This is a genomic window from Pedobacter sp. WC2501 (assembly GCF_052682415.1).
The window spans coordinates 1,266,209-1,496,894 of sequence record NZ_JBQZFI010000001.1; the positions used below are offsets into that span (position 1 = coordinate 1,266,209).

Consider the following 230,686-nt stretch of genomic DNA (forward strand, 5'->3'; position numbering starts at 1 on the left):
ATCGGTTTATTTTACGGGAGAGATGTTCAGGAAATGCAATATGCAATGGAAATCGCCCCTATTAAAAATAAACGATTTTCCTACAATCCAAAACAAAATGAGATGTTGCTGAGTGAGAGCACAGGCAAAGTAGATGGTACTCCTGATTTATCACATGCCATTAAAGCTTCAAACCTCACTTTCAGTAAAACCTTCAACCAGCCCTCTTTAATACGTGTAGATAATAATGGCGATATTAAAAGCCTGGTCGAAAACGAAGAAAAGGCCAATACCAGCGAGCTTTTAAAAGTAACCGCAAGAGGAGACAATGCCGGTTTGAGCATAGGCAGCATTGCCGAAATTACGATGAGTTTAAGAAAAGAACTTTCTTTTTCGACAGAAAGCTTGGGTAAATTCCTCATTACAAGCATTAAACACCATATTGATGAGAACGGTAAATACCACAATAATTTTGAAGGAAAAGTAGCTACTACCGAGCGCATTCTGGTAAAAAACTTCCAAAAGCCACAACCTGATATGCAACTGGCAGATGTGATCGATAACAACGATCCACAGGGGCAGGGCCGTATTAAAGTGAAATTTAAATGGGAATGTTTAACCAACGATGTGACCGAGTGGTTGCGAGTGGTTACGCCAAGTGCGGGTGTAGGCGACAGGGGAAATAACCGTGGTTATTTTGCCATCCCAGAGATTGATGACCAGGTAATGATTGCTTTTGAAGAAGGAAATGTGGCTCGCCCGGTGGTAATGGGTAGTGTTTACCATAGTGCGAGTGTAAACAGCAGTCCTTTGGTTAAAAATCACTTAAAAAGCATCATTACCAGAAGCGGGCATTTGCTTGAGTTTGATGATAGCGATGGAACACAGGGTATAAAACTCACCGATATACATCAGAACGTTATCCATATTGACACAAAGGGCAATAATATTACTATTACCGCTTTGGAGAACATGACCTTAAACTGCAAGAACATGCAGATTAATGTACAGGAAAATATGGATGTGAGCGTGGGGAAAAATATTGCAGAAAGTGCTGGCGAAAACATTACCTCAAGTGCCAATAAGGATATTATACAAACTGCCGGACATGATATGAATATAAGTGCCACTGGAGATATCAAGGAAAGTTCTGATAAAAGAACAGAATTTGTGTCTAAAGACTTTGTTCGCCAGTCTCAAATCTCTAATGAGCTTGCGGCTGAAATTACCATATTTAGTCAGAAAGAGAATATGACTTTGCAAAGCGGAAAAACTGTTGAGGTGAATAGTGCAGAAAAATCAAAATTATTTTAAATTATGGCGATTAAAAAACAATGCACAAATATGAGTATTCGCGTTAAAACTGATTATAAACTTTTAGTAGGAAATAATATTCAAAAAATTGCGGATAAGATTAATATAGAAGCTGTGAAGGATAATCTTTTCCTGGTTAGCAATAAAAAAGTAGTCGGTCAAGGCGGTAAATCAAGTTAATTATGACAAATATTAGGTTTAATAGTTATGCTCCTAAAGTTAGTGATAATGATTTTGTACCAATAGTTTCATTAAATCATTCCCAAGAGTATTATATTGGGTGCAAACTTAAAGTTTCTTCAAAGGTTAGGACTACAAAATTATCAATCCATATCGACGAGGATAAAAGAAACCAACGTTTAGATGAAATTATACATAGTGAATCTACTATTATTATTCGGGTTGACGTGAAACAAGGAAGCAAAAAGGCAAATGATAATGAAGGATATGTAACGGCAAAGTCTAGCGGCTTGAAATTTATTGGCTCAGATAACAAAATTGAAAATGGCAAGCACGAGATTAAACTAAAACAAGCCTATAATTCTACAATTACATTAAAGATATTTGCTGAAAAACTTAAGGATAAACAAGAATATTATATCGATTTTTTTGCTGATGATGATGATTTATTTTTTTACACATTGGAAAAAGTCTTTTGCGGTCGTATAAGTGTAACTTATGTAGAGCCACTATTTTCTAAAATATATAAAAATTATCCAAAGCCTTATTCCAATAAACCGTGTAGCGATGGACATTACAATCAATGCGCAATTAGAATGAGTATGGCTTTAATTAACTCAGGTATTCCTTTGAATGGTGTAGTTAATTATACTAACCCTAATGGTTATCCATATTGTACCCATAAGCATGTATTGGGAGCATATAATCTTAAAAAACATATTGACAAGCTGAGTTTTTGGGAGAAAAGAGTACAGCTAAATGGAACAAAAGAGGATGCTTATAATAAATTAAGTAATAAAACAGGCATTTTGTACTTTGAAAATTTTAAAGAAAAAGTTAATGGAACTATGCAACGAAGAGCCGAATTCAGACACATCGAAGTTTGGAATGGAAGGACATTAATTAGTGGATTTGATGGTCAAATGTTTGATGCAACTGAAATAGTTTTTTGGGAAGTTAATTAATCAAAGAATAATGTTATTAAAAAAATATCAATTACTCATTGTTTTTACACTTTTTGTTGCATGCATACAAAAAAGTGTGAAAACTGAAACTTTTAGGGAAACACTTGATATAAAGCTTAAAAAATTTGTAACCAAAGATTCTTTAATCACAAAAAAAATAACAAACGAGCAAACAAAACCAACATATATTTGGATTAATCAAAATTTCAAAAAATATCTTCTGGGAGATACATTAATTAACAGCCCTATACTACCATTAACTTTGACCATTGAAAAAAAACAGTTCTATTTTACATATAGATATGAAGGACCCAAAATTTACTCTTCAATAAATGAAGGGCTTTTAAAACTGGTTAACGATTCATTAATAACGACAGAAATTAAAAAGCAAAATATTTCATTTTTAAAGGTAGCTGCTGATTATAATGGGATTCCGGATTTAAGTTCCAAACTCAACAAAAGTATATTGGATTATAAGAAGCTAACAGCAATAATTGATATAAATACCAAGGATACACTTAATCTCGTAGCCACTCAACCAACTTGGACGAACGAGGTATATTGCAGCACTAATACGCATGACTTTAAATACGAAATATTTTATTCATACCCAGTAATTTTTGAAGGTGGTATTACCCATTCAAAATATTATTTAAAGGTATATGGGATATTGCCGGTAGAGAAAACCTATGAATTGGTACTTAAAAATAAAAAATATGAATTAAGAGATTTGGAAACTTCAAAGATTGTTTATGAGTTTATGATGAAATAACTAAGATTTATTTAGCCATCGTGATAAGCTTAAAAAATCCAACCGTATTTCAGCGGCTTAATTTTTGTAATTGTTAAAAGAGAATGAAGAACATTCTAATAATTTTTATCTGTGTGACTTACTATACGTGTAGTGCACAAAAAGTAAACCCTAAAATAAGTGAAAATAATTTCAATTTTAAGGTTTTATTTCAAAACTTTAAAATAAGGAGCCAACTTAAAATAGTAAAAACTAAAAAACAGGATTATTTTAAAGGTAATTTAAGTGGATGTAATAAATCGTTTTATAAAGGAGTGATTAAAAGCGAAATGTACTATCTACAAAGTAATAAGAATGATATTGTAGTTGAAGAATATATTTATAAAGACCAAACTTCTTCAAAAAATGCTTTTCAAGTTATATTAAAATATGCTGATATCACTCGAAATCTAAAAAGAAAAGATTATGGTAAAAGGTGTTACCCGATACCTGATGAGCAAATTATTATGCAGCTAATAAAGGGATACACATTTACTTGATAACCACTATTTCTGAAGTATCATTTAAGGATGAAAACGTGAGTATTGACGATATTTTTAAAGATAATAAAGAAATATTAATAGATGATCTATATAATGAAATATTACAATAAAGATGTACGCTAAAAGATATTAGGAAATGTTACGGCCGAAAAAGATGTTTAAGGGATTACTTGTTTAACAACCAAACTTAACTTGGAAGATGATGTAGCTGGTTCTACACTCGCCAGAGCTTCACGAGGAATCATTGGACGTAGAAGAAGAAATAAAAAACCTGGTTCAATATCCTACTTGGCAAAGACGTCGCATAGTTTAAGCCATACCTGGTTTTGGCTAAAAAATTGAAAAAGGATTACGGCGAGCTTTTAGTTCAGGAGTAAATACAGGTTATAAAAAGAAATAAGATGAGCAACAAGAATAAATACTTAATAATATGTAGTGTGCTTTTCCTGATTGGGGTGCTTTTTGAAATTTATTTTGAATTCTTTTATCCACCCGTGGGTTATATTATAAAAATAGCATTCCGATTGATTTTAAGCTTAGGGACATTTCTTCTTTTTTATCAAGTATCAAAAAGTAAAATTTTAAGAGGGCTGATTTTTATATTATTTAGTGTTTTTTTTTGTGTTTCTCTATGGACAATATGTGAAGGTAGCAGTTGGGGTAGTGAGTTTGTTGTGATCGGAGCAGGTGTTCCCTCGGGACTAATTTCTGGGGTCCTATTCTTAATTTCTAACTACTACTACTTTAAGTTGGATGAAAAGAAAGAATATAAAGTTCTTAAACAATCTATCTTCTACTTCCTAATTTTATTAACAGTCTCTGTGTTATTCAGATATGGAGGTGATTGGTATTATGGTGTTTTTCAAAGTTAATTAATATCAAACTAATATTATATATATAATCCTTTTGTGAAATAGATAGCGCAATCAATAAAATGGACATTTCAAATAAAACAATATATTATTCAGGTGTAAATGCGCTTCGTTTAGATTGGTTGGCAGAACGGTATGTAAAGTATGGCGTTTTAATCACTTTTAACGAGGGCGAAGAAGATAGCAACGAAGTAAAGTACGAAGTTCAGGTAACCCGTTTAAAGCCTGGGACAGAGGGACAGGCTTTATTTCAGATCGATCGGATTGGAGATGTATTTGTTAACGAAATCCTACCCGATCTGGTGGCCGATCGTTTGGCGTATGCTGCTGGAAAGGTATTTTATCCGTTAGTAATTACTGTTGATCAGAACGGAGGTTTTCAAACTGTTTACAACTGTACTGAAATCTTAAAAAGATGGCAATCTGTAAAAATTAAAATCCTTAATGATTTTGAAGGCAGTCTGGTTGAAAATTATATCGAACGAATGGAGAAATTGCTCAACAATCCGGATAGCATACAGGTTGCATTTTCGAATGATTGGTTTACCCAGACTTTTTTTAAACCGCTTTATAAAGAATATGGACAGCACCGTACAACCGAATCGATATATAAATTTCCGATAGCAAAGGGTTTTAATGTAGAGGGCTATATAACAGAAGAAAAATTAAGCGGAAAAACCAATAGTTTTGGAGCTATAGAATTATTGCACAATGGTATCATTAAACCTTTAGAAGACGATTTATATATTGCAAATAGGGCTATAGGTAATTATGAAGGATATTACCTTTTACATCCAAAATACAGAAGAGTCATATCCGTAGTTTCAGATTTTAGTTATGGTGCGCCAGTTGTATCAAAAGTGAAGGTGAAAATTACGGTGATTCCAAAAAGTGGAGAAGAATTTGATCAGGACTTTGAACTGGATACCAATGTTAAAGGTTTGCCGGTAACGGAAATGGTGATGATTGATAGGCAAACATCAAGAAAAGGATTTTGGGACCGTTTACTAAATAAGTAACACATGGCAGAGAAACATATTGTAGTTCAGGGGGCACAGTGTATGTGCAAATTTGGATCGGCTCCTGATAAATTAAAGGTGCTTACGCATACTAAAGAATACGCCAACGATAAAGATGGAAGCCAGAAATCGATTGCCACTACAAAGGATATTGGTGCAACTTTCGAAAAAAATATGTTTGGTTCCTGCTCAAAAATGAACAATAAACCTTGCACTGCAACGGTAACGAAATGGTCGGGTTTTTATGAAGATACGGTATTGACAAACGGAGGGAAAATTTTGCTCGAAGATAGTAAAGCTACCTGTCCGATAGGAGGCACCGATTGCATTGAGATTATTCAACACGGTCAAAAAGCAGAGGCCTCAAAACAAAACTTTGATAATGCAAATAAAGATGTACAATCACAGCTCAACCCCATGTCAGAATCTTTAGATGAATCTGCAAATAATTTTAATGGTTTAGAAGCGAGTGTTAAAGCATAAAGGTATGGCAAAGGGAATAAAGAAAATTGTTTGGACCGGCGAAGGTAAAGTATATAATGCTAAGAAAGGATCTATACCCGGTCAGCTAATGGTAGTAGCCCCTAGTGAGGATATTTGGTTTAAAATTGGCGAATGGGAGGCTGGAACAACAGAACAGGATAAAAAGAAAGATATAAAATGGGCAATTTTTAATCCGAAAGGTGTTATTGATTTTCAGAAAACAGTCCCAAGCCATTTTAAATATGGCTTTAAAATTCCCAGAAAACTTTGTGGTCCCTATTTATGGTATGTTGAGGCAAGCTGGAGTGGAAACTTTGATGGCAAATCAGGACTGAAAGTCAGGGGCGAATCACCAGCAAAAATAGTAGACAGCAGATGGAGCCAAAATGAAGGTGGACCTGATGTACGCAAAACTTACCAGTTTTCTTATGGAGAACTTATTTGGCTCCGGCTTTTTACCGAAGGTTTAAATGGCTATGACAACGTAGAAGTACGGGTTTTCAGAAGACTGAGATCGGCCATGGGTTTATGGCCAAAAGACGATGAGGTGACCCGTAAGATTTACAGGGTTAGTGTAATCAACGGAGAAATTAATTTGAAAATTCCAAATACCTATACCTGGTACCAATCTATGAACGATAGGGCTGAAGTGGAGGAATTTTACGTTCGTGTGGTACATCCGGTAACTGGTAAATATATTGAAGATACCAGAGAAAAACCCGATTCGGCCCATGCCCGTTTTTTAAGAATTAAGAATAAAATCAAATCAGAGGTGATAGAACCACCACAAAATAGAACACCGGTAACCATTTATCAACCCGATAAAAATGAAGCAAGGTTTGAGTTGTGTAAGTTTGAGCAGATTAATATAATTGATGAGGGAAAAACCAACCTTGTATTTGATAATGGAGCTGGTGTTAAAAATATTTTAGATAGAAGGGAAAAAGTTGTTGAACCGATAATTTTTAACTTCAACAGTACTGAATTATCCCCTGAGAGTTTAAAAAAGCTAAATAATATTCTTCAGTTTCTTTTAGAGCACAGACATAGTATTATTCACCTTGATGGTTTTGCCTGTGTTATAGGGAAACAAAATTATAATAATATCCTGTCTGAGAACAGGGCAAAGACGGTGAGGGAATTTTTTATCAAAGGAAAATTGGATCCGTCCAGGATGAAAACATCAGGGCATGGAGAGGTAAATCCCACGGATGATAAAATGGGTCGCGACAATATTAAATATAAAGATGAGAAAGGCTATAAAAATAATCGAAGGGTCGATATTTCATTTGAATATTATGGACATAATGCTGAAACAATTATTTATCAAACCATTGGTGGCCCAACGCCAAGAAGTATAAAAATTGATCCTGTTAAATTTGATACAAAAGCATGTTTTGAACGGCCACAGCATACTAAAAAAATTACGTCAACTAATATTAACCTTACAACCGATGATGTTGGCAATATTACCATTCCGGCGATATCATCAATGAGCAAAGATCATCCAATGCCTTTGCACTATATATGGCCAATGAATAACCTTACCGAATTGGGATCGTTCGCTTCTGCGAACGACTATATAATTCATATCCATAGTTGCAGGTATTTCTCGGTACGTAATCAGCCTACAGTAAAGGTAAAGGTTTACCCCGATATAAAGTGGAACTTAGATTTCATGCTCAACCTGAACAATGATTTGAGTGTTAAATGGCAAAACCTATCGCCAGCCGAGCATAAAGAATTTCAAAGTAAGGCTGGAAAAATTGGTGCTGAACGCCGTTGGAAACAAAAGGATGCTACCTTTAAATTTGGATTAAAGGCTCAATGGGATAAATCTGGAGCAACTTATGGCGAAACGGAGGAATTAAACGCAGAATATGAAGGTAAATTCAAAAAACTTTATAGTATTTTTTCATCTTTAGGATCTATCGCAGATGGAGTAACAAGTGTAACTAAGGGAGCCGTGAAAAAAACGATACCTGGTGTACCCGTATCTATTGCTGTTAAGCCCCCTAATCTTTCATTAACTGCTGAATGGTTTTTGAAAAAAGTGCTAAATTCCCGCAATTTACCCGAAGTGGGGACGGATGTAAAGATTACACTAAATGCAAATCCGTTAATTGGTCTTGAGGTTACTATAGATTTACTGGCTGCAATAATTGTTGGAGCTTCTGGGTTGATAAGTGGTGGGGCCGCAGCGCCTGGAGTGCAAAAACTTTATAATGAAATTCAGGAACAGCTGCGTACTGGAATAAATATTGGTAATGATAACATCGGCTTTAAAGCCAATGTTAATATTTACATGGATTTAATTATTAGCAGTGATATTACGATTAAATCTGATTTTAAATTTAACACGGTTGGTAAGCCTTCAGACTCCCGTTTAAAAATTTGCAGCGAAGCAAAACTTAAAGTTGAGCTAAAGGTAGGTGTTAAGATTAAGGGCGAAGTATCTATGGTTGTGGTAAAAGCTTATGCTTATTTTGAGGCATCTGCATCCGGAGATGCATCAATTACATTCGGGCACAAAATTATATATGACGAGAAAGGATTATACTATCGCCCAATACTTGGTTTTGACGGCTTAAATGCTAAGTACGTGGTAACAATATCTATTGGACTTGCAAAAAAAATAGTTGTTGATAAAGTAAAAATAGATCAAGCAGAAAATAGTAAAGTAGTCATTGCTGAAGGTAATTATCCAGAAGTAATTCCGAAATTCGACATCATTGAACATTTAGAAACATTATTTGAAACAAGTGCCAACATACCATTAATCAAAAATTAAAATGAAAAGGACAATTTATATTATATTATTCTGCTGCTTAGCCAGCTCCTGCACATCACAAACGAACCTTGAAAGCTTAAAATTTAATACGGATATTTCAAAAACGATTTTAGATCATGGTGAATTGAATAAAAACGCCGCAGGATTATATGGGTTAAAAGCCTATTTTTCAAAAAATTTAGATGCGTTTAAAATTGGTTCCATCAATCCGTCTACCTATCAGTTTCCAGGTGGAACTATATCAGATTGTAACAATATTTGGATATATGTTGATGATTATAAAACAAACAAATATTTAGGCTATACCTTTTCATCAGCTAATAAAGCAGACACGGAAAAGCTTTTGGATTATTTAAAATTAAAGTATAAAGGTGTAAAATCAAAAACGGATAAAACACATGGGAGTGTATATTTTTGGGACGTTCCGGAGGACGATAAATGGATTTTTGTGGATCAGTCTAGCCGTCGTAACTACTTCCAGACAAAATTTACGGTCGTTAAAAGAGGGCTTCGTATTGAAAATTCAACTAGCAAATCCGTAAATACGATATATGATGATTACAAAATGATGTATCCAGACTTACTAAAATAGTAGTAAAAAAAGCTAAATTAAAGGTAACTATAAAGTTTACATAGATGTTAAGATGTGAATATTCAACTAAATTTAAATATTAGGATCTTTTATATATTTATTATTTTTTTAATAGGATGTACGAATAGAAAGCTAATACCAATTGATGATATCGGTAGTTTAAAGAATTTTGATCTAAGCCGATATGAAAAAACAACTCATGGGGGGATCAATTATTATCTCTTGTCATCTCTGAATGACTACACGATTAATGGTAAGCAGTTGTCTGATTCTACTATTGATTTCCAAAAATATGGAGAACAAAACAGGATCTACCTATTGGAAACACATAAACCAAATCAGGTTATTGGATTTTTGATCAGCTTAATAAATGATAAAGATGCTAAAACAGTTATTAATAACCTTAAGATAAAGCGCAATCTACCGTTTACTCTTGATACTGCGCATGCTGTAGATTATGGATACAACTTTGCGAAAAAAAACTTCGAAAATTTTAACAGAACATTTATAAGTATAATTATCAAAGATAATCGACTTAATTCTGTCCGCAAGCATTTAATAAATACTTATCAAAAACAGTTAAGCAAGAAAATGATGAAACAACCATATTATCAATTAGATTTTAGTGCATTATTATGTAAGTTCGAAATAAAGGTAAACGACATCGAAGTTCTGTCAATGAATGTTGATGGTCAAACTGCTACAGACATACCTATTAACGCAGCTATTTTTGGAAGTGGCCTACAGAAAATCGAGGTCAAAGGTTATCCATTAAATGGGACTAAAAAGAATAATGCAGAAGCGTACATACGTTATAAAGTGGTGGAGTATGAAGTGGGTACAGGTGAATTTATATTCTCGAGAAATTTTGAAAAATATCAAACGCCAGCTATTAAGGAAGGTGAGCCATTTATTTATCATACGAGTACCTTTATGGCTGAAGTCCCATACGAATTACAAAGTTGGAATACTTTACGTAACATCAAGAACTTAAAAACAGATATTGCACCGGCGTTAACTAAGGCCTATCAAAGGCTTATTAAAAAAGCTAAGGAGGGCGATTATAAACCTCTTATCGATGCCATTAAAGTTGTTGAAGATAGAAATTCGAAAACAATGTATTTAAGTGATCAGGATACTAAACAGCGTATAAAAAGCATTTTAGATGATATAAATGATGGTTTTAGCATAATTGATCTTCCAGAAAGCCGGGTTTTATCTTATGGAGGAAATGGAAAGCTAGTTAGGTTTGTAAGAACTGATGGAAACTCTGCCTTAGCTTTAGAAAGTGATAAAACCAATGAGCAGATTGTGTTAGATTTCTGGTTTAGCTTACCCAACGAAAGTGAAGAGTTTCAGGTTTTTTAATATTTGACAATAAGCTGATTTAAACTTTTAATAGAATAAAAGCTAATGCTATATAATGCCAATTTAACCAAAAACCAAGAAAAACTAATCGCAAAGTTTTAATTTATTAAATATTTTTGGATTAATGCATAATTGATAGAATTTATCGTGCCTGTAATAATATACCTTTAGTGTGTGCAGATACACTTACTTTTGGATATTCTCCGCTGATTTCTAAGACGGCTAAAAATATGATGCCAAAATCTCACACTTTCTATTTTCATAAACCAGAAGGTAGCGATAAATTCGAAATTATTAGATGATAAAGGAGTAGTTTTTTATCTTTCTCTTAAATAGGTACTTAAAATTTTGTCTCCGTTATCGCATTTTAATAATAGGACTTGAATGTTTTAGGTATGGCATATGCCTTTAGAAGATAGGTTATAAAAAAATAACTATGATAAATCTACCGAAAGTATTAGAAAATCAAGCAAAAACAGAACCCAAATCGCTATAAAATATAACCTTAAATCCGCAAGCTACAGACTTGGATAGTCAAATAATTTTTACATCCCTGTTTTGCTTAGAAAAAGAGTATAAATGTTTTTGGGGGATTGAACAGCTTTTCTGTTGCATGTGTTGGTTTTCAATTTTACATTCCTATACAAGTATATCTCCATGCAGGTGTTGATATAAATGCAAGTATAGAAGGAATTGGTTCGGCCGAATCGGAAGCACGTATTGAAGGAAAAGCCGAGTTTGAGGTTAGGGCAACCCTTGATAAAAGAAATAATAAATGGCCAGCTTTGCCGAAATTTAATGGACTGACCGGCAAGGTCTGGTTAAATTTAGCGCGAAAGATGATGCTAAAATTGAAGACGGAGAGCCGGAAGAAGAACCTGATAATAAATTCTCAATAGTAGACCCTAAAGATCCATTGAATATAGATATCATATGAAAATTAGTTTAACAATATTCTCAATTCTGATGATTTTTTGTAATTGCCAGCAAAAATCAAAAAATAATTTTAATAAAAACTCAGAAAAAATAAATAAACAAGAGAGTACGTATGCAGAAGCAGGTAAAATAGGCTATATAGTTCACGTTAATGCGCTATCTCCTTACGAACTCTATTTGGATGATATACTTATTGATTTCTACTATGGAAATAACATAAGTAATACAACTGAATTGAATCCTTACTTATTAGGGAATGGAAAACATACCTTAAAAATCAGATTTCTTCCTAAAGAAGATTCCGTCGATAAAATGGTATCGCCAAAAGATATCATTTTTAACGAAACCGCAAGATGGCACATTTATTTTTCCAAAATTGTTCCAAACAAAGATGTTCCTTTAGGCTATTCAAATGAAATAGACTATGCCAAAAGCGAGTTGAAGCTTTATGCCCCTTCAAAAAAAGTTACCTTTTGGGAGCAAACTTGGGAGGTAGATGTTAAAGGGTTGCCTTACCGGGTAAAAGGTTGGAGTGAAAGTCAAGATTTGAAAAAAATAGATAAAAATATTTTGCAAAAAGAGGTAGTTGAATATTTTTCTTATTTAAAAGATTTGCTCAATGAGGGAAAAATTGATGAATTCCTTAAATTATGTAAAAAAGAAGATGAGGAATTGGACATTGTTACCTATACCACGCCAGAAGATTCAAAAATTGATTATCAAAACAACAAAGAAAAAATGTTGAAACTATGCCCTGGAAATATGCACCAATTTGATAATTATGAAATGAAAATCTATGGAAATGGCAAGTTGGTTACACTGGTTATACCCAATGGTAAGTATAAAAACTGGACTGCTTTGATAAGTAAAACACCCAAAGGAAGGATAACAAGTTGGGGAATATTATTACACAAACCTAAAGGATCAAATACTTTCGAAAGTATTAGAAAATAAAGCAAAAACAGAATTCGAATCTTTATAGGATAAAAATAATACCTTATTACCATATCCCTAAAAATGAAACGAATTTGAAGTAATACAATAGTATATATTGTTACAATAAAGCCGGCCAGGCCAAGTGCTTTTGCCGCAAAAAGTATAAAAGGGATAATCTAAATTTAGATACTGTTTTTACCTATATAAAATCAGTTCCTATAAAACAAAAATTGTAAAGTAAGAACAAAAATGATTAATAGCTTAACTAATAACCTCAAAATCAAAAAACTTTTATTCGCAATACTGTTACTCTTGATAGTGGCTTGTAATGGAAAAAATAAAGAATTGCAGAAAAAAGTAGACGATAAAATTGCTGAATTAGATAGAGCTATTGAGCTTAATGCTATTAAAATTTCAGTGGAGCCCATTCCCGAAAAGGAATTGAGTACAGATATTACTGCTTTTAAAGATAAAAGTAATTACAGTTCCTCATTTTTCGATTCATTGGAAATAGAGACGACTAATAGATTTCCAAATAGTTTCTTTTTGATAGATTATGATGAATTTAAGTTAGTTAGATCATTAGGTTTTGATAATTTTTATTTTAATCATAATCCAGATCGCAAACCGAAATTCGAAATTCAAAAGGTAATGTATGCAGATGGCACGAACGAAAATGCTTCAACCGCAATCCTCAATAAATCAGACGCAAAGAAAATACCATATTTTGAAAATGATAAAATGATAAATAGCGGATTATATTTTTTTCAGCGCAACACCAAACCTATAGTAGGAATAGAAGCAAAAGTAATTACCAATTTTACGAATACAAAGGATTATTATTTGGAAAAAAACCAAAAAATAATGAAAACAGATCAGGGCGATATCGAAATTGTTGAATTTAAAGACAATGAATTTACCTTTAAAGTACCCGCTACACTGGCAGAAAAAATAGAAATAAATGCACTTTACCAAAATGGCAAATACTTAACAACCAAAGGATCACAGACATTTGAGTCTACGCACCAAATGAAACAACTTGAAGAATTGAAAAAAGCTTTAAAAAAAGCTAAAGATAAAATTTCGGAGGGGAAAATTAATTCGGAAAAAGAACTGCTAAAATTCTTGGAATCCGAACCTATGCAAAGCGATTCACAGTCTAAAGGATTTGTAACCAAATCAATCTATTTTTCTGCAACAATAAGTAAAATAATTATCTCTATTGCCCAAAAAGATAAGTCTGTAGAAAGTGTACATACCTATTCTATCCCAAAATTTAAAATGGACAGGTACAAAGAAACAGGTTATGTAATTTGCGAAGAAGCAAAAACTCAAAAAAAAGGAATTGTTGATTGGAGTGGTAAATGGTTGGTGAAACCCATTTATCATGACATTAGCCAGCACAATTTTGTGAAAAATTATGTACAGGTAGCATTAAATGAAAACGAATCTGCAAATACCCTGTATTGGGTAGATAAGAAGAATAAGCGGTTAGTGAAATCCAATTATGAACTAAATTCCTATACTTTACAGCGGGACCATCCCAGGCTGATAATTGTAGGAAAACCAATTCGCCAGGCAGATGGCGGAACAATAGATCAATTAGGGGTTGCTGATAATGAGACAGGGAAACTTATCATTCCATTAGAATACGATCAAATAACATTTTCAAATGAAACTATTATTTGCGAACGCTCCAATCAAAAAAGTGTAAAAATTTTTAACGAAAAAGGCGCTCTTCTTGAAGTGAAAACAAAAAAATAGCATAGATATTTTATGCTTGAATTCAACTTATATTCATAAAATAGGCAAGTAGACATGATTTTACCTGATTCTATCTCTATATTCCTAAAGATGAAACGAATTTGAAATACAAATTAACTTTTGATGAGCAGGGTAATGGTCAAATAAATTATAGAAAACGTACAAATGAGAATGGTGCGATAATTATATACGAAATGATTTACGCAAACGAAACTGTTACCTATGAAAGAGAAATTTATCAGCCTAAATAGCTTTTTGCTTTTATTTGCAATGTTGGCAAGTTGCCAATCCAAAGAAAAGTTTAATTGGGATGCCGGCTTTTCTGCACCTAAAAACTATATAGCCGGCGATCCGTCTGTAAGCTACTTCTATAAGGACGTAAATCTTGCGGGCGCATCTTCAACAGTAGGTATAAATCCGGGCTGGGGCGAAACTAGTGGCGGTTTTACTAGTGGCGATGATTTTAAGCCAGTACCAGATAGTGTTTTTGTAAAATGGGATTGTAGTTTTGACCTGATTGAATATGAAGGAGGTTTTAAATTACCGAAGGAAAAAATGCTATCACTGTTTAAAAGTAAAGTAAGAGATCCCTTAGGGAATATGGAAAACTATAGCCTAATCGTAACCGGAATGGCTCCCGGTGGCAATGTAACCTTATGGATGAAAGCTGGCCTTATAAAAACTGAGATAGCCAAATTTAAGGCCAAAGCAATAGATATCATGCGCAAGGACGATCCTAACAGGGGTATTACCATATGGACATCTACAGGCGATGAAGCAAAAGACATATTAAGTTACATTAAACTGCACGGCATTCCCTATCATGTTTGGGAAGTGGGTGAGAAAGAATATAATTATAATATTGGATTTAGTAGTGAAGAAGATAAAAATTACAGTTTTGGGATTACAGGGTATTCTAAGGATGGAACAACAATTGGTTATAATCAAGAGAATAATACGCTCGTAATGCTGAAACAAAAAGCAAATTATACGCCTTCAAACAGTAAAGTAAAAAACAAATTGCCCGTTCATTTTTCTATCCAATGGATTTCAGAAGATGACGAGCAATGGTATAAGGCAGAAATTGTGCTCCCGAATGATTTTAGTGAAAAATTTATATCTAAATCAACGTTAAAAAGCTACAGTTATGATAGAATTTTAATAAAGATGGATAAAGAAATTCCTGGGCAGGATTGTGTTTTTGGGAATGTGATGATCCAAGGAAAAAACCACAAAGATATGATTATGAAATTCAGGGCTCCGAAGTTGAATAATGAAACCAAAAAATATGACTTTTCTAAATATTCGCTTCCCAAAGGTTACGTGTTTCCCAAATGGCAAGGACGCAACAATTTAACGTTTCCCAAACTTTATTATTGGCAGGAGCAATAGCATGAATAATCTTGAATTAAATTTATCTAGATGAAAGTTACATATTTATTATTACTCAATTTATTACTCTTTTTTTCGAATTGTACAGCACAGCATGGTGAACTGAATGGTGATTCATTAAAAATAGAATATCAAAAAGAAGGCGTGTTGTTTAAACTAAAGTATGAGCATTTAGATTGTTCGTACGAAATATTATTGAATGATATGCCGATCATTACTTCTTTTGGATTAGGTGAGAGATCGGGTTTGACGGTTGATATTAACCAATATATTCTAAAGCCTGGAAAACAGGAAATAACAATAAGAATGTTTCCTGCAAAAAAAGAGGATAACCTTTTTGTCTCATCTCTTTCTAAGAACTCCTTTGTTAAAATAGATATTACAAAAAACAAAGAGCCGATGACTATGCTAGATCAGTTAAATGCTAAAGAGAAAGGAAACGAATATAAGTGGGAAACATTAGTATATAAAACACCTCAATTAGAGAAACCTATGCCATATTCAGAATATAAAACTTCATTTGAAGTGGATGCTAAAGACATTAATTGGAAAATTGAGGGTTGGAGTAAAAGTAAAAAATTAATCAATGATCCAAATATCCGTAGAGAAGTTGATGAGTTTTATGACAATTACAAAAAAGTATTGGAAGAAGGAAATCAAAATAAATTTCTTTCATTAGTTAGAAATACAATTTATGAAGAAGCAGCATCAAAACCCTGGAATAAGGAAATTGAAAATCAGCTTACAAAGAATATGAGCGATTATGCCGTTGAGAAAAGAAATTTTATATATCCATGTAAGAAGGCAGCGTTAAAATTTTTTGGAAATGGGAGAGTGGTAACTTTAGTGTGTGCAGATACACTTACTTTCGGATATTCTTCGCTGATTTCTAAGACTGCTAAAAATATAATGCCCAAATCACACACCTTTTATCTGCATAAACCCGAAGGTAGCGATAAACTCGAAATTATCAGATGACTATAGCATAAAGTTATACGCCAACATTACTGGAAATAGAACCAAAGTGTCTTTTGCATTTTCATCCACATAGCAAATACAATGGCGAATTTGGTTTCGATTGGTCAGGCTTGGTGATTCCTTAAATAAAGGTGATGTGTGGTATAAAAACATCATGGGCTATTACGAGACCCCGAAAAAAGCAAATGGTGATTACAATTATTGTAACTCCAAATTTATATAACACACTAAAGCATATGACAGTAAATATATTTAAAGAATTTACAACAGATAACATTATGGATTATTACGGTAAAACTGCAATAAAAGCCAAGCAGTTATATAAGTGGCAATGTGAGCAGTTATGGGAAATGTTATAAAAGTTATTCAAATAAATTTGATGCTCTGGCTCTTAGTTTTGGCATGTTCGTGCCAGCAAACCGAGTCGGGACAGGTAAAGCAACAGGATACTATACCAAATAAAAAAATTAAAACTGTACAGGAAAAAGAACCACAAAAGAGAAAGTTTGATGTTGACAATTACGAAAAGCGGATGATCGCAAATCCGGACTATGAGGGAAGGACATTGGCAGATGGATCTTATCTAAGTGAATATTATATTCCTAAGCCCAATGTAGATGCAGAGCCTTTTAACCGCAAGGCGGCTGAGCTTTTTGTAGAACGGATTGAACATAAAGATGGGTTTAATGAGTTGATTTCTTATTATAACAATGGAAACATTCATGAATACAATAAATTTTTTTCGATCGAACTTGAAGTGGGCATCTGGAAATATTACGATGAGAAGGGCAACCTGACCAAAGCAGTAGATAAGGATTTGGGTTATAAATTTACCCTGAGCAATGTGATTGCGTTTGGTAAAAAGAATGATGTCGATTTTCATCAGGATGGCAACTTACAGCGGGGTTTTAGTGGCCGGTTTAAAAAAAATGTCTGGACTATAACCTGGATTGAAGATTTGCCGGCCGGAGATCGTGTACAGCACGTTTGTATACTGGATGGTAATAGTGGTGATGTATTGGAACGCCAAAAGCGCTCCGCACCAATACGCAAAGCAAGTTAGATGTTTATCGATCTGGACCGATTTTCATACTGATAAGTCTATAGATATATTTCAAATAAAACAAGGAAGATCGGCAGAGTTTTTTATTTATAAACCCAATAGTTAATAATTGTATAATGAAAAAGTTAAACTTTATTTTTTTGATGTGTAGCCTATTTTTATTCCAGTCTTGTCATGGTCAGAATCTTGATTTAGAAAAATTATCATTGCCAATTAAAGGTGATGATCTAAAAGCTTTAAAACTATCAAATTCAGGTGCAGGTATAGGAACACAGGAGGTGCAATATACTTCTTATGTTCCCGATGCAGATAAAAGTATCAGCTTTGGTGGTGGTGTTGCACCTAAATCCGCTTCGAGCTCTGAATTTTTGGTTCGCTTTTTTTCTAAAAACGAAGGAAGTACTTTTCAGGGTTATACATTGAATCTGTTTAGCCCTGATGCTTTCGAAAAAACTTTAGCTTACCTGTTGAAAAATAAAACCCAGTTTAAGCTTGTGTTTGATGATGGGAAAGATACCGAAGAAAGGGCAAGGGTTTTTATCTCCAATAGCAATGGAACTACTTATTTATTGTTATCCAGATTAAATGGTGAAGGCAAAAAAACAGGTTTTATAGATGGAGTAGGTAAGGGGGAGGAAGCTTTGTTATCTTCCAGAATAGGTGGGTCATTTGGTTATTACGAAGCCTTTCTTGAATATAAAAAACATAAGTCAGGTAACCTCAGCTATCTGGATTTCCTTCGCGAAACCAATAATGAGCTGTACAAACAAAGCAATAACCTAAACCAATAATTATGTCAAAGCCTTATTATCTTTTAGGGTTATAAGTTTTACTGGTTCCATACTTAATCTTTTACTTTGCATTTGTTGAAATTAATTATCAAAGACAGACTTATGATCTTGGCTTAATTTCGTTGTACTTATTTTATCTGCTGATTTTCATTCTTTTAATAGAAACCGTAATACCACTAAAAAGAATAGGTCGAAATCTGTTGCTAATTTATGTGTTTTTATTTTTTGATGCTTCGGATTTAGTTAGCCTACGTCAATACCAAAATAAATATGAAAAAAATAATTAACTGTTTACTGTTATTCGCTATAATATTAATCTCTTGTAAAAACAAACCTATGATGGTCAAATACGAATGGCTTCCAACATCTAGTGCGCCAGAATTGTACCCAACGAATATCTGTAACGGCAGTTTTGCTTTAGAAGATGGAAAAAGTGTCTATATACCTACCTCAGGAATAAATCATACAGGTTGGGGCTATGCAGGCCCTTTACATTCACAAGGTGAAGATTTAAAGGCATTACCTGTAAAATTGAGCATAACCTGGACATCGTTTCTGGAAAAAAAATTTTATACAGGCAGTTGGGATATGCCAATTGATAAAATAAAAAAACTCTTTGAAAAAGGAACCATAGATTGGCGAGGCAATGGTTCAGCCCCTTCAAATTATTCTTTGATAACCGTTGGCTGTGCACCAGGTGGACTTGTAATAGTCTGGGTTTATGGCGATGACCAACAAATAGAAGTAGCTCGTTTCCAGGCAACAGAAACAAACTTAGCAATAAAGGATGTTGTGCCATCAAACCCCAGCCTTACACTGGAAGAATATTTTGATGTATCCAAATCTGTTCCACAAGCCTATGAAAACCTAAAGAAAGGTGGGATTCAATATGGTATTTGGGATACATACAGAAAAAAATACGACTGGCGTGCCCGTATAGAAATTCCAAATCATAAACTAATTAATGTGGGAATCGAAATGTTTAATGGGGAAGAAGAAACTTTATTTAACGAAACAGTAATAAATAACACTTTTAAACCAAGGGCGGTACCAAGATTAATCGATTTTATTTTTGAGAATAAATCAAAAGCTCAAACTGTTTTTCAAATTAAATATTTCGACGAGGAAGAAATATTTAATTTATTCAAGCAGGTAGATGCTACAAAGCCTATCGAGGTCGTTTTGCGAATGAATGAAGATTTAAGTAACCGCAGACTGGTTTTTAAACAGGAAGAAAAAGAATTTACCATCCGAAAAATAGATATGGAAAACATGTGGAAGTATGAACAATAGAGAATATATTACAACAGTGCGCTTAATGTATGCGATTTGAACAGTGTTAGGCAAAAACGAGGTTCAATTCCTATTTAGCAATAACGTTGCACAGCTTAAGCCATAATGAGTAGCTGTCTTAAATTATGTTGCAAAAAGTAACAACTTGCCCTAAAATGCTACAATACTTTGCCCTATTGCATGTAGTAAAAATAAGACGGAAATTTGTTTTGAAAAAAAAATACACTTTTTTTCTTCACAATAATCTGCGTTTCCTGTAGCGTGAACCAATATTTTTAAGTTTTATCGACTCTGTTACTCGTTATATATGAGTGAGATACACAATAATTGGCTTAATATTTGGTTTATAGTTAATGTAGCGGAGGCTACGAAAAATCCAATTATTTAACCTTTAAATTTTAAAACTATGGCTTTCAAAGCTAGATTAAACTTTTCAGGCAAGGAGTACGATGTACTTCATTGTGCCTATGCGTTAAACCGTGATGTAGATGCTAAAGGAAGACCCTCTTCCGGAGTTTACGGCGGTACCATCGACATTGAGATCGAATCAACTGAAGACACCTCAATAATCGAGGCGATGGTAAACAACCAGTACAAACCTATTACAGGAACCCTTCTGATCAAAAAATCGGAAGAAGATGCCAAAATGAAAGAAGTTAACTTCGAGGATGGCTACATTGTTAAATATTCCGAAGGGATCAACATTGTTGGCGATCACGCGATGACGCTCAAGTTCCAGATTTCAGCCCGCAAGCTTAAATTAGGCAGCGCAGAGCATGTTAACGATTGGCCAAAAGCCTAGAGAGAGGTAGAAGGTGTAAGGTTTAGGGTGTAAGGCAAATAAACGCCAACCCCTATGCGCTTAGCGCCAAGCTCCTCGCAATTAATTTATCTTTCACATTAAAACTTTACTACAATGGCATTCAAAACCCGTTTAAACTTAGGATCAAAAGAATTTGATGTACTACAGTGCAGCTTTTCATTAAATAGAGATGTTGACGCAAAAGGCCGTCCATCGTCAGGTGTTTATGGTGGTACCATCCACATCGAAATCGAATCAACTGAAGATACTTCAGTGATAGAATCAATGGTTAATAATCAGTACAAGCCTCAGGCTGGTAGCATTACCTTCAAAAAAGGCGAAGAAGATGCAAAGATGAAGGAACTTACTTTTGAAGATGCCTATATCATTCAATATAGCGAGGGTATTGCAGTAAACGACAATACACCGATGACTTTAAATTTTGTGGTATCTGCCCGTAAACTAAAACTGGGCAATGCAGAACACGAAAACGATTGGCCAAAAGCTTAATCCGATTTAAATCGTTATTAGTTTCCGGCTAAGCTGGCACTAATAACGATTTTTTTGTTTTTGTGGCATGATAAAAAGAGCTACCTATGGCTACCGATTTAGAATACATAAACCTGTTCAATTCCTGTACAATTGCTCCGTTAAAATCTGCAGAGATCAACCGGATTATTGATGATAAAATCTTAAATCATAAATCAAGATATCAGGCGGTAAGAAATAAACTGCTTAATTTAACTGAATATACTTATCGAAATGCCTGCTTTCTAACCGAACCGGAAGATAGCTTTCTTAAAAAGAATCCAAAAATTGCAAATAGCTTTTTTAACAGTTCATTTTCAGATACGGGTCTTTTCTCTGAAACAACTGGTATACCATGGTATTTTATTGCCTGCGTACATTACAGGGAAAGCAACTCCGATTTTACCAAACACCTGCACAATGGCGATCCACTAAGTGGTTTTACCAGGCAGCACCCCGCAAACCGGCCAAAAATTAGTCATGGTCCACCATTTACCTTTGAAGAAAGTGCTGTTGACGCTTTAAAATTACGCGGTTTGGATAAGGAAACAGTTTGGTCGTTGCCGAAGGTTTTGCTTCGCTTAGAGCAATATAATGGCATAGCGAAGGCCTATCAAAATAATAACATCAATTCGCCATATCTGTGGGGTGGCTCTAACCTTTATACTAAAGGCGGTTTCCCTAGAGATCATGTTTTTAGCCTCGATTATGTAAATAAACAAATCGGGACAGCCGTTATTTTAAAGGCTATGGAAAATAGGGGATTAATTAATATACCAAGGCAATAATATGAAAATAGCTGGCATTTTATTTTTTTCTTTGGTATTCCTGTTTTTTTCATGTGGTGCAAAACATGAAGATAAAAGACAAAGTACAGCATACCCGGCCGATTCTGTAATACAGGATAATAAAAGCACAAAGAATACCGAAACAGACTCGCTTGAAAAATTGGCAGCTAAAATGGTTGCTTCAAGAGAGAGTTACCTCAATGATGGCGATACCAAAGCTGAAGAAATTTTTATCAAAGCATTCATCAGCGCGCTCGAGAAGCCAAATGCTTTTGAAAATGATTTTGCTTCGTTAAAAGCATACGAAATTAATGTATTAATTGCCGACGATAAAAATCTTAAAGTTTTTTACTGGCTTTCACCTTATTCGGGCTCTATGTGGCACGTACAGAATATTGTTCAGTATAAAAACGAAAATAATGTACTTACCGCAATCTCATTTAACAACCTTTATAAAGACAAAGACGATGAAGGGAGCCCAACTCCATTTTTTGAACATATATACAGCTTAGACACCGCTCCTCAAAAAACATATCTCTTTACGGGCTATGGCCAAATGAGTGGAACTGAACCCTATAGTGTAAGCCATACATTAGTAATTAATCATTCAGAATTTAGCATTGAAAAGCCATTGTTCAAACTTGGGAAGGTAGTTAAAACACAATTGTTTGCCTCTACCGATCTTAAAGAAGGTGAGGATAAAGAAAAACTTACGGCCCAATTGGCCATGAAATATAATCCTAAAGATAAAACCATCAGCTATCCCGAAGTTAACGAAACAACAAACGGAGCTGTTTTTAATGGAAAAAGAAACGTTTTAACGTTTCGCGATGGAATGTTCAGGTAGTCATAAACTATTATTGAGTTGATATGGAAAAGAAATTAATCACCGAAATAAATATAGAAGATAAGGCAATTACCCATTTTGCCTCCTTCAGCTTAAAGCAGGCTTTTAATGCCCATCATTATTTTGAGCTGCGGTTTAACCATGATCAGATGGGATTGCCTGGAATGATCAGCTTAAATGATAGTCGCGATTTTGTAGGGAAAAGCCTTACCGCTTCCTTCGGTTATGATGCGGGCAATTTACAAGAGTTTGTCGGTTTGGTAACTAAGGTAGAACTGGCACAAAGCCATGGTTATCATGGTGTGTTAATCGTGAGTGGGTATAGCCCAACAATTTTGATTGATCGGGGGCCAGATTTAGGCTCTTATCTTGATAAAGATTTAAATAGCATTGTAAATCTTGCCACTTCAGATGTGCCTTCTAATGATATTAAAATCGTAGCCAACGCGGCCAGAAAAGAACCTATTGATTACCTGATTCAATATCGCGAAAGTGATTTTGATTTCCTGAACAGACTTTCGGGCGAATACCACGAATGGTTTTATTATGATGGTAAACAACTGAATTTCGGTAAGCCTGACGATCAGAAAGAAGTTGCCCTTATTTATGGCCGCGACGTGCAAAACCTGCAGTATGCCATGGAAATTGCGCCGATTAAAAATAAACGTTTTGCCTATAATCCCAAACAGGACGAAATGTTGCAGAGCGAAAGTAGTGGCGCTAGTGATGGATCACCAGACCTGGCCCATGCCATACAGGTATCAAACACCATGTACAGCAAAACATTTAACCAACCTGCACTTATCCGTGTGGATAATAGTAATGATATTAAAAGCCATGTGCAGAACGAAGAAAAAGCACACATCAGCAACCTTTTGAAGGTAAATGCCAGTGGCGATAATGCTGCTTTGGGTATTGGCAGTATTGCCGAAATTACCATGAGTATCAGAAAGGAACTTTCATTTTCTACGGAGAGTCTGGGAAAATTCCTGATCACTACTATCAATCACGATATTGATGGTACTGGAAAATATTACAATACTTTCGAAGGCGTGGTAGCCACAACAGAACGGCTTTCGGTTAAAAACTACACTAAGCCAAGCCCTGATATGCAATTGGCAGATGTGGTTGATAATGCCGATCCGCAAGGCCAGGGCCGTATTAAAGTGAAATTTAAATGGGAATGCAAAACCAATGATGTAACGGAGTGGCTACGGGTAATTACACCGGATGCCGGAAGTAGCGATAAAGTGAGTAAAAATAGGGGCTTTGTATTTATTCCGGAGATTGGCGACCAGGTAGCGCTAACCTTTGAAGAAGGAAACATTGCACGTCCGATTGTACTGGGCTCGGTATTTCACGGCAAAAGCGGAAGTGGTGGCAGTGCCAGCAACAACAGCAAAAGTTTAACCTCAAAAAGCGGGCATACCCTGACCATGGATGATGGGGCAGGTATGGTTATGAAGGATAAAGACAGCAATTTTATAGAGTTGGATGGTGCGGGTAAAGCCGTTTTCGAAACCAAAGAATCGATTCTGATCAAATGTGGCGAAAGCAGCATTTTTATGGATAAAACCGGTAAGATTATCATCAAAGGAAAAGATATTTTAACACTTGGCGAGAACATCGGAAACTCTGCCAAAACCAGTATTGGCATTGGTGTGGGGCCGGAAGATGGTACACCAACCTCTGGCATTGGTATAGAAGCTCAAACTTTAGACATTGGTACGAAAACACTTTCAATGAGTGGAGAAAACGAGGCTAACCTGGCTTCGAAAACGATTAATGTTGGGGGCGAAAGCGAAACGAATATCCGCAGTGGAACGATCAATCTAAACTAATTTTGACATTAAAGCTCAATGAATCCGGTACAACTCGAATTATTTAAAATAGATAAACAATGGCAGCAAGTAGTAAGGAAACATCCATCAGAAACGCTTTTTCTTTGCCTGGGTGAGCGGCATGAGGTAAATTTATTTGAGGCTTACTTTAAATATCAGTTAACAGAAGAAAGCAGGACTGATGACATGTTTCTGCTCCATTACCAGGAATTTCAAAGCGTAAATGATTACGGTAAAAGTTTGGTTAAAGAGTGGAAAGAGATCTTTGATTTATGGCAGAAAGATATTGGTAAAGGGATCGTTTGGGATGTAGATGCAGGTGAAAACGAAGCGTATAAAACCGACGCTTATGTGCCTGTTATTGCTATGGAAAGGCTCTGTAACCTTTATCCTGATTTAAAGTTGAAAAAAATATATGTTCAGCTGGCGCCTACAAGCATTAATGATGTTTCCGGGCTTTCTGAATGGATTAACGAATGGTGCAATTGTATTAAAGCGGCAAATAATCAAAATATTAAGCTGGTTTATACGGAGCACCATACACACCGTACTTTAAAAAAATTAAAACAGGGAACCGAATTCAGGATCAATATTGATGTGAACCAGTTGATGCAAAATGCTGCGGCGCATACCAACCGCGAAAAGAACGATCCCGAAGCCGATTACCAGCAGCAGATACTAACCGCCAGTAATTATTTAAGCAAAGGCAAACATGAACAGGCAAATGCCGTTTTGGAGCGGGCAATCGTAATTGCACAAAAACAGGGATTACATGAAGCGGTGGTTGCAGCAAGGATTATGCTGGCGCAAAGCTTAGCTGTAAAAAGCAAGAAAGCAGAAGCACGGCAACAATACGAATTGGCCCTGGCCCGCGCCGGAGAAAGCTCGCTGTTAAGCGCGCATATCCACATGAGCTATGGTAGTTTCCTTTTGGCACACTCGGGTAAGGAGGAAGCCAAAAGGTATTTTGAAAAGGCGATTAAAATCGCTGAGTTAATTGAGAACAATTTTATCGCAATGGAATGTACCCGGTTGCTGGGCCAGCTTTCTGAAAGTAAAATAACTGGCTCTTCAAAAGCAATGGGCTATTATTTGAAGTGTTTAGAAATTGCAAAGAAAATGCCGATAGAAAAGCGGCGACAAAGTTCGATGGCTTATACCGCATCGATCATATTAAAAAAATATGGCGAAGAAAGCCCTGAGGGTAAAAAATTAGATCTGGAGATGCAGCAGGATTACGGAGAGGATTGGAAATCAATGGCAGAAGTGCCAAAGAACCATGCCAATCCATTATCCTAAAGATGATCGGTGATGACATCACCCTAAAAAAAATGCAGATGAAAAAGATTAAAGCGAGTAAACCGAATATGTCAACCGATAGGTCAATAAGCCTATCTGCAAGCTTAACCAAAGCCGAACCAAAAGCTGTGGGTGGCGGCGGTGGTGCTGTTGCCCCGGGCAGTAATCCGCCTGCAGCAAAAAGCCCCTTAAAGCTTTTAAAAGCTAAAAAGCCAGCTATGACCAATACTGCGGTACAGCATGTAAGTAAACATTTCGATGTGGTACTGGCTATTGATTTCCATTGGACAACCATTCCCATTCCACCATCATTTGGCTTTATTCCACTGCCATTACCACACCCATTTATTGGCATGGTGTTCGATCCGATGGATTACCTCCGTTTTAATATTCCCGTACCAAAATTTGCACAGGGTTTAATTGGTATGCCCAGTATCCCAATGGGTGGTTCAATTTTTGTACATGGCAGGCATAAAGCCACTACAACCACCAGTGTAATGGGCGTTTTGCTTCCATTCAGGCATATTACCTCTATACCCGTTTATTTTATTGTAAACATACCCGGTTCACCACACGAAGGCGAAGTATATTGGGGTTCCACTACCGTTTTAGGTCAGGGTTCAGAAATGAGTGGTTCTAACCCCGGACAAGTATTAACCTGTTGGTGTCCACCAATGGGGTTAAAACCGCTCCCAACCGTACCAGGTAAATTAAAGAAAAATCCATTGGCTTATTTCGCTTTTTATAGCGATTTATTGAGCATGTATGTGCAAATTAATACCGGTAAACCCGTGTTGGTTGGAGGTACATTTGCACCGCATAATTATACACTAAAAGAATATTTAATGCGTTTTGCGGCCATTGGTATTATGAGGGGGCTTACAAAATTGGGGGGAGCCTTATCTAAGGCGGCATTAAAAGGCGTGAAAAAAATGCTTGGCAAAATGTTTGCTGGCGGCAACCCGCTCAAAAAACTAAAATGCCACTTTGGTTTGGAGCCTGTAAATTTCGTTACAGGAGCTATGTTTTTTGAATGGACCGATTTTGAACTGCCGGGCGGCCATACATTGGCCTGGAACAATGTGTGGCGCAGTGATAAACCTTATGCGGGCATGCTGGGCAACCAGGTTTACAACAATTATGACCTTTATATCTATCCAGATCCGGAAGCCGGCATTGCAGGGTTTAGTCATCCAACTGAAAATATGGTGATGCCTTTGCCCTATATTGAGGCATATTCAGGTAAACAATACGATCGTGCGCAAAAACTCTGGATGGAAAGGCCTGATGAAAATACCTGGGTGCTTACCATCGATCAGGATATTTATACCTACACACTTTTTAGCGGCGGGCCAGATGGTGATATTTATCGCATTAATCAGATCGAATATAACAACGGTACCAGCCTTATATTTTATTATCAAAAACAACTTTTAACCCGGATTGTAGAAAATTCTGGTCGTGTGCTCGAAATGAAGCATAATGAATCGGGTACAGCAATTAACGCAGTTTATTATCACTATAAAAATACCAGCGACCTGTTGGTGGGTTATGATTACGATCAGCGTGGCAACATGATCAAAGTTTACGATCAGGCAGGCAAAGCCATCAGTTTTGAGTACGATGACCATAATCGGGTAGTTAAAAGAAGCAACCGAAACGGGATGGCTTATTTCTGGACTTATGACGCAGAGGGCCGCGTAATCCACACTGAGGGCAGAGACGGTTTTATGAGCGGATCGATAAACTATTTCCCGGAAGAAGGATATAACGAAGTGTACTACCGCGATGGTAAAACAGAACGTTATTATTATGATGAAAACGATCTGGTTTACAAAAAGGTGGATGCCATAGGTGGCGAAACCTGGTATGAACACGATCGCTATAACGAAGAAAAAATGGTTTCGAGCCCTGAAGGCAGGGTAATCGGCTATGAATATGATGAACGCGGGAATATTACCACTTACCACACCGCAGATGGCGAGAAATATCAATATGCCTACGATGAAAACAATAACCTCATTCTGCGGAGTGATCCGGCCGGTTCAAATGAAACCTGGTTATATAATGAGCAGAACCAACTGCTTAAACATGTTCAAAAAGACAATAGGGTAGTCGATTTTTATTATACCGATGGACAAAAATTACCTGTTTTTTGCCGTGACAATGATGGCTATGAAGTCCATTGGACATATAACAGCTTAAATCAACTGATTGAATCGGTTTCGAGTGAAGGCAATATCCGCCGCTGGACTTATGATGATTATGGACGTTTGATCCGTTTTAGTCCGGATGGTGATAAAACCACAATTTGGGAACGCGATGATATGGGCCGTGTGGTTTTGGTAAAAGATTTTGGAGAAGAAGCCCTGCGCTTCGAATACGATGCTTACGATCTGCCGGTTTATGCTACAGATGGGCGTGAAGAATGGTACATGAGCTATACTCCAATGGGCAGCTTAAAAACACAAAAAAGAAGTAGTCAATCCTCCAGCCAGAACATCCAGACCCTTCATTTTACCTATGATCAATGGGAAAATTTAAAGGCCATTACCAACGAAAAAGGCGAAGAATATCTTTTTTTAAGGGATGCCAATGATGATGTGGTGAAAGAAATTGGTTTTGATGGCCAGGAGCAACAATACATCCGCAACCAGGATGGGCAGATCATTAAAACCATACAGGCCGATGGGAAGGCCATTTACCACAATTACGATCTGAGTGGCCGGTTGGTGTATAGCAGATATGAAGATGGTACCTACGAAGCTTTTCAATACAATAAGCTCGGTTTGCTCATTGCTGCAGAGAACGAACTTTCTTCAGTTAATTTTAAGCGGAACCCATTGGGTATGATTACCCAGGAAATACAGGATGGTTACCAGATCAATTATCAATATGATGTTTTTGGCAACCTAACCAGTTTAAAAAGTTCATTAGGTGCAGATATTCAATACGATTATGATGAAATAGGTTATCTGAATGGCATTGCCGCGAAAAGTAGCGGGTCAGCAGAATGGACTGCAACCATTGGCCGGAATAAAAACGGACAGGAAACCAGCCGCAGTTTAAGCGGTGGGATAAAAGCTACTTTCGATTATGATCACGAAGGCCATCCAATTAGTCAGAAGGTTGAAGCCAGCCGTTCCATTACCGCGTTTAAACAATACGCCTGGGGGCCGAACGATAAACTCAATAGCTGCTTAAGTAGCATTACGGGTGGCAGCATCAATTACAGATACGATACTTTTGGCAGTCTGGCTTCGGCAAGTTATAGCGATGACGGCAAAGTCATCTATAAAAATCCTGATGAAACCGGGAACTTATATAAAACTGCTGATCGCAGTGACAGGCGTTACGATAAAGGTGGTAAACTGCTTAAAGATGACCAATGGTATTACCGTTACGATGCCAAAGGCAACCTGGTACAAAAAAGTAAACGTAATATTATCGGCCTGGCTAAAGAAGAAATTGCCGAACCAGAAGATAATGGCTTATTTGGTAAAAAATTAAACTGGGGAATGGCCGATCCCGATATCCCTAAAGCGGAAACGTTGGATATCCTGGCAGATGCCGAACCTGATTTGCCAGAATGGAAAGAGGGCGACTGGGCTTATGCCTGGGGCGCTAATGGCATGATGAAAGCCGTTAAAAATCCACACGGCGAAATCATCAGTTTCGAATACGATGCCTTAGGCAGAAGGAAAGCCAAAATTGTTAAAAATATGGTGTATCGCTATATTTGGGATGGTAATTTACTACTCCACGAATGGAATTACCTTTTAAAAGAGCGGCCTAACCTGGTGGTTAATGAAGATGGATTGCTCAGCTACGATAAAACGGAACCACTGGACAATGATTTAATTACCTGGGTCTACGATCAGAATAAATTTACCCCAAGTGCCAAAATCGTTAATGGCCAATATTATTCTATTATTAGTGATTATTTAGGCACTCCAGTACAAGCTTATGATGATGCTGGTAAAAAAGTGTGGGATTGTGAACTTGATATTTATGGAAAAATTCGTAAACTTAGCGGTGATAGAAACTTTGTGCCATTCAGGTATCAAGGGCAGTATGAGGATGTAGAAACAGGACTGTATTATAATAGGTTTAGGTATTATGATCCAGAAAGCGGAGTATATTTGAGTCAGGATCCTATTGGATTGATGGGAGATAACCCTTCAACTTATGGATATGTTTATGATACGAATAGTGAGATAGATATGTTTGGCTTGGCAACCCAAATGGTGGGAGATATGCGGATGGGTGATTGGGGTGAAAAGGTTGCTGCAAAATATCTTAAAGGCCAAGGACATAACATATTAGGCTCGGTTCAAAATGCTTCAGGGCACGGGTTTGATTTAATTACAAAAACTGCCAATGGCGATATACATGTTATTGAGGTGAAAACAAGTCACAATATGCCTGCTGGGAAGCATAATATGCCCCAGTGGACGAATAATAACATAACAAAGATTACGGGTAATACAAATGGAAGATGGGCAAATAAACCTCAATATCAAGATGATTTGTTAGACACGATTGTTAAAGCTAAAAATAAAGGTAATCTTAAAAATAAGTTACTCCAGATTAATGTTAATAAAAGATCAATAAAATTGACTTGTAAATAATTGATATGACTTTATTCAAAAATATTCTGATAAACAAAGCAATAAAGCGCTATAACTATAGTGAAAAAATTGAGATCGATAGAGATCAGGATGGCTTCTTAAGAAGTTATAGAAATTTTACAGATAAAGACACTTTAAAAAAATATACACATATTGTTTATGGTGTTTTGGAGGGCATACCGTATTCAACTCATATCATTGCTAAAAACTTATTATTCCAGGAAGATGAAAGCTGTTGGAAATACTTTGAAAGAACGGCTCTTTTCTGGGCCATGTCGCATATTAACGACCCTTTTATCGACCACATTAAAGCCGCACTTGAATATAGCCTTTACATAGAACGTGAAGATTTGATTGAAATTTTATTGAAAAAAGCGGAGGAATATTTAAACCGTGATGAATACAAAACCAACAAGGATTATAAAAATCAAAAAGTATATCCAAGTACCCAGTTAATCCATTTCTTAATTGAAAAATGGTTGGGGAAAAACCCTATAAAAGATAGAGTTTTGGAATATGGTTCAGGCTATGGAATATATCAGCGGTTAATCGACAATTGGGATGATTTATCGAAAATCGAATCCACTTATTGGGATGAACTGTGCGAATATCATTTAAATGGTCTGAGTTTAGGAAAAGAAGATGTTTATAAAACTGAAGAGTTTTTAGCCAGTGGACTGGTTCCCATGGAACTTATAAATGTTATTAAAGTGAGAAAAAAGTTAGGTCTTGATATCCCTGCAGTTACTCATGAATTATTTCAAACGCCGATGGCAAAAGAACCTCAGATTCCAACAGGCTATAAAGATGCCTTAGACGTAAAATATCAATTGGTTAAAAAGACTGTAGATACTAAGAAGAAATGGACAATCGACGAAGTTGTTTCTGAAATCAAAAGTCAGTTTGGAGAGGATGTTAATTTGTTTAATTAATCGCTTAATCAATGTCTAAAAATATTTATGAAGATCTTGCTATTCTTGACAAAAAGATTGGAGTCATTTTAAATAAAATGCCTGCTTGCTCGTTTGACAAAGTGGATTAAAAGGGAATTACCTATTTTTTCTTTTTGCCAGATAACAAATATAAAACACTAAAGAATTGATTATTCATAAAAAGAATTTGATGAGTAAAATCAAGCCAAAACATTAAAAATTAAGTGTAAATAAAGTTATGGATATTCTAAATCAGGAATTCATTATTGTCCCATACCAATCAATGGGGGCGATTAGATTCGGAATGTCAAGAAAAGATGTAGAGATATTATTTGGAAAGCCTCAAAAAGAAATAAAGGATACGTTAGAAAGAACTGAACTTATCTATGAGGATGTATCCATTAAGTAGGCAAAAAAGTCAGGTGTAAACGAAGTATCTTTCAATGAAAATCAATTCATCAATCTTACCTATCACGATTTAAACATCTTCAAGACTGAAGATATTATTGAGAAACTTAAACAGGTTGAAAAGCCATTTAACTCGGTCTGTTTCAAAGTTTTTTTTGAAATTGGTTTAGCATTAACAGGTTTTAGTAAAAAGAAAGATGATAAAACAGCATCTATATTTGCGAAGGAATTGATCGCTTTATGGAAAATGTAAGTCTTTAATGCCATAAAGAAAAATGAATTTGGAATCCTTTGAATTAAGTGTTTTAAGGTTTGGAATACTTTTAAACAGACCAGCTAAAGCCTTGTGTTAGTGAAATAAGGTTTGATGTTATAGAAAAATACGTAAACTTAACGGTGAAAGAAACTTTGTGCCATTTAGGTATCAAGGGCAGTATGAGGATGTAGAAACGGGACTGTATTATAATCGTTTTAGGTATTATGATCCAGAGCAAGGAAATTATATCTCACAGGATCCAATTGGTTTATGGGGCGGAAATCCTTCAATTTATGGCTATGTCTTTGATAGTAATTATGAATTAGATGTATTTGGCTTAAAGACCTTTCAGCAGGCATTAGGTGATTACGGCGAAAAATGGACGAAAGAGGCGCTACAAAATTCTAATAAATATTCCAGTGTTTTCCATGTACAAAATGCGTCTGGTCATGGTATTGATGTTGTGGGTATGCGCCATGATGGAAAATTTGATATTTTTGAAGTAAAAACCAATATCTCAGGAAACGTTGGAAAATTATCGGCGAGGCAGCTTGAAGCGGATGATTTTATAAAGGATATTTTAACTAAAAATAATATTTCTGACTTTGGGCTTACTTCTACAGAGGCTACAAGGATATTAAATAACATAGGTGAGAAGCGAGTAGTAGATATTTTCGTAGTTAGAGGCGCTAAAGGAAGATTTAAAGTGAAGTCCGCGCTATTGTCCGACTGGGATGAGGTGTCAAAGATACAAAAAGGGTGTAAGTAAATTAGTTTGCAGAATATGAATAAAGAATTGACCGCTATCAAGAAAAGGGTATTAAAGTATTGTAATGTATCTTTATCCTCAATAGATTCAGAAGGTGTTCCAATTGAGAAATTTATTAGTGAGTATATTATTAACGGCACTAAAATATTTGAGTCGGTGGAAATCGTATTTGGAGAGAAAGAGGTTGTTAGGCATGATATTTATTATGTGCTGAGCCGATATATATATGGAATAGAAATTCCACAATTAATTAAAAAATTTGAAGAACAGACAAATGTACAGCATTTTAAACACCTCTTAGAAGCCTATTATAAGGATGTGTTATTGGGAATGTTTTGCCAAAAAGAAGGGTCGTTTTTAGCAGGAAAATTACATACAGATATTTCTCTGTCAGTTATTTTATGCGCTGGATACTTTAATGATAAATTAAATATGATAGCGGAGTACTTAAATGGTTATTTATCAGCTAACTCACAAAAAATTTTAAATTATTCCATTAAATCTGAATATGGGCGTTCAAGTACTTTGTATTTATCAGCATTTATATTAGGGATTTTTGGAAATGCTGATGCAAGAGATAAAATTCTTAAGTTTTGTATAACTCCCCATCCAGCATATATCACTGCGACAGAAAATTTATATTCAGATGATGTACAAATAGTTAATGATTGGGTAACTCAGTTAGCAGAGTTTCATCTATGTAATAGCAAGGAAGATCATACATTTGCTTTCAATAGAGAATATTGGCAATATTTCCCTGTAGAAATTATAACACTACTACAATTGCGTTCACAACAAGGTCTGCCGATTGATTTTATTACGCATCCTTTGTTAAAAGATTTTCTGCCCTTTATAGCGCAACAAATCCCAATTCCTTTGAATGAACTAACCCAACAATTAGAAAAACGCATTCTGGGAAAATGGAAATAAAGATGGGATTCCGCTCAGACTATATACTCGACTTTTGTTCATTTTTCAATCGGTCTTTATTGAAATGAATCTATGGAACTTAAATAAAATTCGAAGAGATGGATAACACATTATTTAGAAAGATAGAAGATTTTTTATCGAATGATGAAAATGTCATTTTTAGGGGAGGACCGACTGAATGTGATATGATAGCTATAGCGGAAAAAGAACTAAATGTAAACTTTGATAAGGATTATATAGAATTTTTAAAATTATTTGGAGGCAGTTTTGTTGGCCTTCCTATTTATGGTTTTAAAAATTCCGAAATGCTTTCCGATCAAACAGTTGTAGATTTAACGAAAGAGTTTCGTGAGAATTATGCCTATGACAATAGATGTCCAGAAATACAAAACAGTTATGTTATTTCTGTTGAGGGTAACGGTGATCCCATAATGATAAATTCTGATGGAGAAGTCTTAATTTACAATCATGATGATGATACTCTAGAGCAAATAGCACCGTCATTCGAAAGATTAATTGAAGATAATTTAAGTTAATTTCAGAAAGTTGGCTTGTAATTCGAATAACAGTTTTAGTGCAACCGCTTACTAAAAAGATATCATCAATTGAAAATGCAATTAAAATGGTATTTAAATTTAACACAATAACCTTTAATGATCGTGAAAATTGGGATGAATTTATCCAAATAACTTTTGTCTCGGATGATAATAAGTATTTATCACTGTCTTCAATTTTATATGAAGAAGAAATTAACATTGAATTAAACGATCAAATAAAATATTTACAGTTTTTCAAAAGCAATTTTAACTTTTATATTGAAGAGAAATTAATTTTAAAAATTCGGGAAATTAATAAGGGTACAATTCAAGATACCTTATTTGAAATAGAATCTACAACCAATTATGATGTTGAATATCTTTTGAAGGCTCTTGATGTTTTGTCAGAGTATGTGGAAGAATGATTTACATCTTTTAAACCTAATGGAAAAAGATAGAGTAATTAAACGAGTAGGATGGGTTACGGAAATGAAATCCACTCCTCCATTAACGGAAGAATATAAACAGATGCAATATCGATTTTTTGAAAATATTGTAAAGTTTCTTCAAGACAAGGGATTAACCACTAAGGTTATACTGTCAGAAAATGAAAAAGCAGATGATGACTCTGAAATTAAAGTATCTGATTTAACCAAAGAAGGTTTTGCTTTTTATCCTGTAGGAATCCGGAAATGGATAGAGAAGTACGATAAGAGTAAAGAAAAAGAAAAAGCGATTAACGATTTCGCCTTCATCGAAAAAAAGTTTGCTGAGTTTAAAGCTAAAAAGGGTTCATAATTAAGATGACATAGCTGTTTCGAAATCAAGATGCTTAATGATTGAGATATTGTGATAAGATAGCATAACAGATATAATCAAATAATCACTAAATTAAGTGGCAATGATGTTCGAAAAAAGGAATTCAGCCCTAATTTTTGAAGAATTTCAGGGTAGGGAAAATAAAATCAAGGATCTGATTAAAGTGCCAGTATCAGATCGTCTATATTTAAAATTTTTATCGGAATACAAAGGCCTGGAAATCACACCAGACATAGAAATATTTAGCTATGAAGATGCTTTAAATGAAAATAAATATATTGAGAAAAATTATCCAGAACTATATGATAAGATTTGGATAATTGGGCGAAGTGGTCAGGGAGATGAATGGTTTATTAATATAGAAAAATCAACGATTTTGTTTTACGATCACAACAATGGTGAGTATAATTCTATTGATGAATTTCTTGATTTTCATATTAATTTTCTCGTATTTCTTCAGGCCGCTTTTTTATATCGGGAGCTTGAAGAACAATTGGATGATCATGAGGATAATTTGCCAATAGAAATTCAAGAATTATTCGTTAGTAGTTTAGAAAAAATTAGCAATGATTTCTATTTGAAATATCCTTATAAATATTTTTGATTTTCGATCGAAGGCCTAAGATTAGAATTACTTGATCAAAAACAATTTGATTATACATCATAGAAAGAATTAATTTTAGTATACAAGGTATCGCCATGTAATAAAAATTTATTTTTCAAATGCCAATTGTTATGAATCATATAAAATTTACTAATACCCTTATAGCGTGTAATTGGCGATTTGAAGAAAATCAAGTGAAGATAAATACCGCTACAGCTGAAGATATGGTAAAGGAAAGAATATCTAAAACTCCTAAATCATTTCTTGACTTTGTCGAGTATTTTGATCTGCTTGCAAATGCTGAAGATAACATATGGTTTATTTCGTTAAAGGATTACTTTAAGCTAAATAATGGAGAGGGATTCGCCTGGAATGAATTTGAATTGCAAAGTTTAGAATATTCGAACGAAGAGGAGAAAAAGGGCGTGATCGAATTTTGGAACAACCATTTACCTTTCATGATGTCTGTTAAAAGCGACTATTCGTATGTCGCAATTGTTCTTGACGGGGAAGATAAAGGACATATCGTTACAGGAAGTGAACCTGAATATGAGGATACGGTTGTTTTGGCTGATTCATTAGACGAGTTCTTTGAAACATATATTTCAGTACTTAAGGGAGAGCTGGATGTGCCCGCTCTAAAGCTTTTTGTTTAATATACCTGCACGAGTCATTTATTTTTTAAGAAAGGGATAATCGACGAAGTTGTTTCCGAACTTAAAAGTCAGTTATTAAAAGAATTTTTAAAAACAAGGTTGATGGAGAAGAATGTCGTAAATGATGAGCGCAACATCGAAAACATTAATGCTTTTATTCAATCTGGAAAGAATAGTTTTGAATATAAAGAAGTCATATTTGGAGAAGAAGAAATTGTTATCGAAAGTATAGAAGTCGTTCTTTCATCCTATTCTTCAGAAAAAATAGCAGAGTCAATAATAGGCTTTGAAGAAGAGCCCGTTTTAGCCAATTACAAACAGCTGTTAAATGCCTATTATTTAGATTTATTGACTTTCATACTTGCCTCAAAAAAACTTGAAAGCACTAGCGTCCCTTTCCTAGATGCCGATATTGCATTGATTTACATATTCGCTATTTCCTATTTTCCGGAGAAGCTTGATTTGATAGAATCCTGTGTAATTAGGGGGCTTGATTTTAGAGCATCCGTAAGAAACAAGAATGTAAGGCCTATGAATGGTAGTTATGGCAGGGATAATGTACTTTATCTGGCTCATTATCTGGCAAAAGAAAATAATTCTAGCGATTCGGAGAAAATGCTTAAGTATTGTAAGGATGATATTATTCAGCCATACCTTAATGCGCTAGAAAATTTGTTTTCAGAAGATAGTACGATTGTCTCTGAATGGGTTTATGGTTTAGCAGATTTTCATATCAACCATAGTAAATCAGAAGATTTAACCTATCCATTCCATATCGATCATTGGATCTATTTTCCAATAGAAATCATATCGCTGCTTTTATTGAGAAAGCAGAAAGGATTAAATAATAGTTATATTGCTCATCCTTTTCTTGATAAATTTTTACCTTTTATTTATATTGATACGCCAGTTGATTTAAATGATGACGTTGAGAAGTTATCTAAAGCTGTGTTCATGTAAAAAGAACCGTAGATACCAAGAAGAAATCGACAATAGACGAAGTTGTTTCTGAACTTAAAAATCAGTTTGGGGAGGATGTTGATTTGTTTTTATAGTATTACCCTAAATTCTTAAGTTTAGGATAATGAATAGAATAATAATATATGAACGTTGTCGAAAATTTACATCAAGAAAATTTCAATATACAGATGAAATTTTTGCTAACCTGTTTAGGCTGTGTAAAGCAATTGTATCATCAGTTTAGCATCGAGGTTGGTCATGATTCCTCGGTGTATTCCGCAAAGTTTAAGTCAGGAGAAGCAAAAATAAATAACCTTTATGATGAAATGTTTGGGGTTCTGTTTTCGGATCCTGACAAAAAGCTGAACAGTCAAGCCGAGGATTTTTATGAGTTGGCTCCGTCTTACGAAGAATATGCTACAGTAGATGCCACAATTGCAGTTCAAATAGCGCTATTGTGTGCTTCCATAATCGAATTTTATCATGATAAAAGTTTTGAGTCTATATCTGAAGTATTGATTAACATGGAAGAAATTATACATATTCTGAAGTCTCAAGAATATGATGAGCAGGATTTAACATCTCCGGGCGCAAAAATTGATAGAGATGATTATATTAACTCTGCCATAAGCCGTGAGGAAGAACAAGAACAAAACATTATCAACTTTCTTAGAGCAAACGAAACATTAAAGGCTTTCCAAAATATAGTTGAAAAAAATATAATCAGATAAACTTAAGCTTCTTTTTTACTCATTTTTAAAGCAAATAGAATTTCTAGCGTAAACAGTCTAAACTTTATCCTCCAACAACAACTTAATTACATTCTTTAATGCCGGATTCCGGTTCGATTCTTTCCAGATCATATAAAGTTCCGTTCTTTGCGAAATATGGGTAAGCTCTACAAACTTTACGTTTTCCTGATAGCCATATTGCAGGGCAGTGGGCACAATGGCAATGCCCAAACCTTCTTCTACCAGTTTGTAAATGGTAAGCGCGTTAACCGATTTATGGTAGGTTTTGGGTTTAAAGCCATGGTCTTCACATATACTCATCATCAGGTCGTAGTAGAATGGACTGTCATCGCTGGAGAAAAAAATGAAAGGCTCGTTACCCAGTTTTTTTACCGCTTCAAAACTTGCCTTTTTCATGGGGTGACTTTTAGGCAATACCAGCGAAAAAGTATCCTGGTGGATCATGTATTTAGAAATGCCCGGTTTAAACTGCTGCATCCGCACAAATCCCATGTCGAGCATGTCTTTTTCCAGCAACTCGATCTGTAACTTATTGGGCATTTCATCCAGATTGGTCCTGATTTCAGGAAAATCTTTGTTCAGTTTAAAAATAACTTCCGGTACAATTTTTTGTGCCGCCGAACCTAAAAAACCGATCCGGAGTTCACCCTGTTTGCCTTCTGTAATATTGGTTAACTGTTTTTTGATGTTCTCGATATGACTGAACAGAAAGTCTACCTCATCTTTAAGGTAAAGGCCAGCTTCGGTAAGTGTTACTTTTTTCTTGTTCCGGTCAAAGAGTGGTGCATTAAAAATTTCCTCCATCTGTTTAATCTGCCGGCTTAGCCCAGGTTGAGAAATAAACAGGCGGTCGGCAGCTTTTCTAAACTTTAATTCCTCTGCCAAAACCTGAAAATATTTTAAATGCCTAAGCTCTATCTGATAACTCATGGTTATTACATGATGATGTAATTGGTATTTATAGGTATCAAATATAGGGCTTATTTTTGTTTAAAACCTTTATGATATGAGTGAGCAACAGATTTTTAATTACGGAACAGACCATTTAACCGCTAAACTGGCTTTGGCTATCAGTAGTGGTGAAGTGAAAGGCATATTAAGCGAAGGCACACGGGCAAAAGTGCTCGAAAGCAGCAAGGTGGTAGAGCGTATTGCAATTTCTGGCAAGGCTGTTTATGGAATCAATACGGGTTTCGGACCACTTTGTACCTCCATGATTTCGGCCAATGATACCCGTAAACTACAGGAAAATATTTTAAAGAGTCATGCTGTTGGTGTGGGCGAGCCGATAGATAGCGAAATATCAAAACTGATGTTGGTTTTAAAACTGCAGGCTTTAGCTCAGGGCTACTCGGGCATTAAAATCGAAACACTTGACCGGATGATCTGGTTTTTAGAAACCGGTGCCACTCCTGTTGTGCCTAAACAAGGTTCTGTTGGTGCCTCTGGCGATCTTGCACCACTTTCTCATCTCTTTTTGCCTTTAATTGGCTTGGGTAAGGTGCATTATAAAGGCGAAATTATTGCCACAGCTCAACTTTTAAAACAACATGAGATACAGCCTTTGCAATTAGGGCCTAAAGAAGGTCTGGCTTTAATTAACGGCACGCAGTTTATTGCCGCGCATGCCGTTAAGGTAGTACAACGTTTGGAAAATGTGCTGAATTCTGCTGATATTATTGCTGCATTGATGATTGAAGGTTTGCAGGGATCGGAAAAACCTTTTCATGCACAACTTCATCAACTAAGACCATACCCTGCAAATATTGCCGTGGCAGAACAGGTGCGGAAACTGTTACAAGGTTCTGAAATCATGAAATCGCATGCCGATTGTGCTAAAGTACAGGATCCTTATTCTTTAAGGTGCATTCCGCAGGTGCATGGCGCTTCCAGAAAGGCATGGATGCATTTAAAAGAAACGTTGGAAATCGAACTTAATTCAGTAACCGATAACCCTGTCATATTTAATGATGATTTAACCATCAGCGGAGGGAATTTTCACGGCCAGCCATTAGCCTTACCGCTTGATTATGCCTGTTTAGCGGCTTCAGAGATCGGAAACATCAGCGATAGACGGATTTACCTCTCTCTGGAAGGAAATACCCCTGGCGTGCCGAAATTGCTGATGAAAGAAACCGGATTAAATTCTGGTTTTATGATTGTTCAATATACCTCGGCAGCTTTGGCCAGCGAAAATAAAGGTCTTTGTTTCCCGGCCAGTGCCGATAGTATTCCAACCTCACTTGGTCAGGAAGATCATGTAAGCATGGGTTCCATCAGTGGCCGTAAAGCCTTACAGGTAATCGAAAATGTAGAAAAAATCCTTGGTATCGAATTGTTCTGTGCTGCACAGGCTGTTGATTATCATTACCCATTAAAGCCTGGAAAAATTTTGGCTGCGGTGCACGATTTTGTTCGCACCGAAATTGATCATTTTGAAGAAGATCAGATTATGTATGATAGGATGGAAAATGCCATCCAGATGGTACAGCAAGGAAAAATTGTAGCCACCGCACTCAGGGCAGAACAGGATTTATAAGAGTTAAAATTACAGGAAATGGATTTTAAAGCACAGCTATTGGCAGGTATTCCTTCGGTTTTACCCGCAAAAAAAATAAGAAATGCGCAATTAAGCCATGCGCCGGTAAGGAGAGCGGTGTTAAATGTGCCGGAAAAAAAACTGAGCATTAAAAATGCGCTGCGTTATTTCCCCGAAGCATGGCACCAGGAACTCGCGCAGGAGTTTTTAAGTGAACTGGAAAACTACGGACACATTTACATGTACCGTTTTATGCCCGATTATGCCATTTATGCACGCCCAATAAGCGAGTATCCTTGTCGTACGCCACATGCTGCCGCCATTATGCTCATGATTCAGAACAATCTGGACCCGGCAATAGCACAACATCCGGAAGAACTGATTACTTATGGTGGCAATGGCAGTGTATTTCAAAATTGGGCGCAATATTTACTCACCATGCAATATCTTGCTACAATGACTGATCAGCAAACGCTGAATATTTACAGTGGACATCCGCAGGGCTTATTTCCTTCCAGTACCGCAGCACCCAGGGTAGTGGTAACCAATGGCATGATGGTGCCGAATTATTCTTCGCCTGAAGATCTGGAAAAATTTGGTGCCTTGGGGGTAACTCAATATGGACAGATGACCGCCGGTTCGTATATGTATATCGGACCTCAGGGGATTGTTCATGGTACGGCAATTACTTTAATGAATGCTTTCCGTAAAAAAGGTTTTTATGGAAAAGATACCGCTGGTAAAATTTTCCTTACGGCGGGTTTAGGAGGCATGAGTGGAGCGCAAACCAAAGCTGGTAACATTGTGGGCTGTATTACGGTATGTGCTGAGGTAAATCCAAAGGCGGCGACCAAAAGGCATCAGCAAGGTTGGGTGGATGAGTTGATCGATAATTTAGATGAACTGGTGAAAAGGGTTCAATTGGCTCAAAGTGAAAAACAAACGGTTTCATTGGCTTATATTGGTAATGTGGTGGATGTTTGGGAACGTTTTGATCAGGAAAATATTGAGGTTGCGATTGGTTCCGACCAAACTTCGCTTCATAATCCTTACTCTGGTGGCTATTATCCTGCAGGTTTAAGTTTTGAGGAAGCCAATGAAATGATGGCCAATGCAGCTGAACAATTTAGAATTAACGTTCAGGATTCGTTAAAAAGACATGCTGCCAGCGTTAATAAACATACCGCTAGGGGAACTTACTTTTTTGATTATGGAAATGCCTTTTTACTGGAATGCAGTAGGGCAGGTGCCGATGTAATGGCGCCTAATGGAATAGATTTTAGGTATCCCTCCTATGTAGAAGATATTCTAGGCCCGCTATGTTTTGATTATGGTTTCGGTCCCTTTAGGTGGGTTTGTGCCTCGGGCGATGAAAAGGATCTCGATCTAACCGATCGCATGGCGAAAGAAGTAATGGAAGAAATCAAACTTACTGCACCTTCAGAAATACAGCAACAGTTACAGGACAACATCAACTGGATTACGGCAGCCAAAGAAAACAGGTTGGTGGTCGGTTCAAAAGCCCGTATTTTATATGCTGATGCCGAAGGACGTGCAAAAATTGCTTTACGCTTTAACGAGGCTATTAAAACCGGTGAATTATCAGCTCCTGTAATTTTAGGCAGGGATCATCATGATGTAAGCGGAACAGATTCGCCTTTCAGGGAAACGAGCAATATTTACGATGGAAGCAGGTTTACCGCCGATATGGCCATCCATAATGTGATTGGCGATAGTTTTAGAGGTGCAACCTGGGTTTCGATCCATAATGGCGGTGGCGTAGGCTGGGGCGAAGTGATAAACGGTGGTTTCGGAATGGTACTTGATGGAACCGGACAAGCTGCAGAAAAATTGCAGAACATGCTTTTTTATGATGTAAACAACGGAATTGCCAGGAGAAGCTGGGCCCGTAATAAGGAAGCCCGTTTTGCCATCGAACGCGAAATGGAACGGACAGGTAATTTGAAAGTTACGCTGCCCAACTTAGTTGATGAAGAACTATTGGATGGCTTGGGAATAGGGTAGGCTTTTTTACGACAGAGGCTTTTGTTGTCATTCTGAACGCAGTGAAAAATCTTTCATGTTTAGAGAGAAAGATTCTTCGTTTCACTCAGAATGACAGATCTCCCTTTGCTTAACCACGGAAACACATAAAAAAAAATTAATCGCTTTTCTTGAAAAACCTCTGCGCCTATTGTGAAAATCTTAGTGATCTTTGCGGTAAAAAACTGTGATAAATTACCTCAAAGGCAAAGTAAAATGAAACACAGAGCCTTTACCTTCTTCACTTTCAGCCCATATCCTGCCACCATGCCGCTCAATAATTTCGGCGCTTAAATAAAGTCCGATACCGAAGCCCGAGATTGTATGATTCCCCTGAACACGGTAATAACGTTCAAAAAGCTTGTCAATATCATCAGGTTTTATGCCTATTCCCTCATCTTTAATCTGAATTTCAACCTCAGCATCAAGTAGTTTGCAGGTTATTTCGATGCGCGTTCCATTATCGGAGTATTTTATGCCGTTACTGATCAGGTTAGAAATCACATTCCCGATTTTATCCCGATCGGCATTAATGTTAACCTCGCAGGTCGGATTTAATATAATTTGATGCGAAGATTGTGAGATATAAGTTTCTTCGATGGTTTCTTTCAACAACTCATCTAAATTAAAGTTGATTTTCTCGATAAGCAGCTTACCAGATTCCAAACGTGATACATTTAAGAAACCATTGATCATGGTGCTCATTTTTCTGATCTGGCTATGTGTTTTTTCCAAAGCAATCATTGCATAATTATCTTGGTCTTTTTTAGCCTTGCGCTGCAAAACCTGAACAAAGCCATTGATGGCTGTTAATGGTGTTTTTAATTCATGACTGACCATTCCGATGAAATCATTTTTTCGAAGTTCATCTAGTTTTTGTTCCGTGATATCAATAAAAAGACCCGAATATTCTGTCGCGTTACCATGCTGGTCTACAAATACCCTCCCGGTTGCTCTAACCCATTTTTCTTCGCCGGTGATTAAATTATTTATTGGAAATTCATTATCACTTGAAGAGTGGCTGTTTAATGCGTTTGTTAAAGATGCATTCAGTATATCATGATAATCGGGATTGATCGCGCTCATGATGACGTCTATTTTAGCAGGCTCATCCGGTGGTAAACCGAGTAAATTTTTAACAAATCCCGATACGGTAAGTTCGAGTGTTTTTGGGTCGATGCTCCAGGTACCCATTCTGCCAGTATCAATGGCCTGAAGTAGCCTTTCTTCACTATCGGATAACTTTTTGGTATATTGGATCAGGTCTTCATGTGTTTGGGCAAGTTCTTCGTTGGTAGTGGCCAATTCCTCATTTGCCGCCGCCATTTCAATATTGATATCCTGAAGCTCTTCCTGATAAAGTTTTCGGTCTGTAATATCCGGACTTACCGTAGCAATCGCAGTTATTTTATCTTTTTCCTGATCTTTTATGGCAAAACCGTTCCATTCGATCCAAAACGGATTTCCTGTCTTTTCGTTCCAGAAGCGGATTTCCTGTTTGAAATTGATGCCCTGCAAAACCCCGGTTAAAAGTTGTTGGGCGGCGGGCCTGTCTGCAGGGAAAACACAGTCTGTTATCTTTCGGTTCGTGAGATTAGTCCAACCTAATTTCCTTAATGCTGCAGGGTTCAAATATTGGATAGACATATCTAAACCGAATAAAGCGATAAACTCTGAACTGGCTTCGATGAGTTTATTTAAATTTAACCGCTCTAATTCAATTAATTTTCTTTCGGTAATATCAATACACGAACTGATGTAACCGGCAAAAGACCCGTCGGCGTGGAAACGTGGAGGGCCGCTTGCAAGTAACCATCGGTAATCACCTTTTTTAGTCAGGATTCTAAATTCGCCTGTAAATGGTTTTTTTTCTGCCAGTGCTGAAAGGTAAATGTTTACATACCTATCACGGTCTTCAGGGTGAATCAGGTCAGCCCAGCCAAAAGCAAGCAGGTTCTGCATTGATCTGCCGGTTAAGGTAATCCAGGGTTTATTAAAGTAAATCGCATTTCCCTGCTCATCACCAACGGCAATAAAAATATCAGTTCCTTCTGCCATGGTTTTAAAGCGTTTTTCGCTTTCCGACAGTTGGTTAAACCGTTCTGCAACTCTTAATTCGAGTTCGTTATTTAGAACGTGTAAGGTTTCTTGTGTTTCCTGTAATTCTTCATTCGTGGCCACCAGTTCTTCATTGGTAGCCGCAAGTTCTTCTACTGTGGCAGCAAGTTCCTCGTTCAGTACCTGTTCGCGCTGTAATGCTTCATTCTTCTCTTGCTCCCTTTCTACAGCTTCCTTCCTCAATACACGCTCGCTTACATCAATCGCGGTATGTAGAATACAGATGGTCTTGCCTTCGTCGTTTTTTATGGCCCGATATTCAAAATCAAAATAAAAGGTTTTTAGCTCACCGTCAATAATAATGTCGGCAGCGGTATCCTTTCCCGAAATCACAAGGCCTTCCAGCCAAACTTTTCTGAACATCTCAATAAAAGGTTGGCCTTTTAATTCAGGCAGGGCATCTTCAAGCGATTTCCCGATCACACGCCTGTCTTTACCCCAAATGCGCAGCATCGCGTCATTTGCGGTCTGTATAATGGCCGTTTCTCCAACATGAACAGCCGTTGCGGTATGGGTTTGATTAAAAACTTCTATTAGTTGATCATTACTTAAAAGCGGACTGGACTGACTCATTCTGGAATTTTACGACGTGATCTAAAATAATTATTTTACTTAAGGTTCAAATAAAAACAGGCCTAATCAGGATTATTTTCAATAGAAACTATATACTAACCATAACCTCTTTAAAAAGGTTTTTGATTATGTGAATTTCTGATGCATACTGCGTATTTTTTCTACAACCAAAGTATAAAGTGTTGGTGAGCTTTGAGGTACCTTCCCAAATAACCTTTACTTTTTCTTCTTCAACTTCTTTTTTACAAAGAAAATCGGGGATAATTGCCAGGCCTTTTCCGCCAGATAAGCAGCGGACAATTGAATTGAGATTAGGTACAATGTAGTTTGGGCGGAAATCGGCATGCTTGCCAAAGTTAAGCTGCCAGAAACGTAAAAGATGTTCCATATCACCTGCAGTACCATACCATTTTTGCTTTTTTAACCAGGCCTCCATTCCTGCCAGATCTTTCCTTTTAACTAACGAATCAAAAGTTCGCCCGTCAGTTTCTATTCCACCAACTAAAACAATGGTTTCGGAAGAAAACGCTTCATGTTCCACATTTGGAGAATTGCCTTTTTGTGGGGTAATAATGAGGTCTAAAATGCCTTTATCCAATTGATCGAGCATTTCGGGATATTCGCCAAAACGGATAATTACATTAAAAGGAAGGGTAGAAATATATTGCTCGAGCGTAATCTGAAAAGTTTCGAAACACATGCCTACACTAATGGTCGGGGTATGCTTCTCCGTACTTTTCTGGAAATGTTTTTCTGCATCCTCCAGTTTGGTCAAAGGCTCCACTATAAAATTATACAATACTTTTCCCTTTTCGGTAGGGATCATTTTCCTGCCGGTTCGCTCGAACAGCTTGTAGCCAACATAACTTTCTAAAGAACTTAAATGCAAACTTACCCCAGGTTGCGATATAAACAGATTTTCTGCTGCACCAGTTAACGTTCCTGTTTTATAAATTGCCTTAAAACTTCTATACCATTCTAAATTAACCATAAAGATGTATTATAATTCTGATACAAAGCTATGAATTAACTTGTTTTAATAATAGATTGAGACGCTGTAATTTTGTGTTATCAAATTGAAAAAACGAAATGACAAAAATATTCATTATTAACGGAGGACAAAAATTTGGTCATTCTGGTGGCAGGTTTAACGAGACAATAGCTAATGCAACTGTCGATTTTTTTACTTCAATGAAAGAATTTGAAGTAAAAACAACCAATATCAACCACGATTACAACCCCGAGGAAGAGGTGGAGAAATATGTTTGGGCGGACGTTGTAATTTACCACACCCCAATCTGGTGGTTTCAGTTGCCACATGGATTTAAAAAATATATTGACGTGGTATTCACCCAGGGTCATAAAAAAGGAATTTACATTAGCGATGGGCGCAAGGCGGATAATCCAACCAGAAATTATGGTACAGGTGGCATGCTGCACGGACGGAAATATATGGTAACATCATCATGGAATGCACCAAAAGAAGCTTTTACTTTACCTGGAGAATTCTTTATGGAAACCAGTGTGGATGAAGGTGTCTTGTTTGGTTTCCATAGAATGAATGCTTTTACCGGAATGGAACGAATAGATGGCATCCATTTTCATGATGTGGAAAAGAATGCAGATATTAGGAGTGCACTTAAATTATACCAGGAACATTTAACCCAAAATTTTTTAAATACAGAAGTATATGAGCATTTACTTAACAGCAATAGTTAAAAGCAAACAAGAAACCACCGTGGCATTAAGAACGATGCTGCTGGATATGGTGGTAAATTCTCGTAAGGAAGAAGCCTGCATTCAGTACGATCTGCATGAGTCGGCAGTTGATCATACCTTTATTTTTCAGGAAGAATGGAAAGATCAGGCAGGTTTAGATCTGCACAATAAGCACCCATATATTTTAGCCTTTGTAGCACAAGCTGATCAGTTGACAGATGGTATTGTGATTTATAAAACAGAAAAACTGGCCTAATTATTTTTTGTATGCCTGGCTGTTAATGCAGAACCTGCTGAAGCAATGACAACAAAAGCCACGGCAAAACACTCTTTTAATGTGAGGTATTCTTGTAAAAAAACGAGTGCGGCTAATGAGGCCATAGCAGGTTCTAAACTCATCAAGATACTGAAAGTCCGGGCAGGAAGCTGCTTAAGTGCCCTCATTTCCAGGGTAAAGGGAATGGCGCTTGATAGTAGCGCAAGTGCCGCTCCTAATCCTATTAATTTAGGGTTCAGCGTGCTTAAACCGCCACCATAAATACCAAAGGGTAAAATTACAATTGTAGCAAATAACATCCCGATAGCAACGGCATCACCACCTTTCATTATTTTTGAAATTCTACCGCCCAAAATAATATAACCTGCCCAAAAAACGCCGGCCAAAAGTGCCAGCAATACGCCAGCTAAATTAAGTCCTTTGCCTGTCCATGGCGTAATCAATACAATACCGGTAGCAGCAAGTACCACCCACAGAAAATCAACAGGTTTCTTCGATCCAATAATGGCAAGTCCTAAGGGACCGACGAATTCTAACGTTACCCCTAAGCCGATCGGAATTCTTGCTATGGCCATATAAAAAACCAGATTCATTACGCCTAGACACACGCCGTACAGGATCACGTATTTCCATTGTTTAGCATTAAGTTTAAATAGGTTTGGTCTGAAGGCAATTAGTAAGATTACCGCAGATAAGCCGATCCGTAAAGATGCTGTTGCAGCAGCCCCAATTTGCGGGAAAAGCCCTTTTGCAATTGCCGCTCCACATTGCACACTGATAATGGATAGTAAAACTGCCGGTATTGGTGGAATATTGATTTTGCTTTTCATTAAGGGCACTCGTAAAATTGAGGCGCAAAATTAGGGAATAATAATGTGGTAAAAGCTTAATAAACCAATTTATAGCCTTGGCCCCTGATATTCATAATGAAAATAGATGGATCATCCTTCAGGTATTTCCTTAGTTTGGTGATAAACACATCGAGACTTCTGCCAGAGAAATAGTCATTGTTGCTCCAAAGTGCATTCAAAATCACATTACGCTCCAGCATGTTGTTTTTATTGAGCAAAAGCATTTGTAATATTTCAGCTTCGCGGGTGGTTAATGTTCTCTGACTATTCGCTATGGTTAAAATGCCTTTTGGATAGTAAAATTGATAATTGCCTATTTTTATTGGCTGCTTTGCTTCATTTTCGGGCTTAAATAGAAGTCGGTTTTGGCTTAATAATGCTTTTACCCTGATGGTGAGCTCTTCCATACTAAAAGGTTTTTTTAAATAGTCATTGCCGCCACTTTCGAAACCCATTACCACATCGGCAGGGAGCGATTTCGATGTTAAAAATATAATCGGCGTTGCCATATCAATCTGTCTCAGTTGTTTTGCGATCGAGAAGCCATCGCCATCCGGTAGCATTACATCTAATATTAATATGTCGGGCTTTGATTTATGGTATTGACTAATGGTTTCTTTAGCGGTTAAAGTATGTATCACTTCGAATCCTTTTAAGGCTAATGTTTCCTTAACTATTTCGGCAAGTGCAGGCTCGTCTTCTACAAAGAGAATTTTATTTAAAGTGGCCATCCCAAAGTGATTTTAGTTCCTTTACCAAGTTTACTTTCCATTTTATACCAGCCATTGTGTAAATGCATGATCTGTTTCACATAATTTAACCCTAATCCATGCCCTTTTACCGGATGACTATTGCCGGTACTTACCCGATAGAATTTCTCGAACACGGCAGGGATGTCTTTTTCAGCTATTCCAATGCCATTATCTTCAACCTGTATCGTTAGAAAAACCTCTTTCTTTTGAATGGTTACCTTGATCAGGGATTCTTCACCTGAATACTTTATTGCATTGTCTATGATGTTGCTTATGGCATGCTGAAACTGAGTAGAATCAACATATATCTCGTTTATTTCACTTCTGTTTTGATAATCAATAGTAATTCTTTTCCCGGCTTTCATTTCATGCAGGTTTATGATTTCCATTATTTTATTGCCGAAAAAGACTTTTTCTTTTAGTAGGGGAGATTTCCCATCCTCATAAATGGCGATATTTAAGACTTTATCAACCAAAATATTCAATCGTTCAATTTCATTTTTTGCATGGATCAGGTACCGGTTATATTTATCATCATCGTTTCGGATGATGGGGTTGTTCAAGGCTTCAATGGCAACTGAGACCGTTGATATGGGTGTTTTAAATTCGTGGGTGATATTACTGATGAAATCGTTTTTAATGGTCGATAATCTTTTCTCCCAAAAAAGTCTTTTTAAAAGAATGATCATACAACCTGACACTATAAAGATCATAGCGAACGAAGAAAACAGAAGTAAGGCCATTCTGGAAAGAATGTAAGCCGATGGACTTTTAAACATTGCTCTTACGTATTGTTGATCATCGGTAAAACGGTAGGTTTGAAACGCCCTCGTAACAAAAGCATAATCAAGCTTTTTTATACCCTTATTATTGGTGCTGTCTACTTTTTTAACGATAAAGCGATAAGGTGTTTCAATGTTTCGGGCTTTTAAGTAAATGTTAAATGCGGGTCTTAAGCGAGTGGTGTCGAACTGGTATTTCTTGGTCTGTTCATCCATAAACAGACCAAGCTTTTGTGTTCTATAATAAATGGTATGTGTTTCCAGATCTTCTTCTCTCATTAGCATTGCAAGTTGGCCAGCAATATGTTTGCGCACACTGGTATCACTTTTGTTTTTTGGAAGGGCCTTACTATAATCTGATAAGCTAAACGACGATGAGAATTTATCTTTCTCATCACCCTTTGCGCTAACCGTGTAGATATATTTCTTGTCTTTTTTATCAAATTTGGCACTAATCAAAAAAGCATTGGTATCTAAAAGTTTTTTTTCGATAATGTTCTGAATCGTATCACAGCGTAAGTTGAGCTCTTTTTTTATTCCATCTTCGAAAGCAAGGTTAACTTCCTTTTCAAAATCTTTTAAAGTTGTTTTGTAATAGTTAACAATCCAATATACCTGCAACGATAAAAGTGCCACCATTACCGAAAAACAGATTGCAATTAAAATGTTGGCACTTTTTCGCATCATCAAATGTATGTTAAATCTCTAAGTCTAAATATTGCATTAACATAATATAACCTAAAATAACATATCCGATAACTCAGTTTAAAGTGTGTTTTGTTCAGTTTTGGTAAAACAAAAATGATGAAAGCAATATTTTTTAATCTATTATTATTATCTGTATGTGCATCTGGTGCATGGTCACAGGGCATTCAGATCAAAGCCGGCGATCAATTTCCGGATATATTGATCAAAAATTTAATCAATTCGCCTGTCAAGTCCATTCAGCCTGGAGAAAAGCAGGATAAGATTTATATCTTAAACTTGTGGGGTACCTGGTGTAGTCCATGCATTCCCGAAATGGATACGCTGGCTAAACTACAATCGCGTAATCCCGCAAGCATTCAGGTCATCGGTATTTCTGACGAAAAACCTTCAAGGCTCCAGAATTACCTGACAAAAAAACCGTCGAAGGTCTGGCTCTATAGTGATATCACGGGATTTTTTTACAAGCTGTTTGACTTTGCGTATGTAGGGCAGAGTGCAATTATAAATGCTAAGGGTAAAGTTGTGGCCCTGGTTAGAAGCGATTCAATTGATCAAAAAATGATCGATCGGTTAGTAAAAGGATTAGCAGTAAAATCTACAGCAGAATTTAAAGAGAAACCTGTAAATAACAACAGTGATATTTTTGCTGTTGATTCTACTTTGATCCACAGTTTTACGTTGCGCGGTTATATAAAAGGCCAGCATTCGGGCAGTATGCGGTATACCGATAAAAGTGCTTTCGATGGTCGTAGGATTACCTTTACCAATGCTTCGATGGCTTCCTTATATAAAGATGCTTATGGTATAGTTTCTGAAAAACAATTGATTTACGAACTCCCCGAAAAAGAAGTTTCTGACTTTGATCACAAGGAAACACTCTATTCTTTAGACTTACTGGTTAAGCCTGAACAAAAGGATAGTTTAATGGTTATCCTACAAAATAAACTTCTGGTATTACTACCTGTAAAGGCTAGAATAGAATATCGGATGATGCCTGTTTATGTGCTGATCAATAAAAATTTTAACCAAAAAGAATCAAATGATGTAAAACTGAATTATAGCTTTAGCGGGCAAGGTTACGATGGGCAGGGTGCTACGTTAGCCAACTTTGCCAACGATTATCTAAGTAATGAATTTAGTTTCCCCGTTGTAGACGAAACAGGTTTATCAAAACGATACAATATCAAAACTGATTTAGCGATAAGAAATAGAGAGGGTATGCTGAAATCGATAAATGATATCGGATTAGACTTAGTTAAACAGGATAGAAAGATGAAAGTTCTGGTCTTTTATAAATAGAAATGGTCCGGTTAACCGGACCATCTTTAAAATTTTTATTAACTGAATAATTCCTGCTCGTCTCTGTTTTCAGTTGGGATCTTTTTTAAGAAATCGTCAAAAGATGGCCCGTCGTTATCCGAATAGATGCCATAAGCGTCTAATATATATCCAATATTTTTATCCTGATCTTCCAGAAGATACAATACAGAGTTATCCGCAGGGTCTGAATCTCCTTCAAAGCGGTAGGTTTTAACAATAGTTAAATCTTCAGGTTTGTAGATTTTACCCAACGATTTACTTTGCATCTTACCGTGGTCAGTCATTTTTAATTCGTTATCTTTTCCTTTCAGCCTCAATTTCTCCAGAATTTGACTCAAAGTGTTCATTGCAGTTGGCTGTTCCATAGTTATACGATTTTATAATGATTAAACAAGTGGTATTCGAAATGGTTTTAACCGTATCTGTTTTAGATCAAACTAAATGATTGTCAATGTGTTTAGTATGCAAACTAAATTTAAAAAAAAATGAAAAAATATCTTTTAAGCATAGCCATTGCAGGCCTTGCATTTGTAAGTGCCTGTACCAAAACCGACAAAGAAATTGCACAGGCAACATTAACCGAAACGGCTGATAATACCAAAACCATTGGAACAGCAAAATTTTACGAACTGAGCGATGGGAAAATTAAGATGGATATTGAGATGAATTTTGCTGCACGTGCCGACAGCAATGTTGCTGTCCACTTTCACGAGCATGGCGATTGCGGCAATATGGGAGAAAATACACATGGCCACTGGAATCCAACGAAAGAAGCACATGGAAAATGGGGATCTGCAGCTTACCACAGTGGCGATATTGGCAATATCATGTTAGATAGTAAAGGCCATGCCACACTTTCGGTTACTACCGATAGATGGAGTATAAAAGATGGCGATATTAAAAATATTATCGGTCGTGGAATTATTGTGCATGGCGGTACAGATGATTATACCACGCAACCTACCGGCAACTCGGGACCACGAGTGGGCTGTGGAGTTATTGAAGCAGTAAAATAATTTGTATTAATGATGGTCGTTCCTCCCCGGAAAGACCTTTCTTAAGCGGCTAAATTTTTAGCTGCTTTTTTTTATGCAATTTGATCAAGGTTGTCATCATCATTAAAAACCTAATCATTATGGCAACTCTAAACGAATCTCAAAGCGGCAAGGCCGTAAAAGGAAGAACCAAAAAAGCAACACCAAAGGTAGATCTTACTGCGATGGTAGACCTGATGTTCTTATTAACTACATTTTTTATGCTTACCACAACGCTGAGCCAATTAAATGCTGCAGACATTGCTAAGCCTGTTAATGAGCATAATCCTGATCCTGCTCCTTTCCCCGAATCGCGCACCATGACCATTGTACTTGGTAAAGATAACAAGGCAGTATCTTATATGGGGACTATTGAAAAGGCCAACATGAAAGTGATCCCTATGGCAAGTCTCCAAAAGGAAATTGCTTCGAATAAGCTATTGGTGGCGGCTACCCATCAGAACAATCCATCAAAGTATATGATCGTGATCATCAAACCGGGCAAAACGGCTAAGTTCCAAAATTTTGTAGATGCAGTTGATGAAATGAAAATTGCGGATATTAAATCTTATAGCATAGACGATGATCATTTCGCCGGGAAAGAGTTGTCGTTTATGAAAATGAATGGCATATAGATCACTGATTTTAAATAGATATAAAATGTTTTAGGGCTAAAGAATAAATTGAATATGATAAAGGTCAACTAATTTCTTTGTTTTTTGGAAAGCAATTGTAGTAAGTCTTTTTAATGTTAGTCCTGCTTTTTGCTTGTAGTCCCGATTAGAAAAAATCGGGAGCTACCCGCGTCAATCAGGTTTAAATAGGTTAGGTTTTTGCAATTCTGTTAGGTTGAGCAGGTGTGCCAGAAAAACTTACGAAGTTGGCCCCGGCTTGGGCTAAGCGAAACTTAGTAAGTTTGGCCTGTGAGCACTAAACCCAGGTTAACTAAACCTGACAGGAGCGAACACCGAACGCAGAGAGGTAAAGCGGATGGCAGGGCTTTCGGTACCGATGGATGCAGGATCCTGCTTTTCAAAAAAAACATCAATGATTTTTCTACTGTTTATTGAGCCACCACACATGGTGGTGTTGGATGTTACCATCCGACACAGATTTTTACAGTCAGATGGTAACATCTGACTTCACGATAACAAAAAAAGGCGTTCTGCAATGCTGCAAAACGCCTTTTCTAAAAATTTATTTGGAATTAAATGCCGAAAGCAGCTTTAACCTGATCTACGTAATCTAATTTCTCCCAGGTAAACAAATCAACCGTAACCGTTTTTTCTTCACCGTTTGGTGTTCTAAAAGTTTTGGTAACCGTTTCTGGTGTACGGCCCATGTGTCCGTAAGCAGCAGTTTCGCTGTAAATTGGGTTTCTTAACTTTAAACGTTGCTCAATAAAATAAGGACGCATATCAAAAATTGATTCAACAATTTTAGCAATCTCGCCATCAGTTTTACCTACTTTACCCGTTCCGTAAGTATTGATGTAAATACCCATTGGTTTTGCAACACCGATAGCGTAAGAGACCTGAACCAAAATTTCGTCAGCAATGCCAGAAGCCACTAAGTTTTTAGCGATGTGACGGGTAGCATAAGCTGCACTTCTATCTACTTTACTTGGATCTTTACCAGAAAAAGCGCCACCACCATGGGCACCTTTACCACCGTAAGTATCAACAATAATTTTTCTACCGGTTAAACCCGTATCGCCATGCGGACCGCCGATTACAAATTTACCGGTTGGGTTAATGTGGTATTCAATTTTATCGTTAAATAAATGTGCGTAAGCCGGGTTGTTTTTGATGATTCTTGGAATCAGGATATTTACCAGATCAGTTTTGATTTTGGCCAACATGGCGGCTTCTTCATCAAAATCATCATGCTGTGTAGAAATCACAATGGCATCGATGCGAACCGGTTTGTTATTATCATCATACTCTAAAGTAACCTGGCTTTTCGCATCCGGGCGCAAATAAGTGATTTCGTTATTTTCGCGGCGTAAAACAGCAAGTTCCTGTAATAATTTATGAGAAAGGTTTAATGCCAATGGCATGTAATCTTCCGTTTCGTTGGTTGCATAACCAAACATCATACCTTGATCGCCTGCACCTTGTTCTTCTTTGCTGCTTCTATCTACACCCTGGTTAATGTCCTGCGACTGCTCGTGTATGGCAGATAAAATACCGCAAGAGTTGGCCTCGAACATGTATTCGCTTTTGGTGTAACCAATTTTCTTGATTACATCACGTGCAATCTGCTGTACATCTAAATATGTTTTAGATTTTACCTCACCTGCTAAAATAACCTGACCAGTAGTTACCAAAGTTTCGCAAGCTACTTTTGATTCTGGATCGAAAGCCAAAAAATTATCAATTAACGCATCCGAAATTTGATCGGCGATTTTATCTGGGTGACCTTCAGAAACAGATTCTGATGTAAATAAATATGACATTTATTAAATAATTAATGAAAAATAAACAAATTTATAATTGCCAAACCCCTTGGAAACAGGTGTTGAAATGATTGAAAGGAGGCATTAGCAATTTTTTTAAGTGGTTGCAATCCGGTCCCGTGGTATCGGGATAGCAAATCAATCCACTTTTTACTGCCGCAAAATTAGCATATTTTCTTTATTTCAAAAATTATAGATTATTTTGTGCACTCAATCTTACACTTTGCACACAAAGATCAATATCCTCTTTATCATAAACCCCATCTCCGGTGGGAGGGGAAAACTGCGTATTCCAGATTTTATCGACAAATACCTGGATAAGGAAAAGTTTAGTCCCAATTTTGTTTTTAGCGAATATGTGGGGCATGCCGGCGAACTGGCAGACGAAGCGTCTACCAAAAACTTTGATGTAATTATAGCTGCGGGTGGTGATGGTACCATAAATGAGGTAGCCACAAAAGTTTTAAAGCATAATAAAATTTTAGGGATTTTGCCGCTGGGATCAGGCAATGGCCTTGCCCGCTTTTTAAATATTTCTAAAAACTTAAGGTATGCGCTGTCTATTATCAATAATTTTAAGATTGATGAAATTGATACGGCTGAGTTTAACAAAAAATGTTTTTTCAACCTGGCAGGTATGGGTTTTGATGCCCACCTGAGTTCTGTTTTTTCGAAAGATAAAAAACGCGGACTATCGGGCTATGTAAAACTGGGTTTTAAAGAGGTTTTTAACTACAAGGCGCAAACTTATAATTTGAATATCGACGGTACCGAATATACCAGAAAAGCCTTCGCCATCAGCATTGCCAATTCATCGCAGTATGGAAACGATGTTTATATTGCACCAAATGCTTCGGTAAAAGACGGGTTGCTGGATATTTGCATTATTAAACCCTTCCCGATAATAAAATTGCCTGTTTTGGGTTATGTAATGTTGAGGGGCAAAGCAGAAAGCTCCGATATGATTGAAATTATTAAAGGAAAAAATATTAAAATTATAAGGGAAACGGCAGGAGCGGTGCATGTGGATGGCGAACCTTTGCAAATGGGCGTTGAAATTGAAGCAGTTATTAATCCACTCTCGTTAAAGGTAATTGTTCCGTAGCTGAGTTTGGAGTTGAGCGTTTGGAGTTTAGAGTGAATTAATCTGTTATTAAGGTCATGAAGCATCAAGCTATCAACCATTGACCAATGAACCTATGGCTAATGAACCCTCACACATCTCCCATATTACATTATAAGTATGAAACCAAAGAAAAACAGTTTAAGCGATCTTGGCGGAATTATGTATTCTACCAATCCCGAATTCGAATACGAAGAAGAAGTTGATGATACCGTTACCTCGCCAAATAATCATCAGGATTTAAGGGTAATGCTCGATAAAAAGAACCGCGGTGGCAAGGCTGTAACCTTAATTACAGGTTTCAGAGGCCGCTCAGAAGATTTAGAAGTATTGGGCAAAATGTTGAAGACCAAATGTGGTGTAGGCGGCTCAGTTAAAGATGGCGAAGTTATGATCCAAGGGGATGTTCGTGATAAAGTGATAGGGATTCTGCAAAAAGATGGTTATAAAGTGAAAAAAGCCGGGGGATAATGTAGAAGCTGTCATCCTGAGTGCAACGAAGGATCTTTTTATTGTTCATCGCGAGCATAAAAAGATTGCTCCCCAAAAAGTCTGGATTTCTCTTCGCAATGACTAACCTCACGAATACTAGTTGCCTTCTTACCAATCCTCATCAAAACCTAGCCAATCCTCAATATTGGTTTTTAAATGTATAGCGCGTAATTACTTTCGCTAAACATTTAAATCAATCAACATGAAACAGTTATTATTTTTATTCTTTTTTGTTATTTCTTTTGGCTTACAGGTTACTTATGCGCGATTTTTGAATCTTGGTGCTGCAGAGATAATCATGCTTTTGGTCGTAGGCTTTTTTACCTTAGCCTTTGTTGGAGTGGTTCTTTTTTTATGTTTATATTTAGCCAAACGCGCTAAAACCGCTAAAAATGAGAAATAAAATAATCTTCGGATTTGCTTTTATAGTTACCTACAGCATTCAGGTTGCCCATGCGGAATTTTTAAACATGGGGAGTGCGGAGATCATTATGCTTTTGGTAGCAGGTATTATTTTTTTTGGTTTTTTTGGAGGTATTTTTATGTTGATCTATTTTTTGATCAGAAGGAACCGTACGCATTCCCAAATAATGCCAAATACCGTTGCTATAAATTTTACACCTCCCACAGCATATCAAAATCCACTTATGGATGAAAAGACGGATAAGAAAGAGCCCATTAAGATAAATGCCAGGATTGCTTTGCCTCAACAGAACGAAATAAGGTACGTTAACACTAATGAAATTATAAGGTGCGAAGCGGACAACAATTATACCAACTTCTTTTTTAACGGGGGAGATAAGCTGCTCATTTCGAAACCGCTAAAAGAATATTCAGACTTACTTAAACCACAAGGTTTTATTCGGGCACACCAAAGTCATTTGGTAAATCCGAAATTTGTAAAAAGCTGGCTAAAAGAAGATGGTGGAACGTTGTTGATGGATAATGGTGATAAAGTCCCCGTATCTAAACCAAACAGGGAAATGGTAAAAGAGGTGTTGGGGAAATAGTTTTTAAAATAATTATGTCATTACGAGTAACCATCAGGTCTGTGGCCTGAAAAATATAGGAATGACGTCCTATATGCGCTTTCTAATGTATTATATTTAAGATTTTGCATCCTGCAAAACTCATTGAGCTAAGATGTCTAAGGTAGTCGTAAAAATTAAAGATTATGCAGGTTAATTAACCACCTTAGACACCTAAGAACATCTAATTCATTAAATAATCCTTTAGGCTTTCACACTATATAAGGACATGTAAGCTTATATGGTTCTTAAATGTCTTATATGGTCAAAAAAAACACTAAATATCAGTTGTTTACATAAACGTCATTATAAGGTACTAAGCAATCTTAAAGCACTCGCACGTAAGCGGTCGTTGTAAGATTGCTTCGTCGTTCCTCCTCAGCAATGACGAATCTTTGTTTTTTAAACCTTACATTTTTGTACTTTTGCGGCTATGTCAGTTATTAAACCCTCTTTAGCAAAAGGCACCCGCGATTTTACTCCGGTTGAAATGGTAAAACGCAACTTTATTTATGATACCATTAAAACGGTTTTCAGGAAATATGGTTATGCTGAAATTCAGACGCCAAGTTTTGAAAATCTTTCTACCCTAACCGGAAAATATGGTGATGAAGGTGATAAACTGATTTTTAAAATTTTAAATAGTGGCGAATTTCTTAAAGATCCAAAAAAGAAATCGTTCGATTTTGCTGAAGAAGATAATAGCAATAAACTAATCCCTTTAATTTCTGAAAAAGCCTTACGTTACGATTTAACAGTGCCATTTGCGCGTTATGTAGTGATGCACCAGCACGAAATTACCTTACCTTTTAAACGTTTTCAGGTGCAGCCCGTTTGGCGTGCCGATCGTCCGCAAAAAGGTAGATACCGCGAATTTTATCAGTGTGATGTGGATGTGGTGGGATCTGAAAGTTTACTGAATGAAGCTGAATTTATTTTGATTTACAATGAAGCCTTAAGCAAATTAGGACTAAAAGATTTCAGCATAAAAATTAATAACCGGAAAATTTTAACGGGTATTGCCGAGATCATAGGTAAACCTGATTTGATAATCGATATGACGGTTGCTATCGATAAACTGGATAAAATCGGTTTAGATGGCGTAAGTAAAGAATTGTTGGAGCGTGGCTTTACCGAAACTGATTTGGAAAAACTGCGTCCGGTAATTTTACTGGAAGGTACCAATGAAGAAAAATTGGCCAGTCTGAAAGAAGTTTTAGCACAATCTGAAACCGGTTTAAAAGGTATTGCTGAAATTGAACAGGTTTTTGAATACGTAGAAAGCCTGATTGCTTATGGGTTGCCATTGGTAGCCAAATTAGAACTTGATATTACTTTGGCCCGTGGCTTAAATTATTATACCGGCTGTATTTTCGAGGTTAAAACCAACGAAGTGGCCATGGGCAGTATTGGGGGAGGCGGTCGTTATGATGATTTAACAGGTATGTTCGGTTTAAAAGATTTGACCGGCGTGGGTGTTTCTTTTGGCGCCGACCGTATTTATGATGTATTGGAAGAACTTAACCTTTTCCCTGCCTCAGCAGAAGTTGGAACAAAAGTATTGATTAGTAATTTCGATGCGGAAGCCGAAAAATATGCCTTGCCGATTGTTCAACAGTTTAGAAATGCCGGTATAGCTGCAGAGTTATACCCAAGTTCGGCAAAACTGAAGAAACAAATGGCTTATGCCGATGCAAAAAATATCCCCTACGTAATTTTAATTGGAGGCGATGAAATTTCCGGCGGCGAACTTACATTGAAAGATATGCAAAGCGGAGAGCAGAAAAAGCTAACTGTTTTAGGTATACTGGAGTTGTTGAAATAGAAGTTTAATTCACCACAGAGATCACTAGAGTTTTCACAGAGTAAACGGAGGCTATTGGCTATCCCTAACTGAAACAACTCAGTGACCTCTGTGCCGTTTCTCTGTTGCCTCTGTGGTTAAATTCATCGTCCAACCCGCAATAAAATAGGGAAATGGACATCTTTCTCTGCATCATCACCCCAGGCTTCTTTTAGCTCAGTAAAGAGGTATTCCAGGGGATTGCGATCATTGGCTTTTTTGTAATGTTGCAATGAAGACCAGGTATTTAAATAGCCAATTAACTGGTTAAAATTCCAGGTGGTTTTAATCTGAAAATGTGGTGCAATTATTTCTTCAAAAGGAAAAGGAATGGTTTTATAACCTTCTTCAATGTAGCGGCGTTCACTGTCCCAGTATTTGCCTAATATATCTTCATAAAGCTTATGGATAACTTTGTCTACTTTTTTATCGATAGACATAATCCCATAACCAATTGCCGCAAAAAGACCATCTGGTTTTAATGTTCTTTTTACCTCTGCATAAAAGGCTTCGAAGTTAAACCAATGGATGGCCTGCGCTACCGTAATCAGATCGAAACTATGATTTTCCACCGATGTTTGTTCTGCTGGCTCCACTTTGTAAGTGATATTTGGCAACTGTAAAGCGTTTTTTAATTGATTTTCACTAATGTCTGTTGCATAAACCGACCCGAAATGCTGGGCCAGCACCCGGGCAACCTGACCATTCCCTGTGGCACAATCCCAGGCAGTTTCCTTGTTTTTTAGCAGACTAAAAAGATAATCGTACAATTCCTGCGGATAAGTAGGACGATATATGGCGTAATCGGCAGATTGGGTAGAAAAGTTATCTTTCATTTTTATTAATGATTGAATGTTGAATGGCGTAAGGAGTAAATGTAATCGCGATGAAAATAACTCCGCTCTTTCTTTATAAAATTATTATATTTTTGATTAACAACTGGTGTTAATTTAAGTTTCATATTGGGTTATTGAATCACTCATTCATTCAATCACTTACTCATTCTCTCATTCAATATTATACTATGGAAAAAACAGTACAAAAAGACGAAGTTAAGGATGTAGAATACAGGCTGAAATCTATTTTTGGTGGTTCGGTTGGCAACCTTGTTGAGTGGTACGATTGGTACACTTATTCTGCTTTTGCACTTTATTTTTCTCCGGCTTTTTTCCCAAATAGCAATCCAACGGCTCAGTTATTGAATACTGCAGGCATTTTTGCCGTGGGATTTTTAATGCGCCCAATTGGAGGTTGGTTATTTGGTAGCATTGCTGATAAATTAGGCAGGAAACGCGCGATGACACTTTCTGTGTTAATAATGGCGATAGGTTCATTAATTATCGGTTTAACCCCAGGTTACAAACGAATCGGTATAGCCGCTCCACTGTTGCTTGTGTTTGCAAGATTGATACAGGGCTTGAGTACCGGTGGCGAATATGGAACCTCTGCTACTTATCTAAGCGAAATGGCCACCAAAAAACACCGTGGCTTTTATTCGAGTTTTCAGTACGTAACCTTAATTGGCGGACAATTATTAGCTTTAGGGATCCAGCTGATCTTGCAGAACTGGTTACTTACTCCTGCCCAGTTACACAATTGGGGCTGGCGCATTCCTTTTTTTATTGGTGCTGTACTCTCTTTTATTGCGTTGTATCTGCGTAGGCATATCAATGAAACGGCAGCCTTTAAAAGCAAAGATGCGGAAGACAAAAAAGGAGGCATCGCTGTACTATTGAAATATCCGAAAGAGATTTTTACGGTTGTGGGTTTAACTTTGGGAGGAACCATTGCCTTTTACACATTTAGTACCTATATGCAAAAGTTTCTTGTGAATACGGTTCACCTCAGTAAAGAGACCTCTACAACGTTATCATTCATTTCGTTGCTGGTTTTTGCCATTATGCAGCCTTTGTTTGGTTTGTTATCCGATAAAATCGGTAGAAAGCCCTTGTTAATCGGTTTTGGGATATTGGGCACTTTATGTACCTATCCAATTTTAACAGGCCTGGCAGGCGAAACCAATACCACAATTATTTTTTTATTGATGATAGGTGCCTTGATTATTGTAAGTGGCTATACAAGTATCAATGCAGTGGTTAAGGCTGAGTTGTTCCCTGCCGAAATCAGGGCTTTGGGTGTGGGTTTGCCTTATGCTTTAACCGTTGCCATTTTCGGTGGCACAGCAGAATATTTTGCGCTTTGGTTTAAAAATATCGGTCACGAAAATTATTTCTACTGGTACGTAACCGGATGTATTTTGATTTCGCTGATTTTGTATACGACTATGAAAGATACGAAGCATCATTCGAAGATTGAGGATTAGATTTTTTGTGCTATCTGTCGTCATTTCGAGCGGAGTGCAACGTAGCCGAGAAATCCTAAATAGTCCTCGTTTGTAACGAGGATTATCGAGATTTGCATTTGTAATGCAGTTAAGCAAACTAAATGGCGATAAAATCGCCTTTCTCTTTTATCCTCGTTACAAACGAGGACGATGAAAGTTTTATGCGCCTAAATAAAATTATCTCAAGTGACTAAGATGGTGAATAAAAAATGAACGGCTTTAATAAGTGAAAACTACAAATAATTACTCACCTCAATTAAATTCATATCCGGATCGCGGAGGTAGATCGAAATAATCTTACCATTTGCTCCCGTCCGTTCTACAGGCCCTTCTTCAACCTCGTTACATTTTTCTTTCAGTTCCTGCATCACCTCAGGAAGTGGAAAATCGGTAATAAAACATAAATCGGCCGTACCCGGCATCGGTTTAAATGCTTTTGGCTCAAACTCACTTCCATATTGTTGAAGATTGATTTTTTGATTACCAAACTTCAGCGCTTTTCGGTTTTCGCCAAATTCAATAACCTCCATTCCCAGGGCAAGACTGTAAAACCTGCAGGTACTTTCTAAATTGGCAACCGTTAATACAAGGTGATCTAAATTCTTGATGTCCATAATAATAAATTAGAACTAAAGCATTCGTCCTTTTGTTTTAACTAAAGGATTTTATAATCCTGACATTTGGTTGGCAGATTATCAACCAACAAAATACTCAATTTTTATATATTTACCATTATGCAAAACCTGCCTCCTTTAGCCGAACGTATGCGCCCTCAAAACCTCGATGAATATGTTGGGCAGAAACATTTAGTAGGAGTTGGAGCGGTGTTACGCAAAGCGATTGAAAGCAGTCAGCTGCCATCCATGATTTTTTGGGGACCTCCGGGAGTAGGAAAAACTACTTTAGCCTATATCATTTCGCAGGCATTAGACCGGCCCTTTTTTAACCTGAGTGCCATTAACAGTGGAGTGAAAGATATCCGCGAGGTAATCGACCGTGCCGCACAGCTAAAAGATAGCTTTCTGGGCTTGCCTATTTTGTTTATTGATGAAATCCACCGTTTTAGCAAATCGCAACAGGATAGTTTGTTGGGCGCAGTTGAACGGGGTTTGGTTACTTTAATCGGTGCTACAACCGAAAATCCATCGTTCGAGGTCATTTCAGCGTTACTTTCCCGTTGTCAGGTTTACATTTTAAAATCACTCACAGAAGAGGAATTAGTCGGTTTGTTGCAAACAGCCATTAAAAAAGATGCTGTTCTTGCCGAGAAAAAAATCACGATAAAACAACACGAGGCCTTAATCCGGTTATCTGGTGGCGATGCACGAAAACTCTTAAACGTACTCGAAATCGCCATCAATGGCATTGGTGGTAATAAAATAATACTCACCAATGAGAATGTACTGGCGCATGCACAACAAAACCTCGCGCTGTATGATAAAGCCGGAGAACAGCATTACGATATCATTTCTGCATTTATTAAATCAATCCGTGGCAGCGACCCTAACGCTGCTGTTTACTGGTTAGCCAGGATGATTGAAGGAGGAGAAGATCCCTTATTCATTGCCCGCAGGTTATTGATCTTATCTTCAGAAGATATCGGCAATGCTAATCCGAATGCACTGTTGCTGGCCAATAACTGTTTTACGGCGGTTAATGTAATCGGATACCCGGAAGCAAGGATTATCTTATCACAATGTGTAACCTATCTGGCCAGTTCGCCAAAAAGCAATGCCTCTTATGAGGCCATTAACAAAGCGCAGGCTTTGGTTAAACAGACAGGAAATCTACCTGTACCTTTACATATCCGCAATGCACCGACCAAACTGATGAAAAATATCGGTTACGGGAAAGATTATCAGTATTCACATGGATACGAAGGTAATTTTTCGCCCCAGGAATATTTTCCAGAAGAATTAAGCGGCACAAAGCTCTATGATCCGGGGAAAAATGCTGCAGAAGAGAAGCTGAGAGAGAAACTTAGACAAAATTGGAAAGACAAATACAAATATTAGTGTAACATTTTCTCCCGAATGCATACTAATAGGTATATTGACTAAAAATCAAACACCTAAACTAAATATGCTGAGTATTTTTTTAAGCCATCAAAGAAAATCTTTCTGGCGTTCGAGGAACAGGGGTAGTAGTATTGCTGGCCAGATTGTTCTGGGTTTCTTTATGCTTTACTTTTTTGCCATTGCTGTTGGCATAGGTTTTGGAATGTCACATTTCCTGCCAAAAATTTTCCCAAACAAAGAGGTGATTTCCAGTTTTAACGGTATCATCCTTTATTATTTCGCATTCGATTTTATCATGCGTTTGCAGTTTCAGGAACTACCCACCTTAAGTATTATCCCTTATTTGCATTTAAAGATTTCGAGGAGTAAAATTATCAGGTTTTTAAATGTTAAGGCACTATTCTCCGCATTTAATCTTTGGCCGTTTTTTATTTTTCTGCCATTCTGTTTTATTAAGATTTTGCCTGAATATGGAGCAATGGTTATGCTGATGTATATCGTTTCTATATTTTCGGTGATGGTTTTCAATAATTACCTGGTGTTATACATTAAGCGGAAATCGATCACCAATACCCTTTATACCTTTTTCGGGCTGGTTGTAATTGCTTCTTTTGCTGCTTTAGAGTATTATAAGGTTATTTCGATTATGGCTGCCTCCGACTTTGTATTCAGGGCCATCGCAGTACATCCTTTATACGCTTTTGCATTTACCCTGGCAGCTATAGCTATATTTTACCTTAACTCTACTTTCTTGCGTAAAAACTTATATGTAGAAGAGTTAAGTAGTAAACAAGAGAAAAAGGGCAGTACCGATTATGCTTTCCTTAACCGTTTTGGCAAAGTTGGCGAGCTGGCCGCTTTAGAATTAAAATTAATCCTCCGTCACAAACGCCCCCGCTCTGCGGTGATTCTGGGTTTCTTTTTCCTTTTTTATGGGTTTATTTTTTACAAGGAAAAAGCAATCAATACCGATGCTTTTGGCCAGATGATGTTCGGTGCCATTTTTATGACAGGTATTTCCATTATTGTTTATGGTCAGTTTATGTTTGCCTGGCAAAGTGCCCATTTTGATGGCATATTGGCCAATAAAATCAATTTTAAAGATTACATCAAGGCTAAATTTTTGCTTTTTACCATTGGCTGTACCGTTATTACTGTATTGGCTAGTTTTTATGGCTTTTTAAGTCCGAAATTATTGCTCCTGCATTTAGCCGCTTATTTATACAATATTGGCTTTGGAACAGTAGTGGTGCTTTACCTCGCTACTTTAAACTATAAACGCCTCGATATTACCAAAGCCGCAAGCTTTAACTACCAGGGAACTGGTGCTACCCAATGGCTTTTAATGTTTCCTTACGCACTTACACCCATTTTAATGTATGTACCCTTCGGCATATTGAATAAACCTTACTGGGGATTAGCTGTAGTGGGCATATTCGGTTTAATCATGCTGCTGTTAAGGGGCTTTTGGGTAAACTACATTGCAAAACGACTTGAAAAACAACGATATAAAATAGCCGAAGGCTTTAGAGAATAATTATGATTTTAGAAGTTAAGAAATTACAAAAAGTTTATGGCGATAAAACCGTTGTAAACATCGAAGATCTACAGATTGCTGCCGGAGAAACCGTGGGTTTAGTGGGAAATAACGGCGCAGGTAAAACTACTTTCTTTAGGATGCTTTTAGACCTGATCCGTCCAACCACAGGCGAGGTTTTATCGAAAGGCCAAAATGTTATGCAGAATGATGCCTGGAAGGATTATACCGCATCATTTTTGGACGAAGGTTTCCTCATCGATTATTTAACGCCTGAAGAGTATTTTATTTTTATCGGCAGTTTACACAATTTAAGTGTCGCCGATGTTTCTGCATACCTTAACCAATACGGCGAGTTTTTTAATGGCGAAATCCTCAACAGTGGTAAATACATCCGCGATTTTAGCAAGGGAAACCAGGTTAAAGTGGGTATTGCTGCCGCTTTAATGCAAAAGCCAGAGATCTTGATTTTGGATGAACCTTTTGCCAACCTAGATCCCACTACCCAGATCCGTTTAAAGAATTTGTTAAAGGCACAGGCAGGCAATATGACTACTTTTATCTCCAGTCACGATTTAAACCATGTTACAGATGTTTGTAGCCGCATTGTACTGGTAGAAAAAGGGCAGGTGATCAAAGATTTTAAAACAGATGAAAATACTTTAAAAGAGTTGGAGAGTTATTTCTCTGCATAGTTTTTGTACTAAGAATGATACAATATGTGAGAAGGGTCCTGATTTATCAGGACTCTTTTTTGTAAATAAGATTACTGTTTGTATCGTAAATTATCGAAATGGGCCGAAAATACGGTTATATTAGTTTTTGGCATTGTGTTTGAATATGTCGGGTAGAAATTATAAATCTATCATATCATGAGTATTTCAAAAGTAAAAATAGCAACATTAAGTATAGGGTTAGCAGTGGGTTCGATGGCATTCCAAAGTTGTGATAGTTTAACTAAAACACAAAAAGGAGCTGGTATTGGTGCTGCAGCTGGCGGTGTTATTGGTGCATTAATCGGTAAAAAAGCCGGTAATACAGCAGTTGGTGCTTTAATTGGTGGCGCTATTGGTGGTACAGCGGGTGCTTTTATCGGTCGTAGAATGGACAGACAGGCAGCTGAAATTCAAAAAGCCATACCTAATGCGGAAGTTATTCGTGAAGGAGAAGGTATTATTGTAAAATTTGATAGTGGTATTTTATTCGATTTCGATAAAACTGCTTTAAAAGATGCTGCTAAAACCAATATTCAGAGTTTAGCTTCTTCGTTAAACCAATATCCTGATACAGATATCAAAATTATCGGACATACTGATAGCCGTGGTACCGAACAATATAACATGGGGCTTTCAGAAAGAAGAGCAGCTGCTGTGAAAGCTTATGCTGTTTCTCAGGGTGTTCCATCATCAAGATTAGTTACCATGGGTAAAGGTTTTGCGGAACCAATTGCAGATAACGATACTGATGCTGGCCGTGCGGCTAACCGTCGTGTAGAAATTGTAATCGTGGCTAACGATGCATTAAAAGCATCAGCGCAAAAACAAGGATAATACCGCAAATTCCCTCTACCTATGAGGTCATTATATATGCAGCCCTGGTGTACATTCACCAGGGTTTTTTAGTTAACTTAGGTTTGGTGCTGGCCAGGCCAAACTTACGAAGTTTCGCTTAGCCCAGGCCGGGGCCAACTTCGTAAGTTTTTTGATGTGGTGTCAGATGTTTCCATCTGACACTGCTAGTTTATATTCTCATCTTTTTTTGAAAAGCAGGTTCCTGTTAGTATCGGTTCCGAAAGCCCCGCCATTCGCTTTACAGCTCTGCGTTCGATGTCCGCTACTGTTGGGTTTAGTTACCTTGGGTTTGGTGCTGGCCAGGCCATATTTAAGAAGTTTCGCTTAGCCTAAGCCGGGGCAAACTTCGTGAGTTTTTCCGGCGCACCTGCAACTCCAAATAGTTGCACCGGCAGAATTTCTTAAACGGGATTGAAGCGGCATACCCGATTTTTCATCGGGATATAGCGAAAAGCCCGACTAACATCAAAAAAAGCAGAAGACTTTGCTTTCCAAAATACTTAAATTGAGTTTTAAACAGGCTTATATCGAAAGGGAATGATACTGTGTAGTGATGTTATCATCTGACTGAGTAGATTTGCGTCAGATAGAAATATCTGACGCCACGGATGATAGCACAATAAGATTTAGTCAGCAGAATAAATATCTTCGAAATAACTCACCACTAGTGATTTCATCAGCATTTCCTGCTCTAACATGGTATAAGGCGGAATGGCTTTTATTAACTTCCAGTGCGGCCAACCATCCTGATCCAAGCCCTCTAATTCATAAAAGCCCATTTCGCTCAATAAACGGCAGGTGGCAATGTGCATCAGTTCTTCTTTCTGGCGTTTACTGTATTTCTTCGGGCCTTTGCCCAATTCCTGAACGCCGATGAGAAAAAGCATCACCTTTAAATCAGGAAAGTCGGAATCAAATTCAGTTGAAATCCTTTCCTGTAAAACTTTCCATTTGGCATTAATCTCCGACGGCTTCATATCTGCAAAGATAGTGTAAAAACGTGTAAGCCTTAAGTAAAACGTTTAGGCTTTTTAACACTTAGGCTTGAATGGTAATGGTATTTTTGGTTACATTTATAACCTATGGATACGAATATCAATAAAACAATTCATGCCGGTTTATTAGCTTATGGCATGTCAGGTAAGGTTTTTCACGCGCCATTCCTAAATGCACATGATGGTTTCAATCTAAAGGCCGTAGTAGAGCGAAGCCATAAAAATGCAGTTAACGATTACCCCAATATTATTAGTTACAATAGCGTTGATGAACTTTTGAACGATGAAGAAATTGATTTAGTGGTAATTAATACCCCAAATAACCTTCATTACGAACATTCGAAAGCCGCATTAAATGCGCATAAACATATTCTGGTTGAAAAACCTTTTACCGCTAATACTGAGCAGGCCAAAGAACTTTTCGAACTGGCCGATAGCGTTGGCAAACAGATTTTCTTTTACCAAAACCGCCGTTGGGACAGCGATTTTACTTCGGTAAAAAAAGTGCTTGAAAGTGGCAAGCTGGGTAAACTGGTTGAAGTTCATTTGCGTTACGATCGTTACCGCAATGTGATCGGACCGAAGGCATTTAAAGAAAAGCCGGTAGAGGCCAGCGGACTGTTATACGATTTAGGTCCTCACTTGTTAGATCAGGTGATCGGTTTATTTGGCAAACCATTGAGTTTTCATAAAATTTTGGGTAAAAACAGGGCAGGTACCTTGGTTGACGATTATTTCTCGATTCAATTGAGCTATCCCAACAGTGTAAATGTTTTTGTAACCTCGAGTATGTTGGTGGTGAACCCACAGCCAGGCTTTATATTACATGGCGTAAATGGTAGCTTTATTAAACAAAGAACCGATATCCAGGAAGAACAGTTACTCGCGGGTATGAAATTAACTGATCCAGGCTACGGCGTTGAGCCTGCAAATAAGTATGGTTTATTAACCACTATTGATGCAGATGGGAACAAAACCGAGGAGACTATTCCATCGGAGGTAGGAAGTTATCTGCCCCTTTTTGAAGCTGTTTATCAGGCAATAACCAATAATCAGCCATATCCGGTTACCAGGGAAGATGTTCTCGCTCAATTAGAAATTATCGAAAGCTAACCTCCAATTTGTACAATCTATTAAATCGGTGTAATCACCTTAAATCTGCATAATCACTCTAATCTGTGTAATCTTTATTATGAACTCGTTGCCATTTGCTTATTTAATCCCTATTTTTTTGATTGCCCTTTACCTTATTCTTAAAAAAAAGAAGGTAACTATTGAGCCTTTAACAGATGTGGACAAAAAAATACTCGATGATTATGTAGGCTATTACCATAATCTTGATTCGACTGATAAGCTTAAGTTTGAGCAGAAAGTGGCTGCATTTTTCAGTGCGGTTAAAATTGAAGCAGTAGGTTTGGAAATGACAACTTTAGATGAATTGCTGATTGCTTCGAGCGCCGTGATTCCTATTTTTGGTTTCGATGACTGGCAATACAAAAACTTAACCAGCGTATTATTGTATCCGGATACTTTTAACAAAGATTTTCAGTTTGATGGCGGGGAAAGGAATATTATGGGCATGGTGGGTACAGGTTATATGAACGGACAGATGATTTTATCGCGTTCGGCGCTGCGCCATGGTTTTTCTAAAAGTGCCGGGAAAGAAAATACAGCGATACACGAATTTGTCCATCTTTTGGATAAATCGGATGGGGCAACTGATGGCGTTCCTGAAAATTTATTGGCACATGAGTACACTTTACCATGGATTAAAATGATGCATGAAGAAATGGAAAAAATTGAGGATAACAAGTCTGATATTAACCCTTATGCCATCACCAATCAAGCTGAATTTTTTGCCGTGGTTTCTGAATATTTCTTTGAAAAGCCTGAGCTGTTAAAAGATAAACATCCCGAATTGTATTTTCAGTTAAGTCGCATTTTTGCGCAACAGCCTGCCGGTTAAAATGAATTATCAAATGAGAGTATTAGCAACCATAATGTTTAGCCTGATTTCGATCAGCAGTTTTGCGCAGAAAACCTATGTGTTAAGGCAAAATTATCCGACAGGTTATAGGTATGATTTCTCCATTAACTCTGATCAGATCATCAATCAGAAAATTGGCGGTCGGGATGTGCATTTAACCCAAAATATAGGCACTGATTATACTTTCGATATTACCGAAGGCCACAATGGAGAAAAAGATGTGAAAGTAACCTACAACAGGATTTTTATGAAATCCGTTGCGATGGGTACTACAATGACCTATAATTCGGATGAGCAGGACAGCACCAAAAAAAATCCATTTAGTGGTTTAAAGGGCGCTTCTTTTTTTATGACGGTAACGCCATACGGAGGGATAAAAACGGTTGCGGGCATTGATAAAATGCTCGACAATATGGCGTCAAAAATGACTACAGATACCAGCCAGGTAAAACAGATCAAAAATGCCTTAAGCAAACAGTTCAGCGAAGAAGTGGTAAAACAGACCATGGAATCATCGTTTAAAATATATCCGGAAAGAGCAGTTAAAATTGGCGATAAATGGACGGTTGATACAAAACTGCAAATGAGTATGCCTATCGAAACCATTACCGAATATACTTTGAAAGAAGTGAAAGATGGAATTGCCATCCTCAGCGTAAAAGGCGCATTGGTATCAAAAGGAAGTTTTGAGGCTATGGGCAATAAAATGGAAACCGATTTAAAAGGGACTAACTCAGGAGAAACATCTATTGATATTAAAACCGGGATCGTGCTGAACAGTCACCTGCGTATAGAGCTTTATGGGAAAATGAAATCGATGGGGCAAGACATTGATTTTGACATGCAGGGTATTAATAAAATCGTGGGGAAAGAGGTGAATTAATTAGGTTTATAGTTGGATCGTCATCTCGACTGAAGAGCAACAAAACGGAGAGATCTATTTTTACTACTTCATTTTCTTTTTACCGCCTAAGCCAGCTTAGCGCACTAAGTATTAGATTTACCTGGACTTTCATAGATATTAGACCTCGCAGGTTTAATTCGGAGTGTTTGATGTTTTTAGTGGCCTCATTGATGGCTTCGCCGTTCTGAAACCTGCGAGGTCTTTTAAAATTACAAACTCCCCGTTAATGCCACCAGGAATTCCGTTGGGATTTCAATATGAGGAATATGGCCGCAGGCATCAAATTCGATAATTTTAGCACCAATAATTTTTGCAGCAGTTTGTTTGCCTAAAAGTCTGTACTGGCCGTGTAAAGCCTGTTGATCAGGTGTAAGTAAACCTTTGCCCACAATGGTTTTATCTTCTTTGCCGATAAACAAAACGGTAGGTACTTTTAAATTCTGAAATTCGTAAACAACAGGTTGTTCGTAAATCATGGTATAGGTGAGTGCAGCTACTTTAGCCCAGCGCGGATAATCAGCACTGTTGGTTACACCACCGGCAATATCAACCAGGTATTCGTATTCAGGTTTCCAATAGGTAAAATAAGAGCCTTGATAATATTTCCTAACACTTTCTGCCGTAGTTTTTAACTCGGTTTGGTATTGCTGTGCGGTGGTAACGTAAGGAACAAAAGTTTTATAATCTTCTAAACCAATCGGGTTTTCGAGCAGTAGTTTTTGGGTTGTTTCGGGGTACATTAAAGCAAAGCGTGTGGCTAACATACCGCCCATGCTATGGCCTAAAACCACCGTTTTTTGAATGCCTAAGGTATCCAGGAGTTTTTTGTTCCAGGCCGCCATCTGGTGAAAGCTGTAATGGACAAATGCTTTTGATGATTTTCCAAAACCGATTTGATCAGGAACAATAACCCGATAACCAATATTGGTTAATGCTTTGATGACATTGCCCCAATAATAACCGCCAAAATTTTTTCCATGGAAAAGAATCGCTGTTTTGCCGTTTGCATTTGCGGTAGGCGCAACATCCATATAGGCCATTTTAATATCCTGTCCTTCGGTATGAATAGGAAAATATTTGACCGGATAAGGGTATTTAACGTTATCTAAGGTAATAGAAAGGGTGTCTGTTTTTGCCTTTACGTGGTTAAGAACAAATAAGCTAAGGGAAAGTAAAAGGAAGTATCTCTTCATTGGTGGGCTAATAATGTAAAAACTAATTGGCTCAAGTTAAACTTTTGCCAATTAGTTAGCTTAAAAATCATGCCCTTTTTACAAAATCAAAATATTCTAAAATAATATGTGTCATTTTGGGATACTAAACGTTATTTGATCAATTGTTTTAAATTAATGGTAGGCATTTGGATACTTGTTTCATCAGAAAGGTTTCCACTCGCTTTGTTAATTTTTACGTGCTGAAAACTTACCTCATTTCTACCTATGCTAGTTAATGATAGGGTTTCTATCAGGCTTATATTTTTATTCTCCTCATTTTTGAACTCTGCTTTCGCATCTTTCAATTTGAGGTCGACATTTAACAGTGACATGTTGTTTACGGTTAAGTATCCCGTATTGATTTCGGCATGCAAGTTTTCAATTTTTGCATCTTCAATAGTAATTCCAGTTATCACCACATCTTGTTTTTGATATGTAGTATTTTTTACCAGATGCAGGTTTTTGATTTTCATATCTTCCCCAAATCTGAAGTTTGCACCTTTAGTGATGTCTACATTTAAGCTATCAGTATTTACCGATAATCCCTCAACGGATACATTATTAAAAGTAATGCCTTTTAAGTTTGGTGAAAAGATTAGTAGTGTGCCATGCTGGTAGTTGCGTTCTGCTTTTAAGGATATGTTAAGTTTTCCATCTTTATCTACCTTATATTGGATGGAAGGGGCAAGATCGTTCGTTGCTTTAAGCAAAAATTTATCGTTTGCGATGATTTTTATATTAAGGTAAGATGATTCTGATCCATTAATTACCACTTGTTGAAATGCCTGGACAGGAAATTTTTTAATAAACCGATCAGCTTCACTATCTATAGTTTCGGCTCCTGTTATCATTTTATCATAGGTCTTATTATCGATCCGGTTTGCTTTGGCAATTAAGATCATTACTGTTAATGGAATGATGAGCAGTGCAATTGCCAGTCCCATTAATAATTTATTGCTTGTTTTCATTTTTTAGGCGTTAAAGTTTTGTGATACAAAAGTTTGATAGCGGGATTTTAACTCATCGAAATCGATTTCCAATAGATAAAGATTTCTGAATAGGTTTGGGAGTTCATCGTCAATGAAACTGGTTTTTCGATATTGTTTTACCTGATCAATGGTATCATCCGCCAAAAAGAAACCAATCCCCCTTTTATTGTTAAGGATATTCTTACCCTGTAACAATTCGTATGTCCGCATTACCGTATTGGGGTTTACTTCCATTTCTATCGCCATTTCCCTAACCGATGGGATTTTTTCGTCGGCTTTCCATTTACCTAATAATATCTGCTCACAAACGTATTCAGCTATCTGTAGGTAAATGGCCTTGTTGTTATTAAATTCCATTTAAGCCTCCTTTTCTTTTAAACGTATAAATGAGATCAACCAGAATGCCAATGTTAATAATATGCCCATTAAACTCATTATGAATAAGATATTACTCTCGTCTTGCCAGTAGTGATTTCCAACCCAAACTGTATTACTGGTTAGCCTTCGCATCACAAAAATTGTTGAAGTAACCCAAAGCACCCCAAATACCATTACAGAAATTGCTGTTTTGATGTAGTGAAATCTGTTAAAATAGATTGAACCAAGAAGAAAAATACTGGTGATAAGAAACGGCACTGTGATGAAATGCAAGAGGTAATTTCTATAATTTTCATCATTGACGATTTGCGCAGAAATACTTTCAACAGGTTTTGGTAACGATGCCTTAGCCCCACTCATCTTAAATTCTGAAAGATGTGCGTTAATGTATTTCACAAAAGGCAGATCGACCAGGTAAAATAAAATTAAATAGGTAGCCAGGCTAAGGATAGCCGTGTAAAAGATACCTCCTAAAAACTTTTCAAATGTAGAAGCGGGCGTCATCAGTTCTAAAATGGCCCTCGATTTCTGTCCCAGGATATTAAAATAGCTACTGGCTACGATACTGATAAAAACAAATCCCAAAATCAGGAAAAGAGGGTAACGGAAACGCATATCAAGGTCGCCGTCGTAGTCAAAATTATTGTTCTTAAGAGGCGAGGGTATGCTATAGCTGTAAAATCCCACTAGAATTCCCAACAATACCACAAGGCTGATCAGGTAAATTTTTCCAAAATCAAGCCATTGTCTTTTAAGCAATAAGCCAAATCGATTAATATTAAATGTGTTGTTCATCGCTTAACTGAATAGAGGTTTAAATTTGATTTTTTCTGCGAGTATGGCATTAAAAAGTAACTCCATATCTAATTTGCTTTCTTCCTGGTGGTAGTTTGGCATTACAGCATTATAACCAGAGAGGGATGGCTCAGCATAAATAATGCTGTCGTCAATTTCCTTTACTTTTTTAAAGGTCAATTTTGTGGTAATTTCTTCTACTGTTGCTTTAAGGGCAATATCATTCTCATCAAGCATAATCACCGTGTCGATCAAGTTATCCAAATCTCTAACCTGGTGCGTAGAAATGATAATGCAGCGCTCATCCGTCATGGCTGAAGCCATAATTTTCCTGAACTGTGCTTTTGATGGAATGTCCAAACCATTGGTAGGTTCGTCCATAATCACCAGTTTCGCCTGGGTGGCCAGACCGAATGCGATAATTACTTTTTTCTTTTGTCCATAACTCATATTGATGAGTTTCTGTTCAACCGGAATATCAAATTCTTTAATCAGATCAGTGAAATAATTGTGGTCGAAATTCTTATAGAAAGGGGCATTGGCTTTTATATACGCATCAATTTTTACCGATGGCAAATAAAATTCTTCTGGGATAAAACAAATCTGCTCTAAAAGCGCGGGTTGTCTTTTCGCAGGGTCATAACCCATTACCTCCAGTGTACCGCTCTGTGCATACACCAAACCAGCGAGGTTTTTTAATAATGTTGATTTGCCGGCGCCGTTTTTACCGAGCAAACCGTAAATATGGCCATTGCTTAACCGCATGCTCATATTTTTAAATAATGGCTTATGCTTACTGTAGCCAAAATTAAGATTGTTAATGTTGATCATATCTACTGTATTAGTTAAATAATACACTAAAGTATAATCTTGTTTTGTTATCTCCAAATTTTTGGAGAAAAAAGTTTAGCGTCAGTCATTTCCAGTCTTACGCCCAACGCCATACGCTTCGCTCTTCGCCCTCTGCTTCCGCCATTGAAAGGTAAAATATCAGTCTAATAATTGTTGCATTAAAACATCCTTAATGTGCAGATTGTATGTTTGTAGTACATCGATATAGTATGGATACAAAATGGGCATATTTACTTAGCCGCTTAGCCATTGGTTTAAGTTTTTTCGGACATGGTTTAGTACGTTTACCAAAACTTGCTGGTTTTAGTAAATGGATGGTGGGGCAATTTTCGAAATCGTATTTGCCTGATGCATTGGTTATTACCTTCAGTTATGTTTTGCCTTTTGCCGAATTTATTGCAGGCTTAATGATTATCTTAGGTTTATTTACCAGGCAAGGGTTATTATTTGCCGGAGTGATTTCGTTAGCGCTGATTTTCGGAACGACGGTAATTGAAAACTGGGAGGCACTGCCTTCTCAACTCATCCATGTCGCATTTTTATCAATACTACTCGCTTACCTGCCGCATAACAGTTACGCGGTTGATCAAATCATTAAAAAATAATTATGGAATACAGAAAAATTGGAAACTCAGATTTAGAACTTTCGGTAATCACATTTGGAGCCTGGGCTGCTGGCGGCTGGATGTGGGGAAGCACAGATAGAAACGATGCAATTAATGCAATTAAAGCCGGTTATGATTTAGGGGTTACGTCAATTGATACTGCACCAATTTATGGTCAGGGAGATAGTGAAGAAATTGTAGGCGATGCAATAAAAGGCATTTCACGTGATAAATTACAATTGGTAACCAAATTCGGGATGCGTTGGGATCTGGCCAAAGGCGATTTCGGCTTTAAGAGTAAAAACAACGATGGAAAAGAAATCGATATTTATAAATATGCCGGAAAAGAAAGTGTGATTTATGAATGTGAGCAATCTTTAAAACGCCTGGGCACCGATTATATAGATCTTTACCAGATCCACTGGCCTGATGTAACTACACCGATCAGCGAAACTTTCGAAGCCGTGAGCAGGTTAATTGAACAGGGTAAAGTGCGTTATGCAGGCGTATGCAACTATGATGCAGCGCAATTAAAAGAAGCAGATCAGACTTTAGAAATTATTTCTAACCAGATCCCATTTAGTATGGTAAACCGCAGCGTTGAAGAGGAAACTGTTCCATATTGTATCGAAAACAATAAATCGGTTCTGGCTTATAGTCCGATGGAACGTGGTTTATTGACCGGAAAAATGACTGCTGATTATAAATTTGAAGAAGGCGATCACCGCCAAGGAAATAAATTTTTCTTACCGGAAAGTATCGAAAAAACAAATGCGTTTTTGGCTAAAATAAAACCGTTGGCCGAGGAGAAAAATGCTACCTTATCTCAGTTGGTGTTACGCTGGACGGTTGAACGCCCGGGTATCACCATAGCTTTGGTTGGCGCAAGGAATGAAAAACAAGCGGTACAAAATGCAGGAGCGATAAACGTAAAATTAAACGATGAAGAAATTCAGTTCATCAATACCGAATTAAAGAACGCTGGTTTTTAATTGTAATATAACCACAGAGTACACGGAGTTTTTCACAGAGAAAAGCATTCGGTGTGCTCTGTGTATTTCTCCGTGCCCTCAGTGTTAAAATATTAAAAAGATATGTCCAAATTATTTTCTCCTTTAACCATAAAGGATGTAACCCTAAAAAATAGAATTGTGATCTCGCCGATGTGCCAATATTCGGCTATTGATGGCTTTGCCAACGATTGGCACCTGGTGCATTTAGGAAGCCGTGCTGTTGGTGGTGCAGGTTTAATTATCCAGGAAGCTTCTGCGGTAACAGCTGATGGAAGAATCACTTATGCCGATCTGGGCATCTGGAAAGATGAACATGTAGAAAAACTGAAACAGATCGTTTCTTTTATTCATCAGAATGGTGCTATAGCTGGGATCCAGTTGGCACATGCAGGTAGAAAAGCCAGTTGTGAGGTGCCATGGAATGGTGGAGAACAGATTGCTGCAGGCGAAAATAGCTGGAAACCGGTTGGTCCATCGACACTTCCTTTTAAACAAGGACAGGTTGAACCACACGAATTAACGATATCAGAAATTCAGGATATTGTTTTTGCGTTTAGGGCAGCAGCTAAACGTTCATTGGATGCAGGCTATAAAGTAGTAGAAATACATGCTGCACATGGTTATCTACTGCATCAGTTTTTTAGTCCGCTGAGTAATAAACGTACAGATGTTTACGGTGGAAGTTTCGAAAACCGGATCCGTTTAGTCATTGATGTGGTTGAAGCGGTGCAATCGGTATGGCCCGAAAACCTGCCTTTATTTGTCCGCATTTCGGCAACCGACTGGACGGAAGGTGGCTGGAACGAAAATGACTCATTGCAATTGGCTGCGGTATTGAAAGATCGGGGTGTAGATTTAATTGATACTTCTTCGGGTGGAAATGTACCTGATGCTTTTATTCCAGCAGGACCAAATTACCAGGTTCCTTTTGCAGATAAAATCAGAAATGAAATCGGCATTTATACCGGTGCAGTTGGTGTAATTGTTGAGGCCCACCAGGCAGAAGAAATTCTGGAACAGGAAAAAGCCGATTTAATTTTTATTGCCCGCGAATCGTTGCGTGATGCTTATTTCCCTACACACGCGGCACAGGTATTAGGCGACAATACGGAATGGCCAAACCAGTATGTAAGGGCAAAAAGGGAAACGTTTAAGAAGTAGTTGAGGTGGCAGCGACTCTCCCTCAGGTTGCCGTCATTTCGAGCGGAGTGCAACGCAGTCGAGAAATCTGTCTAGATAGATCTCTCCATTTCGCTACGCTTCAGTCGAGATGACGACGATTTATCGTAGAAAATACTTATAACAAAAAAGCGGAGTGATCTCATCGATCAACTCCGCTTTTTTGTTATAAAGAAATTAATGATCTTATTTAACCACCTGGAAAGGAATATACAATCCGAAAGTGATGTTTCTGCCAGGGTTGTAAACGCCTAAATTCAGGTTTTCCTGGTCAAAACGACCTGGTTTAAACCTGCTTAAAGCATCATAATATTTCTGGTTTAACAAGTTGTTGGCCGAAACCGATAATTTAACAGGTTGTTTGCCTAAATTAAATGTAGCGCCGATACCTGCATTTAACAAGGTATAACCGCTGGTTGGCGTTTCAAAAACATCATCCACACGGGTTTGTTTAAATGCAGAGTTGATACCTACAGAAAGGTATGCATCATTTGTGCCTTTAAGTTTAGGTTCGAAACGCAGCTCATTTCTCAATGTTCCGGCTGGAATAAATGAAAGCGGTCTGTTTAAAGTATTGTTCTGGGCATGAACATATCCAAATGTGTTTTCGAAATGGATAAACGGAACAGGGTGGATGGTAAGGCTTGCTTCAGCACCATAAAGATTGGCATTTACCTGTCCATAGCGGTAAACGTCATAAAGTGTACCGTCAGCTACTCTTTGTTCGCCATTGGTAGATGCATAAATATAATTGTGGATATAGTTGTTATAGATGCTTGCACTTGCACTCACAATTTTTCCTTCATATTCTAAAGCCGCATCTACCTGGTAACTGCGCTCAGGGTTTAAAGCAGAGTTACCCACCTCGTATCTAGATGTGCCTTCGTGTACACCATTGGAGCCTAACTCTGCAGGGTTAGGTGCACGGAAAGCAGAACCGGCATTCGCTTTAAAGTTCCATTCTTCGTTAAATTGATGCGTAAAACCTAAGGCACCGCTCACATTGGAAAATTTATTTTTAAATGGTGCAAATTTTTCTTCGCCTTCTTCAAAAAGTTGCTTTCCGTTATTTTTTCTGAAATCGTAACGGGCTCCAATACTAAAAGTACTGTTTTCCCAGTTTTTCTTCGCATAAGCAAACACACCTAAACCAAAAGTATTGTAAGCAGGGATTAGAAATTCTTTTCCTTTATTTTGACTATGGCCATCATCTACACTTACACCAAAAACGGGCTGCCATCCATTAGTTTCGTGGATATAATATTTCAGATCTGCATTGTACGTTTTAAGATCGAAGAACAAAGCTGGGGTTGGCTCGTCTAACTCTCTGCGTTGATTTTGCTGATAACCCAAATCAACCTTTAAATTGCCATTACCTATAATGAAATTATTGTTCAACGCAATTTTAAAGTGCCTGATATCCTGACGCGGGTATTCTAACGTACGACTCTTATTATCTTTGTTTGTGAAGGAACTACTGTCCTCTCTCACGAAATTTCCATTCGCATCCAAAGTAGGGTCGTAAAAACCGATATTATTATGAAAGTTAGAAACATTTAAGTGAGTATAACCCCAGCTTTTGTTCAAGCCTACCATACCGCTTAAATCGGTTTCGTTAAAGCCCGAATTAGGAAAGTAACCTGTAGGTGTTTTAAAAGAATAGGCATTTTTATAGGTGCCACGCGCTCTCCAAACAAAGCCATTTTCGTTCCCGTTTAACATCAATGAGTTAGCGGTAAGGCCATTGTTGGTAGAGTAATTGCTAATAAATTCACCTTTTACCTGTCCTTCTGGAGCTGAACTAGGCTCTAATAAGTTAATTACACCACCCAATGCGTCCGAACCGTACATTAATGATGCTGCACCACGTAAAACTTCGATACGGTCTGATTTAAACTGATCGATTTCTATACCATGTTCGTCACCCCATTGCTGGCCCTGTTGTTTAATTCCGTCATCTAAAGTTACAATCCTGTTGTAGCCCAAACCTCTTATTACTGGTTTGGAAATAGAAGGTCCGGTAGTGATCTGTGATACTCCAGGGATTTTAGTCAATGCATCAATTAAATTGGTAGAAGGTTGCAAAAGCTGATCCTTGCCCACTATCGCCGATGAAGCACTATTTCGTTTGCTTGTACTGCTGATTAAACTTCCTGTGATTACGATCTCCTTTGTTTCTATTGCAGTAGGCTGTAAAGAAAATTCTAATCCGTCTGCGCTGGCAAAATTTACCACTTGTGTAGCGGTTTTGTAGCCTACGTAATGTACTTCAACCAGGTAACTTCCTCTCGAAGGAAGGTTATTCAATGTAAATTCCCCATCATTGTTGGTTACGGCCGAAACCTTTAAATCCGGAATAAAAATGGTAGCACCTGGTAATGTTTGTTTTGTACTGGCATCAATAACCTTACCTTTTATATCTTTTAGCAAGGCAGCGAAAGCAGTATTGCTTAATAATGTATATAGAATTACCAAGCCAATAAGCTGTAATTTTTTCATGTGTTGTGTTTAAATAAAAATGATCGGAAAGCCCAATAAATAGCCTTTTTGAAGCTAGTTTAGGTTTCATCTAAAAAAAATGGTTTAGCGCGCTTGCGCTCGAAATGAAAAAATTAAGCTAATGGGGGACCGCGTAAGCAAGTGCGCTTTATTTCGGTAAAAGCATTCTTTAACGTAGGTTCGGTACGGCTAAAGATTTTAGCTGATAAGAAGATTTTGTAAATGTGGTGCGTTTGCACATAGTTTTTTTCAAAACTCGCATTACAAATTAAACAAGTATCGCCATGGGCCTGTACGTGACTAACATGTTTACAGTTAACCTCTTTCTCCACAACCGGAAGAGGATTATGGTGGTGAAGTACACTCCAAGGAGTTAAAGCAATAGCAAATACGATCAGCATAAATACCGATAAATATTTTTGAATGTTTTGTCTATGCTTTTTCAACAGGCCAAAAGTAGTAATTCTTAATCAATTATATATATTTACAAAGTAACATTGTATTTATAGTGCTATGACCCTTTATTTAATCGATAGTTTAACGTAAGCGGTACAATAAATTTTATAATAAATTATTCGAATATCAATTGCAAACCTATTTGGTTATGATTTGCGATACAGAAAACAAATAATTAATGAAGTTCATCAGGAAAAATATATTCAACGCTTTATTTGTCATTTTCCTATTGGTAATTGTTTTTGTACCCGATGCAAAAGCATTTTTTATTAAAGGTTTAATAGAGATTGGTTTTTATAAGCCCAATGTTGAAACGCCGAAAGAAAATGTTGCAGGTCTCAACGGGATCCGGTTTAAAGATGTTAAAGGAAATCTGATTGATCTGGGAGATTTAAAAGGTAAGATTATCTTTCTCAATTTTTGGGCAACCTGGTGCCCACCATGTAGGGCCGAAATGCCTTCAATTAACAAGCTTTATACACAATTTAAAGAGAATAAAGATATCGTCTTCATTTTTGCAGATGCTGATGGTGATTTTGCTAAATCGGGCAAGTTTATGTCCGATCGTAAATATGCAATGCCAATTTATAAAGTAGAAAGTGATATTCCTGAAAAAGTATTTGCGGGTTCCTTGCCTACAACTATCATTTTCGACAAGCAGGGCAGGCTATCTTTCAGGCATGAAGGCGTGGCAAATTATGCCGATCAAAAGATCATTGATTTCATCAATAAATTAAAAAGTAGCCGTTAGTTTCTATCAGTCTTATCAATTTTAAAATTTTAATCAATAAAATTTGATGCTGAAATGATTTCTGTATTTGAGCGAATGTTGAACAATTGGTTGAAGAATGGCTATGTGATTTTTGAGTAAGGTTAACCAATCATTTTGTTATTTTTGCTGCCATGATTTCATTTTTCGAGGCTTCGCTTAAGCAACTTTCCATCCACCATACCGGTAATAAACTGGTTGAAGAGTATTATAAATTATCTGATGCACCTTTAAAAATCGAAGATGAACTATTAGGAAACCTGCTGATGCAGTATTTCTTAAAGCCTTTCGAAAAAGTTAATGAAGTTTACCGTTTTTATCATCCCAATGATAATTTAGCGCTGAACGAAGTATTCCACTTTGCACATGAGATTTTTGAAAACAATGCGCTTTTTCATGAAGACTCGCAGCAGCTGGCCAAATATTTATACGATGTAGCCAACCACCCCAAAATTAAATCGGGTGAATTGTATGTTGCTTATTTCGAAAAAGTGCAGATAGAAGGGGAACAACTGGATGTTTTGGGGATTTTCAAATCTGAAACCAAAGATACTTACTTAAAGGTTTACCCTGAGCTGGATGGTTTTAACATGAGCTACGAGCAGGAGGCCATCAGCATTAACAAATTGGATAAGGGCTGCCTGATCTTTAACGTAGACAAAGAAGAAGGCTATAAAGTGGTGGTTTTAGATCAATCGAAAAGTAGCAACGATGCTGCCGTTTATTGGAAAGATGAGTTTTTGAAGCTGAAAATCAGGAACGATAGTTATAACCAAACCAATAACGTTTTAGGCGTTTATAAAAACTTTGTCACCCAGAAATTGGATGATGATTACGAAATCAGTAAAGCGGATAAAATCGATCTTTTAAACCGTTCAATGAAATACTTCAAAGAAAAAGAAACCTTTGATATTGAAGAATTCGGGAATGAGGTAATCGGTAATGCCGAAGGGATCGAATCGTTCAAGAATTATAAGAAAAATTACGAAGAGGAATTCGAAAGCCCGATTGCCGATCATTTTGAGATCGCCGAATCTGCCGTTAAAAAACAGGCCCGGGCTTATAAAAGTGTATTAAAACTGGATAAGAACTTCCACATCTATATCCACGGCAATAAAGACATGATCGAGAAAGGTTACGACGATGATAAATCGATGAACTTTTATAAAGTATACTTTAGAGAAGAAGAGTAGGGTTAGTCAGTAGTCTTAAGTCGTGAGTCTTCTGGCGATCGTCAATTTTAATTCCTCGGTCTGTGTCCGCACAGACCGAAGCAAATCTTTATTTAACAGATTTCAATTATTGGTAGTTATTGATTATTGGTCTGTGAGGACACAGACCAAGGGATTTGGCGGTGTCGATTTTGGACTGATTTCAAAAAACCGATTCCTCGGTCTGTGTCCCCACAGACAGAAACAAGCATTCATTTAACAGAGTCCAATTCTTAGTAGTTATTGGTTATTATTCTGTTATTCTGTGAGAGCAAAAACCAAGTATAAGTGTGTATTCTCATTGAAAAAAATTGAAGTTAATTTTTTAATTTTAATAATGGAAAAGGACATCTTCAGACAAGATCGTAATTCAAAGATGCTTTTGAAAGAAGTTTATTTTTGGACGGATACGGTTAAAGATTGGAAGAAGGTATTTTCTATCGACAAGTATAAAATAGTAGTAATTGATACTTTAAGGGAATTAGTCAATAGAAAAAAGATTATTGTTTATGCTTTTGTAATTATGCCAAATCACCTGCATTTGGTATGGCAGATGGTTGAGGAGAATGGAAAAGAGATGCCTCATGCAAGCTTTAATAAATTTACTTCCCATCAGATTTTTCAAGATTTGAAGGTTCATCATCCAGATATATTACCTTATTTTAAAGTATCAGATACAGAAAGAAATTTTCGCCTGTGGCAAAGAGATCCATTAGCTATTCTTATGGATACGCAGGATAAACTTGAACAGAAAATAGATTACATCCATCTTAATCCCTTACAGGAAAAATGGCAGTTATGCGAAAAACCTGAAGATTACGAATGGTCATCTGCCAGGTTTTATGAAACGGGAATTGACAATTATGGATTTTTAACCGATTATAGAAATCTCTTGTAGGTTTTCGGTCTGTGTCCCCACCAATGCTATTAACTTAAGCTATTTATATGTTTGGTGAGCTCTGTTTTTCCTCTTTTTAAATGTTACCCTAATAAAGCTTCTGTCTGGTTTTATGGGTATTTTAGAAGATGCTATTAGTTTAATAAGAGATTGAATGATATGCTCTGGGTTTAGCGTATTTAGTATTTGGATAATTACTTTTCTAACAAACCTGAAAGCATTTTGCCAATTGTATTTATATTTTAGTTTTCTTTTTTTGTTCTTGTCGATCTCCTGCTGTGCCTGGATGCCTAATAAAGCTACCAGATTCATCATAAATATATGTGCTTCAAACTCCTGGAATATTCCATCAGGTTTTCGACAACCAAACTGCTCTAGTTTCATCTTTGGTTTTAGTTTTTTAAAGCCTTCTTCTACAGGCCATCTTAGGCCATAAAGCACTTTCATATTCTCTGTGCAGATATCATTCATATCAAATAAGGAAGAAACAAGTATTTCTATCTCTCCAGTTTTCAATTGGATTTTTGTAACCCTAACAACGATTTTTTCAGTATTTAACCCATGTTTTAAACAGGATTTTCTTTCATTTGGGCTTGGATCCCACTCTGTTATAAAATCGTTTTCAGTCTGTTGGGTTATCCGTTTTGCAAAACAGGACTGAGCGGTGCTTATGCGAATGCAGAAATTCTGTTTTACTGCGTAAAGGCTTTTGCAGATATGAAAATATCCAAACCCCCGGTCTAAAATAACTATGGATTTACGGCCTGGGAGTTCTTCAATGCATGCATCAAAAAGTGTTTTTTCTGTTTTCTCCATCTTTGATATCCTTTTAGAAAGAATTGCCCCACTAAAAACATCATAAAACATAAAAATCTGTGCTAAACAACTTTTTACACTACCACCTTTTTCTGAATAGATTCCAAAAAAGTCTTTTATCTGCCTGGAAGGTGGTAACCCAACAGTAGAGCCATCACCGGCAATCAATTGATATCCCCTCCAAAGTTGTGAAGGGTTCTGTTTGTGGTAATCTGCCAGTATTTTGTTCAGATCCTTAAAAAAGGAGATGGATATTTTATATCGAGCCTTAGAAAAAGCTGCACCTGTTACCGCTTTTGAGGATAAACTAGGCAAAATTGTAGAAAGATTATACTCTACAGATTCTTTAAAAAGATTTAATACGATAGATACAACAACAGGGAAGCTTAAACTCCGCTTACGGGTAAAAAAGATTGGTTCTTTAAGGTATTGGGAAAAACTGTTTTTATCCTGAATGAAATCAAATGTTTTTTTTAGGAGCCACTTTATGTTGCTCCAATTTTTGATTCGAAGAAATTATACTCATTTACTTTACTTGTTTAATAGTTAAATATCAACATAATAATTTGATTTTCAAATATTTAAAACACTAAGTTAATAACATTGGTGTCCCCACAGACAGAAATAAATCTTCATTTAACAGATTTCTATTATTGGGAGTTATTGACCTTTAGGGACACAGACCGAGGATAAGATAATCTCCAAGCTCTCAACTCCAAACTAAATCCGCTGCTGTGCCTTCAGTGCCAGGTATTGATTAATAACATTAACGGTAAGCTTTTGTGGTGGCGTAAGAATAGCCAAAATGCCATGTTTGTTCAATTCTTTAACCATCAGTTTTTTCTCGTAGATAAACTTTTCTGCAATCGTTTTATGGTAAATGCCTTCTACATCTTTGGCCGGATCGGTGCTTAAGCCTTTAAGTTCGGTGTTTTCGAAAAATACAACCACCAATAAGTGATACTTGGCGATTCTTTTTAAATAGGGTAACTGACGTTGAAGTGCCGATAAACTTTCGAAATTGGTAAAGAAAACCAAAAGTCCGCGTTGTTTTACAACCGAACGGACAGTAGAATAAAGTGCCTCTAAGTTACTGTCCAGATACCGGGTTTTTTCTTTGTACAGTACATTCATAATACTGCCCAGCTGCGAAGCTTTACGATCTGCAGGTACTATTGAACCGATGGTTTCTGATAGGGTAATTAAGCCCGCTTTATCTTCTTTCAGCATGGCTACTTTCGATAAAGCAACACTTGCATTGATGGCATAATCGAGCAGACTTAAGCCTTCGAAAGGCATGCGCATTACCCGCGATTTATCGATGATGCAATAAATATTCTGCGATTTCTCATCTGTATAGGTATTCACCATCAAGCCACCTTTTCTGGCGGTAGCTTTCCAGTTAATGGTACGGATATCGTCGCCGCCAACATAGTTTTTAATCTGGTCAAACTCGCTGCTCTGTCCAACCTTTCTGATTTTTTTGATCCCAAACTCGGTTAAATATCTGGAAACGGCCATCAATTCGTACTGACCAAGATTGATAAATGAAGGATAAACGGGGAGAACTTTTGCTCCATCGAAATTATAACGCCGACTGATTAAGCCCAATGGAGAACTAATATACGTTCTGATAAACCCGAAATCATATTCACCGCGTTTGGTTGGCCTCAAATTATAGTGGATTGATTTTATCTCTGCAGGTTTTAAATGGAGTCTAAAATCTTTATCGCGGATCTGAAACTGAAAAGGTATTTCGTCGATTACCCTTGCATTTACCCCAAAACCATATCGGTTTGCGATTTCAATCTGGATCGGATTTTCATCGCCGTTGCTCAAACGCTTCGAAGTAAATCTTTTTACTTCAACTCCCTTGCTATTACGGTAGAGGATAAAAAGATCGATAAAAAACAAAACAGCTACCGCTCCAGTTGCAATTTCTGGGATATCGCCCAGCCAGGCAAAAAAGAACTTCAACAAAAAAAGTACAATACAAAACCCTAAGGCCGTAAATAAACGATCGGTTAGGAATAGATTGGTATAATATTGCTGAAAGAATTTTTTCAATTGTAGAGATTGTTTAATCGGTTAAATGTTGAAACTAGTTAACTGTATTATGGCAATTGCTAACCCGATCGCTGGATTTGAACATTGTTATTTGATCATTGGTAATCGTTCAAATCGGTTAATTGCAAACTGCGAACTGAAAATTGACAACTGTTTTAGTTAATCGATTACCCTTCGACTCCGCTCAGGATGACTTATTAATGGTAATTAAGACTAATGACTACAGAATCAAGACTGTGGACTTACCTCGGTACTTCAATTTTTTTAATAATCTGGTTTACAATATCGGTTGTGGTTAAGCCTTCCATTTCTTTTTCAGGAGATAACAATATCCTGTGAGCCAATACAGGGCTTGCAACGGCAATGATATCATCCGGTGTAACAAAATCGCGGCCTTGTATGGCAGCAAAAGCTTTTGCGCTATGTACAATGGCTAATGATGCCCTAGGCGAAGCACCTAAATAAAGGGATGAATTGTTGCGGGTTTCGGTTACAATTTTGGCGATAAATTCTAATAGCTTCGGCTCAACAAATAAATTGCGGATAATTGCCCTGGCCTCTTGTATTTGTTGCACGGATAATACAGGTTTTACGTCGTTTAATAACGTTTTGTTAACCAAAGTATGTTGTGCGGTTAAAATTGCCGTTTCTTCTTCCAGAGAAGGATATTTAACCTCGATTTTGAAAAGGAAACGATCTAATTGAGCTTCGGGCAAACGGTAAGTCCCTTCCTGCTCAATCGGGTTCTGAGTAGCCAATACCATAAAAGGCTCATCCATTATATAGGTTTGTCCATCAATGGTTACCTGGCGTTCTTCCATCACTTCGAAAAGTGCAGATTGGGTTTTGGCCGGTGCACGGTTAATTTCGTCAACCAGAATAATATTACCGAAAATCGGACCTTTCCTGAATTCAAAATCACCAGCTTTGGTATTGAAAATCGGGGTACCCAATACATCCGAAGGCATTAGATCAGGCGTAAACTGTACCCTCGAAAATTGAGCATCGATTGATTTGGCAAGCAGTTTGGCGCTTAACGTTTTTGCTACACCCGGAACGCCTTCAATTAAGATATGTCCATCGGCAAGTAAACCAACAATTAAAAAATCGATCACCTGTTTTTGGCCTACTATGATATTTCCAAGTACGGTTCTAATCTGATTTACAGCTGCATTTAATGCACTTAAATCGGTACGTGGGTTAAACTGTTCTTGTTCCATTGCTTTGCGTAATTTTATAAAACTGTTCTATGCTTTCGTTTAAATTGATCAATTGTGTATCGCTCAGGTTGCCCATTTGAGGTATTTCGATAAAATATCTGGTTAACGTTTTGGCAAGGGCTTCGTTAATCCCCGTTTTTTCCATTAACAACTGGGCAAATTTGCTGTCGATATCATTTGTTTTAAGGTAATAGCTGCTCCTCAGATGTTCCATAAAGTAGTTGATTTTTTTTAAGGCGATATCGAGGTTATTCCGCTCATGATAATACACACTACCAACCACATGAACAAAGGCCAATGACGAATTGGTAAGTGGATCGGCAATGGGGATAATCCTTTGCCTGCGTTTGATATCGTAGAAAACAAAAATAATCAAACTGAAAATGCACAGGTAATAGGCAAATTTAAGTTCGGGGTGTTTGAAAAATACCCTGAGCATATCAGTTGTGGTATTTTCCTGTCCGGCAAAATATTCATCAAAAATTACCTGGGTATTTCCCTGCAGGTAACTCAGGGTTTTTGCAGCATATTCAGCCCCATATTTATCCAATAGGTTAAAATTGGTATAAAACCCCGGTTCTGCAATCAGGTATAGATTTCCTTTCCCATAATTGTAGCGGATGAAGTTAGGTTTCCCATCCCCGTTTACACCAAGTACAGTCGCCTTATTGGTGTCAAGTTTACTGTAATATTGACTGCCAATTCCCCTGTCGAAACCATAGTTTGCGTCAGTTTTTAGGTTTGGGTTGGTGAAATTCAGTGTGCTGCCTTCGGCCGACATGGCGCCAACCGCTTGCAATTTAAGGGTCTTTTCTATCTTGCCAAGATCGTAACTGGCAATAAAGGCATCATTACCAGCCTGCATGTATTTAACCAGCTGGCTGAAATCCGTTTTGCTGATCTCTGCTTTTTGGGCAACGATCAAATAAGCCGTTTTGTTAAATTTTTTAGTCTTTAAAGTATTGTAAATGGCGTTTTTAGATTGATGAATCGTTGCCTTTGGTAAAATATCCTTGATCCGATGGTACAAGATGTATGTTCCGTAAGGTATTTTATCCTTTATGGCATAAGTTGGTGCCCAGTTTGTTGGTGTGGGTTTGTTGTATTGGGCAACTAAATAAAGGAGGATCAGGATGGAACCAATAATCAGATATGTTTTATAACCTTTCATTTAATCTGGTTGTTAAACTGGTTAAACGACTGGTTAATTGGTTCAAATTTCACCTCATCGATAGGGAAATCGCCGTACCAGATGTAATCGAACTGTAAGGTAAGTCTACTGAAATCATTTCTGAGTTCGGGTTTAGTGATTTCCATTAAATAATTGTAATTGGTTTTATCGGGTTGCCAATTGATGATTTCAGCATCACTTAATTTTTTTAGCGCCCTCAAGTATAAAAGCCTAACTGCCAAACGGAATTTCCTTTCGGCAACTAATCTTTGCAGTTCCTGTTCGTAATCAATCTCATGGATGTTTTCGGTAATTACATCATAAGGAAGAATGGTTTCTTTTGATTTTTTCCTGAATATGTTTTCAGCTCCGATGGTTTTGATCACGATATACAGGATAAGCGCTATACCAAGCCCGATAAAAATATACCTCGAAATTAAATTAGAGGTTGCCCCTTGAATCAATGAACCAATTAAATTCCAAAACCACATCCAGAATTTATCCCACCAGGAAAGCTGCTGCTGGCCAATTTCATCATATTGGAATTCTTTTTGCTCTTTATAACTGCTGATCGAATCCTTATCAAATTTTGATGGGGTAATTTTAGCACTATCAATCCTGAGTTCCTTAACAATAGTTTTCGGTTTAACAGTTTGCGCATTGCTGATTACCGGAATAAAAAACAAAAGGGAAACGAGAAGATATCGGATGAAAATACGCTGCATTTTAATATTCTTCAGGTCTGGTATCTATAGGTTTTTCGGTATTGCCAAAATTAGAAATGCGTTCCATTAGTCCTGGGTTTTCTTTCTGTTCTACCAAACTGAAATAGGCAAGCGAGATGGTAATGATCGGTATAATGGTGAAAACCTGGCAGATGGATTGTAAAATGGTGGTAATCATGGTTAACGTTAACGACATGCGAGGTGTTTTATGCGTAAACATACCGATCATATTAAATAAAGTGGTAGGTAAAACCACCATACTCATACAGGCATATACAATAATCCATACCACAATGAGGGTGCCAAAAGTAACCCAGAAATTATCTTTAATTACAGCGAAACTTCTGGTGAAAGAATAACCCAGCGAACCATTTTCGATTACCATGATCGGAAACATCATGGCTACGTAAGGGAATAGCCAAAAGAACGGTACAACACAGAAGAAAAAAGATATAATGAGCATCAGGATCAATAAAAGCGAACTGCCAAAAATCCTGAAAAAATAATATTTAAAATACCCCCAAACCTCGTCAGTAGTGGGTGTTTCATTACCCTTTTTTACGTACACGGCGATATAAGAAAGTATGGCTACGCTCATACTGGCATATGTGGCTAGCGAAAATAAAATGGATAAAAAATACTCTACGCTATATATCGACGAGAAGCCAAACTTGTTTGTGTTCCCTTCAACACCAATGGTATTGAACATATTAACCATTTTATATTGTTGCAACAGCATGGTAAGCATACTGGCCAATACGAACAAGCCGCAAAACGTAAAATATACCTTAATCAGCGGTTTAAAGTTTTGCCGCATAAAGGTAAACGTGTCGTTTATCACCTGTCCGAAATCTCTTTTTTTTCTAAATTCTAATTTCCCGATCATGTTAATCTAGTGTGACTTGTTTACGTTGAATTTTAATGGGATAAATAAATACATACCATATCATAAATGCTGCTGATGATAACAATATCAACAGGCTTAGCTCTAACGGCATTTCTGTATGGCGGGTAACAAAACTTTCGAAAAAAGCAGCGACAATAAAAATCGGAATCAGGCCGATTACAATTTTTAACCCATCTTTTGCCCCTTTTTGTATTGATGCCATGCGGGTATAGGTTTTGGGAAATAAAAAGCTATTGCCTAAAATTAAACCAGCCGCGCCAGCCAGCACAATGGCAGAAATTTCGAGTGTGCCATGGATCCAGATCACCAGAACAGATTGAAAACCCAGGCCCTTGCTGAAAAAGAAATATTGGAAAGAACCGAGCATAATTCCGTTCCTGAATAGGGAAACGATAGAACCAAATGAAAATAAGATGCCCAAAACAAAAGTATATAAGGCAACAAATATATTGTTAGAGCCTATCTGCAAAAACATCATAAACTGGTTATCCTGTTTATATACACCAAACGGATCGCCTTTGGCAATGTTTTCATTGGTCATATTTACATAATTATCCCCCATAATTAAACGGACAAAGGTATCGTCGTATTTGGCTGATAAGGCACCGATGGCGCAGGAAACCAGGAAAAAAAACAAAGCATAAAATACTTGTTTCCGGTGCGCTAAAAATATAAGAGGCAATTCTGTTTTCCAAAAATGGATAAAACGGTTCGATTTCTCTTTTTTGTTTTTATAAACCGATTGGTGCAGTTTAGCCGCTAAACCGTTTAAATAAGCTGTGGTTTTCGAGTTGGGATAAAAAGTTTTTGAGTAAGCAAGATCGTTGGTAATTTCGATAAACTGATTGGCCACTTCGTCGGGATTGGCTTGTTGCATGGAATCATAATGCTGCCATTTCTCCGAATTCTGTTTAACAAATAATGCTTCTCTCATTTAAAGGCGTTACCAAATCTGGCGTTAAAATAGTTAATTTTTTATGTAAATAAAACCATGATTGATCTTACCTGCAAAACAAATGCCATCTAAGCTTAAATATCTAATAAAACTTTAGTTGTAAAAAATTACGAGTTGATATACCCCAACTATCTTTAAAAAAAATTATGTTTGGAATATGGATAGCATCAGAATTAGCACTGCTCAAAATATTGATATTGATTATGAAATTGCAGGACTTGGGGAGCGCATCGCCGCAAGGTGTATTGACTTGGCCGGATTTGCGGTGATTGCTATGATTACCATGGTCGTGATGGGCGCAGTTTCAATAGGTATATCAGGAAGTGCAGGTATGATTGTCCTGTTTGTTTTTATCGCAATATTTGCTTTTTACGACCTGGTTTGCGAGATCACGATGGATGGTCAAACGCTGGGTAAAAAGGCATTAAAAATAAAAGTAATCAGTATAGATGGCACCCAGCCAACTTTCAGTCAGTATATTTTTAGGTGGTTGTTCAGGATGATCGATTTTGGCTTCCCGTTTGGATGGGGCGTAGTGGCACTCGTATCTGTAGCGGTAACCAAAAACCACCAGCGTTTGGGCGATATATTAGCTAAAACCACATTGATTAAAACAAAACCGCGGACAGCGTTTGCCAATGTAGCTTTTAGCTTTAAACTGCCTGAAGAATACGAACCAATGTTTAAAGAAGTATTACATTTAAGCGATAGGGATATAGAACTGATCCATGAAGTATTAACAGGTTATTACCAGACCGGAAATGCTGAACTGATTTATTCCATGGCAGCCAAAACCAAAGAACATATTGTTGTAACTATCCCAAGTGGCATGAACGAGCTACAGTTTTTAGAAACCGTATTAAAGGATTATAATCACCTTACAGCTAATATGAGTGTTTAGCTAAAAAACATTTTGTGTACATAGCTGACCATTACAAAATTACCAATTACGATAACCAATACCCTAAAAATAAGGGAACGTTGTTTGAACTGAAACTGATATAATATACCCGCCGAGATAAATAAAAATAACAACGGAATGGTAGGCGGATAGAGCGACCAGCTTTTTGATAAGTCACCTTGAACAAGGGCTAAAAAAGACCTTTGAAAGCCACAACCCGGACAATCGATTCCTGTTAAAGCTTTAAATGGGCAAGTGATTAAATGATTTTGCAGCCAATCAACCAGGTTGATTAGGCTGCAAAATATAAATAAAATAAACATTCTGAATTATACTACTGGAGGAGTATCATTTGGATTGTCTTGATTACCGGATGGTTTGTTGAAAGGATTGTTCGGGCTGTTAAATGGATTATTTTGGTTATTGAAAGGATTGTTACCAAAACCACCATTTTGTGCTTCTGCTGCTGATGGACCCAAGTATTTAGCATCGCTAAAACCTAAAATAGGCCAGAAAATATAAGGGAATATCACTAAACCGACAGTAAATCCTTCTGATTTACCAAAGCTTTTGCTCAATAGGTTTGTTGCCCAAATTCCGAATACAATGTTTACGCAAGGGATCAGCATCCACAAAATCCAAATCATTGGTTTGCCAATAATTTCAAGCAAAATAACTAAGTTGTAAATAGGAATAATAGCAGCCCAACCTGGTTTTCCTGCTTTTTCGAACGTTTTCCACATGCCGGCAATCAGCAAAACAATTACTGCCAGGTAAATAATTCCGCCTACTACTCCAATGCCTGCGGCTAATCCGCCTCCTTCATACTCATTCATAATTTTAACTGTTTTTTAAAGGTGATTAATTTAAATTGTTGAACTAAAGTAATTTTTTTAATTCAAAAATGGAATAAATTGTAAATTAATTATTTCAACATTGGAGCCACTTTTGTCATTAAGGACTCGGCCCATTGGCCATACATTTTGGCGCTTGGATGCAGGCCGTCATCAGCAATTAATGAAATATCTGTAGTCGCATTTCTGGAGGCTGGAGTAATATTCGTATAGCTTATGCCTGCTGCAAGCGTTATTTCTTGGTTTGCCGTGTTAAAATTATCAATCTCGCTTGCTATGGTTTGTGCGTTTTTTCCTGAGTTTTTACCAAAGGGAGTAGCACCCCAATCGGGTATGGAAACCACAAAAACCTTGCTTTTATTACCCCCCGCATAATTAATTGCCGTTTGTAACAATTCTGCGAACTCTTTTTTGTAAGTAGTAAGCGCATAACCACGATACTGGTTGTTTACGCCAATCAAAAGCGTAACAAAACTATAGCTGCCGGTTAAGTTTTCCTTTTTAATGGCCGCCTGCAGTTCGTCGGTTGTCCAGCCAGTAGTGGCAATAATTTTAGGATTGGCTACGTTGATGTTTTGATTCTTTAATAGGCTTTGAAGTTGATAAGGAAAAGATTGTGTTTGTTTTACAGCTTCACCAATCGTATAAGAATCGCCAAGGGCTAAATAAGTGAAATTCCCTGTTCCGCTTGATGGATGGGTAGCTTGATTGATCGCTGGCTCGTTAATCATGGGTGTTTGTTTTGTACAGCCCGAAGTTAAGAAAGAAAACAAAATGGCGCTTAATAAAATCTTCATAGTTTAATCTACGAAATGAGATTAGGCTAAGTTTTATTTTATGGATGTAATAAGTTTTTGCCTAAAAGCGGCATCAGTAATAATACCTGCCTCAAAACTTGCAAAATTGCTTTGGATCATCAACTCTTCCTTTTCGGTAAGGTTGTTAAAGAAAAAAGCACAAGCTAAACTTGTTCCGTTTTTGTGGGTTGCATAAAAAGCATCTGTTAAAATAAATGCAGTAGATCCGCCTTTTTGCCCTAAATGTTTAAAAGCAGCCTGGTTGCCTGGATATACCATGGGCCATTCCATAATCTGATCTAAGATATTTTGGATTTCGGGCTTAAAGTAATTTCTGCTGTTAATTTTCTGCATAATGCCCGCGTAATCAGCAGTATTTGAGGCGACTAACCTATCTGACCATATTTTTTGTATTGCGAATGACAAGTTTCTGGCGCTGAAAGTTTTGATAAATGTTGAATCTGTTTTTAATTTGATATGATTGGTTTCGCATTGTTTTACATATTCATTCATTGGCATTGCTTCCAATTGTTTTGCCCACACACTTTCATCAAGATTATCAGGTTTGAGGCAAGTCATTATTGCTCCTGCAGTAAAGAAGTAGTAGGGGCTATGCTGCCGAAGTTTTAGTGTTCTAATATTCCTGCTTATGTTCTCCAGGCCTAATAAATCCTCAATATATTCAGTATTAGCATTTGAGCTAAACCTAATCATGCCTTGAGCAATCTGCAGCAGAGAAACGCTGTCAGCCCCAGTCTTTTTTAAAGATTTAAGCCATGCAGAATGGGCGCCGCCATCAGTAAAGGGAACGTAGTATTTGCTTAGTTCGCTTATTGCTATGTTTTGGTTTGCGTTAAGTTTTTTGGCCGCTACCTGGTTAGAAAATTCGATAGCAATAATGGTTTTAGCCGCACTGGCTAATGGCATTTGTTGTTTGCCGTTAAAATTGAGGACTTCTTTGCTATTCTCAATAAGTACAATCGAAGCCTTTTTAGGATTGTCCTTTATAAATTTAATTAGTCCATCCAGATTTTGTGCAGAAACCTGAGTGGTAATTAACGCTAAAATAAAGATAAGCCTGATCATTAAATCAGTTGCATTTTAAAGAGCCCGGCAATGTGGTTTTTCAGTTTACCTTTTACTTCCTCCATATCTAATTGATAACCCAATTCTTTTGCTAAAGAGGTTACTGCTTTATCATCAATACCGCATGGCACAATGTTTTTAAAGTAATCTAAATCTACGTTTACATTAAAGGCAAAACCATGCATGGTAACCCAACGACTGCAACGAACGCCCATAGCACATATTTTACGTGCCTTTTCGTTATCGGCATCTAACCAAACCCCGGTAAAGCCAGGATAACGTCCCGCTTCTATCCCGTAATCTTTTAAAGTAAGGATAACGGCCTCTTCCAGGGTGCGTAAATATAAATGGATATCAGTAAAGAAGTTATCAAGATCAAGAATAGGATAGCCCACTAGCTGCCCCGGGCCATGGTAAGTAATATCACCACCCCGGTTTATTTTATAGTAGGTTGCTTTTTTATCTTTTAATCCCTGCTCATCCAATAATAAATTTTCGGGATGCCCGCTTTTACCTAAAGTATAAACGTGTGGGTGCTCGCAAAATACGAGATGGTTTGGCGTAGGCTTATTGGTGTTATTTACACGGTTTTCTGTTTTAATGGCTACCGTTTTATTTAACAAATCTTCCTGTTTATCCCAGGCTACCTGGTAGTCTGTTAAGCCCCAGTCTGCAAAAATAGTTGGTTTTAAGCCTGTTGCAATTGCTTTTTCCGCTGTCTCGTTCATCTCCATTTTATTAAGAATTGCTGGCTACATAGCCTAACATGTAACCGTCTTTTGTTTTAAAGTAATTAATGGTCAACTCTCGTGTACCGGCTGGTAATTCTACCAATGCATTTAATGAACCTTCGTTTCTTAGCTTAAAAGGTTTAATATGGATATGCTGTTTAAACTCCAGTCCTTTTTTGCCATGCCATTTATAAATGGCTTCTTTAGCACACCAGGCTACATATAAGCCATCGGTATTATCTCCGATTTGCTTTTGGGCAAGTTCGACATCACTCAAAAACTTGTGTTTAATGCTTTTTATTTTGTGTTTAATCAGTTCAATATCAATGCCAACAGGATGATCTTTGCTAATCATCACGGCTGCATAATCGTAAGAATGACTTAATGAAATATGGTAATCGAAATTAACCAGATAGGGTTTGCCATGTTCATCAAACTGGCAGTCAATATACTCGGTTGTATTCAACATGGTTCTCAACAGCAACCTCGTACTTAACCAGTGCAATAGCCTTTTGCCACTGTTTAATGATGAAATAATATCATGTTCATGCTGCTTAAGCTGCAGTCCGGCCAACAACTCTTCTTCTGTTTCCTCAATTTTCCAAATTGCTAAAACAGAATGCTGATCAATATTTTTGTGGTAAATTATTGGCATTGATTAAATTGGAGATTACATGCAAAATTATCTTAAATAAATGATAATTTAGGCCAAAAATACGTATAAAAATGATATTATCTGATAGCAGGATATTGGAAGAAATTGAGAAGGGAACAATCATCATTGAGCCTTTTAAACGCGAATGTTTAGGAACCAACTCGTATGATGTTCATTTAGGGAAATATCTGGCTACATATAAAAGCCGCGTGCTTGATGCGAAGGTGCACAACGAAATCGAACATTTCGAAATTCCTAAAGATGGCTATGTCCTTCACCCGGGCACGCTATATCTTGGCGTTACCGTAGAATACACCGAAACACACGGGCATGTACCATTTTTAGAAGGCAAAAGCAGCACCGGCCGTTTAGGTATCGATATCCATGCAACAGCAGGTAAAGGTGACGTTGGTTTTTGCAATACCTGGACATTGGAAATATCGGTAGCACAACCTGTAAAAATTTATGCCGGAATGCCTATTGGCCAATTGATTTATTTTGTTGTTGAAGGTAAAATTGAAACGATGTATAATTCAAAAGGTAACGCTAAGTACAACAATAAAACCACCAGGCCGGTAGAAAGCATGATGTGGAAGAATAAGTTTTAACAATTTGTTTAATCTTTGGTAGCCGACAGTAAATTGAACTGACATCTTTTTCTTTTGGAAATGAAAGCCGGTGCGCTGTGGCGGTCTGTAGCCCCGCCATTCGCTGTGGTCCCGATAGAAGGATCGGGAGCCGCCGCTACTGTCGGGTTTGTGATTCGCAGTCTGTTTTTAGAGCACTAAACATCGTTCCTAAACCCGATTGTCGTGAATGCCGATTTTTTCATCGGCAGAAACAAAAGCGGGACTGACGTTGCCAAGTGATCAGAACTGCTCATTTCCAAATCACCTAAACTAAAGAAATGTTTTTCGTTTTTGGAAATGAAAGCCGGTGCGCTGTGGCGGTCTGTAGCCCCGCCATTCGCTGTGGTCCTGATAGAAGGATCGGGAGCCGCCGCTGCTGTCGGGTTTATGATTCGCAGTCTGTTCTCATGGCGCTAAACATCGTTCCTAAACCCAATTAAAGCGAACACACCGATTTCTTCGTCGAGTTAAGCCATTCGGCACAAGCAAAAACAATTTAGCCACAGATAGCAAGGATGCACACAAATATGAAAATCCGTGTTTATCCGTGCCCATCTGTGGTTAAAAATTCTTAACTTATGACATTGATTCTAATCCTGTAAATTTATAATTAAGCGTTTTTGCAGCGGTTAACTAAAAACTTAGAAGTCAAACTGAATTTCATGTTAACTTCATAAAAGTATGCCGTAGGTTTTGTACCTTGACACGTATTTATTTGTTAATAACCACATGAAACTCAAAATTACTCTCGCAATCAGTTTTCTATCTCTGCTTATTTTTGGTGCATTTAAAATGGATGATGATCCATTTAGTCAGCTCTTGCAAAAACTCGAAGATTACACCAGCAAATATCCTCAAGAAAAAGTCCATCTTCACTTAGATAAGCCTTATTATGCCATTGGAGATGATATTTGGTTCAAAGCCTATGTTGTAAATACCAAGACCTCGGCTCCTTCGGGCATCAGCAAAATCCTGTATGTAGAGCTGATTAATGAAAAAGATTCGTTAAAAAAAATGGTTAAATTACCCATTATGGGTGGAATTACCTGGGGCGATTTTAAGCTCACAGATTCACTGGCAGAGGGTAATTATAGAATTAGGGCCTATACCAATTATATGCGGAATTTTGGTGCTGAATTCTTTTACGATAAGACGATTAAGATCGGAAATAGCTGGGCTAACAAAGTTTTTACAAAAACCACCTATAACTTTACAAAAGAGAACAACGCTGATAAAGTTACAGCCACAGTTCATTTCGAAGATAAAAATGGGGTAGCTTATAGCGAAAATGAAGTGAGTTATGATGTACAGTTAGATTACCGCTCGGTTAGCAAAGGAAAAGTTAAAACCAGTTTAACAGGCGATGCGGTGATAAATTTTACTAATAATCAGCCATTTCAAAATAAATCTGGAAAAATTGTTGCAACCATAACGCTTGATAATAAACAAAAGGTGGTCAAATCTATCCCGATTACTTCAACCTCTAATGATGTAGATGTACAGTTTATGCCAGAAGGAGGTGCGCTTGTTGAAGAATTGCCGCAAAAAGTGGCTATCAAAGCAGTTGGCTCTACTGGCCGTGGTGAGGATGTTCAGGGCAGCATTGTAGATGAAACAGGAAATGAAGTTACTTCTTTCTCTACCAATTATCTGGGCATGGGAAATTTCGTGTTTAATAGTCAGGCAGGTAGATCTTACACCGCAAAAGTTAAGTTTAAAGATGGATCCGAAAAGGTAATTAAACTTCCTGTAGCTGTTAAAAGCGGGTATGCACTTTCTGTAAATGCTTTAGATACCGGTAAAGTGGTCGTTAAAATTATGGCCAGTGCCGATCTTGTAAACGGAGCTGAATTAAAAGTAGTGGGACAGTATGGAGGCAATGTATATTATGGCTCTAAAGCTAAAATGGATAAACAGGTACTGGTAGCCTATATTCCAAAAAAGAACCTTCCAGCCGGTATTGTTCAGTTTACATTGTTTTCGAGCACTAATCAACCTTTAGCAGAACGTTTGGTTTTTATAAACAATAAGGCCGAACAAATTGATGTATCGCTTAATGCATCCGCAGTATCCGCCTCAAAAAGAGGAAAAGCAGCTTTTACTTTCAATGCAAATAATGAGAGTAAGCCTGTTTTAGGCAGTTTTTCGGTTGCTGTTACCAATGCAACAAAAGTTGGCCCTGATGAAAACAATGAATCGAATATACTCACCTCACTGTTACTTACCTCTGATCTGACCGGATACGTAGAGAATCCCAACCATTACTTCTTAAAAGACGATCTTCAAACACAAAAAGAACTCGATAACCTCATGCTTACCCAGGGCTGGAGAAGATTTCTTTGGAAAAATATTATCAATAATGTTGGTCCGAATATTACCTATAAGCCAGAACAGTCTATCAGCATTAGCGGAACGGTGATGAAAGGCAATAAGCCTGTACCCGGTGGTAAAGTAATGCTGATGGCCACAAAAGGAACCATGTACATTTTGGATACGGTAACAAATGCCGAAGGAAAATTTGTTTTCGATAATTTAAGTTTTGGCGACAGCACAAAATTTGTGGTTCAGGCAAGAACTAAAACAGAACGGAAATTTGTAGATATTAATCTTGATATTGTTCCCGGGCAGATTGTAACCAAGAATAAAAATGGAGCCGATATTGATATCAATGTGAACAATACTTTGATGAAGTATATTAAAGAAAGTGATAATTATTTTAATGAGATGACCCGTTTAGGCTTGCTGGAGCGAACCATTAAACTCGAAGAGGTAACGATTACTGAAAAGAAAAATCCGGCGAAAAATTCATCCAACTTAAATGGTGCCGGTAGGGCCGATTTTATTATAACTGCCGATCAGTTGTCTACCTGTGCTACCTTATCTCAATGTTTACAGGGCCGTTTACCTGGTGTAATATTTAGGGGGAATGTACCATACCTGATGCGTAGTCAGGATACTCCGATGGGTATCATTGTTGATGGGATGCAAATGGAGGCCGATTTTCTGGATAACGTTACACCTATGGATGTAGAATCTATCGAGTTGCTAAAAAGTATCGGTAATACCGCCATCTATGGCTCACGAGGTGGTGGAGGTTTAATTATTATTACCACAAAAAGGGGTGACGGTGGTAGAAGTACCGAAAGATATGCGCCAGGAATTGTAACCTTTAATCCAAAAGGATTTACAATTTCAAGAGAATTTTATTCACCAAAATATGATGCAACAAGCTCAGGCAGCAGGTCCGATTTTAGAACAACCATTTATTGGAATCCACAGGTTGTTACAGATAAGGATGGAAAAGCCCAATTCGAATTTTATAATGCAGATGAGCCCGGAACCTACCGAGTAGTAATAGAAGGAATAGACGCTGCAGGGCATTTGGCAAGAAAAGTTTACACTTATGATGTTAAATAGATAAAAATAGATAAATTTGAATTAGTATGCATGCATAGCTTATGCTGCGGTATATTTATCTTGATACCCGATACTTAAACCTTGATACTGAATATTCAAATCTTGATACTATTTAAATATGAATACAATAAAAGTAAGTGTTAAAGATCGCCTGGCAACCATTACGTTAGATAGAGGTAAATCGAACGCCTTAAACCGCGAGTTGATTACCGAGCTTGATGATATGCTTAAAAATATTACTGCTGATGACAACATTGGCGGTGTAATTTTAACCGGTACAGCGCCGTTCTTTTCTGCAGGATTGGATTTGGTAGAACTTTATAACTATAACGAAGAGGAGGCTAAATCTTTCTGGCAGTTGTTTCTGGGCTTTACTGCCAATATGGTTTCATTTAAAAAACCTATGGTAGCCGCAATTAGTGGCCATAGCCCGGCTGGTGGATGTGTAATGGCATTAGCCTGCGATTACCGGGTAATGGCAGAAGGACAATATATTATTGGACTTAATGAGGTACCGGTAGGTATTATTGTGCCGAATAGCATCTTTCAGTTGTATGCCTTTTGGTTAGGCAAAGCTGAAGCAAGCCGTAGTTTGCTTTCGGGTAAACTTTACAGTCCCGAAGAAGCGCTAAAGGTTGGTTTGGTAGATGAATTGGTAAAGAACGAGAGTTTGTTAACCGCCGCCGAACGCAAGATTAAAAAATACATGGAGCTCGAAAGCAATACCTGGTCACAAAGTAAAGTGAATATTCGCGAAGAACTCATTGCTGCGGTATCTGCTGATCAATCGGCTACTTTGGAGAAAATGTTGGCACAGTGGTGGTCGCCTGCAACGCGCCATATATTAAAAACAATTTTAGCTAACCTGCAGAGAAAGTAATCAGTTTGCAGTTGTCGGTTTCCAGTTAGCAATTTACGAACTTCTACAGTTAGCCAATCACAACAATTAACCGATTAACCATTCCCAGCAGTTTAGCAATAAAACAATCTAAACAATTAACCAGTTTAACCAAATATTATGTTCAATTATAATTCACCCATGCTCAGAGAAGATGCTTTAAAAGGAAAAACTATCGTAATTACAGGTGGAGGAACGGGACTTGGGAAAGCGATGGGTGTTTATTTTCTGAAGTTAGGCGCTAATTTAGTGATCACCAGCCGTAAGCAGGATGTATTACAAAAAACTGCCGACGAAATGGAAGAAAAAACCGGAGGCAAAGTATTGGCTGTAGCCTGCGATGTGCGGGAGATTGAACAGGTAGAAAACGTATTGGCCAAAACTTTAGAAAGATTTGGCTCGGTTGACGTATTATTGAACAATGCTGCGGGTAATTTTATCTCACCAACAGAACGGTTATCCGCAAATGCCTTTTCATCCATTATCGATATCGTTTTAAAAGGAACGGTTAACTGTACACTTACCTTTGGTAAACATTGGATTAAGGAAAAACAAGCGGCAACAGTTTTAAATATCATTACCACTTACGCATTTACAGGTTCAGCCTATGTGGTACCATCGGCCTGTGCAAAAGGTGGTGTTTTAGCATTAACAAGATCTCTGGCTGTAGAGTGGGGTAAATATGGTATCCGTACCAATGCTATTGCTCCGGGTCCGTTTCCAACCAAAGGCGCATGGGAGCGTTTATTGCCTGGCGATTTAGCCAAAAAATTCGACTTTAAAAACCGCGTGCCTTTAAAAAGAGTTGGCGATCATCAGGAACTCGCCAATTTAGCTGCATTTCTGGTAAGCGATTTTTCAGGCTATATTAATGGCGAAGTAATTACCATTGATGGTGGTGAATGGTTGCAGGGGGCAGGCCAGATGAATGGTTTGGAAGCAATCCCGAACGAAATGTGGGATATGCTTGAGCAAATGACGCGAAGCGCGAAAGGAAGCTAGTATTTGATGACAAGTCTTATTACTTGATACTCGCTACTTGTTACTAAAATATTATCTTTGCCAATATGAATATCTTACTTTTAGGTTCAGGCGGCAGAGAAAGCGCATTCGCTTGGAAAATGAGCCAGTCTTCGCACTGCGATAAACTAATTATTGCTCCAGGGAACGGTGGTACAGGAGCTTATGGTACAAACATCAATATCAATGTAAACGATTTTGATGCCATTAAAAAAGTAGTGCTTAACGAAAATATCGGACTGGTTGTAGTAGGACCTGAAGAACCTCTGGTAAATGGTATTCATGATTTTTTCCTTGCCGATAAAACCATTGCACACATCCCGGTTATCGGACCAAAAAAAGAAGGGGCTATTTTAGAAGGAAGCAAAGATTTCTCTAAACAGTTTATGGAGCGCCATGGTATTCCTACTGCGGCTTCAAAATCTTTTACGCCCGAAACTTTGGAAGATGGCCTGGTTTATCTGCAAAACCATGCTTTGCCAGTCGTTTTAAAGGCAGATGGTTTAGCAGCCGGTAAAGGGGTATTAATCTGTACCGAGACCATCGAAGCCCAGGAAGAATTAAAACTGATGCTTGGCGGTAAATTTGGTGCAGCTGGGGCAACGGTAGTGATTGAAGAATTTTTAAGCGGGATAGAACTTTCGGTATTTATTTTAACTGATGGCGAAAATTATATTACACTGCCTTCTGCTAAAGATTATAAGAGGATTGGCCAGGGCGATACTGGTTTAAATACTGGTGGTATGGGCTCGGTTTCGCCGGTTCCTTTTGCCACACCAGAATTTTTGGCTAAAGTAGAAGAACGCATTATTAAACCAACGGTTGATGGTTTAAAGAAAGATAATATTGATTATACAGGTTTCATATTTTTCGGACTGATTAAAGTAGGAGAGGAGCCTTTTGTAATTGAGTACAATGCACGTATGGGCGATCCTGAAACAGAGAGCGTGATCCCCAGAGTTGAAAACGACTTGGTAGAGCTGTTTTTAGCTACCGCTAATAAACAATTAAACCAGGTTAATCTGGTTATTTCTGAGCAAACAGCCGCTACTGTAATGATTGTGGCAGGTGGTTACCCGGGCGATTACCTGAAAGGTAAAGCCATATCAGGAATTGAGAACTTACGTCATTCGAATGCATTTCATGCCGGAACATTGTTAGAGAATGATGTTGTGAAAACAAATGGAGGAAGGGTAATTGCAATTACCAGTTTACAAAAAGATTTGTTTACTGCTTTACAATCAGCAACCGCTGATGCTGGCAGAATTTATTTCGACGGGAAATATTTCAGGGAAGATATCGGGTTTGACTTGATTTAAAAGAATATAAGTTGAAAAAGATACTCAGGAAAATTTCTGAAACAGCAATTAAACAAGGGGAATTTAACGTATTGGATTTCTTAAAATCTGCTTAAGAAGTTTTCCTGTAAAACAAAGAAAGTCCCAATTTTTAGTTGGGACTTTCTTTGTTTTTAATGCTTTTTATTTCGATTTACTTCCTAATAATTCTTGAAGTTTATCTTGTAAAGCTTGTTCTCTTAAGCCTTTAGCAATAATTTTGCCTGTTGGATCAATTAAGAAATTGGCTGGAATTGAGCGGATACCATACATTTGAGCTACCTCGTTCTCCCAGAATTTTAAATCAGAAACATGTGTCCATGTTAATTTGTCATCAGCAATTGCTTTTAACCAGGCATCTTTTTTACCCGGACGGTCTAAAGAAACACCTAAAACAGTAAAGCCTTTATCTTTAAACTTGTTGTAAGCAACTACCACATTTGGATTTTCCTGACGGCATGGACCACACCATGAAGCCCAGAAATCTACCAGTACATATTTTCCTTTAAAATCAGATAATTTAACGGGTTTACCATCAGGGTCATTCTGGGTAAAATCCATAGCCATCACACCTACCGCTGTTTTTCTTCCTGCTTCAAATATTTGAGCAATGTTTTTGCCTGTGTAAGTTGCCTTAAGCTCAGGTGACAGTGCTTTAAAAGCCTTCTCTGCTGCAGCCGCCTGATCTGGATCTGAGGCCAGCTCATTAATTGAATTTAGGCTAATAAATGATTTTGGGTTGCTGCTAGCAAACTGCAATAATAATGGAGTCAGTCCTGCAGCTTCTTTTTCATAACGAGCACCTAAAGCCTCCATAAGGGTCTTATCTTGTTTTTGCTCTGGTGTATAAGCCGCATATTCTGCATTAATTGCAGCAAGTTTATCTGCTGCTGGTTTTGTTAATGCTTTTAATTTCTTGGCATCATCATTAACAGGAGAGCCGGTAATTGTAGCTTTTTTTAATGAATCTGCTGCAGATAGCTTTATATTTCCTGGCTCTACGTATAGCGATAATCCATCTAATTTCTCACCCTGTGCCGGACGATTAACATAAGGGTTTTTGTTTAAGAAAAGGCTTCCCTGAGCAGGGCTGGCTAATGTTCCTTTAAAAGCAAAAGCACCGTTTGCTACAATTGCTGAGTCGGTAATGCTTTTACCTTCTGTTTGATATATAAGGTAGACCTTATCTCCGGTTTTTAGGCCCTTTATGTCACCATTAACTGTAAATGGCTTCTGTGCCAATGCTGCAAGTGGCAATAAAGCCATTGCTGATAATAATAATTTTTTCATCTGTATAAAATTGTTTTCATTAGTTATCATGATTTGTTGATTTTACTTTTTGATTTTGAAAATAATGATGTTTTTACGAGGTTGGTTTAATCCTGTTCAAATATAGAATTCTGTATGGCTAAAACGTAAATAGCTGTGTAAAATTATGATAGACTGCTCATAAGCGTGTAATCCTTTGTGCTGGTTTTCGGTGAAAAATGAAAAATTCAACACTAACTTTGAAATTACATAGAACTTTAATTCAGTTTTTGGTAGGTTCTCCACCATAAATCGGGCATTTCACCATTAACGGCAGTCTGATAATCATCATACCTGCAAGGTACAAGGTGGTAACGTTCATTTTTAGTCTGGCCAGACGGATAAGGCACCTGCATCCACCAGCGGTCTGATTTTTTGCTTTTTACAAACATCATTTCTCCCGAACCATCCTTTAAACTGGTTCGATAAATTATAAACTGCGATTTAGGCGTAAGCGGGAAATCCTTTTTACGAGCGTAGTAGCCCTCCACAAAATACCATACCATTTGGGCAAGTAAGAAAGCTGTTTGTCCGTTGTTGTCGTAGGCCGGATTAAACTCGTAAAAACCAATTGAGGTCAATTTATCATTCATGCCTGCGTAGCGGGCAATGCGGCAGGCTTCTTCGCCATCAAAACCATTTGGCGTGGTGTTCGCATTTGCTGCAGCATCGGCAGAGCGGATGGCACTCATATCAAAGCTAACCATGTTTGCATTTCGGATGATGGGTTCCGTTAACGTAATATCCTGAGCAAACTCACCCAAACGATGTACATCAAAATATAATTTATCCATAACACTCAAACTTTCTTGGTTTACAAAATAAGTTTGATAACCCACATTGCTAAAATTGAAAAGGTAATTGGGTTGATGTAAGAAAATTTTGTTCAGATAACAATCCGACCGGGTAGCAATTCCCTCGTTTTCGTCATCACCAATATCAAATTGATTATCTATAATAACCAGATCCACTTTTTGCTCTAAATCTTCATAACCAAGGTATTGGCCATAGGTTAAGTCTTGTCCGCCACCAATAATGATTGGAATAATGTCTTTTTTGATCAGTTCTGAAACCACCATTTTGATGGCGATGTAAGTGTCGGAAATGGTTGCACCATGTTTAATATTACCTAAATCGACAATCCGACTACTAAAAGCGCCTTCATTAAGTTTGTAAAATTTCTCTCTGAAATAATCGGGTGCCAGGGCACAACCTTCATTGTTAACTGCACCTCTTCCATCCAGTACGCCAAAAATGGCCAGATCGTAAGTATGTTCTTCAAAATCGGGAAACGATTCGGTGTAAATCTGCGCTTTTAATCCCAGCTGACTTGTAAAAAATCCTTGTTTTGGCGTAAAACTATCGGGGTTTATTGGGGAAAAGAAATCCGTTAATGACATATATTTAAAACTCTCGGCTCAAATATCTATTTTTGAATGCGTATTTTCACATATAGCCCGAAAAAAAATAAAATGATACTGGTAACCGGAGGAACTGGATTTTTAGGATCTGAATTAATTAAGCAGTTAACCGACAAAGGTTTAACTGTTCGGGCATTGAGGCGGGAGAAATCTAAAATCCCTGCGTTGATCGAAAATAATCCTTTGATTGAATGGTTTGAAGCCGATATTAATGAACCTGCTACTTTAGAAGATGCTTTTAGCGGAATTACTAAAGTTTACCATTGCGCCGCATTCGTATCCTTTAACCCGAAACATAAAAAGCAGCTTTTTCATGTCAATATAGAAGGTACATCGAACATTGTAAACCTTTCTGCCGAAAATAATTGCAGGCTATTGCATGTAAGTTCGGTTGCTGCCCTGGGCAATGCAAAAAAGGGACATAAAATTACCGAAAAAGACTTTTGGGAGTATGATGCAAAAGCACACGCATACGGTTTGTCCAAATACGAAGGAGAAATGGAGGTTTGGCGTGGCATCACCGAAGGATTAGACGCTATTATTGTCAACCCATCGGTCATTATTGGTAAAAATGCAGGTTTTGAAGGGAGTGGAGCAATTTTTAAATTGGTAAAAGATGGTTTTCCATTTTATACTGATGGAGCTTCGGGTTTTGTTGATGTTGAAGATGTAGTTAAAGCGATGATCCTGCTAATGGACGCTGAAGTCTCGGGAGAGCGGTACATCATTTCTGCAGACGATTATCATTATAAAGATTTGTTCAGCGAAATTGCTGAGGGTTTTGGGGCTAAAGCGCCAACAAAAGAAGCAAAACCATGGATGCTTGGAATAGCTTGGAGAGCACTAAAATTTGTATCTATATTTACTGGTAAACAGCCTTCTATCACCAAAGATGCTGCAAAGAGCAGTTTAACCCTAAGTTATTACAATAACCATAAAATAAAAACGGCAACAGGTATTACTTTTAAGCCGGTTGCTGAAAGCATAAAAGAAATTACCCAACATTTAAGATAATGCCCAAAGAAAAAGCTTATTACATCATTGATTTTGATAGTACCTTTACACAGGTAGAAGCCCTTGATGAACTTGCCCGAATTTCGCTAAAGAACCACCCGGATAAAGAGGCGATTTTCCAAAAGATTGAAGATTACACCAATTTTGCCATGGAAGGAAAACTTTCCTTCTCCGAAAGTTTAGCACAACGTGTTAAGTTGCTTGAAGCCAATGAAGATCATTTAAAACAACTCATTAAACATTTAAAAAAGAAAGTATCTACTTCCTTTTCGCGTAATGCCGAGTTTTTTAAGAAACATGCCGATGAGGTACTGATTGTATCTGGTGGATTTAAGGAATTTATTACACCTGTAGTAAGCCAATATCACATCAAAAAGGAAAATATTTATGCCAATACCTTTGTAACCACCGGCGATGGTAAAATTATAGATTACGACCATGCCAATCCTTTAAGTGAAGAAGGTGGTAAAGTAAAACTGCTTCAGCATTTAAAACTCGAAGGCGAGTTATTTGGTATAGGGGATGGTTATTCTGATTTCCAGTTGCGCGAAAGTGGTATCATCAATAAGTTTTTTGCATTTACAGAGAATATTGCCCGTGAAAGCATTGTTTCCAAAGCAGACCATGTAACACCAAGCTTCGATGAGTTTTTGTATGTAAACGATTTGCCCCGTGCAATTTCGTATCCAAAAAACAGAATTCTTTGTTTAGTAATTGGAGAGGTTGATCCTTTAACCATATCCATTCTTAAAAATGACGGTTTATCTATTCGCCATAAAACCTCATTCGAAGACAAATATGTAAAAGATGTGGGGATTATCCTGCTAGCTGATGGGGAGAAAATAGATAAGGAACAGTTGAAAAATGCTGCTAAGCTTAAAACTATTGGATATTTAGGTAATGCAAAAAATAAAATAGACCTGGCTTTATGTACAACACAAGGGATTGTTGTTTTTGATGACCCGAAAAATAACCCGCGCAACATCGATTTTATCCCGAAAAGGGTAGCCGATTTTATGAATACCGGAGCAACTTATCTCAGCAGCAATTTCCCGAACTTACAATTACCGAAAATTGAGAAATCGCACCGCTTAATTCATATTCACAAAAACGTTCCTGGTATTATGGCGAAAATCAATACTGTCTTTGCCAAACACGACATCAATATTGTGAGCCAGTTTTTAATGACCAATCCTGAGATTGGCTATGCCATTACCGATATCAATGCACAGTATGATAAACAATTGTTTAAATCCCTTAAAAAGATTGAGCAAACAATAAAATTTAGGGTGCTGTATTAATAGTAAATCGAAGGCTTTGACAACCTTATAGGCTATTTGCCAGTAGGTTGTCAAAGCTTTTTACAGCTGATTTTTAGTATATTGGTTTATGCAATTACATTATGGCAAAAACCGAACATTACTACACTAAATTTGAAGAAGGAAAATTCTATCATATTTATAACCGATCTATCGATAGGCAGCTACTTTTTAAGTCGGATGCTAACTATAAGTTTTTTTTAAAGAAATTTGACCAATACCTTTCAAAGGTTTTAGATGTTTATGCTTTTTGTTTATTAGGAAATCATTTTCATCTGCTAATCCGGGTTAAAGAAAGTTTAAGGGTTATAAAAACAATTGGTGATTTTTCAGCGCATGATATTGTAAGCAAACAATTCAGAATATTTTTTCAATCATACGCATTGGCGTTTAATATTCAGCATAAAAGAATAGGGACATTATTTCAGACACCATTTAAACGCGCTCTGATAAATGATGAGTTTTATTAAGTAGACTCATTTATTATATTCATGCAAATCCTCAAAAGCATAACCTTATTTCAGATTTCAGAGAGTGGAAATGGAGTTCTTACAGACGTATTTTATTGGAAACTGATACCAAACTAAAAAAGCAAGAAGTATTGGACTGGTTTGGCGGAAAAGCAGAGTATCTAAAATTTCATTCTGATATTCATGGGGCTATATTATTCGATGAACTTTGACAACCTTACTTTGCAGAGCACTAGAAGGTTGTCAAAGCCAATTTGGTGGAATAACAGAATATCTAAAAATTTCATTCTGATAGTTCATGAGGCTATATTATTCGATGAGCTTTGACAATCTTACAGGCCTCTTGTTGAGAAGGTTGTCAAAGTTACTTCAAAAACTGATGCCGCTTCAACAGCAAATGTTTAGGTGCGCCTATCGTTTGCGAGCGATAAATCCCCGTATGGCCAGAAAATAAATAGGCAGTAACACAGGCTAAGGCAATGTAAATTCCTGATGACGCACCAAATAATTCTATACCCATAAAAATACAAGCCAAAGGTGTGTTCGCCGCCCCTGCAAAAACAGCAACAAAACCCATTCCTGCCAGCAGGCTAACTGGTAAAGGGATAAAGAAACTCAAAAAGCTGCCCAGTGTGGCGCCAATGAAGAAGAGTGGAGTAACTTCGCCTCCCTTAAATCCCGCACTCAAGGTAAATGCAGTCAAAAATAATTTAATTGCAAAGGTATAATATGCTTCTCGCTGCATAAATGATTCTGAAATAACCGGAATGCCCAGTCCTATGTATCGTGTATTTCCGATCAGGTAAATAATGGCGACTAAAATGATTCCGCCAATAAATGGGCGTAATGGTGGATATTTAATTTTGGCAAAAAGGCTGGATAGTCCGTGGTTTAACGCAGAGAAACTTCTCGCCGTAAGACCAAACAAAACTCCTGCACCTAAAGATAACAATAGGTTTATTGAATCTACTTCTGGTACAGCGGTTATAGAATAATGGGTATGGCCAACGCCCCAGGCTTTGCAGGCGTAATCGGCAATAATTGCCGTTATAAAGGAAGGAAGAATTGAACTGTAAGTTAAACTTCCAATCACAAAAACCTCCAATCCGAATACGGCGCCTGCCAATGGTGTTCCAAAAACAGACGCAAAACCAGCACTGATCCCGCAAATGAGGATCACTTTTCGGTCTCTGGCTTTAAGTTTAAACAGTTTCGTAAACTGGTCAGCAAAGGCTCCTCCAATTTGCACCGCTGTGCCCTCTCTTCCAGCCGATCCGCCAAATAAATGGGTTATAATCGTGCCCGCAAAAATGAGCGGTGCCATAATCAAAGGAATCACATTCTTGGGTGATTGTAATTCCTCAATCAATAGATTGTTTCCTTTAACAACCTTTGCACCCCAATAATGGTAAGCCAGACCAATGATTATACCAGCGATTGGTAAAAAAGCGATAATCCAGATATGTTGCTCACGATAATCGGTTGCCCAATTTAAAGTTTCTAAAAATAGGGCAGAGGCAGAGCCAATAATTCCACCCAATATTGCAGAAATCAATAGCCACTTTAAAGTGCTCATTAAGAGTAATCCGAAATCGAGTTTAATAAAGTGTTTGATAGACAGAAGAAATCCTTCTGTTAGTTTTTTAACAGGCATTTGTATTCAATTTTAAATAAAAATCGTAGGAGTCATCAGCCTGTTTGGGCGGTTTTGGCGGTACTCCATCGCCATTGGCCCAAATGTATAAAATTTAGTTATTTGTTGCAAAATCTTTATCACCTTTGTGCAGCTAACTTTAAACCATGGATTTTACACCCGAAATAAAAGACAAACTACACCAACTACAGGAAAAATATACGGCAATGGGGCAAGATATGGCATCATACCTCGATGGACTTCTGTATGCCGATTTCTTAACCTATTGGGATTACATCCATTTGGATACTTTGCTGAGCTTGCAGAGCCCTAAAACACCAATTCCTGATGAAGAGATTTTCATCATGTACCACCAGATTACCGAACTTTATTTTAAGCTTGTACTGCACGAATGCAGACAGATTGCAGAGCATGAAAATTTAACTGTCGAATTTTTTACGGCACGGGTAAAACGGATCAATGCTTATTTCAACGCCTTAACCACTTCTTTTGAAGTGATGGTGGACGGTATGGAGAAAGAACAGTTTTTGAAATTCCGCATGTCGTTATTGCCTGCCAGTGGATTCCAGTCAGGCCAGTACCGGATGATTGAGATCTGCGCTACGGATTTTATCCGATTGGTAGATAAAAGCAAACGCGAAGAATTAAGTACCGCAACAATAGAAGAGCAATTCGAAAATATTTACTGGAAATTTGGTGCAACCGAACTGGCTTCAGGTAAGCAAACGTTAACCTTAAAGCAATTTATTAAAAAGTATGCAGCTCAGTTTCTACAACTGGCAAAAGACCGTACTTTAACCAATTTCTCAGCTTTATACCATCAATTACAAGCCAATGGAGCCGATGTTTCAGCGCTTGCCGAAGAACTACGTAAGCTGGATTTGTATGTAAATGTAGAATGGCCTTTATCACACTACAAATCGGCTGTACGTTATCTGGAGAAAGATCCGGTTGATATTGCGGCAACGGGTGGAACCAACTGGCAAAAGTACCTGCCTCCGCGTTTTCAGAAAAGAATCTTTTATCCATTTCTATGGACAGATGAGCAAATGGAAGAGTGGGGTAAAGGATGGGTGCTTAGTGTACTTAAAACACTCAAAAACAAAGATTAATATTGCAAAAAGCTATTAAAAAAGCCTGTTTTTTCTTAATTTGCGCGAAATAATTAATGATAGGATGAGTGAATTATTGAATTAGGGAATGAGTGGGTAACACACTCAATCATTTCGATCGTTCATCCATTCAAAATTCAAATACAATGACCGAGACATTAGATATAAAAATCACTAAAACAGATCAAACACGTTTGACTGTTACTGATTTTTCACAATTACCGTTCGGTAAGGTTTTTACCGATCACATGTTTACTGCCGACTATGAAGATGGCGAATGGAAAAATTTACAGATTCTTCCTTATGGCCCGATTCCGATGAGCCCGGCAATTTCCGCGCTTCATTATGGACAGGCGATTTTCGAAGGATTAAAAGCTTACCGCCAACCAGATGGAAAGATTAGTGTGTTCCGTGCTGATAAAAACTTCGAGCGTTTTAACAAATCAGCTGCAAGAATGTCGATGCCAGGTATTCCTGAAGAAATTTTTATGCAAGGTTTGGCTGCATTAATCAATGTTGATGAGAAATGGGTGCCCGATCAGGAAGATTATGCTTTGTATATCCGTCCGGTAATGTTTGCCATGGATCCTTATTTGGGTGTTAAGGCATCTGATACCTATAAATTTGCTTTGTTAACCACACCAACAGGTCCATATTATAGTAGTGCATTAAAGGTTAAAATTGAAACTGAATTTACACGTGCGGATGAAGGCGGTGTAGGCTTTGCCAAAACTGCTGGAAATTACGCCCGTTCGTTATATCCTTTTGAGCAAGCTAAAAAAGAAGGCTACGATCAATTGATCTGGACAGATTCAGTAACCCATGAATTTATCGAAGAAGCCGGAACAGCCAACTTACTTTTTGTAATCAATGGTAAACTAATTACGCCATCAGTACGCAGTACTGTTCTGGATGGTGTTACGCGTGATACGATTATTAAACTGGCTAAAGAGGCCGGAGTAGAAGTTGAAGAACGTCGGGTTTCTGTTAAGGAAGTAATTGAAGGAGTTGAAAACGGAAGCTTAACCGAAGCTTTTGCCGCAGGAACTGCAGCTACAGTAACGCATGTAGGCGAAATGGGCTATAATGGTCAGATCTATAAATTGACCGATCCTTCAACCAGGCATATTTCTAATGGTATTGCTAAAAAACTGAACGATATTCGTTATGGTTTAGCACCCGACGAATTTGGTTGGAACTGGGTTTTATAATCCGAAAAACCATAAAAGATAAACCCCGATACAGAATCTGCATCGGGGTTATTTTTTGTTTCGTTTTCCAGTTTCGTCATGTTGATCCGATAGCTTCGGATTTATTTCAGCATCTTTAATACCCTGAAATAAATTACCTTCGGTGAGTTCGCTAGGGCTCGGTTCAGGGTGACGAATACTACCATGTTTAATTCTGGGAATTATTTATCTAAAATCACTACACCTTTAGCTTCAAAAGCCAGTTCCTTTTTAGGATCGGTAATTTTAGCTATTTCTTCAGGAGATTTTTTAGCGTCTTCAGCATAATGGCGTAAAGTTTCAACGGAGATGGTTTGTTTCTTCGCTAAGCCATCTAAAACTACTTTTTTGCCAACAATATCCATAGGCATAAAGAAAGCATAATCTTTAAAAGTTACCCGCATTGGATCACCGTTAGGCATTTCTAATGTCATCCAACAGCCTTTTTTCTTACATACATCCACTACTTTGCCTTCAATTTTCATGTCGACAGTTTTTTTGTCGCCCATTGCAGCTTCCATCTTGGCAGCTGGTTTTACATCACCTGGTTTAACTTCTTCTCCAAATTTTTGACCAGTATACGCAGTTTGAGCAAATGAAAGTGCCGTCAATAGACAAAAACTCAAGCTTAGAATGATTTTTTTCATGAATTTATAATTATCCGGTTATGATCTAATCAAAGTTATTTAAAATTTTTCTAAATACTGAAAAGAAAAAACCTCGTTAACATCCGTTAACGAGGAAAATCATCCCTATAATTGTGTAGATCAAATGCTATGATATACATCTAACTTTATAGGCAAACCAGCAACCAAAATGATAATATTCGTTTGAGTTGTGTTTAATTATCTTATATTCAGTTATTTGTATTTTTGTAATAGTTTTCTTTATAAGAGACAACATTGTAGAAATGTAGAATATTATCTTCTTTATGAGTAATGTTGTTGAGTTATTTCCCCACTTCTTATTATCCAAAAACAAGACTGAATACTTCTTCTATTTTACTTACAGCTTTAATCTCAAGGTTGTATTTTTCTATGGCAATTCCTTTTAAATTGTATTTAGAGATATAAATGGTTTCGAAACCCAATTTATCTGCTTCAGCAATGCGTTGTTCAATTCTGTTTACCGCTCTTATTTCTCCTGATAGACCTACCTCTGCAGCGAAACAATTTTTGGAAGAAACGGCAATGTCCTGATGCGATGATATGATGGCAATTAATACAGCCAGATCAATTGCAGGGTCTTCTACTCTAATCCCCCCAGCAATATTTAAGAAAACGTCTTGTGTACTTAACCTAAAGCCACAGCGTTTTTCCAAAACAGCCAGGAGCATATTCATTCTTTTGGTATCAAAACCTGTTGCAGAGCGTTGAGGGGTTCCGTAGGCTGCCGAACTTACCAGCGCCTGTGTTTCAATTAACATCGGCCTGGCGCCTTCCAGGGTTGCAGCTATAGCTATTCCGCTCAGCTCCTCGTCACGCTGCGACAACAAAATCTCAGAAGGATTGGAGACTTCTCTTAAACCACTTCCCTGCATCTCGTAGATGCCCAATTCTGCGGCAGCTCCAAAGCGATTCTTAATTGAACGTAAAATGCGGTAAACATGATGCCTATCGCCTTCAAACTGCAAAACCGTGTCAACCATATGTTCGAGTATTTTCGGTCCTGCAATGGCGCCATCTTTGGTAATGTGACCAATAAGAAAAACCGGCACACCTGTTTCTTTTGCAAAACGCAATAATTCGGCTGTACATTCTCTTACCTGCGATACACTACCTGGGGTTGAATCGATATGAGCGGAGTGCAAAGTCTGGATAGAATCTACAACCAAAATTTCAGGTTCCAGAATTTCGATCTGTTTAAATATATTCTGCGTTGAAGTTTCTGTCAGGATGTAACAGTTAGACGATGGGCTTTCCTGGATCCTTTCTGCCCGCATTTTAATCTGCTGTTCGCTTTCTTCTCCCGAAATATACAATAACTTTTTCCCTTTTATATTTAATGCCAACTGTAACATTAAGGTCGATTTCCCGATACCCGGTTCTCCACCGATCAATACCAGGGATCCTTCTACCAATCCACCACCCAATACGCGATCTAATTCTTTATCGCCTGTTAATATCCTGCGTTCAGTTGATGATTGTATTTCATCAACCTTGCTTGGCTTGCTTAGTTTACGGCTAACAGTATCGCTTTTCCAGGTTGGAACAGATGCTGAACTTTTTTCTACAATTTCTTCTACAAAGGTATTCCATTGGTTACATGACGGACATTTACCCAACCATTTTGCCGATTCGTAGCCACAGCTCTGACAGAAAAATGCACTTTTTGATTTTGCCAATTGATTAAAATTTTAGATTACGAATTTAACCTTTCAGGATTGAAAGTGGTTTTATTTTTTTGAACAATTAATCCTTTGCCCAAATCGCATTTTATGTTAAACCTCGCAGGTTTTCAAAACCTGCGAGGTTTGAAACATCCCTATGAAATGCCGAATCATTGTTGATAAACCTGATAGAACGGAAAGCCCGGAGCGAAGAATGAGTGAGGACTTGGAGGGATAGCAGGGCTAATTGACCAAAACGCACTGGACAGTCGTTTTCCAAAAAAATGATTATATAAGCACAACTTAGTAAGGCGCTTAATTAATATTTAGGATTGAAATACACTTAAACAAAAAAGCCCGGATTAAAATCCAGGCTTTCTGTTAAATGTTTTTTAAGTTATAATTTAATCTCTTCGTCTTTAGCAGAGATAAAGTGAAACTCAGTTAAATGATACGATGACTGCGCTTTAACTTTAATCCACTGGCCATATTTAAAGAACCAGCGGCGTTGAAGGTTGAAAATGCCTTTTGTAATATAAGCTTCAATGTATGGATGCACGCAAAGTGTAACACCTTTTTCATTTTGCTCTCTTAAAATATAATTAAGGTTGTTTTCAATATCATCCATTAAAACGATACTCGCTTTAATTTCTCCGGTCCCATCGCAGGCCGGGCATTTTTCTACCGTAACAATATTCATTTCCGGACGAACGCGTTGTCTGGTAATTTGTACCAAACCAAATTTGCTTGGAGGCAAAATAGTGTGTTTGGCCCTATCCAATAACATCAGCTCACGCAAATAATCGAATAGCATTTTACGGTTTGTTGGTTTGTGCATATCGATAAAATCGATTACCACAATACCGCCCATGTCGCGCAAGCGCAGTTGACGGGCAATTTCTTTAGCCGCCTCTTTGTTTACCTGTAAAGCATTCTCTTCCTGATTTTCTTTACTGGCAGTACGATTTCCACTGTTCACGTCTATTACGTGCAGTGCTTCAGTGTGCTCAATAACAAGGTAAGCACCACCTGGTAAGTTTACTGTTTTTCCGAAAGCATTTTTAATTTGCTTTTCTACACCGAAGTGATCGAAGATAGGTTCTTTCTGTTTGTACAGTTTAACGATTTTTTCCATTTCAGGAGAAATATCGTGAACATAAGAACGGATATCATCGTACAGCTCTGGTGTACTTACGTAAACGTTTGTAAAATCAGGGTTCAGAATATCACGAATTAACGTTGATGATCTGTCCATTTCTCCCCAAACTCTTTTTGAAGGTTCGGTAGAAGGCATTTTTTTAATGAAATTTTCCCATTTAGCAATTAAATCTAAAAGATCTTTTTGCATTTCGGCAACCCCTCTGCCTTCAGAAACGGTTCTGATAATGACCCCAAAATTTTGAGGTTTAATACTTTCAATAATCTTTTTTAAACGATTACGTTCAGTATTGCTTTTAATTTTTTTTGATACAGATATGGTATTGGAGAATGGCACCAGTACCACATACCTGCCGGCAATCGAAATGTCGGAACTTAAACGTGGACCTTTTGTAGAAATTGGCTCTTTAGCAATTTGTACAGGTAGGAGCATGTTTTTACTGAGCACATCAGAAATTTTGCCTGCCTTATTAATATCGGCTTCCAGCTTTAAATTGTCTAATAATGTGCCTGTAACCGAGCCATTACGCTTGATCTTCGTTAGCTTAATTAAAGATTGCACCTGTGGGCCCAAATCAAAGTAATGCAAAAAAGCATCCTTTTCATAACCAACATCCACGAAAGCAGCATTCAGGCCAGGCATAATTTTTTTAATGCGGCCTAAATAAATATCGCCTACAGCGTAGTTAATATTGATTTGTTCTTTGTGAAGCTCAACAAGTTGTTTGTCTTCAATCAACGCTATGGTAACTCCGGCAGGAGTCGAATTGATAATTAATTCTTTTACCAACAGCTACAGATTTAAGGCTTTCGCCTATTAACAAATGGATAGTAAATAAAACAGTGATATAGCCAGAAACATATACAATAAAAAAATCATATAAATGGTTTAAACCTCATAGTGTTTACTATGAGGTTTAATTGGCTTAATCAAAATAAGAAACTATTTTTTCTTATGTCTGTTTTTTCTTAAACGTTTTTTACGTTTGTGGGTAGCCATTTTATGTCTCTTTCTTTTTTTACCGCTTGGCATAGTTTTAAGTTTTAAATGTTTTTATTAATCTGTTAATTAATTTTTATTCTTTAGTTCAACCACCTTCTTATCAATGAATGATGCTAAGGTTGGGTTAGCCGCTAATTTTTTGCTTGATAGGTAAGCATTTACTGCTTCTTTATTTCTGCCTAAATTTTCTAAAGCTGTTCCTAAATAAAAATAGGCTTCAGGGGTTGGAGCTATAGCAATTACGGTGTTAAAACGAGGAATTGCTTTATCAAACTGACCTGATTTTATAGAGAACAATCCTAAATTCATATTCGCTTTTACATTTTTAGGTTCTTTAGCTACAACCTCCAGCAACATTGCAATACCTTGCATTGGTGCGCCTAAGCCATTTACTATCGTTACACCTAAGCCTGTTTTAGCTTCAATGTTTGTAGAGTCTTTCTCTAATGCATTTTTATAAGATGCATTGGCTTTCTGCAATAAAGCAGGCTGCGCTATGCTATCTTGTGTGCTTTCAAAAGCTTTTATAAATTGATTTCCTGCAGCTAACCACGATTTTGCTGATGGTTCGCCTTCGGCAACAACTTCTAAATATAAGGCAGATGGAGTAATTTGTTCAACATCGTCCCATTTCTGAGCCAATTGTTTAGCAAGTTCAATCTTTTCTGCGCCATTTGCGCCTTTGTAGCTATTTTCTAAAGCTGTAATATCTGTGGCCAAATTTTTGTTGATCACATTCTTTGCAGCGGTAGACGAAGTTTCGAGGTTTAGTACCGATGCTGTAGATGGAGAAGCTGCTCCGGCCATTGGGCCACTTGAAGGCATTTTTCCATTTTCTTCAGTTGGTTTAACTAAACCCTTAATGTCTCTTGTAAATAAGAATGCAACAAGCAATACAATCGCTCCAATAACAATGGTTTGTTTTGATCTGATGTTGCTATTCATATATATAAGACTTAGGCTTCTACGTTAATTTTTTTTGAATTACTTTTAACTTTATCAACAAATACTTTTGCTGGTTTAAAGCTAGGAACAAAGTGTTCAGGGATAATTATTGCAGTGTTTTTTGAGATATTTCTCGCAGTTTTTTGCGCTCTCTTTTTAACAACAAAGCTCCCGAAGCCTCTAACGTATACATTTTCACCGCCAATCATGCTGGTTTTGATAACCTTGAAAAATGCCTCCACTGTTTCCTGTACATCAACCTTCTCAATTCCGGTTTTTGTTGATATTTCTGAAATAATATCTGCCTTAGTCATATTTTATTATTTATTATATATTATGTTTTAATATTACTACTGTTTTGGGGTTGCAAAAGTATTGCTTTTTAATGAGATAGGGAAATAAAAGATGATTTTTTTATCACTAGACTTATCAGGCTATTGCAAGTTTTTTTTTAATCGGATAAATAGACCGTAATTTGCACTAATGACATTTCAAAATGAACTCATCAATTGGTATCTGCTTAACAAGAGAGATCTGCCTTGGAGACATACCAATGATGCTTATACCATCTGGTTATCAGAGGTTATATTACAACAAACAAGGGTAGAGCAGGGCCTTCCTTATTTCAATAAATTTTTAGAGAATTTTCCTACCGTTAGCGATTTTGCTAATGCTACAGAAGCAAAAGTTTTGAAGCTTTGGCAGGGATTGGGCTACTATTCTAGGGGAAGAAATATGCATGCAACTGCTCAGACTGTGGTGAAAGATTACCATGGAATCTTCCCAAATCTGCATGATGAACTGATAAAATTAAAGGGAATTGGCGAATATACGGCTGCGGCAATCTCCTCTTTTTCATCCGGAGAGGCACGTGCGGTGGTAGATGGAAATGTATTCCGGGTACTTTCCAGGTATTATGGGATTGCTACCGCAATTAATTCCCCGGCAGGGAAAAAGGAGTTTTTTACTTTGGCAAATGAGTTACTTTATCAGGATGACCCTGCCCTTTACAATCAGGCGATAATGGAATTTGGAGCCATGCAGTGTAAGCCTAAATCGCCAAATTGTGGTATTTGTCCCCTTAACCAAACCTGTTATGCCTTTAACCATAAAATGGTAAATGAACTTCCTGTTAAGTTAAAAAAGGCGGCGCAAAAGCACCGTTATATTAATTATTTTGTTTGTTTTGATGGAGACCAGGTATTGGTAAGAGAACGACAGGCTGGTGATGTTTGGCAGCATTTATATGATTTCCCAAGTATAGAAACGCTCACACATGAAGATGCCAATGGCGAATTTTTCTCCGATATGGTGAAAAATACTTTTGGAAATAGTGCAGATTTTGTGCTGATCAGTACAAAAAAGCACCTCTTAACTCACCAAATAATCCATCTACAATTTTTTGCATTAAAAAATTATATATTTAACTTTAATAAACAAAAGGAACTTAATTGGGTTTCTTTAAGTAAATTAGATGAGTTACCGCAGCCAAAAGTAATCCATGATTTTGTTCTGGAATATTTTTATAAGGACAAAATGGAGTAACTAACCATCTTATTCGGCGCGCATTTAGAAAACGAAACAACTAACCAAAAATATTTATGTCTGGGATTAACAAAGTTATTTTAGTAGGCCATTTAGGCAAAGACCCTGAAGTGCGACATTTAGACGGTGGCGTAACCGTAGCCAGTTTTCCATTAGCTACCTCGGAAACATACAACAAAGACGGTAAGCGAGTAGAGCAAACAGAATGGCACAATATTGTGTTATGGCGTGGCTTAGCAGAAGTTGCTTCCAAATACCTGCAGAAAGGCAAATTAGTTTACATAGAGGGTAAACTAAGAACAAGATCCTTTGAAGATAAAGAAAAGGTTAAAAAATATGTAACAGAAATTGTGGCCGAAAACTTTACCATGTTAGGCAGAAAGAGCGATTTTGAGCAAAGTCCAACAACGCCAACCCATCAAAACCCTGAAACTAAAATTGATGATGAATTCACAATCGGGCCATCAGATGAAAATGGAGATCTTCCGTTTTAATTATAAAAAAAACGAATCGAATAAGAGAGCTGCCTTAGGGCGGCTCTCTTTATTTGTAATGTCGTATTTAAATTTGTCATTCTGACCGCAACAAAGAATCTTTACCTCCCTGGAACAAATCGCTGATAGGGAACCGTCTCAAAACTTCAATTATTTAAAAGATTCTTCACTGCGTTCAGAATGACATCAGGGACTTCGTCGAGACGATTGCCTTATTTTTATAATAATGATCCGGTTTAAATAGACTAGTTGAATAAATAAAAAAGCTTCTGTCCTTTTGAAGAACAGAAGCTTTTTTAGTAATGATTTAATGAATAACTAGTTTATCTTGGTGTAATAGATATTAAGTTTCATCTTATTGGTAGCTGTATTACCAGTTCCAATAATAGATCTTTCTGCTGAAGTTGCTGTAGGTACATTTTGGAAAAGATTATAAGAGGTTGGCGCTAAGAAAGTGCCTTCGTCTTTTATTGTACCATCAATCAAGCTTTGAACATAATTGGTGATGATAAAAATATAACGGTTTTTTGTTGAATCAAAATATCCACCATAAAGTGCCTCACCCGCTGCAGAAATACCCGAAGAGCTTACCGCTAAATTATTATAATCCGAAATATTGGCCGGTTGGTGTGCAATATCCCAGCGGTACAAAGAAAGTCGCTGTGCAGCGTTAAAAGGGTATGCAGGTGCACCTCCACCCAGTTCTATCACCAGCTCAGCTTTATTGATAATTGCTTTTCCGTACTTGCCTACAAAACCTGTCAGTTCATCAAAACTAATTTTTGTTTTAACACCAGCAAGACCCTGTAAATAAGTTACGTTATATGAAGCAGTTGGTGCATCAATTTGTGATTGTATGGGTGTACCAGCATAATCGTGCTTAAAGTTTGCGGCTACACCAGTAATTTGATTGCTTGTGTTCAGTGCACCTATCGGGAAGTTTACACTTGTAGTATCTATCCCGCTCGATGAATTTGTTTTTTTCCAAACCAACTGCACATAAGAATCAGTGCCTGTAAAATTAAAAAAAGCAATGCCACCTGTACCGGTTGATGATGACTTGTTTACCTGTGCATATAGGCCTTTAAATGCATTTATAAATTTTGAATTTGAAGAGGTTCCTGCAGTGCCCAGGTTTAAAATGTTGTTCTGGATAAATGTTTTGTTAAGCGGAATCCTGATTTGTGCCGGAACCGTTTTTAAGGTGTCTTTGCCTGCTATAACATCAAATACCTTAGTTTTAGTATTCGGTGCCAGCTTGCCTGTGAAATTCCCTAGCAAAGTATTGTTAATAGCCTGAACATCAGAGCTTTTATAATTGGTTACGGTATTGGCCAGTTGAAATACATCTATACTGTATTTAGAATTAATGGTATCGCCGTAAAATTTGGTCACCGTACTAGATTCATCAAACTTTAATACTAAAACGGCCGAATCAAGTTGAGGTGCAGTTCCAAAATCTGTATTAACGACAGGATAGACGGTCATGGCTATACCCGCTTCTGTTTTACCAAAAACAGGGTCAACCATATAACCCAATGGATAACGAGGCTGCCCTAAGGTAGTTGCAGCAGTTTCTTCAACCAGTTGAGTGGTTACCGGAGATACTACCAGGGTTCCGGTAATGGCGGCATTTGGATCAACATCTAAACCAACACCATCGGGGTTTTTACACGATGCAAAAAGAAAAAGACCTATCAACAGGGTTAATAAGTCTTGTTTTGTAAATTTCATATTTTAAATAATAATACCTAATTAAGCTACTGAAACCAATTCATCATTTGAAATTTCTTCATAAAAAGTATAGAAGTTTTCAAAATTCTCGGTTAAGTTAAAAGCTAATGTTGGTTTATTGGAATCTTTAACAAATTTTAACACATCTTTGCTTAAGTTTTCATCCGCTAAAACCACTGCGTCTGAGTGAGTTATAGCGCCTATGTGCATACTGTCGCAATCAGATGGTAAAAATGCCTTTGTATCATCCTCAGTCATATTGGCCATTACTGCTTTCGTAGCGAAATTGGCATTTAACTTTTCTGTAAAGCCGTCCTCATAAATAGAATACACTACTTTAGAATTTTTAAAAGTAGGATCGTTTTTATAAGTAGTTTTGATATAAGCAGGAACCAATGCACTCATCCAGCCGTGGCAGTGAACGATATCCGGTGCCCAACCTAATTTTTTAACCGTTTCCAAGGCACCTTTGCAGAAGAAAATTGTACGTTCATCGTTGTCATCAAAGAATTTTCCGCTGGCATCTCTAAATACCTGTTTGCGTTGGAAATATTCTTCATTGTCTAAGAAATAAACCTGCATGCGTGCAGCTGGGATGGAGGCTACTTTAATGATTAAGGGATTATCGTTGTCATCAATAATGATGTTCATTCCCGATAAGCGTATTACTTCGTGTAAACGATTTCTTCTTTCGTTGATGTTACCGAATTTTGGCATCAAGATGCGGATTTCGAATCCTTTTTCTTGCATAGCCTGCGGTAATTGGCGCGTAATTTCAGAAATTTTAGTAAGCTCGAGGAAAGGCGACATCTCGTGTGTAACAATCAGCAGCTTCGTTTTTGCCATCTCCATATTCTAAGAAAATATTAAGTTAAATAAAAGATAATGAGCTGCAAAGGTAAGCATAATAATACTATTTATCAATATAGCAAGCATTTGTTTGGTTTCGTTTAGATTAATTTACACCTTTACGGCTTTAATTTAGATTGTCCAAATTGGAAATATTTAAAACCAAAGCAGCGCTTAAGGCTTTTTTGCAGCCATTAAAAGCATCAGCTAAAAAAATAGCATTAGTACCTACTATGGGTGCCCTGCACAATGGCCATATATCTTTGATAAAACTGGCTCAGCAAAATGCCGATATCATTATCTGTAGCATTTTCGTAAACCCAACGCAGTTTACCGATCCAAAAGATTTAGAGAAATATCCCCGTCCCATTGAGCACGATTTAGCGATGCTCGAAGACGCAGGCTGTAATGGCGTGTTTATGCCCGATGTGGAGGAAATGTATCCAACCGGAGCAGATGAAGCCTGGCAGATCGATTTAGGCAATGCCGAATTTTTACTGGAAGGTGAATTTAGGAAAGGCCATTATCAAGGGGTAACACAGATTGTAAAAAAACTGTTCGATGCCGTTGAGCCTGATGTGGCCATGTTCGGGCAAAAAGATTTTCAACAGGTCCTGATGATCAAGAATATGCTGGCTTATTTTAATCTGCCTATTACCATTATCACCTGCCCGATTATTAGAGAAGATGATGGTTTGGCCATGAGTAGCCGCAATATTCATTTATCGGCCAGCGATCGCAAACATTCACTGGTACTCAGTAAATCGCTACACTTCGTTATTAATCATTTTAATGAATATTCATTAGAAGAATTAGAAACCAAAGCAAAATCATTCTATAATAATTTAGATGGTGTAGAACTCGACTACTTTACCATAGCCAATGGCGGTACACTGGAACCCGCTAAATCGAAAGATGAAGATAATCTTGTTGCGCTAGTTGCTGCAAAGGTAGGTTCGACCAGGCTGATCGATAATATGATTATAAAGTGATGGAAAATGGGAGAGGTAAGATGGAAGAGGTCCATAGATGTACATGACAAACCATCATCCATTTTCCATATTACATCTTCCTTTAGTGTGAAACTCCAAACTGATTACTAACTTTGCCAAATGGTTATCACAATATTAAAATCGAAAATACACCGTGTTAAGGTAACACAAGCCGAATTGAATTATGTAGGCAGTATTACGATAGATGAGGATTTGATGGATGCAGCTAACATTATCGCTAATGAAAAGGTGCAGATTGTAAATAATAATAACGGCGCTCGTTTCGAAACCTATGTAATTAAAGGCGAACGCGGAACCGGAACCATTTGTTTAAACGGTGCCACGGCTCGTTTGGCACAATTAGGTGATATTCTCATCATCATGTCTTATGGCTCATTACCAATGGAAGAAGCCAAAAAATATAATCCAATACTGGTTTTTCCTGACGATAACAATCATTTGCTAAAATAACCTTGTGATATTCGATCTCAAAACAGCGCTAAAGTACATCATCCTGTTTTTAATAGGAATAGGAGTCTTATATTTAGCTTTTAGAGGTCAGGATTTAGAAAAGATTTGGCAGGAAATTAAAACAGCCAATTACTTTTGGGTGGTAATTTCAGCTATTGCTGTTTTAATTGCGCATGTGTTACGGGCTTTGCGCTGGCAGATGCTCTATCAGTCTATCCATTACCAGGTAAGTTTCTGGAATGCTTACCACGCGGTAATGATCGGCTATCTGGCCAATCTTGCTCTGCCACGCTTCGGAGAGATTGGTCGCTGTTCCGTTATTCATAAAGCCGAAAAGGTACCCATGTTTGCTTCCATAGGTACGGTAATTACCGAACGGCTATTTGATGTACTGGTACTTTTTCTTACCAGTTTGGCCATGCTTATTTTTCAATATGATATTGTAGCCGATTTTCTTTATCAAACCATATATCTCAATCTCATTAAAAAATTAAGTGCTATTAATTATTTATGGTTAGTTGGCACAGGTGTTCTTATACTGCTGCTCATTGCTATTGCGATATATTTTCTCCGTCAAAAATTCAGTAAAAAATTCTTGCGAATTTTTGTAAGCCTGCGACAAGGATTTGGCTCATACAGCAAGCTAAAACAAAAAGGTTTGTTCTTAACCTATACCCTAGGGATTTGGCTTTTCTACTCACTTTCCATGTATTTTGCTTTTTCTTCCATTCAAGCTACTTCCGGTTTACATTTTAATGCCGCATTTACCGCAATTGTGTTTTCTGGTTTTGCTATGGCAGCCCCTGTTCAGGGTGGTATAGGTGTTTTTCATTGGATGGTTGCCCAATCACTGGTGTTATATGGCATATCTTTTAAAGATGGCTTGGCCTACTCAACCATTATTCACTCTTCGCAGGTTTTGCTCATATTGATATTGGGCTGTTTGAGCCTAATGCTGATTCTATTTAAGAAACAAAAGGGGAATTAATTTCTTTTAATTGGCCCTGTTCTCTTCATCGCTTTTTTTGTTTTCTCTGACTTTGTAAGTCGAACTTCCAAAATTAAAGGTTAAACTAAAAACCAATCTTTGCGAAGCGAAATAGTGGTAGAAATCGTTGTTGATAATACTTTTCTCCCTGAAAATAAGCCTTCTTTTAATATTATCGAATGCATCATAAAGCGTAAGTTTAGTATTGACCCTGTTTTTTAACCAGGTTTTTTGCACACCAAAATCAATTCCGTAAACGGGAGCCATAATATAAAGTCCATTACCACTTTTCGACTCGTAAGTATAACTTACATCTAATACCCAATTCTTTAAGGTGAAAACCTGACTGCCATTAACCGTATAATTATATATGGGTATTTCGTAGGTATTTCCAAAGTAAGGTGTTAGCTCCTTGTTGTAATAGAAGGTGATGTTGTTATTCATCCGCCACCATTTGTTTATTGTTATGGGAGCGCTTACCTGTAGATTTGCAAATTTTCTGTAAGGTAGGTTTCTACCCAGAAAAATCAGTTCATTAGTTACTGGATTATATTCAGGATAACGGCCCATTGGATCTGTTTCCTTTCCTGCATTTAGCGAAATATTAAGGTTTTTTTTACTATATGATATAGCGAAAAGACTAGTTGTAGAGGGCTGTAGGTAAGGATTTCCTATCCAATAATGCCGTGGACTGTAATAAAAACGAAAAGGGTTTAACATGGCAAAGGTTGGCCTTGTTAATCGTCTGGTATAACTGAAGCTGAGCTGTTCGCTTTCGTTAATGGCATAAGTAATGTTCAAACTTGGGAGCCATTTTATATATTTTTTTTCTGTAATACTGCCAGTAGTAATCGAATTAGCTATCGTGTGCGTATGTTCTGCTCTTAAACTTAAACTGTAACTAAACTTACTCCATTGACCAATATAAGAAAGGTAGCCTGCGCCAATATACTCTTGATAGCGGAATTGGTTACTTCGGTTAGGATCTAAGTTAAAAACATCATTGGCTAATGTATCATAGCGGAGGTCGTTCCGCGTGGTTGTATACGCAAATTTTCCGCCGAATTCTAATTTCCCTTTACCTATTTTCTGGCTGTAGTCAGTTTGTGCTGCATGAATCATTATATTATTTCTAGCGCCTGTTTTCCAGTAATTTAACAATTGATTGTTAAGTATGTTACGATTCTGGATATCTTCTGTTTGTCGATTGTCAATTTGAGCTAAAGAAGTAATTACATGAAGTTCGCTATTCTTAAATTGCGCATCGTAATTGATTCCGCCTGAATAATTATGTTGCTTAGGAAAGGCATTATTGTCGCTTTTAACAAGCGCAGTGGTCTGATCTAAACTAGCGGTTTGGGTAAGCAATTGATTGCCAGACACCGCATTTCTATCCATTTGGTAAGTGTATAAAAAAGCCTCTAGGTTTTGCCCTTTTTTTACCTCATAAGTTACCCTTGCCTGCATATTAAAGTTCTGGTTTGAGGTAATGGTTCTGGTGTCGGTAGTCATGGCGTTTGTATTGGCTAAATACTGCAGGGAATAATACTTATAAAAAGTGCTCCCGCTGGTATTGCCCAACCTTAAGTCGTACACGAACCGCTTTGTTTTAAGCGACAGGGATAGATTATTATCCAGTAAACTGTAATTGTTTCGCTGAAAACGGGCATTATAGGTGCCTCTTAAACCTAAAGACTGGTTTCGCTTCAGTTTTACATCGATAATCCCCTGATATTCTGCATCATATTTTGATGAAGGCTGGTTAATCATCTCAATCGATTCGACCATATCTGGAGACAAGCTGCTGAGGTAGGAAATGATTTCATCACTGTTCATGTTTACAGGCTTGCCGTCAACAAATAAGGTTGGAGTTGCTCTGCTTGCCATTAAGATTGTTCCATCCTCGTTAACCTGCAAGCCAGGTAGTTTCTTAAACACATCTAACAAATTAGAAGCAGACTTGAAAAACACATTATTGGCAATACCAATTTTAATCTGACCATTTTTTGTGCTAAAATTTGGTACTTCACCTGTTATGGTTACTTCTTGGAGTAGGTTAGGATCTTCCTCCATTAAAATGTCGCCCACATCAATTGTTTTCAGGCGGTTCTCATTTATCAATAACTCTTTTTGTGTTTTTTTGTAACCGACTAAAGTAACCGATAAAATGTATTTTCCGTTTGGCATGTCTCTAAATTCGAAGAAACCGGTGGTATCGCTATTGGTATGTTCGATCACTGTTGGATGGCCTTTATCGGCCAAAGCCAAATTGGCTAAAGGTATAGCTTGTTTGGTTCTGCGATCAATCAGTTTTCCTTTAATCGTTTGGGCATTTAGAAATAGAGATATAAGTAAGAATAGGCAGAATAGCAATGTCGGTTTCATCTTCGTGTGTTTGGATTTTGCAGAATGCTCCAAAACTAGAAGAGAAGGATGGATAAGGGGTTTTGAATCTCAGATTTAGGCGTTCGGAATTATAAAACGAGACCAAATTTAGTTTGATGAAACAACTAATAGTTGTTCTTTATAATGCATCGGGGTTGTTTGTTTATGCTTTTTAAAAGCGGTGTAAAAAGTAGATTTGGAGTTAAAACCCACCTCATATCCAATGGCTTCGAGCTTAATGCCTCTGTCGTTAACAATGAGTTCGCAGGCTTCGTTTATTCTAAATTCGTTGATATAAGCGGCAAAGCTTTTGCCTAAATTGTCGTTGAGCAGTTGCGAAAGCTGGTGACCAGAGATGTTAATTTTTTTGGCTAAATCATTTAATTTAAGATCAGAGTTCTTATACAGCTCCTCTTCCAAAATAATCTTCTGCAGTCTGTCTGTTAATGTCACGGCATGTTCTTCGCTAATCTTCTTGTTGGCATAACGAACCAAATCCTGGCTGCCCGAAAAAAGATTGCTGGTTTTTCTTCTGCTAATAAACAGCAAAGTGTTTAGGTAAAGAACGGCTGAGAAAAACAAAGCTCCACTAATGCAAGGGCCATTAAAAAATGAGAAGACAGGTAATTTAAATGCCACCGGAACTATTATATTTCCGATAAATACAGATAGCAATGGCGTCTCTGTTGTAGAAATCTTAGCCCCTTTGCTGAAAACTTTGATAAAAACAGCTCTGAGCAACCAGGCAGATAATACAATATAAACGGTAAATTGTATTGAAATTATTCTTCCGATATAATTTTCCCATACATCAGGCTTACTATCATACGGCGCAATGATGCTGGCAATTACAATTGCAAAAATCCAAAAAAGATAAGTCCCTTTCTGTGCAATTTTATGCTTTGAATCTTGCCCCAAAGCCGATTTAATAAAATAAAAAAGAGATGGGCCCACCAATGAACTTCCTAAAATGCCAATTTGAATATAAATGCCAGGTAAGGCAGGATAGAAATAAAAAAGAAGCGACTTGCTGATCTTTAAACATAGAGAACCAAGCAAAAGCCCCAGAAAAAAAGAAGATGTGGATTTTGGTTTTTTGAAGAATAACAAATACGCACTAATGATAAAGCCATTAAATGCGCCCAAGGCACTAAAGAAAAATAATATTTGCTGCCCTAGGTTCATTTAACAAAAATAATAATCTTACGTTAACGCAAAGCCTGTTCTAGCTAATACTTTCATTTTAAATGTGATAATATTTTTAATAAATCATAAAAAGATAAATAAATTACTATGCAGCCATAGTAATTTCGATCATTAATGCTACATTTGATTTACTAACCTTTTATATATAAATGTTATGCATTTTGAATTAAGTGAAGAGCAATTAATGATTCAGCAGGCTGCCCGCGATTTCGCGCAGCAAGAATTAAAGCCTGGCGTGATTGAACGAGACGAACATCAGAAATTTCCGGCCGAGCAGGTAAAAAAACTTGGAGAACTTGGCTTCCTGGGGATGATGGTGAGTGAAAAATATAATGGAAGCGGACTTGATGCCATTTCTTATGTGCTGGTGATGGAAGAACTGTCTAAAATAGATGCTTCTGCATCTGTAGTGGTTTCGGTAAACAACTCTTTGGTTTGTTACGGATTAGAAGCCTATGGGAGTGAGGCACAAAAGGAAAAATATTTAAAGCCATTGGCTGCCGGCGAAAAAATAGGTGCTTTTTGTTTATCAGAGCCCGAAGCGGGATCTGATGCTACCTCGCAGCGTACTACGGCTGAAGATAAAGGTGATTATTATTTGCTTAACGGCACAAAAAACTGGATTACCAACGGAAGTACTGCATCAACTTACCTGGTTATTGCACAAACGCATCCTGAATTAAGGCATAAAGGCATAAATGCTTTTATTGTAGAAAAAGGCATGGAAGGTTTTACCATTGGGCCAAAAGAAAATAAATTGGGCATCCGTGGCTCTGATACGCATTCGCTGATGTTTAACGATGTTAAAGTGCCAAAAGAAAATAGAATAGGCGAAGATGGGTTTGGTTTTAAATTTGCCATGAAAACATTAGAAGGGGGCAGGATTGGTATTGCGGCACAGGCTTTAGGTATCGCACAAGGTGCTTTCGAGTTAGCTACACAATATGCCAAAGAACGTAAATCGTTCGGGAAACCCATTTCTGAGCATCAGGCTATTGCTTTTAAACTGGCCGATATGGCCACCCAGATTGAAGCTGCCAGGTTGTTGGTGTATAAGGCTGCATGGCTAAAAGACCAGGGATTACCTTATACTCAGGCAGGTTCTATGGCCAAGTTATTTGCTTCGAAAGTTGCTATGGATGTAACCATTGAAGCCGTACAGGTGCATGGTGGTTACGGTTTCGTTAAAGAATACCATGTAGAGCGGTTAATGCGCGATGCTAAAATTACCCAGATTTACGAAGGAACTTCTGAGATCCAGAAAATGGTGATTTCGAGAGAAGTTATCCGGTAGTTTCGAGCCTGGAGTTGGGAGCTTGGAGTCACTAGTCCAAACTCTCAACTCAAAACTCCCAACCTATTCCTTCTCTCCGGCAACAGCACTAAATACCGCCTTAATCAAAGCGACTACAATCGCTAAAAATGCTGCAGCAATAAAACCTGAAGTGTTAAAAGAGGTCATCATGTTATCAACCAGTAAAATCATTAAAACGGTGATGATAAATGATACTAACCCTAAGGTTAAGAAATTGATTGGAAAAGTTAATAGCCTTAGGATGAATCCGATCGTTGCATTTGCAAGAGCAATCAGCACCGAGGCGATAATGGCATTTTCGAAGCCATCAATACTCACCCCTGGCACCAGTTTTGCACCGACAAAAAACGCCAATCCTGTTAAAAGGATTTCAATAATAAATCTCATAATTGTTTATTTTTGTAAATGTTTAAATGCTTTTTAAAATACACGGTTTTAATTGCTGTTTCCATGTTTGCACTTTCATGTTCGAATACAAACAACAAACCGATAATTAAGTTTGCTGGCGATAGTGCATCAATAATAATTAAAAATATTGATGAGGCGAGCCTCTTACAGGTTAAAAATGCCTATAAAGCTAATGCAGATACACTCAATGTGATTTCGGTATTGATAAAACCAGGAGAACTGGATAGTGTCCAGGATGAGCTGGAAGTGCCTGGCAAGATCAAGATACTAGGTGATTCGCTCGTATTTAGTCCCGATCAGCCTTTTATTAAGGGTAAAGAATATCTGGTTGAAAGTTATATTGGTGTAAAATTTGCAACCGCTGGCGATCTGATGATGGGGAAGGGTAAACAGAATCTAAAAGCAGAGCGACAAACACTTAAACGGTAATAATCAGCATAATAATTAGCGCAGGTGTTTGATTTTTTGTAAAAAATTACTACATTTGCATCGTAATCGAAGAAAAGAGAAGGGGACAGTGTCCCCTTTTTCTATGAAATCAGGTTAAAATATGCAGGTAGAAAAGAGAGTTGCAGCCCTCGTAGAGGAAAAAATAGCAGATCGGCCAGAACTGTTTTTGGTTGAAGTAAAAATGTTGCCAAACAATAAACTAATTATTCATGTTGATGGCGACGAAGGGATTAGCATACAGGATTGTGTGGCCATAAGCAGGCATGTTGGTTTTCATCTGGAAGAAGAAAATGCAATAGAACAGGCTTATAATTTAGAAGTTTCTTCGCCGGGTGTTGGCGAGCCTTTAAAACTCATCCGTCAGTACAATAAAAATATTGGCCGTACGGTAAGTATTAAGCTTAAAGAAGGGTTAAAAAAAGAAGGAAAGCTACTAGTGGTTACAGAAAATAACCTACAGATTGAAGAGTCGGTTAAAGAAAAAGGGAAAAAGGCGGTAGCAATTCAAACAGATGTTCCGTTTAATGATATAATAGAAACAAGTGTGTTAATTTCATTTAAGTAAAAATGAGTACTACAACAATTAATTTGATCGACTCTTTTCAGGAGTTTAAAGATTTCAAAAATATAGATCGCCCAACGGTGATCAGTGTGCTGGAAGAAGTTTTTCGTAGCATGTTGCGTAAAAAATACGGAACAGACGAAAACTGTGATGTTATCGTAAATCCGGATAACGGTGATTTGGAGATCTGGAGAACGAGAAAAGTAATGGAAGATGGATTTTCTGAAGATGATGATTTAGAAATTGAGCTTGCCGAAGTTTCTAAATTAGATAACACTTTAGAAGTGGGGGATGATTATATCGAACAGATTACCTTAGAGAGTTTTGGTCGCAGGGCAATTTTAGCAGCACGCCAAACCTTGGTTTCTAAAGTATTGGAATTAGAGAAAGACGAAATCTTTAAAAAATATAAAGACAGGGTAGGCGAAATTGTAACAGGTGAGGTTTATCAGGTTTGGAAGAAAGAAACTTTGGTTTTAGATGATGAAGGTAACGAACTTTTAATGCCTAAAACAGAGCAGATTCCTGCTGATTATTTCAAAAAAGGTGATTCTGTGAGAGCAGTAATTTCTAAAGTGGAAATGATCAACGCGAATCCGAAAATTATCATTTCAAGAACAGCACCAGAATTTTTACAACGCCTGTTCGAACAGGAAGTTCCAGAAATTTTCGATGGTTTAATTACCATTAAAAAAATTGTTCGTGAGCCAGGAGAACGTGCTAAAGTTGCTGTTGAATCTTATGATGACCGCATCGATCCGGTTGGCGCGTGTGTAGGTATGAAAGGATCACGTATCCACGGTATCGTTCGCGAATTGAAAAACGAAAACATTGATGTGATTAATTTCACAAATAATATTTCATTATACATTACCCGTGCTTTAAGCCCGGCAAAAATCACCTCTATTAAATTGGATGATGAAACCAAACATGCATCGGTTTACTTAAAACCAGATCAGGTTTCATTGGCAATTGGACGTGGCGGACACAATATTAAACTGGCTGGTAAATTAACCGGTTATGAAATTGATGTGTACCGTGAAGCTGGAGAAGAAAGCGATGAGGATGTTGATTTAGAAGAATTCTCAGATGAGATTGATAGCTGGATCATTGATGAATTAAAGGCTATCGGTTGCGATACTGCTAAGAGTGTACTAGCACTTACAGTAGAAGATTTGGTGAAACGCACCGACCTTGAAGAGGAAACCATTAAAGAAGTGGTTCAAATTTTGAAGTCAGAATTTGAATAAGTGGTGTAATTGCCAAATAAACACTACTTTTGTATTAAATAAAAAACAATAACAGGAGCTAAATGTCAGACGACAAACCAATCATTTTAATTAAAGCTATTAAAGAACTTAATATAGGCATGGGTACGGCCGTTGAGTTTTTAAACAAAAAGGGATTCTCTGCCGAGAAAAGCCCTATGTTTAAACTTACGGGAGACATGTATAATGCCTTGTTAAAAGAGTATCAGGGAGATAAGATCGTAAGAGAAGAAGCCAAACAAATAGTGATTGGTAAAATACGTCGTGACGAGCCTGAGACTGAAAAGCCAGTAGAAGCGCCGAAGAAAAATACCGATTTTGAGAAAAATGAAGAGATTTTAATTAAAAATACTCAATCATTTACCCCTCCGGTAGAAAAACCAAAGGTTGTAGAAACACCTAAGGCAGAAGCGCCAACACCAGCACCTGCGGCAGCAGTAGAGCCAGTAAAAGAAACTAAGGCAGAAGAGAAAGCAGAGGAAACCGGACTACCAGGCGTTAAAATTGTAGGAAAGATCGATTTAAATGATCTTAATCCTAAAACACGCCCGGCTAAGAAAGAAGAAACGCCTGCTGCACCGGCGCCTGTTGTAGAACCACCAGTGGTTAAAGCACCAGAACCTGTAAAGCCAGTGGAACAACCTAAAGCGGAAGAAAAACCGGTTGAGGTTAAAAAAGAAGAAGCTCCTGTTGCACCAGCACCAGTTGCAGAAACACCTGTGGTTAAAGCGACTGAGCCTGTAAAACCAGTTGAACAACCTAAAGTGGAAGAAAAACCAGTTGAAGCAAAACCAGTTGAAGCAAAACCGGTAAGCAACGAGCCTGAAGTAATGAAAGCACGTAGCGTTAAATTAACTGGTCCGAATATTATTGGTAAAATTGTTTTACCAACAACTCCGGATAGAAGAAACGGTCCGGTAGCATCATCTAGCGATAGTGAAGCCGCTAAACGTAAACGCAAACGCAAAAAAACGCCAGGAGCACCTGGCCAGCCAGGTCAACACGGTGGTCAAGGGCAGCAAGGACAGAATAATCCTGCAGGTCAGGGTCAGGGCCAAAGTGGTACACCAGGGCAACCTCGTACACCTTATCAAGGCAACAGACCAGGTGGCGGTACGCCATACCAGGGTAACAGGCCAGCTGGACAAGGTGGAACTCCTTACCAAGGAAATAGAAATAATAACAACAATAACAGACCAGGTTTCCAAAATAGAAATGCTACACCAAGCGGACCAAAAGAAGAACCTACTGAGAAAGAAATTCAAGATCAGATCAAGGCAACACTTGCCCGTTTAAGTGGAGCAGGGAAATCTGGTAAATTCGCACAACGCGCTAAATTACGTCGTCAGAAACGTGATGATGTGGCTTATAATGCAGAAGAGGCCGCAAACGAACTTGAATCGCAATCGAAAATATTAAAAGTAACAGAATTTGTTACGGCTAATGAGTTAGCGAGCATGATGGATGTACCGGTTACCAAAATTATTGGTACTTGTATGAGCCTTGGGATGTTCGTTTCCATTAACCAGCGGTTAGATGCTGAAACTTTAACCATTGTGGCAGATGAGTTTGGTTACGAAATTCAATTCGTAAAACCAGATGAGGATGAAGAGAACGTAATTGAAGAGGAAGATAAAGAAGAAGATTTAATCGAAAGAGCTCCGGTTGTTACGATTATGGGTCACGTCGATCACGGTAAAACTTCATTGCTGGATTATATTCGTAAAGCAAATGTGGTTGCTGGTGAGGCAGGTGGTATTACCCAGCACATTGGTGCTTATATGGTAACTACGCCAACCGGTAAAAAAGTAACTTTCTTAGATACTCCAGGTCACGAAGCCTTTACAGCGATGCGTGCACGTGGTGCTAAGGCAGCAGATATTGCCATTATTGTTATTGCTGCGGATGATGCAGTGATGCCTCAAACAAAAGAGGCAATTAATCACGCACAGGCAGCAGGCGTACCATTGGTATTTGCTTTCACTAAAGTAGATAAACCAGGTGCAAATGCAGATAAAGTACGTGAGCAGTTATCGGTAATGAATATCCTGGTTGAAGATTGGGGTGGTAAATACCAATCACAGGAAATCTCAAGCAAAAGCGGCTTAAATGTTGATTTACTTTTAGATAAAGTATTATTAGAAGCTGAATTATTAGAACTTAAAGCAAATCCGAATAAGAGAGCTACAGGTACAGTAATTGAGTCTGCATTAGATAAAGGACGTGGTATTGTAACTACAGTATTGGTTCAGGCCGGTACATTAAGAGTTGGAGATCCAATCTTAGCAGGTAGTTACAGCGGACGTGTAAAAGCGTTAACCAACGAGCGTGGCGCTAAAGTAGATTCAGCAGGTCCATCACAACCCGTACAGGTTTTGGGTATGCAGGGTGCGCCAACAGCTGGTGACAGGTTTAATGCTTTGGAAAGTGAAACTGAAGCACGTGATATTGCAAACAAACGGATGCAGTTACAACGTGAGCAGGGATTACGTACGCAGAAACATATTACCCTGGATGAGATCGGTCGTCGTTTGGCAATCGGTAACTTTAAAGAGCTTAACATCATTGTTAAAGGTGATGTGGATGGTTCAATCGAGGCATTAGCCGATTCATTGTTGAAATTATCAACTGAGCAGATCCAGATCAATATCATCAGTAAAGGTGTTGGTCAGATTTCAGAGTCTGATGTATTGTTAGCTTCTGCTTCTGATGCGATTATTATCGGTTTCCAGGTTCGTCCATCAACAGGTGCACGTAAACTTGCAGAAGCTGAGCAAATCGATATCCGTTTATATTCTATCATCTACGATGCAATCAACGAGATTAAATCAGCGATGGAAGGTATGTTGGATCCAGAATTTGAAGAAAAAATTGTGGCTAACGTTGAGATTCGTGAGACTTTCAAAATCACTAAAGTGGGTACCATTGCAGGTTGTATGGTATTGGATGGTAAGATTACCCGTAACAGCAAAATCCGTATCGTTAGAGATGGTGTTGTAGTGTACACAGGTGAACTGGCATCTTTAAAACGCTTTAAAGATGATGTAAAAGAGGTGAATAAAGGTTATGAGTGTGGTTTAAACATCCAGAACTTTAACAACATCGAAGTTGGCGATATTGTAGAAGCTTACGAACAAGTTGAAGTAGCAAGAAAGCTATAATTGCTTTTAAGAAATATAATTTAAAGTGGCCTCAAAAGGGCCACTTTTTTGTTGAAGTGAAATAATTATCTTAAAATTATCGGATAATATTGGGTTTGAATCTTAAAAATATCGGATAATATTGCGTTTGAATCTTAAAAATATCGATATTTGTATTTGTGAATTATCGATATGGAAAGATCAACTGCATTAAAATCTCTAAAAAACCACCTTAATAAGCCTCAGCACACCATTATTATAGGGCCAAGGCAGATCGGCAAAACCACACTTGTTAAGCAGCTGGCAGAGCAATTGCAAATGGATAACGAGCTAGTGTATTTTTTAACCTTCGAAGATCCTGTCATTTTAGAGGCCGTAAATCAACATCCCGAAAATATTTTCAATTATACCTTATTGCCGGCCGATCTTCCTGCAGATAAGCGGTTATATGTTATTATCGATGAAGTTCAGTATGCAAAAGAACCCAGTAATTTTTTAAAACTTTTATACGATAAGTATTCGCCAAAATTAAAAATCATCGCTACAGGTAGCAGTGCGTTTTACATTGATAAGAGTTTTAAAGATAGTTTGGCGGGAAGAAAAAAGGTATTTGAATTTTTCCCTTTGGCATTCGATGAATTTTTGCACTTTAAAGGTGAGGATGATTTAATCGCTGAGTGGGAGCAAATGAAAAAAAGAGTTACTTACCAGGGGCTTCAACGTAACCGCATAAATGCACTGTTTGATGAATATTTGGTTTACGGTGGTTATCCTGCTGTTGTTTTGGCAGATACGGAACAGGAAAAGCAAGAAATGCTTAAGGAGCTTGTAAACAGCTATATGAAGAAAGATGCCCTAGAAGCAGGCATTAAGGAAGAACTTAAGTTTTTTCAACTGGCCAGGTTATTAGCCGATCAAACAGGCAATCTGGTGAATAATCATGAGCTGGGAAATACCTTGCAAATGGCCAGTTCTACGGTAGAAAACTACATTTATTTAATGCAGAAAACTTTTATAGTACAATTGCTTTCTCCCTTTTATGGTAATGTGCGAAAAGAGCTAACCAAAATGCCAAAGATTTATTTTAATGATAATGGCTTGCGGAATGCATTGTTAAATAATTTTTCGAAGTTAAACGATAGGGCTGATAAAGGAGAATTGCTCGAGAATTATGTTTACTGCAGGCTAAGGCAGTTGCATGATTCAGATAGTTTACATTTCTGGCGTACTGCGGATGGTAATGAAGTGGATTTCGTGGTAGAAGAGCAATTAAAAAAGGGCCTTGCTTACGAGGTCAAATATCATGATGTGCAGTTTAAAGCTAATAAGTATAAAAAATTTGTAGAGGCTTATCTTGATTTCAATCTTGAATGTGTTTGTAAGATACTTACAAATAATGATTCGATAGAGGCTATCAGGTTATAGTTTATTGATCAGATGATAAATCCAAAAATAGCATCAAGAATACTGATGTCCTTTTTGTTTTTGGGAATTATCTTAGCCTGACTAAAGGCTGATTCAAAATAATATCCTGAATGGGTATTTCGTAGAGCTCGGCAATTTTGTCGAGTTGAGAGAGTGAAAAATCTACCTCATTATTTTCCCATTTTCGATAAGTTACACGGCTTATTCCTATACAATCGGCAACAAATTGTTGCGTGTAACCTAAGTTGTCTCTGTATTTTCTGAGCGAAATTCCAATATCTAACATGATTGAGAGCTTTTAATTTTAAAGCTGTAAATCTACGTAAAATTTATTATTGTAAAAAAAATTATGGTATTACCAGTTTATTTGTCTAATTAATTCTATAATAGCAAAAAAATAATCAGATTCTAACGGATAATTTTAATATTCCTGAATCGCAAATATCACAACTCTGAACTCCAGGGAATTTTATGGATTAAAATTTCCAAACGAAGTATTAGCTTTCAAGGCTAAATGATAGCCGTGACATTTTGATTGGTATTTATGATAACAAAAAGTTGTCAAATTTCACATTTTTAATAGTTCTTTTTGTAAAAACTAAATTATATGAAAAAATGCTATTCTATCCTTATTGTTCTCATTACTTTGATGTCATGTAAGAAACAAGCTGTTTTGCCTGATGTATCATCAGAAGATCTAAGTACTTACTCGGGAAAGCCGATTGGCTCTATGACTACTAATTCAACATCTTTATCTACATCTGATTTGGATTGGACTGGGATTCCTTTGAACATCATTATTGATAGGGGAGTTACAACAAACAAGAAATTTTTAAGCTCTACAGATATAGGTCATTTAGTTGATTTGTATCATGAGGATGACGCTTCAGGCAGACAAAGGTGGATTCTAGAGGATACCGGTGATGGTTATTTTAGCTTTAAAGTTTATGGTGGAATTACAAATAATAAAAAATTTTTGAGTGCCTTATCTACCGGAACACTTATAGATCTATATCATGAAATTGATCTTTCAGGTAGACAAAAATGGTCTCTCTATCCACTAGGAAACGATCTGTTTAATATAAAAATTAAAGGCGGGATCAGTACTGGAAAAAATTACCTTAGTTGCAATTCTACTGGTAGCATAGTTGATTTACATCATGAAGATGATGGGTCGGGTAGACAGCAGTGGAGGCTTGAGCCATCTGGAGAATTTGATCTTGTAACTTTAGAATATTCTCTGAATCCGGATGATTACGTAAAAGCAAAACCAAATTTCGTATCGTCATTAACCTTAAATAATAATACTAGTGTAAATCAGCAGATGAATGTTAGTTTTTCGAAAAAAGCAACTGAGTCTTCGACATTTAGTAAGACTTACGGAATTTCATTGAAAGTAGGAGCTACCGCTCAAGTGGGTGTACCGGTACTTGCTACAGCAACTGTTTCTGCCGATTTGACAACTTCAGGATCTTGGACATATGGGAATAACGAATCTAAAGAAGATTCTCAATCTTATTCTTTTACAGCTATTGTTCCAGCACACAGAATAGTCGTGGCTAAAGCAATAGTTAGCATACATGAGCTTACCACAAACTATATTGCTACTTTTAGGCACAGAAGTACAGGGGTTACTAAAAGAATTCAAGGTAGATGGACTGGGATACAAGCTAGTTCAGTGTATTATGAACTAACAGAATTACAAACAGGAACCATTTTAGCGAAGTATGATGCTAACGGAGCCCGTTTAAATTAATTGGTTAGGCGAAAAGTGGTTTTATTAAATGATTTAATATATTTAAGATCATGTCACGCCACACTATAAAATAGCTATAGGATAGGATTTCATTTAAGAAACTCTGGACATAGATGCTAAAAAGAGTTCTGAATTAATTCAGAACTCTTTTATCTTCCCACTACCCATCTTGCCCCCTTGCTTTTATTAATCAGGTAAACTATTAAAATTGATCCGGTATACACTACCGCAAATGTTAATAATTGCATTGCCAGAAAATAATAAGCAGATCTATTTTCAAAATTGATATTGAGTGGTCTAAATATTAAAGGCATCAGTCTAAATACGAGGATTTGATGAACTAAATAGATACCAAATGTAAATATACTAGGCTTAAACTTTTTTAATGAAATTCTATCGCCTAACTTGTATAGCAAAGCAAAGCAAACTAAGGAGTATACTATGTTTGTTATTCTGAGTGTATTGAAAGGATCGCCAGGTAGCTTAACTAGCAAGTAGTAACTCTCTAAGCTGGATAGCATGAAAGTAATAACTGTTAATAATGACAATAATGAAACAGGTGTTGTTTGAATAATTAATTTGAATTTTTCGTAGTACTTATTGATTTGAACACCTAGCCATAAGTAAAAAATAAAACCCAATAAAGCAGTCGTATGCGAGGTCGGTATAATATCAAAATAAAGATTAACCGAATAAAATAGAGATAAACATAATAAACAGATACCGAATCCGATAGAATAGAGGTGTTTTCTAAAAAGTAATAAAATCGCAATACAAATCAGGAAGTTAGGTATAAACCAAAAACTCGTATTAAAAACTATATTGCCGAAATCAGTTACTATGCCTGCTAACTTCGAATTAAAAAAAGGGCTATTTCCGCCTTTAACATTTCTTACAATAATATCGATATAATTTAGGATAAATAGGATCACTACCCAAAAAAGCCAGGGCTTAACGGTATTATCTAATCTTCTCTTTAAATATTCTTTGGTGCTATAGGTATTGAATTTATCGCCGATTAAAAATCCGGCTAGGATAAAAAATATAATGGTTCCAAACTTGAAAAATTGTAGGCTAAAAATCTGAACAATTTTTTCGTTAAATGTTGCAAATTTGGCTCCGAAAAAAAAAGAACTATGCTCCATTACAATTCCAAACATTGAAATAAATCTTAGTGAATCAATAAAATCGTAATTTATTTTGGTTGGTTTTAAATTAGTCATGTCTATTTCTTTTCTATTTTTCCAAAAACCTTTTCAACGGCAGCATCAAAATTCTTTCTCTCTGCAATTATTGTTTTTCTATAATTCTCGAAGTGTTTTATTTTATCCTCGAATTCATCTAGCGTAATTTTAATCTGGCTAACAACTTTTTTAGGCAAATCTATTGTTTCATCGAATTTAAAACCTTCTGGCAAAGGTACGTCTTCATAATATCCAGCTGAACCTCTACTTCCCGTAATTACACAGCAGCCCATTAGAATTGCTTCTCTAGGCATTCGCTCTTGTCCCGGGTGATAGCCGAAATCTATATATAATTTACTTTTGTTCATCCATAATGCTACTTCCTCAGGAGACATATCTATTAAAGCTTTCCAATTTAATTCACTACTTAAAGCTTTAACCTGATCTAAGTATTCGCCATTTTTTTTCGGGTTATACAGGATAACATCTTCTTTAATGGTTGATGTATTTACTTTTAGGTAAAAAGCCTCGCTCATATAATCCGATATTTTCCCGAGTACTTCCATCTTATTTTTAGTTAAAAAATCTACTGAAAAGTAAGAATGAGCTAAGCTTAATACGTTTTTGCGTTTTAATGCTGCTATTGTTGGAATGGTTTTGTATTTTTTGGGATTCAAGAAAGATTTAATAGCGTAAAAACGCTTATGTTTTACTTCCTCCTTTGCATAACCAAGCGTAATATTATAATTAGTAACACTTAACCACCAAATTATTTTTTTTACATTTGCATATTTATAATCGAAAATTGGATCAAGATATGTTTCTGGTGTAATGATGAAGTTCTCGTTTAGATTTAAAACATCATTGGTATAGGGTAAGTTATATTTTTGGTAACTTTCATGAACAGGATATTCTCCTTTATTATAAAAGTAATGCATGTAAACCTGGTGCCCTAATGCTTTTAATCGATGCCCCAGTTGATGAAGTGCCTCTGGGCCTCCCGTAGCGAAGTTAGCTGGACAAAAAATATAAAATATTGAATTTGATTTTAACTGCATTTAATATGATCTACAATCGATTTCAAAAGTAAACAATTGTTAGAGAGGAATACACAATATCTTGCAAGTATGAAGGATCTGGTAATACAAATATTACTAAGTTGCAAAAAAGTATTTAGCAAAATGTCTAGTTTAAACATTTTGGTATCTTTGGCCTTTGTTTCTAATTATGATTTCAATTATTATATCGTCTGCCAACGCTAAATATTTAAAGGATATTTACCAGAATATAGAAGAAACTATAGGTGTGCCTTTTGAGATAATTTCTACCGATAACAGCAATGGTGCACGTGGAATTTGTGCAATATATAATGAGGGGGCCATTAAAGCAAGCTTTGATATTTTATGCTATATGCATGAAGACCTTAAAATGCTAACCCAAAAATGGGGACTTAATGTAGTTGAAAAATTTAAAAACAATTTAAGATTAGGCATTATTGGTGTAGTTGGTAGCAGTTATAAACCACTGGCACCTTCTGGATGGGGGGCAGCTAGTGCACTAAATAATGTTTATTTCTCGCATTATATACAACATTATAAACATAAGGAAAAAGCAGCACATTTAATTGATGTTAACCCGTCGGGCAAAGTTATAGAAAATGTAGCCTGTGTTGATGGAATGTGGTTTTGCACGAGAAAAGAAATCGTTTCGGCGTATCCTTTTGATGAAGAGTTGTTAAAAGGTTTTCATTGTTATGATATTGATTTTTGCTTAAATGTAGGCAGAAACTTTAACGTTGCTGTAGTTTTTGACGTACTAATGGAACATTTTTCAGAAGGTTCTTACAACAAATCGTGGATGGAGGATACTATTAAGATTCATAAAAAATGGCAAAAGATATTACCTGTTTCTACCATTGATATTAATGAATATGAGAAAGAGAATATGGAGAAGAGGGCATTTAAAATGCTGTTTAAAAAGCTAAAAGAAATGGGATATACTTACGGTTTTGCAAGAGGTACAATTGATGCCGTTAATAAAACTGGTAAGCTAAGATCCGTACTCTATTATAAGCTCCAGTTTTATTTATTTAAATATTTTTTTATAAACTATAAAAAAGATTAGACTCTTAATTTTCTGCAAAAATTAAACTTACTCCAGCTGTTCTTTTTTTGCATAAACAATAGTATTGATCGATATTTCCATACAAATACTGAAAGTGCAAAGCTGCTATGGCTTATGTTTTTTTCCAGCAGCTCCAATAATTTAGCTGTAAACTTATGATGCTTATCGCTCGGATATTGATAAAAAACCTTAACTTTTTTAATAAGTTCAGTTAGTCTATCACCCCTTTCTTTATAGTTCGTTTTCTTTTTTTGAAGAATATCTGTGCTGGTACTACTATGCTGGCGGTACTTAACGAGCAGATCTTTCTGGAAATTAATGTATCCATGGTTTGTTGCAACAAAAGCAATCCACCAATCATGAAATAATTCTTTTGGAAAAGGCAATATATAGGGGATCAATTCTCGCTTGAACATAATTGAGTGGCCAGAAACGCAATTTTCAAGAAGAAAGTGCCTCGGGTCATTTCCGCTATAGAAATTTCTTAGCTCCGACATTTTCCGATTTAAAGGGTTTCCACCCTCATCAATAAACTCAGAATCGTGGTAAACCATAATATGATCTTGGATAAACTGAAGCTGTAGTTCTATTTTATTTAGTTCCCAAACATCATCCTGATCTGCGAGCGCAATATATTCTCCATTGCAAAGGCAAATTGCTTTTTCGAAATTTTTAATGTAGCCAATGTTAGCATCATTTTCATAAATGTGAAAATTTGGATGCTTTTTTAGATAAGATCTAAGGATATCTACGGTTTGATCAGAAGATTGATCATCAACTATAATAACTTCTAAATTTTTATAGGTTTGATTAATAATAGAGTCGAGCTGTTCTGCAAGATATTTTGCTCCATTAAAGGTACAAAGGGCTATTGAAACTAATGGCTGGCTCATTGTCAATCCGTAAACGCCTGCATATCTATCAGCCTTCTGTAAAGTCCGTTTTGCCTCATTAATTCACTATGGCTTCCAGTTTCTACTACACTACCCTTATCAATCACTATAATTTTATCCGCATGTTGTATTGTGCTTAAACGATGCGCTATTACAATAGAAGTACGGTTCTTCATTAAATTGTTCAAAGCCTCCTGTACTAATTTTTCTGATTCGGTATCTAATGCAGAAGTTGCCTCATCGAGCAACATTATTGGGGGATTAGCCAAAACTGCCCTTGCAATACATACTCTTTGTCTTTGTCCGCCGGATAATTTATTTCCCCTATCGCCCACAAAAGATTGATAACCATTCTCCGTATTCTCTATAAAATCATGTGCGTTAGCAATCTTCGCAGCAGCAATTACTTCTTCTATAGAAGCATCTGGTTTGGCAAATGCAATGTTGTTAAAAATAGTATCATTAAATAGAAAAGACTCCTGATTCACCGTTCCCATTTGTCCTCTGATACTTTCGACAGTAAGGTCTTTGTAATCATAACCATCTATCTTAATGCTTCCCGATTTTGGATCATGGAAGCGTGGAAGCAGATCCATTAATGTACTTTTACCACCGCCAGATGGGCCAACCAAGGCCACGGTTTTGCCTTTTTCAATATCAAAAGTGATTGAGTTGAGTATTTTTTTATCACCATAATTAAATGATACATCCTGAACACTTATGGCGCTGCTAAAGCCATCAAGCGCTTTAGCATCAGGTTTATTAATCAACAGTGGTTTAGTATCGATAAGGTCTAAAACCCGTTCACCCGCTGCAATTCCGGAATGGATGCCGCTAAACGAATCCGTTAGTGCTTTTACGGGCTGCATTACTTGGGAGAATGTAGCGATGTAGACCAAAAACTTTGCCGGCGTCAAATCTCCTTGACCAGTTAAGATCATTGTTCCACCATAAAGAACAATAAAAACGACAACAAATACACCTAAGGTTTGAGATACAGGTGATGCAAGTTGCTGTCTTCTTGCCATTTTTCTATTTAGATAAGAATAAAACTTATTCTCTTGGTCAAACTTATCTTTAATTCTTGGCGTTGCATTGAAAGCCTTTATGATTTTAATTCCGCTTAAAGATTCGTCTAAAAATCCTATCATCTTTGCGAAAGATTCATGAGATTCTTTAGCCTGGTGTTTTAGTCGTTTTACGATTTTACTGATGATAAAGCCTGAAATAGGGATAACCAGTAAAGAGAATAGCGTAAGTTTAACAGAAATCGAAATTAGCACACCTACATAGAACAATAACTGTAGTGGCTCTTTGAAAACCACCTGTAAGGTGTTAGTAACTGTAAATTGCACTACTTGCACATCTGATGCCACTTTAGAAATAATGTCTCCCTTACGTTCATTGTTAAAAAAACCAACGTGCAGGTTCATTACGTTGTTAAAAACTGTTCTGCGAATGTTTAATAAAGTATGTACCCTTAAATCTTCCATAAATCTTTGTGACAGATAACGGAAAAAATTTGCCAATATCACTGTAGCTACAATAACAATACATACCAATTTTAAAGTTTCAGTTTTCCCATAAGTATCAATGGCATGTTGTATATATTGGCTAAATCTGCCCATAAAATCGATTGATGAACTAACTTTTGATAGCGTTGTAGGTGCGTCTTTAATAAAAAGTGTTTCTAATAAAGGCCCTAACAATGTAAATAAGAAAGTATTAAAAACTATAGCAAATAATGTTGCAATAACATAAGGTATAGCAAACTTCTCTATAGGCTTTGCAAAAGATAACAAACGGAAATAAGTCTTCATTTTATATAAAATGGAATAATGTATAGTTTGGGCAATTTGAAAACGCCGGTAAAAAATCTAATTAAAACTTGGTAAAGGTACAGTTTTCGGTCGAACTGATTCCGTTTTTGGATGATAGCCTTCTAAAATTACAATCAGCAATCATTTTCGTTATAACTTTATGTTTTTTGAATTTCATAACCATAAGTTTTGAAGACAGGCTCCCAGTAATCTGAATAATGATCCCAGTCGTGGCATCCAAAGGGTAAATTTTCTTTATTTAAATGTTTAAGTTTAAGGGGTGGTACTTCAACAGCAAACTTTAAAGCAGTTTCACAGTTAGGAATATTTAAGACTCTCCTATCTCTATTTACTTCAATGCTCCAAAAAACATCTTCATTATACAAGTGTGAATTTTGAGCGAGATAAAAATCAATAACCGGTTTCATTAAAAGGCTTAAGTTGTAGAATACTTTTACCTTACGAAGTGAGAAGCCCCCATTTCCAACTTGATTATTGAACTGGAACTGATTTGGTTTATCGTTATCTTTTCTATTAAATCTATTTGAAAAAGATTGTTTAAGTTTTGAAAATAAAAGTTGTAAAGTGTTTTTATGATAAGTTTTTTTTATCCATGGTGCGCCAATATAATCCCACCCTTGATCGCACCAGTTTGAAAGTTCGTCTTTAAAAACAAAACAATCCAATTGGTATATTAAAATATATTCATAATCTAAAAACTGCTCGTAAAATACCGAAGAAAGCATGAGCTGGTTGTAACCATAAATACTGGTAAAATAATTTTCATCAAAACCGACAGTGTTATAACCAACAACCTCTTCGGCTGCTTTTGGTAGTGTAAAATGCTTTGGTTTGATTGCGATGATCGGGTGGTTACCGAGAATTTTTTTACACTGTGTAAGGGCAATCAATTCATTCTCCGATAAATCAGTTTTATAAAAGGGAATAAGAATAGCAGCCTTTTTTAACATACCTTTTTATCAATATGAAGATTTATGTTTAGTGTAACACTTGCTCATATAAACTAAAGTATTTTTTTGCCGCTATTTTCCACGAAAATTTTTCGGCCTGAATAATCATCTCTGCAGAACGATTTCTTTTGGCAAAATCAAGCATTCCATTATTGAAAATCTCTTGCATATTTTCCGCATCAAAATTATCAAAATAATAAGCTGCTTCGCCCCCTACTTCAGGTAGAGAAGTGAATTTCGATAGAAAAGTTGGTTTTCCAAAATGCATGGCTTCGATTACAGGAAGACCAAAACCTTCGGCAACTGAAGGAAATAAGAAAGCATCACAATTTTTATAGTACCAGGCTTTGTCTTCATCTGAGATTGGCCCGGTAATATGTACCCTATCCAAACAGTTATACTTTTCTGCTTCCTCTAAAATTCGCTGTTTGTGAGGTGTTTCCCTTCCGGAAATTACCAGTTCGAAATCGTTATCTTTTAATAATGCAGGTAATAAGTGAAAGCCTTTTTGTACTGAAAGCAAACCAATGGTAAATAGAAATTTCTTTCCAGGTTTAAAAGCTGGCTGATGATTTTCAGCTGAAATTAATTTATCGGCCCCGTTATAAATTACACTGATTTTATTTGCCGATTCAGGGAAATATTGTTTCACATCATTTGCAACAAACTGCGATATACACACAATTTTATCACACTGTGCTATTAGCTTGCCTAGTTTTTTTAGATATACCTGAATTCTGTGTGGCTTGCTAAACTTTAAATGAACTTTGTTCATGTCATGAACAGTCATTATTTTTTTTGCATTTACTTTGCTGGGTCTCAATCTGCAGGTTTGGTCAGAAAGATGAACAACATCGAAATCATTTTTTCCCTTAAAGAATAACCGGTCTAACCTGGATAGATAAATGAGATCAACCAAACCATTAAAAAGGTATTTTGTGTGTTTAAAAAGATAAAATTTTAAATTAAATTTTCCTTTGTTTTCCTGGATTAATGCATCACCCAATCCTTTTCCAAACGAGAAATAGCCGCAATTGGCATCCTTCATCGAATCAAAAGTTACTAAAACGTTAGGCTTTTTCATTAATTAAATAGTATTTATAAGAAAAAAATTATGCAAATATAGGCACATTTAAATTGTAGTCTACTTTACAATTTTATAATTCCTATACTCAAATAACCGTAATCCGGTTAAGTCTTCAATTTTTTGCAAAACCCTTCTGCGGAAATTCATTTTTGGGGTTTCTTTGGTTAAATCTTTATCAAATTTCCAGTTTGCAGCCGCAATTCTTTCCTGCATTACCTTAGGATGGGTGCCTTTAAAATGGACTAAACGATCGGCATTGTGCATATCGTAGGTGTCCTGAACCGGATAATTTTCTTCAATCCACTCTTCCGTTTGATAAAACTGATTAAAGTTGCGCACTTTACCTTGTAATCCTTTTGGTGGTTTTACCCAGCCATAGTGGTAAATATAAGCATCGATTAGCTTAACCTTAAGTTTACTGTCGTTAATTCTGAAGCCCTGGGCATCCCGGTAAGAGTGAACTCCCGGAAGGTTTTTGATAATCCTAACCTCTCTTCTGTACCAACGTCTGGATTCGGCCAGATAATCATAAGAGGCATAAAAATGTTTATATTTTAAGAGTAAAGCCTCAACATTGCTATTGTTAAGTTCATCTTCCATTTCTTTTTTAATCAAGGGGAGATAATCTTCATGTATGGCTTCGTCACCTTGAATATAGATCATCCAGTCGGTATCTTTCCCTATTTCAGCTAATGCCTTATTGGTTTCATCAGCAAAAACACGACCGCCTTCCCTTATACTTTCATCCCAAATGGTATCAATTGTTCTGATTTTAGGATCAATGCTTTTAACCATTTCAGAAGTTTGGTCCGTAGAGTTTCCCAGTGCGACAATAAAATCGTCGCACAATGGCAGCACAGAAAGGATTGCCTCTTTTGCAGGATAGTCGTTAACAATAGCATTTCTTAAAAACGTAAAACCGGTAACTTTCATTATGGGGCGCCTTGTAGCTGATAATTTTTGTTAATTTGTACAAAGATAGTTTTATTGATGAATACGCATCTATCCATTTTAAGCGAAGTAAAGGCAGGCAATTATAAGGTTTTGGCAAGAACATTAACGCTTGTCGAAAACGACATTAAACCCGCAGATTCGATTTTAAGAGATTTAGATAGTAAGGCTAATGTTCCCGTTTTGGGTATTACCGGGCCTCCTGGTGCTGGCAAAAGCACGTTGGTAAATGCGGTAACCGATCATTTAGTTGCTGAAGGTAAACGCATTGCCATATTGGCGGTAGATCCAACCTCCCCATTTAATTTTGGCTCTTTGTTGGGCGATCGTATCCGGATGGCTGGCCAGTTTAATAATCCGAATGTTTTTATCCGATCTTTGGCTACACGTGGTGCTTTGGGCGGCATTTCGGCAAAAACAATCGAAATGGTTGACGTTTTAAAAGCTTCGAATTTTGATCTGATTATTGTTGAAACTGTTGGGGTTGGGCAATCGGAAGTAGAAATTGCAGGATTGGCAGATAAAACTGTTGTTGTATTGGTGCCAGAATCCGGAGATGAAGTTCAGAATATCAAATCAGGGTTGATGGAAATTGCTGATTGTTTTGTGATTAATAAGGCTGATAGGGAAGGAGCAGATACTTTTGCCAATAATCTGAAAAAAATCGTTCATCAAGGGGTAAAGACTATTCCAATCTTAAAAACTGTTGCTGATAAAAATATAGGTATCCGTGAATTGTGTAAATGGGTTATCGAGCCGGAAGTTTTTAATGATAACCGAAAAGCTTTTTTATTTGCAGAAAAGGCATGGAAACTCATACAGCATCAAAAAATGCAGTATGTCGATAAAAAAAGGCTGCGAGAAAAAGTTCAGGCAGCCTTAAAACAAGATGATTTTAATATTTATCGTTTTGCGGACGAATTTGGTAATAGTTAACTGTTGAGATTGCCTTATTGCTAAATTGTTAAGGCAGGTTAATTGTTTAACTGCAAATTGAATACTGCCAACTGGAATTAACTATTCATAATCTCCTCAATTTCTTCAGCTTCTAATGGGATATCGGCCATCAGATCAATATTCCCTTTTGCTGTGATCAGAATATTGTTTTCTAAACGGATACCTAAGCCTTCCTCCGGAATATAAATGCCTGGTTCAACTGTAAGAATGTTCCCATTGGCAAATGGAGTATATCTTCCTGCAAAGTCATGTACATCTATGCCTAAGTGATGCGAAGTGCCGTGCATAAAATATTTTTTATAAGCTGGCCACGCTGCGGTTTGATTCTTCACGTCAGTTGTAGAAATCAGCCCGAGATTAATCAGTTGTTCAGTCATAATTTCGCCAACTTGTTCGTGGTAGGTATTCCATATAATTCCTTCGCCAATTAATTTAATCGATGCTCTCATTACGTTCAGTACAGCATTGTATACATCCTTTTGTCTTTGCGTAAACCGGCCATTAACCGGAATGGACCGGCTCATGTCTGCGTTATAATTGGCGTATTCTGCACCAAAATCGAAAAGTATTACGTCTCCATCTTTACAAACTTGATTATTATCGTTATAATGTAGAATGTTTGCATTATGACCGGAAGCAATAATAGGCGTATAGGCATGACCTGTTGCTCCCTGACGGATAAATTCATGTATAATCTCTGCTTCAATTTCATATTCTTTAACCCCAGGCTTGGTGAATTTTAATACCCTGATAAAAGCATCGCGGGTTATTGTGCATGCCTTTTTAGTTAATTCGATCTCCACATCTGATTTAACTGCACGTAAATTTCGCATAATTGGCGCCGAGCGTTCATAATGATGCAATGGATATTTTGATTTCATTTTCTCAATGAAACGAATATCGCGGTAAGGAACTTCATGGGCGTACCGATCATTCTCATTTGTATTTAAATAAATATGCTCAGCATAGTTAACAATACTATGTAAAATGTTATCAAAATCTTCTAACCAATAGATAGACTGGATGCCAGAAGCAGCTTTTGCCTGTTCTTTGGTGTACTTATATCCTTCCCAAACTTTGATATAGTCGTTGGTCTGTCTTAAAAACAGGACTTCTCTGTACAAAGGATTAGGACAATCAGGATATAATAGTAGAATTGTTTGTTCCTGATCAATGCCTGATAAATAAAATAAATCCGGATTTTGCTTAAAAACGAAACTTTGGTCACCGCTTCTAGGGAATTCGTCGCTTGAGTTAAATATAGCTAGTGAATTGTTCTTTAGGTTATTAGTGAAGTTTTTTCTGTTTAAAATAAATAATGACTGATCAATGGTGGGGTATTTCATGAAATTGGTATTTTATATTGGTAATGACCAAATGTAATAAAATGATTAATTACTGTAAAGTTTGGAACGGAGTTTGTATAAAAGTTTGAAAATTTAAAATTTTGATTAATTTTGCCTTTACTGAAAAATTAATCAATTAAATTGTTTAACCCTTAAAAAAGAAAAAAGATTATGAATTATTCTACTTTAAAGAAAAGTGTTGCACTTTCTTTAGTGGCATTAACAGGAGTTGCTTCTCTTGCTGTCGCTCAGGATGCTCCTGCAACCTCTTCTGCTGTCAAGGTATTTGGCGGTAGAGGACAGTACAGAACTTGGTCTATCGGTGTACACGGTGGTGTTTTAATGCCAGTTGTTGCTATCGGCGGTTCTAATGACTTCAACAAATGGGATGCTAACTTAGGTTACGGTTTAAACATCCGTAAACAATTAGGTCACTCTTTCGGATTAGAATTAAACGGAACACGTGGTAAACTTTCAGGTACTAACGAAGGTATTTCTAACCCAGCTGTTAAAGATTTTGAAACTCAATTACAATATGCTGTAGATTTACGTGGTGTTGTAAACGTAGGTTCTATCGATTTCTTACGTCGTGAGAATTCAGTAGGTTTCTTCTTAACTGCTGGTGCTGGTTATATGGCTTATGCTCCAAAAATTACTACTGGTGCTGGTCAATCTATCGACTGGAAAGGTAGTGCTGTTGGTCCTGCTGATGACAGACATGATGCTAAAGATTACGTAAAAGGTTTCTACATTCCAGTTGGTGCTGGTGTTAAATTCAAAGTTTCTGAGCGTGTTAACTTTAACTTAGGTTACACTATGAACTTTGTTGATGCTGATAACTTAGACGGAGTTTATGCAAAAGGTACAACTAAAGATAAATTCTCTTACGGTTATGCTGGTTTAGAATTCTCTTTAGGTTCTTCTGCTAAACCAAGTTTAGAGTGGACTAACCCATTAGCTACTATGTACGATGAGTTAAAAGATCCAACTTTACGTCAAGAAGTTGAAGCATTGAAAAACCGTGTTTCTGCTGTTGAAAAATCTGTTGAAGATTTGAAAAAAGATACTGATGGTGACGGTGTTGCTGATCAATTCGATAAATGCCCAGGAACTCCTGCAGGTACTGCTGTTGATGGTTCAGGATGTCCACTTCCTAAAATGGTAGCTGATTCAACTGCAACTAGCAATGTAACAGGTTTCGAAAAAATCGGTTTCGATTTCAACTCTTCAGTTTTAAAAACTGAGTCTTACCCTACTTTAGATAAATTATCTTCAGTGTTACGTGAAAACGGTGGTAAAGTAACTGTAAACGGTTACGCTTCAAGCGAAGGTACTGCTGCATATAACTTGAAATTATCTAAAGACAGAGCTAACTCTGTTAAAACTTACTTAGTAAACTCTGGCGTTAACGCTAGTCAAGTTGCTACTAAAGGTAATGGCGAAGCTAATCCAATTGCTTCTAACGATACTGAAGAAGGTCGTATCCAAAACCGTCGTGTTGAAACTGCTAGAAACTAGTATTTCAATATAAAATTTAAAAAAGTCCTGATGAAAATCAGGACTTTTTTTTGTGCCTTTTAGTTTTCTGTATTAAGCTTTTTAGCTAAGTTTGTATCATGTACTTCTTTAGAAAAAAGGATCCAAACAGGCCAAATAATATCAATCTGAGAATTATGCATTTTATTAATGCATTGGCCATCTTAATTTTTCTTGCAGGTATCATCTACAAGCTCGTCCAGTGGCTTGCTAAATAACCCTAAATTATATGAAACAAATTATTAAAACAAACAATGCTCCAGCTCCAATTGGACCATATAGCCAAGCTGTACAAGCCGGAAATTTTTTATTCGTATCGGGCCAGGTAGCCATAAATCCTGAAAATGGAGAATTAAATATTGGCAATATTGAAGAGGAGACTCACCAGGTGATGCGCAACCTTAAAGCTGTTTTACTTGAGGCAGGTTTAACCTTTGAGAATGTAGTGAAATCTACTATTTTCTTAAGCGATATGGGTACTTTTGCTCAGGTAAATGAGGTTTATGGGCAATATTTTACTGCTGATTTTCCAGCTCGCGAAACAGTTCAGGTTTCGGTGTTACCTAAAAATGTTAATGTTGAAATCTCTGTAATTGCCATTGTAGGTTAATTTACAGAAAATAAGAGTAAATATTTTATTGCAGACATTGTTCTTCCATAATCTGGGGAGCAATGTCTAACCTTTGCTTAATAAAAGGTTCTCCGACAACCTATACCTTACTGAGAATGCCTCTTCTGCCCCCGGTATTTAATATATATCAATCCAATTGTTGCTTTTACCGGCGCATTTTTCTACTTTAAAGAGAAAATAGATCTGCACCAATTTTTTGCTTATTTGCTTTTGCTGCTACCGATCGTTATTTTTAATGCGGCTTTGCTAAAAAATGTTGTTTACAAGAAATAGTAGAATATTTTGTTTAATTCGGTATTAGATACACCTGTTGAGTTTTTGAAAGGCGTTGGGTCAAGCCGTGCCGATGTTTTGAAGAAGGATCTCGGCTTATTCACTTATCAGGATATGCTTGCGCACTATCCCTTCAGGTATATAGACCGTACAAAATATTTTAAGATCAATCAGATCAATCCCGATTCGCAGTATATCCAGATTATTGGGCGTGTAATCAGTAAAAAAGTAATAGGCGATAAAAGAGCTAAGCGCATTATTGCTGTTTTTAAAGATGAAACGGGAATCATGGAATTAGTTTGGTTCCAGAGCCTAAAATGGGTTGACGATAATATTACCGTGGGCACAGCTTATGTCGCTTTTGGGAAACCCAGCATCTTTAACGGAACATTCAGCATTTCCCATCCTGAAATGGAGCTGTATCAGCGCAAACAGGTAGGAAGAGGAAATTTAACCCTGCAGCCGGTTTATAACTCAACAGAGAAGCTTAAAAAATTTAATCTCGATTCTAAGGGTCTGCAGCGTTTAATCGCCGGCCTGTTAGATCAGATTATTCCGCAAGTGCCCGAAAATTTACCACAATACATCATTGATAAATATCAGCTGCCAGATAAAGGGATAGCTTTGCTGAACATTCATTTTCCTAAAAATCAAAAGGACTTAAACGCTGCTGAAAGACGGTTAAAGTTTGAGGAGTTGTTTTTTATTCAGCTGCAGCTTTTGCATAATAAACACTTGCGTCAATTAAAATTTAAAGGTGCAACCTTCGATAAAGTTGGTGAAAAGGTGAACCGTTTTTATAAGGAATTTTTGCCTTTCGAGTTAACCAATGCTCAAAAACGTGTGGTTAAGGAAATCAGGATTGATACGCAACGCGGTGTGCAAATGAACAGGCTTGTTCAGGGCGACGTGGGGAGTGGTAAAACAGCAGTGGCATTGATGAGTATGCTTCTGGCAAATGACAACGGCTATCAGGCTTGTATGATGGCTCCGACCGAAATTTTGGCCCGTCAGCACTATGCCTCTATTACCGAACTTGTAACCGGAGATTTGGTGCGTGTTGCAATCCTTACCGGAAATACAAAAAAGAAGGAACGTACTATTTTGCACGCACAACTGGAGAATGGAGAAATCGATATTCTGATTGGAACACATGCATTGATCGAAGATAAGGTTCAGTTTAAAAATTTAGGCTTGGTTGTTATTGATGAACAACACCGTTTTGGTGTGGAACAACGTGCTAAGCTTTGGCGGAAAAATATTATCCCTCCTCATATCCTTGTGATGACGGCTACACCAATTCCGCGTACTTTGGCAATGACCTTATATGGTGATCTTGATGTTTCTATTATTGATGAATTACCTGCTGGCAGAAAACCTATCGAAACAAAACACCTTTTTGAAGGCCAACGTCTTAGAATGTTTGGTTTTATGAAGCAGGAAATTGCTAAAGGCAGGCAGGTTTATATTGTTTATCCTTTAATTAAGGAAAGCGAGAAATTAGATCTTTTACATCTCGAAGCTGGAATTGAGCAGCTGAGTTACCAGTTTCCCCGACCTGATTACCAGATCAGTATTGTGCATGGACAAATGCCAAATGCAGATAAACAGTTCGAAATGCAACAGTTTATTGATGGTAAAAGTCAGATTATGGTGGCTACAACTGTAATTGAAGTAGGTGTTAATGTACCTAATGCTTCTGTAATGGTGATTGAAAATGCTGAACGGTTTGGTCTTTCACAGCTTCACCAATTGCGTGGCAGGGTTGGCCGTGGGGCAGAACAATCTTTTTGTATCTTAATGAGTGGTAACAAACTCAGTAAGGAAGGCAAAATCCGTTTAGAAACCATGGTGCGGACGAACAACGGGTTCGAAATATCTGAAATAGACCTACAGCTTCGTGGTCCTGGAGATATTACCGGCACACAGCAAAGCGGCGTGCTGGATCTAAAACTTGCAGATCTGGCTAAAGATCAGATAATTTTATCTGAAGCACGGAATACGGTTATTGAACTTTTTTCGGAAGATCCCCAGTTAGAAAAACCTGAAAATATTATTATAAAGGCATATCTGAAAAAGCTGGAGAGAGGAATTTCTTTTGATAAGATTTCATAGTTTTTACTATAGCCTTGATTGTCATTAACTTTACGGGAAATAGGTGTCTATTAATCCATATTTAATTGTTATTTTCGGAATTCGCTCCTGAATAATGAATAAACGTCTGCTCTTAGTCGCTTTTTTCTGTTTTTTTTTAAGCAAAGAAGGCTTTTCAGCTTCTTTAATTGCTGTATCTGCTAAGCATTATAAATATGTAAAGCCTGCAATTACAGCAAATGGCCCAATAAACTTTTGTCAGGGTGGCTCGGTGAAATTGCAGACTGCTGAGACAGGAGCAATATATCAATGGATTAAGAACGGTGTCGATATTAATAATGAAACAGCGGTATCCTATATTGCGACAAGCACAGGATCTTATGTTTTAAGGGTAATTAAAGACGGAGTTCCGGAAGAAAGTAATGCTATTGTAGTTACTGTTGATCAATCTCCTTTAGCTGGCTTTACCACAAATGCAACCGGAACTAACTGTAGCAATGAAGAAATTTCTTTTACCAATAGTTCAACAGGTACAATAACCAGTTATGAATGGGATTTTGGGGATCCAAATTCTGGTGCTGCAAATAAATCGAATGAAGTAAATCCAAAGCATATCTTTATTGGTACGAATGGAAGCGGAATCCAGACATTTCCAGTTAAACTTACTGTAAAGAATGGAACGTGCGAATCGGTAAAAACCCTTGATATAACGACTAAGAAAATTCCACGATTAGATATAGTAGATGTGGATTCAAATTTTCCATTTAGTAATTGTCATAAGTCCCCAAGTCTAATAAATCCAAATTACACATTAACATTAAAAAATAATTCACCAAATGCTACATTTTTTTCTAGTTATATAATTAATTGGGGTGATAATACGGGTGATATAGTATATAACAATTCAAATTTTCCAATAAGTCATACTTATACAACTTTAGGCGCGTTTCAACTGATTGTTAAAGGCATATCGATTGAAGGTTGTCAAGTTGTTTTTAATCAGGTTGTTGCGAATCAAAGTAATCCTGCAGGTGGATTGGCAACAAATGGAAATACAGCAGGTTTGTGTGGCCCTGTTGAGGTTCCCTTCGTAATTAACAACTGGAAAGATAATTCCCCGGGGACCATGTATAAGTTGGATTTTGGTGATGGTGAGTTTAAAACATTTACTCACCCATTAAATAATACGGGTGACCCGTTTACATATAATCATCTTTACACTAAATCATCTTGTCCATCAAAATTCTATACTGCTATTTTAACTGTGACGAATGCTTGCTCAGAAACAGAATTCAGAGCCAATAATATTGTAATTTGGACGAAACCAGAAGCAAATTTCTTAATTAACCCTGCTTCAAGTTGTATTGGGAAATCAGTTTTATTTACTAATAAGTCCATTTCAGGTCATTATGGTAACACATGTTCTTCAGGTACAACATATGCCTGGGATTTTGGAGATCTTACAAGTTCGTCTAATAGTTCTACTTTAGAAAATCCAACTCATATATATAACACTCCAGGAAATTATAATGTTACTTTAACTGCAACAAATGGATGTGGTTCAACAACTAAGGAACTGACTATCTGTATTAATCCTTTACCTGTAGCTGCATTTACGGTTGATCAAAACGAAGGCTGTGGCCCTCTTACTATCCAAACCAATAATACATCTAACACACCAACCTGTGGCGCAAACACGTACACGTGGACAGTTACTTATGCTAATTACGCAGGTTGCGCAGGAACATCAGGTTATTCACTTCTAAATGGCACATTAACTTCACAAAATCCAAAGTTTCAGTTTAATAATGCGGGTATTTATACGATATCATTGATTACTCGAAATTCTGACAATGGTTGTGTTTCAAGTAAGGTAGATCAGGTAATTAAGGTAAAAGCTAAGCCAACTGTATCTATACCTATTCTATCGGCCATTTGTGCAGGTGGTTTTATCTCTCCAGTTGCTGCTGTTAATACCTGTAGTTCAAATAGCGTACCTACTTATCTCTGGAAATTTCCCGGGTCTAACACGCCAACTTCTACACTATTAAATCCTACAAATATTATCTATCCGGTTGAAGGTATTTATGACGTTACGCTCGAGGTAACTAATGAATGTGGCACAACAATATCTGCTGTTCAGAAAATAACCGTTAACGCTGTCCCAGTAATGGTGCCCATAACCGATTTAACGGTGTGCAAAGGTGCTGCAACAGGCACAATCACTTTTAGTACCAATCCAATTAATAGCGCGGTTAAGTATAGCTGGGTGAGCAGTAATCCTGCCATCGGCTTAGGTAATGGTACAACTAATGCCATCCCGTCATTTATCGCAAACAATAACATCAATGCCGTAATCTTCTCAACCATAACCGTTACGCCGAAGCTGGGCAATTGCGATGGTACCCCTATACAATTTAAAATTTCGGTCAATCCTTCTGCACCTACTGCAAATGCAGGCCCCGATCAGGATTTGTGCGATGTAACGACCACTACACTATCGGGAACGGATCCTACATCAACATTTGCCGGGCAATGGACACAGGTAACAGGGCCATCTGCAGGAATTGTTTTTGCCGATGCCTCGAAATACAATACTATGGTAAGTGGTTTGGCAGCAGGAAATGTTTATGAATTTAAATGGACAATAAATGGACTTGGTAGCTGCCCGGTAACTAGTGATATTGTTAAAATAACGGTTTCGCCAAAAACCATTGGCGGTAACACCTCAGGTGCGCAGAGTTTTTGTGGTGGACCTGCATCTGGCAGTATCAGCTTAACCGGAAATGTAGGTAGTGTTATCCAATGGGAATCATCAATAGATGGTGCCAATTGGACAGCAATAAATTTTACAGCAACTACCTATAATTATAGCGGGATTACCAAAACCACGCAATTTAGGGCTGTTGTAAAAAGCGGAGGCTGTAGCCAGGAATATTCTGATGTAACCACCATAACGGTTAACCCCACTCCTGCAAAGCCAACAGGAATATCAACAATAAATTATTGTTTAAATGATCCGGCGGCTGCATTATCAGCAGTTGGAAGCAACTTGAAGTGGTATACCACTCCGCCAGCCAGTACTGGTTTTAGTTTAACCGCACCAACGCCAGCCACCACTTTGGCGGCAACCATTAAATATTATGTTACGCAAACCGTAAATGGTTGCGAAAGTTTACCACTGGAAATAACAGTAAAGGTTAATCCTCCAATTACAAATAATGTTATCGCATCTGATCAAAATATCTGTATGGGCAGCACACCATCAGTTCTTAATCAGTCTGGCAGTGCTTTATCGGGTGGCAGTGGTACTTTTGCTTATCAGTGGCAACAATCGGCAGATGGCAATAGCTGGACAGATATTATAAATGAAAATGCTGTATCTTATCAGCCCGGTGCCCTCAATACAAATACCTATTACCGCCGTGTGGTAAAGAGTTTGTCCTGCAGTTCTCAGTCAAATCCAGTTAAAATTTCCGTTCAGGGAACATTAAGCAATTTTCAGGTTTCGGCTAACCAAACCATCTGTAGTGGCTTGCAGCCTGATAAACTGATCGGCGATGTACCGTTGGGCGGCAGCGGAACTTATACCTACACCTGGGAAAAATCGACAGCTTCTGTGTCGTCGGGTTTTACGATAATTACCGGTGAAAATGCTGCTGATTATCAACCTCAAACATTAACGCAAACCACTTATTACAGGAGAATTACCAGTAGCGGTTCCTGTTCGGCAACCTCTACAGTGGTAACCATTTCAGTTAATCCTATTCCGGTGATACAAAGTATTACAGATATTATTACCTGTAATTCGTCGCTTCTGCCGGCAACAGTTTTTCAGAGTAACATATCAGGTGTCAACGTGGGTTATACCTGGGCCAACGACAATGTCAACATAGGTTTAACTGCATCGGGAACAGGGAATTTGCCCTCGTTTACCACTCAAAATACTTCAAAAATCCCACTTTTAGCCAATATTACAGTAATACCCAGTTATACCAGTGGGGGTAAAGTTTGTACAGGTGCTGCAACAAATTTTAAGATAACGGTACTGCCTGGTATTACTACAGCAAGCCTTGCTGATATAACGGTTTGTGCAGGCGCCCAGGTTCCGGTAAATGTTTTATCGAGTGATGCTGCCGCATTTGCGGGAAGCACGGTAACCTATAACTGGACTGTTACGGGAGGTACAATTGGATTAACAAATGGAACCGGACTGCAGATATCGGCCTTTAATGCGGTAAACAATACAGCTTTACCAATTACGGTAAGCATAAGTGTGCTGCCAACTTACGAATACCAAGGTAAAAAATGTTCAGGTATTGCTGCAGTGTATAAAATTACGGTTAATCCTGCGCCGGTGATTAATTTTTCAATTCCTGATCAGACTATTTGTAGTTCGGCAACATCTGTTGCGGTAACATTGAGCAGTACCACGCCGGGTACAAGTTTTAGCTGGAATGCCCAGCCTGTTGCTGGGGTAACAGGCCTGATTTTATCAGGTACGGATAAAATTCCGGCACAAAACCTGATCAATATTACCAATTTGCCGCTAACAGTGATTTATGAGGCGGTAGCTTCAACATCAGGTGCCGCACAATGCCCGGGCAGTTCGTTTCTTTATAAGATAACAGTAAACCCGGCAACAACAGTTACTCCAAGCGAAAACAGCAAAACCATATGTTCGGGAACCAAAACGGGTATTAGTTTATCTTCGGCAGTGGCCGGTACCGTTTTTAACTGGACAGTAAGTAACAATCAAAATATTAGCGGTTCGGCTAATGGTACAGGTAATATCATTGATCAGTCTTTAATCAATACCTCAGCAACTTTACAAACTGTAAATTATACCATTACACCAAAATTTACAGGCAACAATGTTGGTTGTGACGGTGCCCCGATACAGGTTTCTGTAAGTGTTAACCCTTCTCCAAAAGTTCAGTTTTCAGGAGCTGATATTGCCATCTGTTCTGGAGCTTATTCACCAGAGGTTTTATTGTCGTCAACTACCAGTGGAGCCAAAATTACATGGGTCGCTACTGTTCCGGTAGGTATAAGCGGTGCCACGGTTTTGAACGGTGCATCAATTATCCCTTCAGAAAGTTTAACAAACAATACCAATACACCATTAACCATTGTATATACGGCAACTGCAAGTACCAACGATGCTACTGCCTGTGCCGGAGCCGATTTTTTATATAAGGTTACGGTAAATCCGGTGGCTAAAATCACCAATGCTTCCCTATTACAATCGGTTTGTTCTGGTAGCATTACGAGCGCCTTTATACCAACATCGAACGTTACGGGTACAACTTATAAATGGACAATAAGTTCAGCTTCGGCGTCATTAACCGGTTTTGTTACATCGGGTACAGGAAATATACCCGTCCAAACTATTGTAAACAGTAGTATCGCTGCAGAAATGCTTAAGTATACGATTACGCCAGAGGCAAATGGTTGTGTGGGTTTGCCAAGCGACTATGAAATTACCGTTAATCCTAAACCAGTATTTTCTGGTGCATCAAATCCCGCTGCAATCTGTAGCAACACCATCTTTAGTTATGTGCCGGGCAGTTCTACCGTTGGTGTAACGTTTAGCTGGAAAAGGGCTGCAGTTCCCGGGATCAGCAATCCTGCTGCCAGCGGAAATGGTATCGATCAGGCAGGGAGTATCTCTGAAACATTAATTAACACCACCATTAACCCAATTGATGTAACCTATATTTACGAACTGAGCATAGGCGGCTGTACAAGTGCCAATAATTATCCTGTAATGGTGAGGGTGAACCCCGCACCAACTGCTTTATTTGGTCCTTTTAGCCAAAATGGATGCGCTCCTTTTGCTATAAATGTTAAGAATTTAAATTCGAAAACATTTGCCAACACCTATACAGTTGATTATGGCGATGGCTCTGCCATTGATGTTTATACCGATGAACGCGATATCAGCCATGTGTATGAAAACGAAACCGTACAGCCCAAAACCTTTAAGCTAAAAATTAAAACCAAAAATGACTGCGGCGAGGTTGCTTCTATCGAATATGTAATTGTGGTACAACCGCAGAGTGTATTTTCTAAATTGGTACTGCAAGGTAACCAACGTTTTGGCTGTACCCCCTTTGCTGTTGATTTTACAACACTTAACCAGTCAACAGGGGCAAATGTTTATACCTGGGATTTTGGTGACGGATCTCCAATTCAGGAAACACACAGGTTAAACGAGCCCTTAACGCATACTTACCTAAGCGCCGGTGATTATACCATTACACTTACTGCTACAAATGGATGTTCTACCGTAAAAAGCCAGCAAACAGTTACCGTTTATCCGAATGTAAGTGCCAGCTTTAAGGTAAACAAACCACAATATTGTTTAAGTGAAGCGGTTGTTTTTACCAATACCTCTGACCAGCAATTTACTGCTTTTTGGGATTTTGGCGATGGCAAAACAAGTACAGATATTAACCCAAGTCATACCTATACCACAGCAGGAACAAAAACAGTAGTGCTTACTGCTACAAAAACATATCCCGATGGGAGTAGCTGTACAACATCCGCTACCCAAACGGTCGATATTACACCGGGTCCGGTTTCTTCATTTAATTCCAATGCAGGTAACCTAAACTGTGCGCCTTTTAAACTTATGGTAACTACCACCCCTGCAAATGCAGCAAATGTAGAGTGGGATTTTGGCGATCCGGCAAGTGCCGATAACATTGCGACAGGTTATAGTGCAAGTCACTATTACACCGTTCCCGGCACCTATCTGGTTACGGCAAAAGCCTATAGTTTACAGGGATGTACCGCAGTAACCACGCAGACGGTAAAAATTACCGAAACGCCAAAGCCTGTCTTTACTTTCCCGGCAAATTTAATTTGCGGACCCAATGCGACCATTCAGTTTAAAAATGAAACTACTTATGGCGGTACTGATGCTGTAACCTATAAATGGTATATAAATGATGTATTTACTTCATCAAATAAAGATTTTGTACACACTTTTAATACCCCTGCATCTGTTTTACTGCCTTATGTTTACCGCATTAAATTGGAAGCCATAAATATTTTAGGCTGTGTAAACAGTGTTGAGCATACCGTTCAGTTTAATCCTCTCCCGCAAGCCAATTTTACGCTAACCATCAATAAAGCCTGTGTACCTTTTACCCCGCAGATTACCAATAACTCGCTTTATGCCGATAAATTTGAATGGTATGTTGACGGGGTGCTAGTCTCGACAGATAAAATTCCGTCCAATATTATTTTTAATGAGCCGGATAAAACCTACAATATTAAATTGGTTGCCGATAACCAATATGGGTGTGGCAGTAGTAACGTTACCAAACAGGCCATTACCTACCCCAGCCCGAAAGCATCATTCACTATTAAACAGGATGTAAGCTGTAATGGCATTTTAGATGTAGAAATAACCAACACCAGTATTGGCGCAACAGCTTACACATGGGATTACGGAGATGGATCTACTACATATATTGGCAATAGCCCAAAACATGTTTATGGCAAGGCAGGTATTTATCAGTTAAAGTTAAGCGCATCTAACGGGTTCTGTACCGATGTTTTTACCCAGACCATTAAAATTGCCGATGCACCTAAGGCCGGTTTCCTGGCAGATGTAAAATCGGGCTGTAACCAGCTTACTGTCACCTTTCAGAATATATCCAATAATGCAAGCCGGTATCTATGGGACTTTGGGGATGGATCGTTTTCTACGCAGAAAAACCCGGTACATACCTACAATTTTGTAAAATCGCCATTTACAGTAAAGTTAACGGCTACCGGCGATTTTGATTGTACGGATGAAATGGTAATGCTGAACTACATTAGTGTTTTTGCCCCTCCTGTTGCAGAAATTGTGATATCGCCGTCAAGAACGGTAAAGGTTCCTGATTATGGTTTCAGTTTTAAAGTTAAAACCGACGAAAACATAACAGTCTATAAATGGGATTTCGGTGATGGGAAAACTGCTGATAAGGCTTCCGTAGATCATAATTATGCTGATGTAGGCACCTATAAAATTAAACTTACACTAACCAATGCATCAGGTTGTACCAATGTGATTGAAGATCAGGTGAGCGTGGTCGGTGTTCCTGGATATTTTTATCTACCCAATGCTTTCGAGCCGGCAAATGCTAAACCAGACTTAAAAGTTTTTAAAATTACTGCAACGGGCATGTCGGCCTATACACTCAGGGTTTTTAACAAATGGGGGCAGATGATATGGCAAAGCAGTAAACTTGATGAAGAAGGTGTGCCTACTGAGTTTTGGGATGGAACAATGAATGGCCAGCCCGCTCCCCAGGGGGCTTATTACTGGAGCGCTGATGCGAAATTTATTAATGGTACAGATTGGAAAGGGATGAAATATGAAGGCAAAAGTCCGAGTAAAACAGGGGTTGTTCATTTAATCAGGTAATATGAAGATCAGCTTAGATAATAATATGTTAAAACAAAGGAGAACATGGTTGGTGCTATGGATACTTGCCTTTTCCAAAATGGCTGTTGCACAGGATTTGATCTACTCACAGTTTTTTAATGCGCCAAATTATTTAAATCCGGCTCTTAATGGTCAGTTTGAAGGCGATTTACGCATTAGCGCCATTTATCGCAGCCAATGGACAAAAGTTCAGGGAGCGTTGAGCAATTATTCTTTTGCAGTTGATTACCAGGTGCCTAATTTTGGCGGTGGTTTCGGGCTGATTTTGAACAAATCTACCGAGGGAACAGCTTACATTTCGAAAACAAATTTCGCCGGTGTTTATTCTTATAGCATAGAGTTTAATGAAAACACCTTGTCATTTGGCATACAGGCTGGGCTCACCAATAGAAAAATAGATTATGATCAGCTGGTTTTTCCCGATCAGATTAATGGTGGTGGAATTATTGCTGGTGGCTCAACCTCGGCATCATATCCTATTTACAATAACAAATACTTTTTCGATTCGGGAGCAGGCCTAAATTTTGTAACGGGTAATTTTATGGCCGGGTTTTCTGCCCAGCATTTAAACAAACCCGATGAATCTTTTACGGGCAGTACATCTAAACTACCGATCAGGTATGGTGGGCATGTAAGTTATATGATAAAAACCAAGCCTTACGATCATGATGATAACGGCGCTTTTATCCCATCTATAGTGATTTACAATCAGGCCAGATTAAATTCTTTTAGTGCGGGTGTTCAGTATAAAAATAGAAATGTGAACCTTGGGTTGTGGTATCGCGGAGATGGGAAACAACAGGATGCCCTCGTATTATCCATAATTTTTGATATTTTTAAAAGGCCTGATAGTTACAGCAGAATGCGCTTTGGGATAAGCCACGATGCCACCACCTCTAAAATTAATTATACTAATACTGCAGGCACTACCGAAGGAGCTTTTGTTTATGAAATGGACCTGCCCAACCGTGGTAATGCATGGGGCGGAAATAATAGAAATTCTAGCTATGCGAATAAATGTTATAAATTTTATTAAACCGGTTTCTATCGCAATTCATTGAAATAATGTTCATATATCCCGTGAGGTGATGAATTACCATGTGATTTTATAAGGAGTTAGTGTTTCCAAATCTTGTTAGCTTGAGCAACCCAATAAAATTGGGATAACTACTCGACGAAATGCCCTAACAGTCATAATGCATCCTTCCGCAGCCCAATATGTCAATTCTATATTTTATACTATACCCTCACATTTAAAGAGAAGGTCTTGATACGAGAATCGAAAAGTGACTGCCATATTGATTTAAATTCTGATTACATTACAAAAGAAAGTAAGAATCTAACACCACTTAAATTTCTCTTTCCATTTCAAAGTCTTTCTCTGCTTTTTGCAATAATATTTATTACTGTATTATTTATCTTACTTAGCGTAGTTTTGTAATAGTTTTTTTACGATTCAGCCCATTACAATTATTATTTTACCCCCTTTTTTAAATTCTTAATATTCCTATCTTGCGTGTAACCAATTATGAACTGTTTAGTTGACAAGTCTAAGTCAGAGTGTAACTTATTCAGAAGTTTTATTTACCATAATTAGTTATGTATCAGGTAAGGGGATTCATAATGGTTTACCGTGATTTATTGACCATTTATTAGGGCAACTGTTTCTAAAGAGAGATTGATGTAGATAATTAACTCAATAGATCAAGGTATAATAATGCAAATACTGACCATTCATGATTACTCATGAATATTAAATTGTATTACAATCAATATCTAACCAAAATAAATTGAAAACTATGAAAAAAAATCTATTGAGGACTTTTGCCAGAAGTAGCATGTTTCTTGTTTGCGGTGGTTGTCTGGTCTTTTCTCCACTTGCCGGCATGTCTGCTGAAACATCATTGCATGAAAAGGAACCCTTTGATTTTTACAAAATACCCCTCCAGGATATTATTGTGAAGGGGAAGGTTACTGATGCCAAAGGCCCAATTCCAGGCGTAAGCGTGAAGTTGAAGGGAGGCACAGCAACTACGGTAACCGACGGCTCCGGAAATTTTAGCATTAAAGTGCCAGAAGATGCAACGCTGGTATTTACCTACGTAGGTTACGTAGATCAGGAGGTTCAGGTAAAGAACCAAACCAACATTAATGTACGGTTATCAGAGAATAACCAAAACTTATCTGAAGTAGTAGTAGTAGGGTATGGAACCCAAAAAAAGGCGGTTGTATCTGGTGCGGTTGCATCTGTTAAAGGTACTGAACTCGCTAAATCCTCATCGGTAAACTTAACCAATTCATTAGCAGGGCGCTTGCCTGGTGTAACGGCTTTACAGGGGAGTGGAGAGCCAGGCTACGATGGCTCTACCATCAGAATCCGTGGGACAAACTCGCTCGGAAACAATAATGCACTGATTGTAATTGATGGTATCCCTAACCGTGCAGGTGGTATTGAAAGGTTAAATCCAAACGATATTGAAAGTGTATCGGTATTAAAGGATGCATCTGCTGCTATTTACGGTTCGCAAGCGGCTAACGGGGTAATCTTAATTACCACCAAATTGGGTAAAACAGGAAAGCCACAATTTTCATACGATTTTAGTTATGGTTTACAACAACCTACGCGTATACCAAAAATGGCTAACTCTGTACAATATGCCGAAATTCTGAATGAGCTGAATATCTTTGGTTCCGATATTAATCCAAATGAATGGTCGGCGGCATGGAACAGTTTTAAATCTACCGGTTCTTATACTTCTACAACCGGAAAAACAATTAATGCCGCTTATAAAGCTGATGAAATCAGGAAGTTTGGTGATGGTTCAGATCCGCTAAGATATCCTAATACCGATTGGTTTAAAACGACTTTTCAGAACTGGTCGCCTCAGCAAAGGCATAATGTTCAGATTAATGGTGGCAGTGAAAATGTAAAGTACCTGGTTTCCTTAGGCTATCTAGATCAGGATGGATATTATAAAAATTCTGCCACAGGTTACAAACAGTACGATATGCGGTTTAATCTCGAAGCAAAGTTGAGTAAATATATTACCACAACGTTAGGGGTATCGGCCAGAGAGGAAGACCGTAATTTTCCAACGGTTGGAGCCGGTGATATCTTCAGGTTTTTAATGAGGGGACGTCCAAATGAAATTGCAATATGGCCAGATGGCAAGCCAGGAAAAGATATTGAATATGGTTATAACCCGGTAGTATCTACTACAGATTTAACGGGAACTAATAAAGATGTTAGAGATTACTTTCAAACTACCGGTAAGGTAGAAATTAAAATTCCTGGCGTGGAAGGATTAAAGGTAACGGGAACTGCCGCGATAGATAAATATTCTGGCAGGCAGAAAAACTGGCAATTACCCTGGACACTTTACGATTGGGATAAAAAAACCTTTCAGGCCGATGGTGTAACGCCAGTATTGACGGGTACCGTAAGGTCGCAATATACCGATCCCAGGTTAAGGGAAACTGCCGGTGGGCAATTGGCGATCAACCTGACTGGAATGATTAATTATGATAAAAAAATTGGTGATCATAATATTGGTTTGATGGCTGGGGTAACCCGGGAAAAAGTTGATAATGATGGTTTTACTGCTTTCAGAAGGTATTTTATTTCCCAATCTGTTCAGGAATTATTGGCTGGTGATGAACGCGAACAATCATTAGGTAATTTAGATGGTTCTACTGATCCCAATCGTCTTTTCAATAGAGCACGGTTAAGTTATTTCGGGAGGGCTGGATATAACTATAAAGAAAAATACCTTGCTGAATTTCTGTGGCGTGTAGATGGATCGTACATTTTTCCAACCAACAGACGTTTTGGTTTTTTCCCAGGTGTATCAGTAGGCTGGCGTTTATCTGAAGAGTCTTTTTTCAAAGAAAATGTTAAGTTCATAAATAATTTAAAACTGAGGGCGTCGTATGGTCAGATGGGTGCTGAAGCCTATTTTGGAGATGTGCTGCAAGAATATCAATACCTCAGTTTAATGAATTTTGGCACCTATACCTTTAATGATCTTGTTACTAAAACGTTAACAGAAGGCAAAGTACCCAATTTCAACTTTGGATGGGAAGTCGCCAATAATACCAACGTAGGTTTGGATGCATCCTTTCTAAATAACAAATTATCACTCGAATTAGATTATTTCTATAATAAACGTACAAACATTCTAATTAGCAGAGGTAGTTCAGTGCCTGAAAGCTCGGGTATTACCGATCGTTTACCACCTGTAAATCTGGGAAAAGTAAACAACAAAGGTTTTGAATTTAAATTAAGCTACAATGACCAGGTTGGTGATTTAAACTTTGGAGTGAGTGTAAACGGAGGCTATGCGAAAAATAAAATCATTTTTTGGGATGAAACCCCTGGTGCTCCTGAGTGGCAGTACTCAACTGGCCGCATAACCAATTCTTGGTTGGTATACGAATATGATGGCGTTTTTAAAGACCAAGCGGAAATTAATGCCAGGACATTAAATTATGACGCATTAACCAGCACCTTACGCCCTGGTGATATGAAGTTTAAGGATATTAGCGGTGATGGAAAAATCAACGCCGATGATAAAATTCGCCTGGATAAAAACGGCACTCCAACCTTTACCGGAGGTTTTAATTTAAACCTGCAATATAAAGGGTTCGATTTGTCAGTACTTGTGCAGGGGGCAACCGGCGGGATGCAGATTGTGGGTATAACCGAATCTGGCGATATTGGTAATTTTCTAGAGTGGTCGTACTTAAACCGTTGGAGCATTGATAATCCAAGTTCTGTAAATCCACGTTTATCAAATCGTGGAGCTACCTATTATACTGATAGCAATAATGCATTAAACAATACTTATTGGTTGCGGAGCAATAATTACATCAGGCTTAAAAACGTAGAGTTAGGCTATACCTTGCCAAATACCCTGGTAGAAAAAGTAGGACTAAATAGTGTAAGGGTTTATGCGAACGGATTAAACCTGGCTACATTGGATAAAATCAAGATATGGGATCCGGAATCAACCAATTCGAGTGGCCAATATTATCCGCAGGCCAGGGTAATTAATTTTGGTATTAAAGCCGCTTTTTAAAGTGTAATCAAGTTTAACCGTTACAATCAAGAATATGAAAGCAATAAATAAAAATATAAAGCTCTATATATTAATTTTCACCACCATTTTTGCGGCATCCTGTAAAAAAGATTTTTTAGATGTAGAATCGCCTGGCCAAGTGCCTGCAGAATCAGTATGGAAAGATCCGGCAACTGCCCAGGCCTTCGTTAATGATATCTATAACGGATTGGGTATTGGAGGTTTCTCAGAACAAATGTTAGCTTCTGTTTCAGATGAAGCCCTGTTTACACACCCAACCCGCGGTATAGATCTGGTTAATAATGCTACCATTAACCCTTCTACATTAGGTTGGGTAGACGATACCTGGGCATATAAACAAATGTACAATCGCATCAGGGCCTGTAATATTACCATCGAAAAAATAACCAGTGGCGATAATGGTTTGAGCAGCCAATCGTTAAAAGATCAGTTATTGGGCGAAGCGTATTTTTTAAGGGCTTATTTCTATCAGCAGTTATTGCGTTTCTATGGCGCTGTACCCCTTATTACAAAAGTTTATGTGTTAGATGACAACTATAGCGTAAAAAGGAATACGTACGAAGAATGTGTAAATTTTATTGTTAAAGACTGCGATGAAGCCAGCAGGTTGTTAACAGGTAAAACGTTAGATAAAGGGCGTACTACTGCAATTGCTGCATTGGCCTTAAAATCAAGAGTGTTGATATACGCTGCAAGCGATTTGCACGATAGGGCTATACTTACTGACAAGATTAAAAATATCGATGTTAAGAAATTAGATTTTTTAAGTTATGCCAGTGGCAGCCAGCCAGACCGTTATCGTTTGGCGCAAACTGCTGCTAAAGCAGTTATGGATTTAGGTACAGGTTATAAATTAAATCTTTCTGCGCCCGCTTCGGTAACAGATGGCCAATTAAATTATAAAAGCATTGCCATGGGCGGAGCAAGTAAGGCACCGGGTATAGATGCTACTGCGGCATCAGAACTCATTTTTGCCCGTTATTTTATCATCCAGAACAATATTAAACATGCACAGCAGAATGGCCCGAATGGTTACCATAATTGGGCGGGAAATACACCTATCGGCTTGCTGGTTGATGATTATGAGATGAAAGATGGCAGTAAATTTAGCTGGACAAATACCACACAAAAAGCTAATCCTTATCAGGATAGAGACCCTCGTTTTTATGCTACCGTTTTATACGATGGTGCAGGTTGGAAACCACGCGATAAAGCTTCGGGTAATGTTGATCCGGCTAGCCAAATCCAAACTGGAGTATACGACTTAATGGATAATGGTTCTCGAATCGACTTTAAAGGTTTAGATACGCGTGCAAGCTCAATCGAAAACTGGAATGGTAGCTGGACAGGATATTATTATCATAAATTTATCGATCCGGATCCAACTATTGTTGATGCTTCTATGTCGCAGAATGTACCGTGGCCTTTCTTCAGGTATACTGAAGCAGTGTTTAATTTCATTGAGGCCAGTATTGAGCTTGGTGAATTAAGTAAAGCGACAGAGTGGCTAAACAAAATCCGTTTCAGGGCAGGTATGCCAGCTGTAACCGCTACAGATCAGGCTGGACTTAGAGAGGTTTACCGTCACGAACGCCGTATCGAAATGGCTTACGAAGAACAACGTTATCATGATACCCGGAGGTGGTTAATTGCAGGTGAAACATTGGGCAGGAAAACCACTTATATTAAGGTTACCGGTAAATTTAAATCTGGCAAAACTATGTCGGCCCCTTACCATTACGATAATACCGTTTACGATTATACCTATACTCCAGTTGTAGAAAATGCACAGGAAAATAGGAGTTGGAACGATAAACTTTATTTCAGGCCATTTAGCCGCGATGAAGTAAATAAAAATAACGCACTCGAACAAAACCCGGGATACTAAACGTATCATTTAAAATTCAACCCGATGGATAGCGTAAGGCTATTCATCGGGTTTTTTATTTCAGTAAGATGCTGAGATAATGATTTATCAATAGGAAATGGGTAGAAGTTTAGTTTATATATACTCACCGAATAACGAACTCTTTACTTTATCAACTATAGGCCTAAATAATTCATCTTAAGCGTCTATCTATTACTATTATTCATTTTCAAAGCTTAATTTTGCAGATAAACTTTTTTCCGTGTCAGATTCAAATTCCAGTTCCGTAATTGTTAAACAAGATCCATTCGCTGCCTTGCGGTACAAAGAATTCCGTTCTTACATCGGGCTGAGATTCTTTTTTACTTTTGCTTATCAAATGCAAGCCATTGTACTTGGTATCTACATTTATCATTTAACTAAGGATCCTCTTGCATTAGGATTAATTGGACTTTGCGAAGCCATTCCAGCGATAGCAATTGCGCTCTATGGTGGATATATTGCAGATAAAAGTGAAAAAAGAGCCCTATTGCTTAAAATATTCTCGACTGTATTTTTATGTTCGGTAACTATGCTGATCGTAACGAGCATTTACATGAAGCCTTACCTATCTAACGATTGGATTGTAAAAATTCTATATGGTATGGTTTTTTGTATTGGTCTAGCAAGAGGTTTTTTCGGTCCCGCAAATTTCTCTTTGCAGGCTTCTATTGTTCCCAAAGAGATATATCCAAATGCAAGTACCTGGAGTAGTTCCAGCTGGCAATTGGCGTCAATATTAGGTCCTGCAGCAGGAGGTTTAATCTATGGTTTTTTGGGGATTACAGTAACCTATGTTGTGATTATTTCATTTATATTCATTTCATTAATCTGTATCTTTTTTCTAAAAGTGCATCCGCCTAAATTTCTTCCTAAAATGAGTATTGGGCAAAGCTTAACAGAAGGGATACAATTTGTGTTTAAAACCAAGATGATGGTTTGGGCGATGAGCCTGGATCTGTTTTCGGTGTTTTTCGGGGGTGCTGTAGCTCTTCTGCCTGTTTTCGCTAATGATATTTTAAAAGTGGGAGCCGAGGGGTTAGGCTTTATGCGTGCTGCGGCCTCAACGGGCTCTGTGATTACTATGTTGGCAATGACCCGTTTTTCGCCAATGGGAAAGCCCTGGAGAAACCTGCTTATTGCTGTTACCGGATTTGGTTTAAGTATTATTTGCTACGGGCTATCTAAGAGTTTCTATTTAACGCTGTTTTTCTTGTTTCTGGAAGGATCATTCGACAGCGTGAGTGTAATCATTCGACAAACCATCATGCAATTGCTTACGCCTGATGAGATGCGTGGAAGAGTATCAGCTGTAAATAGCATGTTTATAGGGTCTTCAAATGAAATTGGTGCCTTTGAATCTGGTTTGACCGCTAAATTAATGCGAACTGTTCCTGCAGTCGTTTTTGGTGGAAGTATGACGATAGGAATCGCATTTATTACCTGGTTAAAAACGAAGTCGTTAACTAGGCTGAGTTTGCAGGATATTAATGAACAAACCACCAAGGCTGTTTAGTTACTAAAAGAGTTGTCAACTTTAATAGCCTTTTACTAGAAAGTTGACAACTCTGGAATTCATCTTTTAATTACTGATAACCACGTTATTGCAATAATTAGGGCATGCCCCAAGCTGCGCAAGGGTCGGGCTATCCGTTGCAATCTTTTTTGAAGAAAAATCAAAAAAGGATTTCCACTTCTATCCCTCATGCAAAACCCACAGCAGTTAAAAAAACGTCAATTATACATTTGTCCTGGCTACCTAAACCCGATGGCACGGATGCCGATAGCCTATCATTACTCTTTTATTAATAGCTATCGGCAGGAGGAACAGCGGAGCTGAACCAAACCGAAGAACTACTGGTATTGCTTTCCAAAAAATCGTATAGAGTTGTCAACTTTAAATAAGCAGTTTGCTAGAAAGTTGACAACTCTTGAATCAATGATAAATTAACTATTTATTGTGTCTTTGTTTCTTGGTGGTGAAAAACAAAAATGGTTCGTGATGACAGGAACAATGTCGATAAGAGTTGTCAACTTTAATAGCCAGTTTGTTAGAAAGTTGACAACTCTGGAATCAATAATAAATTAACTATTTATTGTTTCTTTATGGTGAAAAGCAAAAATGACCCGTGAAGGCACGGACCATGGTGAAAATTAAAACTTCTTATTCTTGCCCCACATGAGGTAAATAATCGAGCCCAGAAATGGGGCGAAAAGGATAATGATAAACCAAAGTACTTTTACCGTAAAACCCATGCTGCTGTTTCTTGATATATGGTACAATGCGGTTAATATTAAGGCCAGCCATAATATAGCTGCGATAACAATGATAATTGCGATGTGGTTGCTCTCTACTTGTGCCAGTAACATGATTAAGAATATTGTTCCTTAAGCTTCAACAATCCTTTCGCCAATTTGTTGGCGCCACATGGCCTGGTATAAACCATTTTGTGCAATTAGTTCTTCATGTTTGCCCTGCTCAATAATGTGGCCTTTCTCTAAAACATAAATTCTATCAGCATGTTTTATCGTTGATAAACGGTGCGCAATTAAAATCGTAATGTGATCGGTTAAATTTGAAACCGAACGAATGGTTTTGGTGATCTCTTCTTCCGTAATCGAATCCAGTGAAGAAGTTGCTTCATCAAAAACCAAAATATCTGGCTGACGAAGCAGTGCTCTGGCAATTGATAAACGCTGCTTTTCTCCTCCCGAAACCTTCACGCCACCTTCACCAATCAGCGAATCCAGACCTTTATCAGCCCTTGCCAATAAAGTTTGACAAGCAGCCTGGTTTAATACTTTATAACATTCCTCATCTGTAGCTTTAGGGTTTACAAATAACAGGTTTTCTCTTATCGTTCCCGAAAACAGCTGTGTATCTTGTGTAACAAAACCGATTTTTTCGCGCAAGGCATCTAAGTCAATTGCATTGCTGGAAATGCCGTTGTATAAAATCTCACCCTCTTTTGCCGGATATAAGCCAACTAGTAGTTTTACTAAAGTTGTTTTTCCAGAACCGGAAGGGCCGACAAAGGCAATGGTTTGACCGTTATGGGTTTTGAAAGAAATGTTTTCCAGGGCATTACGGTTGGCAGTTTGATGTTTAAAGCCAACTTCATTAAAGGTTAAATCTTTAATTTTTTGAATGGAGATCGGGTTTTCAGGTTTCTTATCAATTGGCGTACTCAATATCTTTTTAAAGTTTCCTAAAGAAACTTCCGCTTCACGCCATGCTAAAATTACATTTCCGAGTTCCTGCAATGGTCCGAAAAGAAAAAAGGAATAAAAAAGGAAAGTTAAATACTGCCCCGCTGTGATGGAATTATCAAAAATAAGCAATAGCAAAACCAAAATCATTGTACTCCGAACCAGGTTGACAGTGGTACCCTGAACAAAACTCATACTTCGGACATACTTTACTTTTTTAAGTTCGAGGCCTAAAATTTTATAAGTGGTTTTGTTTAATCTTTCAATTTCCTGGTTGGCCAGCCCGAGACTTTTTACCAGTTCTATGTTTCTTAATGATTCTGTGGTAGAGCCAGCCAAAGCCGTTGTTTCACCAACAATAGAACGTTGAATGGTTTTAATCTTCCGACTCAAAAACCAGCTGACAAAGCTGATGATTGGAATGGCTGTAAAATAAACCAGAGTAACCTTATAACTTATAGAAACAGAATAAACGATTACGAAGATCATCCCGATTAAGCTTACAAATAAGATGCTGATAAATGCGGTGATGAATTTTTCTGAGTCTAAGCGTACCTTCTGTAAAATTCCGAGTGTTTCACCACTTCGCTGATCTTCAAATACCTGATAAGGTAATTTCAAAGAATGCTGTAAGCCATCGGCATACATTCTGGCACCTACTTTTTGTACAATCACGCTTGTAAAGTAATCCTGAAAATTCTTGGCTATTCGCGAAACCATGGCTGCGCCAATGGCCAAACCAATTAAACCGAGTGAGCCCCAAAGATACTGGGCATAGGTTAATTTGTCTTTTTGATTGATGAAACGGTCTAAAATTCTTCCGGTAATATATGGATCTAAAAGTGAAAAGCCAATATTGAAACCTGCAAGCAATAACGCTAGAACCACAATCCACTTGTGGTTTTTCAGGTAGTCTAATAATAATCCCATTAAAGTTTTGTTGTTTTGAATACAAACATAAAAAAAGGGAACGGATAAAAATCCATTCCCTTTTTTTATGACTTTAAGCTAAGATACTTAGCTAACATTTGTTTAAAATCCGTAACGTAAACCGATTTGTGCCTGCCAAGGATTACCCGATGGCGTTACTAAACCACTATTATTGATCCGGTAATTGAACTGACGCTTAGTCGTATCGTAATTGGCTACTGCAGGAGTTATTTCTTTGCCTGCAGCGTCTTTTACTGCTGGAATTCCTAAACCGTAAATAGCTTGTGTAGCCAAGGTTTCTGAAGTACCCCAGGTTTTCTTAAATAAGTTGGCCACGTTAAACAAGTCGCCAGAAATTTCAACACTTTGTTTTTTACCTGGTCCGAATTTAATCATGTAAGCCAATCTTAAATCAATCGTACCGTAAAAACCGTTAATACCACCATTACGTTCCGCAAATGTACCTTCGTATTTTAGAATATAATCTTTTAAACTTTGGCTTGCAAGTGGATTATCCAATAATGCCTGTAAACCATTGCGAACATTTGCAGGTGTATTTGGGTTATTTCTGTCGAAAATGAAAGCCAGATCGTTTGTAGATACGAAATCGCCGTTGGTATTACTTCCCGAAAGTAAGCTATATCTTGTACCGCCAATAGCCGAATAACGCACACCCGCTTTAATGCCATGGAATGATGGTAATGTGCCATAAATAATTACCTTATTACGGAACTGACCATTAGAATAAGTCATTTTGCTTAAATTCCTTGGATCATCAACTACTGGCAAAGATAAAGTTGCAGAATTGGCTACGTTACCATTGTAAGAAGTATTGTCCTTTGCATCATTCCAGGTATAACTTGCAGTAATTTCTCCATCTTTAAAGTATTTCCAGGTACCATCAACAACAATGGCAAACTGGTTTACTTTACCCTTACTGTTTAATTCTAGCACTCTACCAAAGGTGTTGGTTGTTAAACGGCCTGCTTTCCAATCTGCTACTCCGTTTGATGGAATTGAAGGCACAAATACCCCTCTATTTCCCTCGTTTGCTAAAGTAAAGTATGGATTGGCCGCCATGTTTCTGTCTACATACATGTAGTTATTGCGGGCTAATGTTGCGTAACCGGTAATGCCGATACGTATTTTATCGTTAATTAATTTGTTGTACGATAAGTTGGCTTTATAGACCACTGGTAATTTTGCATCATCAGCATAAGTGTTTATAGTTGCCACTTGTGAACCCGGTAGTGCTGGTGCTGTAGCAGTACCGTTTCTATAGCCTGCAAAATCTGGTGTTGGGATACCATTAGTTATATCAACCGTTCCAAAATGTTTTCCATCAAAAGTAAGGTTGTTAATGGTTACGTAGTTGTTCACATCTGATCCGAAAATACCTGCTCCTAAACGAACGTAATCAGTATGTTTTTCGTTAATATCCCAGTCCAACTGGATACGTGGCTGAATTAAAAACTGTTTTAATTCATTATCAGTTCTTACACCAATTGCATCATATAACTGTTGGTTAAGTGGTGATGTTGGGTATTTGCTATAATCTAAACGCAAACCTCCGGTAAAATCTAAACCTTTACCCAATTTGGTTTGCATTTGGCCATAAATGGCTGAGTTCAATAAGTTACCGGTTACAGTAGGGTCAGCTACCAATGGTACTTCCCTGTAGTAACGGTTAGGAATTAAATTATTAAAATTTTGTACTGAAGTTTGTACGTTTCCATCTTCTTTTGTGCCAGTGTTAGTAAATTCAAACCTTCCGTTTACTTCGCTGCCATACAAAGATTTTGCATGGGTGTACATAATATCGATACCAAAGGTGTATTTAATTTTATCAGTATTATAATAAATATTATCAACCAACTGAAAAACATTATTGGTAAAACCTTCTTGTCCGAAACGGTGACCACCGATCTGGATGGCAGTAGTTACATTGCTGCCGTTTGATAAAGTAGAAGGAACATTATTTACAACTGCTCTTGGTATGGCGTAAGACAACTCATCGTTCTGTGTACTGGCCTGGAAAGTATATAAATGCTGTACTTTTAACTCGTTGGTAACCTTGCTGCTCACTGTAGAACGAAGTGTTGCTAACAAGCTGTTGTCAACATTTTTATCGTTTCCGTAACTTTCGTAAAAGTTGATTGCAGTATTATCTGCAAGTCCAAGTGGGTTTCTATCATTGGTATAATTATCCCGAACAGTTAATAAGTTCTTGTCATCAATTTGCCAGTCTAAACGCAAGAAACCAGCATCGGTTCCTCTTTTCTTATCGAATGAACCATATTGAGGTGTATTGGCCACGCCATATTTATTTCTGGCAACAGTTAAAAAGTCTTTTAATGTTGTATTAGTAACGTTGAAACGGGCCTCATCTGCTGATGAATTGATATCGGCAATAACTAAAGGACGAGAATCTCTTTGATGATCCCAAACGGCAAAGTAATGTAATTTATCTTTTATGATTGGTCCGCCTAAGCTAAATCCATATTGGTATGTAGAGAAATCGTTCACTCTTTTGTTCCCCCTGATGTCGTATTGGCTCGCTAAAAAATCAGCTCTGTTATAAGCAAATGCACTACCTGTAACCTGGTTCGTACCTGATTTGGTTACAGCGCTAATTGTACCGCCACCGGCACGGCCTAAACTTACATCATATTGGTTGGTAACTACTTTAAACTCCCGAACACTTTCGATAGAGATGGAATATGGCGCACCGCTACGGCTTGTTGTACTTCCTGCTGAAGTAGGGTTTTTTGCCGTCATACCATCAATAGTAAAGTTGGTAGAAGAGCCCAGCTGGCCCGCAATACCACTTGCTCCCGATAGTGGAGATAAATCTGTTAAACTTGAGAAATTACGGCCGTTTACAGGCAATAAGTTCATCGTTTTTGATGAAATCTCGGTAGATGCACCAAATTGTTGCACTTTATTTCTTAACGAAGATCCGTTAATCTCTACACCACCGAGGTTTTGAGCAGTTTCCTGCATATTAATGGCAACCTTTACTGCATCACCCTGGTTTAACATGTAGCCTATTCTGTTTTGTTCGGCGTAACCGATGTAGATGGCTTTAACCGTGTAAGGTCCACCCAAAGGAAGTTCTTTAAAAGTATACTCACCTTGTGCATTAGTAGAAGTTTTAGTGGTAAAACCTGTTGAGTTGTTCCGGATCTGGATGGAAACGCCAGGAATGGGTTTCTTTTGTTCATCCGTTACAATGCCCGAGATTGATGCTTGTGTGGTTTGTGCCGTAGCCGAATTACTGGAATAGCATAAAAACAGCATCACTGCAATTAGTAAATTTTTAATCATGATCAGTTTTTTGATTTGTTATCTGACCGCAAAGGTGTTATTGTAGTGTTAAGCTGATGGTGATTTTATATTATGAAATGGTTTGCAAATTGTTCGATTTTCTGGTTGATGTTAAATTAAAAATTTCTGATTTATTATATTTCAGTTGATGTCTTACGAACATGTAGGTGGATATTTCGGCTGGTGTCTTACAGATTTGTGGTTGGATATTTCGGTTGGTGAGACACTAATCAAAAACAAACGGCCAATAAATTAATATTGGCCGCTATTTGTTAAATTAGTATTGCTTATTTCTGCTCAGCGATATATTTATCACTAAACTTTTTATCCAATTGTTTATGCAGATTATCCAGGTTAATATCCCTGCCCTGAATAAAAGCCTGTTCTACTTTATTGGTGCGCATATCCAAAGCATCACCGGCAGAAATAAAGAAAGTAGCATCCTTACCTGTTTCAATGCTGCCAGTAGTTTTATCTACACCCATCGCTTTTGCTGCGTTTAAGGTAATGGTAGATAGCGCTTTTTCTTTATCCAGTCCCCAGGCTGTAACCGTACCCGCCATAAAAGGCAAATTGCGCTGTTGCCAATAACCATCAATACTCAATACTACGTTTAAACCTGCATTGGCCAATATGGCAGCATTTTTATAAGGCATGTTTACATCATCATCATTGTTGTTAGGTAAGGCATGAGGCTGTTTCACCACTAGGGTAATGTTGTTGTCTTTCAGGAAATCGATGATCAGATACGCTTCATCTGCTCCGGTGATTACCGGGGTGATGCCGAATTTCTTAGCGAAATTAACTGCTGCAACAATATCCTTCTGGCTATCTGCCGCGATAAATAGTTTCTCATTTCCCGAGAAAACCTTTTTCATGGCTTCGAAACGGGTATTGATTACTTCGGGTTTACCCATTTCGGAATAGGCTTTTGCTTCAGCAAAAAACGAAGTTAACTGCGCAATGGCAGCCTGCGTTCTTTCTGCTAACACTTCCGGCGATAACTGCGGTCTGCCGAAGCCACCAAAGCCGGCTCTAAAACGAGGGGTAACCGGCCAGGTCACATGCATAGCATCATCAGTTTTAAGGGCTGCATCTTCCCAGTTCCATGCATCAAGCTGAACCACTGATGAACTGCCTGAAACGGTACCACCCTGTGGCGTTGGCTGTGCCATTAAAATCCCATTGCTGCGTAAAGTAGCCGGAACCTTCGAATCGGTATTGTAAGCCACGATAGAACGGATGTGCGAATTAAAATCGCCTATTTCCTGAAAATCCAGGGTTGCTTTTACCGCTTCAATTTCTGTTAAACCTAAATTGGTGGTGGCTGCAATAAAACCTGGATAAACATGCTTACCTGTGGCTTCAATACGCAGTACATCATTCTGTGGCACTTGTCCGTTAGCCATAACCGAAATAATTTTTCCATTCCCAAAAAGGATGGTGCCATTTTCAATAACTGTTCCATTACCCACATGTACGGTTGCACCGGTAATGGCGATGGTTTTACTTTGTTTTTTAGCTGGCGAAATGTTAGCCTGTGCAAAACACATCAGGCTTGTTGCCGATAAAGCCAGACTGAATAAATATGTTTTAGTGTGCATGTTCTTTCTCGGTTAATTCTGCTGAATAATTTTCTAAAGTTTCGCAATTGTATAGACGAGGTGCATCACCCAATGGGCGTTGCGTATGGCCACCTTTACTTTTGCTCTCTAACATCTTTTGGATCAGACGCGCTTTTTCTGCCTGTTGTGTTTTAATTACCTGCATATCTTTATCAAGATCCCAGTAAGCAATGCCATCTACAAAAGTTTTCTCTGCCCTGGCATAAATAGAAAGCGGATTGGCTGTCCAGATCACCACATCGGCATCTTTGCCTGCTTTTAAGCTACCTACTTTGTCATCAATATGCAGCATCCTTGCCGGATTAAGCGTTACGAATTTCAGTGCATCTTCTTCAGGTACATTACCGTATAAAACTGATTTGCCTGCTTCCTGGTTTAAATGACGGGCCATTTCTGCATCATCAGAATTGAAAGCAGTGGTTACACCAACATTATGCATAATTTTTCCGTTGTAAGGAATAGCCTCGGCCACTTCGTTTTTATAAGCCCACCAATCAGAGAAGGTCGAGCCTGCAATGCCATGCGCTTTCATTTTGTCTGCCACTTTGTAACCTTCTAAAATGTGTGTAAAGGTGTTGATTTTGAAGCCTAAACTATCAGCCACATGAATTAACATGTTTATTTCACTCTGTACATAAGAGTGGCAGGTAATGAAACGTTTGTTGTTTAAAATTTCTACAATGGCATCCAGTTCAAGGTCTTTACGTACACTGTTTCCTTTTACCGAAAGCGCTTTGGCATATTCTTTTGCTCGGGTAAATTCATCCACAAAAGTTTGCTCAACACCCATACGCGTAACCGGGAAACGGGCGCCGGTACCAAAATTACTCTGTTTAACATTTTCGCCTAATGCAAATTTGATAAAACCATCGGCACCTGCAAATTTCAGTTCTTCTGGCGATTTACCCCAACGTAATTTAATCAATTGCGACTGGCCACCAATAGGGTTTGCCGAACCATGTAAAATATGAGAAGTGGTTACCCCGCCAGCCAACTGACGGTAAATGTTTACGTCTTCTGAATTGATGATATCGGCCACGCGTACTTCAGCAGAAACCGATTGTGCACCTTCATTAATGCCACCAGCGCCTGCAATATGCGAGTGTTCGTCGATAATGCCCGCAGTAACATGTTTCCCTGTAGCATCGATTACTTTTGCGCCGCTTGCTGAAAGGTTTTTACCAACGGCTTTAATTTTTCCGTTTTCTAAAAGTACATCGGCATTTTGAAGGATGCCGTCTTTTTCGTTCGTCCAAACGGTGCCATTTTTAATCAGTACGGTTTCTTGTTTAGGGAGTTCGGTATTCCCAAAAGCCGAGAAAGGATAAATTACAGGACCCATAGCCAAAGTGGCTTTAGGCTCCTCTTTTTTAGGTGTTTCTTTCGCTGCTTCTTTATAAGTTGCTGTAAACTTTCCCGTAGTACCATCAGCCAATGCCGATTCGCCTTTTAAGGTAACCGGACTTGCCGAAGTGATGTAACCACTTAAACGGATATCGCCTATCGGATTTTTCTTTAAGTTGAAATTGATGCTTACCCAATCGCCATTTCTGGTAAAGGTGGCCGTAGTTTTTACGCTATCTGCACCAGCTCTTTCAATCGCCGCGGTAGATCCGCCACCAGTACCGGTAATTTTTAATGTTAAAGCGCCAACGCCATCAATATTTAAATTGTAAGTGCCGCGGACATCGCTTACATCCATTTTGTTTACCACAAAACGCTTGCCCTGTACCCAGTTTTCGAAGATAATGTTTCCGTTTTTGAACAGGTTATCAGATGAGATCAAAAAGTTAGCAACTTTTCCCTTTTCCAGGGAACCAACTTTATCGCTGATGCCCAAAAGTGAGGCAGGGATTTCAGTAACCGATTGTAAGGCTTGTTTTTCAGTTAAGCCATTTTCTATCGCTGTGCGGATGTTCGCCCAAAAATCGCGACTGTTTTCTAATCCAAATGCTGTTAAGGCAAATTTAATTCCCGCTTTTTCCAATGCTGCCGGGTTGGTTGGCGCCAGTTCCCAGCCTTTCATTTGTGATAAAGTTATATTTCTGGCTTCTGCCGGATCTTCCACATCGTAGGCTTTAGGAAAAGTTAGCGGAATGACCAAGCTTGCTCCGGTAGCTTTAACTTCATTAATGCGCTGGTATTCATCGCCAGTAGATTTAATGATGTATGTCTTGCCAAATTCTTTTCCGATTTTATCGGCACGGAGGATGTTCTGCCAGCCATCAACTTCAAAAATCTGTGGCATGGCCTGTTGTTTGGCAAATTCATCCAGCGAGATATTATATTCATCTTTTTGTTTGCCATACCATTGTGCATCGTAGTAGGTTTGGCGTAATAAGGCAATAGAACCCATTAACGAAGTCGGGTAATCGTTTGATGAACTTCCTTTGTTAAATGAATAGTTTGCTGCGGTCTGATCCTTTAAAAATACGCTATTGTCGGCGCCCTCGTTTAAAGTTACCACAGCAGAAACACCACGAGCAATACCGTCGCGGTTAATTACATTTACACTCCCGAAACCAACTTTGCGTAATTCATCCGCTTTTTTGCTGTCGGTAGAAAAGATACTTTTTACATAAGTTTCTGGCCTGATGGATTCATTCCAGCCATAGGCGCCTTTTTTAGTAGAAAGGAAAATAGATTGACGTTGACCACCGAAACCGCGTTGTTGCACAGGAGCTTCGTTAAGTCCATAGCTGCTAAAGGCATCAACCAGCGATGGATAAATAAATTTTCCTTTTAAATCAATCACCACATAGCCTTTGGGCACAGTTAAGCCGGCTCCAACAGTCTGAATAGTTTGTCCCTTAATTAAAAGGGTAGCATTTGTTAAGGTCTGGTTGGCATTTACCACTATCGTTGCATTGGTGAAGGCAAACATCCCAGGTCTGGTATCAAAAGAGCCGTTAACAGGGAAGGAGGTTTGCTGTGCAAACAGAAATGTAGCAGAAAATACCAGCCAAATGACAGGTAAAATTTTCTTCATAATAAGTTTAGGTTTTAATTTGTTTAAAACTAATATAAATAAGCGTTCAATCTGTTGAATATCCTATTTTTTACAATTAATGTCTATTTTTGACTAAACATATTTGATAAAAATGTACAATATCTTAAAATCTGCGCACTCCGGATGGCGCTACATCGTATTAATTTTATTGGTTATTGCTGTAATCAATGCTTTATCGGGCTGGTTTGGTAATAAAACATATACAGAAGGTAACCGCAAACTGAATGTATTTACCCTGATCAGTATACACATCCAACTGTTGATCGGCTTGGTATTGTATTTCTTGAGTCCCCTGACAAAATTGCCAATGAGCGATGCTATTGGTCGTTATTTCAAGGCTGAACACACTTCGATGATGATTATTGCCATCATCTTGATTACGGTAGGTAACGCCAAATCGAAAAAGGTAACAGAAGCTGTTGCAAAACACCGTACTATAGCTATTTTCTTCGGATTGGCGCTAATTTTAATTATTGTGGCTATTCTATTAATGGTTAAGGCAGTTCCCGGAAGATCATTTTTTGGAGTTTCTTAGAAGGATATTCTTGCAATTAATATAAGATCCTGCTTTAAAAGAGCGGGATTTTTTTTATTCTTTTTTTACCACAAAGTACACAGAGAAAGGCCACGAAGACCGCTGAGTCGTCATTGGTGGTGAAGCTCCCACGAACCGTCATTTCGAGCGAAGTGCAACGCAGCCGAGAAATCTGTCTCGAGATAGATCTCTCCATTTCGCTGCGCTCCAGTCGAGATGACGATTTTGTGTAAAAGATCCTTCGCTACGCTCAGGATGACAAGTGGATTAAGGCTCATGACTTCGGCTTTCTGGCTCCGTACTAAACTTATTTTCATAAATATTTCGGTTTTTCAAAATTCTTTATATTTTTGTGGCTCATGATCAACAATATACATACATGGCTTTGGCAAAGTAATTCGAACGAATTGCGCTGGCTGCGTATGAACAAAATATAGTTTATCAACCTAAACCTTATTAATGAACCATTAAAGCCCGGCGTAGAACCACACGCCGGGCTTTTTATTGTTGAAAAAAATACGAGAATGCAAACCATAAGCCTTACACCATTTTACCTTTATCATGTATAAAATAAATACGACCTACAAAAAAATGCTTGCCGATACCACTACGCCAGTGAGCATTTATTTACGCTTACGTGATGTGTACCCGAACAGCATCTTGTTGGAGAGTTCAGATTACCACAGTAGAGAAAACTCCATGAGTTTTGTTTGTGTCGATCCTGTTGCCGGAATTATCTTAAAGGGATCACGGTTGGAAACCTATTTCCCCGATGGAGCAGTAGAAATTACCGAGAGTAAAAACCTGATTGATGAAATAGCTGATTTTAAGGACAAATTCAAAGAAACTGAACTGCCTGAAATTAAGTTTATCTCGAGCGGATTATTCGGTTATTTTACCTGGAACGCCGTACAGCATTTTGAAGATATCAAGTTTACTTCCGCAACACCTGAAGGGGAGGAGATTCCGGAGATGCAGTACCACTTGTACCGTTATATCATCGCCATCGATCACTTCAAAAACGAAATTACGCTGTTCAAAAATACTTTCGAAGGAGAAGAAGAAGGTGGACTGGAAAAAATGGAATACCTGATCCAGAATAAAAATTATCCCGAATATAAGTTTCAACTGCGTGGTGAGGAAAGTTCGAATCTAACCGATCAGGGTTTTATGGATTTGGTAGAGAAACTTCAAAAGCACATTTACCGGGGTGATGTTTTTCAAATCGTTCCTTCAAGAGCATTTAAACAAGCATTTTCTGGCGATGAATTTAATGTGTACCGTTGCCTGCGTTCGATAAACCCATCGCCTTACCTGTTTTACTTTGATTACGGTAATTTTAAATTATTCGGCTCTTCACCGGAGGCACAGATTACCATCAAAAACAATTCAGCTAACATTTTTCCCATCGCAGGAACCTTTAAACGTAGTGGAAACGACATTGAAGATGCCGAACAGGCCCGTAAATTAGAACAAGACCCTAAAGAAAGTGCCGAACATGTAATGCTGGTTGATTTGGCTAGAAACGATTTAAGCCGACACTGTAACCGCGTTGAAGTAAAATCTTTTAAAGAAGTGCAGTACTATTCGCACCTGATCCACCTGGTGAGTAAAGTAAGTGGTCATTTGCAGGAAAATGTAAGTGCTTTTAAAGTCGTTGCCGATACCTATCCGGCAGGTACTTTAAGTGGTGCGCCAAAATACAAAGCCATGCAGCTGATTGATGAAAACGAAAAACTGGGCAGGAATTTTTATGCCGGTGCCATTGGTTTTATGGGGTTCAATGATGATTTTAACCATGCGATCATGATCAGGACATTTATGAGCAAAAATAATGAATTGCATTACCGTGCAGGGGCTGGTATTGTAGCCGATTCTGTTCCTGAAAATGAAATGCAGGAAGTAAATAATAAAATTGCCGCATTGCGCAAAGCGTTGCAGATGGCAGAAGGAATTTAGTGAAGATGTAAAATGGATGAAGTGAGATGGATGATGTAAATAAGGAGAAAATATAATGGAAGATATAAATAAAAAAACCGTGTTGGTTATTGATAACTACGACAGTTTTACGTACAATCTTGTGCATTTAATTAACGAAGTAGGTTACGAAGCAGAAGTTTGGAGAAATGATAAATTCGATCTGGCAGATGTAGAAAAGTACGATAAAATTTTACTTTCGCCGGGTCCGGGTATTCCGGAAGAGGCGGGCTTGTTATTGGATGTAATCAAAACCTATGCGCCAACTAAAAGTATTTTTGGCGTATGTTTGGGTCAACAGGCCATTGCAGAAGTTTTTGGCGGCACTTTATTGAACTTAGGCAGACCCATGCACGGAATAGCTACACCAGTAACGGTTGTGGATGGCGATGAGCCTTTATTTTGGGAATGTCCGCAAACTATAAATGTTGGCCGCTACCACAGTTGGGTAGTGAGTAAAGATAATTTCCCTGCATGTTTAAAAATTACGGCCAGAGATCATAAAAACGAAATCATGGCGTTAAGACATGAAACATTTGATGTACGCGGGGTACAGTTTCATCCCGAAAGTGTACTAACGGAGTATGGCAAAAAGATGATGGAGAATTGGTTAACGACCACCTAACCCCCCGAAGGAGGAATTAAAGGCAGGTTGGAAATAGCCATTTTGAATTAAATTAAAATTAATCTATGCAAAATAATATGAACGATGGAAAGTCAAAGTCCCCTTCAGGTGATTTAGTGGTGAACATATTAGATAAAATCGTATTACGTAAGAAAGAAGAAATTGCTGCTGCAAAAGCTTTGGTTTCTGTTCAGGATTTAGAAAATTCGCTGCATTTTAACCGAACGCCTTATTCTTTTAAGGAGTTTTTATTAGCTGAAGACCGTACGGGGATTATTGCAGAGTTTAAGCGCCGCTCGCCATCAAAAGGTTTAATTAACGGAATTGCCGATGTTGCAGAGGTAACGCAGGCTTATAGCGCTGCAGGCGCATCTGCACTTTCGGTTTTAACGGATGTAGATTTTTTTGGTGGTAAAACCGATGATATTCTGGCTGCCCGGGCGGCAAATAATATTCCGATCTTAAGAAAGGATTTTATGATTGATGAATACCAGATCCTGGAAGCAAAAGCCTGGGGTGCTGATATTATTCTGCTGATCGCTTCAATTTTAACCCCTCAGCAAATCAACGATTTCGGGAAATTTGCCAAAAGCTTAGGCTTGAATGTGCTTTTAGAAGTGCATAACCTGGAAGAGTTGGAGCGAAGCATTTGCCCGAACCTGGATGCTATTGGTGTAAATAATAGAAACCTTACCGACTTTACGGTCAATATCCAGACCTCCTTTGGACTGGTGAACAAAATCCCAGATGAGTTTTTAAAGATCTCAGAAAGCGCCATCAGTAATCCGCAAACGATTAAAGAGTTAAGAAATGCAGGGTTTAATGGGTTTTTAATTGGAGAGAATTTTATGAAAACAGATGACCCGGGAGCGGCAATAACAGATTTTGTAAAAGATATTTTCTAATTTTATTAATACTTCAGGCATGGTTTTTGATTTTATATTCTAAAACAAATCAATTATGAAAAAATTTCAACTATTAGCTGCATTGTCTCTTATTTTAACTTCTGTTTTATTCTTTTCGTGCAAAAAGGACGAAGTTTCAGGGTCAAATCAATCAGCTGATAGTAGTTGGAATTTTGGTGCTTATACTTATACCAGGGGTACATCTTCACAAGCTGCTTCATCAACAGGAGATTTTATTGCGATAGCTGTAACCACAACAGGTAATGGTGGGAATTATGGTGCATACTCAGGTAGCGCATTAACTTTTACCATCTGTAAAAATTTAGGTGCTGGTGAATATACCTTTGCAGATTTAAATACGGTTGTAAGCAACCCAACTGCTAAATACATTTATGCAGATTGCACTATTGGTACAGCTGTAAATACCGGAGCTATTTTATACGGAGTTACCGGGCCTACAACTGTTAAAGCTACGATAACTATAGATGCAGAAGGTAAGTATTATATTACTTCTTCAAACGCAGTTGTTTTAACAAAAAAAGCTGTTGTTGGCAATGGGATTGCAGGTGCAGCCGATACTTATTCCTTAACCATAAAAAATGCGTATTAATGCTGAAATAATTCCTAACTATTTGGGATTAATTTCTTTAAACTTATAACTTCGACAACGACTGTATTTTAGAATGTGAAGGTTATAACTCAAAAAACATACTCGTTTTTAACAAACATGTTTGAGTTGGGCGATTTAATCGCGTATGCCATCAACAGGTATTTATAAAGCGAGCAAAAATTAGCTTTTCTTAAACAAACCCTTGTTAAATAAACCCGGGTTGAATGAATTTCAATTTTTCTTCGGCAGATATGAGCGGGACTGGGGCAGCCAAAACCACCGGCTTTAATTTTCAAATCATTAAAAAACATTTATTGCATCCGCATGGTTTGTTAATGGATTTACACATTCGCAAATTTCGTATATTTGCCTAATTACATGGGAAAACAAAAAACATATGATACTGCCGTAGTGCAGGAACGGGCAATTTTAGTTGGAGTGGTTACACCTGGCGAAAAAGAAGCCCAAACAAAAGAATATTTAGATGAGCTGGCCTTTTTGGTTGATACAGCGGGAGGGAAGGTAGAGAAGGTTTTTACGCAAAAAATGCTTAAGCCAGAGCGTGCCACATTTGTGGGTACAGGTAAGCTGGAAGAAATTAAAGCGTACGTAAAATCGGAAGAAATTGATGTAGTAGTTTTTGATGACGAATTATCGCCGTCGCAACTGCGTAATATCGATCGTGAGCTTGGAGTTAAGGTTTTAGATAGAAGTAATTTAATACTCGATATTTTTGCCAACAGGGCACAAACTGCGCAGGCAAAAACGCAGGTAGAGCTGGCACAATTGCAATATGTTCTGCCGCGTTTAACGGGTATGTGGACCCACCTGGAACGCCAGAAAGGTGGTATCGGGATGCGTGGTCCGGGTGAGACGCAGATTGAAAGTGATAGACGTATTATTTTAAATAAAATCTCTTTGTTAAAAGAGCGTTTAAGAAATATAGATCGGCAAAACGAAACACAGCGCAAAAACCGTGGTCAGTTGATTAGGGTGGCCTTGGTTGGTTATACCAACGTGGGTAAATCTACCATCATGAATATGCTGTCGAAATCGGAAGTATTTGCAGAAAATAAATTGTTTGCCACTTTAGATACGACAGTTCGTAAAGTAGTGATCGAGAATTTGCCTTTTTTACTTTCTGATACCGTTGGGTTTATCCGCAAGCTGCCTCACCATTTGGTAGAATGTTTTAAATCTACGTTAGATGAAGTGCGTGAAGCTGATTTGCTGATTCATGTAGTTGATGTATCGCATCCAAACTTCGAAGATCAGATTAATACGGTTAACGAAACCTTAAAAGATATCGGCGCAATTGATAAAGACATGATTTTAGTTTTCAATAAAATCGATGCCTATGTTTCGCCAGAGGTCGACAATGAAGGGGATGATGGCAAGCTTACTTTAGAAGACTTCAAAAAAAGCTGGATGAGCCATGATAAAGTGCCGGTTTTGTTTATATCGGCTACAGAAAAAGAAAACCTGGAAGAGTTTAAAACATTATTGTACGATAAGGTTAAAGCTGCGCATGTAGCGAGGTATCCGTATGATAGTAATTTATTGTATTGATAGCAAAGAAAGAATAATTTGTCGATTAATAATCAATAACCAATTTTCAATGATCAAACCGTAGCGATGAGCTTAGAAAGATGAGTAAATAAATAACCAAAAAAAAATGTCTTTTCAATTGTAATTTGGTAATTGTGATTTGATCATTGCTAATTGAATATAGTGATTTGGTTATTGTGATTTTTTAATGATCGCATTAAATATCAACATCAATTGATTTGCTTCACTCACTAAAAGTAATTTTGTAGGTTCTAGGTCTTTTTTATCTTCAATATCGATCAGGTTAAGCCAAAGTTTGGTTTCTTTTGCTTCTTTTCTGCAGACTTTTATCCTGTAAATAAAATCTGCCTTGCTTAAAGATTCATTGGCTTCGATGTAATTTGCAGAAACAGAGCCAGAGGATCGGACAACCTGTTTGATGTCTTGAATATTAATGATACTGTGCGTAACCTTTTTGCAATATGACCTAACAGATTGAGCGAATAGAAAAGTTCTTTCTTCGAGATTAAAGTTTGTTCCGTTGCTCATTAATTAAATATAAGTATTTTTACAAAATGCTGAAGGAATACGATCAACTTCAGTTTAATATTTTTTTGAACTTTTATTATCTTTTCCATTTGATATTAATCGGCCAGTTATGGTCTGATAATTGATTATTGGCTATTGATAATTTTAAAACCTTATCATTTAATATTATCTACCTTGTATGGTCTGATAATTGATTATTGGTAATTGATAATTATAACACTATGGAAAGTAAACGTCAGCAGAAATTTGCAGGAGTATTACAAGAGGAGTTGGCACAGGTTTTTCAGCGCGAAGGTGCTGCATTTTTGCCTAATACATTGGTAACCATTACCCGCGTAAGGGTTTCGCCAGATCTGGCCGTAGCCAAAGTTTACCTGAGTTTTTTTAACACCAATAATACCACACTTTCAATCAATACCGTTAATTCGCATGCCGGAGAGATCAGATATAAATTGGGAAGCAGAATCCGTCACCAGGTAAGGGTGGTTCCAGAACTTACTTTCTTTGTGGATGATACCAATGAGTATGTTGAGCGCATGGATCATCTTTTTGATAAAATTGCCAAAGAGCCCAGACAAAAAGACGAAGACAGCGAATAATTTTTTGTGAGGAAGCTAAGGGAACCCGTTAATTTCTTCACACACTTTATCCCGGCATTAATTGCAATTCCGGCTGGCTATATGTTGCTTCAGAAATGCAATACGCCAATTGAATTTACTGCTGCCTGGATTTATAGCATCGGTACTTTTGTCCTTTTTGGTGTAAGTGCCATGTACCATGGTTATCCTGCTACCGATTATGGTGTGCGCTTTTGGCAAAAATTCGATCATTGCTGCATTTATCTGATGATAGCGGGTTCTTATACGCCAACCGCTTTATTGGTTTTTGATGGCTGGCTGCGGTGGAGTTTGTTCGCCATTGTATGGATTATTGCCATTGTAGGCTGTCTGCTCAAAATCTTCAACCGGTTAAAAAGTACAACCATATCGTTATCCATTTATATTTTAATGGGTTGTTTAATTGTGCCTTTGTTACAGAAAATGCTTGGCACTTTGCCCATCGGTGCAATTTTCTGGTTATTGCTTGGAGGCGTTTTTTATATCGGCGGAACTTATTATTATGCAAAGGATAAACAGCTTTCCAGGTGGATGCACAGTCATGAATTATGGCACTTGTTTGTAATCGGCGGAGCTTTATTGCACTACATTTATAATTTCGTATATATCTTTAAATAATTTCAGATGCAAACTTTCGATCAGGTTATTCAATTAAATGCTGCATTGATCCAAAAAGTTGTTGATTTTGATGTAAAACACGATCGGCTTCTGCCTTTGGATTTTACAGCGGCCAATACGGAATTAACAGACGAAATTTTAGATGATACCGATCTGTTTTCTGATTGGGTAAATGAAAAGCTGGCTAAAAACAATGCCCGTTACGGCATTGGCGGATACAACGAACACCGCACCATTTACTCGAGAAGCGCACATTTTGATACTGAAGAAGAACCCCGCAGGTTACATTTAGGTATAGATATCTGGGGGCCGGCAGGAGCGCCAATCTACAATTTTTATGATGCAACTGTGCAAAGTTTTGCCAATAACAACAACTTTGGTGATTATGGCACAACCATTATTTTAGCTTATGAAATAAATGGTTTTAAGTTTAATGCTTTATACGGGCATTTAAGCCTGGATTCGTTAAATGGCCTTGAAGAAGGTAAGTTTTTTCCTGCCGGGGCTAAAATAGCAACCTTAGGCTCAAAAGAAGAAAACGGTTACTGGCCGCCTCACCTTCATTTTCAATTGATTAAAGATATGGAAGGACTAAAAGGAGATTATCCTGGGGTTTGTAAGTTTAGCGAAAGGGAAAAATACCTGGACAATTGCCCTGATCCGGATTTAATTTTGAAGGTTACTTTTTCTTAGTTTTTAACCACCGAGTACTAAGCTAAAAAGTACAGAGGATATCGAACGGTTCTTAGTCTAGTGTCGTCACCCTGAATTTATTTCAGGGTCTTATAGCAGAAAGATGCTGAAATAAATTCAGCATGACGGCAGGGTTTAGTTTCGTGGCGAAAAACTTTGTATTCTCTCAGGTGTTAACCTAATAAACCGTAAATTAGTACAATGAAACACCTGTTCACCATTTGTTTACTTTTCTGCTGCTCATTGGCCATGGCTCAGGTTCAGTTTAAATCTGGTAAAAGTGGTTTTACAAATTTCTTAAGGGAGAATACTATTTATCCCCAGTTTTCTAAAGATAATTGCATTCAGGGAACGGTAAACGTGAGCTTTAAGCTTAATGCACAAGGCAAGGTTTATTTCTCAAAAGTGAGCAAAGGAATACTGTCTGACCTGGATGAGGAAGCGTTGCGATTAGTGCGTTTAAGCAGCGGTAAATGGCAGGTTCCGGTGGGTTACGATACTACGGTTTCGATTATAGCACCCGTAAATTTTGTGCTATCGGGTTATAATTGTGAAGGGAAATCAAGCGAAGCCATTCAGGAAGCAATCCGTACTTATCTGGCTGAAGAAGGTTTAACGAATTCGGTAATTAATTTCTATAAAAACATCGATCAGGCAAAACCTGGGCAGGAAGCTCAGATTATTGCCATTAAAAACCAGCTGGGCATTGATGATGAGTATCTGAGCGACCGAATAGAAATGGCGCTAAAGAAAATCAAACAAGGCGACAATCAAGGCGCCTGTGAGGATTTTTTATTTGTTAAATATATGGGGAGTAAAATGGCTGATGATTATTTAGCAAAGTATTGTAAGTAAATGAAAAACGCCAGCAGATTTTTTGCCTTATTGGATATGATCAGTATCCTGTTGCTTGCTAAACAGTTTTGGCAGATTTTAACACACCTGAACGAAATCCCTGATCAGATCCTTTCGCAGGCCAAAGTTATTTTACTGTTGCCTTTGTTTGTATCGCTTTTTGTATCGGCAGCAGGTTTAATCTTATTTAAGAAATTCGGTTTTATTACCTATTATATTCAGTTTCCATTCCGTTTAGTGGTATGGATATTTTCTATTGGCTTTATTACTTATTTACCAGAAGTTTTAAATCTTGGTGAACGGTGGTTCGATATTTTATTTCGGATCTGTTTAATTGCCGAATTCTTCAGATTGTATTTTACCATTAAAATTCATCGCTCATCTTTCTGATACACTAGGTAGGACCACCGTTATGGCAGCTGGAAGAATACTGGCTTTAACGGTATTTACACTACCAACATATTCACCATCAACCTGGAAGTGAGCTTTGTGCTTCGAAGAAATCTTGACTTCAGCAGTTTGAAATACTTCTATTTTTTTAGGGTTGAAAGGTAATTTGGTGATCCAAATTTTTAATATTTCGAGGTAGGAGTAATCCTTTACCAAAATCACTTCAAAAAGTTTATCATCTAATTTCCCGTCTGGGTTTATCTTTAATCCGGAGCCATACATGGTTGCGTTGGCAATGGCCACCATGGCTGCTTTAGAGGTAATGGTTTCGTTTTTAAGTTTCAGCTGGACTTCCATTCTGCTGTGGTTCCATAAGGCATGCCAGGTGGCTTTTGCATAACCCCACATGCCGCGCTCGGGCAGGGTATCAAATTTTTTTACCAGGTAGGCATTAAAACCTAAATCTGACAAATGAATGCAGATTTCATCGTTAAGTTTAACCACATGGATTTTTTGCAAACGGCCTTCATCCAAAATGGCTAAAGCCAGTTCAATATCAGTTGGTATACCTAATTCTTTCGCCATCCCATTAGCAGAACCGGCAGGGATAATACCAATGGGCGTTTCGGTATGCAACAGACATTCAGCTACCAGTTTTAAGGTGCCGTCGCCGCCAACTGCTACCACACGATCTGCTTTTGAACTTTTAATCCGCTCCTTTATCTTTTCTAAAGAGCAGTCTTTTGGTAGTTCAAAAAGATCAATTTCTGTATTTTTTGATTCGAAATAGGTAGAAATTACTTCCTTCAAGTTAATGTCATGACTGCCTGAGCCTGGGTTGATGATGAATAATAATTTCATGTGTTACCTAATGGTTTATACATCAACAAACAACTTTTGGTAAACTCTGTTTTAATACAGATGAATAAATCTGTTAGTGTTAAAGTATATCACGGCTACGGCCACACGCATAACCTGGTTGTTTATGGTCATGTTTTTAAACACAAGGCGAAAACAAAGCAGGTTTATAGCAATAATTTGTTTATTAATATTGTACATCTTTTAAAGCTCTTTATCCTAAAACCTTATGCTTTTGTTGAGGTGCGTTTGCAATTTTTTGATCAGATTGTTTACAATAAAACCGAAGGAGATGGCTTTTTTAAGTTCGAATGGAAAGCCAAGCACGATGTGCCTGCCGGCTGGCATTTTGTAAAAGTAGAAGCTGTTGATAAAGACGGAACAGTTTTAAGTGCTGGAGAAGGCAAGGTATATGTGCCGCACATTACGCAATATGCTTTTATTTCTGACGTGGATGATACCGTGATGATTTCTTATTCGGCAACTATTGGAAGAAGGCTGAGAGAGTTATTTATCAAAAATCCACATACGCGTAAAACCTTTCCGGATGCAGCCACTCACTATCAGCAATTGGCACTGTCGCATACCGATGCAAATCAGCCCAATCCTTTTTTTTATGTAAGCAGCAGCGAATGGAACCTCTATGATTATCTGGTTGAGACTTTCAGGTTTAATAAACTGCCAAATGGTGCTTTCCTTTTAAATACCTTAAAACGATGGAAAGATTTAGTCAGAACAGGTAAAACGGGTCATGAAGGTAAATTGTTGAGGGTAATGCGGATTTTAGATGCCTTTCCGAATCAGAAGTTTGTGTTTTTTGGTGATAACTCTCAGCAGGACCCAACAATTTATTCCAAAATTGTGGAGAAATATCCTAAAAATATCGAAGCAGTTTATATCCGTAATATACGTCCTGAAAAAGAATTAGAGACAAGACAATTGCTTAAAAAAGTGGAAGATAAAGGCGTGAGTGCGTGTTTATTTAATAATAGTGAGGAAGCGATTGAACATTCTAAATCCATAGGACTTATCCGGTAGTTTTGGAGCGCAATTGTTGTGATCTTCGGTAGCGGTAGTCCCGCTTTTCCTTCCTGCCCCGATGAAATATCGTGGGCATCCATCCAATCGGGGCTAAGCACAGTGTTTTTTGCCAAGGGGAACAGGCCAAAGTTCAATAAACCTGACAGGAGCGAACACCGAACGCAGAGAGGTAAAGCGGATGGCAGGACTTTCGGATCCGATAAACACAGAACCCTGCTTTTCAAAAAAAATACAAAAGTAATGTGACGAATAAGTCGTGTAAATGAAGGAACAATATAGATTTATTCATCAGGAAATCGATTTCCCGAACGGTGTAAAAGCTAAATTCATCAACTTAAAATGCTGGCGTCCGAATGGAATACCAACAATGGTAATGCAAAGCAGGATTCCAAAAAACAAATGGGTTAAGGCTATCCAAAAACCACCGCATAAAATCCAGATCAAGTTCATAATGGTAGACAGGCAGCCTGTGTTCGAAGATGTATCGGTTATTTTAACGCCAAAAGGAGCCAGGCCTACAATGGCAAATTTAAAACATTGGATACCAAAAGGAATACCTATAATGGTTAGGCAAAGGATTAAGCCTCCGATAATGTATTCGAAAAAAATAAAGATGCCGCCAAAAATAATCCAGATAATATTGCCTAAAAAGTTCATTATGTTTTTTAGTTTAAGATTTAATACTGAGAATTTTGTTACAGTTAGTTAATGTTTTATGCTTGTTTTCTTCGTAATTTAGAATCACACACAAATGAAACACAACATGAAAAAAATTATTCTTGCTGCGACATTCGTCGCTTGCTTTGGGCTGTCGCGTGCCAAAGCCCAAAATGTAAATGGAAAGAAGCTGACCGATATCCATGTAGATTATATCCAGGTCCGTGCAGAAAAAAGCCTGTTAACCAATAAACAATGGATTGTATTGGAATACGGCCAAAAAAAGGGAGATTATAGCGAGCTGTACATCCGTGATGATGATGGCAATAAACTCGAATTTAATTCTGCAATTGATTGTGTTAACAAAATGAAAAACTATGTGTATGAATTATTCAGCGTTTATACAGAGCAGATTGATAAAGATACTAACCGGCCAGTATACGTTTTGAGAAGGAAATAAATAAAAAAGAAGTCAAGTTTCATAGCCAGTGGGTTATTAAACTTGACTTCTTTGTAATAGCTATATAAAATCCAGTGTATTGAATTTTTTGTTCAGAATATCAGCGTTGTTTACATCGAGCCATTTATCTAAAATGGTACCATAAACCTGCCTAAAATCCAGTTGATATTTTAAATCGCCGGTATCGAGATCGCTTAAGTTTGGTGCGGCGTTAAAAATCCCTTTTTTCTTTAATTTTCCACCGAAAACAAACATATTATTTGCCGTTCCGTGGTCGGTACCGTTACTGGCGTTTTGTTCTACCCTGCGGCCAAATTCGGAGAAGGTAATCACCAAAGTATCCTCCAGTTTATTATTCGATTTCAGATCTTTTAAGAAAGCAGCCATGCCCTCACTATACTGTTTAAGCAAATTACCTTGTTGGCCAATCTGATTCACGTGTGTATCAAAACCGCTTAGCGATACATAATATACCCTGGTTTTTAATCCAGAAGAAATAAATTTAGAAACCGTTTTCAACTGGTTAGCAAAACCAGAAGTAGGGTAAGTAGATTTCGATTGATAAATTTTGGAGGTATTCTGTATATAACTGGCAGAGGATGAAGTTTCAATCATGGTTTTGTATAAATAACCTAAATTATCTTCATCTAAATGTTCCTTATCATTCTGCAACATGGCCTTAAAAAACGGGTCGTTCGTATTACGGAATAAGGCTGCTGGATCTTTTAATGCAATTCCTTTTTTGGTTTGCCCTTTCATGGCCAGAGAAAGTGAGTCGTCAACTTCTATAGCCGTATAAGGGAATTTGCAGGTTTGGCAATTGCTATCCAAATAACGGCCAATCCATCCGGTTGATAAAAATTGATTACTATCGCTACCGGTTTGCCAGATATCCATGGAGCGGAAATGCGAACGATCCGGATTGGGGTAGCCAACATCGTTAATGATCGTCATCCAGCCTTGATCGTAAATTTCCTGCAAGGCAGCCATGTTGGGATTTAAGCCCTGCATGTCGTTCAGTTTAATTACCTCCTCAGGTTTAATGGCAATACTATTCCTTTTTTGATAATAAATGTCGTTTCCAAAGGGAATAACTGTATTTAAACCGTCATTTCCACCAGAGAGCTGAACCACCACGAGGTTTTTGTAAAGGCTCAACTCATCAAGTGCCATGGCCTCAAGCGGTTTCATAAAAGCCGGAACGAATAGCGAACCTGCTGCAACAAATCCTGTATTTCTTAAAAAATTTCTTCTGTTCATCTTGTTAGTGTTTTTGTTCACTTGTTCATTCGTCAATGGTTCGTTGGTTGATGGTTCATAGTTTTATAGTTGATGGTCTGGGTGTTTAGCGAAACGGCTATGAACCATGAGCCATCAAACTATCAATCCTTTTTAACAGCTTAGATATTCAGCTTTTTGGCTATCAACCATGAACCATTAAACTATTCGTTTAGCACAACTGATACTCCGGCATGCTCGTAATCTCAACCGCAGTACTCCGCAGTCCTTTATTATCACTTACCATGGTCGTAATTTTATCGTTTAATTTCGGTTGCAGTAAAAACTCGGTAAGCGCTAATGGTGTTAATCCTTTTGGTAAAGTGTTTAAAAATTTAGGCCAGTTTGCATTTGCGTTTACATAAGATTTTGGTTTCATATTGGCATTTGCATTAGTGGTAGCCGTGCGGCTTAAAGCAATTACGGCTTCATCTTCAGGATCGGCTTTACCACTAAAATCGATTTCTCCATCATTTAACACAAGCGATGGAATCCGCATCCTTAACATTAATGATGAACTATCAATCCAGCTTTGTCCGCCAGGCCAGCCCGCAACATTAGGCGGGTTAAATAAATATTGCCCTAAACTGCTTTGGAGCTGTATTAAAACCTGTGGTTTGTTATAAGTAACATAAAACTCACGACTTAAACCCACTAAAAATTCAGCCGGTGATTTAATTTTTGTGCCTACATTTTCCGGGCTATAAAACCAATCGGAAGTAAACATTTTCTTCATCATTGCAGCAATGTCGTATTTCGAATTGTAAAAATGTGTGGCGAGTTCTTTAACATGTGCTTCATTTGGCTTATCGTTAACAAAGAATTGATACACTTTCCAGGCAATAAACTGTGCGGTTTCTGGTTTTTCGAGAATAATATCGATAATGTTTTCGCCTTCAAAATTTCCGATTTTTCCGAAAAAGGTTTTTGTACCGGTATCGTGCAGATTTTGCCTAAAAATAAATGAACCATCTTTATCATACATCCAGCCTGTAAATGAGCGGGCAGATTCTTTAATGTCCTGCTCGGTATAATTCCCCCTTCCTAAAGTGAAAAGCTCCATCAGTTCACGGGCAAAATTCTCATTTGGCTTACCCTTTTTATTCTGCTGGTTATTGAGGTATTGCAGCATCGCTGGCGACTTCGAAACCTCTACCAGCAAGGTTTTAAAGCTTCCCAGGGCATTTGCTCTCTGGATATTGTTTAGTTGTTGTGCAAAGAATGGATTATTGCTGCGGCAGGCAAAATGACCATGCCAAAAGAGCGTCATTTTTTCCCTTAAGGGGGCATCTGTATTAATCATCTTGGTAATGAAGGCAATATTCAGGTCGCGGCTCACTTCGTTTTGCTCGCGTATAATCTGCTGACGCATTTTCTTTTCATCATCCGTCAGGTCTTTTTTAGCATATAAACCTGCCTGTACCAAAAGCTGCCGTTTTGATTCAAAATCGTTTATTAAATTAATTGGATCATCTTTTTGTGAATCTTTAATCAAGTTATCGACCACTTTATCGAGATTTTTTTTGCTTAATTTTTGTAAGTCGGTATAAGAAATCCCGAAGCCGGCCCGGTTGTAAAGATGTTTTACTTTTAAGAAATTATCTTTCGCGCTCATAATGAACTGTTTTACAATATGACTTATTTAGAACGTCAGGGTTTAATCTTTGTTTTCTTTCTTATTTTTGTATATGTTTTTTCAGTTACTTGATGATCACCCAGGCTTTCCGGATCCGGCTTTGGCAGAAGAGGATGGTTTGCTGGCCATTGGGGGCGATTTAAGTACCGAGCGGTTGTTAATTGCCTATTCTAATGGTATATTTCCATGGTTTAGCGAAGGTGAACCTATCCTTTGGTATTCGCCACACGAGCGTTGCGTAATTTATCCTGATAAAATCAAAATCAGTAAAAGCATGAAGAAAATTTTAAAACAGGAGGTTTTCAAAATTACTTTTAACGAGGCTTTTGCCGAGGTAATCCGGAATTGTGCAACTACGGAAAGAAAGGAACAGGATGGTACCTGGATTACCAATGAAATGCAAGAAGCTTATATCAATCTCCATCAACAGGGTTACGCACATAGTGTAGAGGTTTGGTTGGAAGATAAGCTGGTAGGAGGCCTATATGGTTTGAAAGTTAACCGTGTATTTTGCGGCGAAAGTATGTTTAGCCATGTAAGTAACGCCTCAAAAGCTGCCCTTATTTTTTTAAGTAAAATGAATATTGATTTAATCGACTGCCAGTTGCCGAATGATCATTTGATGAGTTTAGGTGCTGAAATGATCGGCCGGGAGTTGTATATGGAAATGCTTCAGGCTCCTTGAAGCTGATGTAGGCTTTAAGTTTAATGTTTCTCTTACTGCCTGTGTTCAATAAACCCGGTAGTAGCGGTTCCGATTCTTCATCGGAAGTAGCGGATAACGGGGCTGCTGTTTCAGAAGGATTACTGAGCGCTCATTTTCAAATGAAAAGTAAAAAATGATATCTCACTTATTATCCTCAGTTAAACCCTGCTCGCGCATGGCGTTTTCAATTCTTCTGTCAGGAATAAACCAGATACAGGCAACCACGAAATAAAGCGCAACGCCGATCCAGGGGTTGATAAAACTTAATCCGATACCTGCAATATAAAATAGCAATGAGAATTTTCCTTTAGCATCATTACCGATGGCGTGTACCACCAAAGAGTGCTGACCTTCTGTTTTTTTAATTACAATTACTAATAAAGTATAAGAAATGGCTGCAAGAAGTAATGCAACACCATATAGAATAACAGGCCATAAGGCAAAGTGGTGTTCGCCCATCCAGCCGGCTGCAAATGGAAATAATGAAAGCCAGAAGAGGAAATTTAAGTTAGCCCAAAGCATTGATCCATTTACTTTTTTAACGGCATGTAATAAATGATGGTGATTATTCCAGTAAATGCCAACATAAATGAAACTTAGGATATAACTGATAAATTTAGGGATCAACGGTTTTAAGGTTGCTAAGGTTTCGCCATGTTCTGGCACTTTAATTTCCAAAACCATAATGGTAATGATAATTGCAATTACACCATCGCTAAATGCTTCTAATCTGCCTTTGTTCATAAAAATCCGACCTTAATATCTGTTTGCAATTATCCGTCAAATTATTTTATAAAACAAAACCTGCAAGCTTTTAGCCTGCAGGTTCATTATTGTTGTTTTGTTGAAATTATAATTCGCTATCGACCCGTTTGCAACGGGGATGTATGAGGTTCACATTTTTAATGTGACTATTATTTCTTTAAGCGATACAATCGCAATTCTCGTCGATCCTCGTTACAAACGAGGACCATCTAATTATAGTTCTCTCACCCAAATGTTCCTGTAGCTGATTGCAGGGCTTGGGTCTCCGTGATCCTGTAATTTGATTGAAGAGGGGCCATGCTTTTTATATTCAGGAGCACCGATGTACCTCGTTGCACCCTTTAACACAAATCCATTCTGTAAAAGTACGCCATTTAAAAATACGGTAACACTTGCTGGTTTTTGTACTGTTCCATCTTCGTTAAAACGTGGCGCGTTCCAAATGATATCATAATATTGCCATTCGCCTGGTTTTTTATTGGCGTTGGCTAAAGGAATTGCTTGTTTATAAATGCTACCTGTTTGTCCGTTCACATAGGTTTTGTTGTTATAAACATCTAAAATCTGAATTTCATAGCCATCATCACCACCGCCAGTTGAAGCTAAAAACACCCCGCTATTTCCACGTGCCTGACCTTCGCCAGAAATGTTTTCAGGGATTTTCCATTCCAGATGCAACTGGTAATCTGTAAACTTTTTATTGGTTTCGATATTTCCTGTTCCTTTTTTTACGGTGAAAAATCCGTCGTCAATTGTCCACGCAGCTGGTTTAGATGGATCTTTAACAGAATGCCATGCATCTAAATTTCTACCGCTGAAAAGAATGATCGCATCAGATGGTGCATCCTGGGGCAATTTACCTGGTGTAACAATTTTAGGAACCGGCTCCCAAACCTCCGTTGTTTTTGGATCATTGGCAGGGTCTGGTTTCTTATCTTGCGCCATAGCTTGTCCTGCAAAAAGTGCTGGAATAAATAATAGTGTGTACTTGTTCATGATTGTGGTTTAACTGTTTAAAGTTAACCAGTTTATTAAGAAATGGAAATTTAGTATTTAAAATTTTACCCTAAATCGTCAACAACGTAGGTTTCAGTGATAATTACTTCGTCAGGTGCAACATCTTCCCTGCGTTGTTCTGCTAAATCACGCATTGGGCAATAGCCTGTAATGCCACGGTATAATAGTCCTGCACCAATTGCAGCACCAGTTAATCCAATTACAGGATGTGAAAAAATGCTGGCAATGCCTTTAAAAAGTAAATATGTTCCTGCTGCGCCTGATAACCAACGTTCAGATTTTGAAACATTTTCGAATAATTCCGGGTATTTCCAGGCTTCTTTAACATTATTTACTGCAGTATTAAAATCTTGATTTGTCATGGTGGTTAAAATTATGTTCTATATTATAACAAGTTAGGAGGGAATGAGTTTTGAAAAGAAATTTAAATTGTAGAGGAACTATCAATGAGACTTCCTAAAATCCGGCGTCATTTCGACTGAAGCGAAGCGGAATGGAGAAATCTAATTAGTTATCTGTCATTCTGAATGCAATGAAAGATCTATAAACCTGAGTTCGATTAATAATGTGCTTTAATTTGGGTTCTTTGGCGCCTTACATGAACGGTCGTCACCCTGAACTTGTTTCAGGGTCTTTATAGCAAGGCGGTTTAACAGGAAAGATGCTGAAATAAATTCAGCATGACGAAACGGCTAGCCAATTCGTCTTAATAAAGTACATTAATTTTTAAACATTAATCGAACTCAGGTTATAAGCTATGAAATACAGGATCTGAACCTATTCAATAAAGATCCTTCATTGCATTCAGGATGACAATTCAGCTTGTTAATTCAATATATCCCTAATATCCTCTTTACTCAGCGATTTAAAGAAACTTTCCTCGGTGGTAATTAGAGAATTTGCCAACGATTTTTTGCGGTTCTGTAAAGCCAGGATTTTCTCTTCAACAGTATCTTTTGCGATGAATTTATAGATAAAGACCTTTTTATCCTGACCGATACGGTGCGTTCTGTCAATAGCTTGTTGTTCTACAGCAGGATTCCACCATGGATCCAGAATAAAAACATAATCGGCTTGTGTGAGGTTTAAACCTACACCACCGGCTTTTATCGAGATTAGGAAAACCTTTAAGTCGGTATTCTGCTGAAATTCAGAAACGATCTCGCCACGGTTACGGGTTGATCCATCCAAATAAGCAAATGGTATATGCTCTGCTTCAAAATGTTTTTTAAAGATATCCAGGTGTTTCACAAACTGAGAAAAAACCAAAACTTTGTGTCCACCCTTAAGCACATTATCTAGTGTATGGATTACATTTTCAAATTTGCCCGAATCGGAGATGTACTCCCCATCAATCATAACAGGGTGGTTGGCCAGCTGGCGTAAAGCGGTTAAGCCCTGTAAAAGCTGCACCTGTTTTTTTGCAAAAGTTCCATCATCCATACTCTGCAATAGATCGTTACGGTAGGCCGATTTGGTTTTTTCGTAATAAGCGGCCTGGTCCTCACTCATATCGCAATAAATTACCTGTTCCGTTTTAGGCGGTAACTCTGCAGCCACTTGTTCTTTCGTTCTGCGGAGTACAAAAGGTTTGATGATCGATTGCAGTTTTCGCGCTTTTTCTTCGTCCTTTTTCTTTTCTATCGCCTGCACATATTCTTCGTAGAAAAATGCCTGGGTGCCTAATAAACCTGGATTTAAAAAAGTTAACTGCGACCATAAATCGCTTACTGAATTTTCTACTGGTGTACCACTCAAAATCAGTCTGTGTTTCGATTTTAAGCTCCTAACGGCTTTGAATGATTTGGATGCCGGGTTTTTAATGTTCTGACTTTCGTCGAGAATAATATAATTAAAATAGAAATTTTTAAGTTCATCTACATCAACCCTAGTTACGCCGTAAGTAGTGATAATGATATCGTAATTGGCAAAATTAGCGACATCTTTATTGCGGTTTGTGCCTGTATGGGCTAATATTTTAAGCTTTGGTGTAAACTTTTTTGCCTCTGTTAACCAGTTATAAATTAAAGAAGTGGGCATAATGATCAGGGAGGTGGTTTGTGTGTCCAGCAGCTGATCGTCTTCTTTAACTTTTTGCAGCATGGCCAAGGTTTGGATGGTTTTACCCAAACCCATATCATCAGCTAAACAGCCGCCAAAATTATACTCGCGTAAAAAGCTGAACCAGTTATAGCCTGCCTTTTGGTAATCACGCAAAGTACCTTTAAAGTGAACGGGCATCTGCGTATCCGCTATATCTTCAAAATCCGAAAGACGCTGAAGTTTACGCTCAAGGGTAACATTCGCCAAACTATCTTCGGCCAGATCGTTGATTAAACCGATATGGTGTTTCTTTAATTTAAGGGTTTGTCCGGCTTCTGCCAAACTAAACAGGCTGCCGTATTGAGTAAACCATTTATCAGGGATAATGGCTACTTCTCCATCAGGTAGTAAAAACTCACGCTTTTTATGTAAAATATGCTGTTTTAACGATAGAAAAGGGATCTGATATTTGCCAAACCAAACCACGGCATGGATATCGAACCAATCATTTCCTTCTTTAACTTCAAGATCGATTTTGCTGGCACCTAATACAAATTTTTTCTGCCCGGTGGCCTGTTCAATTTCAAAACCCGATGCCTCTAAGATTTCGATATGTTCATTTACCCAATTTATTGCCCCATAACTTGGATTTTCATCCGCTGAAGCTACTTCAAGGTTACTGAATAATGAACTCGTTTTTTTAAGTCCTAAGGATAACAATAAATTAAACTGTTTTTTCTCCCATTCAGCCGAACGTTTGATGCGGTGGAAAATATAGTTGTCGGCCGTTTTTTCTAAACGCACGGTTACTTTATGTGCGTTTTCGACGGGGAAAGTATATTCGCCATATTTAAAGTACAACTGGATCTGCGAAAGACCGCCGTCTACATATAAAACCTTGATTACAGGTGTAGCCTCGAACTGTTCCGTCCTGATTTCGAAACCTTCTGCATACACATGGTGTTTCTCGATTAAAGGGGCAACAAATTTTTCGAAGTAGGTAGCTTCGGTTGTTTTCGGTATGGCAATAAAACGTTTATTTAAAAAGGGTTGTAGTTTTTTCCCTTCAATATCCTGATCAAAAAAGTATAATATATCGTTCAGCAATAACCAGGCAGGTTTGTTGCTGATGATCTGCGCTTCTTTAAACATAAACTCAATCCGCAGGTTCTGATACTTGATGGTTGGAAAATAACGTGTTTCAGTTTCATTCCTGCGGAAATGGAATAGGATGGATGCAGGTTCGCCGGCAAGTTCAATCTTACGTTCAACGGGCCAGCCATCTTTATCCATTACATAAAGTTCATTTTTAACCTTTAAGATTTCTAAAGCTTCGGCAAGTTTTTTTTCAATTTTTGGGCGAACATTTTCATAAAACTTATCGTCGAAAATTTTGGTAAAGAATTCAGTAGGCCTGATTAATTTTTTGTAATACTTTTTGATCAGCGAATCCTGCTCAATATCATCCAAAATTTTGATCAGCTTATAATCGATGTCGCTTAAGCACGCATTAAACTCTTCTGCTGTGTGGGTAAAAACCCGTTGGTAGGTAAAAGAAAAATCGCCCTGGGGATTAAGCTGAACTACGTGTGGTTCAATTAAATAGCCAAGGTACTCATGTTTACACAAAGAGTACACGACTTTACAGGCTTTAGAACTATCGACACGTAACATTGATGAATATAAAATTTTTGAAAGCTAAGCGCTTAAAAAACTTTAAACTTACAATATTTTGAGATTACATCAAAAGAACTGACCGTTTTTGGGGATAAAAAATATATGGATTTTTAACCTGCTATGAAAAACCAACAGGGATGCAGTAGTTTAATTGATGAATATTAATTGAGTTGCTGAAATATTTGGCTTTGCATGCAAATATTAATACTTTATAATTGCCAACAACTTATTATCTTAGCCTTTAGATTGATAGACTTTTTATTATCAGTCGATTAACGCATCATCCCAGCTTAAATGAAGTTTTTTTACACGTTCTCTGTGTTCATTTGTCTGTTTTTTTTCAGCTATGGACAGGAAATTCCACGGAGTACCCAATATATTTTTAATAATATCCTGTTGAACCCTGCATTATCAGGGATTGACAACTATACCGATTTAAAAATTGGATTGCGAAAACAATGGAGCGGTTTGGAGGGCTCGCCAAGTACGCAATACCTTTCTTTGAGTACGGCCATAGGAGAAGATTTTGTGCGTAGCAATGTAAACTCATTTGCGGGCAATGGCGAAAACCCGATGAGCAGGAGTTTTGTAAACAATTATATGGCAGCTGAGCCGCACCATGGCATTGGACTTGTAGCAATGACGGATAAAGCGGGTTTGATCAGGCAGACCAACGTAGGCGTAACTTATGCTTATCACCTTGGGCTTACCAACGAAATCAATTTATCGCTGGGTTTATCTGCAGGGTTTAAATCGATTAATGTTGATGTAGGTGGAATTGTAGCTGATGAATCGGGCGACCCATTGTTTTCTGCAGATTACAACAATAAAATCAGACCGGATGTTGGTGCTGGTGTTTGGTTGTATAGTCCCAGGTTTTTTGCAGGTGTTTCGGCGAAACAGCTTATTGGTAATAAAAGCAGCGTTGTAGGTAATAAAATCAAAATTGATGCTTATCAGGCAGCTACTTTTTATGGTACTGCTGGTTACAAAATATTTTTGGATGAAGATATTGCCATGATTCCATCGGCATTGATTACCTATTGGGCCAATGCTCCTGCTGCCTTTGATGCGAACCTGAAATTTGCCTACAAGGATAAGTTCTGGATAGGTACCAGTTTCAGGAACAATGATTCTTTTTCGCTTTTGGCAGGGTTTAATATCGCCTCGTTGGTAAACCTGAGTTATTCGTATGATGTAAATACATCAGGTTTACGCTCGGTAAATAACGGCACCCACGAAATTGTATTGGGTATTTTATTAAACAACCGTTATCAGGTAGCCTGTCCAAGCAGGCAGTTTTAACGTAAAAGTGTAATACTGCCGCCAAGTGGCTTACATTCGGCTCGTAAATCGATTACATAATAGTAAACACCTGCAGGTAATTCTTTATCTCTGAAACGGCCATCAAATGGTTTGTTGTAATTGCCGATGGATTCGTACACCAATTGCCCGCCGCGGGTATAAACTTTGATGTTGGTGCCTTTAAAATCTGGTAATCCGCGTACCTGCCAAACGTCGTTCATACCATCGCCATTTGGCGTCATGGTGTTGGTGATTTCCAGGTTATCGTGTGTTACTTCTACGTGTATTTTGGTAAACTCGCTGGTACAAGATCCAAGTTTTCTCCGTGCATAATAATCGGCTGTTTTTGCCACTTTAAATTTAAATACACCAATGGTGCTTTCTAAAAATGGCTTGGTATCATCAGGTTTTTCGAATAACTGATAAGTGCCTTCTTCAGGGGCAATTACGGGTAGCACAATATCCGAAACATAACAAACACGGAGATCATTAATAACAGGAGCGAGGATTTTAAACGGCTCATCAACAATGGTAAACGGCTCGCTGATGGCGTAACCGCAGGCTGTTTTGTCTTTAACTTCTAAACGATAGGTACCTGCGCCAATTTTGGTTAAATCCTGAGTAAACTGAACGGCTTCACCACTCTCGTTTAACCATTTAAAAGTATAACCTGGTACACCGCCAATTACTTCAACTCCGGTAACCGAACCTCTTTGCAATGTGCAGCCATCTTTAACCGTTATTCCGGTTTTAGGTACAATGGTAAGCAGCGGAGTTACCTCTATGGTGTAAGGCCCCATAATAACCGGGCTACAGTTATTAATATCGTAGGCATACATCGTGTAAGTGCCACCAGGTAAGTTTTTAAGGGAAATAGAAGTGGTTGTTTTGGTACTTAAAACAATGTTGCCTGCCTGATCTTTCCATTCATATCGGTAAGGAAGGGCTGAGCTAAAATCCAGATCAATGGTTCCATTAATTAATCCACAGGTTGTTGGTGATTCGCGATGAGAAAAGTTATAAACCGGAAGTGGTGTTGCGGTTACTACAAAATCTCTTGGAACCCGTGGACAGGTTGACTTGCTGTTGCTTGCCCAAAGCCTGTAAGAACCAGCTTTTAGGTTTTCAATTAATAAAGAAGTTCCTGCGGAGTAAGTTCCTTTTTTAATGGTAATCCCATCGGGTCCAATCCATTCGTAACCATCAGCATCAGTCAGTGTAATTCCACCTATGGAGCCATTGCTGCTTTCACAAGTTTCATTTTTTCTGATCGAAGCATCGCTGATCTGTATGGTATTATCGGTAATGATAAAATAAGAAGCAGAAGTAGATCCACATTCTCCCTGATCGGTTACTACAATGGTATAATTACCACCTTCAACATTTTCTAGGTCGGCGGTGGTCGCAATTACATCACCTAAAGCGCCGGTAAGAAGATCTGGTTTATACCACTTATAAGTAATTGTCCCTGTGAAATCGGTAAATTTCAAATCCTTTATTGCACCATTTTGGCTGCCACAAGTTGCGTGTTTAGGTGACGTAGTACTGGTGATGATAATTTTTGGTTTTCTTTTAACCGTAATCGGATCTGAATCCAGCGAGCAGTTTGCTTCATCCGATACTTTTACGAGGTAAGTACCTTCTGGCAAACTAGCTGGGTTGCTTCTGCTTACCACAGCATTTGTTGCGGTATTTATCCATTCATATTTTAAGACACCTTTTCCCCTTAAAACTTCTGCAGTAAACGTAAAAGAGGTTTGCCCACATATTGGAAAAATTGGCTGGATATTGGGTTTGGTTAATTTTTGATCTTTAATGATAAACACAGAAGGAAACGCTTTACAGCCATCGTCAACAGTTACTTCATAAGTGCCAACCTCTAAATTAGTGATACTTTGTGTATTTCCTTTAGGTACGCGGCTACCATCTGTTTCTATCTTTACCCAGGTAAAAGTAAAACCTTCACGTGGCTCTGGGATAGTGATTGATCCATTGGCATTACAGGTTACAGGTTCTACTATGGCTTCATTTGCTAAAAGCTCGGCGGTAGAAAAAGGAGAAGTAGTGGCATTTAACAAACTGGCAGTTGCGGTAACCATTCCGGTAAGGGTTCCGTTATATTCCCAACGGCCGTCACTGCCTGTTTGTACCGTGGCAATATAGGTTTTACCCTCGCAGATACCCTGACAGTTTACAGTATAAAACAGTTCTACTTCTGAGTTGGGTGTAGCCCTGCCAGAAACGTAGTCATTCCTTTTTTTAAGGATCTGGATATAAGGCTGAAGAATAGTTAAGGTTTTTCCAATTCCAAATGTCCTGTTACAAAAGAAACTATTCCTTGTAATTTTTACCGGTTTTGAAGATACGGTTTCGACCCCGAAGCTGTTATTGGCAATTAAGTTCACTTCTGCTGGAGTTGCACCACCGATGGTTCCACCTGCACCTGCTTCTATTTTAACACCGATGCCGTTGCCCATTACCACAGTTCCGGCAGCATCTGTTCCGATTGCGTTGCCCGTTAGAATAAAATCTGAATTGGTGATTGAAACTCCTGTAGTTCTGTTCCCTCCGATAATATTGTTGCGCACATAAAGTGCCGTATTGATGGCATTAACTTTTAAACCTGCAATTTCTAAAGCGGAGGATGAAAGAAATATCGGTAATTCATGGAAGTCTTTTTTACCAGTATAATCAACCCCGATTTTATTATTGATCACGTTGATATCAAACCTTGCGTTAGTGGAGTATGAAGATCGGGTAATATCTAAATTAATGCGGTTTGCAGCAATTACATTGCCTTCGCCAGTATTATCGCCACCAACATCTAATGCGCTGTCGTATAAGTTGGCTGAAATACCAAAAACATTGGTGTTTGGGGTAATCCCATCATATATTACCCCGATTAAGTTCGATTGGATCTTAATTTTGGTGGCAGTGATTGTGGTAAAATAATAGCTGTTCTGAACAATAACACCATTAATATTGCCTCCAATAACATTCCCTTTCCCTGGAGCACCTATAGTAATATTATTTGCACGATAATCGATTACAATTCCCGAGCCTTGAGCCATATTTACATTTTGTAAATTATTGATGGCAGCAAAATTCCTAATGTACAAACCATAAACTTCAACTCCTGTAGTTTGAATTTGCGTGGTTGACGACTGGCCGATTACCAATCCTGAAAATGTAGAATTAGGATATTCTGGTTCCAATATTACTTTTGCTCCAGAAACACCAAGCGCTGGCCATGCTGCCTGCGAAGTGCCATCAATTATTACATTTGAAGAAACCACTGGTAATGCCGAACGTAGTCTGATGGTACGATTGGCATTGTCGCTAGGCGTGCCTGGCAAATTGAAGTTAATGGTAAAAGTAGTGATTCTATTGGCTATAGCCGCTTGTGTTAATCCCTCCCTTAATGTTCCAGGGCCGCTATCGGCATTGCTGGTAACTACATAAGTTTGAGCGTAGACATTATTAAAGAAAAATAAGCCCACAAATAGGGCCAGCAGTTTTGAGAGACGCATAAAATTGTTTGGTACAGCCAAAATACAAATAAAAGTTTAGTGGCTAGGGTTTTAATGAAACAAACGTACATTATTTTTCTGAAAATGAGTTGTCTTGATTTTTTACCACCGAGCTCACCGAGGGAGGCACAGCGAAAATAGAGTTGGGAATTCTATCGTATTGATCTGGTTTTAAAGAACCTTTGTTACGCTAAAATAGGTAGATTCTCCAGTAGGGCGGCCGTCATTCTCGCGCAGGCGGGAATCTTAAAGCGCTTGCATTACGATTCCCAATCAATTTGGGAATGACGATTCCTCGCAGCCTATAGTTCTCTAAAAAATCTGTCACTCATATTTATTTTAAACAATTAATTAACCCTCAGGATGACAAACTAAAAATCCTCCATGTATCCCTGCCTCCTTGGTAAAAAGCAACGCAATGACCTGTGGAGACACAAGCTACGGAATGGAATGAAAAAAGGCATCCTGAAATTCAGAATGCCTTAAATGTGCTTGTTAATTTATGTTTATTTCCAGCCACCGCCTAATGCACGGTAAAGGTTAACAACCGACTGTAGTTTTTGCAATCGATCATTAATCCCACTTAATTGAGCCGTTAACAAACTTTGTTCTGAAGTTAACACATCAGTATAGTTTGTTGCTGAGCTATAGCGCAATAATTCTTTGGTAAAATCTACTGCTTTGGTTAATGAGGCGATTTGTTTTGCCCTTGTTTCCTCTTTTTCTGCAGCGGTTTGATAAGCATACAATGCATTTGATACTTCCTGCCCACCGGTTAACAGCGTTTGTTGAAAGTTATAAAAAGCAATCTGTTGATTAGCTTCAGCTGTTTTTAGGCGGGCTTTGTTTGCTCCTCTTGCAAAAATTGGCTGCGTTAAACCACCTACTAAATTATAGAAGATAGATTTGCTGAAGAAATCCTGTAATTGTAAGCTTGATAATCCGCCTGCTGCGGTAATGGTTAAAGCAGGGTAGAAGTAAGCTTTAGCTACATTGGTATTTTCAAAAGCCGATCTGAAACCAAATTCAGCAGCAATCACATCCGGACGGTTTTTTAGCAATTGTGCAGAAACCCCGGTTTGTAAATTCGCATAAGGGGTTTGTTGATCCAAAGTGGTGCGGTTAATCATGTTTGGCGCTTTGGCAACCAAAACACTTAGTGCATTTTCAGCCTCTTTGATGCTTCTTTTTAAATCAGGTACGGTTACCTGGGCTGCATATAAATTGGCCTCACTTTGTACAACTGCAGCACCATTTACTACAGCCCCTTGTTTTAATTCCCTCATGGTTTCCACGTCCTGCATTCTAACCTTAATGGTTTGCTCCGTAATGGCCAATTGTTTGTCGAGTGCCAATAAAGTATAATAATTGTTGGCAATAGTGGCAATTAATTGCGTTTGGACAGCTCTTTTTGCAGCATCACTTTGTAATAAAGTTGCATATGCACCACGTTTTGCACTTGTTAGTTTCCCCCAAATATCGGCTTCCCAACTGGTGCTCAGCTGTGCTTTATAAGTTTGGGTTTCTAAATTAATGTTAATCCCTGCCGGAAAATTCTGTGCAGCGGCAGATGCCTTATTATCCGTTACGTTTACATCGGCCTGTAAGCTTGGTAACAATGCTCCACGGCTTTGCATTAGTGTTGCTTCGGCAATTTTAATCCGCTCAATGGCCTGTTTCAGGTCTAAATTTTCATTTATCCCTTGTTGGATCAGCGATTGTAAAGTAGTATCCGAAAATAATGTTTTCCACTGCAGATCTGCCATCGTAGTGGTATCTGTCGTGCTATTATCCCGGTATAAACCTTCGCTTGTTACTTGGGGGCGTTCGTATTTTTTAGTTACGCAGGCACTCAGGGTAACAATGGCTAAACCTATTAAAATGGAATGCTTATATTTAAAATTCATTTTCTTAATATTAATGTTTGCTGTTCGCAGTAGCCAATTCATATTCCTCTGGCGTTTGTTCATGGTCAATACCTTCGTTAAAAGGCGATTTATTACTGATGCGCTCCTGTAAAGACTGGAATATGATAAACAGGGCCGGAATTACGAAAACTCCAAATATTGTTCCGATCAACATACCGCCAACAGCACCTGTACCAATTGAAGTATTACCCGCTGCACCAACACCTGATGATAACATTAAAGGTAATAAACCAAGAATGAAGGCGAACGAGGTCATTAAAATCGGACGTAAACGTGCTGTTGCACCATCAATTGCTGCGTTGGCTATACTCATGCCTTTTCTTCTTCTATCTACCGCATATTCTACGATCAAAATGGCGTTTTTGGCGAGTAGTCCCACAAGCATGATCAGGGTAATCTGCGTATAAATGTTATTATCTACCCCGAAAATTTTGTCAAACACGAATACACCTGCTAAACCAACTGGTAAAGAGAATAATACCGCTAATGGTAAAATATAACTTTCGTATTGTGCAGCGAGTAGAAAATAAACAAAGATTACGCAAAGTAAGAAGATGAAGACTGTCTGACTTCCACCAGCCATCTCCTCACGCGATAAGCCAGAAAATTCATAGCCATAGCCTGCCGGAAGATTTTTAGCTGCCTCTTCCTGAACAGCCTTTAAAGCATCACCTGAGCTATAGCCTGCATTTGGATTACCTGTTACCGCAATAGAAGTAAACAAATTGAAACGGGAAATGGCCTGTGGTCCGTATACTTTGGTTAACGTAATAAATTCTGATACCGGCGCCATTTGCCCCGCAGAATTTCTAACAAAAATGCGGGTTAACGTTTGCTCGTTTGCACGATACTGGGCATCTGCCTGGTACATCACCCTGAACTGTTTACCGAATTTATTAAAGTTTGATGCATAAACACCACCATAATAGCCCTGCATTACACCCAATACATCACTAACCGTTAACCCAGCCTGTTTAACCTTTGCCACATTTACATCAATCTGATATTGTGGGAAATTTGGGTTAAAAGAGGTAGAAGCATATTGGATCTCAGGACGTTTACTCAAAGCCGCTAAAAATCCATTTCCAACCTCGTTGAATTTTTTAATATCTCCGCCGGTTTTATCCTGCAACTGGAACTCAAAACCGCCACTGGTACCAAAACCCTGGATAGTTGGCGGAGCGAAGAAAATAATTTTAGCACCTTTAATGCCTGCTGTTTTTGCAAACAACTCGCCAATTATGGCTTTTACATCGCGGCCTTTACGTTCATCCCATGGGGTTAATCGCGAAATTACCATACCATACGAACTGCCCGAACCACTGATCATACTACGCCCCACAACCCTTAAAGTGTTTTTAATTTCAGGTATTTTGTGTGCAATACTATCAATCTTTGCAATTACAATATTGGTTTCCTCCTGCGAGGTTCCTGCTGGCAATGAGATATCGCTCATGATGGTTCCCAAATCCTCATTTGGTACGAAACCTTTCGGCGTGGTATTCATTGTCCAGACCAATACTACAGCAAAGAAGGCAATAGCCAATCCAACAATCCATTTTTTCCTGGAAAGAAAGCTTACTGATTTTTTATATTTCCCAGTTACGGCATCAAATGAAGTATTAAAAGCATCGTAAAAACGGTTTAAAAAGTTTTTAGACTTTTTGTGTTCTTCTTTGTGCGGTTTTAAGAATAAAGCACATAATGCCGGACTTAAGGTTAAGGCGTTAATGGCCGATAAAATGATCGAAATGGCCAGTGTTAAACCAAATTGTTTGTAAAATACACCAGAAGAACCGGAAATAAAACTCACCGGGATAAATACGGCAGCCATTACCAAAGTGATCGAAATAATCGCTCCACTAATGTCGTCCATCGCATCTATGGTTGCCTTTCTGGCATCTGTATAACCTTCATCCAGCTTGGCGTGCACGGCCTCTACTACCACAATCGCATCATCCACCACAATACCAATGGCAAGTACTAGGGCAAATAAGGTTAATAAGTTGATGGTAAATCCAAATAAACTCAGGAAGAAGAACGTTCCGATAATTGCCACCGGTACACTAATTGCCGGAATCAAGGTTGAACGGAAATCTTGTAAGAAGATAAATACCACTAAGAACACCAAAATAAAAGCCTCGATCAGGGTGTGAAGCACTTTTTCAATCGATGCATCCAAAAAGTCGTTTACGTTAACCAAAGTTGAGTAATGCACCCCTTTTGGAAAAGATTTTTGAGCTTCATCAAGGGTTTTGATGGAGTTTTCGATCACCTCTTTTGCATTTGAACCTGCTGTTTGGTTAATCGCAATACCCAAAGCCTGTTTTCCGTTAAATTTAACCGAACTGGCATAACTTTGCGCACCTAATTCGATCCTTGCAATATCTTTTAAACGAAGAATCTGGCCATTATCAGTAGTCCGGATAATAATGTTGCCAAATTGGGCTTCATCTTTTAACCTACCGGTATATTTTAGGGTATATTGAAATGCCTGATTGCCAAGTTCTCCGAATTGACCCGGAGCGGCCTCCACATTTTGATCGGCCAGGGCAACGTTGATATCGTTAGGAACCAATCCGTAGGTTGCCATCACATCAGGTTTTAGCCAGATCCGCATGGTATAATCCAACGTTCCGAATGCGCTCGCATCACCCACTCCATTGATACGTTTAATCTGAGGGATGATATTGATGTTTGCATAGTTCTGCAAAAATTTCTGGTCGTAAGAAGGATCATCGCTATATAAACCAAAGATCAATACGTTACTTGCCTGTCTTTTTGCTGTAATTACTCCAGATTTGGTTACCTCTGCAGGTAATAAACTGGTAGCACGGGCAACCCTGTTCTGTACGTTTACTGCTGCAAGATCGGGGTTGGTGCCCAGCTTAAAGTTTACGGTAATGGTTGCGGTACCATCGTTACTGGCACTTGAAGTCATGTAGGTCATGTCTTCCACGCCATTGATCTGCTCTTCCAGCGGAACAACAACGCTATTCATTACCACATCGGCATTTGCACCCTGGTATGAAGTAGAGACCTGCACCGTTGGCGGGGCAATTTCCGGATATTGTGAAACCGGCAACGTAGCTAAACCTAAAACACCGAGTATAACGATGATGATGGATATAACCGTTGATAAAACCGGTCTTTCTATAAATTTCTTAAACATAATTAATATTGATTACACTACAAATAGTGTGATTGGCAACATGATATTGTTATTTCTTGATATCAGCATAAACTGAATCGGCACTTTTCTCTTCAGGTTTGATTTTAGTTCCATCTTTTAACGATTGGAAACCCTCTAAAACAACTTTATCTCCAGCCTTAAGTCCTTTAGTTACTACATAGAATTTGCCTTTGGCCAAATCCATAATCTCAATTTCGGTGTTAATGGCTTTAGCAGAATCGCCCAAAATGTAAACGAATTTTTTACCCTGTAAATCAATGGTTGATTTTTGAGGAATTAAAATTGCATTCTCAATGTGCTGAGGAATCCTTACAGAAGCACTTGCGCCATTTTTTAATAAAGAAGTAGGATTGGGGAAGGTTGCCCTTAAACTTGCAGAGCCTGTGCTGGTGTTAATCTGCCCGTTGATGGATTCGATTTTACCATTTTGTGCATAAACTGTTCCATCGGCAAGCACCAAACTCACCGCCGGGATGTTTTTCATCTGCTGGGCCAAAGTATTCCCTTTATAGGTTTTAGAAAAATCTAAAAGCTGTTTCTCATTTAAAGAGAAGTAAGCATAAACCTTTGAAGTGTTAGAAACTGTTGTTAAAGGTTGTGTACTGGTACTGCTTACCAAACTTCCATTTCTGAAAGGAATACTTCCAACTACGCCGTCAACAGGACTTTTAACTGAAGTATAACCTAAGTTAACCTGCGCATTTACTAATTCGGCTTTTGCCTGTGCCAATGCTGCTTTTCTGCTTTGAAGTGTTAATTGGGCAGCATCAAGATCGTACTTGCTGATGATGTCTTTTTCTACCAAAGGCCTGGTTTTATTTACGGTTAACTGGGCAGCATTAACATCGGCTTCGGCACTACTAATGGCTGCTCTTGCTGTGCGTACCTGTTGTTCGTATTGTGGTGCATTAATGGTGAAAAGTAACTGACCTTTTTTAACCACTGCACCCTCATCTACAAAAATCTTTTCGATAAAGCCGTCAACTTTTGGGCGGATGTCGATATTTTGGATACCTTCAATCGTTGCAGGGTAATCAGAATCTAAAGTGGTATTTTGTGTATTTACGGTAAAAACCGGGTAAGCTTGTGGACCAGCTGCTGCTGCAGCTGCGGCTTTTTTAGCAGCATCGTTGTTTCCGCAGGATGCTAAGAGCATACCCATGCTCATGCTAAAAAAGAGAGTTGTTACTTTTCTCATGGACTATTTCTGTGTGTGTATAAATTTGAATTTCCGGAATTAAGAGCGTCGTCAAAACTTAGGACTTCAATTTCCGCAAATAATTGTCCAAAAATAGCGCCTAACCAAAAATAAATCTGTCCAAATTCTGTCATTTAATCAATCGATTGATTTATTTCGTGTTGTAAACTGCGCTTGTCTTGTTTTAAATTGCTGTTTTTTAGATTTTTAAGTATTATTTTTTAACCAGAAATGAATGTGTAAATATCTTGAGACAGATGTTAAATGCTGTTAAAATTGCTTGTTATGAAGCAATTTTTAAATGATTAATCCTGTTTGTTTTAACAAACAAAAGAGTTGTTAGTGTATGTTTACATTATAACATATTATCTTGCTATAACTTCTAATAATGACGATATGAAATATTTTATGGTAATACTCTTATTGTTATGCTGTGGTTGTTTAGTGCCGGGAGCGCCTCATTGGTTTAAGTATAAATCAAATGGTAAATATGTTGATTCGGTTATTATAATTTCTTATCCCAATGCTTTAACTTATAAATATAAATCTGCAAAAAGAGATTATGATAGTATTTTAGTGCTTGATCCTATTCATAGAGTTTTTCGGAGGATGGAAATTAAAGAAAATTTTTATTTTAATGAAACACCATACTACTCTTTCCATAAAAGAGAGTCATGGAATTTAGTCAAAATGGAAAAAGTGGATTACGTCATTATTAAAAAGTATCATCTACATTCGGTTACTGTTGATACCCTTTGTTATATAAAGTGAGTTAAGGCTATTTACTCCACTTCTCCCTCAAAAACCAATTTGGCCGGGCCACATAAAAATACATTGGTGAATGCTTTACCATCGTAGTCAAATTCTATTTTAATATCACCGCCCAAAACCTTAATATCAGTTTTAACATGGCCGGTTTGGTTTTTATGTTGTGCCATAGCCATAGCCACCGCTGTTACGCCGGTGCCACATGCATAGGTTTCATCTTCGACCCCGCGTTCGTAAGTACGAACAAATAAATGATCACCTTTATCTTCTACAAAGTTTACATTTATACCTTTTTCTGCATAAGTTGCATTGTAACGTATGTTCTTTCCTTCGGTAAAAACGTCAAAATCTTTTAAATCGCTTTGCAGAGCAACATAATGTGGCGAACCCGTATTCAATACGTAAGCTTCGCCATCTTTGGTAATGGTATCTACATCAATCATTTGTAAATCAACCCATTCTCCATTTTCTGAAATTCTGGCATAATGAGGGCCATCTACTGCCAAAAAGTTTGTTTCGCGATCGATAATGCCAAGCTGTTTGGCAAAGGCAACAATGCATCTGCCACCATTTCCGCACATGCTGCCCAACTTGCCATCGGCATTAAAATAATGCATCTCAAAATCGTAATCCTCGTGCTTGGTAATGAACATTAATCCGTCAGCACCAATGCCAAATCTTCTGTGGCATAATTGTTCAACTAGTTGATTGTCAATATTTTTTAACGGACTTGTGGTGTGGTCTATCAAAATAAAATCGTTACCTGCACCCTGGTATTTAAAGAAATTAATTTTCATGAAAGCTTCATTTTTTAATGCAATATTTGAGTTGCAAAAGGTAATAAGCGGACTGTGTTTTTTAATTTAACATTTTTTAACACAAAACTAAGTGCTTTGAGGATACAAATATCGTTTATATGGTATTAAATTTGAATAAACTTGCTAAAGAAAATTTAAGCAGATAAAAACTGCTGGAGCATCCTGCTTAGATCAAAATGAAAAACGCTCCCGCAAACAATAACATTTAACAAATGAAATATGATAAGCTAACCATTAGCTAGCAAATTAGTTTATAATAAATCATGGCTTTAAAAAACAATATACAGACACATGAAACCATTAAAAGCTAACAATTTTAAAGCAATACTAAGCTTTTAATAGCTTCATGACCATTAAAAAAACAATATACAAACACATGAAAAAAATATTAGGAATTACCGTGTTAGCTGCTTTTATAGGTGGGGCAGCAGCAATTGGAGGTTACAAATTAGTTGAGCGTAACCAAACAGGCAGTACCATTACCGAAAAACAGAATTTGTATTTCGCCAATAACCCACTAAAAGTATCATCAGCAGGTGCTACAGATTTTACACAGGCCGCAGCAGCAGTTGCGCCAGGTGTGGTTCACATTAAAACAACTTACGCGGCATCGAAAGGGCAGGGTTCTTCTTCTCCTTTTGATATGATGGAAGATTTCTTCGGCGGCGGTGGTCGCCAGATGCAGCGTCAGCCAAGAGCAGCATCAGGATCAGGTGTAATTATCAGTCAGGATGGTTATATCGTTACCAACAACCACGTAGTAGAAAATGCAGAGAAGGTTGAGGTGGTTTTAACAGATAGGCGTAAAGTAGAAGCAAAAGTAATTGGCCGTGATCCGAATACGGATTTAGCATTAATTAAAGTAAATGCAACGGGTTTGCCTGTCGTAAAAATGGGTAATTCGGATAATGTGCAGGTTGGAGAATGGGTATTAGCTGTAGGTTTCCCTTTAGATTTAAATACAACAGTAACAGCAGGTATTGTAAGTGCAAAAAACCGTAGTATTGGTATTATTGGTCGTGAGCAACAAGGCAATGAAATTACAGAAGAGGAATACCGCGAATACCAACGTACCGGAAAAAGACCAGATCGTCCGGCAAATACCAGTATCGAATCATTTATCCAAACAGATGCGGCAATTAACCCTGGTAACAGCGGCGGTGCCCTTGTAAATGCAAATGGTGAATTGGTAGGTATTAACTCAGCAATTGCTTCGCAAAGCGGTTATAACCAAGGTTATGGATTTGCAATTCCAGTTAACTTAGCCCGTAAAATTGTTGACGATTTTATGAAATATGGTTCAGTTAAACGTGGTTACATTGGCGTTAACTTTGTGCCATTAAGTGGTGAGGAAAAACCTGAAGGTATTAAAACCAACGAAATCAGTGGTTTGTATGTGAATGATGTAGTTGCTGGCGGCGGTGCTGCTGCTGCGGGCATTAAATCAGGCGATGTAATCAAAAAAGTTGATGGCGTGGTAATCAACGATTCACCTGATCTTCAGGAAAGAGTTGGTCGTTTAAACCCTGGCGATAAAGTTAAATTAACTGTACTGCGTAATGGTGCCTTGAAAGACTATACGGTTACCCTTAAAGGCGAAGCCAGTGTAGGTTTAACGGCGAATAATAATGGAAGTAAAGGTGCCGAAGTAAGTAAATTGGGTGCGACTTTCGCTCCGGCTACCCAAGCGCAGAAATCTAAATACGGCATTAACAGTGGTGTAGTCGTAACATCAGTTACCACCGGAAAAGCTTTCGACAATATTGGGGTTGAAAAAGGCTTAATTATTACCAAAGTAAACGGACAACCTGTAAATTCTGTGGCCGATGTTCAAAAAGCATTGCCTTTAGGAAGAAATAATATGGTTAGTATTTCTGGTGTTGGTGAGCAAGGTTCATATAACTACAGCTTCCCTGCACAATAATTAACAGTAATAAATAGTTTGAGAGGCTTCCCTGGTTTAAATCCGGGAAGCCTTTTTTTTAGTCTTGTTTTATAGGTTCGTGGTTAGCATGACAAGCGTCTGCACATTCCTCGCAGGCCACAGCACATTGTCTGCAGTGTTCATGATCATGTTTGCTACATTCAGCCGCACAAAGCCTGCATATTTCTTCACAAAGTAGTAGATACTGGTGGCCAATAACTGAATCTCTTTGTAGCAATCTGGCCGCCTGGGTACAGATATCTGCACAATCTCTATCAAGTTTAATACAATCAATCATCATGTTGATGTCTTCTTCTTTTAAACATGATGATGCGCAATGTTCACAAGCTAAAGCGCAATCCAATAAAGCCTGGATCAAAGCATGGTTGTTTCTCGTTTCCATATCTGTAGTTATTTTAGTTATAAATGTTTTGTATAGTAATAACCTTCTGTGAATTAAACTGTTTTTAAAAAATGAATTGAGGAGTTTTAGTTGATCTAATGGTCTGTGTCCCACAGACTATATCGTTATATCTTTTTTGCCACGGATGAACACAAATTAAGACGGAGAATTTGTTATCCTGAATATTACGTCTGTGTTCCATCGGATATAGATTCTTCACTGCGTTCAGAATGACAACTCATGGTTTGTAACCCTGAGCGTAGTCGAAGAGCCTTTTTTCTATGGCTTACTATCACTCCATGGCCTGTTAATAAAGGAATTGCATCAATTTGTTCAGGTCCGGTATTTCATAGGGCTGAGATTCTTCACTGCGTTCAGAATGACAATTGATTTGAGTGTAGTGGAAAGGTTATTTGTTAAAATATCTTAAATCTGTGTTGGTCAGCAACGTTTTTTATACGTTAACCAATATTCATCCGTTTTTCATAATCAAGATTTAGTTTCGCTACTACCGATTGATAATCAGCCTTTACCAATACGCTAAATTATTTTTTTATAGTTCCATTTGAATCAGCAACAAAAACAGAATATTATGGCTTTAGCTAACATTAACCTAAGTGTAAAACAATATTTCAATTTCATGTGTAGAACGGATTTTGAAAGGCGGATATTTCACGATACTTACAAAGAATTTCAAAAAAGATCCAAAATATACAGCTTCGATCAACACCTGCATACCTTTTCTCAGATGCAGCAAGCGAATGAAAAGGCAAATACGCTAAATCAAAAACTTCAGTATTCGGTAATGGACAGCATTGCAGCCTTAGAACATAAAATGCCTGTTTTAAATGATCTCGAAGATCATCCGGTCCTTTTCGATTTAGCCGAATTACATATTTATAATTCTGATCTGTTAAATAAAGCAGCTCATATAGTTTCGATCACCTATACAAGTCCGGATTTAATTTTACACGAAATCGTTGGTGATTTGCTCATCTTAAGCTACGCTGCCAAAGCCCACGAAACGTTAGTTGTAAAAATTACAGAAAACCTGATGGTAAATTATGAGCAGCGCGAAAGTCTTGTTTATAGTTAAATTTAAACTGGGTTGCTATAAGGTAACTTTTGGTTCTGCATCTTCAATGTTATTCATCAATAATTAACAGTCGGAACAAAGTAGTTCATTTTGTTGTTTATGTTTTTTTACGCAGAAAAGCGATTGGACAAGGCCTGTTTTGAACATGTTTTATGGATAAAACCGGGCGGTACATCAAAAATTAATGGATTAAATTTGGCCCCTAATAGGGCTTAAAAGGCAAATAGTCAATGTATTTAGTATATATTCTACAATAAAAAAAATAAAAAATTGATTTATAGGTATTTAACTCTATCTTTGGTTCAAATTAAAATACAATATAATGCAACAAGGAACAGTAAAATTTTTTAATGAAACTAAAGGTTTCGGATTTATCACTCCATCTAATGGCGATGCCGAAATTTTTGTTCATGCTTCAGGCTTAATCGATAACATTCGCGAGAATGATACCGTAAACTACGATGTAGAAGAAGGTAGAAAAGGCCTAAACGCGGTAAATGTTAAAGTAGCTTAAGAAAACTCGAACACATAAATCGTAAAAAGTCCCGATGCAAATCGGGACTTTTTTTTATGCCATTATTTTTTGAAAGATATCGAATATTCTAGCTGTTCATCACGCACAACTCCAAACCTATATGAAACTTCTTAATGCTCCTCAGGGATTATTGATTAATTTTTTTACAGAGAATATTACAAAAAGCATTGTGCCTATAGTAAATGAATATTTCAGTATTTTACCAGACAGATAACTTTAACAATCTTTTACACGCACTTAATGCTCTTAATTCCTTAATGGTTAAAAAACGTTAGGGCATGCCGTATATTTAACCAATACTAATAATCGAAACCTTAAATAATCTCCTATTCTTTTGATTAATTCCGAATATGCTTTAGAATGTTTCTAAATAAATGTTTTATCGCTGTTTTGTCATAATCGTTTATAAATTAAACTCATAATTAGATACTTTTGCAAGAAATTTAGATATAAATCCTAATCAAATGAGTGGTTTCGGAAATGCGTTTTCTTCATCAATAGGGAAGAAATTCATAATGGGTATTACAGGTTTGTTCCTGATACTTTTTTTAATTGTACACTGCGGTATTAATGCTTTAATTTTTATTAGCGACGGTGGTTTGACATTTAACGTAGGCGCACATTTTATGGCCACCAACTGGATTATCCGGGCTGGCGAGATTGTGTTATTTATTGGTTTGCTTGCACACATTTTTCAGGCTTTACGTTTAACATTGCAAAATCAGAAAGCACGTCCGGTTAAGTATGCCGTAAACGATGGTAAGGCAAACAGTAAATGGTACAGCCGTTCTATGGGCTTGCTAGGAACGCTTTTGCTGATCTTTTTGGTCGTTCACCTGAAAGATTTTTGGGTAGTTTCCCGTTTTACAGGCATCCCAACAGTTGATGCCAACGGACATGAAGATCTTTATGCGGTAATGAAAGAAAAATTTCAGGATCCGGTAAGGGTTGCAGTATATATTTTGGCTATGTTTTCTTTATGCTATCACTTATTGCATGGTTTTGCTTCTGCATTCCAAACATTAGGATGGAACCACTCAAAATATAATGGTATAATTAAAGGAGCTGGCGTTTGGTATTCGATTATTATTTCGATCCTTTTCGCAGCCATGCCGATTGCAGTTTATTTCGGTCTTATTCAATAATTTTTAGCACAAAAGATATGTCAGATATTAATTCAAATATTCCAGAAGGCGAATTAACCAGCAAATGGACAAAATATAAGTCTTCTGTGCCTTTGGTAAACCCATCGAACAAAAGAACTATTGAAGTAATCATTGTAGGTTCGGGTTTAGCAGGTGCTTCGGCAGCGGCTACTTTAGCCGAGATGGGTTACAAAGTAAAATGTTTCTGTTTTCAGGATTCACCACGTAGAGCACACTCAATCGCTGCTCAGGGTGGTATTAATGCAGCAAAAAACTATCAGAATGATGGCGATAGTGTTTATCGCCTTTTCTATGATACGATTAAAGGTGGCGATTACCGTGCCCGCGAAGCCAATGTGCATCGTTTGGCCGAAGTAAGTGCCAACATTATAGATCAATGTGTGGCACAAGGTGTGCCTTTGGCACGTGAGTATGGTGGCTTGTTAGATAACCGTTCATTTGGTGGTACACAGGTTCAACGTACTTTTTATGCCGCTGGTCAAACTGGTCAGCAGTTATTATTAGGTGCATATTCTGCCTTAGAACGCCAGATTGGTATGGGTAAAGTAGAAATGTATACCCGCCACGAAATGCTTGAGGTTGTTAAAATTGATGGCAAAGCACGCGGCATTATTGCACGTAACTTAATTACAGGAGAAATCGAACGTCATTTTGGTCATGCAGTGGTATTAGGAACAGGTGGTTACGGAAACGTATTCTATCTGTCTACCAACGCGATGGGAAGTAACGTTACAGCAGCGTGGAAAGCGCACAAACAAGGTGCTTATTTTGCAAACCCTTGTTATACGCAGATCCACCCAACCTGTATCCCGGTTTCTGGCGATCACCAGTCTAAATTAACCCTGATGTCTGAATCGTTACGTAACGATGGACGTATCTGGGTTCCTAAAAAGAAAGATGATAACCGTAAAGCTTCAGAAATTCCTGAAGATGAAAGAGATTATTATTTAGAACGTCGTTACCCTGCTTTTGGTAACCTGGTTCCTCGTGATGTGGCATCCCGTGCTGCAAAAGAACGTTGTGATGCAGGTTATGGGGTAGGAGCTTCTAAATTGGCTGTATATTTAGATTTTAAAGCAAATACAGAACGCTACGGAAAAATCGAAGCTTCTAAAGCAGGTAACCACAATCCTGACAAAGAAACCTGCATGCGCTTAGGTACTGAGGTAATTAAAGCTAAATATGGTAACCTCTTCGATATGTATGCGCAGATTACAGGTGAAAACCCTTATGAAACCCCAATGCGTATTTATCCTGCAGTTCACTATACCATGGGTGGTTTATGGGTTGATTATAACCTGATGACCTCTGTACCTGGTTTATATTGTACAGGTGAGGCTAACTTCTCAGATCACGGTGCTAACCGCTTAGGTGCATCTGCTTTGATGCAGGGTTTGGCTGATGGTTATTTCGTTCTTCCTTACACTATTGGATCTTACTTATCGAAAGAAATTTCAGTAAAAGCAATTCCTACTGATCACCCTGCCTTTGTAGAGGCGGAAGAAAGAGCAGTTGGTATCTTAAATAAGCTAATTAATATTAAAGGAACTAAGTCGGTAGATCATTTCCACAAACGTTTAGGCCACATTATGTGGGAGAAATGTGGTATGGCCCGTAACGAAAAAGGTTTAAACGAAGCAATCCAGGAAATCAGAGCACTACGCGCTGAATTCTGGAGCGATGTTCGTGTCCCTGGAACAGCTGATGAGTTAAATACCGAACTCGAAAAAGCAGGTCGTGTAGCTGATTTTATCGAACTGGGCGAGTTGATGTGCATTGATGCTTTAAACCGTAACGAAAGTTGTGGTGGCCACTTCCGTGAAGAATATCAGACAGAAGAAGGTGAAGCCTTACGTGATGATGAGAACTATGCTTACGTAGCCGCCTGGGAATTTAAAGAAGGTGTAAACTTCGAACTTCACAAAGAAGAATTGAAGTTTGAAAATATTAAAGTTGCACAAAGAAGTTATAAATAGATAAGAGATGTGAGATGTGAGACATGAGATGAAAATCTTAGTTCTCATATCTAATGTCTCAAATCTCAAATCTGAGATACAATGAGTACAGGAAATATGAACTTAACGCTAAAAGTTTGGCGTCAAAAAAATAACAATACCAAAGGCGCTTTGGTAGATTATAAATTGGCCGATATTTCACCGGATATGTCTTTTTTAGAGATGTTCGATGTATTAAACGAACAATTAATTAACAAAGGTGAAGAACCAGTTGTATTCGACCACGATTGCCGCGAAGGAATCTGCGGAATGTGCTCTATGTTTATCAACGGGCGTCCACACGGTCCAAAAGACCTGGTTACTACCTGTCAGTTGCATATGCGTTCTTTCAAAGATGGCGATACCATCGTTGTTGAGCCCTGGAGAGCAGCTGCTTTTCCGGTAATAAAAGACTTAACCGTAGATCGTTCTGCATTTGATAGGGTTATTGCTGCTGGTGGTTTTATTTCGGTAAATACAGGTAATGCACAAGATGCCAATAACTTACCAATTCCTAAAATGCAGGCAGATGCAGCTTTCGAAGCGGCAGCTTGTATTGGTTGTGGTGCTTGTGTGGCAACTTGTAAAAATGCTTCAGCAATGTTATTCGTTTCCGCGAAAATCTCTCAGTTGGCATTATTGCCACAAGGCCAGCCAGAGCGTTACCGCAGGGTACAAAGCATGGTTGCACAGATGGATGCTGAAGGTTTTGGTAACTGTACCAATACTGGTGCTTGCGAGGCCGAATGTCCTAAAGGAATCTCTTTAGAAAACATCGCTCGTATGAACCGTGATTTTGCATCAGCAAAATTTATTTCAGAAGAAACCATTTAAAAATATACTGTGTACTTGGTTTAATCACCAGGTTCTTGAGCCTCCACGTTGTGGGGGCTTTTTAGTTTACCAATTCATGGCAGCTAAGGTACTATCATGTTCCTTATTTTTTAGATTAAGAGCCTGTTTAAATTTTATTCAATTACATTACTTCTCCTAGTTTGTGACACTGAGCGAAGTCGAAGTGCTTCTCTTAACTATAAAAAATTGTCTTTGACTACGCTACCATTGACGTTATTTTACAAATTATTATTAATCAACACTTTAATTACTTTCGTATTTCCGCCCAGCTAGGCCATAGCACGATATCTCCGTTCTACTTAAATCCGGCCTAACAAATTTTTCGGGCTGCACTGTCCAAGCCAGGCTACTAGCTTCGAAAGAAAACGGCGAAGCCCTCATGAATGCAGCTGAATTTATAAACAACAAATGAATAAATTTTCAGCCGGCAGTTTTTGTTTTTTCACTTGCTTTTATTTTTTCAATTGTGTTCAAGCTAGCTGCGCTGGTCTTTTTGATGCCAAAAAGAAAGAGCCCTTCGGCGGCGGCGAGCCGAGGCAAGACTGCGCCCTGGGACAAGAGAAGACAATTATACGTCACTCATATTGATTTTAAACAATTAATTAACCCTTAGACTGACATACGAAATAATTTTATTTAATTTTTAAACAGGCTCTAAGAATACGCGAATCAATATTTTAGTCGTTTATTCATTAACTAGTGATTAAACTGATGCACATTTTAACATTTGCCGACTGTTATGAAAACATACGAAACTTTAGGTTTGAAAATCGAAAGCTTATATAATCAGATTGACTCGAAATAAAAGTTTGCGAAAGTGGCAATAATCCTATGTGTGCATATTAATTTTTTACGTATTTAGAAATTTTATTCTGTAATATTTGCATATACATTAAAATTTTTCTAAATTTAGTCTTCCGAGACAGGAGAAAAAACATAAAACCCCGGCAATTTTGCTGGGGTTTTGTGTGTTTAAGCCAATTGCCAATTTCGGATTTAATTCATACTAAAGTTAACGTTGATATGGTATTTCACACGAACAGGTTTTCCGTTTAATAATCCAGGCCTCCATCTTGGCGATTTGTTCAATACTCTTAAGGCTTCGTCATCTGTTTCTTTTGTCAGGCTCTTGGTAATTTGAATATCTGTTAGCGTCCCATTTTTTTCTATTACAAAAGAAGCAAATACTTTTCCCTGAGTACTGTTTTTCTTAGCTATTTCAGGGTACTTAATCTCACGACCTAAGAATTCATAAAATTTCTTAATGCCTCCAGGATAATCGGGTACCTTTTCCAGGGAGGTAAAATCATAAATTTTGTCTGAATTGTCTTGTGCTTTTGCTTGATTTAAGCACATAGCGATGCCCGTTAGGGCTAAAAAGATTAGCTTTCTCATTGTTTTTTGTTAAAATGTTAATTATTTAGTTTCCCTTGGAAGTTTCTTTAGGCTTTTTGCTGGTAATAATCACCACTCCATTTTTGCCCTTATCGCCGTATCGTTTTTGCGAGTTTGCATCTTTGAGCACCTCTATTGATTCGATGGATTCGCCATTTAAGTTAGGATTAGTAACCTCTTTTCCATCTACAACGTAAAGTGGTTTGGCTTTATCATCGAAATCTCTGTTTAGCAAGTATCGCCTTATTACAGGAGTTTCACTATAGGGTAAAGGACGGACGTTTAATCCTGATACTTTTCCTTTCAAATTAGGTTCATCAATTTTTATAGGTGCGGCCTTAAGTCCATAATTATTACTCAGAGAACCATTTTTGGTTTTAACTTCTATTACACCTGCAAAACCATCAGTGCCATACCGGGCTGTTGCTAAACTGTCTTTTAAGATGTTTACAGCTTCAATGTCATTTGGATCAACATTGTTAAGTGATGCTGTGCCCCTTATATACTGTTTATTGCCATCTATTACAATTAAATGTTCAGTACTTAATGTTGATATTCCCCGGATTATAACTTTAGGCATTTTGGTACTATCTGTTTTTTGGGCAAAACCAGCTAAACTAAAGCCCATCAGCATGGTAAATATGATTACGTTTTTCATATTGAATTTTGGTTAGAATTTTTTTTCGAGTTCAAAAAAGTCATTGTTCTTATTTATCGAAAGTTCTTTCGAGTTAAGTGGCCTGAAAACATTGCTTTTTGCACCTTTGCTGGTAACTAAAATTACACCACCCTTGGCTTTTGGCCCGTATAGATTCATTGCAGTTTGATCTTTTAATACTTCTATTGATTCGATACTGTTTGGGTTTATCGTATTCAACTGACTGTTATCTGATAATTTAACGCCATCTACAATGATTAGCGCATCAAGATTTGTACCCTTCTTCAATCTGATCCGGTCGCCGGGAATGCTACTTGCTTTAGTCTCTTTTATAGGTACAGGGTCGTTTAGTTTGAAATTAACGTTAATATTATATTTAACTCTTACTGCTAAGCCGTTCTGAATGCCTGGGTTCCACTTTGGCGATTCTTTTATAACCCTCATTGCTTCTTCGTCTGTTCCACTTCCTAAACCCCGTGTAATTTGGACATCTGTTAACGAACCATCCTTTTCAACTACAAAGCTGAGGAAAACTTTACCTTGCACATTATTATCCTGCGCCATCTTCGGATATTTAATACTGCCACCCAGGTATTTATAAAATTGGGTTATGCCACCTGGAAATTCCGGCTGTTTCTCAATCGAAACGAAATCATATACTTTATCTGTATTTTCAGATTTAATGACATTGGTGTCTTCACCAGTAGTTTTAGGCAGATAAGATATGATATTAATCCTGTTCAGATTTACATATTCGCCTGATTCAGGTAACAATTCATTCCTGAACACTTTTGAAGATTCCGGAATGCTAAAACTAACCGTTAAAGCATATTTGCCATCAGCTACAGCTTTAAATCCTTTGTAAGATAAAATTGCTTTCTTCAATTCTTCATCACAGCCAGCACCTAGTGCTACATTTGATGTAATATTGGTAACTTTTCCACCTGTTAAATTAAACCTTACCTGGGCATTTCCCTGAATTTGATCGCTAGTGGCTGTCGTTGGGTATTTGATGTGCCTGCCTAGAAACTGATAAAATCCGGTCCAGTTTGGATCTGTTTTGCCATCAACCGAAATTTTAGGTGCTATAGTTATCCCCTCTGGGGCTGTAACCATGTTTTCAACCAGCTCAATCGGCTTATCCATAGGCATTTGATCAGTAATGGATAATAATTTCTCGTTTTTACGAACAGTAGCCGATGAAAATACAATGAGAAGGGCAAATAGCGGAATAAAGATTCCATACTTCACAATCGCTATCTTTTTAGATCGCTCCTTATGAAGCATGAAAATTCTTTTTTTGATCAATGATTTTTCTAAGAAGCCATTTGTTAAGGTATTTGGTGAAATACCAAATGACTTGCTCAATAACAACATGGCATATTCAGCTTTATCACCCTGAAATTCGGCGGCAAGTTCGTCAGCTAAAAACTCGTGGATATTTTTAATGGCTTTCTTGTAAAGATAAATCACCGGGTTTAACCAGGTAATAATCCCTATAATTTCGAAAAATAAAATATCTACGGTATGCCATTGCTTAATATGTGCTTCTTCATGAATATCAATCACATCCATTTGTGGTAATTGCTGATCAATTACTTTTTTGCCAAAAAAAGAGAAAGCTGAGCCAGCCTTATTTATAGTAATGAGTTTTTTAACTGCTAATAAATTAAATACCAATCTACCTAAGAAGAACAAAGTACCTGCGCAATAAATGTAAACGAATGCATTTCCCCAGTTAAAACCAGTATTACGTTCTGTTACAATTGTTGCCTGTGCTAATACAGCTTCCCAATTAACTGAAGTATAAACCTGCTGCGCTGCCTTCTGTTCCGTAAGCCACTCTAAACGGATAAATGGTATGCAGAGGGATAAAGCGCCCGCAGATATTAAATAAATGCGGTTTAAAGTAAAGTAGGTCTCCTTATCTAACAGTAATTTGTAAAAGCCGAAAAAAACAATTAGGTATAAGTTCACCTGTAAAAGGTAGTGGGCAAAACTCATTTTGGCTTATGTTTAATTTTATTAATCATTTTTAAAATTTCATCAACATCACTTAAATC

The 230,686-nt window shown here is 37.7% G+C and carries 198 protein-coding genes and 1 riboswitch (2 of these 199 cut by a window edge); of the genes, 120 read left to right on the forward strand and 78 right to left on the reverse strand.

What is annotated here, in order from left to right:
- From ACUN24_RS05440 to ACUN24_RS05620, 37 genes are all read left to right on the forward strand, one after another.
- On the forward strand, positions 1-1,293 hold the 3' portion of the coding sequence (locus tag ACUN24_RS05440) for a type VI secretion system Vgr family protein (RefSeq protein WP_445561582.1). 570 nt of this gene lie to the left of the window's left edge; only the last 1,293 of its 1,863 coding nucleotides appear in the window; its start codon lies beyond the left edge, outside the window; it ends in the stop codon at positions 1,291-1,293.
- Positions 1,294-1,296: 3 nt separating this feature from the next.
- Positions 1,297-1,473 carry a hypothetical protein gene (locus tag ACUN24_RS05445; RefSeq protein WP_445561583.1) on the forward strand — a complete coding sequence of 59 codons (177 nt, stop codon included), beginning with the start codon at positions 1,297-1,299 and terminating at the stop codon, positions 1,471-1,473.
- 2 nt (positions 1,474-1,475) lie between these two features.
- The gene (locus ACUN24_RS05450; protein WP_445561584.1) at positions 1,476-2,438 is read left to right on the forward strand and encodes a T6SS effector amidase Tae4 family protein; all 963 of its coding nucleotides are present in this window, start codon (positions 1,476-1,478) and stop codon (positions 2,436-2,438) included.
- Between the two features lie 10 nt (positions 2,439-2,448).
- On the forward strand, positions 2,449-3,210 hold the full coding sequence (locus tag ACUN24_RS05455) for a hypothetical protein (protein WP_445561585.1): 762 nt from the start codon (positions 2,449-2,451) through the stop codon (positions 3,208-3,210).
- Between the two features lie 83 nt (positions 3,211-3,293).
- The gene (locus ACUN24_RS05460) at positions 3,294-3,728 is read left to right on the forward strand and encodes a hypothetical protein (protein WP_445561586.1); all 435 of its coding nucleotides are present in this window, start codon (positions 3,294-3,296) and stop codon (positions 3,726-3,728) included.
- 404 nt (positions 3,729-4,132) lie between these two features.
- Positions 4,133-4,603, forward strand: a complete 471-nt coding sequence (locus ACUN24_RS05465) for a hypothetical protein (RefSeq protein ID WP_445561587.1) — start codon at positions 4,133-4,135, stop codon at positions 4,601-4,603.
- Between the two features lie 62 nt (positions 4,604-4,665).
- A complete protein-coding gene (locus ACUN24_RS05470; RefSeq protein ID WP_445561588.1) occupies positions 4,666-5,622 on the forward strand; it encodes a hypothetical protein in 957 nt (318 codons plus the stop codon).
- Positions 5,623-5,625: 3 nt separating this feature from the next.
- Entirely contained in the window at positions 5,626-6,105 is a 480-nt protein-coding gene (locus ACUN24_RS05475) for a DUF4280 domain-containing protein (RefSeq protein ID WP_445561589.1), read from the forward strand.
- A 4-nt stretch (positions 6,106-6,109) separates the two neighbouring features.
- Complete coding sequence (locus tag ACUN24_RS05480) at positions 6,110-8,896, forward strand: OmpA family protein (protein ID WP_445561590.1); 2,787 nt, start codon at positions 6,110-6,112, stop codon at positions 8,894-8,896.
- Between the two features lies 1 nt (position 8,897).
- Complete coding sequence (locus ACUN24_RS05485; RefSeq protein ID WP_445561591.1) at positions 8,898-9,488, forward strand: hypothetical protein; 591 nt, start codon at positions 8,898-8,900, stop codon at positions 9,486-9,488.
- A 54-nt stretch (positions 9,489-9,542) separates the two neighbouring features.
- Positions 9,543-10,856, forward strand: a complete 1,314-nt coding sequence (locus ACUN24_RS05490; protein WP_445561592.1) for a hypothetical protein — start codon at positions 9,543-9,545, stop codon at positions 10,854-10,856.
- 593 nt (positions 10,857-11,449) lie between these two features.
- Positions 11,450-11,755 (forward strand): hypothetical protein, encoded by a 306-nt coding sequence (locus ACUN24_RS05495; RefSeq protein ID WP_445561593.1) that lies wholly within the window; start codon positions 11,450-11,452, stop codon positions 11,753-11,755.
- Between the two features lie 34 nt (positions 11,756-11,789).
- Positions 11,790-12,746: a hypothetical protein gene (locus ACUN24_RS05500; RefSeq protein ID WP_445561594.1), complete on the forward strand. Its 957-nt coding sequence runs from the start codon at positions 11,790-11,792 to the stop codon at positions 12,744-12,746.
- Positions 12,747-12,977: 231 nt separating this feature from the next.
- A complete protein-coding gene (locus tag ACUN24_RS05505; RefSeq protein WP_445561595.1) occupies positions 12,978-14,492 on the forward strand; it encodes a WG repeat-containing protein in 1,515 nt (504 codons plus the stop codon).
- A gap of 222 nt (positions 14,493-14,714) precedes the next feature.
- The gene (locus tag ACUN24_RS05510; RefSeq protein ID WP_445561596.1) at positions 14,715-15,884 is read left to right on the forward strand and encodes a DUF2931 family protein; all 1,170 of its coding nucleotides are present in this window, start codon (positions 14,715-14,717) and stop codon (positions 15,882-15,884) included.
- 30 nt (positions 15,885-15,914) lie between these two features.
- A complete protein-coding gene (locus ACUN24_RS05515) occupies positions 15,915-16,862 on the forward strand; it encodes a hypothetical protein (RefSeq protein WP_445561597.1) in 948 nt (315 codons plus the stop codon).
- Positions 16,863-17,241: 379 nt separating this feature from the next.
- Positions 17,242-17,925, forward strand: coding sequence for a hypothetical protein (locus ACUN24_RS05520; protein ID WP_445561598.1), 684 nt, complete (start codon positions 17,242-17,244; stop codon positions 17,923-17,925).
- Between the two features lie 116 nt (positions 17,926-18,041).
- Complete coding sequence (locus tag ACUN24_RS05525; protein ID WP_445561599.1) at positions 18,042-18,716, forward strand: hypothetical protein; 675 nt, start codon at positions 18,042-18,044, stop codon at positions 18,714-18,716.
- Positions 18,717-19,052: 336 nt separating this feature from the next.
- Positions 19,053-20,009 (forward strand): DUF2931 family protein, encoded by a 957-nt coding sequence (locus ACUN24_RS05530; protein WP_445561600.1) that lies wholly within the window; start codon positions 19,053-19,055, stop codon positions 20,007-20,009.
- A 406-nt stretch (positions 20,010-20,415) separates the two neighbouring features.
- Positions 20,416-20,811 carry a type VI secretion system tube protein TssD gene (gene tssD, locus ACUN24_RS05535; protein ID WP_121284523.1) on the forward strand — a complete coding sequence of 132 codons (396 nt, stop codon included), beginning with the start codon at positions 20,416-20,418 and terminating at the stop codon, positions 20,809-20,811.
- Positions 20,812-20,925: 114 nt separating this feature from the next.
- A complete protein-coding gene (gene tssD / locus ACUN24_RS05540) occupies positions 20,926-21,321 on the forward strand; it encodes a type VI secretion system tube protein TssD (protein WP_132399601.1) in 396 nt (131 codons plus the stop codon).
- Between the two features lie 86 nt (positions 21,322-21,407).
- The gene (locus ACUN24_RS05545; RefSeq protein ID WP_445561601.1) at positions 21,408-22,127 is read left to right on the forward strand and encodes a hypothetical protein; all 720 of its coding nucleotides are present in this window, start codon (positions 21,408-21,410) and stop codon (positions 22,125-22,127) included.
- 1 nt (position 22,128) lies between these two features.
- Positions 22,129-22,974, forward strand: coding sequence for a hypothetical protein (locus tag ACUN24_RS05550; RefSeq protein ID WP_445561602.1), 846 nt, complete (start codon positions 22,129-22,131; stop codon positions 22,972-22,974).
- 23 nt (positions 22,975-22,997) lie between these two features.
- On the forward strand, positions 22,998-24,815 hold the full coding sequence (locus ACUN24_RS05555; RefSeq protein WP_445561603.1) for a type VI secretion system Vgr family protein: 1,818 nt from the start codon (positions 22,998-23,000) through the stop codon (positions 24,813-24,815).
- Between the two features lie 18 nt (positions 24,816-24,833).
- Positions 24,834-26,114, forward strand: a complete 1,281-nt coding sequence (locus ACUN24_RS05560; RefSeq protein ID WP_445561604.1) for a tetratricopeptide repeat protein — start codon at positions 24,834-24,836, stop codon at positions 26,112-26,114.
- Between the two features lie 38 nt (positions 26,115-26,152).
- A complete protein-coding gene (locus ACUN24_RS05565; protein ID WP_445561605.1) occupies positions 26,153-30,745 on the forward strand; it encodes an RHS repeat-associated core domain-containing protein in 4,593 nt (1,530 codons plus the stop codon).
- A 5-nt stretch (positions 30,746-30,750) separates the two neighbouring features.
- On the forward strand, positions 30,751-31,677 hold the full coding sequence (locus tag ACUN24_RS05570) for a hypothetical protein (RefSeq protein WP_445561606.1): 927 nt from the start codon (positions 30,751-30,753) through the stop codon (positions 31,675-31,677).
- Between the two features lie 238 nt (positions 31,678-31,915).
- Positions 31,916-32,086: a hypothetical protein gene (locus tag ACUN24_RS05575; protein ID WP_445561607.1), complete on the forward strand. Its 171-nt coding sequence runs from the start codon at positions 31,916-31,918 to the stop codon at positions 32,084-32,086.
- Positions 32,087-32,495: 409 nt separating this feature from the next.
- Positions 32,496-33,110 carry an RHS repeat-associated core domain-containing protein gene (locus ACUN24_RS05580; protein WP_445561608.1) on the forward strand — a complete coding sequence of 205 codons (615 nt, stop codon included), beginning with the start codon at positions 32,496-32,498 and terminating at the stop codon, positions 33,108-33,110.
- 15 nt (positions 33,111-33,125) lie between these two features.
- Positions 33,126-34,040: a hypothetical protein gene (locus ACUN24_RS05585; protein ID WP_445561609.1), complete on the forward strand. Its 915-nt coding sequence runs from the start codon at positions 33,126-33,128 to the stop codon at positions 34,038-34,040.
- A gap of 98 nt (positions 34,041-34,138) precedes the next feature.
- Complete coding sequence (locus ACUN24_RS05590; protein WP_445561610.1) at positions 34,139-34,576, forward strand: SMI1/KNR4 family protein; 438 nt, start codon at positions 34,139-34,141, stop codon at positions 34,574-34,576.
- A 38-nt stretch (positions 34,577-34,614) separates the two neighbouring features.
- Entirely contained in the window at positions 34,615-35,001 is a 387-nt protein-coding gene (locus ACUN24_RS05595; RefSeq protein WP_445561611.1) for a hypothetical protein, read from the forward strand.
- A gap of 19 nt (positions 35,002-35,020) precedes the next feature.
- Positions 35,021-35,374, forward strand: coding sequence for a cyclopropane-fatty-acyl-phospholipid synthase (locus tag ACUN24_RS05600; RefSeq protein WP_445561612.1), 354 nt, complete (start codon positions 35,021-35,023; stop codon positions 35,372-35,374).
- Positions 35,375-35,477: 103 nt separating this feature from the next.
- Positions 35,478-35,999, forward strand: a complete 522-nt coding sequence (locus tag ACUN24_RS05605; RefSeq protein WP_445561613.1) for a hypothetical protein — start codon at positions 35,478-35,480, stop codon at positions 35,997-35,999.
- Between the two features lie 131 nt (positions 36,000-36,130).
- Positions 36,131-36,655 (forward strand): hypothetical protein, encoded by a 525-nt coding sequence (locus ACUN24_RS05610; RefSeq protein ID WP_445561614.1) that lies wholly within the window; start codon positions 36,131-36,133, stop codon positions 36,653-36,655.
- A 102-nt stretch (positions 36,656-36,757) separates the two neighbouring features.
- Positions 36,758-37,615 carry a hypothetical protein gene (locus ACUN24_RS05615; RefSeq protein ID WP_445561615.1) on the forward strand — a complete coding sequence of 286 codons (858 nt, stop codon included), beginning with the start codon at positions 36,758-36,760 and terminating at the stop codon, positions 37,613-37,615.
- Between the two features lie 143 nt (positions 37,616-37,758).
- A complete protein-coding gene (locus ACUN24_RS05620) occupies positions 37,759-38,346 on the forward strand; it encodes a hypothetical protein (protein ID WP_445561616.1) in 588 nt (195 codons plus the stop codon).
- A gap of 57 nt (positions 38,347-38,403) precedes the next feature.
- Here ACUN24_RS05620 and ACUN24_RS05625 read toward each other — a convergent pair whose 3' ends face one another.
- Positions 38,404-39,297, reverse strand: a complete 894-nt coding sequence (locus ACUN24_RS05625) for a LysR family transcriptional regulator (protein ID WP_445561617.1) — start codon at positions 39,295-39,297, stop codon at positions 38,404-38,406.
- A gap of 76 nt (positions 39,298-39,373) precedes the next feature.
- Between ACUN24_RS05625 and hutH the strand changes: the two genes are divergently transcribed.
- Together hutH and ACUN24_RS05635 are read left to right on the forward strand one after the other, a co-directional pair.
- The gene (hutH, locus tag ACUN24_RS05630; RefSeq protein WP_445561618.1) at positions 39,374-40,906 is read left to right on the forward strand and encodes a histidine ammonia-lyase; all 1,533 of its coding nucleotides are present in this window, start codon (positions 39,374-39,376) and stop codon (positions 40,904-40,906) included.
- 18 nt (positions 40,907-40,924) lie between these two features.
- Positions 40,925-42,931 carry a urocanate hydratase gene (locus tag ACUN24_RS05635; RefSeq protein WP_445561619.1) on the forward strand — a complete coding sequence of 669 codons (2,007 nt, stop codon included), beginning with the start codon at positions 40,925-40,927 and terminating at the stop codon, positions 42,929-42,931.
- A 213-nt stretch (positions 42,932-43,144) separates the two neighbouring features.
- On the opposite strand, the gene ACUN24_RS05640 is transcribed toward ACUN24_RS05635, so the two are convergent.
- Positions 43,145-45,640 carry a PAS domain S-box protein gene (locus ACUN24_RS05640; RefSeq protein ID WP_445561620.1) on the reverse strand — a complete coding sequence of 832 codons (2,496 nt, stop codon included), beginning with the start codon at positions 45,638-45,640 and terminating at the stop codon, positions 43,145-43,147.
- Between the two features lie 88 nt (positions 45,641-45,728).
- Positions 45,729-46,631 carry a LysR family transcriptional regulator gene (locus ACUN24_RS05645; protein WP_445561621.1) on the reverse strand — a complete coding sequence of 301 codons (903 nt, stop codon included), beginning with the start codon at positions 46,629-46,631 and terminating at the stop codon, positions 45,729-45,731.
- A gap of 98 nt (positions 46,632-46,729) precedes the next feature.
- On the opposite strand from ACUN24_RS05645, the gene ACUN24_RS05650 reads away from it, so the two are divergent.
- Both ACUN24_RS05650 and ACUN24_RS05655 read left to right on the forward strand, forming a co-directional pair.
- Positions 46,730-47,359, forward strand: coding sequence for an NAD(P)H-dependent oxidoreductase (locus ACUN24_RS05650; protein WP_445561622.1), 630 nt, complete (start codon positions 46,730-46,732; stop codon positions 47,357-47,359).
- Complete coding sequence (locus ACUN24_RS05655; RefSeq protein WP_121284505.1) at positions 47,331-47,615, forward strand: putative quinol monooxygenase; 285 nt, start codon at positions 47,331-47,333, stop codon at positions 47,613-47,615. Before ACUN24_RS05650 ends, ACUN24_RS05655 begins: the two co-directional genes overlap by 29 nt.
- Here ACUN24_RS05655 and ACUN24_RS05660 read toward each other — a convergent pair.
- The 3 genes from ACUN24_RS05660 to ACUN24_RS05670 are packed head-to-tail and all read right to left on the reverse strand — an operon-like array spanning position 47,612 to position 50,708.
- Positions 47,612-48,466, reverse strand: a complete 855-nt coding sequence (locus tag ACUN24_RS05660; RefSeq protein WP_445561623.1) for an EamA family transporter — start codon at positions 48,464-48,466, stop codon at positions 47,612-47,614. The two genes, ACUN24_RS05655 and ACUN24_RS05660, sit on opposite strands and share 4 nt — an antisense overlap.
- A gap of 56 nt (positions 48,467-48,522) precedes the next feature.
- The gene (locus ACUN24_RS05665) at positions 48,523-49,218 is read right to left on the reverse strand and encodes a response regulator transcription factor (protein ID WP_445561624.1); all 696 of its coding nucleotides are present in this window, start codon (positions 49,216-49,218) and stop codon (positions 48,523-48,525) included.
- A complete protein-coding gene (locus ACUN24_RS05670; RefSeq protein WP_445561625.1) occupies positions 49,206-50,708 on the reverse strand; it encodes a sensor histidine kinase in 1,503 nt (500 codons plus the stop codon). Before ACUN24_RS05670 ends, ACUN24_RS05665 begins: the two co-directional genes overlap by 13 nt.
- 114 nt (positions 50,709-50,822) lie before the next feature.
- Here ACUN24_RS05670 and ACUN24_RS05675 point away from each other — a divergent pair, with 114 nt between their 5' ends.
- Entirely contained in the window at positions 50,823-52,028 is a 1,206-nt protein-coding gene (locus tag ACUN24_RS05675; protein ID WP_445561626.1) for a redoxin domain-containing protein, read from the forward strand.
- A 38-nt stretch (positions 52,029-52,066) separates the two neighbouring features.
- Here ACUN24_RS05675 and ACUN24_RS05680 read toward each other — a convergent pair whose 3' ends face one another.
- Positions 52,067-52,414: a hypothetical protein gene (locus tag ACUN24_RS05680; RefSeq protein ID WP_445561627.1), complete on the reverse strand. Its 348-nt coding sequence runs from the start codon at positions 52,412-52,414 to the stop codon at positions 52,067-52,069.
- A gap of 120 nt (positions 52,415-52,534) precedes the next feature.
- On the opposite strand from ACUN24_RS05680, the gene ACUN24_RS05685 reads away from it, so the two are divergent.
- Together ACUN24_RS05685 and ACUN24_RS05690 are read left to right on the forward strand one after the other, a co-directional pair.
- Positions 52,535-53,065, forward strand: coding sequence for a superoxide dismutase family protein (locus tag ACUN24_RS05685; RefSeq protein ID WP_445561628.1), 531 nt, complete (start codon positions 52,535-52,537; stop codon positions 53,063-53,065).
- 119 nt (positions 53,066-53,184) lie between these two features.
- Complete coding sequence (locus tag ACUN24_RS05690) at positions 53,185-53,718, forward strand: biopolymer transporter ExbD (RefSeq protein ID WP_445561629.1); 534 nt, start codon at positions 53,185-53,187, stop codon at positions 53,716-53,718.
- A gap of 306 nt (positions 53,719-54,024) precedes the next feature.
- On the opposite strand, the gene ACUN24_RS05695 is transcribed toward ACUN24_RS05690, so the two are convergent.
- Together ACUN24_RS05695 and metK are read right to left on the reverse strand one after the other, a co-directional pair.
- Entirely contained in the window at positions 54,025-54,186 is a 162-nt protein-coding gene (locus tag ACUN24_RS05695; RefSeq protein ID WP_445561630.1) for a hypothetical protein, read from the reverse strand.
- Positions 54,187-54,290: 104 nt separating this feature from the next.
- On the reverse strand, positions 54,291-55,541 hold the full coding sequence (gene metK, locus ACUN24_RS05700) for a methionine adenosyltransferase (RefSeq protein WP_445561631.1): 1,251 nt from the start codon (positions 55,539-55,541) through the stop codon (positions 54,291-54,293).
- Positions 55,542-55,764: 223 nt separating this feature from the next.
- Between metK and ACUN24_RS05705 the strand changes: the two genes are divergently transcribed.
- The 5 genes from ACUN24_RS05705 (at position 55,765) to hisS (ending at position 60,009) form a co-directional block, all read left to right on the forward strand.
- Positions 55,765-56,646, forward strand: coding sequence for a diacylglycerol/lipid kinase family protein (locus ACUN24_RS05705; protein WP_445561632.1), 882 nt, complete (start codon positions 55,765-55,767; stop codon positions 56,644-56,646).
- 138 nt (positions 56,647-56,784) lie between these two features.
- Positions 56,785-57,135: a translation initiation factor gene (locus ACUN24_RS05710; RefSeq protein WP_445561633.1), complete on the forward strand. Its 351-nt coding sequence runs from the start codon at positions 56,785-56,787 to the stop codon at positions 57,133-57,135.
- Positions 57,136-57,358: 223 nt separating this feature from the next.
- Positions 57,359-57,559, forward strand: coding sequence for a hypothetical protein (locus ACUN24_RS05715; RefSeq protein ID WP_445561634.1), 201 nt, complete (start codon positions 57,359-57,361; stop codon positions 57,557-57,559).
- The gene (locus ACUN24_RS05720) at positions 57,549-58,166 is read left to right on the forward strand and encodes a LytR/AlgR family response regulator transcription factor (RefSeq protein ID WP_445561635.1); all 618 of its coding nucleotides are present in this window, start codon (positions 57,549-57,551) and stop codon (positions 58,164-58,166) included. The genes ACUN24_RS05715 and ACUN24_RS05720 overlap by 11 nt, the downstream gene beginning before the upstream one ends.
- Before the next feature lie 451 nt (positions 58,167-58,617).
- Positions 58,618-60,009 (forward strand): histidine--tRNA ligase, encoded by a 1,392-nt coding sequence (gene hisS / locus ACUN24_RS05725; RefSeq protein ID WP_445561636.1) that lies wholly within the window; start codon positions 58,618-58,620, stop codon positions 60,007-60,009.
- A 122-nt stretch (positions 60,010-60,131) separates the two neighbouring features.
- On the opposite strand, the gene ACUN24_RS05730 is transcribed toward hisS, so the two are convergent.
- A complete protein-coding gene (locus ACUN24_RS05730; RefSeq protein WP_445561637.1) occupies positions 60,132-60,863 on the reverse strand; it encodes a class I SAM-dependent methyltransferase in 732 nt (243 codons plus the stop codon).
- Between the two features lie 188 nt (positions 60,864-61,051).
- On the opposite strand from ACUN24_RS05730, the gene ACUN24_RS05735 reads away from it, so the two are divergent.
- Positions 61,052-62,350 carry an MFS transporter gene (locus ACUN24_RS05735; protein ID WP_445561638.1) on the forward strand — a complete coding sequence of 433 codons (1,299 nt, stop codon included), beginning with the start codon at positions 61,052-61,054 and terminating at the stop codon, positions 62,348-62,350.
- A gap of 254 nt (positions 62,351-62,604) precedes the next feature.
- Here the strand turns inward: ACUN24_RS05735 and ACUN24_RS05740 are convergent, their stop codons facing one another.
- Positions 62,605-62,985, reverse strand: coding sequence for a VOC family protein (locus ACUN24_RS05740; protein WP_445561639.1), 381 nt, complete (start codon positions 62,983-62,985; stop codon positions 62,605-62,607).
- A gap of 120 nt (positions 62,986-63,105) precedes the next feature.
- On the opposite strand from ACUN24_RS05740, the gene ACUN24_RS05745 reads away from it, so the two are divergent.
- The 4 genes from ACUN24_RS05745 (at position 63,106) to ACUN24_RS05760 (ending at position 67,476) form a co-directional block, all read left to right on the forward strand.
- Positions 63,106-64,386, forward strand: coding sequence for a replication-associated recombination protein A (locus ACUN24_RS05745; RefSeq protein ID WP_445561640.1), 1,281 nt, complete (start codon positions 63,106-63,108; stop codon positions 64,384-64,386).
- Between the two features lie 67 nt (positions 64,387-64,453).
- The gene (locus tag ACUN24_RS05750) at positions 64,454-65,926 is read left to right on the forward strand and encodes a DUF5687 family protein (protein ID WP_445561641.1); all 1,473 of its coding nucleotides are present in this window, start codon (positions 64,454-64,456) and stop codon (positions 65,924-65,926) included.
- A gap of 2 nt (positions 65,927-65,928) precedes the next feature.
- Positions 65,929-66,621 (forward strand): ABC transporter ATP-binding protein, encoded by a 693-nt coding sequence (locus ACUN24_RS05755; RefSeq protein WP_445561642.1) that lies wholly within the window; start codon positions 65,929-65,931, stop codon positions 66,619-66,621.
- 177 nt (positions 66,622-66,798) lie between these two features.
- Complete coding sequence (locus ACUN24_RS05760; RefSeq protein WP_445561643.1) at positions 66,799-67,476, forward strand: OmpA family protein; 678 nt, start codon at positions 66,799-66,801, stop codon at positions 67,474-67,476.
- A gap of 647 nt (positions 67,477-68,123) precedes the next feature.
- Here the strand turns inward: ACUN24_RS05760 and ACUN24_RS05765 are convergent.
- On the reverse strand, positions 68,124-68,474 hold the full coding sequence (locus ACUN24_RS05765; protein ID WP_025143454.1) for a hypothetical protein: 351 nt from the start codon (positions 68,472-68,474) through the stop codon (positions 68,124-68,126).
- A gap of 105 nt (positions 68,475-68,579) precedes the next feature.
- On the opposite strand from ACUN24_RS05765, the gene ACUN24_RS05770 reads away from it, so the two are divergent.
- The 3 genes from ACUN24_RS05770 (at position 68,580) to ACUN24_RS05780 (ending at position 71,362) form a co-directional block, all read left to right on the forward strand.
- The gene (locus ACUN24_RS05770) at positions 68,580-69,605 is read left to right on the forward strand and encodes a Gfo/Idh/MocA family oxidoreductase (RefSeq protein ID WP_445561644.1); all 1,026 of its coding nucleotides are present in this window, start codon (positions 68,580-68,582) and stop codon (positions 69,603-69,605) included.
- 79 nt (positions 69,606-69,684) lie between these two features.
- Positions 69,685-70,458 (forward strand): zinc-dependent peptidase, encoded by a 774-nt coding sequence (locus ACUN24_RS05775; RefSeq protein WP_315418320.1) that lies wholly within the window; start codon positions 69,685-69,687, stop codon positions 70,456-70,458.
- A 13-nt stretch (positions 70,459-70,471) separates the two neighbouring features.
- Positions 70,472-71,362: a DUF6263 family protein gene (locus tag ACUN24_RS05780; protein ID WP_445561645.1), complete on the forward strand. Its 891-nt coding sequence runs from the start codon at positions 70,472-70,474 to the stop codon at positions 71,360-71,362.
- A 230-nt stretch (positions 71,363-71,592) separates the two neighbouring features.
- On the opposite strand, the gene ACUN24_RS05785 is transcribed toward ACUN24_RS05780, so the two are convergent.
- From ACUN24_RS05785 to ACUN24_RS05805, 5 genes are all read right to left on the reverse strand, one after another.
- Positions 71,593-72,576: an alpha/beta fold hydrolase gene (locus ACUN24_RS05785; protein WP_445561646.1), complete on the reverse strand. Its 984-nt coding sequence runs from the start codon at positions 72,574-72,576 to the stop codon at positions 71,593-71,595.
- Positions 72,577-72,707: 131 nt separating this feature from the next.
- Complete coding sequence (locus tag ACUN24_RS05790) at positions 72,708-73,565, reverse strand: hypothetical protein (RefSeq protein ID WP_445561647.1); 858 nt, start codon at positions 73,563-73,565, stop codon at positions 72,708-72,710.
- Between the two features lie 3 nt (positions 73,566-73,568).
- Complete coding sequence (locus ACUN24_RS05795) at positions 73,569-73,943, reverse strand: GntR family transcriptional regulator (RefSeq protein WP_344852338.1); 375 nt, start codon at positions 73,941-73,943, stop codon at positions 73,569-73,571.
- On the reverse strand, positions 73,944-74,759 hold the full coding sequence (locus ACUN24_RS05800; protein WP_445561648.1) for a hypothetical protein: 816 nt from the start codon (positions 74,757-74,759) through the stop codon (positions 73,944-73,946).
- 3 nt (positions 74,760-74,762) lie between these two features.
- Positions 74,763-75,647 (reverse strand): ABC transporter ATP-binding protein, encoded by an 885-nt coding sequence (locus ACUN24_RS05805; RefSeq protein ID WP_445561649.1) that lies wholly within the window; start codon positions 75,645-75,647, stop codon positions 74,763-74,765.
- A 149-nt stretch (positions 75,648-75,796) separates the two neighbouring features.
- On the opposite strand from ACUN24_RS05805, the gene ACUN24_RS05810 reads away from it, so the two are divergent.
- The 3 genes from ACUN24_RS05810 to ACUN24_RS05820 all read left to right on the forward strand — a co-directional run bounded on the left by ACUN24_RS05810 (position 75,797) and on the right by ACUN24_RS05820 (position 78,390).
- Positions 75,797-76,216 (forward strand): DoxX family protein, encoded by a 420-nt coding sequence (locus ACUN24_RS05810; RefSeq protein ID WP_445561650.1) that lies wholly within the window; start codon positions 75,797-75,799, stop codon positions 76,214-76,216.
- A gap of 2 nt (positions 76,217-76,218) precedes the next feature.
- The gene (locus ACUN24_RS05815; protein ID WP_445561651.1) at positions 76,219-77,208 is read left to right on the forward strand and encodes an aldo/keto reductase; all 990 of its coding nucleotides are present in this window, start codon (positions 76,219-76,221) and stop codon (positions 77,206-77,208) included.
- Between the two features lie 102 nt (positions 77,209-77,310).
- A complete protein-coding gene (locus tag ACUN24_RS05820; protein WP_445561652.1) occupies positions 77,311-78,390 on the forward strand; it encodes an NADH:flavin oxidoreductase/NADH oxidase in 1,080 nt (359 codons plus the stop codon).
- Between the two features lie 204 nt (positions 78,391-78,594).
- Here the strand turns inward: ACUN24_RS05820 and ACUN24_RS05825 are convergent, their stop codons facing one another.
- Both ACUN24_RS05825 and ACUN24_RS05830 read right to left on the reverse strand, forming a co-directional pair.
- On the reverse strand, positions 78,595-80,907 hold the full coding sequence (locus ACUN24_RS05825; protein ID WP_445561653.1) for a TonB-dependent receptor: 2,313 nt from the start codon (positions 80,905-80,907) through the stop codon (positions 78,595-78,597).
- Positions 80,908-81,020: 113 nt separating this feature from the next.
- Positions 81,021-81,353, reverse strand: a complete 333-nt coding sequence (locus tag ACUN24_RS05830) for a hypothetical protein (RefSeq protein WP_445561654.1) — start codon at positions 81,351-81,353, stop codon at positions 81,021-81,023.
- Positions 81,354-81,541: 188 nt separating this feature from the next.
- On the opposite strand from ACUN24_RS05830, the gene ACUN24_RS05835 reads away from it, so the two are divergent.
- The 3 genes from ACUN24_RS05835 (at position 81,542) to ACUN24_RS05845 (ending at position 84,241) form a co-directional block, all read left to right on the forward strand.
- The gene (locus ACUN24_RS05835) at positions 81,542-82,114 is read left to right on the forward strand and encodes a TlpA family protein disulfide reductase (protein ID WP_445561655.1); all 573 of its coding nucleotides are present in this window, start codon (positions 81,542-81,544) and stop codon (positions 82,112-82,114) included.
- Between the two features lie 152 nt (positions 82,115-82,266).
- Positions 82,267-83,325: a nucleoid-associated protein gene (locus tag ACUN24_RS05840; protein ID WP_193422833.1), complete on the forward strand. Its 1,059-nt coding sequence runs from the start codon at positions 82,267-82,269 to the stop codon at positions 83,323-83,325.
- A gap of 355 nt (positions 83,326-83,680) precedes the next feature.
- Entirely contained in the window at positions 83,681-84,241 is a 561-nt protein-coding gene (locus tag ACUN24_RS05845; RefSeq protein ID WP_445561656.1) for a transposase, read from the forward strand.
- 39 nt (positions 84,242-84,280) lie between these two features.
- On the opposite strand, the gene ACUN24_RS05850 is transcribed toward ACUN24_RS05845, so the two are convergent.
- The 7 genes from ACUN24_RS05850 to ACUN24_RS05880 form a co-directional block, all read right to left on the reverse strand.
- Positions 84,281-85,564 (reverse strand): IS4 family transposase, encoded by a 1,284-nt coding sequence (locus tag ACUN24_RS05850; protein ID WP_445565126.1) that lies wholly within the window; start codon positions 85,562-85,564, stop codon positions 84,281-84,283.
- A gap of 213 nt (positions 85,565-85,777) precedes the next feature.
- Positions 85,778-87,124, reverse strand: coding sequence for a DUF58 domain-containing protein (locus ACUN24_RS05855; protein ID WP_445561657.1), 1,347 nt, complete (start codon positions 87,122-87,124; stop codon positions 85,778-85,780).
- Positions 87,125-87,366: 242 nt separating this feature from the next.
- Positions 87,367-88,344: an AAA family ATPase gene (locus tag ACUN24_RS05860; protein ID WP_445561658.1), complete on the reverse strand. Its 978-nt coding sequence runs from the start codon at positions 88,342-88,344 to the stop codon at positions 87,367-87,369.
- On the reverse strand, positions 88,325-89,515 hold the full coding sequence (locus ACUN24_RS05865; protein WP_445561659.1) for a DUF4350 domain-containing protein: 1,191 nt from the start codon (positions 89,513-89,515) through the stop codon (positions 88,325-88,327). Before ACUN24_RS05865 ends, ACUN24_RS05860 begins: the two co-directional genes overlap by 20 nt.
- Complete coding sequence (locus tag ACUN24_RS05870) at positions 89,512-90,240, reverse strand: DUF4129 domain-containing protein (protein ID WP_445561660.1); 729 nt, start codon at positions 90,238-90,240, stop codon at positions 89,512-89,514. The genes ACUN24_RS05865 and ACUN24_RS05870 overlap by 4 nt, the downstream gene beginning before the upstream one ends.
- Before the next feature lies 1 nt (position 90,241).
- Positions 90,242-91,126: a hypothetical protein gene (locus ACUN24_RS05875; RefSeq protein WP_445561661.1), complete on the reverse strand. Its 885-nt coding sequence runs from the start codon at positions 91,124-91,126 to the stop codon at positions 90,242-90,244.
- 1 nt (position 91,127) lies between these two features.
- Positions 91,128-92,081, reverse strand: coding sequence for a stage II sporulation protein M (locus ACUN24_RS05880; RefSeq protein WP_445561662.1), 954 nt, complete (start codon positions 92,079-92,081; stop codon positions 91,128-91,130).
- A 178-nt stretch (positions 92,082-92,259) separates the two neighbouring features.
- Between ACUN24_RS05880 and ACUN24_RS05885 the strand changes: the two genes are divergently transcribed.
- The gene (locus ACUN24_RS05885) at positions 92,260-93,003 is read left to right on the forward strand and encodes an RDD family protein (protein WP_445561663.1); all 744 of its coding nucleotides are present in this window, start codon (positions 92,260-92,262) and stop codon (positions 93,001-93,003) included.
- Here ACUN24_RS05885 and ACUN24_RS05890 read toward each other — a convergent pair.
- From ACUN24_RS05890 to ACUN24_RS05915, 6 genes are all read right to left on the reverse strand, one after another.
- Positions 93,000-93,326, reverse strand: coding sequence for a DUF2752 domain-containing protein (locus ACUN24_RS05890; RefSeq protein ID WP_445561664.1), 327 nt, complete (start codon positions 93,324-93,326; stop codon positions 93,000-93,002). The genes ACUN24_RS05885 and ACUN24_RS05890 overlap by 4 nt on opposite strands.
- A gap of 6 nt (positions 93,327-93,332) precedes the next feature.
- Entirely contained in the window at positions 93,333-93,839 is a 507-nt protein-coding gene (locus tag ACUN24_RS05895; protein ID WP_445561665.1) for a DUF5684 domain-containing protein, read from the reverse strand.
- A gap of 89 nt (positions 93,840-93,928) precedes the next feature.
- Positions 93,929-94,654, reverse strand: a complete 726-nt coding sequence (locus tag ACUN24_RS05900) for an SGNH/GDSL hydrolase family protein (RefSeq protein WP_445561666.1) — start codon at positions 94,652-94,654, stop codon at positions 93,929-93,931.
- 33 nt (positions 94,655-94,687) lie between these two features.
- Complete coding sequence (locus tag ACUN24_RS05905; protein WP_445561667.1) at positions 94,688-95,740, reverse strand: serine hydrolase; 1,053 nt, start codon at positions 95,738-95,740, stop codon at positions 94,688-94,690.
- Complete coding sequence (lipB, locus tag ACUN24_RS05910) at positions 95,740-96,468, reverse strand: lipoyl(octanoyl) transferase LipB (protein WP_445561668.1); 729 nt, start codon at positions 96,466-96,468, stop codon at positions 95,740-95,742. Before lipB ends, ACUN24_RS05905 begins: the two co-directional genes overlap by 1 nt.
- 10 nt (positions 96,469-96,478) lie before the next feature.
- Positions 96,479-97,126, reverse strand: coding sequence for a 4'-phosphopantetheinyl transferase family protein (locus ACUN24_RS05915; protein WP_132399471.1), 648 nt, complete (start codon positions 97,124-97,126; stop codon positions 96,479-96,481).
- 71 nt (positions 97,127-97,197) lie between these two features.
- On the opposite strand from ACUN24_RS05915, the gene dcd reads away from it, so the two are divergent.
- The 5 genes from dcd to purD all read left to right on the forward strand — a co-directional run bounded on the left by dcd (position 97,198) and on the right by purD (position 104,409).
- Positions 97,198-97,734, forward strand: a complete 537-nt coding sequence (gene dcd, locus ACUN24_RS05920; protein WP_132399469.1) for a dCTP deaminase — start codon at positions 97,198-97,200, stop codon at positions 97,732-97,734.
- Positions 97,735-98,484: 750 nt separating this feature from the next.
- A complete protein-coding gene (locus tag ACUN24_RS05925) occupies positions 98,485-101,172 on the forward strand; it encodes a TonB-dependent receptor plug domain-containing protein (RefSeq protein WP_445561669.1) in 2,688 nt (895 codons plus the stop codon).
- Positions 101,173-101,290: 118 nt separating this feature from the next.
- On the forward strand, positions 101,291-102,052 hold the full coding sequence (locus ACUN24_RS05930; protein ID WP_445561670.1) for an enoyl-CoA hydratase/isomerase family protein: 762 nt from the start codon (positions 101,291-101,293) through the stop codon (positions 102,050-102,052).
- Between the two features lie 138 nt (positions 102,053-102,190).
- On the forward strand, positions 102,191-103,072 hold the full coding sequence (locus ACUN24_RS05935; protein ID WP_193422856.1) for an SDR family oxidoreductase: 882 nt from the start codon (positions 102,191-102,193) through the stop codon (positions 103,070-103,072).
- A 65-nt stretch (positions 103,073-103,137) separates the two neighbouring features.
- On the forward strand, positions 103,138-104,409 hold the full coding sequence (gene purD, locus ACUN24_RS05940; RefSeq protein ID WP_445561671.1) for a phosphoribosylamine--glycine ligase: 1,272 nt from the start codon (positions 103,138-103,140) through the stop codon (positions 104,407-104,409).
- Positions 104,410-104,571: 162 nt separating this feature from the next.
- On the opposite strand, the gene ACUN24_RS05945 is transcribed toward purD, so the two are convergent.
- Both ACUN24_RS05945 and ACUN24_RS05950 read right to left on the reverse strand, forming a co-directional pair.
- Positions 104,572-105,717: a redoxin domain-containing protein gene (locus ACUN24_RS05945; protein ID WP_445561672.1), complete on the reverse strand. Its 1,146-nt coding sequence runs from the start codon at positions 105,715-105,717 to the stop codon at positions 104,572-104,574.
- Positions 105,718-105,953: 236 nt separating this feature from the next.
- Positions 105,954-107,135 (reverse strand): formimidoylglutamase, encoded by a 1,182-nt coding sequence (locus ACUN24_RS05950; protein WP_445561673.1) that lies wholly within the window; start codon positions 107,133-107,135, stop codon positions 105,954-105,956.
- A 36-nt stretch (positions 107,136-107,171) separates the two neighbouring features.
- Between ACUN24_RS05950 and ACUN24_RS05955 the strand changes: the two genes are divergently transcribed.
- From ACUN24_RS05955 to ACUN24_RS05965, 3 genes are all read left to right on the forward strand, one after another.
- Entirely contained in the window at positions 107,172-108,170 is a 999-nt protein-coding gene (locus ACUN24_RS05955; RefSeq protein WP_445561674.1) for an NAD-dependent epimerase/dehydratase family protein, read from the forward strand.
- On the forward strand, positions 108,170-109,471 hold the full coding sequence (locus ACUN24_RS05960; protein WP_445561675.1) for an HAD-IB family phosphatase: 1,302 nt from the start codon (positions 108,170-108,172) through the stop codon (positions 109,469-109,471). The genes ACUN24_RS05955 and ACUN24_RS05960 overlap by 1 nt, the downstream gene beginning before the upstream one ends.
- A 101-nt stretch (positions 109,472-109,572) precedes the next feature.
- Positions 109,573-109,959, forward strand: coding sequence for a transposase (locus ACUN24_RS05965; protein WP_445561676.1), 387 nt, complete (start codon positions 109,573-109,575; stop codon positions 109,957-109,959).
- A 364-nt stretch (positions 109,960-110,323) separates the two neighbouring features.
- On the opposite strand, the gene ACUN24_RS05970 is transcribed toward ACUN24_RS05965, so the two are convergent.
- Positions 110,324-111,613 (reverse strand): voltage-gated chloride channel family protein, encoded by a 1,290-nt coding sequence (locus ACUN24_RS05970; protein WP_445561677.1) that lies wholly within the window; start codon positions 111,611-111,613, stop codon positions 110,324-110,326.
- Between the two features lie 19 nt (positions 111,614-111,632).
- A riboswitch (Fluoride riboswitch) is annotated at positions 111,633-111,695 on the reverse strand.
- A gap of 64 nt (positions 111,696-111,759) precedes the next feature.
- On the opposite strand from ACUN24_RS05970, the gene ACUN24_RS05975 reads away from it, so the two are divergent.
- Complete coding sequence (locus tag ACUN24_RS05975) at positions 111,760-112,725, forward strand: tryptophan 2,3-dioxygenase family protein (RefSeq protein ID WP_445561678.1); 966 nt, start codon at positions 111,760-111,762, stop codon at positions 112,723-112,725.
- A 146-nt stretch (positions 112,726-112,871) separates the two neighbouring features.
- Complete coding sequence (locus tag ACUN24_RS05980) at positions 112,872-113,936, forward strand: branched-chain amino acid aminotransferase (protein WP_445561679.1); 1,065 nt, start codon at positions 112,872-112,874, stop codon at positions 113,934-113,936.
- Between the two features lie 200 nt (positions 113,937-114,136).
- Here the strand turns inward: ACUN24_RS05980 and ACUN24_RS05985 are convergent, their stop codons facing one another.
- The 5 genes from ACUN24_RS05985 to ACUN24_RS06005 form a co-directional block, all read right to left on the reverse strand.
- Positions 114,137-114,601 (reverse strand): DUF4920 domain-containing protein, encoded by a 465-nt coding sequence (locus tag ACUN24_RS05985; protein WP_445561680.1) that lies wholly within the window; start codon positions 114,599-114,601, stop codon positions 114,137-114,139.
- 320 nt (positions 114,602-114,921) lie between these two features.
- Positions 114,922-116,298 carry a DNA repair protein RadA gene (gene radA, locus ACUN24_RS05990; RefSeq protein ID WP_445561681.1) on the reverse strand — a complete coding sequence of 459 codons (1,377 nt, stop codon included), beginning with the start codon at positions 116,296-116,298 and terminating at the stop codon, positions 114,922-114,924.
- Positions 116,299-116,680: 382 nt separating this feature from the next.
- The gene (locus ACUN24_RS05995) at positions 116,681-118,231 is read right to left on the reverse strand and encodes an Rne/Rng family ribonuclease (protein WP_445561682.1); all 1,551 of its coding nucleotides are present in this window, start codon (positions 118,229-118,231) and stop codon (positions 116,681-116,683) included.
- A 279-nt stretch (positions 118,232-118,510) separates the two neighbouring features.
- Positions 118,511-119,389, reverse strand: coding sequence for a tetratricopeptide repeat protein (locus tag ACUN24_RS06000; RefSeq protein WP_445561683.1), 879 nt, complete (start codon positions 119,387-119,389; stop codon positions 118,511-118,513).
- Between the two features lie 11 nt (positions 119,390-119,400).
- The gene (locus ACUN24_RS06005; RefSeq protein ID WP_025143406.1) at positions 119,401-119,703 is read right to left on the reverse strand and encodes an HU family DNA-binding protein; all 303 of its coding nucleotides are present in this window, start codon (positions 119,701-119,703) and stop codon (positions 119,401-119,403) included.
- Positions 119,704-119,872: 169 nt separating this feature from the next.
- On the opposite strand from ACUN24_RS06005, the gene mutY reads away from it, so the two are divergent.
- Positions 119,873-120,934, forward strand: a complete 1,062-nt coding sequence (mutY, locus tag ACUN24_RS06010) for an A/G-specific adenine glycosylase (protein ID WP_445561684.1) — start codon at positions 119,873-119,875, stop codon at positions 120,932-120,934.
- 56 nt (positions 120,935-120,990) lie between these two features.
- Positions 120,991-121,428, forward strand: a complete 438-nt coding sequence (locus ACUN24_RS06015; protein WP_445561685.1) for a single-stranded DNA-binding protein — start codon at positions 120,991-120,993, stop codon at positions 121,426-121,428.
- 318 nt (positions 121,429-121,746) lie between these two features.
- Here ACUN24_RS06015 and ACUN24_RS06020 read toward each other — a convergent pair whose 3' ends face one another.
- Together ACUN24_RS06020 and ACUN24_RS06025 are read right to left on the reverse strand one after the other, a co-directional pair.
- Positions 121,747-123,162 (reverse strand): DUF4270 domain-containing protein, encoded by a 1,416-nt coding sequence (locus tag ACUN24_RS06020; RefSeq protein ID WP_445561686.1) that lies wholly within the window; start codon positions 123,160-123,162, stop codon positions 121,747-121,749.
- Between the two features lie 21 nt (positions 123,163-123,183).
- A complete protein-coding gene (locus ACUN24_RS06025; protein WP_445561687.1) occupies positions 123,184-124,008 on the reverse strand; it encodes a glycogen/starch synthase in 825 nt (274 codons plus the stop codon).
- A 149-nt stretch (positions 124,009-124,157) separates the two neighbouring features.
- Here ACUN24_RS06025 and panC point away from each other — a divergent pair, with 149 nt between their 5' ends.
- From panC to ACUN24_RS06040, 3 genes are all read left to right on the forward strand, one after another.
- Positions 124,158-125,003, forward strand: coding sequence for a pantoate--beta-alanine ligase (panC, locus tag ACUN24_RS06030; RefSeq protein WP_445561688.1), 846 nt, complete (start codon positions 124,158-124,160; stop codon positions 125,001-125,003).
- A gap of 120 nt (positions 125,004-125,123) precedes the next feature.
- Entirely contained in the window at positions 125,124-125,474 is a 351-nt protein-coding gene (panD, locus tag ACUN24_RS06035; RefSeq protein ID WP_193422892.1) for an aspartate 1-decarboxylase, read from the forward strand.
- 4 nt (positions 125,475-125,478) lie between these two features.
- Positions 125,479-126,462 (forward strand): lysylphosphatidylglycerol synthase transmembrane domain-containing protein, encoded by a 984-nt coding sequence (locus ACUN24_RS06040; protein ID WP_445561689.1) that lies wholly within the window; start codon positions 125,479-125,481, stop codon positions 126,460-126,462.
- 6 nt (positions 126,463-126,468) lie between these two features.
- Here the strand turns inward: ACUN24_RS06040 and ACUN24_RS06045 are convergent, their stop codons facing one another.
- Together ACUN24_RS06045 and ACUN24_RS06050 are read right to left on the reverse strand one after the other, a co-directional pair.
- A complete protein-coding gene (locus ACUN24_RS06045) occupies positions 126,469-128,847 on the reverse strand; it encodes an outer membrane beta-barrel protein (RefSeq protein ID WP_445561690.1) in 2,379 nt (792 codons plus the stop codon).
- A 108-nt stretch (positions 128,848-128,955) separates the two neighbouring features.
- On the reverse strand, positions 128,956-130,032 hold the full coding sequence (locus ACUN24_RS06050; RefSeq protein ID WP_445561691.1) for a helix-turn-helix domain-containing protein: 1,077 nt from the start codon (positions 130,030-130,032) through the stop codon (positions 128,956-128,958).
- A 175-nt stretch (positions 130,033-130,207) separates the two neighbouring features.
- Between ACUN24_RS06050 and ACUN24_RS06055 the strand changes: the two genes are divergently transcribed.
- The gene (locus tag ACUN24_RS06055; RefSeq protein ID WP_445561692.1) at positions 130,208-131,347 is read left to right on the forward strand and encodes an acyl-CoA dehydrogenase; all 1,140 of its coding nucleotides are present in this window, start codon (positions 130,208-130,210) and stop codon (positions 131,345-131,347) included.
- Positions 131,348-131,410: 63 nt separating this feature from the next.
- Here ACUN24_RS06055 and ACUN24_RS06060 read toward each other — a convergent pair whose 3' ends face one another.
- On the reverse strand, positions 131,411-131,755 hold the full coding sequence (locus tag ACUN24_RS06060) for a phage holin family protein (RefSeq protein ID WP_445561693.1): 345 nt from the start codon (positions 131,753-131,755) through the stop codon (positions 131,411-131,413).
- An 18-nt stretch (positions 131,756-131,773) separates the two neighbouring features.
- Between ACUN24_RS06060 and ACUN24_RS06065 the strand changes: the two genes are divergently transcribed.
- The 5 genes from ACUN24_RS06065 to ACUN24_RS06085 all read left to right on the forward strand — a co-directional run bounded on the left by ACUN24_RS06065 (position 131,774) and on the right by ACUN24_RS06085 (position 138,621).
- Complete coding sequence (locus ACUN24_RS06065) at positions 131,774-132,205, forward strand: hypothetical protein (protein WP_445561694.1); 432 nt, start codon at positions 131,774-131,776, stop codon at positions 132,203-132,205.
- A 121-nt stretch (positions 132,206-132,326) separates the two neighbouring features.
- Complete coding sequence (gene rimP, locus ACUN24_RS06070) at positions 132,327-132,791, forward strand: ribosome assembly cofactor RimP (protein ID WP_445561695.1); 465 nt, start codon at positions 132,327-132,329, stop codon at positions 132,789-132,791.
- A gap of 2 nt (positions 132,792-132,793) precedes the next feature.
- A complete protein-coding gene (gene nusA / locus ACUN24_RS06075) occupies positions 132,794-134,038 on the forward strand; it encodes a transcription termination factor NusA (RefSeq protein WP_219076221.1) in 1,245 nt (414 codons plus the stop codon).
- A 62-nt stretch (positions 134,039-134,100) separates the two neighbouring features.
- Entirely contained in the window at positions 134,101-137,217 is a 3,117-nt protein-coding gene (infB, locus tag ACUN24_RS06080) for a translation initiation factor IF-2 (RefSeq protein ID WP_445561696.1), read from the forward strand.
- 171 nt (positions 137,218-137,388) lie between these two features.
- Positions 137,389-138,621, forward strand: coding sequence for an ATP-binding protein (locus tag ACUN24_RS06085; protein ID WP_445561697.1), 1,233 nt, complete (start codon positions 137,389-137,391; stop codon positions 138,619-138,621).
- Between the two features lie 67 nt (positions 138,622-138,688).
- On the opposite strand, the gene ACUN24_RS06090 is transcribed toward ACUN24_RS06085, so the two are convergent.
- A complete protein-coding gene (locus ACUN24_RS06090) occupies positions 138,689-138,907 on the reverse strand; it encodes a helix-turn-helix transcriptional regulator (protein WP_445561698.1) in 219 nt (72 codons plus the stop codon).
- 321 nt (positions 138,908-139,228) lie between these two features.
- On the opposite strand from ACUN24_RS06090, the gene ACUN24_RS06095 reads away from it, so the two are divergent.
- Positions 139,229-140,377, forward strand: coding sequence for an ETX/MTX2 family pore-forming toxin (locus ACUN24_RS06095; protein ID WP_445561699.1), 1,149 nt, complete (start codon positions 139,229-139,231; stop codon positions 140,375-140,377).
- Between the two features lie 149 nt (positions 140,378-140,526).
- Here the strand turns inward: ACUN24_RS06095 and ACUN24_RS06100 are convergent, their stop codons facing one another.
- Positions 140,527-141,600: an acyltransferase gene (locus tag ACUN24_RS06100; RefSeq protein ID WP_445561700.1), complete on the reverse strand. Its 1,074-nt coding sequence runs from the start codon at positions 141,598-141,600 to the stop codon at positions 140,527-140,529.
- Positions 141,601-141,602: 2 nt separating this feature from the next.
- On the reverse strand, positions 141,603-142,619 hold the full coding sequence (locus ACUN24_RS06105) for a hypothetical protein (protein WP_445561701.1): 1,017 nt from the start codon (positions 142,617-142,619) through the stop codon (positions 141,603-141,605).
- 169 nt (positions 142,620-142,788) lie between these two features.
- On the opposite strand from ACUN24_RS06105, the gene ACUN24_RS06110 reads away from it, so the two are divergent.
- On the forward strand, positions 142,789-143,685 hold the full coding sequence (locus tag ACUN24_RS06110) for a glycosyltransferase (RefSeq protein ID WP_445561702.1): 897 nt from the start codon (positions 142,789-142,791) through the stop codon (positions 143,683-143,685).
- On the opposite strand, the gene ACUN24_RS06115 is transcribed toward ACUN24_RS06110, so the two are convergent.
- From ACUN24_RS06115 to ACUN24_RS06135, 5 genes are all read right to left on the reverse strand, one after another.
- A complete protein-coding gene (locus tag ACUN24_RS06115; protein WP_445561703.1) occupies positions 143,682-144,578 on the reverse strand; it encodes a glycosyltransferase family 2 protein in 897 nt (298 codons plus the stop codon). The two genes, ACUN24_RS06110 and ACUN24_RS06115, sit on opposite strands and share 4 nt — an antisense overlap.
- A 2-nt stretch (positions 144,579-144,580) precedes the next feature.
- Entirely contained in the window at positions 144,581-146,398 is a 1,818-nt protein-coding gene (locus ACUN24_RS06120; RefSeq protein ID WP_445561704.1) for an ABC transporter ATP-binding protein, read from the reverse strand.
- Positions 146,399-146,556: 158 nt separating this feature from the next.
- Complete coding sequence (locus ACUN24_RS06125) at positions 146,557-147,369, reverse strand: DUF5672 family protein (RefSeq protein WP_445561705.1); 813 nt, start codon at positions 147,367-147,369, stop codon at positions 146,557-146,559.
- Positions 147,370-147,397: 28 nt separating this feature from the next.
- Entirely contained in the window at positions 147,398-148,453 is a 1,056-nt protein-coding gene (locus ACUN24_RS06130; RefSeq protein WP_445561706.1) for a glycosyltransferase family 4 protein, read from the reverse strand.
- 60 nt (positions 148,454-148,513) lie between these two features.
- Positions 148,514-149,389, reverse strand: coding sequence for a glycosyltransferase family 2 protein (locus tag ACUN24_RS06135; RefSeq protein ID WP_445561707.1), 876 nt, complete (start codon positions 149,387-149,389; stop codon positions 148,514-148,516).
- Between the two features lie 57 nt (positions 149,390-149,446).
- Here ACUN24_RS06135 and meaB point away from each other — a divergent pair, with 57 nt between their 5' ends.
- Positions 149,447-150,343 (forward strand): methylmalonyl Co-A mutase-associated GTPase MeaB, encoded by an 897-nt coding sequence (meaB, locus tag ACUN24_RS06140; RefSeq protein ID WP_445561708.1) that lies wholly within the window; start codon positions 149,447-149,449, stop codon positions 150,341-150,343.
- Between the two features lie 77 nt (positions 150,344-150,420).
- On the opposite strand, the gene ACUN24_RS06145 is transcribed toward meaB, so the two are convergent.
- Complete coding sequence (locus tag ACUN24_RS06145; RefSeq protein ID WP_445561709.1) at positions 150,421-151,710, reverse strand: aminopeptidase P family protein; 1,290 nt, start codon at positions 151,708-151,710, stop codon at positions 150,421-150,423.
- Positions 151,711-151,881: 171 nt separating this feature from the next.
- Here ACUN24_RS06145 and ACUN24_RS06150 point away from each other — a divergent pair, with 171 nt between their 5' ends.
- The 9 genes from ACUN24_RS06150 to ACUN24_RS06190 all read left to right on the forward strand — a co-directional run bounded on the left by ACUN24_RS06150 (position 151,882) and on the right by ACUN24_RS06190 (position 173,211).
- Positions 151,882-153,228: an OmpA family protein gene (locus ACUN24_RS06150; protein WP_445561710.1), complete on the forward strand. Its 1,347-nt coding sequence runs from the start codon at positions 151,882-151,884 to the stop codon at positions 153,226-153,228.
- A gap of 98 nt (positions 153,229-153,326) precedes the next feature.
- Positions 153,327-153,464: a DUF6728 family protein gene (locus tag ACUN24_RS06155; RefSeq protein ID WP_315417948.1), complete on the forward strand. Its 138-nt coding sequence runs from the start codon at positions 153,327-153,329 to the stop codon at positions 153,462-153,464.
- Positions 153,465-153,475: 11 nt separating this feature from the next.
- Entirely contained in the window at positions 153,476-153,856 is a 381-nt protein-coding gene (locus ACUN24_RS06160; RefSeq protein ID WP_121284415.1) for a RidA family protein, read from the forward strand.
- 303 nt (positions 153,857-154,159) lie between these two features.
- Positions 154,160-156,265, forward strand: coding sequence for an ATP-dependent DNA helicase RecG (gene recG, locus ACUN24_RS06165; RefSeq protein ID WP_445561711.1), 2,106 nt, complete (start codon positions 154,160-154,162; stop codon positions 156,263-156,265).
- A 94-nt stretch (positions 156,266-156,359) separates the two neighbouring features.
- Positions 156,360-164,669 (forward strand): PKD domain-containing protein, encoded by an 8,310-nt coding sequence (locus ACUN24_RS06170; protein ID WP_445561712.1) that lies wholly within the window; start codon positions 156,360-156,362, stop codon positions 164,667-164,669.
- A gap of 1 nt (position 164,670) precedes the next feature.
- Positions 164,671-165,726 (forward strand): PorP/SprF family type IX secretion system membrane protein, encoded by a 1,056-nt coding sequence (locus ACUN24_RS06175; RefSeq protein WP_445561713.1) that lies wholly within the window; start codon positions 164,671-164,673, stop codon positions 165,724-165,726.
- Positions 165,727-166,489: 763 nt separating this feature from the next.
- The gene (locus ACUN24_RS06180; RefSeq protein WP_445561714.1) at positions 166,490-169,768 is read left to right on the forward strand and encodes a SusC/RagA family TonB-linked outer membrane protein; all 3,279 of its coding nucleotides are present in this window, start codon (positions 166,490-166,492) and stop codon (positions 169,766-169,768) included.
- 34 nt (positions 169,769-169,802) lie between these two features.
- Positions 169,803-171,677, forward strand: a complete 1,875-nt coding sequence (locus ACUN24_RS06185; RefSeq protein ID WP_445561715.1) for a RagB/SusD family nutrient uptake outer membrane protein — start codon at positions 169,803-169,805, stop codon at positions 171,675-171,677.
- A 241-nt stretch (positions 171,678-171,918) separates the two neighbouring features.
- Positions 171,919-173,211 (forward strand): MFS transporter, encoded by a 1,293-nt coding sequence (locus tag ACUN24_RS06190; protein ID WP_445561716.1) that lies wholly within the window; start codon positions 171,919-171,921, stop codon positions 173,209-173,211.
- Between the two features lie 638 nt (positions 173,212-173,849).
- Here ACUN24_RS06190 and ACUN24_RS06195 read toward each other — a convergent pair.
- From ACUN24_RS06195 to ACUN24_RS06215, 5 genes are all read right to left on the reverse strand, one after another.
- Positions 173,850-174,065 (reverse strand): PLDc N-terminal domain-containing protein, encoded by a 216-nt coding sequence (locus ACUN24_RS06195; RefSeq protein ID WP_193422945.1) that lies wholly within the window; start codon positions 174,063-174,065, stop codon positions 173,850-173,852.
- Positions 174,066-174,083: 18 nt separating this feature from the next.
- The gene (locus ACUN24_RS06200) at positions 174,084-175,835 is read right to left on the reverse strand and encodes an ABC transporter ATP-binding protein (RefSeq protein ID WP_445561717.1); all 1,752 of its coding nucleotides are present in this window, start codon (positions 175,833-175,835) and stop codon (positions 174,084-174,086) included.
- Between the two features lie 102 nt (positions 175,836-175,937).
- Entirely contained in the window at positions 175,938-179,162 is a 3,225-nt protein-coding gene (locus ACUN24_RS06205; RefSeq protein WP_445561718.1) for a carboxypeptidase regulatory-like domain-containing protein, read from the reverse strand.
- Positions 179,163-179,449: 287 nt separating this feature from the next.
- On the reverse strand, positions 179,450-180,766 hold the full coding sequence (locus ACUN24_RS06210; protein WP_445561719.1) for an amidohydrolase family protein: 1,317 nt from the start codon (positions 180,764-180,766) through the stop codon (positions 179,450-179,452).
- Positions 180,756-183,776 carry an amidohydrolase family protein gene (locus tag ACUN24_RS06215; RefSeq protein ID WP_445561720.1) on the reverse strand — a complete coding sequence of 1,007 codons (3,021 nt, stop codon included), beginning with the start codon at positions 183,774-183,776 and terminating at the stop codon, positions 180,756-180,758. The genes ACUN24_RS06210 and ACUN24_RS06215 overlap by 11 nt, the downstream gene beginning before the upstream one ends.
- Positions 183,777-183,888: 112 nt before the next feature.
- On the opposite strand from ACUN24_RS06215, the gene ACUN24_RS06220 reads away from it, so the two are divergent.
- The 6 genes from ACUN24_RS06220 (at position 183,889) to hflX (ending at position 190,018) form a co-directional block, all read left to right on the forward strand.
- A complete protein-coding gene (locus ACUN24_RS06220) occupies positions 183,889-184,332 on the forward strand; it encodes a cytochrome B (protein WP_445561721.1) in 444 nt (147 codons plus the stop codon).
- A 561-nt stretch (positions 184,333-184,893) separates the two neighbouring features.
- Positions 184,894-186,291, forward strand: a complete 1,398-nt coding sequence (locus tag ACUN24_RS06225) for an anthranilate synthase component I family protein (protein ID WP_445561722.1) — start codon at positions 184,894-184,896, stop codon at positions 186,289-186,291.
- A 55-nt stretch (positions 186,292-186,346) separates the two neighbouring features.
- A complete protein-coding gene (locus ACUN24_RS06230; protein WP_445561723.1) occupies positions 186,347-186,934 on the forward strand; it encodes an anthranilate synthase component II in 588 nt (195 codons plus the stop codon).
- 119 nt (positions 186,935-187,053) lie between these two features.
- Positions 187,054-187,839, forward strand: coding sequence for an indole-3-glycerol phosphate synthase TrpC (gene trpC, locus ACUN24_RS06235; RefSeq protein ID WP_445565127.1), 786 nt, complete (start codon positions 187,054-187,056; stop codon positions 187,837-187,839).
- A gap of 55 nt (positions 187,840-187,894) precedes the next feature.
- Positions 187,895-188,449, forward strand: a complete 555-nt coding sequence (locus ACUN24_RS06240) for a hypothetical protein (protein WP_445561724.1) — start codon at positions 187,895-187,897, stop codon at positions 188,447-188,449.
- Between the two features lie 378 nt (positions 188,450-188,827).
- The gene (gene hflX / locus ACUN24_RS06245) at positions 188,828-190,018 is read left to right on the forward strand and encodes a GTPase HflX (protein ID WP_445561725.1); all 1,191 of its coding nucleotides are present in this window, start codon (positions 188,828-188,830) and stop codon (positions 190,016-190,018) included.
- A gap of 171 nt (positions 190,019-190,189) precedes the next feature.
- Here hflX and ACUN24_RS06250 read toward each other — a convergent pair whose 3' ends face one another.
- Entirely contained in the window at positions 190,190-190,546 is a 357-nt protein-coding gene (locus ACUN24_RS06250) for a four helix bundle protein (RefSeq protein ID WP_445561726.1), read from the reverse strand.
- A 221-nt stretch (positions 190,547-190,767) separates the two neighbouring features.
- On the opposite strand from ACUN24_RS06250, the gene rbfA reads away from it, so the two are divergent.
- From rbfA to ACUN24_RS06275, 5 genes are all read left to right on the forward strand, one after another.
- Positions 190,768-191,145 carry a 30S ribosome-binding factor RbfA gene (gene rbfA, locus ACUN24_RS06255; protein WP_090503026.1) on the forward strand — a complete coding sequence of 126 codons (378 nt, stop codon included), beginning with the start codon at positions 190,768-190,770 and terminating at the stop codon, positions 191,143-191,145.
- A gap of 6 nt (positions 191,146-191,151) precedes the next feature.
- Entirely contained in the window at positions 191,152-191,781 is a 630-nt protein-coding gene (trhA, locus tag ACUN24_RS06260) for a PAQR family membrane homeostasis protein TrhA (RefSeq protein ID WP_445561727.1), read from the forward strand.
- 6 nt (positions 191,782-191,787) lie between these two features.
- On the forward strand, positions 191,788-192,474 hold the full coding sequence (locus ACUN24_RS06265) for a peptidoglycan DD-metalloendopeptidase family protein (protein ID WP_445561728.1): 687 nt from the start codon (positions 191,788-191,790) through the stop codon (positions 192,472-192,474).
- A gap of 201 nt (positions 192,475-192,675) precedes the next feature.
- Positions 192,676-193,329 (forward strand): TonB family protein, encoded by a 654-nt coding sequence (locus ACUN24_RS06270; RefSeq protein ID WP_445561729.1) that lies wholly within the window; start codon positions 192,676-192,678, stop codon positions 193,327-193,329.
- Positions 193,330-193,719 (forward strand): hypothetical protein, encoded by a 390-nt coding sequence (locus ACUN24_RS06275; RefSeq protein WP_445561730.1) that lies wholly within the window; start codon positions 193,330-193,332, stop codon positions 193,717-193,719.
- On the opposite strand, the gene ACUN24_RS06280 is transcribed toward ACUN24_RS06275, so the two are convergent.
- Positions 193,708-194,580 (reverse strand): diacylglycerol/lipid kinase family protein, encoded by an 873-nt coding sequence (locus tag ACUN24_RS06280; RefSeq protein WP_445561731.1) that lies wholly within the window; start codon positions 194,578-194,580, stop codon positions 193,708-193,710. The genes ACUN24_RS06275 and ACUN24_RS06280 overlap by 12 nt on opposite strands.
- Before the next feature lie 60 nt (positions 194,581-194,640).
- Here ACUN24_RS06280 and ACUN24_RS06285 point away from each other — a divergent pair, with 60 nt between their 5' ends.
- Positions 194,641-195,615: an App1 family protein gene (locus ACUN24_RS06285; protein WP_445561732.1), complete on the forward strand. Its 975-nt coding sequence runs from the start codon at positions 194,641-194,643 to the stop codon at positions 195,613-195,615.
- 291 nt (positions 195,616-195,906) lie between these two features.
- Here the strand turns inward: ACUN24_RS06285 and ACUN24_RS06290 are convergent, their stop codons facing one another.
- Positions 195,907-196,275, reverse strand: coding sequence for a YccF domain-containing protein (locus ACUN24_RS06290; protein WP_445561733.1), 369 nt, complete (start codon positions 196,273-196,275; stop codon positions 195,907-195,909).
- Between the two features lie 106 nt (positions 196,276-196,381).
- Between ACUN24_RS06290 and ACUN24_RS06295 the strand changes: the two genes are divergently transcribed.
- The gene (locus ACUN24_RS06295) at positions 196,382-196,735 is read left to right on the forward strand and encodes a hypothetical protein (protein WP_445561734.1); all 354 of its coding nucleotides are present in this window, start codon (positions 196,382-196,384) and stop codon (positions 196,733-196,735) included.
- A gap of 60 nt (positions 196,736-196,795) precedes the next feature.
- Here the strand turns inward: ACUN24_RS06295 and ACUN24_RS06300 are convergent, their stop codons facing one another.
- Together ACUN24_RS06300 and ACUN24_RS06305 are read right to left on the reverse strand one after the other, a co-directional pair.
- A complete protein-coding gene (locus ACUN24_RS06300; protein WP_445561735.1) occupies positions 196,796-197,995 on the reverse strand; it encodes a DUF1501 domain-containing protein in 1,200 nt (399 codons plus the stop codon).
- A gap of 190 nt (positions 197,996-198,185) precedes the next feature.
- Positions 198,186-199,628, reverse strand: a complete 1,443-nt coding sequence (locus ACUN24_RS06305; protein WP_445561736.1) for a DUF1800 domain-containing protein — start codon at positions 199,626-199,628, stop codon at positions 198,186-198,188.
- 73 nt (positions 199,629-199,701) lie between these two features.
- Between ACUN24_RS06305 and aat the strand changes: the two genes are divergently transcribed.
- On the forward strand, positions 199,702-200,334 hold the full coding sequence (gene aat, locus ACUN24_RS06310) for a leucyl/phenylalanyl-tRNA--protein transferase (protein WP_445561737.1): 633 nt from the start codon (positions 199,702-199,704) through the stop codon (positions 200,332-200,334).
- A gap of 162 nt (positions 200,335-200,496) precedes the next feature.
- Here the strand turns inward: aat and ACUN24_RS06315 are convergent, their stop codons facing one another.
- The 4 genes from ACUN24_RS06315 to ACUN24_RS06330 form a co-directional block, all read right to left on the reverse strand.
- Positions 200,497-201,099, reverse strand: a complete 603-nt coding sequence (locus tag ACUN24_RS06315; protein ID WP_445561738.1) for a TMEM175 family protein — start codon at positions 201,097-201,099, stop codon at positions 200,497-200,499.
- A 234-nt stretch (positions 201,100-201,333) separates the two neighbouring features.
- Positions 201,334-202,116, reverse strand: a complete 783-nt coding sequence (locus ACUN24_RS06320; RefSeq protein WP_315417895.1) for a DUF1080 domain-containing protein — start codon at positions 202,114-202,116, stop codon at positions 201,334-201,336.
- Positions 202,117-202,181: 65 nt separating this feature from the next.
- Positions 202,182-202,499 carry a YgaP family membrane protein gene (locus ACUN24_RS06325; protein WP_445561739.1) on the reverse strand — a complete coding sequence of 106 codons (318 nt, stop codon included), beginning with the start codon at positions 202,497-202,499 and terminating at the stop codon, positions 202,182-202,184.
- Between the two features lie 463 nt (positions 202,500-202,962).
- Positions 202,963-205,854: a DEAD/DEAH box helicase gene (locus ACUN24_RS06330; protein WP_445561740.1), complete on the reverse strand. Its 2,892-nt coding sequence runs from the start codon at positions 205,852-205,854 to the stop codon at positions 202,963-202,965.
- Positions 205,855-206,151: 297 nt separating this feature from the next.
- On the opposite strand from ACUN24_RS06330, the gene ACUN24_RS06335 reads away from it, so the two are divergent.
- Positions 206,152-207,162, forward strand: a complete 1,011-nt coding sequence (locus tag ACUN24_RS06335) for a PorP/SprF family type IX secretion system membrane protein (RefSeq protein ID WP_445561741.1) — start codon at positions 206,152-206,154, stop codon at positions 207,160-207,162.
- Here the strand turns inward: ACUN24_RS06335 and ACUN24_RS06340 are convergent.
- The 4 genes from ACUN24_RS06340 to ACUN24_RS06355 form a co-directional block, all read right to left on the reverse strand.
- Positions 207,159-210,692, reverse strand: a complete 3,534-nt coding sequence (locus ACUN24_RS06340; protein WP_445561742.1) for a T9SS type B sorting domain-containing protein — start codon at positions 210,690-210,692, stop codon at positions 207,159-207,161. The genes ACUN24_RS06335 and ACUN24_RS06340 overlap by 4 nt on opposite strands.
- Positions 210,693-211,198: 506 nt before the next feature.
- Positions 211,199-212,599, reverse strand: a complete 1,401-nt coding sequence (locus tag ACUN24_RS06345; RefSeq protein ID WP_445561743.1) for an efflux transporter outer membrane subunit — start codon at positions 212,597-212,599, stop codon at positions 211,199-211,201.
- Between the two features lie 10 nt (positions 212,600-212,609).
- Positions 212,610-215,792 (reverse strand): efflux RND transporter permease subunit, encoded by a 3,183-nt coding sequence (locus ACUN24_RS06350; RefSeq protein WP_445561744.1) that lies wholly within the window; start codon positions 215,790-215,792, stop codon positions 212,610-212,612.
- 49 nt (positions 215,793-215,841) lie between these two features.
- The gene (locus ACUN24_RS06355) at positions 215,842-217,011 is read right to left on the reverse strand and encodes an efflux RND transporter periplasmic adaptor subunit (protein ID WP_445561745.1); all 1,170 of its coding nucleotides are present in this window, start codon (positions 217,009-217,011) and stop codon (positions 215,842-215,844) included.
- A gap of 396 nt (positions 217,012-217,407) precedes the next feature.
- Here ACUN24_RS06355 and ACUN24_RS06360 point away from each other — a divergent pair, with 396 nt between their 5' ends.
- Positions 217,408-217,782: a hypothetical protein gene (locus tag ACUN24_RS06360; RefSeq protein WP_445561746.1), complete on the forward strand. Its 375-nt coding sequence runs from the start codon at positions 217,408-217,410 to the stop codon at positions 217,780-217,782.
- Between the two features lie 11 nt (positions 217,783-217,793).
- On the opposite strand, the gene dapF is transcribed toward ACUN24_RS06360, so the two are convergent.
- Positions 217,794-218,576 (reverse strand): diaminopimelate epimerase, encoded by a 783-nt coding sequence (gene dapF / locus ACUN24_RS06365; protein WP_445561747.1) that lies wholly within the window; start codon positions 218,574-218,576, stop codon positions 217,794-217,796.
- 397 nt (positions 218,577-218,973) lie between these two features.
- On the opposite strand from dapF, the gene ACUN24_RS06370 reads away from it, so the two are divergent.
- Positions 218,974-220,521 (forward strand): trypsin-like peptidase domain-containing protein, encoded by a 1,548-nt coding sequence (locus ACUN24_RS06370; protein ID WP_445561748.1) that lies wholly within the window; start codon positions 218,974-218,976, stop codon positions 220,519-220,521.
- 58 nt (positions 220,522-220,579) lie between these two features.
- Here the strand turns inward: ACUN24_RS06370 and ACUN24_RS06375 are convergent, their stop codons facing one another.
- Complete coding sequence (locus ACUN24_RS06375) at positions 220,580-220,924, reverse strand: four-helix bundle copper-binding protein (RefSeq protein ID WP_315417884.1); 345 nt, start codon at positions 220,922-220,924, stop codon at positions 220,580-220,582.
- A 592-nt stretch (positions 220,925-221,516) separates the two neighbouring features.
- Between ACUN24_RS06375 and ACUN24_RS06380 the strand changes: the two genes are divergently transcribed.
- From ACUN24_RS06380 to ACUN24_RS06405, 6 genes are all read left to right on the forward strand, one after another.
- Positions 221,517-222,020 carry a hypothetical protein gene (locus ACUN24_RS06380; RefSeq protein ID WP_445561749.1) on the forward strand — a complete coding sequence of 168 codons (504 nt, stop codon included), beginning with the start codon at positions 221,517-221,519 and terminating at the stop codon, positions 222,018-222,020.
- Between the two features lie 322 nt (positions 222,021-222,342).
- Positions 222,343-222,534, forward strand: a complete 192-nt coding sequence (locus tag ACUN24_RS06385; RefSeq protein ID WP_010599638.1) for a cold-shock protein — start codon at positions 222,343-222,345, stop codon at positions 222,532-222,534.
- Positions 222,535-222,619: 85 nt separating this feature from the next.
- Positions 222,620-222,769, forward strand: coding sequence for a GxxExxY protein (locus tag ACUN24_RS06390; protein ID WP_445565128.1), 150 nt, complete (start codon positions 222,620-222,622; stop codon positions 222,767-222,769).
- 250 nt (positions 222,770-223,019) lie between these two features.
- Positions 223,020-223,700, forward strand: coding sequence for a succinate dehydrogenase cytochrome b subunit (locus tag ACUN24_RS06395; RefSeq protein WP_025143313.1), 681 nt, complete (start codon positions 223,020-223,022; stop codon positions 223,698-223,700).
- A gap of 17 nt (positions 223,701-223,717) precedes the next feature.
- Entirely contained in the window at positions 223,718-225,697 is a 1,980-nt protein-coding gene (locus tag ACUN24_RS06400; RefSeq protein WP_445561750.1) for a fumarate reductase/succinate dehydrogenase flavoprotein subunit, read from the forward strand.
- A gap of 81 nt (positions 225,698-225,778) precedes the next feature.
- Positions 225,779-226,549, forward strand: coding sequence for a succinate dehydrogenase/fumarate reductase iron-sulfur subunit (locus ACUN24_RS06405; RefSeq protein WP_121284372.1), 771 nt, complete (start codon positions 225,779-225,781; stop codon positions 226,547-226,549).
- A gap of 1,017 nt (positions 226,550-227,566) precedes the next feature.
- Here the strand turns inward: ACUN24_RS06405 and ACUN24_RS06410 are convergent.
- The 4 genes in view from ACUN24_RS06410 to ACUN24_RS06425 are tightly spaced (at most 25 nt apart) and all read right to left on the reverse strand, a layout consistent with a single transcriptional unit that may run on beyond the window.
- Positions 227,567-227,965 carry an energy transducer TonB gene (locus ACUN24_RS06410; protein ID WP_445561751.1) on the reverse strand — a complete coding sequence of 133 codons (399 nt, stop codon included), beginning with the start codon at positions 227,963-227,965 and terminating at the stop codon, positions 227,567-227,569.
- A 25-nt stretch (positions 227,966-227,990) separates the two neighbouring features.
- A complete protein-coding gene (locus ACUN24_RS06415) occupies positions 227,991-228,623 on the reverse strand; it encodes a TonB-dependent receptor plug domain-containing protein (RefSeq protein WP_445561752.1) in 633 nt (210 codons plus the stop codon).
- Between the two features lie 12 nt (positions 228,624-228,635).
- Positions 228,636-230,627, reverse strand: a complete 1,992-nt coding sequence (locus ACUN24_RS06420; protein WP_445561753.1) for a TonB family protein — start codon at positions 230,625-230,627, stop codon at positions 228,636-228,638.
- Positions 230,624-230,686: the 3' end of a BlaI/MecI/CopY family transcriptional regulator gene (locus ACUN24_RS06425; RefSeq protein WP_121284368.1), read on the reverse strand. 315 nt of this gene lie beyond the right edge of the window; 63 of the gene's 378 nt are visible here — the last part of the coding sequence; its start codon lies beyond the right edge, outside the window; its stop codon occupies positions 230,624-230,626. The genes ACUN24_RS06420 and ACUN24_RS06425 overlap by 4 nt, the downstream gene beginning before the upstream one ends.

Bases quoted from the DNA above. Each gene is read 5' to 3' on its own strand.
- ACUN24_RS06420 (WP_445561753.1), bottom strand. From the start codon at position 230,627: ATGAGTTTTGCCCACTACCTTTTACAGGTGAACTTATACCTAATTGTT.
- ACUN24_RS06375 (WP_315417884.1), bottom strand. From the start codon at position 220,924: ATGGAAACGAGAAACAACCATGCTTTGATCCAGGCTTTATTGGATTGC.
- ACUN24_RS05950 (WP_445561673.1), bottom strand. From the start codon at position 107,135: ATGTCATTAACGGATTTCTTTTCCCCAATAAACCCCGATAGTTTTACG.
- ACUN24_RS05685 (WP_445561628.1), top strand. From the start codon at position 52,535: ATGAAAAAATATCTTTTAAGCATAGCCATTGCAGGCCTTGCATTTGTA.
- ACUN24_RS05695 (WP_445561630.1), bottom strand. From the start codon at position 54,186: ATGGTAACATCCAACACCACCATGTGTGGTGGCTCAATAAACAGTAGA.
- panD (WP_193422892.1), top strand. From the start codon at position 125,124: ATGGTTATCACAATATTAAAATCGAAAATACACCGTGTTAAGGTAACA.
- ACUN24_RS06180 (WP_445561714.1), top strand. From the start codon at position 166,490: ATGAAAAAAAATCTATTGAGGACTTTTGCCAGAAGTAGCATGTTTCTT.
- ACUN24_RS05690 (WP_445561629.1), top strand. From the start codon at position 53,185: ATGGCAACTCTAAACGAATCTCAAAGCGGCAAGGCCGTAAAAGGAAGA.
- ACUN24_RS06095 (WP_445561699.1), top strand. From the start codon at position 139,229: ATGAAAAAATGCTATTCTATCCTTATTGTTCTCATTACTTTGATGTCA.
- ACUN24_RS05565 (WP_445561605.1), top strand. From the start codon at position 26,153: ATGAAAAAGATTAAAGCGAGTAAACCGAATATGTCAACCGATAGGTCA.
- ACUN24_RS06185 (WP_445561715.1), top strand. From the start codon at position 169,803: ATGAAAGCAATAAATAAAAATATAAAGCTCTATATATTAATTTTCACC.
- ACUN24_RS05715 (WP_445561634.1), top strand. From the start codon at position 57,359: ATGAAACAGTTATTATTTTTATTCTTTTTTGTTATTTCTTTTGGCTTA.
- ACUN24_RS05570 (WP_445561606.1), top strand. From the start codon at position 30,751: ATGACTTTATTCAAAAATATTCTGATAAACAAAGCAATAAAGCGCTAT.
- ACUN24_RS05720 (WP_445561635.1), top strand. From the start codon at position 57,549: ATGAGAAATAAAATAATCTTCGGATTTGCTTTTATAGTTACCTACAGC.
- ACUN24_RS06330 (WP_445561740.1), bottom strand. From the start codon at position 205,854: ATGTTACGTGTCGATAGTTCTAAAGCCTGTAAAGTCGTGTACTCTTTG.
- ACUN24_RS06305 (WP_445561736.1), bottom strand. From the start codon at position 199,628: ATGAGCGCGAAAGATAATTTCTTAAAAGTAAAACATCTTTACAACCGG.
- ACUN24_RS05860 (WP_445561658.1), bottom strand. From the start codon at position 88,344: ATGGAACAAGAACAGTTTAACCCACGTACCGATTTAAGTGCATTAAAT.
- ACUN24_RS05500 (WP_445561594.1), top strand. From the start codon at position 11,790: ATGAAAATTAGTTTAACAATATTCTCAATTCTGATGATTTTTTGTAAT.
- ACUN24_RS06360 (WP_445561746.1), top strand. From the start codon at position 217,408: ATGAAATATTTTATGGTAATACTCTTATTGTTATGCTGTGGTTGTTTA.
- ACUN24_RS06145 (WP_445561709.1), bottom strand. From the start codon at position 151,710: ATGAAATACCCCACCATTGATCAGTCATTATTTATTTTAAACAGAAAA.
- ACUN24_RS05710 (WP_445561633.1), top strand. From the start codon at position 56,785: ATGAAACCAAAGAAAAACAGTTTAAGCGATCTTGGCGGAATTATGTAT.
- hutH (WP_445561618.1), top strand. From the start codon at position 39,374: ATGAGTGAGCAACAGATTTTTAATTACGGAACAGACCATTTAACCGCT.
- ACUN24_RS05815 (WP_445561651.1), top strand. From the start codon at position 76,219: ATGGAATACAGAAAAATTGGAAACTCAGATTTAGAACTTTCGGTAATC.
- ACUN24_RS05735 (WP_445561638.1), top strand. From the start codon at position 61,052: ATGGAAAAAACAGTACAAAAAGACGAAGTTAAGGATGTAGAATACAGG.
- ACUN24_RS05865 (WP_445561659.1), bottom strand. From the start codon at position 89,515: ATGAAAGGTTATAAAACATATCTGATTATTGGTTCCATCCTGATCCTC.
- ACUN24_RS05935 (WP_193422856.1), top strand. From the start codon at position 102,191: ATGTTCAATTATAATTCACCCATGCTCAGAGAAGATGCTTTAAAAGGA.
- ACUN24_RS05475 (WP_445561589.1), top strand. From the start codon at position 5,626: ATGGCAGAGAAACATATTGTAGTTCAGGGGGCACAGTGTATGTGCAAA.
- ACUN24_RS06285 (WP_445561732.1), top strand. From the start codon at position 194,641: ATGAATAAATCTGTTAGTGTTAAAGTATATCACGGCTACGGCCACACG.
- ACUN24_RS05785 (WP_445561646.1), bottom strand. From the start codon at position 72,576: ATGAAGAGATACTTCCTTTTACTTTCCCTTAGCTTATTTGTTCTTAAC.
- dapF (WP_445561747.1), bottom strand. From the start codon at position 218,576: ATGAAAATTAATTTCTTTAAATACCAGGGTGCAGGTAACGATTTTATT.
- ACUN24_RS06155 (WP_315417948.1), top strand. From the start codon at position 153,327: ATGTACTTCTTTAGAAAAAAGGATCCAAACAGGCCAAATAATATCAAT.
- ACUN24_RS05890 (WP_445561664.1), bottom strand. From the start codon at position 93,326: ATGTTTATTTTATTTATATTTTGCAGCCTAATCAACCTGGTTGATTGG.
- ACUN24_RS05970 (WP_445561677.1), bottom strand. From the start codon at position 111,613: ATGCCTGTTAAAAAACTAACAGAAGGATTTCTTCTGTCTATCAAACAC.
- ACUN24_RS05870 (WP_445561660.1), bottom strand. From the start codon at position 90,240: ATGCAGCGTATTTTCATCCGATATCTTCTCGTTTCCCTTTTGTTTTTT.
- ACUN24_RS05625 (WP_445561617.1), bottom strand. From the start codon at position 39,297: ATGAGTTATCAGATAGAGCTTAGGCATTTAAAATATTTTCAGGTTTTG.
- metK (WP_445561631.1), bottom strand. From the start codon at position 55,541: ATGTCATATTTATTTACATCAGAATCTGTTTCTGAAGGTCACCCAGAT.
- ACUN24_RS05605 (WP_445561613.1), top strand. From the start codon at position 35,478: ATGATGTTCGAAAAAAGGAATTCAGCCCTAATTTTTGAAGAATTTCAG.
- ACUN24_RS06250 (WP_445561726.1), bottom strand. From the start codon at position 190,546: ATGAGCAACGGAACAAACTTTAATCTCGAAGAAAGAACTTTTCTATTC.
- ACUN24_RS06230 (WP_445561723.1), top strand. From the start codon at position 186,347: ATGGAAGATATAAATAAAAAAACCGTGTTGGTTATTGATAACTACGAC.
- ACUN24_RS05760 (WP_445561643.1), top strand. From the start codon at position 66,799: ATGAGTATTTCAAAAGTAAAAATAGCAACATTAAGTATAGGGTTAGCA.
- ACUN24_RS06015 (WP_445561685.1), top strand. From the start codon at position 120,991: ATGTCTGGGATTAACAAAGTTATTTTAGTAGGCCATTTAGGCAAAGAC.
- ACUN24_RS06005 (WP_025143406.1), bottom strand. From the start codon at position 119,703: ATGACTAAGGCAGATATTATTTCAGAAATATCAACAAAAACCGGAATT.
- ACUN24_RS05770 (WP_445561644.1), top strand. From the start codon at position 68,580: ATGGATACGAATATCAATAAAACAATTCATGCCGGTTTATTAGCTTAT.
- ACUN24_RS06380 (WP_445561749.1), top strand. From the start codon at position 221,517: ATGGCTTTAGCTAACATTAACCTAAGTGTAAAACAATATTTCAATTTC.
- ACUN24_RS06205 (WP_445561718.1), bottom strand. From the start codon at position 179,162: ATGATTAAAAATTTACTAATTGCAGTGATGCTGTTTTTATGCTATTCC.
- ACUN24_RS06270 (WP_445561729.1), top strand. From the start codon at position 192,676: ATGAAACACCTGTTCACCATTTGTTTACTTTTCTGCTGCTCATTGGCC.
- tssD (WP_132399601.1), top strand. From the start codon at position 20,926: ATGGCATTCAAAACCCGTTTAAACTTAGGATCAAAAGAATTTGATGTA.
- lipB (WP_445561668.1), bottom strand. From the start codon at position 96,468: ATGAACGAGACAGCGGAAAAAGCAATTGCAACAGGCTTAAAACCAACT.
- ACUN24_RS05730 (WP_445561637.1), bottom strand. From the start codon at position 60,863: ATGAAAGATAACTTTTCTACCCAATCTGCCGATTACGCCATATATCGT.
- aat (WP_445561737.1), top strand. From the start codon at position 199,702: ATGTTTTTTCAGTTACTTGATGATCACCCAGGCTTTCCGGATCCGGCT.
- ACUN24_RS06405 (WP_121284372.1), top strand. From the start codon at position 225,779: ATGAGTACAGGAAATATGAACTTAACGCTAAAAGTTTGGCGTCAAAAA.
- ACUN24_RS05615 (WP_445561615.1), top strand. From the start codon at position 36,758: ATGGAGAAGAATGTCGTAAATGATGAGCGCAACATCGAAAACATTAAT.
- ACUN24_RS05470 (WP_445561588.1), top strand. From the start codon at position 4,666: ATGGACATTTCAAATAAAACAATATATTATTCAGGTGTAAATGCGCTT.
- ACUN24_RS06125 (WP_445561705.1), bottom strand. From the start codon at position 147,369: ATGTTAAAAAAGGCTGCTATTCTTATTCCCTTTTATAAAACTGATTTA.
- ACUN24_RS05600 (WP_445561612.1), top strand. From the start codon at position 35,021: ATGGAAAAAGATAGAGTAATTAAACGAGTAGGATGGGTTACGGAAATG.
- ACUN24_RS05510 (WP_445561596.1), top strand. From the start codon at position 14,715: ATGAAAGAGAAATTTATCAGCCTAAATAGCTTTTTGCTTTTATTTGCA.
- ACUN24_RS06060 (WP_445561693.1), bottom strand. From the start codon at position 131,755: ATGAGATTTATTATTGAAATCCTTTTAACAGGATTGGCGTTTTTTGTC.
- ACUN24_RS06065 (WP_445561694.1), top strand. From the start codon at position 131,774: ATGTTTAAATGCTTTTTAAAATACACGGTTTTAATTGCTGTTTCCATG.
- ACUN24_RS06105 (WP_445561701.1), bottom strand. From the start codon at position 142,619: ATGCAGTTAAAATCAAATTCAATATTTTATATTTTTTGTCCAGCTAAC.
- ACUN24_RS05895 (WP_445561665.1), bottom strand. From the start codon at position 93,839: ATGAATGAGTATGAAGGAGGCGGATTAGCCGCAGGCATTGGAGTAGTA.
- ACUN24_RS05790 (WP_445561647.1), bottom strand. From the start codon at position 73,565: ATGAAAACAAGCAATAAATTATTAATGGGACTGGCAATTGCACTGCTC.
- ACUN24_RS06320 (WP_315417895.1), bottom strand. From the start codon at position 202,116: ATGAACAAGTACACACTATTATTTATTCCAGCACTTTTTGCAGGACAA.
- ACUN24_RS06350 (WP_445561744.1), bottom strand. From the start codon at position 215,792: ATGTTTAAGAAATTTATAGAAAGACCGGTTTTATCAACGGTTATATCC.
- ACUN24_RS06130 (WP_445561706.1), bottom strand. From the start codon at position 148,453: ATGAAAAAGCCTAACGTTTTAGTAACTTTTGATTCGATGAAGGATGCC.
- ACUN24_RS05665 (WP_445561624.1), bottom strand. From the start codon at position 49,218: ATGGCCACTTTAAATAAAATTCTCTTTGTAGAAGACGAGCCTGCACTT.
- ACUN24_RS05575 (WP_445561607.1), top strand. From the start codon at position 31,916: ATGGATATTCTAAATCAGGAATTCATTATTGTCCCATACCAATCAATG.
- ACUN24_RS05505 (WP_445561595.1), top strand. From the start codon at position 12,978: ATGATTAATAGCTTAACTAATAACCTCAAAATCAAAAAACTTTTATTC.
- ACUN24_RS06150 (WP_445561710.1), top strand. From the start codon at position 151,882: ATGAATTATTCTACTTTAAAGAAAAGTGTTGCACTTTCTTTAGTGGCA.
- ACUN24_RS05485 (WP_445561591.1), top strand. From the start codon at position 8,898: ATGAAAAGGACAATTTATATTATATTATTCTGCTGCTTAGCCAGCTCC.
- ACUN24_RS06400 (WP_445561750.1), top strand. From the start codon at position 223,718: ATGTCAGATATTAATTCAAATATTCCAGAAGGCGAATTAACCAGCAAA.
- ACUN24_RS06415 (WP_445561752.1), bottom strand. From the start codon at position 228,623: ATGAAAAACGTAATCATATTTACCATGCTGATGGGCTTTAGTTTAGCT.
- ACUN24_RS05885 (WP_445561663.1), top strand. From the start codon at position 92,260: ATGGATAGCATCAGAATTAGCACTGCTCAAAATATTGATATTGATTAT.
- ACUN24_RS05675 (WP_445561626.1), top strand. From the start codon at position 50,823: ATGATGAAAGCAATATTTTTTAATCTATTATTATTATCTGTATGTGCA.
- ACUN24_RS06385 (WP_010599638.1), top strand. From the start codon at position 222,343: ATGCAACAAGGAACAGTAAAATTTTTTAATGAAACTAAAGGTTTCGGA.
- ACUN24_RS05900 (WP_445561666.1), bottom strand. From the start codon at position 94,654: ATGAAGATTTTATTAAGCGCCATTTTGTTTTCTTTCTTAACTTCGGGC.
- ACUN24_RS05845 (WP_445561656.1), top strand. From the start codon at position 83,681: ATGGAAAAGGACATCTTCAGACAAGATCGTAATTCAAAGATGCTTTTG.
- ACUN24_RS06115 (WP_445561703.1), bottom strand. From the start codon at position 144,578: ATGAGCCAGCCATTAGTTTCAATAGCCCTTTGTACCTTTAATGGAGCA.
- ACUN24_RS06100 (WP_445561700.1), bottom strand. From the start codon at position 141,600: ATGACTAATTTAAAACCAACCAAAATAAATTACGATTTTATTGATTCA.
- ACUN24_RS05460 (WP_445561586.1), top strand. From the start codon at position 3,294: ATGAAGAACATTCTAATAATTTTTATCTGTGTGACTTACTATACGTGT.
- ACUN24_RS05750 (WP_445561641.1), top strand. From the start codon at position 64,454: ATGCTGAGTATTTTTTTAAGCCATCAAAGAAAATCTTTCTGGCGTTCG.
- ACUN24_RS06410 (WP_445561751.1), bottom strand. From the start codon at position 227,965: ATGAGAAAGCTAATCTTTTTAGCCCTAACGGGCATCGCTATGTGCTTA.
- ACUN24_RS05925 (WP_445561669.1), top strand. From the start codon at position 98,485: ATGAAACTCAAAATTACTCTCGCAATCAGTTTTCTATCTCTGCTTATT.
- ACUN24_RS06335 (WP_445561741.1), top strand. From the start codon at position 206,152: ATGAAGTTTTTTTACACGTTCTCTGTGTTCATTTGTCTGTTTTTTTTC.
- ACUN24_RS05610 (WP_445561614.1), top strand. From the start codon at position 36,131: ATGAATCATATAAAATTTACTAATACCCTTATAGCGTGTAATTGGCGA.
- ACUN24_RS06090 (WP_445561698.1), bottom strand. From the start codon at position 138,907: ATGTTAGATATTGGAATTTCGCTCAGAAAATACAGAGACAACTTAGGT.
- ACUN24_RS05555 (WP_445561603.1), top strand. From the start codon at position 22,998: ATGGAAAAGAAATTAATCACCGAAATAAATATAGAAGATAAGGCAATT.
- ACUN24_RS05455 (WP_445561585.1), top strand. From the start codon at position 2,449: ATGTTATTAAAAAAATATCAATTACTCATTGTTTTTACACTTTTTGTT.
- ACUN24_RS06025 (WP_445561687.1), bottom strand. From the start codon at position 124,008: ATGGCAAAAACGAAGCTGCTGATTGTTACACACGAGATGTCGCCTTTC.
- ACUN24_RS06325 (WP_445561739.1), bottom strand. From the start codon at position 202,499: ATGACAAATCAAGATTTTAATACTGCAGTAAATAATGTTAAAGAAGCC.
- ACUN24_RS05450 (WP_445561584.1), top strand. From the start codon at position 1,476: ATGACAAATATTAGGTTTAATAGTTATGCTCCTAAAGTTAGTGATAAT.
- infB (WP_445561696.1), top strand. From the start codon at position 134,101: ATGTCAGACGACAAACCAATCATTTTAATTAAAGCTATTAAAGAACTT.
- meaB (WP_445561708.1), top strand. From the start codon at position 149,447: ATGAATACGCATCTATCCATTTTAAGCGAAGTAAAGGCAGGCAATTAT.
- ACUN24_RS05550 (WP_445561602.1), top strand. From the start codon at position 22,129: ATGAAAATAGCTGGCATTTTATTTTTTTCTTTGGTATTCCTGTTTTTT.
- ACUN24_RS05755 (WP_445561642.1), top strand. From the start codon at position 65,929: ATGATTTTAGAAGTTAAGAAATTACAAAAAGTTTATGGCGATAAAACC.
- ACUN24_RS05930 (WP_445561670.1), top strand. From the start codon at position 101,291: ATGAATACAATAAAAGTAAGTGTTAAAGATCGCCTGGCAACCATTACG.
- ACUN24_RS05635 (WP_445561619.1), top strand. From the start codon at position 40,925: ATGGATTTTAAAGCACAGCTATTGGCAGGTATTCCTTCGGTTTTACCC.
- ACUN24_RS06000 (WP_445561683.1), bottom strand. From the start codon at position 119,389: ATGAATAGCAACATCAGATCAAAACAAACCATTGTTATTGGAGCGATT.
- ACUN24_RS06200 (WP_445561717.1), bottom strand. From the start codon at position 175,835: ATGGGATTATTATTAGACTACCTGAAAAACCACAAGTGGATTGTGGTT.
- ACUN24_RS05975 (WP_445561678.1), top strand. From the start codon at position 111,760: ATGGATTTTACACCCGAAATAAAAGACAAACTACACCAACTACAGGAA.
- ACUN24_RS06160 (WP_121284415.1), top strand. From the start codon at position 153,476: ATGAAACAAATTATTAAAACAAACAATGCTCCAGCTCCAATTGGACCA.
- ACUN24_RS05515 (WP_445561597.1), top strand. From the start codon at position 15,915: ATGAAAGTTACATATTTATTATTACTCAATTTATTACTCTTTTTTTCG.
- ACUN24_RS05780 (WP_445561645.1), top strand. From the start codon at position 70,472: ATGAGAGTATTAGCAACCATAATGTTTAGCCTGATTTCGATCAGCAGT.
- ACUN24_RS05560 (WP_445561604.1), top strand. From the start codon at position 24,834: ATGAATCCGGTACAACTCGAATTATTTAAAATAGATAAACAATGGCAG.
- mutY (WP_445561684.1), top strand. From the start codon at position 119,873: ATGACATTTCAAAATGAACTCATCAATTGGTATCTGCTTAACAAGAGA.
- ACUN24_RS06055 (WP_445561692.1), top strand. From the start codon at position 130,208: ATGCATTTTGAATTAAGTGAAGAGCAATTAATGATTCAGCAGGCTGCC.
- ACUN24_RS06370 (WP_445561748.1), top strand. From the start codon at position 218,974: ATGAAAAAAATATTAGGAATTACCGTGTTAGCTGCTTTTATAGGTGGG.
- ACUN24_RS05480 (WP_445561590.1), top strand. From the start codon at position 6,110: ATGGCAAAGGGAATAAAGAAAATTGTTTGGACCGGCGAAGGTAAAGTA.
- ACUN24_RS05545 (WP_445561601.1), top strand. From the start codon at position 21,408: ATGGCTACCGATTTAGAATACATAAACCTGTTCAATTCCTGTACAATT.
- ACUN24_RS06290 (WP_445561733.1), bottom strand. From the start codon at position 196,275: ATGAACTTTTTAGGCAATATTATCTGGATTATTTTTGGCGGCATCTTT.
- ACUN24_RS06355 (WP_445561745.1), bottom strand. From the start codon at position 217,011: ATGAGAAAAGTAACAACTCTCTTTTTTAGCATGAGCATGGGTATGCTC.
- ACUN24_RS05840 (WP_193422833.1), top strand. From the start codon at position 82,267: ATGATTTCATTTTTCGAGGCTTCGCTTAAGCAACTTTCCATCCACCAT.
- ACUN24_RS06240 (WP_445561724.1), top strand. From the start codon at position 187,895: ATGAAAAAATTTCAACTATTAGCTGCATTGTCTCTTATTTTAACTTCT.
- ACUN24_RS06085 (WP_445561697.1), top strand. From the start codon at position 137,389: ATGGAAAGATCAACTGCATTAAAATCTCTAAAAAACCACCTTAATAAG.
- ACUN24_RS05880 (WP_445561662.1), bottom strand. From the start codon at position 92,081: ATGAGAGAAGCATTATTTGTTAAACAGAATTCGGAGAAATGGCAGCAT.
- ACUN24_RS05795 (WP_344852338.1), bottom strand. From the start codon at position 73,943: ATGGAATTTAATAACAACAAGGCCATTTACCTACAGATAGCTGAATAC.
- ACUN24_RS06340 (WP_445561742.1), bottom strand. From the start codon at position 210,692: ATGCGTCTCTCAAAACTGCTGGCCCTATTTGTGGGCTTATTTTTCTTT.
- ACUN24_RS05775 (WP_315418320.1), top strand. From the start codon at position 69,685: ATGAACTCGTTGCCATTTGCTTATTTAATCCCTATTTTTTTGATTGCC.
- ACUN24_RS05835 (WP_445561655.1), top strand. From the start codon at position 81,542: ATGAAGTTCATCAGGAAAAATATATTCAACGCTTTATTTGTCATTTTC.
- ACUN24_RS06110 (WP_445561702.1), top strand. From the start codon at position 142,789: ATGATTTCAATTATTATATCGTCTGCCAACGCTAAATATTTAAAGGAT.
- ACUN24_RS06215 (WP_445561720.1), bottom strand. From the start codon at position 183,776: ATGAAGAAAATTTTACCTGTCATTTGGCTGGTATTTTCTGCTACATTT.
- hflX (WP_445561725.1), top strand. From the start codon at position 188,828: ATGGGAAAACAAAAAACATATGATACTGCCGTAGTGCAGGAACGGGCA.
- ACUN24_RS05655 (WP_121284505.1), top strand. From the start codon at position 47,331: ATGAGCATTTACTTAACAGCAATAGTTAAAAGCAAACAAGAAACCACC.
- ACUN24_RS05520 (WP_445561598.1), top strand. From the start codon at position 17,242: ATGCTCTGGCTCTTAGTTTTGGCATGTTCGTGCCAGCAAACCGAGTCG.
- ACUN24_RS06210 (WP_445561719.1), bottom strand. From the start codon at position 180,766: ATGCACACTAAAACATATTTATTCAGTCTGGCTTTATCGGCAACAAGC.
- hisS (WP_445561636.1), top strand. From the start codon at position 58,618: ATGTCAGTTATTAAACCCTCTTTAGCAAAAGGCACCCGCGATTTTACT.
- ACUN24_RS06295 (WP_445561734.1), top strand. From the start codon at position 196,382: ATGAAAAAAATTATTCTTGCTGCGACATTCGTCGCTTGCTTTGGGCTG.
- ACUN24_RS05980 (WP_445561679.1), top strand. From the start codon at position 112,872: ATGACCGAGACATTAGATATAAAAATCACTAAAACAGATCAAACACGT.
- ACUN24_RS05965 (WP_445561676.1), top strand. From the start codon at position 109,573: ATGGCAAAAACCGAACATTACTACACTAAATTTGAAGAAGGAAAATTC.
- ACUN24_RS05640 (WP_445561620.1), bottom strand. From the start codon at position 45,640: ATGAGTCAGTCCAGTCCGCTTTTAAGTAATGATCAACTAATAGAAGTT.
- ACUN24_RS06395 (WP_025143313.1), top strand. From the start codon at position 223,020: ATGAGTGGTTTCGGAAATGCGTTTTCTTCATCAATAGGGAAGAAATTC.
- ACUN24_RS05745 (WP_445561640.1), top strand. From the start codon at position 63,106: ATGCAAAACCTGCCTCCTTTAGCCGAACGTATGCGCCCTCAAAACCTC.
- ACUN24_RS05525 (WP_445561599.1), top strand. From the start codon at position 18,042: ATGAAAAAGTTAAACTTTATTTTTTTGATGTGTAGCCTATTTTTATTC.
- ACUN24_RS05660 (WP_445561623.1), bottom strand. From the start codon at position 48,466: ATGAAAAGCAAAATCAATATTCCACCAATACCGGCAGTTTTACTATCC.
- ACUN24_RS06345 (WP_445561743.1), bottom strand. From the start codon at position 212,599: ATGAATTTTAAATATAAGCATTCCATTTTAATAGGTTTAGCCATTGTT.
- ACUN24_RS05960 (WP_445561675.1), top strand. From the start codon at position 108,170: ATGCCCAAAGAAAAAGCTTATTACATCATTGATTTTGATAGTACCTTT.
- ACUN24_RS05670 (WP_445561625.1), bottom strand. From the start codon at position 50,708: ATGATGCGAAAAAGTGCCAACATTTTAATTGCAATCTGTTTTTCGGTA.
- ACUN24_RS05945 (WP_445561672.1), bottom strand. From the start codon at position 105,717: ATGAAAAAATTATTATTATCAGCAATGGCTTTATTGCCACTTGCAGCA.
- ACUN24_RS06170 (WP_445561712.1), top strand. From the start codon at position 156,360: ATGAATAAACGTCTGCTCTTAGTCGCTTTTTTCTGTTTTTTTTTAAGC.
- ACUN24_RS06020 (WP_445561686.1), bottom strand. From the start codon at position 123,162: ATGAAATTTACAAAACAAGACTTATTAACCCTGTTGATAGGTCTTTTT.
- ACUN24_RS06315 (WP_445561738.1), bottom strand. From the start codon at position 201,099: ATGAACAAAGGCAGATTAGAAGCATTTAGCGATGGTGTAATTGCAATT.
- ACUN24_RS06045 (WP_445561690.1), bottom strand. From the start codon at position 128,847: ATGAAACCGACATTGCTATTCTGCCTATTCTTACTTATATCTCTATTT.
- ACUN24_RS05465 (WP_445561587.1), top strand. From the start codon at position 4,133: ATGAGCAACAAGAATAAATACTTAATAATATGTAGTGTGCTTTTCCTG.
- ACUN24_RS05645 (WP_445561621.1), bottom strand. From the start codon at position 46,631: ATGGTTAATTTAGAATGGTATAGAAGTTTTAAGGCAATTTATAAAACA.
- ACUN24_RS06280 (WP_445561731.1), bottom strand. From the start codon at position 194,580: ATGAAATTATTATTCATCATCAACCCAGGCTCAGGCAGTCATGACATT.
- rbfA (WP_090503026.1), top strand. From the start codon at position 190,768: ATGGAAAGTAAACGTCAGCAGAAATTTGCAGGAGTATTACAAGAGGAG.
- ACUN24_RS05800 (WP_445561648.1), bottom strand. From the start codon at position 74,759: ATGAACAACACATTTAATATTAATCGATTTGGCTTATTGCTTAAAAGA.
- ACUN24_RS05530 (WP_445561600.1), top strand. From the start codon at position 19,053: ATGATGGTCAAATACGAATGGCTTCCAACATCTAGTGCGCCAGAATTG.
- ACUN24_RS05680 (WP_445561627.1), bottom strand. From the start codon at position 52,414: ATGGAACAGCCAACTGCAATGAACACTTTGAGTCAAATTCTGGAGAAA.
- ACUN24_RS05650 (WP_445561622.1), top strand. From the start codon at position 46,730: ATGACAAAAATATTCATTATTAACGGAGGACAAAAATTTGGTCATTCT.
- ACUN24_RS05765 (WP_025143454.1), bottom strand. From the start codon at position 68,474: ATGAAGCCGTCGGAGATTAATGCCAAATGGAAAGTTTTACAGGAAAGG.
- ACUN24_RS05445 (WP_445561583.1), top strand. From the start codon at position 1,297: ATGGCGATTAAAAAACAATGCACAAATATGAGTATTCGCGTTAAAACT.
- dcd (WP_132399469.1), top strand. From the start codon at position 97,198: ATGATATTATCTGATAGCAGGATATTGGAAGAAATTGAGAAGGGAACA.
- ACUN24_RS06265 (WP_445561728.1), top strand. From the start codon at position 191,788: ATGCAAACTTTCGATCAGGTTATTCAATTAAATGCTGCATTGATCCAA.
- ACUN24_RS06120 (WP_445561704.1), bottom strand. From the start codon at position 146,398: ATGAAGACTTATTTCCGTTTGTTATCTTTTGCAAAGCCTATAGAGAAG.
- purD (WP_445561671.1), top strand. From the start codon at position 103,138: ATGAATATCTTACTTTTAGGTTCAGGCGGCAGAGAAAGCGCATTCGCT.
- ACUN24_RS06195 (WP_193422945.1), bottom strand. From the start codon at position 174,065: ATGTTACTGGCACAAGTAGAGAGCAACCACATCGCAATTATCATTGTT.
- nusA (WP_219076221.1), top strand. From the start codon at position 132,794: ATGAGTACTACAACAATTAATTTGATCGACTCTTTTCAGGAGTTTAAA.
- ACUN24_RS05585 (WP_445561609.1), top strand. From the start codon at position 33,126: ATGAATAAAGAATTGACCGCTATCAAGAAAAGGGTATTAAAGTATTGT.
- ACUN24_RS05620 (WP_445561616.1), top strand. From the start codon at position 37,759: ATGAACGTTGTCGAAAATTTACATCAAGAAAATTTCAATATACAGATG.
- ACUN24_RS05590 (WP_445561610.1), top strand. From the start codon at position 34,139: ATGGATAACACATTATTTAGAAAGATAGAAGATTTTTTATCGAATGAT.
- ACUN24_RS06050 (WP_445561691.1), bottom strand. From the start codon at position 130,032: ATGAACCTAGGGCAGCAAATATTATTTTTCTTTAGTGCCTTGGGCGCA.
- ACUN24_RS06300 (WP_445561735.1), bottom strand. From the start codon at position 197,995: ATGAACAGAAGAAATTTTTTAAGAAATACAGGATTTGTTGCAGCAGGT.
- ACUN24_RS05875 (WP_445561661.1), bottom strand. From the start codon at position 91,126: ATGATCGGGAAATTAGAATTTAGAAAAAAAAGAGATTTCGGACAGGTG.
- ACUN24_RS06220 (WP_445561721.1), top strand. From the start codon at position 183,889: ATGTACAATATCTTAAAATCTGCGCACTCCGGATGGCGCTACATCGTA.
- ACUN24_RS05955 (WP_445561674.1), top strand. From the start codon at position 107,172: ATGCGTATTTTCACATATAGCCCGAAAAAAAATAAAATGATACTGGTA.
- ACUN24_RS06175 (WP_445561713.1), top strand. From the start codon at position 164,671: ATGAAGATCAGCTTAGATAATAATATGTTAAAACAAAGGAGAACATGG.
- ACUN24_RS05820 (WP_445561652.1), top strand. From the start codon at position 77,311: ATGTCCAAATTATTTTCTCCTTTAACCATAAAGGATGTAACCCTAAAA.
- ACUN24_RS05825 (WP_445561653.1), bottom strand. From the start codon at position 80,907: ATGAAAAAATTACAGCTTATTGGCTTGGTAATTCTATATACATTATTA.
- tssD (WP_121284523.1), top strand. From the start codon at position 20,416: ATGGCTTTCAAAGCTAGATTAAACTTTTCAGGCAAGGAGTACGATGTA.
- rimP (WP_445561695.1), top strand. From the start codon at position 132,327: ATGCAGGTAGAAAAGAGAGTTGCAGCCCTCGTAGAGGAAAAAATAGCA.
- ACUN24_RS06135 (WP_445561707.1), bottom strand. From the start codon at position 149,389: ATGAAAGTTACCGGTTTTACGTTTTTAAGAAATGCTATTGTTAACGAC.
- ACUN24_RS06225 (WP_445561722.1), top strand. From the start codon at position 184,894: ATGTATAAAATAAATACGACCTACAAAAAAATGCTTGCCGATACCACT.
- ACUN24_RS05915 (WP_132399471.1), bottom strand. From the start codon at position 97,126: ATGCCAATAATTTACCACAAAAATATTGATCAGCATTCTGTTTTAGCA.
- ACUN24_RS05905 (WP_445561667.1), bottom strand. From the start codon at position 95,740: ATGATCAGGCTTATCTTTATTTTAGCGTTAATTACCACTCAGGTTTCT.
- ACUN24_RS06275 (WP_445561730.1), top strand. From the start codon at position 193,330: ATGAAAAACGCCAGCAGATTTTTTGCCTTATTGGATATGATCAGTATC.
- ACUN24_RS05810 (WP_445561650.1), top strand. From the start codon at position 75,797: ATGTTTGTAGTACATCGATATAGTATGGATACAAAATGGGCATATTTA.
- ACUN24_RS05740 (WP_445561639.1), bottom strand. From the start codon at position 62,985: ATGGACATCAAGAATTTAGATCACCTTGTATTAACGGTTGCCAATTTA.
- ACUN24_RS05985 (WP_445561680.1), bottom strand. From the start codon at position 114,601: ATGAAAAAAATCATTCTAAGCTTGAGTTTTTGTCTATTGACGGCACTT.